Source organism: Nocardia sp. MDA0666, assembly GCF_003023875.1.
GTDB classification, from domain to species: domain Bacteria; phylum Actinomycetota; class Actinomycetes; order Mycobacteriales; family Mycobacteriaceae; genus Nocardia; species Nocardia aobensis.
This window is the reverse complement of sequence record NZ_PYHT01000001.1, coordinates 114,900-343,756: the sequence shown is the minus strand read 5'-3', so window position 1 is coordinate 343,756 and position 228,857 is coordinate 114,900. Positions and strand designations below refer to the sequence as shown.

The window sequence follows — 228,857 nt, the reverse complement described above, 5'->3', positions numbered from 1 at the left end:
CTGCTGCAACTGGATTCGGTCGCGGCGGTGGTCCGGGCACAGTACGCGCCGGTGTTCGCCCGGATCGGCGCCTACGATCGCACGCTGCTCGACGAGGCGATATGGGAACACAGCGCGCGGCGGCCGCGCCGGCTCGTGGAGTACTGGGCACATGAAGCGGCGCTGATTCCGGTCGAGGATTGGCCGCTGCTGCGGTGGCGGATGGCCGGTTACGCGCACGGCCGCTGGGGCGGGGCGCGCCGGGTACTCGACGAGAATCCCGATCTGCCCGGCCGTGTGCTGAACGTGATCGACCAGGTCGGTGCGTGCACCGCGGCGGAGGTGGAACGGCAGCTCGAGCTGAATCGCCCGCGGCGCAAGGATCATTGGGGCTGGAACCACAGCGATACCAAGGTGGTGTGCGAGATGTTGTTCGCCACCGGGGAGCTCTCGGTGGACAAGCGGATCGGCTTCCAGCGGCACTACGACCTCACCGAGCGCGTGCTGCCGGCCGAGGTCGTGAGCCGCCGCGTCGACGAAGCGGACGCCGTGCGTGAGCTGGTCCTGCGGGCCGCCGACGCGTTGGGCGTGGCCACCGAGACCGACCTGCGCGACTACTACCGGCTGCATCGGCGGCAGTGCGAACCGGCGCTGGCCGAGCTGGTCGACGCCGGAGAACTGGAGCCGGTGCGGGTGGACGGCTGGGACAAGCCGGCCTACCTGCGTACCGGGGCCCGGCTCCCGCGACGGGTCGACGGCGCCGCCCTGCTGTGCCCGTTCGACCCGCTGATCTTCTTCCGGCCTCGGACCGAGCGGCTGTTCGATTTCCACTACCGGATCGAGATCTACACCCCGGAACACAAACGGGTGCACGGCTATTACGTCTTTCCGTTCCTGCTCGACGGTGAACTCGTCGGCCGGGTGGACCTGCGCGCGGATCGTGCGACCGGCCGGCTGCACGTGCTCGGGGCCTTCGCCGAACCCGATCGGCCCCACGCGCGCGTCGCTCACGAACTGGCCGGGCAATTGGAGGCGATGGCCGGGTGGCTCGAGCTCGAGACCGTTGTGGTCGGCGAACGCGGCGATCTGGCGGCGGCGCTGGCCGTCGAAGTGGCTGCCCGCGAACGGCTTTCGGCGCCGGTCGGGGTCAGTTTCGCGCAGCCGGGGTGATGCCCGGGACCGCCGCGTCGGGGGATGCGGCCGCTGTCCGGGCCGCCTCGGCCTCGTCCGCGGCGCGACCCCACCGCCCGGCCAGCGCGGCGCAGGTGATCAGCTGGATCTGGTGGAAGATCATGAGCGGCAACACGATCAGGCCGACCGGATGTCCGGCGAACAGGACCGTCGCCATCGGCAGGCCGGTGGCCAGACTCTTCTTGGATCCGCAGAAGATCACCACGATGCGGTCGGCCCGGTCGAATCCGAGCAGCCGGGCCGCTCCCGCCGTCACGCCCAGCACCACCGCCAGCAGGACTATCGCCACGCCCACGACCGCCAGCAGGCGACCCACGGCCAGTCCCTGCCAGACGTGCTCGACCATGCCCGCGCTGAAGGCCGCGTAGACGACGAGATACACCGAACCGCGATCGACGACCTTGGTGAGGGTGGTGTGCGCCAATAACCGATGCAGCTTCGGTCGCAGCAGTTGACCGGCGATGAAGGGCAGCAGCAACTGCACCACGATCTCCACGATCGACATCGGCGAGACGGTGGCGTCACCGGTGGTCTGCATCAGCAGCATCACCAACAGGGGGGTCAGGAAGACGCCCAGCAGGTTCGACACCGACGCGCTGACCACCGCGGCCGCGACATTGCCCCGCGCGATGGCGGTGAAGGCGATCGAGGACTGCACCGTCGAGGGCAGCAGGCACAGGTACAGCATTCCGGTGTAGAGCTCGTCGCTGAGCACCGAGGGGACCAGCAGCCGCATCGCCAGGCCGAGTAGCGGGAACAGGACGTAGGTCGCGGTGAGCACCGTGGTGTGCAGCCGCCAGTGCCGCAGGCCCGCCAGCGCCTCGCGCGGTTCGAGCCGGGTGCCGTACAGCAGGAACAACACCGCGATCGCTACCTTGGTGACCCACGCCAGGACGTCGGCCGCGCCGCCGCGAGCGGGCAGGATCAGGCCGATGGCCATCGCCGCGAACAAGCCCAGCAGGAAGCCGTCGATACGGAGTTTGGCCAGCAACGTCACCTCGCCACGGTACGGCGCGACCCACTGATCGCCAAAGCCGATGGAAGCGATATCTATGAACGAGTAACGTGATGAGTGTGTTCGATCCGGAATTGCTGCGCACCTTCCTGGCGGTCGAACGCGCCGGCGGGTTCACCGCGGCGGGCCGCATCCTCGGCCTGCGCCAGTCCACGGTCAGCGGGCATATCGCCCGGCTCGAGCAGGCCGCGGGCCGCGAACTGATTCGCCGCGACACCCGCAATCTGGCGTTGACCGCCGACGGGGCCGCGATGGTCGGCTTCGCGCGCAGCATCCTCGACGCACAGGCTCAGGCCGACCGGTACTTCTCCGATTCCCGCCTCACCGGACTGATCCGGCTGGGCGCCTCCGACGACCTGGTGGCCCGCGAACTGCCCGACGTCCTGCTGGAATTCCAGCGCTCGCATCCGGGCGTGGATCTGGAACTGATCGTCGGGCTCAGTGAGAACCTCAAGACGAGGATGGCGGCGGGCGAGCTGGACCTGATGGTGGCCAAGCGGCTGCCCGGCGAGCGGCACGGGGAACTGCTGTGGCGCGACCGGCTGGTGTGGGCCGGGCGCTCGGGCATCGGCGACATCGTCGATCCGGTGCCCGTCGTGACCTATCCGCCGCCGAGCCTGACCCGGCACGTGGCGCTGCGCGCACTCGAGCGGGAGGGCCGGACCTGGCGGATCGCCTGCGTCAGCGACAGTCAGCTCGGGCTGCGGGCCGCTGTGCTGGCCGGCCTGGGAGTCGTGGCGCACGCCGAAACCCTGCTTCCGCCAGGGCTTTTCGCGGTCGAGGACGATAAGCTGCCGGAATTGGGTGAGCTGGAGTTCGTGCTGCTGCGCCGGCACAGCCGGCTCTCCGAACCCGAGCAGGCACTCTGCGACGCGATCCTCGCGGGCGCCCACCGGATGCATCGATGACGAGGGCGGTCCGCGCGTCAACCGCTGTCGGTGCCGGTCGTTAACCTGGTGACGTGGCAGATCCCGCGACCTATCGCCCCGCACCGGGCACCATTCCCGTCGAACCCGGCGTCTACAAATTCCGGGATTCCTACGGGCAGGTGATCTATGTCGGCAAGGCCAAGAGTCTGCGCAGCCGCCTGAATTCCTACTTCGCCGATGTGTCCTCGCTGCATCCGCGCACCCGGCAGATGGTGACCACCGCCGCGAGCGTCGAGTGGACGGTGGTTTCCACCGAGGTCGAGGCGCTGCAGCTGGAGTACAACTGGATCAAGGAATTCGATCCGCGCTTCAACGTGCGCTACCGCGACGACAAGACCTACCCCATGCTCGCGGTGAGTATGAACGAGGAATATCCGCGGGTGTTCGTCTATCGGGGTGCTCGCAAGAAGGGCGTGCGGTATTTCGGGCCGTACGCCCACGCCTGGGCCATTCGCGAGACGGTGGATCTGCTGTTGCGGGTGTTCCCGGTGCGGACGTGTTCGGCCGGAGTGTTCAAGCGCCACAGGCAGATCGGGCGTCCGTGCCTGCTCGGTTACATCGACAAATGTTCGGCGCCCTGCATCGGCCGGGTCGACGCCGATGAACACCGCCGCATCGCCGAGGACTTCTGCGACTTCCTGTCCGGCCGCACCGATCGCATGGTGCGGGAGCTGGAACGCCGAATGCAGTCCGCCGCAGCGGATCTGGACTTCGAGACCGCCGCCCGGCTGCGCGACGATGTCGCCGCTCTCAAGCGCGCGCTGGAGAAGCAGGCGGTCGTGCTCGGTACGGGCACCGACGCGGATGTGATCGCCTTCGCCTCCGACGAACTCGAGGTCGCGGTGCAGATCTTCCATGTGCGCGATGGGCGGGTGCGCGGCCAGCGCGGCTGGGTCGTCGATAAATCGGGCGACGCGGTGGACCTGAACTGGGCCGGAACCGAAGACGCCGCGGGCGCCGCGTCGATCGACGAGGGCGCCCAGGGGCCGAGCGAGCTGGCCGCCTTGGTAGAACAGTTCGTCACTCAGTTCTACGGCGAACAGGCCGCCTTTGCCGAGCACACCGATACCGAAACCCCCGCCACCGCGGTCCCGCGCGAGGTCCTGGTGCCGGAACTGCCCGGCGATCCGGAGCAGGTGCAGGGCTGGCTGTCCGGGCTGCGCGGTTCGGCCGTGGCGCTGCGGGTGCCGCAACGCGGCGACAAGAAGGCGCTGATGGAGACCGTGCAGCGCAATGCGCAAGAGGCGCTGGCCCAGCACAAACTCAAGCGCGCCGGCGATCTGACCGCGAGATCGGCCGCGCTGCAAGGCATTCAGGACGCGCTCGATCTCGACAGCGCGCCGCTGCGCATCGAATGTGTAGACATCAGCCACGTGCAGGGCACCGATGTCGTCGCCTCGCTGGTGGTGTTCGAGGACGGGCTGCCGCGTAAATCGGAATACCGCCACTACACCATCAAGGAGGCCGCGGGCGAGGGCCGCTCCGACGACGTGGCCAGCATCGCCGAGGTCACCCGGCGCCGGTTCTATCGGTTGCGCAAGGAACTGGACGAGATGAGTGCGGCGGCGAAGGCCGACGCCGGTACGGCGCACTACGAGGGCGGAACCGATGCTTCGCAGCCCCGGGCCGGCGCCGCGGCGATCGCCACCGCCGAGGCGGAGCCCGCGGATCTGCCGCCCGGGATCGATCCGGCCACCGGACGTCCGCGCAAATTCTCCTATCCGCCGAACCTGTACGTCGTCGACGGCGGCGCCCCGCAGGTGGCGGCCGCGGCCGAGGTGCTCGACGAACTCGGCATCACCGACGTCGCCGTGATCGGGCTGGCCAAGCGCCTGGAGGAGGTGTGGGTGCCGGGCGAGTCCGACCCCGTGATCATGCCGCGCACCAGCGAATCGCTGTTCCTGCTGCAGCGCGTGCGCGACGAGGCGCACCGGTTCGCCATCACCTTCCATCGCAGTAAGCGTTCGCGCCGGATGACCGCCTCGGCCCTGGATTCGGTGCGGGGGCTGGGTGAGGCGCGGCGTACCGCACTGGTGACGCACTTCGGTTCGGTGGCCAAACTCAAGCAGGCTACGGTGGAGGAAATCACGGAGGTGCCCGGTATCGGGGTGGCGACGGCCAAGGCCGTGCTCGCGGCACTCAACTCCGAATGACGTCTCGGTCACGGCTCGGTTTCGCCGGCGCTGCGCGCACGGCCGCGGCCGGTGGGGGCGGGCAGGATGATCGAATGGCAGCCACGGACGGAACCCGATAGGACATGACGAGCGTCGAATCGAACCCCAACGCGAGTACCGGCATTCGGCCGCGGCCCGAGGCGCATCCGGTCGAGGTGGTCATCGTCACCGGCCTGTCCGGTGCCGGGCGCGGTACCGCGGCCCGAGTCCTCGAGGATCTCGGGTGGTACGTCGCGGACAATCTGCCGCCGGAACTGATCGGCCGGCTCATCGAGCTCGGTGCCGCCGCCGATCCGCCGATCACGAAACTGGCGCTGGTCATGGATGTGCGCAGCCGCTTCTTCACCGGCGATCTGTCCGGGGTGACCGACCAGCTGCGAGCCAACGGGGTCGGCACCCGCCTGCTGTTTCTCGAGGCCTCCGACGATGTGCTGATCCGGCGCTTCGGCTTCGCCCGCCGCCGCCACCCGCTACAGAGCGAGAGCGCCGACGGCACCCTCTCGGCCGGGATCGCCGCGGAACGCCGGGCCCTGTCGAAGGTCAAGACCGCCGCCGATCTGGTGATCGACACCACCGCGCTGTCGGTCCACCAGTTGCACCGCAAATTGGAGGAGGCCTACGGCGGCGGCGCGCCCGCGGCCCTGCAGGTGACGATCCAATCGTTCGGATTCAAATACGGCGTTCCGCTGGATGCGGACATGGTGTTCGATGTGCGATTTCTGCCGAATCCGCATTGGATTCCGGAATTGCGGGAACATACCGGGCAGGACGCCGTGGTCAGCGAGTACGTATTGTCACGGCCCGGCGCCGACGACTATGTGAATACCTGCCGCCATCTGGTCGACCTGACCACCAGCGGCTACCGCCAGGAGGGTAAGCGATATATGACCGTGGCAGTGGGGTGTACCGGTGGTAAGCACCGCAGCGTGGCGATCGCCGAGGAGCTGGGTGAACTGCTGGGCCGGCCCGACAGTGCCTCGACCGATGTCGTCCGCGTGGTCCACCGGGATCTGGGGCGCGAATGACCGACGCGGACCATCGTGACGACACCACCCCCTCCGAAAAACCCGAAAAATCCGGCGATTCGGCCGACCCCACGCTGGTCGCCCTGGGCGGCGGACACGGCCTCTACGCCACGCTGACCGCCGCGCGCCGGATCACCGAGCGCATCACCGCGGTCGTCACCGTCGCCGACGACGGCGGATCGTCCGGACGCCTGCGTTCCGAACTGGGCATGCTGCCGCCGGGCGACCTGCGGATGGCGCTGGCCGCCCTGGCCGAGGACCCCGACGGGACTTGGGCGCGCACGGCGCAGCATCGCTTCGGCGGCACCGGAGCGCTGGCCGGGCATTCGGTCGGCAACCTCGTACTGGCCGGGCTGGCCGAGGTGCTCGGCGACCCGGTCGCGGCGCTCGACGAGATGGCCGCGATCCTGCGCTGCACCGGGCGCGTGCTGCCGATGTCGCCGACCGCGCTGACCATCGAGGCCGACGTCTCCGGGCTGGAGGCCGACCCGCGGGTGAGCAGGTGTATCCGCGGTCAGGTCGCGGTGGCCACCACGCCGGGCAAGGTGCGCCGGGTCCGGCTGATCCCGTCCGACCCGCCGGCCAGCCCGGAGGCCACCTCGGCGATCGAGCACGCCGATGTGGTGGTCCTGGGCCCCGGATCCTGGTTCACCAGCGTCATTCCGCACATGCTCGTGCCGGATCTGCGGGCGGCGCTGATGCATACCCGCGCGGCAAAAGTGCTGGTCCTGAACCTGGCGGCGGAGCCCGGAGAGACCGCGGGATTCTCCGCCGAACGGCATCTGCATGTATTGTCCCAGCACGCACCGGATTTCGCTGTCGATGATGTGCTGGTGGACTCCGGCTCCGTACCCGAGGGTAGGGAGCGCGAACATGTGGCAAGAGCTGCCGAACAGCTGGGTGCACGAGTAACCTTCGCTGATGTCGCCGAGGCGGGGACGGACCGGCACCACCCTGGAAAGTTGGCCGCCGCACTGGATCAGGTGATCCGCCAACCTCGGCCGGAATTGGCAGGGCTTCGAGTCGAAGGACGGCATCCGGTCCAGCAGGTGCGGTCCGTGTTGGGTGGAAAGGAGCGGGTCTCGTGGCGATGACAGCCGAGGTGAAAGACGAGTTGAGCCGTCTGTCCGTCTCGCAGGTGAGTGCACGCAAGGCGGAACTGTCGGCCCTACTCCGGTTCGCCGGTGGCCTGCACATCGTCGGCGGTCGGGTGATCGTCGAGGCCGAGGTCGATATGGGCTCGATCGCGCGGCGACTACGGCGCGAGATCTTCGAGCTCTACGGCTACGGATCGGATGTGCACGTGCTGGGCGCGGGTGGTCTGCGCAAGACCTCCCGATATGTCGTGCGCGTGTCCAAGGAGGGCGAGGCGCTGGCCCGCCAGACCGGATTGCTCGATGTGCGCGGCCGTCCGGTGCGTGGTCTGCCCGCCCAGGTCGTCGGCGGCAGCATCGGCGATTCGGAGGCGGCCTGGCGCGGCGCCTTCCTGGCCCACGGTTCGCTGACCGAGCCCGGGCGTTCCTCGGCGCTCGAGGTGAGCTGCCCCGGGCCCGAGGCGGCACTGGCCCTGGTCGGCGCGGCCCGCCGGATGGGTATTTCGGCCAAGGCCCGCGAGGTGCGCGGCACCGATCGGGTCGTGGTGCGCGACGGGGAGGCCATCGGTGCCCTACTGACCCGGATGGGCGCCCAGGACACGCGCCTGACCTGGGAGGAGCGCCGGATGCGGCGGGAGGTCCGTGCGACGGCGAACCGCCTCGCCAACTTCGACGACGCCAACCTGCGCCGCTCGGCCCGGGCCGCGGTCGCCGCCGCGGCTCGTGTGGAGCGTGCCCTCGAGATCCTCGGCGAGGACGTGCCCGACCATCTGGCCGCCGCCGGACGGCTGCGCGTGCAGCACCGCCAGGCCTCCCTGGAGGAACTCGGGCAGCTGGCCGACCCGCCGATGACCAAGGACGCCGTCGCCGGGCGTATTCGCCGGCTGTTGTCCATGGCTGACCGCCGCGCCAAGGACTTGGGCATTCCCGATACCGAGTCGGCGGTCACGGCCGAACTTCTCGAAGACGCGTGAGCGGCGACGGTCCCGGGCCGCGGATGCCGGCCCGGGACCCTCGCCGCGAAACACCTTGTGCCGCACGAGCGATGGTTTGTCCACAGGTTCGTGGTTGTCCACAACCTGCGATCGTGACGCCGTCGCGAGCGAACGCGGTGCGATAGGCTTTCGCTACCGAACCCGCCGGCACCGAAACAGGTGATCCGGGACCGGTGAAAAGCCTGGCAGATGGGTATCCCCGCCGCGAGTGGGCAGGGCCGGCGGCCGTGGCCGCGACGGTTCGGTGCGAAAGGCGCGAATATACGCTCACCGGCGCAGAGTCGGGTCGGTGAGGTCGCGGCAGGGGCGTGTCCGTGATGTTATGGCCGGGCATTAGGGTGGTCTGGCATCGGAATGAATCCGCTTGAAAGCTGAGGAGCGATAACGTGACTGTCCGGGTAGGCATCAACGGCTTCGGTCGTATCGGACGTAACTTCTTCCGGGCGGTGGAGGCGCAGAAAGCGCTCGGCACCACCGATATCGAGATCGTCGCGGTCAACGACCTCACCGACAACGCGACCCTGGCCACGCTGCTGAAGTACGACTCGATCCTCGGCCGGCTGCCGCAGGACGTCTCGCTCGACGGCGACGACACCATCGTGGTCGGCGACCAGCGGATCAAGGCACTGGCCATCAAGGAGGGCCCGTCCGCGCTGCCGTGGGGCGATCTGGGTGTCGACGTGGTCGTCGAGTCGACCGGCATCTTCACCGACGCCACCAAGGCCAAGGGACACCTGGCCGCCGGCGCCAAGAAGGTCATCATCTCCGCACCCGCCAAGGGTGAGGATCTGACCGTGGTCATGGGTGTCAACGACAGCCAGTACGACGGCAGCCAGAACATCATCTCCAACGCGTCGTGCACCACCAACTGCCTCGGCCCGCTGGCCAAGGTCCTCAACGACGAATTCGGCATCGAGCGTGGCCTGATGACCACGATCCACGCCTACACGCAGGACCAGAACCTGCAGGACGGCCCGCACAGCGACCTGCGTCGCGCCCGCGCCGCCGCCCTGAACATCGTGCCCACCGGTACCGGCGCCGCCAAGGCCATCGGCCTGGTGCTCCCGGAGCTGCAGGGCAAGCTGGACGGCTACGCGCTGCGCGTGCCGGTGCCGACCGGTTCGGTCACCGACCTGACCGCGACGCTGCGCAAGTCGGCGACCGTCGACGAGATCAACGCCGCCTACAAGGCCGCCGCCGAGGGTCCGCTGAAGGGCATCCTGAAGTACAACGTCGACCCGATCGTCTCCAGCGACATCGTGACCGACCCGCACTCCTCGATCTACGACGCGCCGCTGACCAAGGTCATCGACGACCAGGTCAAGGTCGTGTCGTGGTACGACAACGAGTGGGGATACTCCAACCGCCTCGCCGACCTGATCGGCCTCGTCGGCAAGTCGCTGTAAACCCATGGCAGTCAAGACCCTTCAGGATCTCCTTGCCGAGGGCGTGGAGGGGCGGGGCGTGCTCGTGCGCTCCGACCTCAACGTTCCCCTCGACAACGGCGTGATCACCGATCCGGGCCGGATCATCGCCTCGGTGCCCACGATCAAGACGCTGGCCGAGGCCGGAGCCAAGGTCGTCGTCACCGCCCACCTGGGCCGCCCCAAGGGCGAACCCGATCCGAAGCTCTCGCTGGCCCCGGTGGCCGCGAAGCTGAGCGAGGAGCTGGGCCGCAACGTCCAGCTCGCCGGTGATGTGGTGGGCCAGGACGCGCTCGCGCGCTCCGAGGGCCTCACCGACGGTGATGTGCTGCTGCTGGAGAACATCCGCTTCGATCCGCGCGAGACCAGCAAGGACGACGCCCAGCGCCAGAAGCTGGCCCGGGCGCTGGTTGAGCTGGTCGGCGACGACGGTGCGTTCGTCTCCGACGGCTTCGGGGTGGTGCACCGCAAGCAGGCCTCGGTCTACGACGTGGCCGAACTGCTGCCGCACTACGCGGGCACGCTGGTCGCCGCGGAGGTCGACGTCCTGCGCAAGCTCACCACCGACACCGAGCGCCCGTACGCGGTCGTGCTCGGCGGTTCCAAGGTGTCGGACAAGCTCGCCGTGATCGAGGCGCTGGCCCCCAAGGTCGACACCCTCGTCATCGGTGGCGGTATGTGCTTCACCTTCCTTGCCGCCCAAGGTCTTTCGGTCGGCTCCTCGCTGCTGCAGGAGGAGATGATCGATACCTGCAAGGAGCTGCTGGAGCGTTTCGCCGACGTCATCCACCTGCCGGTGGACATCGTGGCCGCGGACAAGTTCGCCGCGGACGCGGAGTCGAAGACGGTGGGCGTCAACGAGATTCCCGAGGGCTGGATGGGCCTGGACATCGGGCCCGAGTCGGCCAAGCGGTTCGCCGCGCTGCTGACCGAGGCTCGGACGGTGTTCTGGAACGGGCCGATGGGTGTGTTCGAGTTCGAGGCCTTCGCCGCGGGGACGCGTGCGGTGGCCGAGGCGCTGGTGAGCGCGACCGGTAAGGGTGCGTTCACGGTGGTCGGCGGCGGCGATTCGGCCGCGGCCGTGCGTACGCTCGGCCTGCCGGAGGACGGGTTCTCCCACATCTCCACCGGCGGCGGCGCCTCGCTGGAATACCTGGAGGGCAAACAGCTTCCGGGTATCAGCGTGCTCGAGAACGGGGAGGGCTGATCATGGCACGCAAACCGTTGATCGCCGGCAACTGGAAGATGAACCTCAACCACCTCGAGGCCATCGCCCTGGTGCAGAAAATCGCGTTCGCCCTGCCGGACAAGTACTTCGACAAGGTCGACGTCACGGTCATCCCGCCGTTCACCGACATTCGCAGCATCCAGACCCTCATCGAGGGCGACCGGTTGCGGATCACCTTCGGTGCCCAGGACGTGTCGGTGCACGAATCCGGCGCCTACACCGGTGAGATCAGTGCGGCCATGCTGGCGAAGCTGTCGTGCAGCTACGTCGTGGTCGGCCACTCGGAGCGGCGGCAGTACCACAACGAGGACGACGCCACGGTGCTGGCGAAGGCCAAGAAGGTGCTGCAGTACGACATGACTCCGATCGTCTGCATCGGCGAGGGGCTGGGTGTGCGCGAGGCGCAGACCCACGTGCAGTACAACCTCGAGCAGCTGCGGGGTTCGCTCAAGGGGCTGACGCCGGAGCAGATCGCGAAGGTCGTCATCGCCTACGAGCCGGTCTGGGCGATCGGCACCGGTCGCGTCGCCACCCCGGCGGACGCGCAGGAGGTGTGCGGTGCGCTGCGCGCCGAACTGGCCGAGCTGGCGGGCCAGGAGGTCGCGGCGGGTGTGCGCATCCTCTACGGCGGATCGGTGAACGCCAAGAACGTCGGCGAGCTCATCGCGGCCGCCGATATCGACGGCGCGCTCGTCGGTGGTGCCTCGCTGAAGGGCGACGAGTTCGCGACCCTGTCGGCGATCGCCGCGGGCGGTCCGCTGCCCTGATCGCGGCCGGCGGGTAACCGCCTGCAGCACATGACGATTCGGCCCCGGTTCCGCACTCCGCGGAACCGGGGCCGACGTGGTGAAGGAACCGGATCAGGGTTTGCGTGCCACCGCGCCGAGCATCGATACCGCCTCCGGCCGCGGATGGGCCCGATGGGACTCGGTGGGCCAGTTGATGATCGATCCGATCCCGGGTTCGACGAGTTCGAGCCCGGTGAAGAATCGGCTGAACTCGGCGGTCGAGCGCAGCCGGAACGGGATACCGCTGCGCTTGTTGGCCTGTTCGCTGTCGGCGAGGTCCTCCTCGGACAGGTGATCGCTGGTGGCATGCGACATCACCAGATAGCTGCCGGGCGCGAGCGCGTCGATCCATTGCCGCACCATGTCGTAGGGGCGGTCCTCGTCGGTGAAGAAGTGCACCACCGCGAGCATCATCAGCGCCACCGGTTGCGACAGATCCAGCGTGGCCAGCAGGTCCGGGTGGGTGAGGATCTTTTCGGGTTCGCGCGCGTCGGCCTCCAGATACGCGGTCGCGCCCTCGGGTGCGCCGGCGAGCAGGCTGCGGGCGTGCAGGGCGACGATCGGATCGTTGTCGACGTAGACGGTGCGGGATTCGGGCGCGGCGGCCTGCGCGATCTCGTGCACATTGCCGGCGGTCGGCAGGCCGGCGCCGAGATCCAGGAATTGCCGGATGCCGACCTCGGCCGACAGATAACCGACCACTCGGTGCAGGAATGCTCGATTCTCCAGCGCGGAGATCTGCACGCTGGGGAAAGCCTCGGCCACCGCTTCGGCGGAGGCTCGGTCGGCCTCGAAGTTGTCCTTGCCACCGAGCCAGTAGTCGTAGCGCCGGGCCGGATGCGGGGTGGTGACATCGATACCGGGCGGCGCCACCGGATCCGCATGCGGGCGGTGTGATCCGGTCACTGGTTCCATGACACCTCTTCCTTCCGTCGACGGCGACGAACCATTATCGACTACTGTCATCCTGTCAGCTCGGATGGCGAACCGGCGCGGCCCCCGCCGTGCGGCTGGGGAGGTCGAAGATGTCAGTGCAATTCAGTCCGTACGATTTCGGAATTCACGACGATCCGTATCCGGTCTACGCACAACTTCGGGAACAGGCGCCGGTGTTCCGCAACGGCGACGACGACTTCTGGGCGCTGTCGCGCTATGCCGATGTCCTTGCCGCACTGCGTGATTCGGATCGCTTCTCGAGCGCCAACGGGCTGCGGATGGAACCGGCCTTCTGGGGACCGCAGGCCGAGCAGTTCTTCTCCTTCGTGGCGATGGATCCGCCGAAACATACGCGCCTGCGCGGTTTGGTCACGCGCGCGTTCACCGCGCGCCGGGTGCAGGCGCTGGCGCCGCGACTGCGTGAGATCGCCACCGACCTCCTGGAGCCGTTGCTCGAACGCGGCAGTTTCGACCTGATGGCCGACTTCGCCGGCCCGTACCCCACCGAGGTCATTTCCGAACTGGTCGGCGTGCCGCGCGCGGACCGCGACCTGGTGCGCAAACTCGGCATGGAGATCATGTACACCGAGGAGGAGTCGACCGATCTGCGGCCGGAGGCGATGCAGGCGATCGGCGCCCTGGTCGGCTACTACACCGAGCTGACCATCGAACGCAGCAAGCACCGCACCGACGACCTGCTGTCCGGTCTGCTCGACGCCGCCGACGGGGACGACCGGCTCACCCCCGAGGAAATCGTGGGCGTGCTGATCCTGCTGATCGGCGCGGGAATCGAGACGAGCATGCTCACCCTGGGCAATTGCTGGTACGCCGGGTGGGCGCATCCGGACCAGCGGGCTGCGGCGCTGGCGCGCGTCGACGACTGGATCGCCGAGGGCATGCGCTACGACCCGGCGACCCAGTCGCAGCTTCGCACCACCACCGAAGCTGTCGAACTGCACGGCGTCACGATTCCGGCGGGGGCGCGGATGCTGTTGCTGACCGGTTCGGCGAACCGTGATCCCGAGGTGTTCGACCGGCCCGACGTCTTCGATCTCGATCGCGACACCTCCGATGCGCTGGTCTTCGGCAGCGGCCGCCACCACTGCCTCGGCTCGAATCTGGGCCTGCTCGAGTTGCGGACCGCGCTCGGGGAGATCACCGCCCGCATCGCCGATTACGACGTCGACCCGGCCGGGCTGCGGCGCCTCCATTCCTCGAACAATCGCGGTTTCGCCGCGCTGCCGACAACGGTCACCCTGCGCTGAGCATTCGGTTGCCGGGCGGGTGCGGCCGGTCTGCGGCGCACCCGCCCGCATGCGTCAGACCTGGGAGCGCGGGCCCGATTCCAGCAGCCGATGCGCCGCGGCCTCGATCGCCGCTTCGCTCAGCAGCACCAGTTCGGCGGCCGGTCCGAGCGGAACGAAACTGTCGGCGCTGGTGACCCGCGCGAGACGGCCGTCGAAACCGCCGTCGAGCAGTGCGGTGCACACCGATTCCGATACCCCGCCGCTGCGGCGGGTCTCGTCGGCGACGAGCACGGCGCCGGTGGCGCGGGCATGGTGCAGCAGATCGTCGACGGGAAGCGGCGTGAGCCAGCGCAGGTCGAGCACGCGTGCGTGAATGCCGTTGTCCGCCAGGCGTCGTGCTACGCGCAGGCTCATCGGCACACCGTTGGCGAGGGTGACGATCGTGAGATCGGCACCGTCGCTGTGGATTCGGGCGCGGGCGAGCGATGCCGGATCGTCGGCGGGGGTGGCGAGCCAGCCCGCGTCACCGGGGCGGTGCAGGTCGCGGGTGTGGTACAGGGCGATCGGTTCGAGGTAGAGACATACTCGGCCCTCCCCACGAGCGAGCTCGACGCACCGACGCAGCATCGCGGCCGCGTCGTCGGCCCGGGCCGGCGCGGCGACGACCACTCCGGGGATATCGCGCAGCGCCGCAACGGAATTGTCGTTGTGAAAATGCCCGCCGAAGCCGCGCTGATAGGCGAACGAGGCGATCCGCACCACCATCGGATTGTGGTACTGCCCCGCGGAGAAGAACGACAGGGTCGCCGCCTCACCTCGGATCTGGTCCAGCGCATTGTGCACGTAGGCCAGATATTGGATCTCCGGAATCGGTACGAATCCGGCGAGTCCGGCGCCCAGCGCGGTACCGAGCACGCTCTGCTCGTCGAGCAGGGTGTCGAACACTCGACGCGCCCCGAACTCGCGCTGCAGCCCCTTGGTCACGCCGTAGACGCCACCCTTGCGGCCGACGTCCTCGCCGAAGACCAGTACATCGGGCTGATCGGCGAGTAGTGAGGCGAGGGTGTGGTTGATCGACTGTGCGAGCGTCATCGGCCCGGGTCGCTCGGCCGTCTGTCCCGGTGCCGCCTGCGCGCGCCCCGTCGAACCGGACTCACCGTCGGTCGAGGAGTGAATGGAATCCACCGGCGTCGAAGCGCGGGAGCCGGAGTCGCCGGGAGCGTTGCGAGGTCGCGCTCGGGCGGTGGGTGCGGATCCGGCGGCCGTCTGATCGAAAGCGCTTGTGCGAAGCGCGCTCTCGGCCTGCGGCTGCGGCGCGGAGTCGACGCGTGGCGTGCGATCGTCGGCTCGCGGGCCGAGAATGGCGAGCGGCTGTCGTTCACCTCCGAATACCACTGGCGCCCGGATCGCCTCGGCCGAGTCCAGATGCGGTTCCTCCGCCATCCGGGCCGCCGTCGCCGCCACGCGGGCGCCGATTGCGTCGTAGTGGGCGAGAACCTCCTCGACGGTCGCCGCACCGATCTCGACGAGCAGCCGGGCCGTGGCGGCGACCGGGTCGCGGCGGCGGTCGGCCTCGATGTCCTCCGGTCGCCTGTACGCCGATTCCACATCGGATCCGGCATGGCCGAGCAGTCGCACCGTGCGCAGCCGCAACAGGGCGGGCCGCCGCCGCGCGCGCACGGATTCCGCGGCGGCGGAGGCCACCGACAGGGCCTGCCGCAGATCGGAGCCGTCGGCGTCGAAATACCGCAGACCCGGTCGCGATCCGAAGGCCGCTTCGATCCAGTCCGGGGGAGTGGGCACGCTGATACCGATCCCGTTGTCCTCGCAGACGAACAGCAGCGGCATCGGAATACCTTGGTGAGCCGTGTGGATCGCGGCGTTGATCGCGCCGGTCGCGGTCGAGTGGTTGGCCGAGGCGTCTCCGAATGTGCACAGCACCACCGCATCTCGCGGCCACGGCGTTTCCCGGCCCAGCCGTCGCGCCCGATCGAGGGCGAACGCCAGACCCATCGCCCGAGGCAGATGGGAGGCGATGGTGGAGGTCTGCGGTATCACCGACGCGGGCGCGCTGCCGAACACCTTGTGCCGCCCGCCCGAGATCGGATCCGCGGCCGCCGCGACGACACCCAGCAGCACGTCACGAATCGGATCCAGCCCCGGGACCTGGCGGCAGCGATGGACGAAGAACGCGCCCGACCGGTAGTGCAGCAACGCCGGATCGGTGCTGCGCAATGCCTGTGCCAGCACCACATTGCCCTCGTGGCCGCTGGAGCCGATGCTGTAGTACCCGCGTTTCGCCGCGCCGAGCCGCCGCGCCGCGATATCCAGATGCCGGCTCGTGACCTGGGCATCGAACAACTCCAGACATGTCCCGACGGTGATCGGACTACCGCTGCCGATCGGATCGGTGGCGGCGCGGCGCGGTCCCGGCCGCACCTCTCGCAGGGAAATACGCAACCATTCGTCGAGAAGCTCTTCCGGGCCCGTTGTCACCCTTCCATCATGTCGCCTGCGACCGCCCGCGCACCGGATTCGGTGCGCGGGCGGTCGCGGTGAATCTGCCGACATGTTCCCTGGTCTGCTACAGCGGGCGAACCGATCGTCGGCCGGGGGTGTCCTACCGCTGTTCGGCCGGGCGATGGGGATGTTCGGTATGCCCCGTGTGGCCTGCGAGCAGCTTCGCGAACGGCGTCACCTCGCCGACATGGTTGCCCGACTGCCGGGCCCGGGTCGGTTCCGGGAGGAAGCCGTCCACGCCGGTCGGCACCGCGACCACGAGGGTGGCGAATTCGGCCGCGGCGCGGTGGATCCGCTCGCCGAGTCCGGCCGAACCGAAATCCTCGGTCGCGGCGAACACGCCGGTCGGCACGACGACGGCACGCAGATAGGTGAACAGCGGCCGCATCGCATGCTCGAGCACCAGCGCGTGCCGCGCGGTTCCGGCCGTGGCGGCGACGAGCACCGGCATGGCGTTGAGCGCTTCGGTGTCGAGCACGTCGATGAACATCTTGAACAACCCGGAGTAGCTCGCGGCGAACACCGGGGTGACGGCGATGAGACCGTCCGCCGCGGAGACCTTCTCCCGCGCTGCCGCCACCGCGGGGGTCGGCAGACCGCCGGACACCATCGTGGCGGCGAGATCGCTTGCCAGATCGCGCAATTCGATGACCTCGATGTCGACGGCCTCACCGCGGGCGCCGACGGCCGAGGCCACCGCATCGGCGAGCTGATCGGCGAGCAGACGGGTGCTCGACGGCTGCGACAACCCGGCGGTGAGTACGACAACGGTGTGCGACATGGGTTTTCGTCCCTCGTTCGATGCGGTGGATGAGTACGGCGGTCGGATGATTACTGCGGGATGACTCAGGCCTGCTCGGCGGTGGCCAGCAGCCGCTCGCGCGCCGGCTCGACCAGGTGGTGCGGCGCCTCCGGACCGGCGGCCACCAGCGACGCGTGGGTCGGCGGATCACTGGGAACGTGTGCGGGACGGCGCAATTCGAATTCCTTGCGCAGCACCGGCACCACCTCGCGGCCGAGGATCTCGATCTGTTCCAGGGCGACGTCGATCGGCAGGCCGGCGTGGTCGATCAGGAACAGCTGGCGCTGGTAGTCGCCTGCGTAGTCGGCGAAGCCGAGGGTGCGCTCGATGACCTGCTCGGGAGTACCGACGGTCAGGGGCGTCATCTCGGTGAAGTCCTCCAGCGACGGACCGTGCCCGTAGACTGGCGCGTTGTCGAAGTACGGCCGGAAGAACTTCTTGGCCGCCGCCTCCGTCTCGGCCATGAAGACCTGCCCGCCCAGGCCGACGATCGCCTGGTCGGCCGAGCCGTGACCGTAGTGCTCGAACCGCTGCCGGTACAGCTGCACCATCTCCTGGGTGTGTTCCTTGTTCCAGAAGATGTTGTTGTGGAAGAAGCCGTCGCCGTAGTAGGCGGCCTGCTCGGCGATCTCCGGCGACCGGATCGAGCCGTGCCACACGAACGGCGGCGTGCCGTCCAGCGGTGCGGGAGTGGCGGTGAATCCCTGCAGCGGTGTGCGGAACTGGCCCTGCCAGTCGACCACCGGTTCGCGCCACAGCCGGCGCAGCAGGTGGTAGTTCTCGATCGCGAGCTCGACGCCCTTGCGGATGTCCTTGCCGAACCACGGGTAGACCGGGCCGGTGTTGCCGCGGCCCATCATCAGATCGACCCGGCCGCCGGACAGATGCTGCAGCATCGCGTAGTCCTCGGCGATCTTCACCGGGTCGTTGGTGGTGATGAGGGTGGTCGAGGTCGACAACCGCAATTTCTCGGTGCGCGCGGCGACCCAGCCGAGCATGGTGGTCGGCGAGGACGGCACGAACGGGGGATTGTGGTGCTCACCGGTGGCGAACACGTCCAGCCCGACTTCCTCGGCCTTCAGGGCCAGGCGCATCATCGCGTCGATGCGTTCGCCCTCGGTGGGCGCGATTCCGGTGGTCGGATCGACGGTGACGTCGCCGACGGTGAAGATGCCGAACTGCATGGCCGCCTCCTGAGGTCTGATCAAAAGTTCAATCACCTGAACGAGAGCGGCTGCCCCAGTATTCCTTGACATGTCCACTATCGGAAAAATCGCCGTTACGCAGCACTTTGTCTCACTGATTCAATCAATGATTGAAACCTGTTCTGTGTCGTGGTTCACTAACCGCATGGGCGAGAAGGTGGCGGCGGGTACCCGGGACAAACTGCTGGCGGCCGCGGAGCGGTTACTGCTGACCGAGCGCTACGAGGACGTCTCGGTGCGGGCGATCTGCGTGGCCGCGGGCGCCAACCCGGCCGCAGTGCACTACCACTTCGGCTCCAAGGAGACGCTGATCGCCGCCCTGATCGAGGATCGGCTCGGACCGCTGTGGGCCGAGGGGCTGGCGGCGGCCACGGCCACCGAACCCAGCTCGGTCCCGGCGGTGGTCGATGCGGTGCTCGCGCCGTTCGTCGCCCTCGCCGCCGACCCGATGGGCCGGTTGCATCTGCGGCTGCTGGCCGGATTGATCCTGCGCCGGCGGCCGATGTCCTGGCAACACCAGTGGTTCCGGATGGAGTCGTGGTCGCAACTGCTGCCAGAGCTGACCTCCGGCGAGGCGCGCCGGCGCTGGCAGCTGGCCTTCGACCTGATCATCATGCGTTTCGGCAGCACCGAGGACTACGACATCGCGCCGTCCGAGGTGGCGACGCTGCGCGAATTCGTCATCGCCGGATTGACCGCGCCGCCACGTGCTACGGGCGCGCTGTCAGCCGCCGCCTCCACCGCTTCGCACACCGCCGTACAGGAGTAAGTAGTGAACGATATTTTCGATCCCGTCGATCTGGGCCCGATCACCCTGCGCAACCGGGTGATCAAGGCCGCCACCTTCGAGGGCCGCACACCCGATGCATTGGTCACCGACGAACTGATCGAGTTCCATCGGGAGATCGCGGCCGGCGGCGTCGGGATGAGCACCATCGCCTACTGTGCCGTCGCGCCGGGCGGGCGCACCGATCGTCACCAGATCTGGATGCGCCCCGAGGCGCTACCGGGCCTGCGGCGGCTCACCGACGCCATCCATGCCGAAGGCGCCAAGGTCAGCGCGCAGATCGGCCACGCGGGACCGGTGGCCAATGCCGCCTCCAACCGGGCACCGGCGCTGGCGCCGACGCGCCTGTGGTCGCCGCTGAGCATGAAGATGATGCAGTCGCCGTCGGTGGCCGATATCCAGGATCTCGTCGCCGCGCACGTGCGGGCGGTATTGCTGGCCGAGGAAGCCGGATTCGATGCCGTCGAACTGCATTTCGGTCACAACTATCTGGTCAGCTCGTTCCTCAGCCCGCTGCTGAACCGCCGCAAGGACGCCTACGGCGGGCCCTTGGAGCATCGCGCCCGGATGGCCCGCGAGATCGCCCTCGCGGTGCGCGAAGCCGTCGGTGGCCGCCTGGCGATTCTGGCCAAGCTGAATATGGAAGACGGTGTGCGCGGCGGATTTTCGCTGGCCGAATCGCTCCAGGTGGCGTCCTGGCTGGAATCCGACGGCGGACTCGACGCCCTCGAACTGACCGCCGGCAGTTCGCTGCTCAACCCCATGCTGCTGTTCCACGGCGATGCGCCACGGCAGGCGTTCGCCAAGACGCTGCCCGGCCCGACCCGGCTGGGCTTCAAGCTCGTCGGCAAGGCGTTCCTGCGCGAATACCCCTATCACGGCACGTATCTGCTCGAACGGGCCCGCCAATTCCGCCGCGAGCTGTCGATGCCGCTGGTGCTGCTGGGCGGGATCACCGATATCGACGATATGCGGCGGGCGCGGCGCGAAGGCTTCGAATTCATGGCGATGGGCCGCGCCCTGCTGCGCGAGCCGGATCTGTTGCAGCGCATCCGGTCCGATGCCGACACCCGCTCGGCCTGCATCCACTGCAACGAATGCATGCCCAGCATCTACACCGGGACCCGATGCGTACTGCGTCTGGACGGCCCACCCATTCCCACCCACTGACCCGGATCGACGAGAGAGAAGAGAGAGACGAATTCATGAGTGGACGTTTGACGGGCCGAGTCGCCCTGATCAGCGGCGGCGCTTCCGGCATGGGCGCCTCGCACGCGCGGGCCTTCGTCGCCGAGGGTGCGCGGGTGATGCTCGGCGACATCGCCGACGACGCGGGGCGGGCGCTCGCCGCGGAACTGGGTGAGCAGGCCGCCTACGTGCACCTCGACGTCACCGAGTCCGCCGACTGGCAGGCCGCCGTCGCCGCCACCGTCGAACGATTCGGCCTGTTGAACGTGCTGGTGAACAATGCGGGCGTGCTCGACGGCGGCCCGCTGGGCACCTACACCGAGAAGCAGTGGCAGCGGGTCATCGATATCAATCTGACCGGCCCCTTCCTGGGATTGAGCGCCGCGCGCGACGCCCTGGTTGCCGCTCGGCCGGCCGCGGTGATCAATATTTCCTCCGCGGCCGGTATCCAGGGCGTGGGCGGTATGCACGCCTATACCGCCTCGAAATTCGGGGTGCGGGGACTGACCAAGTCGGCCGCGCTGGAACTCGCGCCCGAGGGCGTGCGGGTCAACTCGGTGCATCCCGGCGGCATCCTCACGCCGATGATCGGAGTCACCGAGGAGATCGCCGTCGATCGCGGCGAGAATGTGCGGGCGCGGCTCGGCCTGCCCGCCGAGGTGTCGGATCTGGTGGTTTTTCTGGCGAGCACCGAATCCAGCTATTGCACCGGTGCGGAATTCGTCGTCGACGGCGGGATGACGGCCGGTTCGGTGGTGGGCTGAGCATCCGCATAAACTGTCGGCATGCAAATGTTCCTGGATATCCTCCTGGTCATCACCAGCGTGTTGCTGGTGTTGCTGGTGTTGCTGCACCGCGCGAAGGGTGGAGGCTTGTCCAGCCTGTTCGGTGGCGGTGTGCAGTCGAGCCTGTCCGGATCCACGGTCGTCGAGAAGAACCTCGACCGCATCACCATCTTCGTGGGCCTGATCTGGTTCATCGCCATTCTCGGCATCGGCTTCGAGATCAAGTTCGCCTGATCGGTGTGGGCGTTGCGGCCGCAGGGTCGCGGCGCCGGCCCGATCCGATCGCGATCGCTGTCATGGCTGCCACGGCCAGAATCAGCGTCGCGATCGTGAACGCCGCGCCGTAGCTGTCGCCGAGCACCGGCGCCACCACCAGGGGACCGAGCATCTGGCCGAGTCCGTATCCGGCGGTCAAGGTCGCTGCCGCACCCGGCCCGGCCAGATCGTCGCCGATCTCGAGGGCGAGCAGGGTGATCCCCATGAAGGTCGCGCCGAACAGCGCGGCCGACACCACCGCCGGCCAGACACCCGCCGACAGCGTCGGCAACAGCGCGGACAGACACTGCAGCACGAGTGCGGCCACCAGCGCGATCACCGGAGTCGCCCGCCGGGCGATCAGACCCCACACCACCGTCGCCGGGGCAGCCGCCACGCCCACCACGATCCAGATCGCGGTGCCGGCCGTCCGATGTCCGGTGGCGCCGACCGCGGCGACCAGGAACGTGCCCAGGACGATATAACCCAGACCCTCCAGGAAATAGGTCGTCTGCAGCAGCCGCCAAGAGCGTGTCGATCGCACCGTGGCCGCACCGGTACGGCTGCCGGCGACGACCTCCAACCGCAGCGCGGGCCACAGCAGGAGTGCGGTCAGTGCCGCCGCGGCGAGCCACAGCGCCTGCCATGACAGCACCGATTGCGCGATCAGCACCAGCGCACCGGTTGCCGCGATTCCTGTGCCCACTCCGGCGAAGGCGATACCGGCTGCGCGCCTTCGGTTTTCGTGCCGCGCGGCGATCTGCGCGCAGCCGATGAACAGTACCGCGCTCGCGACGCCGGCCACCGTCCGCAGGATGATCGGCAGTATCGCGGGGGCCGGAACAGCCATGGCCGCTTCACTCGTCACCAGCGCGGCAGCCGAGATCCGGAAAGCCTTGCCGCCGTTGTATTCCGGAAAGCGTGCCAGGACGACCGCGCCCAGCAGGTAGCCGGCGTAGTTCGCGGCGGCCACGATCGCGCCGGTATGTGCGCCGAAGCGTCCGGCATCGATCATCACCGGAAGCAGCGGCGTATAGACGAAGCGCCCGATGCCCATGGCGGCGGCCAAGCCGGCCGAGGCGCGCAGGGCGGGCGCGAGGGATGCCTGGCGAGGAAGTGCGATGGTCACGTCGATCCACGCTACGGATCCGTCGCGCGCCGGTGAAATACTTCCTGTGCACGATGTATACGCTGAGCGTATGGAATTGGAATTGCGGCATCTGCGCGCGTTCCTGGTGCTGTGCGAGGAAGCCAACTACACCCGCGCCGCCGCCCGGCTGCACACCACGCAGCCGTCGCTGACCCGCACGGTGCAGCAGGCCGAACGGATTCTGGACTGCCGGCTGGTCGAGCGCAGCGCGCGGCGCTTCGCCCTCACCGCGGAGGGGGAGTATCTGCTCGCGGCCGCGACCCGGATCGTCGCCGACGTCGACGCCGTGACCCCCGATCTGCGGCTGCGGGCCCTGGTGTCGGTGGGTTTCTCCTGGCTGCTGCCCGACGACTGGTTCACCGAGGTCCGCACCCGTTTCGAGGCGCGCGGCGGGCGGGTCGGTATCCACCGCATCGACGATCCGGTGGCCGCCGTCGCGGCGGGGCGTATCGATATCGCCCTGTATCGCAAGGAGATTCGGCTTCCATCCGCCATGACCGGGCGGATCATCGGCACCGAGCGGCGGGTGGCGGCGGTCTCCACCCGCTCGCCGCTGGCGAAGGTGTCGGCGCTGCGATGGCAGGATCTGGCCGCCCATCCGCTGGTGGTCAACACCGTCTCCGGCACCACCGACGAAACCAGTTGGCCCGCCGGCGAACCCGGGCGCGAGATCGTCACCTGCACGAATTTCGACGAATGGATCGAACTGATCGCCGCCGATCGGGGCATCGGGGCCGTTCCCGAATTGGCGCGCACCCGAGCGCCGCATCCCGGCGTGGCCTACCTCGACGTCCCCGATGCCCCGCCCTCGGCCCTGCGGCTGGCCTGGCGAACCCGGCCCGCGCCGGGCAGGTCGGTGCGGAGCTTCCTCGATATCGCCCTGAGCGGCCAGGCGGCCTCGGGCGGTTAGCGGACCGTCTCAGGCGGGGTGGCCGGGGGTGAGATCGGCGAGGTCGCTGTAGCGCAGTCCGGTGGTGCCCTGCGGCGGCTTCGGGCCGCCGAGTGGTTCCAGCAGCAGACCCACGTGGTCGCCGAAATCGTGGCGCTCGAGGATCCGGCCGGAAAACCATGCCGCTGCCTCGTCGAGCACCACTACTCCATCGGGTCCGTGATGCCACCGGCACCACGTGAACTTGTCGATATCATCGCCGGTTTCCGCGCCGAAGAGCTGGGCCAGGGCCCGCGACCCGGAATCGATGAGATGAACTGCGACATGGGTGGCGTCGGCCACCACCCGGTAGGTGTGGTTGAGCTCGGAAACGCACACCAGGAATCGGCGTGGTTCGATGCCGACCTGGGACGCGAAGCCGACTACACACCCGGCGCGCTCGGACTCGGTCGCCACTGTCACCACATAGATCGGAGCGTTCGCCGCCGCTACCAACGCGTCGAAATTCGCGATCGCGTCCATCCACCCTCCTTCACCGCCGGCGCCGCGCGATGCGGCCGCCGCCTCAGGCTAGGACAACGGCGGCCCTCACGTGCGCGGCACGCGACCGTCGATATCGGTGAACCCGTAGGCTTCGGCCAGATCGGCCACCCGCCACGCTCGGCCCGTGCGTGAACGCCGGCCCGGATCCGCCGCGAGCGCGACCACCGCGCGCCCGGCGAAATGCGGAGTCTCGGCCTCGTTCAGATCGAAGGTGCCCTCACCGGGCAGTGTGATCAGCCGTCGTCCCTGCGCATCGGCCGGAACCAGCTGCAGCAGTTCGGTATTCACGATTCCCGGCCACAGCGACACCACCGTGACCTCGGTGCCGGCCAGATCGTGCGCCATATCCGCGGTCAACCGGTCGACGGCGGCCTTGCCCACGCCGTAGACGACGTTGTGCGTGAAATGTTCGGCGCCCGGCGAGGAGATGTCGACGATCAGCCCGCCCGATTCGATGAGCAGCGGCGCCGCGAAATGGGCGGCAGCGTAATGGGAGCGCACGCCGATGTCGAAGCCCTCGTCCCACGCCTTCGGCGGCACCTCCCAGAACGGTTTGCCGAGCCAGCGCGCGGAGGCGGGGGAGTTGTAGACATTGTTGACCAGCACATCCAACCGGCCGTGATCGGCGCGCACGGTCTCGAACAGCCGCGCGACCGCCTCGTCGTCGCGGTGGTCGCAGACGAACGGCACCCCGCGCCCGCCGAGCTCGTCGACCTCGCCGGCGGTCGCGGCCACGGTGCCCGGCAGCTGCCCGGGGCGTTCGGAGCGCCCGGTCACGTACACCGTGGCGCCGGCCGCGCCCAGCTCCAGCGCGATGCCCTTGCCGATGCCGCGGCTCGCGCCGGTGACGACGGCGACTCGATCGGTCAGTATTCCGTTCACGACTCCGGGACACTACCGTGAAACGAGAACGTGTTCTAGTACCTGGGAGGCGCAGTGGGGCCGACACATCGGTTCGTGGAGACCAACGGGATTCGGCTGCATATCGCCGAACAGGGCCGCGGGTATCCGGTGATCTTCTGCCACGGATTTCCGCACGGCTGGTACGTGTGGCATCGGCAGCTGCCGGCGCTGGCGGCGGCCGGATATCACGCCATCGCCCCGGATCTGCGTGGGTACGGCCGCACCGAGGCGCCCGGCGGGGTGGAGGAGACCACGAACCGGGCCGTGATCGGCGATCTGCTCGGACTGCTCGACGAGATCGGCGCCGAGCGAGCGGTTTTCGTCGGCCTGGACTTCGGCGCCCAGCTGGTGTGGGAGCTGGCATTGCGGGCGCCGGAGCGGGTCGAGGCGATCATGGTGCTGAACAATCCGTACGCGCCCCGGCCACCGAAGGCGCCGTCGGAGTTCTGGACGCGCGCCGCGCAGCGCCATTTCCTGCACCTGTCGTATTTCCAGGAGCCCGGTGTCGCCGACGCCGAACTCGCCGCGCGCCCACGCGAATTCCTGGCCCGCGTGTACTACGCCCTCAGTGGCGAGTTCCACTACCTCGACACGTGGAAGAACCCGCCCGGCATCGGTTACCTCGACGCACTGCCGCAGGCGCCCGCACTGCCCTGGTCGTGGTTGCCGGAATCCGAATTCGACACCCTCGCAGCCGAATTCGAACGAACCGGCTTCACCGGCGGGCTGACCTGGTACCGGGCGCTGGACCGCAACTGGGAACTGACCGAAGGCCTGCCCACGACGGTGACGGTGCCGACCTGCTTCCTCTACGGCGAGAACGACCCGGATATGGAAGGTTTCAGCGGCCGCGACCCGCTGGCGGTGCTGCGCGCGCACGTACCGGATCTGCGCGCGGTCGAAAAGGTCCCGGGCGCAGGACATCTCGTTCAACTCGAGCGGACCGGCGCGGTGAACGACTTCCTCCTGCGTCACCTCGCCGACCTGGTCGCGAGCGACCCGCAGCGCGACTCCGTGCTGCGGTAACGGGCGGGCGCATCGCCGATGGGCTCTGGCATGCTGGCCGCGTGCCCCTCATCGACATCACCTGCTCGCCCCGTGTGTCCGACGAGTCGAAGCGTCGGCTCGTCGAGGAACTGCCGCATATCGTCTCGGTGGCGGTGGCGTGTGCGGCGGAACCTTACGACGGCTGCCTGCAACCCGGTGACGTCCTGGTGCGCTGCCGATCCGCCGAGCCGGGCGACCGGTTCGACATCGATGTGCTGATCGAAGTGAAGTCGAAGTGGTTCGAGGACCGCGCCGCCGATCGGGACCGCCGTGCGGCCCACATCCGCGACGAGGTGGCCCGCATCCTGCCCGCGGGCCACCTCGTCGGTGTGTATCTGAGCCTGCCTGTCGCCGCGTGGGCGCAGACGGACGACGACTAGCTGGGATAGTGCCCGGCTCAGGGCAGTTTGGCCGCCGCGGCCTCGTCCAGCATCCAGGTCGTGGTTTCACTGCCGTGCGCCCCGGCCGCCGGGATCTCCAGCGCGGACGCGCCGCCCACCGCCTGGGCCACCGCATCGGCCTTGCCCTCGCCGCCGACCACCAGGACCACGTGCCGGGCGCGCGCGACCGCGGGCAGGGTCAGGGTGACGCGCACCGGCGGTGGCTTCGGCGAATCGGTCACGGCGAGAACGAGTTCGTGCTCCTCCGCCACGGCCGCGGAATGCGGGAACAGCGAGTTCACATGCGCATCGCCACCCATGCCGAGCAGATGCAGATCGAATGCGCCGTGCTCGGCCAGATGCGCGTGCACCGCCGCCGAGTACTCCGCGGCGGCCTCGACCGGATCCGGATACTCCCCGTCGGAGGTCGCGACCGGATGCACCCGCGCCGAGTCGACCGGCACGTGATCCAGCAACGCTTCGCGCGCCTGCAACTCGTTGCGCTCGGCGTCGCCCGCGGGGACGAACCGCTCGTCGCCCCAGAACACGTCCAGGCGCGCGAAATCGATGGCCCCGGGCGCCTGGCGGACCTTCTTCAGCAGGTCGATGCCGGTGCCGCCGCCGGTGAGAACCACCGACGCCGAACCACGTTCGGCCTGAGCCCTGGTGACCACCTGCACGAACCGCACGGCTGCCGCCGTCACCAGCTCGTCGTGCCCGGCGAAGACCTCGATGTCCGGCTTACTCATAGATCACCTTCCCGATTCCGGCCAGTGCCTCGGCGTAGACCTCGTCGGCGTCCAGCCGCCGCAGTTCCTCCGCCAGGCAGTCCTTGGTCTCGCGACGGGCGAGTGCGAATCGCTGATCCGGCTCACCGGTGCGCGTCAGGGTCGCGGTGCGGCCCGTCTGCGGGCGTTCGATCCCGACCGAGATCGACGCCCGGTGCAGCACGACCTTCAACTCCCCGGTCTGCCGGCGGATCGGGCAGTCCAGTTTGGCCGCCAGCCACCCCGCCAGGATGTCGAGCGCGGGTTCCTCCGCCAAACCCGACACGGTCACCGATTCGATCGGCTCGTACGGCGGCACGTCGAGCGCGGAGGCCAGCAGCGCCCGCCAGAACGTGATCCGGCTCCACGCGAGATCGGTGTCGCCGGGGGCGTAGGAATCCAGCCGCCGGGTGATCGCCGCGCGCGGATCGGGAGCGTAGGTGGAATCGGTGATGCGGCGAATGGCCAAGCGCCCCACCGAATCCCGCGACGGGAACTCCGGCGCGCCACGCGGCCACCACGCCACCACCGGAGTATCCGGCAGCAGGAACGGGATGACGACGCTGCTCTCGTTGTTGACCAGCTCGCCCTGCAGCCGCAGCACTATCACCTCGGCCGCCCCGGCATCGCCGCCGACCCGGATCTGGGCGTCGAGTTTGGTGTCGGAGAACCGGTCGCCGCGGGCGAGCACGATCACGCGACAGGGGTGCTCGCGGCTGGCGTCGTTGGCGGCGTCGATGGCGTCCTCGGCCTCCGAGGAATCCAGCGTGCACACCACCAGCGTCAGCACTCGGCCCATGGCGATCACGCCGTTGGACTCCCGCAGGCTGACCAGGCGTTTGGTCACGTCGCGGGTACTGGTGTCGGGCATGTCCACGATCATGGCCGCCGCCATTCGCGCCCGGTGCGGGCGAGCATCTCGTCGGCCGAGGCCGGCCCCCAGGTGCCGGACTCGTAGGACTCGGGCTTACCGCCCTCGGCCCAGTGATCGAGCACGGGATCGAGGATGCGCCATGCCAATTCGACCTCCTCGTTGACCGGGAACAGCGACGGCTCGCCCAGCAGCACATCCAGGATGAGCCGCTCGTAGGCCTCGGGTGAGGATTCGGTGAACGATTCGCCGTAGCTGAAATCCATGTTGACGTCGCGGACTTCCATGCTGGATCCGGGCACTTTCGACCCGAACCGCATGGTGATGCCCTCGTCCGGCTGCACCCGGATGACGAGCGCGTTCTGGCCCAGTTCCTCGGTCATGGTCTGATCGAAGGGCAGATGCGGGGCCCGCTTGAACATGACCGCGATCTCGGTGACCCTGCGCCCCAGGCGTTTTCCGGTGCGCAGATAGAACGGCACGCCCGCCCAGCGGCGGGTGTCGACGTTCAGCGTGATCGCGGCGTAGGTCTCGGTGCGCGAATGCGGATCGAAACCCTCCTCCTCGAGCAGGCCTACGACGCGTTCGCTGCCCTGCCAGCCGGCCGCGTACTGACCGCGCGCGGTGGTCTCCTCGAGCGGTTCGACCAGTTTCGTCGCCGAGAGCACCTTGATCTTCTCGATCTGCAGCTGCCGCGGCTGGAAGTTGACCGGATCCTCCATCGCCGTCAACGCCAGCAGTTGCAGCAGATGGTTCTGGATCACGTCGCGGGCGGCGCCGATGCCGTCGTAATAGCCTGCGCGCCCGCCCAATCCGATGTCCTCGGCCATTGTGATCTGCACGTGGTCGACGAAGTTGGCGTTCCAGATCGGTTCGAACAGTTCGTTCGCGAACCGCAGCGCCAGCAGATTCTGCACCGTCTCCTTGCCGAGGTAGTGGTCGATACGGAAAACCGTCTCCTCGGGGAACACCCGGTTGACCAGGGCATTGAGTTCCTGGGCGCTCTTCAGGTCGTGCCCGAAGGGCTTCTCGATCACCACCCGCCGCCACGACTGCGGTTTGCCCGGAGCCGCCTCCGAGGCCTTCGCCAACCCCGTCCGCGAAAGCTGTTCCAGCACAACGGGAAACGCGTTCGGCGGAATCGACAGGTAGAAGGCGTGGTTGCCGCCGGTACCGCGTTCGGCGTCGAGCTTCTTCAGCGTCTGCGCGAGCGTGCCGAAGGCGGCGTCGTCGTCGAAGGTGCCCTGCACGAAGCGGATACCTTCCGACAGCTGATCCCACACCTCCTGCCGGAACGGGGTGCGGGCGTGCTCCTTGACCGCCTGGAGGACGACCTGAGCGAAATCCTCGTCGGCGTAGTCGCGCCGGGCGAACCCGACCAGCGCGAAACCGGGTGGCAGCAGCCCCCGGTTCGCGAGGTCGTAGATGGCCGGCATCAGTTTCTTGCGTGACAGGTCACCTGTCACCCCGAAGATCACCATGCTGCACGGGCCGGCGATCCGGGGAAGCCGCTTGTCGCGCTCCTCGCGCAGCGGATTCCCCGGGGCGGCCGTCTTCTTCTGGCCGGCCATCGCGGTCAGTTGCTTCCGGTGCTCTTCAACTCGGCGGTGGTCGCGGTGAGCAGCTCGTCCCACGACTTCTCGAACTTCTCCACACCTTCGCGCTCGAGGACGGCGAACACGTCGTCGAGGTCGATTCCCACGCCGGTCAGGGCGTCGAACACGCCCTGCGCGTCGGCTGCCGTGCCCGACATCGTGTCCCCACGCAGCTCGCCGTGGTCGGCGAACGCCTCGAGGGTCTTCTCCGGCAGCGTGTTGACCGTATTGGGCGCCACCAGTTCGGTGATGTACATGGTGTCGGGGTAGTCCGGGTTCTTCACACCCGTGGACGCCCACAGCGGCCGCTGCCGGTTACCGCCGGAGGAGGCCAGGTGCGAATACGTCGAGGTGTGGTTACCCCCGTCGAACACGTCCTGGTAGGCGGCGTAGGCCAGGCGCGCGTTGGCGATTCCGGCCTTACCGCGCAACGCCAGCGCCTCGTCGGAACCGATCTGCTCGAGCCGCTTGTCGATCTCGGTGTCCACGCGGGAGACGAAGAACGACGCGACCGAATGGATGCGGGCCAGGTCGTGGCCGGCGATGCGTGCTTTGCGCAGGCCGTCCAGATAGGCGCCCATCACGCTGAGGTAGCGCTGCACCGAGAAGATCAGCGTGACGTTGACGCTGATCCCTTCGGCGATGACGCGCGTGATCGCGGGCAGGCCCTCCTCGGTGGCCGGAATCTTGATGAACAGATTCGGCCGGTCGACGATCTTCCACAGCTCGACCGCCTGCGCGACGGTCTTGTCGGTGTCGAAGGCCAGCCGGGGGTCCACCTCGATCGAGATCCGGCCGTCCACGCCGCCGGTCGATTCGAAGACCTCGGCCAGCACGTCGCAGGCCGAGCGAACGTCGTCGGTGGTGATCGTGCGGATGGCGGCGTCGGCATCGGCGCCCTGGGCGGCCAGTTCCTTGACCTGGTCGTCGTAGGCGTGGCCCTCGCTCAGCGCGACCTGGAAGATGGTCGGGTTGGTGGTCACGCCGACGATGCTGCGGGTGGCGACGAGTTCGGCGAGATTGCCCGAGCGGATCCGGTTGCGTGACAGATCGTCGAGCCACACCGACACGCCTGCTCCGGACAGTGCGGCGAGATTCTCGTTCTGTGCCATTGGTTATCCCTTCACCTTGTCGAGTGAGCGCTTCGCGGCGTCGACGACGGCTTCGGCGGTGATGCCGAATTCGCGGAACAGGGTCTTGAAGTCGGCCGAGGCACCGAAGTGCTCGATCGAGACGTTCTCACCGTCGCTGCCGGTGAAGCGGTGCCACGGCATCGCGATACCGGCCTCGACCGTGACGCGGGCGGTGATCTGCGGGGGCAGCACCTCGTCGCGGTAGGACTGTTCCTGCGCGTCGAACCATTCCACGCACGGCATGGACACCACCCGGGTGCCGATGCCCTGCTCCTCCAGCGTAGTGCGCGCGGCGGCGGCGAGCTGAAGTTCGGAACCGGTGGCGATCAGGATCACCTGCGGTGTGCCGGTGGAGGATTCGGCCAGGATGTATCCGCCGCGGGAGACGCCCTCGTAGCTGGTGCCCTCCAGGGTGGGCACGTCCTGGCGAGTCAGCGCCAGCGCCGACGGGCCGTCGGTGTGCGGGTGGTCGGCGGGCACGAAATGCGAATGCTGCTCGGCACTTTCGAGCTCGAGGATGGTGCGCCACGCGTACACGGTCTCGTTGGCGTCGCCGGGGCGGACCACGTTCAGGCCGGGGATGGCACGCAGCGCGGCGAGATGCTCGATCGGCTGGTGGGTGGGGCCGTCCTCACCCAGGCCGATGGAGTCGTGGGTCCACACGTAGATGGCCGGCACCCGCATGAGCGCGGCCAGCCGGACCGCCGGGCGCATGTAGTCGGAGAACACCAGGAAGGTGCCACCGTAGGGCCGGGTCGGGCCGTGCAGGGCGATGCCGTTGAGGATCGAACCCATTGCGTGCTCGCGCACACCGAAGTGCAGCGTGCGGCCGTAGGGCTCGGCCTTCCACATACCGGTGGAGATCGACGCCGGGCCGAAGCTCGGTACGCCCGGCATGGTGGTGTTGTTCGATTCGGCGAGGTCGGCCGAACCGCCCCACAGCTCCGGCAGCACCGGCGCCAGCGCGGCCAGCACCTTGCCCGAGGCCTTGCGGGTGGCCATGCCCTTGGCGTCGGGCTCGAACGAGGGCAGTCCCTCGGTCCAGCCCTTCGGCAGCCGGCGCTCGCGCAGCCGATCGAACAGCTCCTTGTTCTCCGGGTTGTTCTGCGCCCACGCGTCGAACTGCTCCTGCCAGACGGCGCGGGCGGCCTTGGCGCGTTCGGCGGCGTTGCCGCGGGTGTGGGCGATGACCTCGTCGTCGACGACGAAGCTCTGGCCCGGATCGAAGCCGAGGATCTCCTTGGTGGCGGCCACCTCGTCGGCGCCCAGCGCGGCGCCGTGCGCGGCGCCGGTGTTCATCTTGTTCGGTGCCGGATAGCCGATGATCGTGCGCAGCAGGATGAACGACGGCTTGTCCGTGACGGCCTTGGCGGCCTCGATCGCCTCCAGGATGCCGGTGACGTTCTCACCGCCCTCGACGACCTGCACGTGCCAGCCGTAGGCGCGGTAGCGCTCGGCGGTGTCCTCGGTCAGCGCGATGGAGGTGTCGTCCTCGATGGAGATCCGGTTGTCGTCGTAGAAGACGATCAGATTGCCCAGCTGCTGGGTGCCGGCCAGCGAGGAGGCCTCCGAGGTGACGCCCTCTTCGATATCGCCGTCGGAGGCGATGACGTAGACGAAGTGGTCGAACGGGCTGGCGCCGGTCGCGGCGGACGGGTCGTAGAGACCGCGCTCGCGGCGGGCCGCCATCGCCATGCCGACCGCCGAGGCCAGGCCCTGGCCGAGCGGGCCGGTGGTGATCTCCACGCCCCTGGTGTGGCGGAACTCCGGGTGGCCCGGGGTCAGCGAACCCCACTTGCGCAGGTGCTTCAGGTCGTCGAGTTCCAGGCCCAGTCCCGACAGGTACAGCTGGATGTACTGGGTCAGGCTGGAATGCCCGCACGAGAGGATGAACCGGTCGCGGCCGGTCCAGTCCGGATCGCTCGGGTCGTAGCGCAGGACCCGCTGGTAGAGGGTGTAGGCCAGCGGCGCCAGGCTCATCGCGGTGCCGGGGTGGCCGTTGCCGGCGGCCTGCACCGCGTCGGCGGCCAGGACACGGACGGTGTCGACTGCTCTGGTGTCCAGTTCGGTCCAGTCGGCCGGATGTGCGGGCTGGGTGAGTGCGCGGATGTCGTCTGTGACTGACACGACCGAGGTTCTCCTGACCTTCTCGTGTGTGTACAACGGCGGCTTGCGGGCTGTACCCACCACCCTAGAGGTCGCCTGATCGCCGTGAGTGGGGAACCCTTGGCCCGCACCCCGTGCAGGTGCGCGGGGTTACGGTGAATGATGACAGCCGCCGACGTGCCGGACCGAAGCGATTCCGCACAGCGGCCGACGGCGGATATGTGACGTGGCCCTCGCGTCCGGACCGGCCGGGGCCGATCGCCTGCGGCACGGGCGGTTTCGCGGCGGGTGGGTGCCGGAGCACAACACGCGGGGGTCTACCATCGTCTGTAGTAGAGGCTGCGCCGCCCGCGCCGCGCTCTGCGGTGACAGCGGAAACGGCTGCGCGCGGGAGGCCCGCCACGCCGCCGAAACCGTTGCTTCCCTACCGGATCGATGCACCACCTGCGAGGAGAGACAGTGCGGATTGGGCAACAGCCGGGTGATGCGCATGGCTCCTCCGCGACGGCGCTCGCCGACCGTGTCCAGGGCAGCGGCCCGCTGTCGAAGCTGACCCGCCGGGTGCTCGCCTACATCGCGCTGACCAAGCCGCGGGTCATCGAGCTGCTGCTGGTGGCCACCATCCCGACGATGCTGCTGGCCGACCGCGGCCATGTCGACATCCGGTTGATCGTGGCCACCCTGTTCGGCGGCTGGATGGGCGCGGCCAGTGCCAACACCCTGAACTGCGTCGCCGACGCCGATATCGACAAGGTCATGAAGCGCACGTCGAAGCGTCCGCTGGCGCGCGAGGCGGTGCCGACCCGCAACGCGTTCGTGTTCGGTGTCGCTCTCGGCGCGGGCTCGTTCGCCTGGCTGTGGTGGCAGGCCAATCTGCTCTCCGGCCTGCTCGTGGTCGCGACGATCCTGTTCTACGTCTTCGTCTACACCCTCGGCCTCAAGCGCCGGACCTCGCAGAACGTGGTGTGGGGCGGCGCCGCGGGCTGTATGCCCGCACTGGTCGGCTGGTCGGCGGTCACCGGTACCATCGGCTGGCCCGCGGTCGCGCTGTTCGCCGTCATCTTCTTCTGGACGCCGCCGCACACCTGGGCGCTGGCGATGCGCTACAAGGACGACTATCGCGCGGCCGGTGTGCCGATGCTGCCGGTGGTGGCGACCGAGCGCGTGGTCACCAGGCAGATCGTCATCTACACCTGGCTGACCGTGCTCGCGACCCTGGCGCTGATTCCGGCGACGGGTGTCGTGTACGCGGCGGTCGCGATCGTCGCGGGCGCCTGGTTCCTGCTGATGGCGCATCAGCTGTACTCCGGCGTGCGGCGCGGCGCGTCGGTCAAGCCGCTGCGGCTGTTCCTGCAGTCCAACAACTACCTCGCCGTGGTGTTCTGCGGTCTGGCCGTGGACTCGGTTCTCGGCTGGCACACCATCGGCTCGACGCTGTTCGGCTGAGATCGTCCCGGGCGCCGGTCCGCGCCCGTGAACAGCCACTTCGGCGCGTCTCGCCGACGTTCGGGCTGTACGCGGTCACGGCCCGTACGGCCAGGGGCCGAACCGCCATCCCGTCGCCTGCATCATCCCGTCGCCGTAGCGGCAGATAACCGTCCGTCCCCTTCTCAGGGGCAGCCGGGCTGGAACGGATAGCACGCGTGCCCGGGCGTCGAGGGCGGCACCGTGCGTTCCGGTGCGGGGGTGTAGGGCGAGGTGGTCGTCGTGGTGGTGCGACCGGAGGCGGGGGCGTGGCTGGGGCCGGAGCCGGAACCGCCGCCGGCGGTGCACATGGCGGCCAACGCCAGCACCACGACCAGAACGCCCAGCAGGACCAGCGGCACCAGGCCGCGGTTGCGCTTGCGTCGCGGCGGGGCCGCGGGCGGGCGCGGATCGAAGGGCACCGAATACGGTTGCTGATTCTGGCCGTAGGCCGGCGCGGGACCCGTCTGCGCGGGACCGCCGGGTCCGAAACCCGAGGCGGCGACCGGCTGAGGGACGGTGCCGGGCGCGGGTTGCGCCGCCGGATTCGGGCGCGCCATCGATACCGGGGCACCGCCCGGCGACACCGGCGCTGCGGAGGCGGCGGCCGGGACACCGACCGGACCCGTCCCGGGAAGCGGCGCCCCCGCCGGCGGTTTGGGACCGCGAGACGGCACGGGATTCGGCGGCGGGGGAGTGCGCTCCAGCCGGGCGGGAAAGCCCTCCGCGGTGAGATCGGAATGGCTTGCCGCCGCGGCGAATCCGAGCGCGGCCAGCGCCTGGCCGACCTGCGCCGCATTCCAGGTGTCGGGTGCGTCCGCGGTGATCCGGGTGAAGTAGTTGCGCAAGGCCGCGGGGCCGTCGCCGAGCACCACATCGATCCCGTCGGGCAGGTCACCCTGCTCCAGGGCGACCCGGCTGCTCAATTGCGGCATCACCAGCACCATGCCGGTCACCCCGACCCGCTCCCGGCCGGGCGCGCCGCGCAACAGTTCGGCGATCTCGCCGGTGCGGGCTCGGATCTCGGTCATCGGTTCGGTTCCGGCCTCGGTTCCCGACAGCGGCGCGATGCGGTCGCCGATGGTCCAGGGCCGGTACCCGGAGACGGTGAGGGTGCCGCTCGCCCGTTCGGTGAAGTCCTTGATCACGACGACCACGCAGGTCTTGGGCGTCCACACGATCGCGTCGGCGGCACCGGCCGCGACGACCGCGATACCGGGTAACGCGTGTGCGCCGGTCCAGGTCTTCAGCCAGTTCGCCACCGTCCGTTCGGAATTGGACAGCCGCGACGGGTCGTCGTTGCGAACCTTCACCAACATCTGGATCAACCCCTGACCGATGCCTGTTCTGCCGGCCGCCCCGAGCGACCGCCCGACCACCGTACGACGGTACGGCGAAGCGGGCGAATCGGCTTGGGCGGCAGCACAGATCATCCACCATCGGTGCGCCCGGGTCGTCGGCGGGTCACCCCTGCCGATGCCAGGCGAGGTATCCGTCCGGGCGCACCAGCACCTGCGTGCCCGCGGTGGCCGCGTAATCGGTGAAGGCGGGGCCGTCGACCGCGATCAACTGCCCGGGTTCGGGCCGATGGCCGGGCGCGACGATCGAATACGCCCGCACCCCGGTGTCTTCCGAGATTTCGGCCGGTGCTCCGAACGTCAGGCGGGTCGCGTGCGGACCCCGGAACAGGCCGAACAGGCGCAGCGCACTACCGTCACCGCTCCGCAGCGGGGCGTCCGGCGCCCGGTCGCCCGCGGTGAGCCCGGCGGTCGGACGCATCGCGCGGCGCTGGAGGCGGTGGAGGAGGGCGTGCTCGCCCTCGACGACGAGCAGGCGGTGGCCGGGCTGACCCGGTTCGTCTAGCGGGGACTCACCGGCCGCGACTACTGACCGCTCAGGGCACCAGCACGATCGACCCGGTGGTCTTGCGCGCCTGCAGGTCGCGATGCGCCTGCGCTGCCTCGGTCAGCGGGTATTCGGCGCCGACCCGCACCCGCAGCGTCCCGGCGGCGACGGCGTTCAGGACATCGCCTGCGCGCCAAGTCAATTCGTCACGATCGCGGGTGTAGTGGGCGAGCGTCGGGCGGGTGACGAACAGCGAACCGGCCGGATTGAGCCGCTGCAGATCGAACGGCGGCACCTGACCGCTGGCGGCGCCGAACAACGCCAGCATGCCGCGGATGCGCAAGGCCGCCAGGCTCGCCTCGAACGTCGCCGCGCCCACCCCGTCGTAGACCGCCGCCACGCCGATCCCGTCGGTGAGGTCGCGCACCCGCTGGGCGAGGTCGTCGCCGTAGCGCAGCACATGCGCGGCGCCCGCCTCGCGGGACAATTCTTCCTTCGCGTCGGTGGACACCGTGGTGATCACGCGGATATCGCGGGCGGCGGCCAGCTGGGTCAGCAGGAGTCCGACGCCGCCGGCGCCGGCGTGAACCAGGATCGTCTCCCCGGGCTGCGGCTTGTACACCGATTCGATCAGGTAGTGCGCGGTCATTCCCTGCAGCAGTGCCGAGGCCGCCGCCGCCGCCGGAACCCCGTCGGGGACGGCCACCGCCACCGCGGCGTCCACGGCAACCTTCTCCGCGTAGCTACCCGGCGCCGCCGCCCACGCGACCCGATCACCGACGGTGAATTCGGTCACCTCGGAACCGACCTCGGCGACCACGCCCGTGCCCTCGGAACCCGGAATGTAGGGAACCGCCTGCGGATAGGTGCCGGTGCGGATGTAGGTGTCGATGAAATTGACACCGGCCGCCTCGGTATCGACGAGCAGCTGATTCGGCCCGATGACAGGGTCGTCGACCTCGGTCGCGACGAGCACTTCGGGACCACCGTGTTCGCTGACCTGAATGGCGCGCATGGCTTTCAGTTCTACACCCCCGAGTGCTGAGAACACCGGTAGGGCGGTCGGGTGGGCCCTACCGGACGGTAAACTCCACGCCATGAGCGAAACCGCCACCGCGGCCCCGGTCGCGCCGTCGTCCACCGTCGTCGAGTCGGTCAAGAAGTTCGTCGCCGCCCACGGTGGTTCGGGTACCGCCGTGCTGCAGCCGATCGGTCGCATCGGGGTCCGCATCACCCTCGTCGGCGCCGACGGTGTGCTCGGCGATCGAGTCGTCGCGGATCTGGCCACCGCCAAGGCCGTGGTCGAGGCCGTTGACGGCCTCGCCGAAACCGAGCACTGGGATCGCGATCTGAGCTCGGCCGCCACGCCCGCGAAGGGGCACTGGGCGCGGATGGCCGGCTGGGTCGCCCGTCAGACCCGGTTCCCGAAGGCGCGCAACGAGAACTGAGATGGCTCTGCGGCATCGGATGATCGCCGCCGCGACGGCCGGTGCGGCCGCGGTCCTGACGATGGTCGTACCGGCGCGAGCCGAGGACCCCGCGACCGTGCGGGTCTGCACCACCGGCGATTATCCGCCCTATTCGGTGACCGACGGCCACGGCGGCTACCGCGGCATCGACATCGACCTGGTCCGCGACATGGCACCGCTGCTGGGGCGCCAGGTGCGGTTCGTGCCGACGACCTGGGCGTCGATGGGCAGCGATTTCGCCGCGCGCGCTTGTGATCTCGCGGTCGGCGGAATTTCCGACGCCGCGGCCCGGCGCGCCTATGCCGACTTCTCGCTGAGCTACGGCACCGACGGCAAGACCCCGATCGTGCGTGCCGACGACGCCGGGAAGTACGCGACGATCGAGCAGATCGATCAGCCGCAGGTGCGGGTGATCGTCAACCGCGGCGGCACCAACGAACAATTCGCCCGCACGCATTTCCCGCACGCGCAGCTGACCGTGTGGCCGGACAACGTCACCATTTTCGACCAGATCGTCGCCGGTCGCGCAGATGTCTTCGTCACCGATTCGGTGGAGGGCCGCTATCGCGTGCGGCAGCATCCCGAGCTGCGGGTACTGCACCCGGAAACGCCCTTCGACTCCTTCGGCAAGGTGTTCCTGCTGCCGAAGAACGACGTCCCGGCCGCGGTGATGGTCAATTCCTGGCTGGCGAGCCAGCTCGCCACCGGGGGAGTCGACCGGCGGGTCGCGTACTGGATCGGACCGCACGCCACCGCTTGAGCAACGCGCGACCATAATCGACCGGGTGACGGATAAAGCGGCGAGCCGGACCGCGGTCCTGGTCTGTCAGGGCCGGGCCGTGGCCGACGGGCGACTGGCGGTCGGGCAATTCTCGGATCCCATTGCGGCGCAACTGCTTCAAGACGACGAACGCGCGGCGGTGCAGCGCGCGCGAGCATCGCGGCCACCCGGCGGCTGGCGGGAGCGGCTCGAATTCGAGATGCTCACGGCCACGGCCGCCGTGCTGGCCACCCGCACCGTGGTCATCGACGAGGCGATCCGTGAGGCGTCGGCGGCGCAGCTGGTACTGCTCGGCGCCGGACTCGACGGACGGGCCTGGCGGACCGGCGAACCCGCAGCCGATGTCTTCGAGGTGGATCATCCTGCCTCGCAACGGGACAAGCGCGAACGGGTAGGTGCGCTGGTTCCGGTCGCGAAGTCGCTGACCTATGTGCCGGTGGAATTCGGCCGCGACGACCTGGGGGCGCGCCTGGCCGAGGCGGGCCATCGCGCGGACGCGACGACCACATGGGTGTGGGAGGGCGTCCTGCCGTATCTCACACAGCCGCAGGTCGAATCGACACTGGCCGTCGTCGCCGCGCGCAGCGCGAACGGCAGCCGATTGATCGCGACCTATCCCACCCCGAACCGCTTCGCCGCACTCGGTCGTGCCGGTATGCGTCTCTACAGCAAACTGGCCGGCGCCCGGGACCCGCTCGCCGACGAACCGCACGTGTCGGCGTGGTCGCCCGCGGAAATCGCCGCGCTGACAACGCGTTACGGGCTCACCGTCACCGCGGACGTCGAGCTGATCGAGGCGGCGCGCCGACTCGACGTGCCCGCTCGGCAGTCCCGCGCCTACGGATTGGGACGCGCGCTGATCGCCGACCGCGTCTGATCGCGATCAGCCGCAGCAGCCGCCACCGCAGCAACCGCCGCCGGACGGTGCGGGCGATCCCGCGGCCTTGCCGGTCAGGGCGACCGTGGTGAGCAGTTTGACGGTGTCGCGGTGGCCACCCGGGCAGACCGCCGGGTCGCCGGATTCGCTCATCGGCCGGGTCAGTTCGAACGATTCCGTGCATTCCCGGCAGCGGTAGGCGTAGGTCGGCATACATGAATTATGGCTGCCGGGGCGGGGGACGCCTGGATGCGGGTCGATGCCGCTCAGGGCTGCCGGGATCTCGCTTTCCGGTGTCCGGGAGGTATGTCCGTGTTACTGTCCCGGACACATGTCCGGCCTGTTGTCCGGGTGAAGGGAGTGCGCAATGACGGCAACCGCGAAGATCGTGGCCGGCGCCGGCGAGATCACCCCGCAGTGGCTGAGTGCGGTGCTGTCGACGCCGGTGCACGAGGTGATCGCGACGCCGGTGGGTACCGGTCAGATGGGCTCGGTATTCCGGCTGGAGATCAGCGGCGAGGGCGCGCCGCGGCGGTTGATCGCGAAACTGCCGGCCGCCGACCCCGCCGCGCGTGCCATGGTCGCGGGCGCCTATCGGCAGGAAATCCGCTTCTACCGTGAGATCGCGCCCACCGTATCCGTTCGCGTGCCCGCCTGTCATTACGCCGAATTCGACAGGGACGGCGCGGAATTCACCCTCTTGCTCGACGATCTCACCCCGGCGCGCCAAGGCGATCAGGTGACCGGATGTACGGTGGCCCAGGCGCGTGCGGCGGTAGGTAATCTCGCCGGATTGCACGGCCCGCGGTGGTGCGATCCCGGGCTGCCCGCGATCGAGGGATTGACCTTCAACGGTGACGCCGAGGCGCAAGCTCTGGCCGAATTGTACGGTCCCGCAACGGAAATCTTCATCGACCGGCTGGGGGAGCGGCTCTCACCGGCCGATCACGAGACGTTGCGCGCCTGCGTTCCCGGCATCGCCGACTGGCTGCTGGCCGCCCCCGAGCGCTTCGCGCCCGTCCACGGCGACTACCGCCTGGACAATCTGATGTTCTCCGGCGACAGCGACGAGATCGAGAGCGACGAGATCGAGGTCTGGGCGGTCGACTGGCAGACCCTCGGCCTCGGATTGCCCGCGCGCGATCTGTCCTACTTCGTCGCCACCGCCCTGGAACCTGAGATCCGCCGCGCCCACGAGGACTCGATCGTCGAAACCTATTGGCGCGCCTTGTGTTCCTATGGTGTCACCGATTACACGCTGGAGCAGTGCCGCCAGGATTACGGGTTCGCGCTGGTGCAGGGCCCGCTGGTCGCGGTGTTCGGCGCCGCCTACGGGGCTGCCACGCCGCGCGGGGACGACATGTTCGCCGCCATGGCGCGCCGCAGCTGTGCCGCGATCCGGGACTGGGACGCACTCGGACGGAAACCGGCGTAACCGTCAGCGCCGAGTATGCGGGGCCCGCATCAGGCGGCGCGGGTGGCTGCTTCGGGGACGGGCGCGGTGACCTGCTCGCGGGTGCGCATCGAGGCCCACAACGCGGCCGTCGCGACGATGCACGCGGTAGCTCCGCCGACGTGGAAGACCACCAGCGCCGCGGGAACGTGCGTGAAGTATTGGACGATGCCCAGCAGAGCCTGGGCGCAGACCGTGGCGATCACCACGATCAGCCGCACCCGGATCGCGCGGGTCATACCCACCGCGGCCAGTCCGAAGCCGAGGCCGACCAGTAACGCCAGATACGCCACGAGCAATTCGGCGTGGGCGTGCACCAGGGTGACGATCTCGATCTGCAGGCGTGCCACCGGCCGCTCGGTGCTCTTGTCACCGGCGTGGGGTCCCGCGCCGGTCACCAGGGTGCCGGCGATGAGGGTGCCGGTCATCGCGACCGCGCTCAGCGCGGTCAGCCAGCGCAGCGGCGCCGGGACCTGGACCACGTCGACCGCGTCGTCGGGTTCGCCGACCTTGGCGAACAGCAGCGTCGCCAGCCACACCATCAGCATCGAGGCCAGCAGATGGACCGACACCGTCCACCACAGCAGCCCGCTGCGCACGGTGATCCCGCCGATCACGGCCTGCAGGACAGTGCCGCCGGGCATCAGCCAGGCGTAGATCACGACCTCGCGCCGCCGCCGCGCCCGGACCACGGCGAGCACGATCAGTGCCGCGCACAGCGTCACCGCGAAGGTGAGCATTCGGTTGGAGAATTCCACCGCCTGGTGGATCGCGGGAACTTCGGCGTGGGCGGTGGGGGTGAAACTGCCGGGGAAGCATTGCGGCCAGGTCGGACAGCCGAGGCCGGAGGAGGTGACGCGCACGATCGCGCCGGTCACCGAGATGCCCGCCTGGGACAGGATCACCGCCAACGCGAAGATGCGCTGCACCCGCAGGGAGGGCAGCGGCAGAAAGTCGACGAGTCGCACAAACGCGCGTGACAGCACGAAACGATGGTAGACGCAGCCGGATCCGCGCCCGCACGGGGGCTACTACGTTGTGTCGTTGCCGTCACATCCGAGTCGGCATCGCGGTCGTTCAGTCGAAGCGGAACCAGCGCGTCGCCAGCCAGCCTGTCACCACGCCCCACACCACGAGCACCGCGATGCCGTACCAGTCCACACTGGTGTGCAGCGCCTGATCCAGCGCTTCGGCCAGCGCCCCCGATGGGATTAGTCGCGCGATCAGCGTCACCGCGTGCGGGAGGTTGTCCGAGGCGAAGACCAGGCTCGCCACCCCCAGCATCACGAACCACAGGATGTTCGCCAGCGCGAGCACGATCTCGGCCTTGAGGGTGCCGCCCAGCAGCAGTCCCATCGCGACGAAGGTGGCCGTGCCGAGCGCGATGACGAGCGCGCCCAGCGCCAGCCCGCCGATCGCGGGCCGCCAGCCCAGCGCGACACCGATCAGGCCCAGCAGAACCGATTGCAGCACCACCACGATCAACACCGCCGCGCATTTGCCGCCGACGATGCCCCAACGCGGTAATGCCGTGGCGCCCAAGCGTTTCAGCGCACCGTAGCGGCGGTCGAAGCCGACGGCGATGGCCTGGCCGGTGAACGCGGTGGACATGATCGCCACCATCATCACCGCCGGGACGATCCGGTCGACCTTGTGGTGTTCGCCGAGGCTCGAGCCCAGCGGCAGCAGGGTCAGCCCGATCAGCAGCGTGATCGGAATGAACATGGTCAGCAGGAGCTGTTCGCCGTTGCGCAGCAACAGGATCAGCTCCATGCGGGTCTGCGCGGCCAGCATGGCCAGGCGGGGAGCCGGGCGCGGCGCGGGGCTGAAGGTGCCGGGGGTGAAACGAGGGGCGGTCCGGGTCATCCGCGCAGCTCCCGTCCGGTCAGTTCGAGGAACACATCCTCCAGGCGGCGCTGGTCGATGCGAATATCGGTGGGCAGCACGTCGATTCGTGCGCACCAGGCGGTCACGGTGGCCAGCACCTGCGGGGTGATGTCGCCGCACAGCAGATAGGAGCCGGGCGCGGTCTCGCTGGGAGTGAAACCTTCCGGCAGTGCGCTTTCCAGCAGCGACAGATCGAGTTTCGGCGGCGCACTGAAACGTAGCTGCCCCTCGGCGCCGGCGGAGGTGACCTCGGCCGGGGTGCCGGCGGCGACGATGCGACCGTGGTCGATGATCACCAGCCGGTCGGCGAGTTGTTCGGCTTCGTCCATCATGTGCGTGGTGAGCAGAATGCCGACGCCGTCGCGGCGCAGTGCGTCGATCAGCTCCCACACCAGATGCCGGGCCTGGGCGTCCATTCCGGCAGTGGGCTCGTCGAGGAAGACGAGTTCGGGACGTCCCACCAGCGCGCACGCCAGCGCGAGGCGCTGCTGCTGACCGCCGGAGAGCCGCCGATACGGGGTGCGTCGGGCGTCGTGCAGGCCCAGGGTGTCGAGCAGCCACTGCGGATCGAGCGGATCGGCGGCGTAGGAGGCGACCAGATCGAGCATCTCGCCGGCGCGCGAGCCCGGATAGGCCCCGCCGCCCTGCAGCATCACACCGATGCGCTGGCGCAGGCGATCGGAATCGGCGACCGGATCGAGCCCGAGCACCCGCACCGAACCGGCGTCGGGGGACAGGAAGCCCTCACACATTTCGACGGTGGTGGTCTTGCCGGCGCCGTTGGGGCCCAGCAGCGCCAGCACCTCCGCCCGTCCGACCTCGAAAGCGACCCCGTCCACGGCGGTGGTGTCGCCGTAGCGTTTCACGACACCGTCGATACAGACAGCGGGTTCCGAGGCTGCGCTCACGAGGAGACACCGTATGCCGGGCCCGGCTGTGACGGAGCAGACACCCCTGTCCGATTGCGCCAGGGAAGCAGGTTCCGGGTCGCCGCGACGAATCCGAGCGCGACGATGACCACGGCGACCGCCGCCTCGATGATCTGGAAGACCCCGAAATCGGCGCCGCGCGGCATCAGGATCACGCTCACGATTGCGGAGAACACCACGGCGGGGACCCGGAACGCGGGAGTGGTCGCCCACGCCGCGAGCGGCATGATCGCCCACAGCAGATACCACGGCTGTACGACCGGGAACAGCAGCACGATCGCCGCGAGCGACACACCCATCGCGCCGACCGGCTGCAATCGCCCGGTCCAGGTGGCGATGAGCATGCGCATGGTGATCAGCGCCGCCACGACAGCGGCGATCGGTCGGGTAATGCTCAGCAGGGCAGTGGTGTGGTCGCCCAGGCCGAGCAGGACGCCGCCGAATCCGGTGATGATGCCGATCGCCGTGGGGAGCGACATCCAGCTGCGCACGGTGCTGGCGGCATTGAGGGTGTGGGTCCAGCCGAAACCGAGCCCGGAGGTGTAACTGACGAACAATGTGGTGACCAGGGTGATCGCGCCGAGGACCGCCGCGGCGGCCAGCAGCGGCCGCCAGCCGCGCCCCCAGCGCCGGGCCAGGGCCATGCCGACGAATCCGAGCGCGATGATCGAGGGGATCTTCACCGCCGACGACAGCGTGATCACCACGGCGCCGGAGGTCAGCAGGAGCCAGCCGCGCTGGTCGAACCCGCCCAGCCCGGGGGCGTGCTCGGTGGCCAGCGCGCGCAGGCAGAACTCCACCCCGGCCAGCATCAGGCCCAGCATCAAGGCTTCGTTGTGCACGCCGCCGACCAAATGGAACAGCACCAGCGGATTGGCCGCGCCCAGCCACAGTGCGCTGACCGGCGCGACGCCGCAGCGCCGCGACAGCCGCGGCAGCGCCCAGACGATGAGTGCCACCCCGGCCAGCGCCAGCAACCGATGCGCCCAGACGCCGACGATGATGTTGTCGCCGGTCACATGCGCGATGCCGCGGCCCATCCAGACGAACAGCGGGCCGTACGGGGCGGGGGTGTCGCGCCAGATGTTGGGCACGTTGTAGGTCAGCACGTTGTGCAGGCCCAGGCCGGTGGCCGGGCCGACCGCGTACGGATCGAGGCCGCGGGCCGCGATCTCGCCCTGTGCCAGATAGGAATAGACGTCGTTGGAGAACAGCGGCGGCGCGACCGACAGCGGGATGATCCACAGCAGCAGGGTGCGATCGAGCTGGGAGCGGCTGAGCCGGTGCACCGGCGAGCCGCCGAATCCGCCGACCGCGAAGCGGCCCAGCAGAAGCCACGCCATCACCACGAAGACCGTGCCGATCATGCACAGCGCCAGCGACGACGTCTGCCAGCGCGCGAAGACGCCGATCACCCGGACTCCGGAGACCGGATTCTGCAGTACCGGCTGGGCGGCGACGCCCAGCGCGCTGATCGCCATGAGGACCGAGCCGGTGGCGCCGAGCAGCCGAATGCGCTTGAACTGCGCGGTTTCCCGGCTGTCGAGCCCCGGCGCGTCGGCTTCGACGGTGTGTAGCACCGCGATGGTGTGATCGGCGGGCGGGACGTCCAAGCCCAGGGCCCGGCGTCCGATCTCGATGCTCCTACGCCATGCGCCTTCCACAACCGCCACGGAGGTCAAGCCTAGCCGGGGTGGACGCCGGGCCGACCGCAACATCGCGACGCGGACCGTGACATATTGCACCGGGGGTCGATGCCCAGGTCGGAGCCGTATCCGGGAGAGATTCAGGGCACCCTTACTAGAATGCGGGAAATAATTCCGTCACACTGATGTTGTGAAAACCGTGGGTTTGCGGGAGAACGAGGTGAATACCGAGCGTCAGCAGGGCGCCCGGCCTTCCGCCGCGCCCGCGGCCGCCGGTGAGGGGCATACTCGCGCGGCCGTCGTCCAGCTGCTGCTGGAGGAGGGGCCGATCACCGCGACGGCCATCGGGCAGCGGCTGGGACTGAGCCCGGCCGGTGTGCGTCGTCATCTCGACGCGCTGATCGAATGCGGCGAGGCTCGGGCCATGCGCTCGGCGCCGTGGCAACAGCAGGGCCGCGGTCGTCCCGCCAAGCAGTTCCAGCTGACCGCCGCCGGTCGCGGCCGGCTCGGTCACGCCTACGACGATCTGGCGGGAGCCGCGATGCGGCAGCTGCGCGAGATCGGCGGCGAGAACGCGATCATGGATTTCGCTCGCCGCCGCGTCGGTGTGATCGTCGCCGGTATCGATCGCCTGGCTCAGCACACCCCGGCCGCCACGTCGGAGAAGGCGGAGGAGATCGCCGAGGCGTTCAGCGACGCCGGATTCGCCGCCACCACCCGCAAAGTCGGCTCCGGTGTCCAGATATGCCAGCATCACTGCCCGGTCTCGCATGTGGCCGAGGAGTTCCCGGAGCTGTGCGCCGCCGAACTCGAGGCATTTCGTGAGCTGCTCGGAACCCACGTGCAGCGGCTCGCGACCATCGCCAACGGTGACTGCGCCTGCACCACCCACGTACCCCTGTCCGTTCCCCCGACGAGCAATGCTCAGCCCGCCACCCGCGCCGTTGCACAGCCCGCAACGGCAGCTCGAAACGACTCCGGAAGGAGTGCCGAATGACGTCGACCACCGCGGCGAGCCGTGAATCCGATGCGCCCCAGAACCAGGCCCTGACCCAAGAGGAGACCATCGCCTCCCTGGGTACCTACGGCTACGGCTGGGCGGATTCGGATATCGCCGGCGCCAGCGCCAAGCGCGGCCTGTCCGAGGACGTCGTGCGCGACATCTCGGCGAAGAAGAACGAGCCCGAGTGGATGCTGGCCGCCCGCCTCAAGGCACTGCGCATCTTCGACCGCAAGCCGATGCCGAGCTGGGGATCCAACCTCGATGGCATCGACTTCGACAACATCAAGTACTTCGTGCGCTCGACCGAGAAGCAGGCCGAGAGCTGGGAAGATCTGCCCGAGGACATCAAGAACACCTACGACAAACTGGGCATCCCGGAGGCGGAGAAGCAGCGCCTGGTGGCGGGTGTGGCCGCCCAGTACGAGTCGGAGGTCGTCTATCACCAGATCCGCGAGGACCTCGAGGCCCAGGGCGTCATCTTCCTCGACACCGACACCGGCCTGCGTGAGCACCCGGAGATCTTCCAGCGGTACTTCGGCTCGGTGATTCCGGCGGGCGACAACAAGTTCTCCGCGCTGAACACCGCGGTGTGGTCGGGTGGCTCCTTCATCTACGTGCCGCCGGGCGTGCACGTCGACATCCCGCTGCAGGCCTACTTCCGGATCAACACCGAGAACATGGGCCAGTTCGAGCGGACGCTCATCATCGTCGACGAGGGCGCCTACGTGCACTACGTCGAGGGTTGTACCGCGCCGATCTACAAGTCCGACTCGCTGCACTCGGCGGTCGTGGAGATCATCGTGAAGAAGGGCGGCCGCTGCCGCTACACCACCATCCAGAACTGGTCGAACAACGTCTACAACCTGGTCACCAAGCGGGCCAAGGCCGAGGCTGGCGCGACCATGGAGTGGATCGACGGCAATATCGGCTCCAAGGTCACCATGAAGTACCCGGCGGTCTGGATGACCGGCGAGTACGCCAAGGGTGAGGTGCTGTCGGTGGCGTTCGCGGGCGAGGGCCAGCACCAGGACACCGGCTCGAAGATGCTGCATCTGGCGCCGCACACCTCCTCGACCATCGTGTCGAAGTCGGTGGCGCGCGGCGGCGGCCGGGCGTCCTACCGCGGCCTGGTCCAGATCAACAAGGGTGCGCACGGCTCCAAGTCGACCGTGAAATGCGATGCGCTGCTGGTGGATACGATCAGCCGCTCCGACACCTACCCCTACGTCGACATCCGCGAGGACGACGTGACGATGGGCCACGAGGCCACCGTCTCCAAGGTGTCGGAGGATCAGCTGTTCTACCTGATGAGCCGCGGCATGACCGAGGACGAGGCGATGGCGATGGTGGTGCGCGGCTTCGTCGAGCCCATCGCCAAGGAACTGCCGATGGAATACGCGCTGGAACTGAACCGGCTCATCGAGCTGCAGATGGAAGGAGCGGTCGGCTGATGCCGGTCGAGAACGTGGCTGTCGCGGGCGAGGCCCGCATTCCGGCCGTCAACAAGGGTGAGCTGTTCGCCTCGTTCGATGTGGCCGCCTTCGAGGTGCCCTCGGCGCACGACGAGGCCTGGCGCTTCACCCCGCTGCGCCGGCTGCGTGGCCTGCACGACGGCACCGCGGTGCGTGACGGCCGGGCGGGTATCGAGGTCGCTGCCGTCGACGGCTCGGCGATCGACGGTGTGACGGTCGAGACCGTCGGCCGTGACGACGCCCGGCTCGGCGAGGGCGGGGTGCCCACCGATCGTGTTGCCGCCCAAGCCTATTCGGGTTTCGAGCAGGCGACCGTGGTGTCGGTCGGCGCCGAGACGGAGGTCGCCCGTCCGGTGGTCGTCCGGATCACCGGCCCCGGCGCGGACAAGACGGCGTTCGGTCATCTGCAGATCCGGCTCGCCAACTTCGCGGTCGCGACGGTGGTCATCGACCAGCGCGGCAGCGGAACCTACGCGGAGAACGTGGAATTCGTCCTGGGCGACAGCGCCAAGCTGACCGTGGTCGCGGTCCAGGACTGGGCCGACGACGCCGTGCACGTCACCGCCCATCACGCCAAGCTGGGTCGCGATGCCGTCCTGCGGCACACCGATGTGACCCTCGGCGGCGATCTGGTGCGGTTGACTGCGACCGTGCGCTACGACGGTCCCGGCGGCGACGCCGAACTACTGGGCCTGTACTTCGCCGACGACGGGCAGCATTTCGAACAGCGCCTGCTGGTCGACCACGCGCAGCCGCACTGCAAGTCCAACGTGCTGTACAAGGGTGCGCTGCAGGGCGATCCGAGCTCGGCCAAGCCCGATGCGCACACCGTCTGGGTCGGCGACGTGCTGATCCGCGCGGAGGCCGAGGGCACCGACACCTACGAGGCCAACCGCAATCTGGTCCTCACCGACGGCGCTCGTGCCGATTCGGTGCCGAACCTCGAGATCGAGACCGGCGAGATCCTCGGCGCCGGCCACGCCTCGGCCACGGGCCGATTCGACGATGAGCAGCTGTTCTACCTGCGAGCTCGCGGTATTCCGGAGGAGGCCGCCCGCCGCCTGGTGGTGCGTGGTTTCTTCCACGAGATCATCCAGAAGATCGCGGTCGTCGAGATCCGGGAGCGGCTGGAGTCGGCCATCGAGGCCGAACTCGCCGCCATCGGTGCCTAGCACCGGCGCGTCCCGGCAGCCCGAAACCTCCACCAGCCCAGAAGGAATGCAATGACCACCCTCGAAATCAAGGACCTGCACGCCGAAGTCGCCAATCCGGACGAGAACGGCGAGCCCATCAAGATCCTCAAGGGCGTGAACCTCACCGTGAAGTCGGGCGAGACCCACGCCATCATGGGCCCCAACGGCTCCGGCAAGTCCACGCTGTCCTACGCCATCGCCGGTCACCCCAAGTACACCGTGACCCAGGGTTCGATCACCCTCGACGGCGAGGACGTGCTGGCCATGTCCGTCGATGAGCGCGCCCGCGCCGGCCTGTTCCTGGCCATGCAGTACCCGGTCGAGGTGCCTGGCGTGTCCATGTCGAACTTCCTGCGCACCGCCGCGACCGCCGTGCGCGGCGAGGCCCCCAAGCTGCGCCACTGGGTCAAGGAAGTCAAGGAGTCGATGGGCGAGCTCGAGATCGACGCCGCCTTCGCCGACCGCAGCGTCAACGAGGGCTTCTCCGGCGGTGAGAAGAAGCGCCACGAAATCCTGCAGCTGGGCCTGCTCAAGCCGAAGATCGCCATCCTCGACGAGACCGACTCCGGTCTGGACGTCGACGCGCTGCGCATCGTCTCCGAGGGCGTCAACCGCTACAAGGAGCGGGAGAACGGCGGCGTCCTGCTGATCACCCACTACACCCGGATCCTGCGCTACATCCAGCCGCAGTTCGTGCACGTGTTCGTGGGTGGCCGCATCGTGGCCGAGGGCGGCTCCGAGCTGGCCGACGAACTCGACGCCAACGGCTACGTCCGCTTCACACAGACCGCGACCGCGGGAGCCTGATATGACCGCTGTGACACGCACACTCGACGTTGCCAGGATCCGGGCCGATTTCCCGATCCTGAACCGGACGGTGCGTGACGGAAAACCGTTGGTGTACCTGGATTCCGGGGCCACCTCGCAGCGACCGCTGGCCGTCCTCGACGCCGAACGCGAATTCCTCACCCACACCAATGCCGCCGTGCACCGCGGCGCGCATCAGCTCGCGGAGGAGGCGACCGACGCCTACGAGGGCGCACGGGCCGATATCGCGCGCTTCGTGGGTGTGGAGGCGAACGAGATCGTGTTCACCAAGAACGCGACCGAATCGCTGAACCTGGTGACGTATTCGTTCTCCGACGACCGTTTCCCGTACCACGTGGGACCGGGCGACGAGATCGTGATCACCGAACTGGAGCATCACGCGAATCTCGTTCCGTGGCAGGAACTCGCGCGCCGCACCGGCGCCACCCTGAAGTGGTACGGCATCACCGACGACGGGCGCATCGACCTGGATTCGCTGGAACTGACGCCCGCGACCAAGGTCGTCGCGTTCACCCATCAGTCGAATGTGACCGGTGCGGTCGCCGACGTGCACGAGATGGTGCGCCGCGCCAAGGCGGTCGGCGCACTGGTGGTGCTCGACGCCTGCCAGTCGGTTCCGCACATGCCGGTGAACTTCCGTGAGCTCGGCGTCGACTTCGCCGCGTTCTCCGGGCACAAGATGCTCGGTCCCTCCGGTGTCGGCGTGCTCTACGGTCGCTACGCCCTGCTCGAGGAGACCCCGCCGTTCATCACCGGCGGCTCGATGATCGAGACGGTCACCATGGAGGCGACCACCTACGCGCCGCCGCCGCAGCGGTTCGAGGCCGGTGTGCCGATGACCTCCCAGGTGGTCGGATTGGGCGCGGCCGTGCGGTATCTCGAAGAGATCGGGATGGAAGCCGTTGCCGCGCACGAACATACGCTGGTCGGCGCCGCCCTGGAGGGACTCGGCGCGATCGACGGCGTGCACATCGTGGGGCCGACCGAGAACGTGGACCGCGGTGGCGCGGTGTCGTTCGTGGTCGACGGGATCCACCCGCACGACGTGGGCCAGATCCTGGACGACGAGGGTGTCGCCATCCGTGTCGGGCACCATTGCGCCTGGCCGCTGATGCGCCGGCTCGGTGTACCCGCCACCGCCCGGGCCTCCTTCGCCGTCTACAACACGCTGGACGAGGTGGAGGCGCTGGTGGCCGCGGTCCGTAAGGCCCAGAAATTCTTCGGGGTGGCCGACCGTTGAATCCGGTGAGCGCGAGCGACCAGTGAACGGGGCGTGAGATTTCGCAATGCGTATGGAACAGATGTACCAGGAAGTGATCCTGGACCACTACAAGCATCCGCACCACCGCGGGCTGCGGGAACCGTTCGGTGCCGAGGTGCATCACGTCAACCCGACGTGCGGTGACGAAGTGACCCTGCGGGTGCACATCGACGACAACGGCGATGTCGCCGATGTGTCCTACGACGGGCAGGGCTGCTCGATCAGCCAGGCCGCCACCTCGATCCTCACCGATCAGGTCATCGGCCAGCCCGTGCAGCAGGCGCTGAAGGTGGTCGACTCCTACAGCGAGATGATCTCCAGCCGCGGCACGGTCGAGGGCGACGAGGACGTGATCGGCGACGGCATCGCGCTGGCCGGTGTGTCGAAATATCCGGCCCGGGTGAAATGTGCCCTGCTGGGCTGGATGGCGTTCAAGGATGCCGTGGTGCGGATCACCTCGGCCGAAGAGACCAAGCGGACCATGGGCAACGGGTCCGCCGGAAATGGGGAAGCTCATGACTGAGACGCCGGCGACCGAACAGCCGAACACCGAGGCCGAACTCTCCCAGGAGCAGGTCGCGTTGCTCGAGGACATGGAGGAGGCGATGCGTGACGTCGTCGACCCTGAACTCGGCATCAACGTCGTCGACCTGGGGCTGGTCTACGGGATGCGGCTCGAGGAGGAGGTGGCCGTCCTCGACATGACCCTCACCTCCGCGGCCTGCCCGCTCACCGACGTGATCGAGGACCAGTCGCGAAACGCACTGGTGCGTAGCGGTTTGGTGGAGGATCTGAAGATCAACTGGGTCTGGATGCCGCCGTGGGGTCCGGACAAGATCACCGACGATGGCCGCGAGCAGCTGCGCGCCCTGGGCTTCACGGTCTGATTCTCGCCACCGGGTAGGGGGGAAGTGGACATCCGGGGCCGCTGTGGAGCAGGATCGCCTGCGTCCAGTACGCAGACTTGAACGGGGTGGATTCACGGATGTCCCAAAAGTTTTCCCGGCGTATCCGCTCGGCGGCCGTCGCGGCGGCGGCCGGTGCGGGTTTCGCGGTGGCCGGCGCCGCCGGGTCGGCTCAGGCCGACGGTGACCTGCACGGTGCGATCGCCTACTCCGACAGCAGCGGAGTGGTGGCCGCGGCCACCAACTTCGCCGACGCGCCCAGTGCAGATGCCGCGGCCCGAGCGCACTGCGGTCGCGGTGATTGCCGCGTCATCTTGGATTTCAGCAACGGCTGCGGTGCTGTCGCCCAGGGAGCGGACGGCCGGATCGCGGTGGGCTGGGGTCCGACCCAGGTCGAGGCCGAGAAGCAGGCGAGGGATTTCCTGGGGCCGAGCGCGCCGCCGTTCCCCGACCTGGGGAGTGCGAGCCCGCGCCCGGCGACCATCGCCCTGACCAGTTGCACCGCGAACGCGCACTGATCGTTTCGAACCGACGGCGGCCGACCTGCATGGCAGGTCGGCCGCCGTCGTCTCTCCCGCTGTTTCGCCCTCGGTCGCCGATGTCCGGGTCCGTCCCGCTCCGAGAAGGCATGCTGCGCGATATCGTGAGGCCCGAATCGCCGGACCGGCCGAAACGGTAGGAGCAGCAGTGGATTTCGACATACCCCCGGAGCTCAGCGACTATCTGGCCGAACTGGATGCCTTCATCGACCGCGAGATCGTGCCGCTCGAACGCGAGAACGACAACATCCGCTTCTTCGATCACCGCCGCGAAGACGCACGCACCGCCTGGGATCGCGGCGGACTGCCCAGTGCCGACTGGGAGGATCTGCTCGCCGAGACCCGCCGCCGCGCCGATGCCGCCGGGCACTACCGCTACGCGTTTCCGCCCGAATTCGGCGGCCGCGGCGGCACCAATCTCGATATGGCCGTCATTCGCGAACATCTCGCCCGCCGGGGTCTCGGCCTGCACTGCGATCTGCAGAACGAACACGCCGTGGTCGCCAACAATGTGGGCCTGCTGCTGATGCTGGAATACGGTTCGCCGCAACAGCAAGCGGATTGGGTGGAGGGCCTGGCGGCGGGCACGAAATTCTTCGCCTTCGGCATCACCGAACCGGAACACGGTTCCGACGCCACCCATATGGACACCCGCGCGGTGCGTGACGGCGACGGCTGGGTGATCAACGGCGAAAAGACCTGGAATACCGGCATTCACACCGCCGACGCCGATCTGATCTTCGCGCGCACCGCCGGCGAAGCGGGGGACGGCACCGGCATCACCGCATTCCTGGTGCCGCCCGATACCCGCGGATTCACGGTCGAGGAATATTTGTGGACCTTCAACATGCCCACCGATCACGGGCGTGTCACCCTGCGCGACGTGCGCGTCGGCGCCGACGCCGTCTTCGGACCCGAGGGCCGCGGGCTGGCGGTCGTCCAGCATTTCTTCAACGAGAACCGGATTCGCCAGGCGGCGTCGAGTCTCGGAGCGGCGCAATACTGCATCGACCGGGCCGTGGCCTATGCCAAGGAGCGCAAACCCTTCGGTAAGGCACTCGCCGACAATCAGGCGATCCAATTCCCGCTGGTCGAACTGCACACGCAGTGCGAGATGCTACGCACGCTGATTCACAAAACCGCGTGGACCATGGATCGCCGCGGCACCTTCGCCGCCTCCGAGCAGGTGTCGATGTGCAACTACTGGGCCAACCGATTGTGTTGCGAGGCGGCCGATCGCGCCATGCAGGTGTACGGCGGCCTCGGCTATTCGCGCCACCAGCCGTTCGAACACATCTACCGCCACCACCGCCGCTATCGAATCACCGAGGGAGCGGAGGAGATTCAGATGCGGCGAGTGGCGGGTTATCTGTTCGGATTCATGTCCGCCCACGCGCCCAAGGGCGTGTGAAACCGTCGGACACTGGCGCTCACCACACGAAACGGCCCCGCGTCCGATCAGGGAACCGCGGGGCCGCGACAGCGCTGAGCAGCGACGTTACTGCTGAGCCTGCACCACGATGGTGCCGACGATCTTGTCGGCGAAGGTCTGGTTCTTCTCGTCCCACAGCGGCCACAGATAACCCAGGCCGCACAGAGCGTTGTCGAGAACGTGGCAGAGCTTGCGCACGAAGGCCATACCGAAGCCGAGCACCTGACCGTCGGCTTCCTTGATCACGCGGATGCCGACGACCTTCTTACCGGGCGTCTGACCGGTGGTGCCTTCCTGGTAGATGAGCCACAGTCCGAGCCCCAGCCCCACCACTATCGCCAGGAGCACCAGGATGACGCCGACGGCGGTCAGGCCGCCGCTCGTGCACGTACTGGTGGAGTAGGAATACGAGGAGCCGTAGGTGTCGTCGTCGAACGAGCAGTCCACGTCCTTGCTGCCGAGCCCGAACGCGAGTCCGTACAAGATGGCCAGCGGGACGCCGACGATCAGCGCATCGATGAGGTAGCCGCCGACGCGCGCGAACCAGTGCGCGTAGGGTGCGGGCGGGCCGAATCCCGGTTGCTGATAGCCGTACCCCGGCCCGGCCGGCGGGTAGCCCGCCCCCGGCGCACCGTAATTCGGTTGTGCCGCACCGTATCCCGGAGCCGGCGTGCCGTAACCCGGTGGGGGAGCGGCATATCCGGGCGGCGGCGCGCCGTAACCCGGCGTGGGTGCGCCGTAGCCCGGCTGCTGGCCGGCGGGCGGATACCCGTAGCCCGGTTGCCCCGGCTGGCCGTACGGGCCGTTCGGGTCCGACGGGTTGGTCATATGTGGTTCCTCCGGAAGCTGGTGGTACGGGGACGATCCGGGCCCCGACCGGGTCGAACTGTGATTGCACCGTACGGTAACCGCCAGGCCCCGCCAAAGTATGGCCGACCCGCGCGCAATGGGCGCGCCGAACAGTCGGATATCTCACGATTGCCTGATTCGGTGACGACGCCGGAGTCGCCGCCTAGGCTCCCTTGCGGGTCTGCTTGGTGGCCTTGGGTGCCGCCTTCTTCGCAGTCGACTTGCTCGCCGATTTGGTACCGGTGGATTTCGACGCGGCCCGCTTGGTGGTCGCCTTCGCGGTCGCCTTGGCGGCGGATTTCGAGGCGGATTTCGAGGCGGGGCCCCGGCTCGACTTGCCGGATTCCCCACCGCGGCCGGTGGCTTCGAGGCTGCGCTGCAATGCGGCCACCAGATCGACCACCTCGGCATCCATCTGCGCCGGTTCCGCCTCTTCGTGGCGGGTGACGCGGTCGGATCCGGATTCGATGGCCTCGTCGAGCAGCTTTTTCAGCTCGATCTGATATTCGTCGGTGTACTGATCGGGATCGAAATCCTCCGACATGCTGTCGACCAGAGTCTGCGCCATCGCGACTTCCTGCGATCGCGGTGCGGCGGCATCGTCGAGCGATTCGAATTCGGCCGCGCGCACCTCGTCCGGCCACAACAGCGTCTGCAACACCAGCACCCCGTCCCGCACCCGCAGCGCCGCCAGCCGCGTCTTCTGCCGCAGCGTGAAATGCACCAGCGCCACCCGATCCACCTGATCGAGCGTCTTCGCCAGCAACACATACGCCTTGGGTGTCGTGGAATCGGGCTCGAGGTAATAGCTGCGGTCGAACAGGATGGGGTCGATCTGCTCGGAGGGCACGAACTGCAACACCGGAATCTCGTGTTTCTCGGCCACCGGCAATTTCGCGAAATCCTCGTCGGTGAGAATCACCTTGTCGCCCTCGGGCGACTCATACGCCTTGTCGATATCGGCGAAGGCCACCGACTGCCCGCACACCGTGCAGACACGGTCGTATTTGATCCGCCCGCCGTCCTTGGCGTGGACCTGATGGAACCTGATGTCATGATCCTCGGTGGCGGTATAAACCTTCACCGGGACATTCACCAGCCCGAACGCGATGGAACCTTTCCAGATCGACCGCATCCTCCGATGCTACTAATGACCGGTTGGTTTTGTCCGGCGAAGCGGCGCGACCTGCGGGTTCGTGGTTGTTGTTGACTGTTGCCGGTTGCTGTTTGTTGCTGTTCGTGGACCTGTGACGTCCTGTGGACGTCCTGATACAGACGTCGTTTGCCCACGTGCAGTGCCATTTTCGAGACGTTTCGCGCTGACAGTTGAGCCGCCCGGTAGGGTCTATTCGCCGTTTTGACCGCTTTGGCTGGCGCGCAATGTTGTGATATGGATATGCGCATCTAAACATTAGTCGCGATTGTGTTGGCGCGCACGTGGTCAACGTGCGGCGGCGGATCGGATGAGGTGCAAAGCGCGTTTTTCAAACTCGAAAGCTCGCTGCCGCAGAGAAATCGGCCGACGTCATCCGCCGCGAGGCGACCAAGATCGACAAAACGGTGACCGACTTCGCGACCGAGGTCGAATTGGTGCTCGCTGAAGCGCTCACTGCCCTCACGATCAGCGCCGGGCCGACGTCTCTGACTATGGTCAACACCGACGTCGCCTGAGTATCTCCTTCCCCGATTTCCGCCCGGTCAACGAGCGGCAGCCGCCCCGCTAGGCGAACTGGACCAATGCGTCAATCGCGACGCGCCGGTCCCGTTCCATCTTCGGTGTGCCTCCGGCGGGGCACTGTGAACATGGGACCGGGTCTGAACTGCGATTTCCTAAAGGGCAGTTGGTTATTGACGCTGATTACCAGCTGTGAATCGGGTGTTTCGTCGCTGATGCCCGGCAGGTCGTGACGTGCTCGTGCAGCTGCGCCGTCACCCCGAACGAGCAAACAGCATCCGCCACGCTCGGCCGTTGCTCACCACCCATCGCGGTGAACACTGCCTGCCTCGTCGGTCGGGTCGAACTGGCGCCCGGTGGGCGTGGCGTGAGTGGCGGCAGGACTATCGGCTTGACCGGGGGACGGCAATGGCGGTCAGCGTGTTCGTGGGTTGACGTGTCTGCCATCTGCTCGATCTCCCAGTCAGGCACCGGCCGCGCTTGCCGTAGAGCGAGGCCGGTGCGCTACTCGCCGGTGATGTACCCCGCCTTCACCAGCAGTGCGTCGCGCATCTCGGTGACGAGTTCCTGTAGCGGCTTCGTCTCGCCGGCGACGCTCTTCGCCTCTTCAACGGCTTCGCCGATGAGCTTGGCCTGCTCGATCGAGACGATATGGAATGTGTGGTGCTTCTTGAACTCCTTGCCGACATTGCCGGCCAGCCCGCCTTCGAGGCAGAGCCTGCTCAGCAGGTCGACTTTTGCGACCCCGGAGCCCTCGCTGAAGTCGAGGTCGGCCAGATCCACCCACACGATATTGGGTGCGGTGGTCGACTCGAAGACGTAGCGGAGGTTTGTCAGGTCACAAACCGTTTGCCACAGCGTCTGCGAGGCGTCCGGCTTGCCCGGCTCGGCGAGGCGGAATGGCTGGGCGGCGTTGTGGATGATGCTGTACATCGCCGCGATGGCCTGCAGCTGGGTCTTCGGCTGGACCTGATGTTTCACGTAGTACAACGCGCGGGCGAACCGATCGCGAGCATCGCACGTGCCCGGCAAGGGGGCGTCGCCGCCGAGCCCCTCGAAATTCTTCACCAGTTCGAGCTGCTTGTCATAGGTCGGCGAATTCGTCATCACGAGGTAGTCCCGGCTGTGGAAAATATTCAGTTCGCCGCCGATGTACTCGAGGATCACGGAGTCGCCGGACGCATCGTCCAGCGCGAGGTGGATCGCCGGGTGACTACCGCCGGTCGGATCGGTCATCGGGACCACCTGCGGGTCGTTCTGCCGGGTCCAGTCCACGGCCGCAGCGACGGTGGGGAAGTTGTCCAGGTAGTACTGCAGCCACACCGACATCGCCAATTGAGGACGTGAATCATCGGGTTCGCCGTACTCCGACTCGGCCAGCCACAGCACATGTCCAGCCATGCCCTTCTCATTGATGCCGTCCGCCGAGAGGATGTCGTAGACACCGGAGACGACACTGCCGTACTTGGCCATCCAGCGGAGCTTGCCTCTGACTCGATCGTCGCGCTCGATACCGCGTGGAAGCTTCCAAATGTTGGTATGCAGCTCCTGGTGGAAGTCCATGTTGCGACCGACGATGACTGCTCCGCCGGCATCCGGCCAGATCACACGAGTGCACATGAAATGGGTCCACTTTCTCCTCGACATGGGTCCATCGCCTTGGGGATGCGCCGATTTGGCAGGGAGAAGCCGTGACGCCATGCTAGGCCACACCATCCCGGTAGGCAGGGATCTGCTCGGAATGGCACGAACCCGGGCCGTCCGTGCCGAGATTGGGACCAGCTATGCCGCTGGTCCGGTCACTTTGTGTCCGGTGTCGGCGCTCCTCGAAAACCCGGCCACTGGCGCTCTTTGAAACTCGGCCACCTAGCCGGGGAGTGTCGGATTACCGGTGGATCTGACCCCGGTAGGGGTTAGTTTCCGGTCGGGGTGATCCGGCCTTCGAACGCGATGGCGAACGCGTTGAGCGCGGGCTTCCATCGCATCGCCCGTCGTGCCTTGCCAACGCCGGTCGGGTCGAGTGAACGAGTCACCAGATACAGGCATTTCAACGCGGCCTGCTCGGTGGGGAAGTGTCGGCGGGCGCGTACGGCGCGGCGGTAGCGGGCGTTCAACGACTCGATCGCGTTGGTGGAGCAGATGACACGGCGTATTTCGACGTCGTAGTCGAGGAAAGGTGTGAACTCGGTCCACGCGTTCTCCCACAACCGCACGATTGCGGGATACTGCTGGCCCCACTTCCCGGCGAACTCACCGAATCGTTCCTTGGCCGCGGCCTCGGTGGGTGCGGTGTAAACCGGTTTGAGGTCTTTGCTCATCCGGTCCCAGTTCTGGCGAGCTGCGTAGCGGAAGGTGTTGCGCAGCAAGTGAATCACGCACGTCTGCACCACGGTTGCCGGCCAGACGGTGTTGATCGCTTCGGGCAGGCCTTTGAGCCCGTCGCAAACCGCGATGCACACATCGGCCACTCCACGGTTCTTGATCTCGGTCAACACCTGCAGCCAGTATTTGGCGCCCTCGCCGCCGTCGCCGGCCCACAACCCCAGGATGTCGCGCTCACCGGCCACGGTGACACCCAGAACCACGTAGATCGGACGGTTCGCGACCTTGCCTTCCCTGATCTTCACATGGATGCAGTCGATGAACAGGACCGGATACACCCGGTCGAGGGGCCGGTTGCACCAATCGGTCATCTCCGCGACCACATTGTCCGTGATCGCCGCCGAGACCGTGTCCTTGGACACCGACGCCCCATAGATCTCGGCGAAATGCGCCGAAATCTTCCCCGTGGTCAACCCTTTCGCCGACAGCGACAACACGATCTCGTCCACCCCGGACAGACGTCGCTGCCGCTTCTTCACGATTTTCGGCTCGAAACTGTCGTTCGTGTCCCGGGGCACATCGATCTCGACCGGCCCGATCTCGGTGACCACGGTTTTAGATCGGGTTCCGTTGTGGGAGTCGCCCGTTCCACGAACGGCGGGATCGTGTTTCTCATATCCGACGTGCTCGGTCCTCTCCGCTTCCAACGCGGTTTCAAGCACGGTCTTTGGTCAGCTCGTCGAGCAGCCCACCGGGTCCGACCAGATCGATGCCCTGTTCCTTGGCTTGGGCCAGCAACTGCTCGGCCAGCTTCTTCGTCTCCGCCGCGTCCTTGTTCGCCACGGCCTCGAGTGTCTCCGACATTCGTCGGTCCTTCCCGCCGAGCCATCAGGCTCGACTCATCGGACCGAGATCAGATCCACCGGAGCACCGACAGTCCCACCGATCACGGTGCTCCGGTGAATTTGTTGTCCTGGAGGCCGATCGGTGCGGCCATTGATCGACCCTCAGGGCAGTGCAGATCGAAAACGCGCGGGGTGCGTATCCGCGGAAACTGACGTAGCGTCGCTCGCTCTCAATCCTGTTGTTGCTGGGCAGTTGTCGCTGTAGCGGTCGATACTGTTGTCGCCGCGTGGGTTTGTCCGATGCGGAAAAGGCTGCCTCATGATCAATGGCGAGCCGGGCGAACTCTGACGCGAAACACGCACTCGCAGAATGCAGTGCACGCCGTCGATGCAGCCGATGCCTGCGGGCGGCCTGTGCCCGTTGTCGGGGCCGTCGTCGGGTGCTGGCGGGTTTCGAAGCACCGCATGCGGGTCTGCTGGTTCGTCGCCGAAAGCCGACCCTCCTGATCAGTACAGTGGCAAAGGCTCTTGCATGCACGCCCCGGCGCTCGCGTCAGGCCCCGGAGGATCCGCTGGCACCCATGTCTGAGGATCCGCTGGAGCCAGTGTCCGCGGATCTGCTCGAGCCTCCGCCGGAATTGCACCCGCCGACCGTGATGGACTTCGGGACCAGCGGGCCGTAGGTCTCGGTTCGCGGTCCCAGGTACACGCGGTAGTGTGTATGTCCCGTCGGCCCCCCCGCACCGCGGCAGAGACAAACGTCCCCCACCCCGCACCGGCAGTGTCACCGCGCGGGCGGCCGCGCCCGCCGGTGTCAGCTGCAGCAGCCGGCGCCTGAGGCGATCGCCTTCTCTTTCGCCTCGCTGGTGCAGCAGGCGCCCGACTCGTCGCGAGCGGTTTCGCCCTCAGCCTCGCTGCCGCAGCATGCCCGTACCGCCTCGCTGTCACCGGTGGCGAATTCCGGTGCGGTACCGAAGTTCTCGGTATCGGCGAGCACGGTGTAGACCTCCCACTTCTCGGCGTTGGGACCCGTGACCCACACCTTGTCCTGGGTGGCGAAACAACACGTGGTCGCGATCTGCTCCTCGGTGAACAACCCCGCCTGCGACAGGCGCGCGATCTCACCGTGGACCTGCTCGGAGGTCTCGACCTCCACACCGAGATGATTGATAGTGCCGCCCTGACCGGTGTTCTCCAGCAGCACCAGCTTCAACGGCGGCTCCTCGATCGCGAAGTTGGCGTAGCCCGGCTTGCGCTTGGCCGGTTCGGTATTGAACAGGGTCGAGTAGAAGGTGATCGCCTGCTCGAGATCGTCGACATTCAAGGCCAGTTGCACCCGGGACATGAGAACCTCCATTGTGAGACATATGTCGAAAAAGTGGATGCCGCCGAGTCTGCCACCTTTTCGACATATGTCAATCCCGCAGGTAGTGTGGACGCCATGCCCAAAGCGTTGCCCGTGATCGACATGTCCGCCCCGGTCTGCTGCGCACCGGTCGCGGCCGGCCCGGTCGACGACACCGCCGCCCTCGAGGTCGCCCTGCGCCTGAAAGCGCTCGCCGACCCTGTCCGCGTGAAACTCATGTCACTGCTGCTGGCCAACCCGGACTCTGGGGAGAACGGCGGCGATCTTGCTGTAGCGGTGGGTCTTTCGGAATCGACCGTGAGCCATCACCTCGGCCAACTCCGCAAAGCCGGGCTCGTCGACGCTGAACGCGTCGGCATGAGTGTCGTGCACCGCGCCAGGCGTGATGCGCTGGCGGCTCTTTGTGTGGTCCTGGATCCCAACTGCTGCCGCTGATACCTCGTCGATCGGGAATCGCCCTGGTCTGCCACTCATTTGCCAGGGCTGCGCACTAGTTGCTGCGGTGCGGGGTTGGGGCTGCCGAGTTTGCGTAGGCAGCGGGCGCAGGTGATTTCTGCGCGTGTCGGTTCGAGTGCGGTGGGTGACCATCCGGCGACGCCGGTGTGGCACAGCAGTTCTGGGGCTTGTTCGTCGCCGATCCAGTGGCCGAGGCTGACTGCGTGGACGGTGCGTCCGGCTCGGACGACGGCGTGGACGCCGGGGTCGCCGAATACTGCCCGCGTGGAGGCGGCCAGTGGGGCGATGTCGGTCATGTGCCCAACGATAAGGGGATCCTCCGACACCTGAGGTGGGCCGCGGGCTTGGTCGGCCGGTTAGAGGGTGCCGCTGACGAGGATTCGCGTGCGGTGTCGACGACTTCGCTGGTGAGGGTGTGGAGTTGGTTGATGTCCAGGATTCGGTGGATTTGTGCCATGAGTCTGGTGGTGAGGCGGAAGTTGCCGCTGGTGATGCGGATGATCGCGGCGCGGCTTCGCTGGTGGTGTAGTCGTCGGGGTCGGTGAGGCCGAGTTCGGGCCAGCGGTGGCCCAGGACGTGGGTTTTGTTCGTCGCTGGACATGGGTTGGGAGTGGTGGAGGAATCCGACGCGCCTGTAGAGCGGGGGGTAGCGGGCGAGGCGGCGTTCGATGCCGGGCATGCCGATGAGGATCATGCAGGCGCCGGTGCGGTCGTGGTGGTCTCGAAGTGCGTCGAGGCTGGGGGTTTTGAGCCGGTCGGCTTCGTCGATGATGACCAGTTCGGTGTAGAGGCCGTCGTTGTTGAGCGATGACAGCACGCGGTCGGGGTGCAGGGTGGTTTCCAGCGCCCGGCTCAGACTGCGGGCCAGGGACCGGACCTCTTGGTCGACGGTGCGTGGGGTGTTGTGCACTTTCGGGGTGTAGAAGATGGTGCGCGCCGACAATGCCTGTTCTGGTGCGGTGGTTCGTCGACGAATCGGAAGTTGCGGACGACGGGTTCGACGGTGTCCCGGTTCCGGGCGGTTGCATCAAGAGCAAAGAGGTACGCTTGAGCCGCGACAGGTTTGTGGTTGGATAGCGCCGACTCTCGACTGTCTGGCCTGGCTGAATCAACTGGGGTGGGGTACCAGCTAGGGCGGGGATGGGATGCAGGCATGTACACCTTTCGCCAGTCGGATGGTCACGGGACGACACAATGGATGACACGTCAGTTGGGGACGGGGACACGATCTCAGCGGAGGCGTTCGGGCGATATCGGCTGTTGACGCTGCTGGGGCAGGGTGGCATGGGCCAGGTGTGGCGGGCGCATGATTCGCTGACCAACCGGGTGGTAGCGCTCAAGGTGTTGCCTGAGCGCTTTGCCGATGACGAGCAGCTGCGCGAGAGGTTCCGCCGGGAGTGCCGGGCGGTGGCGCAGTTGACCGAGCCGCATGTCATCCCCATCCACGACTTCGGTGATATCGACGGTAGGCTCTATCTGAATATGCGCTTGATCGAGGGCACCGACCTGCGCAAGGTGATCACGCGAGAAGGGGCCTTGTCGCCGCGGCGGGCGGTGTCGATCATCACACAGGTGGCCGGCGCGCTACAGGCGGCCCACGATGTCGGGCTGGTCCACCGCGATGTCAAACCCACCAACATCCTGCTGGGGGCCGATGAGTTCGCCTCCCTGATCGACTTCGGGATCGCCCACGCCGCCGACGACCGTACGCTGACCTCGATCGGTGAGACCATCGGCACCGTCGCCTACATGGCGCCGGAGGAGATCAGCGCGATGGTCAAGGCCGATGCTCGAGTGGACGTGTACGCGTTGACGTGCGTGCTGTATGAGTGCCTGACCGGTCGAGCACCGTTTGCGAGCGCAGCGGGGGTGCAGGGTGTGATCGCCCATCACCTGCACACCCCGCCGCCGCGTCCCAGCACCACCACACCCGATGTACCGACTGCGTTCGATACTGTCATCTCCAAGGGCATGGCCAAAAACCCCGAGGAGCGTTACCAGACCGTACGCGAGCTGGCGGCGGCGGCCGACGCCGCGCTGGGCGATTCCGCGGTCAGCACCACTGGGGCTGCGCGCCGTGGGCGGCGAATCAGATTGTCGCCCAAGACCACCGGGCTGCTCGCCGCCGCGGTCGCGGTGACGGTGGTGGCCGCCGTAGCTGTCGTCATCGGTGTTCAACGGCAATCGGGCGGTGGTGGCAGCTCGCCCCCGCCTATCACCTCGGCCTACTCGGCACAGACTCCGCTGCCGTTCACCGGCGTCAGCTTGCCCACTGATGTGGCTGTCGACGCGGCTGGCAACGTATATGTCACCGACATGGGTAACGATCGGGTGGTGAAGTTGGCGGCGGGTGCGTCGACCCCGACCCCGCTGCCGTTCGCCGGGCTGAATAATCCCCAGGGTGTGGCGGCCGACACGGCAGGCAACGTTTACGTCACCGACACGAGTAACAATCGGGTGGTGAAGTTGGGGGCGGGTGCGTCGACCCCGACCCCGCTGCCGTTCACTGGGCTCAAGGATCCCCAGGGTGTCGCGGTCGATACGGCGGGAGATGTGTACGTCAGCGACCGGGGCAACGATCGGGTGGTGAGGTTGGCGGCGGGCGCGTCGGCGCCGACGACGCTGCCGTTCACGGGGCTCCAAGATCCCCAAGGGGTCGCGATCGACGCTGCGCACAACGTATATGTCACCGAATTGAGTACCGAGCGGGTCGTGAGGTTGGCGGCGGGTGCGTCGACCCCGACCACGTTGCCGTTCACCGGGCTGAAGGATCCTCAGGGCGTGGCGGTCGACAAGGCGGGAGACTTGTACGTCGTCGACTGGGGTAATCAATGGGTGGTGAGGTTGGCGGCGGGCGCGTCGACGCCGACCCCGCTGCCGTTCACCGGCCTGAAGAATCCCCAGGGTGTGGCAGTCGACACGGCGGGCAACATTTATGTCACCGACCTGGGCCCCGATCCGGTGGTGAAACTCCCGGTAGGCTGAGGCCTATTCCGCGTAATTCGGTGGTGGTGTTCCACCGGTTCTACGGAGTCGGATTGCTTGGCTTCTGGGACTGCCCGAGTTTGGTTGTCTCGCGGGTTTGGTCTTTCAGGCCGCGAGTGCGGGCCGGTTTTTTTTGTCTCGAACTCGATCGGTGTGAGTCGGCCGAGTCGGCGTTGCCGACAGGTGCGGTGGTAGGTCTTTTCAATCCAGACCACGATCGCCAGACGGAGTTCGTCGCGGGTCGTCGACCGTTTCCGGTCGAGCACGTTTTTCTGCAGCAGCGCGAAGAACGACTCCATCGCCGCGTTGTCTCCACACGCCCCGACCCTGCCCATGGAACCTCGTAAACCATTGACCGACAACGCATTCACGAATTTGCGCGAGCGAAATTGACTGCTCCTGTCCGAGTGGACAATCGTCGCGGCAGCTGATCGAAGAGAAACGGCATTGTTCAATGCCTGCGGGAGCGGAGACGATGTCGACCGTCCACATACCGACGGTCACCTCGCCTTCATGGCTCTCCCAACTCGCGTCGGTGGTGAATACTTGGGCGACGGCGTCGAGATCGACGGTCTTGCCGTTCCAGCCCTTGTTGATGGCGTCGGCGTAGCGCGCGGTTAGATCGCGGATCGCTTCGAGATCTTCCAGCCGCTGAATTCGCTGTTGCAGTGTGGCATTCATGGCTGTCACCTCAATTTTCGGTGGAGTCGACGCGGGTGGCCGCGGCGAGGGAGGCCAAGACCTGGGTCAGTTCCCGGGCGGGATCGTGTGGCGCGACGCGGGTCCGCCAGGCGATGTAGCCGTCGGGCCGGATCAATGTGGCGCCGGTGGATTCGATGCTGTAGGCGTGCTCGAACGCCTCGCGGTCATCGAACACGACGTCGGTTCCGGCCTGATGGAAATCGACTCCGATGCCCAGCTGCGTGGTCGCCTGGGCGGCTGCGGCGGCCCAACGCTCATCGGCTGAGAGCAGGACCCAGTCGCGTTCGATCAGATCGAGCGTGGAGCGCTTGTCGTCGCCGACGCGCACCCACTGATGCGGGGCGCGGGTACCGGGCTGACCGGCCCACTGCTCGGGAAGTCGGGCGAGCGGCAAGGACGCGTCCGCACCCAGCACCGCAGTCGAGCGGTACAGCTGCCCCAACTCGATGGCCGAATCGTCAAGTACAGGGGTATCAGGGGTATCGACTTTCAAGAAGGCCTTGTAGTCGGCGCGAGCGAACAGTTGATCGTGACGCAAGTCTGCGGTCGGGCGGCGCTCGGCGTCGTAGGTATTCAGCAGCCGCGGGTCCGACTCGCCCGAGAGCACCGCGGCCAGTTTCCAGGCCAGGTTGTGCACATCGTCGATGCCGGTGTTGGCGCCATACCCGCCGCGGTTGGGTGGCAGTTGGTGCGCTGCGTCACCGGCGAGGAAGACTCGTCCCTGCGAGAAGCGGTCGGCGATCAGGCCGGCCAGCTTCCACCGGCCGGTGGTGATGAGTTCGACGGGGATATCGGTACGGCCGATCGCGCGCTGCACCAGTTCGATCTGCTGGGCGGGAGTGCGTTCGACGTCATCGGAGAGCATCAGCACCCACCGGCCATCGGAGTAGGTGGTCAAGAACGCCGTGAAGTCGGGCTGCTCGATCTCGAATTGGACCACGCCGTGCTGCAAGTAGTCCTCGAGAGGGGCGCGGAACAAGATGCTGCGCTGCACCGACAGTGGGCCGACGCCGTGACGCTCGATCCCCAGGCTGGTGCGCACCGGGCTGTCCGCGCCGTCGGCGGCCACCACATAGCGGGCGCGCAGAGCGTACTGGTGGCCGTCGTCGCGGCGGCGCAGCGTCGCGGTGACCCCGTCATTGTCCTGGACCAGGTCCAGCAGTTCGGTGCCCAGGCGCAAGTCGGCACCGTACTCGCGGGCTCGCTCACGCAGTAGCGGTTCGAGTTTGTCCTGGGTGATCGCGATCGCGTGGACCGGTGACTGGTCGGCACCGTAGGACCCCTTGCCGCCGGGGCTCCAGGGATATTCCTCCAACCAGGTGCCGCTGAGGCTCTCCACCCGGGCGCGCCGCGGCGGCTTCATGCCCTGCAGTGAGGTGGGCACCTCGACGCCGGTCTGACGAAAGTGCTCGATGGTACGGGTGGTGAAACCGATCGCCCGGGGGTGCGGCGAGCTGCCGTAGTGCTTGTCCACCACCACGACGGGCACGCCCTGCCAGGACAGGAAAACCGCCGCGGACAGTCCGACGAGGCTTCCGCCGACGATGAGGACCGGTGTCTGTTCGAGTTCCTTGACGCTCATTTGACCATCCTTCCGAGGTCCCGCTGATACCCACTCAAGAAAACACAAACGACTAACAAATGCAAGTGACTTACATATTTAACTCGCTTGCGCTTTCTGGTAACGTGGGTGCATGCCTCCTGAACCACTCGGACGCCGCGCCCGCAGGAACGCCCAGACCCGCCGCGCCCTCGCGGACGCCGCCGAGCGGCTATTCCTGGAGAAGGGCTACGACCAGGTCAGCGTGAAAGAGATCGCCGATGCGGTCGACATCTCCGTGCCGACGATGTTTCGCCACGTTCCCGATGGCAAAGAGGCCATGATGTTCGACAACGGTGACGAACGTCTCGAGAGCCTGCTGACCGCGGTCACCCAGCGCCCGGCCGGACAATCACTGCTGGCGGCGCTGCGCGAGTTTCTGCTGGGGCGGGGGCTGTTCCTCATCGATCCGAGCCCGGAGATCCGCCGTCGCACCGACCTGATCATGAGAACCCCCGCATTGCGCGAATATTCGCGCCGATTGTGGATCCGGTGCGAGGCACCCTTGGCTGCTGCTATCGCCGCCGAGTTGGGCAGGCCACCCGAGGACATCACCGCCCGCGCTATCGCACGCTACGTCCTCGAGATTCCTCAATTCGTCGCCGGCGAGCCCGATCTCCGCGCCGCTCTGGATGCGATTTTCGCCTTGCTGGAATACGGCATGCACGGCATGAGCCGACTTCGGCCACCGTGAACACCTCATCACGACATATGGCCTGCCACACCGCCCGCCGCAACGGCTGCGCCGCCATTTCCGCCCCGTCGCCTCGTGCGCTTTCAGCGGTCGCGGCTCCGTTGCGGGATCGGACTCGGCTACCAGGCCCTGGCACACCTGAGTCAAACGCTCCTGGAGGGTATTTCGCCGGCGGATCTGGATCTGGTGGAGATCAACGAGGGGTTCGCGGCGGTCGGGTTCGCGTCGACTCGCAAGCTGGGGATCGATGCGGGCAAGGTGAATGTCAAGGGTGGGGCGATCGCGATCGGGCACCCGCTGGGCATGTCGGGGGCGTGGATCGTGCTGCATCTGGCGCTGGAGTTGCAGCGTCGCGGTTGCGGTGGGGGTGCGGCGGCGTTGTGTGGTGGGGGCGGCCAGGGCGGCGCCCTCATACGCGAGAGTGCGCATGTCGGACGTCGGCTCACGAGTACAGGCCCCGTCGGTATGGATACCCGGCTGCCTGTCTGTGCAGGCAGGTGCAATTCGGCGGATACGTTCCGCGGCGCGCATCCGGCTACTACAGATGTAAGTCGGAGATGTTGTCGCGCAGAGGAAGAGCGATACCGTGTGCAATCCCTATGATCCAGTGCCGCGTCCGTCGATGGTCCCGCAGCGCAGACCACACGGTCACCCGCGTTGGACGGCGATCAACGACTCGGCCTTCCCGCACGAGCGGTCCGGCCTGGCGCGTATCCGCCGTGCGTTGCCCGATGTCGATCCCTGGAAGGCGTGGTCGAACTTCAGCTTCGCCACAGCGCACGGCGTCATGTACGAGGTGGATTTGCTGATCACCGCGCCGAACGGGTTATACATGATCGAGCTCAAATCCTGGCGCGGCGACATCGAGGTGCACGGTGGCACGTGGGTGCAGACAACCGATGCCGGTGCGGTGATCGAGCATGCCGACCCACTTCAGCTGACCACGCATAAAAGCTCGGCCCTCGCGCGTCTGCTGCGTGCGGTGGGGGAGGACGTGTACATCCGCGCGCTGGTCTGTCTGACCAATGACAGTGTGCGCGTGGTCGTGCCGGCGCCGGACCGCCGCTATGTGGTGTCGGTGGAGGAGTTGATGAACAGGCTCGCGCGACCTACCCATGATGCTCGTATTCGAATGACCGCTGATCGGGTTGCACGGGTGGGAGAGTCTCTGGAATCCGTCGGAATAGTCCCGGCGACAACCCATCTCGGAGGGGACTGGTAAGCAGGACACGTCGATCGTATCTGGCACCGATGGAGAACTGGCGATGTTGATGGCCACTTGTGGTGCCGCGTTGAGGATGCTTTGTCCGACGTAGGGCGCGGCGGGTGGGCAGAAGTATTTGACGCTGGTACTGGCGACGATTTCCATAGTGTGGAAGTCGTGGGGCCTGGTGCGGGGGAGTGCTGCTCCGCTGATGTCGCCACGGCCGCTGTAGACCTGGGCATCCCGAAGTGGTCCACCTCGATGGCCTCGCACCCCCTTCGCGGCCGCCCCGCGGAATAGTGCAGAGTCGCCGAGGAACTGCGGCACCGTGACATCGAACCTTGTAGCGGTTCCGCTGCGCGGGCCTGAGGCTCCCACGCGGACACTGCAAAGGGACCGAGGCAGAGAAGGATGTTTCCGCGGAGCGCGGCGAACACATGGAAGACCACGATCTGCACCTACGGCTACCCGACCAGCGACCCCGCACCGGACCCCGAATCAGGCTCTGTCGTCCAGCAGTTCGAGCACGGATCGATCTAGGTTCTGTCTCGAAGTGAGCGATGGGGGCGAGCGGACCTGACCGATGAGCCATGGGCGAGGCCGGAACCGCTCCGACCCGGTGGGAACGGGTTTCACAATTCCATGCCGAGCTGTCGATCCGGTGGGGTGTCGTTCGTCGGAACTATGGAACCGGTCGAACAACGCGGCCGGACCACCAGCACCCGAGGAGACCGTCCGATGAGCGCACCGACGCCGCCCAAGCCTGCGGCCCGATTCCTGGTCATGTACGAAACGCCCTCCGACATCGAGGCATTCGAACGGCACTACTGGGATGTGCATATCCCGCTCGCCAACAAGCTGCCGGGCCTGCGTCGCTATACCGTCAGCCGCGACGCGAAGCCCGTAGTCGGCGAGCCGTACTACATCGTGGGAATGCTGGATTGGGATGACATGGCCACCCTCGTCGCGGCGTTCGAGTCCGAGCTCGGGCGGCAGTGCGCCGCCGATGTGCGGGAACACCTCAGCCGCTATGCGACTATCCGCAGCATGGTCCTCCAGCTCGACGAGGCATAGCCACGAGGCACTCCGAGACAGAACCTAGTGCTCTCAGCCAACTGGCTACGAGGCACGGGAACTGCTTGTTCGAGCGGAGAACAAGATCGTCAGCTTGGGGTACACCCCAGCGTCACAACCGCGACCGCGGTTCTTTCGAACGTCCGCTACTGCCGAGTTGGGTGAGCGTCCCAGAACTAGAGCGGTACATCGTCCTTCGTGAAATGTACGGCGAGCCGCTCGCACAGCGTGGCCAACGTGGGTTCATCGACATGCGGCCCGTCGCTCCAGGAGGCGAACCAACTCACGGTGTCGGGAGTGCCTTCGGGGCGGACGAACATATGCTGATGGAAGTGCGCGACGCTACGCCCCGTGATCGCTGAGAGCACGTAATCGGGGGACAGTTCGGTGCGTAGCGCGTATGCCGCGCGGCGAACCGCCCACCCGACGGCAGCACCCTCGGCGTCGCTCAGATCAGCCAAGGTCGGCGCGTGACGGACCGTTTCGACGAACAGGTAGCCGGGCATCGGCACACCCTCGGAGAGTGGACGGTGCGTCACGACAACCAAATCATCGGCGTAGATCACCGGGCCGACCAAGCGGCCTATGCCACCATGCTTTTCGCAGATGAGACACTCATTCCCCACCGCGTGACTGTATCGACAAACGCACCGTCATGCCGCGTACCGTGCTGACCGAACCGGCGGCCAGCGCGACCCCTCTGGATGTATGTGAGCTGTCTTTTTGGGGTAGACCCCAATCTGACGCGCTCGTCGGCGATCAATTCTTCCGGCTGACCGACTGCGCTGGGTGAGCGTCTCGAGGTGTCTCGGAAAGGGAGCCCGAGCAGTGGTCCCGGGCGACCGCGGTCTCCGCCCTACCGGTCTGGCCCTCGACCGGTTTCGGTGCTGAAGTCCTGTTGCTGTGAGGCTTTCGGCCCTGTGCAATGATCGGCGGCCGCGAGGACATTTACCAGTGGAGGCCGCCTAGCACCGATAGCGTCCGTTGGGTTGGGTTGGGTTGGGTTGGTGCAGGAACCAGGCGGTGGGGGTAAGCAGGCGCATTCGTCGAGACAGCGAGGTGGCGCGATGACGGAATTGGTGCGTTTCCGTTGGCCGATGGAGGCAGCGTGCTCGTCGAGGTGCCTGCACAACATTGCCAGCGCCGGGAGGATGAGCCGATGACCAGCCGTCGGTCTTTTGCCGCGCGATGCCCATATCCCGGTGCCGACCAGCATCGGAACCGGAGTCGAGGAGGCGATCACGCAGATCCTGACACGCCGAGAACAGTTCGACCACGCGCACCGCGGCGGCGCATTCTCACTGTCGTCGCGAGCGCCCTGGCCTTGGTGGGCCTTGCCGCTCCGGCCGCCGCGCACACCCCGGTCCTGCTCGGCTCGGACGACACCGTCGACGCCCTCGACAGGAGTCCACTCGCCCCTATCGGAACCGTCTCGTTCGCCTTCTACGGCCGAACCAGCGCGGTCGGCGACACACGCGCGGTCCGCATCCAACTCTCCAGAGGCGAGCCCTTCCATGCCCAGCTCCTCATTCCCGATCTGGCCCCCGAGAACGAGCTACCCGTCCCGCAATTGCCCCGACTGTCGATCCTCGGCCCCGACCGAGCCATGACCACTCTCGATAACACCGCGCGCGCCCCCTTCTTCGAACCGTTCACCCAGACCTCGTACCTAACCCTCGCCGACACCGCCTCGGCCGCGCAGGCCGGCACCTACACCCTCGTTGTCACCGGCTCCGCGCCGGCCCGGTTCGTGATTGCCACCGGCGACACCGAACAATTCGGCGCACCACTGGTCAACGCGACCGCCGCCACCCTCTCCGACGTTCAAACCTGGTACCGCACACCTCCCAGTGAGTTCCGAGGGACAGCACACGTCTCGAACCCACCCGACAGACCCGATTTCGACACCGCATTCTGCTGACCGGGGTGCGACCGGATCGGTCGCACCCCAGGGAACGCGTTACGGACGGTGGAGATCAGCCGGTGCCGGAGGTTGCCCGGCATCTGCGTTGTGAAGCGTTCCGAACGGCCGCCGACCACGCCGCAATTCGGGTGCTGGACCCGGCTCCTGCATCAGTGCATGGAGGGGCTGCTGCACGGTCTCGGCGATCGCTGACAGGGTGTCGCGGATAGTTCGGGCGTTTGGGTTTTGCTATCGGGAAGGGGGCCCTAGGAGAGGGAGGACGATCGTGCAGGTCGGTGGGGTGGCGTGGGCGGGGTCGAGTGCGTCGAGTACTTCGTGTATCGCTACTGGATCCGATGTCAGCTCGTTGTGTTCGGTGAAGTCGGTCGGGCAAAGATCTTGTAGTACAACGTTGTGCACGTTGGGGCCGTCGAGAAGGCCTGTGGTGTAGGGGGTGGCGATCTGGTCGTAGCGGGTGACGATCATGGTGAACGGGATCGCCGGTGTGGCATCGGGGTTCGGTTCGAGGTCTTGCAGGAACGGTGCCCCGGGTGACAGCTGACACGGTCCGCAGTGACGGGTGGCCGCCGCGCCGCTCCCGGTGGATTCCACCAGCGGCTGCACACCGGCGAGACCGCTGACCGTCGATCCGTGCAGGGGGGCGGCCAGTGCGACGTAACGGCCGATCTTCGACGCTCCGCCGAGTCGGCTCAGGTAGTAGTAGGCCACCGCCCCGCCTATCGAATGACTCACCAGGTCAACCTGTTTCGCCCCCGTGGCGGCCTCGACCCGATCTATGAAGTTGCCGATCTGTGTGGCGCTGTCCTGCACGGGAGCGGTGGCGCCGATCGGGCCCAGCCCCTCGGATCCGTAGGTGGTGGTGTACACGCAGTAGCCGGCGTCGGCCAACACTGGCGACAGTGTATTCCAGCTGATGGTGTCGTTCGACAATCCGTGGAGCAGCACAACGGGATTCGGATGTGCTGCGGTCCGCCGGCACGATCGATCGTTGGCCCCAGGAGGCGATTGCCCCGGTCCGGTCAACTCGGCCTGCACACCACCCAGATAGCTGTAGGAGGGGGCGGGATCGGGTACATGATCGTCGGCCACGGCTGGACCGGCTGTTGTCACGAGCACCGTAGCAGCCAGCGTGGCAACGGATATCACTCGTCGCATCGACGCACTCCTTCGTTTGTATAGCCGGTCAGCAGTCCTTCCGCCCCCGCCGCGGAAGGAATGACCGACCGGCCGGTCATAATGTAGCATCGGGATACGCTGGCGGCAGCCTGAGAGAGGAGAGCGGTCATGGCCCGACCTTCGGAGCCCGGTCGTAGGGCGCTGTTGGACGCCGGTTCTGTGGTGGCCGAGCGTGCGGGACTGCGGGGGCTGTCGGTCAACGCTGTGGTTGCGGCGGCGGGAATGTCCAAAGGCAGCTTCTATCACCATTTTTCGGACCGACGTAGTTACATGATCGCCCTGCACCGCCGCTACCACGATGTTCTGGCCGAAGCGATCCTCGCCGAAATCGGCGATCTCGCCCCGGGTTTTTCCCGTCTTGCCGCTGGCGTCACTTCGTATCTGGATGCATGTTTGCGGACGCGCGGTACGAAAGCCTTTCTTGCTCAGTCGCGTACCGACACCGACTTGCTCGATGAGGTCCATGCGCGCAATCGAGCAGTGGCTGCAGTTATCGAGCCGGATCTGCGGGCTATCGGGTGGGACGATCCTGCGGCCGTGGCGCACCTGGTCGTCGCGATGGTCGCCGAAATCGCTTTGGCCGAACTGTATGCCGATGAGCTGCAGCCGACTCTGCGTTCAGCGGTGATCGGCCTTATCAACAGGGAGTAGGCGCGGCTCGCGCAATACCGACCGGCAACACCGCCGACTTCGTGCTGACCTCGGTCTCGAACGGTATGGCTCAGGGGGCGCCGTGGCTGCCCCTTCGGGCAGGGCTGCACCGGCCAGTCTGTAACTGTGTCCGCTGCGGGTTTTCGCGTAGGCGACGAGTTTGGGTTCGGAGTTCCTCGGGTCGTGTGGTCATGCGGTGCGGGTCGAGCGCCACGCCGGCGAGTTCGAGATCGTGCGCAGGGCGAAGGAGTCGCACATCGCTTGACCGGCTTTTCGGAGGCTGCCTCATCCCCAGTGATTCCGCGACGTCCTGTCGACGTCCTGTAGGTCCGAGTGAATCGGCGACCCGACTGAATCCGATTGTTCCGGCCGTATCGAGAATCCCGTTGAACTGCGGAGTTGCGATTCGTCAGAACCGAGAAGAACGGGCCGAAGGAGGAACTGCCCCAGTCTATTTGCGTATCGATCGCATCTGGAAGCTTGCCCGAAGACTTATCGGGGCCAGCAGTGTGTGGACCGTTCCCTCGCAGCCGACGAAGTGTTTGTAGAGCGGCCGCCCTTTCCGTAACCCGGCTGGCGGTCAGGTGCGGCGAAGGCCGATGAACTCCCGGATCGCTGTGGCGAGCCGCAGCGGTTGGTCGAGCGGGACGAGGGTGTAACTGTCTGCTATCTCGACCAACTGGCCGAGCGGGAGCAGTGCGGCGAGGCGTCTGCCGTGGTCGGGCGGCATCACACGATCGTCTTGGGCCCAGACCACCAGCGCGGGCCGGTCGAAGCTCGGCAGATACTCCGCCGAGTCGAGCAACAACCGCGTGTCTGCCGCCACAGCGCGTAGCATCCGCACAGTATCGCGGCGGATCTCCGGCTGGGTCGAGGCCGGCTTCATCCACTTGGCGACCGTTGCGTCTCCGCGTTTGGTCAGCCAACCGAAAGCGAGCGGACTGCGGCGCAGCATCCGTAACCGCATCTGCTGCATGAACAGCCCGAACAACGGCGGCGAAAGCTTGCCTGCGAAGATCAGCATCTTCCCGGTCAGTCCTGGCGGGAAATTGTCGAAAGCCTCGCACGAGACCAGCACGATGCGACTCACGCGTTGCCGCGAAAGCGTGGTGCCATCGCTCATGAGCAATTGGACGAGCGCGCCGCCGGTGTCGTTCCCGACGAGTGTCACCCGCTGCAGGTCGAGGCGGTCGAGGAATTCTGCGACCAGTCGCGCGATCGCGGGCAAAGACAGGTCGACGTCGGCGCGCATTCCGTGCCGGTGAGCGCCGAACGGCAATGTCGGCGCGACGCATCGGTGGTCGGCCGACAGTTCGGCAATCGGTCCGTCCCACAGCGTCGCGTCCATCATCAACCCGTGCAGCAGCACGACCGTGGGGCCTTCACCGCCGGAGTCCTGGTAGTCGACAGTTCCCGCCGAGAGGTCGATCTGCTTCATACGCTTCACTTCCGCGAGCTACCGCGGGTACCGGAGGGATCCGCGGTGGGGTGATCGAACAGGTGCCGGTGCAAGAACGACAGCTGGGCCGCCACGGCCTGCTCATGCTCGTCCAGGAAGGGGGCGTAGTGGTTACCGGATATCTTGACGACCTCCCCGCGCGGGGCCCGGCTCGCGGCCTTCACCGATGGTTCGACCAGCGATGTCTGATCACGGTCACAGACCACGACGAGTAGCGGCGATTGCACGCGGGATGCGGCGCGGCCGGGCCGGTAGAGAGTGAAGCGAAGTGCGGTACGGGCAGCGACCATCTGCTGCCAGTCCGGATAGCTGTGCGAACGCAATGCGCGTCCGGTGTCGAGTCCGTCCGGCGTGGTCAGCATCGATACCGTCCCGGGCACTCCGACGAGCGGCACCAATCGCGGTGGACGCCCTATGAGGCTGCCGAGGGCGTCGGCGATGCCCCGCGCGGTAAAACGCAGCGTCGCCAGTGGTTTCTGGTGGCGCATGGCGTTGCGGCTCACGGTCGGACCGTAGGGGTTCGGTGTCTGCGCGATCGCCGCGCGGAGTTGAGGGTTGCGCTCCGCGACCCGGAATATGTGCCCACCGGAGGCAGAGAACGCCCACACCGCGAGTTTGGCCGGATCGACTCCCGGCAGGGTTCGCGCGGAGTCGATGGCTGCCTGCCAATCGTCGAGCTGGTCTCTCGCCGAAAAGGTGAGGCGCGGATGTCCACCGCTCTCGCCGACGCGACGGTAGTCGAAGGCCAGGACCGCGAACCCCGCGTCGTTGAATCGCCTCGCGAACTGGTCGGTGGCCGGCTCCTTCGGCACCGCGAACCCGCCGGCCATGATCACGCAGGCGCCGTTGGTTCCCGGATAGAACCACGCGGCGCATTGGGTGTCGCCGCTGACGAATCGAACCTTTTCCCGTTCGACGGTTTCGGTGGTGTTGTGTTCGGTCATTCAGGGCTTTCCTCTTCTGATAGCTACCGTTTGCTCGGTGCCGCATTCGATCTCGGTTTTCGACGGGACCGAGCCGACGTACCGAGACCAGACATAGTCCGAGGTCGCGGACTGTGGTCAGAACGCCGATTTCCGTTGTTCCTACGCTACGAACGCCCCGGAGTCGGCGCGTCACCCGAAGGTGGATATCCAGGTGGAATCTGCGACCAGGTGGTGCGGCCCGAAGGTGGAGCCGGAACAGGCCCGGAATTCTCCGGTTGCCCCCATGCCGAGCGATCCCGCAGCGGGAGCCGGTGGAGGAGCCCGCTACTACAATCGGCCCGGCCAGCAACCGAGCTAACCAATCGCTGGACGTGCTGAGCGGTGCATCGTCGACGGCTGAGCCGCCCGCGGCATACCCGTGACGAGGTGCCATGTCCGAGCAGGATGCACTGCTAGCCACCAAGTTGCGTGTGCCTGGACTGCGCCGGGGCTTCGTCCCCCGTCCGCGGCTGGTCGGTCGGCTCGACGCGGCTCTGACGCAGGGGCTGGTGCTGGTCTGCGCCCCGGCAGGGTTCGGCAAGACGGGCCTGCTGGCCGAATGGGCTCGCAGTAGTCGAGGAACGCTTGCCTGGTTGTCTCTCGATGCGGCCGACAACGATCCGGCGCTTTTTTGGCGGCATGTGGTGGCGGCCCTCGATCGGGCGCGCCCGGGAATCGCCGAGCAGCTGAGCCCGCTGCTGGGCCCACCCGCTCCGACATCGTTCGAGGCACTGGTCACGGCGCTGATCAACGAGTTCGACGCCCGTCCCGATGGGGACGAGGTACGGCTGGTCGTCGACGACTATCACCTGATTGATGCGCGGGCGGTGCACGCTGCCTTGACCTTGCTGGTGGAGCACCTGCCGACAGGTCTGCGGCTGGTGTTGGCCACCCGGTCCGACCCACCGCTGCCGCTGGCACGGTTGCGCGCTCGCGGGCAGATGGCTGAGCTTCGCGCCGAGGAGCTTCGCTTCGCATCGGATGAAGCGGCAGCGCTGTTGCGTGGTGCGACGGGCGGCGACGTACCCGACGCGGCGGTGACGATGCTGACCATCCGCACCGAGGGATGGGCGGCCGGGTTGCAATTGGCCGGGCTCTCGCTGCGAACCCAGGCGAACCCCGCCCGGTTCGCAGCCGAGTTCAGCGGCAGCCACCGCTACGTCCTCGACTACCTTGCCGGAGAGGTACTCGAGCAACTGAGCGAACAAGTGCGCAAATTCCTTCTGGAGACCTCGGTGCTCGAGCGTCTCAGCGGAGAGCTCTGCGACGCCGTCACCGGCCGCGCGGACAGCCAGGAGATGCTGGAAGGGATCGAGTTGGCCGGCCTTTTCCTCGTGCCACTCGACGAGGTACGCGGCTGGTGGCGCTATCACCATCTGTTTGCCGGGCTGCTCCGCGCCCAATTGCAGCACGAACGGCCCGGACACGCTCGGGCACTGCACCGACGCGCGGGAGCCTGGTGTGAGTCGCATGGGCTCGCCGAAGAGGCCGTCCACCACGCATTGCGCGCCGGCGACACCACGTGGGCTGCGCGCGTGATCGAGCGATACTTCGACGAGCTCTTCCGTCGCGGCGAACAGGCAACAGTGCATCGCTGGCTTTGCGACCTGCCCTCCGAACTCATCCGATCCCGGCCACGCCTGTGCCTGGCGCAGGCGTGGATGGCGCTGGTGGGTAGCGATATGGACGCGGCCGTCCCGCGGCTCGACGCTGCCCAGCGCACGTCTGCCGACCCGGGCGAAGAGTCGTTCGAGCCATCGGTGGGCCGGGCCGCAAGTTGGCTGGCCGACGTCCCCGCTGCCATTGCGGTGGCGCGCGCTTGGCTAGCCTGCTTGCACGGCGACGCCGAGGCAGCGGCCGCGTTCGCCGCGCGGGCACTGGCCGAACTGGGCGAGGACAACTGGATGTTGGAGTCCCTGACCTGGTGGCAACTGGGCTCGGCCGAATGGCTGCGTGGCCGGCTCCGAGAAGCCGAGCAGGCGTTCGCCTCGAGCATCGCCCAGTGGCACGCGGCGGGCGAGCGTTCGCTGGCCGTTCGAGGTTACTACCACCTCGGCCAGGTGCAGTGCGCCCAAGGCCGCTTGGACGCAGCGCTCGGCACCTACCGGCGCGCACTCGAGATCACCGCACCCCGCGGTGTGGTGACTCTGGCGACTGCCGGGATGGGATACGTGGGCATGGCGGAGGTGGCCTACCAGCGGGGCGATCTCGAGGCCGCCCTCCGGGACGTCACCGTGGGCATCGCACACTGCCGGCAGCTGACCTACACTCAGCCGCTTGCTGCGGGACTGGCGACGCTGGCGTGGATTCGGCAGGCCGAGGGGGATCCGGCCGGGGCCCTGGAAGTGATCGGCGAGGCCGAGCGACTCACGCCGGGCACGACCATGGCAGACCCGTTCACCCCTGTTCCAGTGCAATGGGCGCGGTTGCACCTCGCACAGGGCGACCTCGTCGCCGCGGCTCGTTGGACGAAGGAACGTGGCCTGAGCGCGCACGACGAGCCGGACTGTTCCAGGGAGCCCGACTATCTGGTGCTCGCCCGGTTGCTGCTCGCCCGAGACATGCCGGGCCAGGCACTTGCACTGTTGGAGAAGATGCTCGCGACGGCCACTCCGGACCGTGTGCGGAGCATCATCGAGATCCAGACGCTACGGGCGCTTGCCCTCGCCGCGCGAGGCACGGACGACACCGCTGTCGACATACTGGCCGATGCGCTCACACTGGCCTATGAGCAAGGCCACGTTCGGGTCTTCGCCGACGAGGGTGCCGCCATAGGCGTGCTACTACGCCGTCTGATCGCGGCCCGACAGGAGGGACACGCCGCCCGCGACGTGCCCCTGCGATATTTGGCTCGGGTGTTGCACGGGCTCGGCCGGAGCCGCGTCGTCCACGATTCCGGGTCGAGTGCCGCGACAACGGTGCTGGGGATGGCCGAACAACTGACCGCCCGGGAACGCGAGGTACTGGGCCTGCTGGTCGCGGGCAGATCGAACCGGCGGATCGCCGATGAGCTGGTAGTCACTGTCGACACCGTCAAGAAACACCTGACCCACATCTTCGGCAAGCTCGGCGCCGTCAACCGCACCGAGGCTGTCGACCGGGCACGGCAACTGGGTTTGATTCGCTAGGAACAGTGTCCCCGCGGATTCTCGATCGACGTGCGTGCCTTCAGGTTTGGGCTCCAGCGCGATGTCGGACTTGCGGCGACGCATCGCCGCTTCAGCCGGCAAGGTTGCGCCATTCATGTCGCACCGATAAAGTATGTAATACATACATTATTGATCCGACATGATGGGTTCGAGTTGCGTCTCGAGATCATCGCAGCTCCGGCCGGTTGCCAGAAGCAGCCCTCCAGGGTCCGGTCCCGCATCTCCTCCCGCGCCGGCCACCGATGACGCCGATCGCCGAACTCCATCCACCACCCCATGGAGAATCACATGCCGAATACCGATCGCGTCGCCCTTGTCACCGGCAGTGGACGCAGTATCGGCCGGGCGATCGCACTGCGTCTGGCCGCCGACGGGGCGCGCGTCATCGTCAACTACAAGAGCAACGCCGAGGCCGCCGAGCAGGTCGTCTCGACGATCGAAGGGGACGGCGGACAGGCCACCGCCGTCCAGGCGGATGTGACCGATCCGGTCCAGCTGGCGTCGCTGTTCGACGCTGCCGAACAGCGGTACGGCGGCCTGGATGTGTTCGTGCACAACGCGTATGGATTCGCCGCCGGCCCGATCGCCGGAGCTACCGACGAGGACTACGCGCGGTCGTTCGCCGCCAACTCCCACGCCACGTTCGTCGCGTTTCGAGAGGCCGCAGGGCGGGTGCGCGACGGCGGCCGAATCGTCTACATCTCGTCGTCGGCCACTCGCGCAAGCGACCCGTCCGTGTCGGTGTACTCGGCAAGCAAGGCGGCGGGCGAGCAGTTGGTTCGAACTTTCGCCCGTGAGGTGGGGCCGCGGGGAATCACCGTGAACAGCGTATTGCCGGGACCGACGAATACCGATGCGATGCAACATATGAAGCACATGCTGGTGGAGCGGATCGCCCGCACACCAATGGGACGCTTCGGTGAGCCGGAGGACATCGCCGATGTCGTAGGTTTTCTGACCTCTCATGACGCTCGATGGGTCACAGGCCAGAGCATCGCTGCCGACGGAGGCCTCACAGCGTGACAAGCCATATCGCGCACTGCGATCGAACGCCTCGGCACCCACTGGCTTTCCGTTGTGCCCGTTGATCCAGTTCGGCGCCAACTTCGCCGACGGCGTCGAAACCTTTGGGCTGCATTCCATCTCGGAGGATGAATTGCGCCGCTCGTTCACGGCGCCGGACTGGTCGACAGCCGGCTTGCGAGCCGGGCGCATGGCGGGCGGCCGTCCGCCCGAGACATGGTCGAGCCAGTTCGCCCGCAACGACTTCCGCCCCGAACTCATCGCCGACGGACTGATGTTGATGCCGTTCTGGGCATCGGACGCGCAGCGGCTCTGACGAACTCGCTGTGCGAGGGTCGCCGGATCGTCCGGGACCCACCTGGAGAAGGAGCTGCCATGTATCTCGTCACCGGAGCGACAGGGTTGATCGGCCGACCGCTCACGGACATGTTGCTCGCGAGCGGAGCGCAGGTCAGAGCGATGACCCGTCGACCCGACGCCCGCCTGCCCCGCGGCGCCGACGCCGTCACACCCGAGGACCTCGACTCCGCCCTGCGCGGCGTCGATTCTCTGTTCGTCCATCCGCGCGCAGCCAAGGACGGCATCGCCGAGCTGCTCGCTCGCGCTGCGGCTCACCATGTGGGACGCGTGGTGGTGATGTCGGCAATCAACGCCGACGACGACGTGTCACTTCAGCCCTCATGGTTCAACGGCGACCGCAATACCGACGTCGAGCGCGCGGTCGTCGACAGCGGAATACCGTGGGTGAGCATACGGCCGAGTTCGTTTGCGATGAACACCCTGTCGATGTGGTCCGGTCAAGTAGCCAACGGCGACACGGTGTTCGGTCCGTTCGCCGAGTTCGCGGAGCCACTCATCCACGAGCGCGACGTCGCCGACGTGATCGCCCGGGCGATGGTCGATGACTCACTTCTGGGCCGGAAGGTCCCGATTACCGGGCCCGAATCGCTGCGCATCGACCAGCTTGTCGCCATCATCGGAGAAACGCTTCAGCGCCCCTTGGGTTTTCACGAGGTTCCCGTCGAGACAGCGACCGCCGGCATGATCGCGCACGGACTCGACCAGCGGTTCGTAGACGCCCTGATGGCTCGATGCGCCCGCGAGATCGAGCGACCGATCGCAGCGAACACCAACGCCGAGGGCATCCTCGGCCGTCCGGCTCTCTCGTTCGCCACCTGGGTAGCCGACCACAAGGACGACTGGTCATAGCCCGAGTCGTTCCACCTGGCGCACGACATGTCATATGTAGACGATGTGTTATGGAAGTCATATGTTATGTGTACGATTCAGTACGTGCTCGAACTCGTCGCCAGAATCAACCGATTCGCCGGGCCGGTATTCGCCGGACTCTACGCGGGTGTTCTTCTTGCCTTGCTGGTCCTGGAGCTGGAACTGCGGCTGTTCGACGGTTCGGTCTATACCCGTGTGGCGCAGGTCAATCTGATCGGAATCCCCTGGCTCGCCGGGGCAGCATTGATCCCGGCGATGCTGTGCGCGGCACTGTCGGTGCTCCTCACCATCCGCCGGCCCGGCCCGGCTCGATGGTGGGCGCTGGCCGCACTGATTCTGCTGCTGATCGTTTTCACCATCTCGTCGGCGGTCAACGTGCAAATCACCGCTGCGGAAGGCCGTTGGAACGTATCGTCGCCCCCGTTCGACTGGAGGGTCCAGCGGGATCGGTGGCAGGTTGCCCACGCGGTCCGCACTGCCGCTTCGATCGCCGCCTTCCTATGTCTGAGCATGCTCGGATTCGCCGGCAGCCGGGGCGATGCGACCGATTCGCAACCCGGAACCCGGTGCGCGCCGGTCGGCCCGCGCGCTGGAGTTCCCGAATGACCCACTCCTGTCGAGAAAGGTAATGATGACTACGACCATGGGACGCATGAAGGTTCGATTCGCGAGCGGCGGAAGGGAATGCGCCGCGTGGCACTATCCGGGAGAAAATGGAGCATGCGTTGTCATGGCCGGGGGCCTGGGTGTGACGAAAGAACCGGCGACGGATCCATTCGCGACCCGATTCCACGATGCGGGTTTCTCGGTGCTTGCGTTCGATTTCCGGCATCTGGGGGAAAGCGATGGGGAACCAAGGCAAGTGGTGTACCTCAAAAGGCAATTGGCCGACTGGCGTGCGGCGATCGAATTCGCCGCCGCATTACCTGAGGTGAACCCGGCCGTTCTCGACCAATACGAGCCGGCCGTCGCCGCCCAACTGGGGTTCCTGCGCAGGCACCTGACCTGAACAGCAGACCTCGACGTCTCGGTCGAGTGGCGCGAAATCGGCGGCATGCATCGCCGATTTCGCTCCGCGCCACCTGCCGCGAACCACACCCGCGGGCGACCGAGTCCGGAAGCGCGCATGGGCGATCAGCTCTCCGCCAACTCCTCCGCCGCCTCACGACCGGCGACGCCGGTCCGATGCAGGAAGTCGGCGATCACCTCGAGCTCGGCGCCGGAATAATCAGCACACAGCTCATCCATTCGCTTGTTCATCCCGGAAAACAACTCGAACAGTTCCGAGTTCCGCTCGCGCACGGCACGCAAGGTGACGGCCCGGCGATCCGAGGACTCCGGGTCACGCTCTCGCACGATCCATCCACCCTTTTGCAAGCGGTCCAAGACTCCCGTCATCGTTGCGGGATGCAATCCGGCCCGCCGTGCCAGCGAGGAGGGCGACAGCGGGCCATAACGGTTGATCAGGTCCAGGCATGTCCAATCGATGTCCTTGAGCTCGACCCTGCCGCCGAATCTGCGATTGAGCAGTGACAGCTGAATATTCAAGTCACGCAACGCTTCCCGCACGTCCGCAGTCAACCTGCGCCTGGTCCGCGCCGGAGTCCGGCCTGCTGCTGAATTCACCCTGCGCCACCTCGCCCACGTTTATACGGTTCACATATCATACGCAAAGCCGAAGGCGCTGGTACCAACGGATCGCCGCCGTGGCGGGGCAGGCGAAGCCGGAACTGTGTGCGGGGAGGGCGTCTGTTATTCGCGGTTACGCCGGCAATCGGTTCATCGGGTCGATCGAATGAACTCGTCGATCGCGCCGGCCAGAACGGGGCCTTGATCTTCCTGCACAAAGTGACCAGCGTTGACGATCGTCACGTGCGGTTGCCCGGCTGCGCCCGGAATATGCTCACGAAACACCCGGGCTCCGTCGCCGACTCCGTAATCGTTGTCGCTGAAAGCGCACAAGAACGGAGTCTGCATCGTCTGGAGAATGTCCCATGCCCGGCGGTTCGCCGCGGCCGCGTCGTCGAACGGCGCGAGGGGGACCAGTAGCGGAAATTGGCGGGCGCCCGCCAGATATGACTCATCGGGAAACGGTGCGTTGTAGGCCGCCAGGACCGCCGGATCGAGATCGGACACGGTTCCGCGGTCGACGACCTGACCGATGTCGAAGGGATTCGAACGCTGACTGAGCTGCAGCCACAGGGCAAAGGAGCCTCCGAGGTCCTGGTCGCCGGTCGGAAACGAGGTGTTCGTGGCGATCACGCGCCGAAACCGGTCTCGATGCTCTGCCAGCACGCGTAGTCCCAGCAGACCGCCCCAGTCCTGGCACACCATGGTGATATCGCGCAGGCAGAGATGGTCGAACACAGTGTGTGCCAGCCAGTCGACGTGCGCCTGATACGTGTACACGAAACGGTCGATCGGTTTATCCGACTTACCGAATCCGACGAGATCGGGCGCCACACAACGATGCCCCGCCTCGACCAGGGGCGGGATCACGTGCCGGTACAGGAAGCTCCACGACGGTTCTCCGTGTAGCAGCAGGATGGTCTCCCCGGACTCGTGCGACGGCTCGGCAGGGCGTTCATCGAGATAGTGCACCCGCAACCGCGTGCTGATGCCGGCACCGGCCTCGATGTCGACGTAGTGCGGCGCGAACGGGTAGTCGGGTAACCCCTCGAACCGCTCTTCGGGCGTTCGCGCTACCGCGATCGACCGTTCTGTACCGGCCGGAACCTCCGCGTAGACCATCTCGCACTCCTCACGCCTGGGCGCTTTCGCGATAATATTAGAACCATATCATATGCTATAGATATTTTATCTGCACGTTCGCTCTCCGGGAGGGTTTGTGAGAACGGCACCGTCGCCATCCGCACGAGTTCCGGCCGGTCGGCGCCGACCATGCTCGAGAACCTCCGGGTACGCGACGGTCGTATCGCCGAACTATGGGGTTGTCCTACCCGCAACGCCCCGCCGGCCGAGTCGCAAGTATCCCCGCCGACAAACAGGCGGAGCATCAGGCGACGGGGGGCCCATGGGGGTCCCCAAGTTTGCGGGTGTCTGGGTCGGTGCCCTGGATGCCCAGGGCAGTTGGGGCGTAGCTGATGAGCGTTTTCCGGTTGTCGAGGCTCGAAAGGGCTGGCTGCCCCGCTGTGCTGGACGCTCCGGTTGCCGATTGGGAGCTTGTTGCGGATCGTCGCTGTTCATGGATCCGTCGGCGGGGTGGTCCACGGGCGCAAAGACTTCGGCACCAGGAGCGCAAGCTCATCACCACCCGCTTCGGGAAACATTCGCCTCGTAGGTGACGATCATCACCAGAAATGATATGTGTTCCATATTGTATCTAAAGGGGATTGCTTGGTAGTGTGACTTTATCCCACGGATATTGGGTTCGAAACACCAGTCGGCGTCACATCGGCGTCGAACCAGGCAGCCTCACATCCCCGGCCCAGTGCCGAACCTGTGATGTCGCGCTGCGTGAATCCGCCCCGGGGCGGGCTCAGCCACCCGTTCCGCTATCGAAAGACCTGTGATGACTATTGATTTCGCCGTCATGTACGCAACACACGACGCCTTCCGTCGCGACCTCCGACGCCTGTCCGTAGCCGCCGAATCCGGTCATGCCGACTCGCCCGGTGTCGAAGCCGGGTGGTCGAACTTCGTCCGCCAATTGCATGTTCACCACACCGTCGAGGACGCCGCACTGTGGCCCCAGGTGATCGCCGCTGTGTCCGGCTGTCCGGACCACCTGGCGCTGATGGCCGAGATGGAGGCCGAGCATGCGGCACTGGATCCGGAATTGGCCGCGGTCGAGGACGGGCTCGCCAGGCGAGCTGCCGACCTGCCTGAGCGTATCGACACGCTGTCGACGATCCTCGGCGAACACATGGCGCATGAAGAGAACAGCGCGCTCCCACTCATTCAAGAGGTTTTGACCCCGAAAGACTGGGACACTTTCCGCAGTGCGATGGCCCGCAAGCAGGGGCCGGCGGGGGCGGCTGTCTATATACCGTGGGTGCTGGATGACACCACACCCGACCAGCGCAAGCGTTTTCTGGCGGCGATGCCCGGCCCGGTCGCGGTAGCCAACCAGCTGGTTTTGCGGCGGCGTTACAACAGCAAGGCGCTGTGGCGATGATTCAGGAGCCAGCGACCGGGGGATCTTGTGACCGGCGAGAGTCTTTCGGCAGTGCCGCTGAATCTCCTCCAGCGTCGGCGGGGCCGCGCCGGCATAGGTCTCGACGAGAGGGTGCAGATCACCGAGGCCGGTGACGTGATCGAGCATGCCGAACCACTCCAGGTGATCGAGCATAAATGCGCAGCACTTGCGCGCCTGTTGCGCCGTAGCGTCAGCGGTTGTGCGCCGAATCGTACTGGGAGGGTAACGGTTTGGCGTGCGGGTCCGGCATGTATCGCGGACCCGCACGGTGATTGCTAGCGCCCGGCGTGTACGGCCGGACGGCGGTCGGCCCACGGCATGGCGCGCTCGAGATCCCCGGCGAGCGCCAGCAGCGTGGCCTCGTCGCCGTGGCGTCCGGCGAACTGGATGCCGATCGGCAGCCCCGCCGCGGATTGGACCAACGGCAGGGAGATGGCGGGCATGCCGGTGACGTTGAACAGCGCGGTGAAGCTGCCGTAGTCGAAGATCCGGTCGTACCATTCGCGGGCGCTCAGCGAGGCGTCGTCGGCGTCGAGGTGGCCCAGCGGGATCGGTGGTGCGCTGGTCGTGGGCGTCAGCAGCACGTCGTAGCGGGTGAGGAAGCCCGCGACCGCGCGGGTGGTCTGGTTGAACACCCGGTCCGCGGCGTAGATGTCGAAGGCGGACAGCGTCTTTCCGTATTCGACGCACGCCAGCGTGGTCGCCTCCAGGTGCTCCCGGCTCGCCTCCACGCCCAGCTGCGCCGAGGCACCCAGGACGGCGTCGGCGAGGAAACTGCACCACGCGTCGAGATTGGCCTTGTCGAAGGCCGCCACATCGAGTTCGGGCGCGCCCTCCTCGACGATGTGCCCCATCTCGGCCAGCCGCTCGGCCACGTGGTGCACCGCGGCCACGCACTCCGGGTCGACGGCGCGACCGGCGTCCATCGGGGTCGCGGTGACGGCGATCCGCAGTGGCCGGGAACCGGCGGCCGCGTGCTCGGCGTAGCTGCGCACCGGGCCGGGCAGCAGGTAGCGATCGCCGGGTTCGGCGCCGTGCACCGCGTCGAGCAGCCGCGCGCTGTCGCGCACGGTGCGGGTGACGGCGAATTCGATGCCGAGCCCCAGCAGCGGGTCGGCGAAGTCCGGGCCGGGCGTGGTCCGCCCACGGCTCGGTTTGAGGCCGACCGCACCGCACGCGGCGGCGGGGATGCGGATCGAGCCGCCGCCGTCGTTGGCGTGCGCCATCGGCAGCGCGCCGCCGGCGACCAGCGCCGCCGAGGCGCCGCTGGAACCGCCGGGGCTGCGGTCGGTGGCCCAGGGGTTGCGGCTCGGTCCGCCGTAGGCGAGGGCTTCGGTGGTGGCATTGAACCCGAACTCCGGGCTGCGGGTGATCGCGCCGATCGCCAGGCCCGCGCGGCGGAACCGCGCCACCAGATGGGTGTCCCCCGGGTGGGTGACACCCGCACCGAACAGCCTGCTGCCACTGCGGCTCGGCACCCCGCCCGCGTGCGCGATGAGGTCCTTGAGCGCGAACGGCACACCGGCGAACGGACCGGACTCGTCGTAGTCGAGCGGCTTGTCGAAGCGCTCGCCCGCGATGGCGGCCAGTTCGGGCTCGACCGCGTCCAGGGCGGTCGCGGCGGCCGTCCAGACCTCGGCCGCGCTGACCTGACCCTCGCGGATCAGTTCCGCCAGACCGGTAGCGTCGTGCGCGGCGTATTCGGCGACATCCATGTGATTTTCTCCTCGTGCTTCGCGGGCAGGATGGGCGAAGGGTAGGAGCGAACATCGCGGCGCGAATCGGCAGAATTGCGGAGGCGGAATCGTGGGCAGCTTGCTAGCTGCGCACCTACCATGACCGCATGAGCGAGTCGGCGGTGCGTGCACGTCTCGCCGCCGCGCTCGAACTCCGGGAGGCGGCGGCCGGATCACCCGGGGGCGAACCCCTCAAACAGCAGACCGCCCGTCTGCTGTTCGCACTGCGCCGAGTGGTGCCCTACGACCATGCCGCACTGTCGATCCCGGACCCGGTGACCGGTGAGCACACCACCTACACCAACTTCGGCTACAGCACCCCGACGCTGGACCTGATCAACGACGCCATGCCGGACATGGAGTTGTACGGCGAACTCCGCGAGACCAGGCTCCCGGTGCTGCTGCACGACGTGGACCGGCGGCGACGGCGCGGCGTCGTCTTCGACACCATCCGGCGCAACGGCTTTCGCGACGGGCTCAGCCACTGCCTCTACTCGCCGTACGGCCGCTACCTCGGCTTGCTGAACCTGAGCACCTACACCCCGCTCGACGAGCACACCCTGCCGCTGACCACCCTCGTCTCCGACGCGCTCGCGGCCGCGGTCGACCCGCTGCGCCCGACGAACGGCGGCGCCATCGCGATCGGCGTGGGGGAGCAGGCCCTGCTCGTCGATCCCGACGGCACCGCACGCCCGTTGACCGCGGGCGCCCGCACGGACCTGGCCGCCGCCCTGATCCGTCGTGACCGGCCTGCGGCGCCGTCGGTGACGGTCATCCACGGCGCACAGGTGCACGAGGTCCGCCTGGACGAGGTGCATGGTGGCACCCTCGTCCGGCACCGCCCCGTGCCGCCGCCCGCGGGACTCACGCTGCGAGAACTCGAAGTGCTGGAACTGCTTTCGCACGGCGCGGCCAACACCGAGATCGCCCGCACCCTGCGGATCGGTGCATCGACGGTCGCCACCCACGTGGAGGCGATCCTGCGCCGCACGGGATCGTCCAACCGGACCGCCGCGGCCGTCTACGCGACGCGCATCGGGCTGTGCCGTTCCGCGTGACCATCAACAGGCCCTTCGCCGGCGAGAACGCGCTGAGTCGCTTGCCCGCGAGACTTCCCCTCGTGGAACTTGGTCGTGGTGCACCGCCGGCTGGACTACGTTTCTTCAGCGCAGTTCTTCGAATGTTCGCGCGAGAACCAGTACCCGCTGTCTCGGAGAAGATGCTCATCCAGCATCTGCGCGAACTCCGAGGCAGACGACATCATCGAGCCGCGGCACAAGGCTGCCGCCGCGCCCCGTCCACACGCGGAAGCGCAACGGACCGAGAATCTTTCGGCCCGCAGAGCGCCACTTCATCGGGGACCGAGGAGTGTCGGATTGCCGGTTCTGTCTCACTTCGGGGGTGCGGCCGCGTGGATCCGGTTTCGGTCCGTCGGTGCGCTCAGTAGGGCGAAAACCGCGTCGAGCTGGTCGCGGGCTCGGTCGATTTCGCTTGCCCGGCCGGCGATGTGGTGCAGCAGTGTGCGCTGAAAGATCCCGTCGATGGTGACGTAGACGGTGGCGGGCGTCAGCGCCGGTTCCGTGCCGGAAAGTTCGCAGTAGCGTGAGACGACCCGCCAGATCATCTCCTCCCGGCGGGCTTCGATGTCGAGGACGTCGGCGCGGAACGAGTCGTCGAACAAGCTCTGGTTGCGCAGGTCGTACCAGAGCCGGTGGATCGCCGCGTCGGCCTGGAGGGTTCCGAAAAAGGTGGCGGCGAACTCGGTACGCAGCCGCTCGGCGCTCTCGGCCGACGCGCAGACCTCGTCGTAACGGGTGACGCAGACCGCCTCGTATTGGCGTACGGCGTGGGCGATCAGGTCGAGTTTGTCGGTGAAGTAGTAGTGCAGTACGCCGTGTGAGTACTCGGAGTTCTGTGCGATCTCCCGCAGGCTGGTGCGTGCGTAGCCGAGTTCGGCCAGCGTGTGCAGGGTTGCCCGGGCCAGCTCGTTGCGCCGCGCCTGGAACTTGTCGCGGGCGCGTTCTTCCACGCGGGCTTTGGGGTCGGCGACCTGCGTCACGTTGAGTCCTGTCCGGGTCACGGCATGTCTGTCCTGTGAGTGTAGCGGTGCCCGTGCGGCGCCCTTTTGACGAGTGTCCAAGAAATCCTTGACGTCTGTCAAGAAAAGTCTTGACGAGTGTCAAGATTCACGCTTACTGTGGCCTGCGACACATCGTCTGATGACTGTCTCCCACATCACCCTCGCAAGGCGCGACGCTTGCGGATCTCGACGAAGAGGTATCGATATGACGAGCTACAACCTGGCCGGACGTACCGCACTGGTGACCGGCGGGGCACAGGGCCTGGGTGCCGGCATGGCTCGAGCGCTCGCGGCGGCGGGCGCCTCGGTGGCGATCGGCGACATCGACGTCGAGGGCGGTCGGCAAGCTGTCGAGGCGCTGCGGAAGGCAGGGGCGAAAGCGGAGTTCATCGCGTTCGACGTCACCGACGACGCCGCCTGGGAGGCCGCGACCACCACCACGGTGCAGGCCCTGGGGGGACTGGACATCGTCGTGAACAACGCGGGTGTCGAGGTCACCAACCTGCTGGTCGATCTCGATCCCGCAGCGACATCGAAGATGCTGGAGATCAACCTGCTGGGCACCGCCCTCGGTATCAAGCACGCCTTTCGCGCCATGCGTCCCGGCGGCATGGCCGGCAACGGTGGAGCGGTGGTCAACATCGCGTCGGTGGCCGCTACGATCGCGTTCCCCGGCATCAGCATGTACTCGGCGACCAAATCCGGTATCGACCGCCTCACCAGGGTCGCCGCGGCCGAATCCGGCAAGCTCGGCTACGGCGTTCGGGTCAACTGCATCTACCCGGCGCTGACGCCGACCGCCATGGGCAACAAACTCGCCGTCGACTGCGCCGAACTCGGGCTGTTCCCCTCTCCCGAGGCCGCCGCGCAAGCCGTCGCCGAGCTCACGCCGCTCGGGCGCCTCGGCCAGGTCGACGATATGGCCGACGCCGTCGTATTCCTCGTCTCCGACGCGGCGAAATTCATCACCGGAGCGGGCCTGCCGGTCGACGGAGGCATGGGGATGTAGCCCGGATCTTTCACCGTCGCAACAACCTTCATCCACACCCCAACCTTCGAGGAGTTCAGCCATGCCCACCGACAAACGCGTCGTCGTCTACGGTGCCTCCGGTTACACCGGTCGTCTTATCTGTGAGTACTTGCGCGAGTACAACATTCCGTTCCTCGCCGCGGGTCGCGACCACGGACGCGTCAAAGCCGCCGTCGAGGCCGTTCCGGGCATCGACACCGTCGACCATGAGATCGCCGAGGTCGAGCACACCACCACCGCACTGGCCGAGGCGTTCCGAGGGGCGGATGTCGTGCTCAACACCGTCGGCCCCTTCGCCCGCTACGGCCACGAGGTGGTGCAAGCCTGCCTGGAGATCGACGCCCACTACACCGACACCAACGGTGAGCAGAACTGGATGATCGACGCGCAAGCCCGGTACAGCGCCGACTTCGCCTCGCGCGGACTGCTTCTCACGCCCGGGTTGGCACAGATGTACTCGATCGGGGAGATCGCGGCGAACATCTGTCTGGAGAATCCCGGCCTCGACACCCTCGACATCCAGGTGTTCTGGAAGGGCCATCCGACCGTGGCGTCGACCAACACCATCCTCACCAACGCGGCCTTCGCCAAGGCGTACTACCTGGAACAGAACGAATACGTCGAATGGCCTCCCGAGGAGGGGCTCTACACCGTCAGCGTGCCGGGACAGCACGAACTCGGTCTGGCGCTGCCCTGGGGCGGCACCTCACACCCGGTGTGGTTCAAGAACGATCCACGCGTCGCCAACGCTCGCGCGCTGGGCGGCGTGTTCAATCGTCCGCTGATGCAAGGGGTTCCGGTGCTGGTGGCCGCGGCGTTGCAGCAGATGGAAGGCAAGTCGGAGGAGGAGAAGTACCGGATCATCGACGAGCAATCGGCGGCGATTCGCAGCGAGATGCCCCCGCGGGAGAACCCCCGGATCAACACCTCGCTGGACTCGGTGTACGCCTCCGGGCCGCTCGGGCGCGCGCACTGCGTGATCCACGGCAACTGCAACTACAAGCAGACGGCCCTGCTCAACGCGCACGCCGCCGCCGAACTGCTGCAGGGCCCACCGCGGCGCGTCGGATTCGCTTCCAGCTGCCAGGCTTTCGGGCACCGGGAACTGCTCGGGACGCTGCGCGCGTTCGGGCTCGTGCTCGATCCCATCGTCAGCGTGCACCGCTGAGGTCCACGATGCGTCTCGCAGATTATCTCGACAAGGGTGCGTCGCTCGGTCGTGGGGAACCCTGCCTCACGACGGGCAGCGTGACCGCCAGCTACGGCGAGGTCCAGGATCGATCCGTCCGCATCGCGGGTGCGCTGCAGCACACCGGTATCGAGGCGGGCGACCGGGTGGCGGTGCTGTCGGCCAACGACCCCCTCGCGCTCACCTGCGTATTCGGCATATCGCGGGCGGGTGCGGTGTGGTGCCCGGTCAATCCCCGTAACGAGGCCGACGAGAACCGGCAGTTGTTCGATCTGTTCGGCTGCCGGCTGCTGTTCTTCCAGGAGAAGTTCGCCGGACTCGTCGACCGGATCCGAGGCGACCTGCCCCACTTGGAATGGCTGGTCTGCCTCGACGGCGAATTCGAGTGGGCGATGCGCTACGACGACTGGCTCGCCGAGCATCTCGCGCAACCCGACGAGACGCGCCGACCGGACGGCGGCCTGTGCATGCTGGCCGGCACCGGCGGCACCACCGGGCGGCCGAAGGGGGTGCGGCTCACCGAGGACAACATGATGACCTCGACGGCGCTGACGTTGATGAGCTACCCGTTCGGCGACCGCCCGCGCTACCTCGCGCTCGCGCCGTTGACGCATTCCGCCGGCGTGCTGACCTTTCCGATCCTCAGCCTCGGCGGCGAAGTCGTGATCATGCCGGCGCCCGACATCGGCGAGTTCCTCGCGTCGATCGAGCGGCACCGCATCACCCACGCCTTCCTCCCGCCGACCGTGGTCTACGGCGTCCTCGACCGTCCCGACCTCGACAGCCGCGACCTCGGATCACTGCGCTGTCTGTGGTACGGCGCGGCGCCCATGTCGCCGACCCGGCTCGAAGAGGCGCTGCGTCGGATCGGACCCGTTCTCGGTCAGCTGTTCGGGCAGACCGAGGCCCCGAACATGATCGCCACGCTGGCACCGGCCGACCACTTCCGCCCGGATGGGTCGGTGGCAACCGAGCGCCTCACGTCGGCGGGCCGGCCGACGCCGCTGACGACCGTCGCCATCATGAACCGGGCGGGCGCACTGCTTCCGCGCGGAGAGCGCGGCGAGATCGTCGTCCGCGGACCGCTGGTGATGGACGGCTATCACGAAAACCCCACGGCGACAGCCGAAGTCAGTGCCTTTGGGTGGCATCACACGGGCGATATCGGTTATCTGGACGACGACGGCTTCCTGTTCGTGGTCGACCGTGCGAAGGACATGATCATCACCGGCGGGTTCAACGTCTATTCGGCAGAAGTGGAACAGGCCCTGTCGGCACATCCCGCGGTCAAGGATTCGGCGGTGGTCGGCCTTCCCGATGCCAAGTGGGGCGAACGCGTCACCGCCGCAATCGAACTCCGCGCCGGCCACGAGACCGCCACCGACGACATCATCGCCTTCGTCAAGCAACGGATCGGAAGTGTGAAGGCGCCCAAGGAAATCGAGATCTGGAACGAGCTGCCTCGCTCGAAGGTGGGCAAGATCCTCAAGAACGAGGTCCGCGCGAAGATGCTGAACATGCCGACACCGTGAGCCCATTCGACGCGGCCGACGCGCCGGGCCGGTGTCCTGGCCGGCCCTGTCGATCACGACATGTCGATGTCGCTGGCGAACCGACCGAGCACGGCCGCTCCGGCGGCGGTCGAGCAACTCGACCCACCCTTGCACCGGGGCTGTGGGCCGATTCGGTGGCAATGCAGCGTCGCGCCGCTACACCCGGAGGAGCCCGGCGCGGCGGCGGATCGCGTGACGATAACGATCGCCGACGGACAGGTGGGTGGCTGTTAGATTGAGGACGAGGAGATCGACGATCTCGTGAAGGTGCTGACCCGCTTCGGTTGATCCGCCGCCGCTTCGCCGCGTGTGCCGTGGAGGAGGTGTGATGCACGATCTCGATCCACCGTGTCGCCCGACCCACCGGGCCGATGGCCACCTGTCTCCGGAGAAGGACCCCCTCGCACGGGCAAAGGCGGCCACGCGATGATCCGACGACTCGTCATTTTCGGCGGCACAGGTGACCTGGCCGGACGCTATCTGCTGCCGGGATTGGCCGCCCTTCACGAAACCGGCCACCTCGACGCAGGTTTCGAGGTCGTCTGCGCCGACCGCAAGGGCCGCGACGATGAACAGTTCAGGGGTTGGGCTGCGGCCCAGCTCGATCGGTACGCCCCGGCCATTTCGGCCGACACGCGGCGGGCGATCCTCGCGGCTGCGCGATACCAGCAGGCCGACATCGGTGATCCGGCGCAGGTGGCGGAGGCGATCGGCGGTGCGGGAGCAGTGGCCGTCTATCTGGCGTTGCCGCCGTCGTTGTTCTCCACCGCGATTCGGACCCTGGACGCCGCGCGTCTTCCCTCCGGTAGCCGGCTCGTATTCGAAAAACCGTTCGGGGAGGATCTCGCCGGCGCGCACGAACTCAACACGTTGCTGGCAGATCTGGTTCCGGAACAGGCCGTCTTCCGGGTGGACCATTTCCTGGCGATGACCACCGTGCAGAACCTGCTCGGTAGCCGATTGGCCAACCGGGTGCTCGAATCACTGTGGAACAGCGCGCATATCGCCGAGGTCGAGATCGTCTGGGAGGAAACCCTCACCCTCGAGGACCGTGCCGGGTACTACGATCAGGTGGGGGCGCTCGAGGACATGGTGCAGAACCATCTGCTCCAACTGCTCTGCCTGGTGGCCATGGAACCGCCGATCACCCTGTCCGAACGCGATCTGCGTGACCGCAAGGTCGACGTACTGCGGTCGATCCGCACCCTGACCGACGACGATATCCGGCGCCGCACCCGCCGAGCCCGCTACACCGACGGCGTGATCGGCGACCGGCACGTCCCGTCCTACACCGACGAGCCCGGTGTGGACCCACAACGGCGCACCGAAACCTTCACCGAAGTCCAGCTGGCGATCGACAACTGGCGATGGGCCGGAACCGAATTCGTGCTGCGCACCGGCAAAGCCCTCGCCGCTGACCGCAAGGAAGTCGCCATTCATTTCCGGCCGGTCCCCCATATGCCGTTCGGCCATCACGGGACTACAGCGCCGAACGTTCTCCGGTTCGGCCTCGAGCCGGAAAACCTCACGCTCGCCCTCACCGCCATCGGCGCCGCCGTGGACACTCTGGTCCCGCTCACCATGAGCGCAGCGATCCCGCCGCCCGACCTGCCCGCCTACGGACGGCTCCTGCTGGACGTGTTGCTCGGCAATCCGGCCCTGTCCATTCGCGGTGACGAGGCGGAGGAGTCGTGGCGAGTGGTCACTCCCATCATCTCGGCCTGGTCACGTGACCTGGTGCCGCTCGACGACTATCCCGCGGGATCACCGGGCCCTGCCGCCCCGAACCGGAAAGACTGACGACAATGAACCAGCAGAACTCGCTGGTCCTCGGCTGCCTGGTCCACCGATCAATTTCGTGACCGGGCCCCGGATGTATGGCCTGCACGTCCTGGATCGTGTCGGCTCCGGCGATGGCTTCGCCGCAGGCCTGATCTACGGTCTGCTTGCCGGTGTCTCGGTCGAGCGCGCTCTTGCCTACGGCACGGCTCACGGGGCCCTCGTCATGACGACACCTGGGGATGCATCCATGGCCTCGCTCGCCGAGGTCGAGGCCCTCATCGCGAACGGATCAGCACACGTCAGACGCTGACCGGGCCGCGGTGGCGCGGTCCACATCGTCCTGGCGGCCAACGCCGAAAATGTCGCGAAATTCCGCATCACGGGTTCGCTTGACTGCAGTCGAATCGGGCACCACGCTTGAACGCAGAGGTTATAATCCAGCGCTCTACTCGAGGAGACGATGGAGCTATGTCCAGCGAACATCTGTCCGAAGAGCCTCAATCGCAGCGAGGAGCCGAAGGCTCGCGAGACACCGGGTCGAATACAGCGGGCGGCGGCTCGGCCGATCGCCCGGGCGGCACCTTCGACCACGAAGAAGTTACTTCAGCCCATGATCAGAACCAGTCCGAAGACGACGTCGCCACGACCGGGACGCTCCCACCCGCCGACGTCGAATCCGCTGTCCCGCCCTATGAAGGCCGGCGCACAAGCGCGGACGAGGTAGGCGGCACCACAGAAGGAGAGGGCGGCGCCAGAACAGCGGGCGCGACCCACCCGGTGACCGACCCGAATTTCAAGGCTCCGGCCCCAGACGAGACTCCCGGCGGGACCACCGCCTCCCCGGCCGAAGAGCAACCCGCAGCGCAGGCACCCGAAACCGAGGCCACCGACGAAGGAGCCGAGGGAGGACATCACGGTGGCGTGCGCAGAGCCGAAGACCAGCCTCGGGAAACACGGCCTCAGTAATCGCACTACCGGGACCGCGCGAAAAGGCAAAGCGAATTCGAGTACGCGTCGTAGTTACCGGCCATCAGCGAAGTAGATGCCGGTGTCGGCTGACCGGCGCCGCCGATGCCACCGAATCGCAATCCGCTGCGCCGCAGGCCGCACAGCGGTGGACGGCTTCCGCAGAGGTAATGGATCCGTCACGCGCGATCTAGACCCCGGCGCTTACGCGCGCTCGCCGGAAGCCCGCAGGACGGTGCCGAAAAAGATAAGAGTTTCGCGACATTCGCTCGACGTTCTATATGTTCCGGGGGCTCGGTGATCGCTGCTGTCGGCAGCCTTGATCCACCGCTTCATGCCGTGCTGAATGCTGCTGACCTGCGGTTCAGCAGTGGCGAGAAACGACCTAGCGGCGACGAGGCGCATGTAGGTAGTGCTGGCACCACCCCGCCCCCGGTTGTGCGCGCGACCGTGATTCGGGCGTGTGGGGGATGGGCCGCGCGGACACGGATTCCTACGCTCGAATTCGACCGAAACCCGAACTGAACAGGAGCAATGTCTTCATGAGCGCAATGCGGCGACATCGCCGAAGGGTCGCGCTTGCCGGTGTCGGGCTGTTGAGCGCGCTCGCGGTCCAAGCGTGCGACACCGGCGGCGGCGAACCGACCCGCAAAGAGATGTATCGGACCGTCACACAGGCCCTCGACACGCTGGTCCGCAGCGGTTTCCCGGGCGCGCAGGTCACCATCGACGGCCCGGACGGCCACCGGGTGCTGACTGCCGGCGTGGGCGACATCGCCACCGGAATGCCCATCGCCGACGATGCCCGAGTCCGGATCGGCAGCAATACCAAGACCTTCGTCGCCGCCGTCGTGCTGCAACTGGTCGCCGAGGGCAAGGTCGATCTCGACGCGCCGATCGAGCGCTCGTTGCCGGGCGTCGTGCAGGGCAATGGCAATGACGGCAACCGCATCACGGTTCGCCAACTGCTCCAGCACACCAGCGGCCTGCCGGACTATCTGGGCGGCGGAGATCCGGAGCCGACGGCTCCCGCGAACACCCCGCAGCTGAGGGCCGATGCCGACGAAATCCGCTGGGCCCATTACGAACCCGAAGACCTCGTGCGTATCGCCCTGTCCATGCCCCCCCGATTCGAACCGGGCGAACGTTCGGTGTACACGAACACCAACTACATCCTGCTCGGCATGCTGATCGAGAAGGTCACCGGCCGCTCGGCCGAGGCCGAGATCGCCGGCCGCATCCTGGAACCGCTGGGCTTGCGCGACACCTACTTCCCCGACGCACACGGGACCGGCATCCGTGGGCCGCATCCGCGCGGGTATCAGGAAACAGGCGGCGGGCGCACCGATTTCACCGATCTGGACCCGTCGTGGGCCGACACCGCAGGCGCGATGGTCGCCACCCCCGACGACCTGAACCGTTTCTTCACCGCCCTGCTCGCCGGGAAGCTGCTGCCCGCAGCGCAATTGGCCGAGATGAAACACACCCTTCCCTGGGACCGCGGCGAACCGGGTTCCGGTTACGGACTCGGCCTGATTCATCAGCCGGTCTCCTGCGGAAGAGATGTGTGGGGCCACGGCGGCAGCATCCCCGGCTTCGCAACCCGCAATGGCGTGGCGTCCGACGGCACCGCCGTCGTGGTGACCGTCAATCAGCTTCCAATCGCTACGGCCGCCTCGGACGCGGTATCGGAGCTGTTCGATGCCGCCGTCTGCGCACGATGAGGAGATTATTCGTGTTTCGACACAAGTTCGTCCGGGCGCTTCCGGTAGCGCTCGCGGTCACCGGACTCGTCGGCGCGGTGGCGTTCACGACCACCGCACGCCCGGATCGCGCCGGCGCGGCTGAGCCCTTGGACCGCTACTACCACCAGCCGCTCACCTGGAAGTCGTGCGATGCACCGGGCCTGGACGACAAAGGCGCGCAGTGTGCCGATGTGACGGTGCCCCTGAATTACGCCGAGCCGCAGGGCCGCACGATCACCGTCGCCATCTCGCGCATCCCCGCCACCGACCCGGCCCAGCGCCGCGGCGTCATATTGTCCAACCCCGGCGGTCCGGGCGGTTCGGGCTTGGACTACTTCGTGGACACGAGCCGAGCTCTGACCCCCGAGGTTCGCGCCCGATACGACCTGATCGGCATGGACCCCCGCGGTGTCGGGCGCTCCTCGGCGGTGAACTGTCATTGGCCGCACGGTTTCGGCCTGCAGTTCGCCGGTGTCGACGCCGAGGGATTCGCCGAATCCGTTGCCGACCAAGCCGATCTGGCGGCGCGCTGCGCATCCGCTGAGGGGGAACGACTGCCGCACTTCACCACTCGCAATACGGCTCGGGACATGGATGTCATCCGGACCGCACTCGGCGAAAACGAGATCAGTTATCTGGGCACCTCCTACGGCACCTATCTGGGCGCGGTGTACATGCAGATGTTCCCGGAACGTTCCGACCGCATGGTGCTGGACGGCAGCGTGGACCCGGACCGCTACGGTGCGGTCGGCATGCTGCAGGACATGGGCTCACCGAATGAGGCCGCGCTCGATGCCTGGGCGGCCTGGGCCGCACAGCGCGACGCCGAATATCACCTCGGCACGACCGGCGCGGCCGTACGTGGTCTGGTCGAGCGGCTGATCGAACGCGCTGCTGCCCGGCCGATCCGGATCGGCGACTACGACCTCGACGCGCATACCCTGCCATTGGTGCTCTACATCGCCTTCGATTCACCGAACGGCTACGGCCTTGCCGCACAACAGATCCGGGAGCTGGCCGACGCCGCCGAGGGGAAGCCGGTGCGGCCGGACGAGGATCTGGCGGGCAAGCTGGACATGATCGTGCGCGCGCAGCCGCGCGATATGTCACCCCAGATGGCGATCCTCTGCGGAGATGTCGGCGCCCCCCGCGACCCCGAGTGGTACCGGCACAATATCGAAGCGTCCCGTGCCACTCAGCCGGTCTTCGGCGCGATGGCGAACAACATCACGCCGTGCGCGTTCTGGGCCCCGCCCGCCGAAACCCCCACCGCGATCGGCAATTCGGTGCCCAACCTGATCATCCAGGCCACCGGCGACACCCGGACAAATTACGGCGGTGCACTCGCCATGCACCGGGCGCTGACCGGTTCTCGCATGGTCACGCTGCAGGACGTCGCCATTCACTCGATCCTCGGCCGCTACCCGAATGCCTGCGTCTACGACGCCGTGAACACCTATCTGGCCGATGGCACCCTGCCCGCCACCGACGTCACCTGCCGCGACTGATCATCCGGCATTCAGATAGGCGAGGACGGCCAGCACCCGCCGATGTCCCACCTCGTCGGCGAACAATCCCAGCTTGGCGAAGATGCTCCGAATGTGTTTGAGCACAGCACCTTCGGTGACCACGAGGCGCTCGGCAATGGTGGCATTGTCGAGCCCCTCGGCCATCAGCGCCAGCACCTCGCGTTCGCGCGGGGTCAGAGCGGCCAGGGGATCATCGGTCTTGCGTCGCACCAGTAGCTGCGAGATCACTTCCGGGTCCATGGCGGTCCCACCCTCGGCGACTCGTCGCAGCGAGTCCAGGAACCGATCCACCTTCCCGACCCGCTCCTTGAGCAGGTATCCGATCCCGCCCGCCCCGTCGCCGAGCAGTTCGGCGGCATAGCTGTCCTCGACCCAGGCCGAGAGCACCAAAACCGGCAGGCCGGGGTGAATCTCGCGGGCGCGCACCGCCGCTCGCAATCCGTCGTCGGTGAAGGTGGGCGGCAGCCGCACATCCACGACCGTGGCATCGGGCCGGTCGGCGGCGACGACCGCCAGAAAATCATCCGCATTGTCTACCGCGGCGACCACCTCGATCCCCGCCGTCTGCAACAGCAGCGCCAGCCCCTCCCGTAGCAGGGCATCATCCTCGGCGATCACAACCCGCACGGCAGCTCCACCCGAACCACGGTAGGCCCACCCGCCGGACTGCTCAGCACCATCCGCCCGTCCAGTGCCTCGGCCCGCCGCCGGATCCCGGCCAGTCCGCCGCCCTCGGTCTCCCGCGCCCCGCCGACCCCGTCATCCAGAATCTCGACGGTCAAGAGCGCGGAATCACCTTCGAGGGAAACCCGAAGATGTTCGGCCCCCGAATGTTTGGTCGCGTTGGTGATGGTCTCGGAGATGACGAAATACGCTGCCGCCTCGACGGCCGCCGGCCAACGGGGCGCCGGTCTGCTCGAATCCGGGACCTCGGTCGTGCTCGGACGCGGCGCGAGATCACCACCGAGAGCGAGTTCGACCGGAATCGGGGAGCGCGCAGCCAGCGCCGAAATCGCGCTCGCCAGACCACGATCCGCGAGCACCGGCGGATACACCGTCCGCACCACATCTCGAAGTTCGGCCAACGCGGCCTCGGCCGTGTCCTGCGCCTTGCGTACCAGGTCGGCCGATGCGGCCGGATCCCGCTCGCGCAACTGATCGGCCAGCCCGAGCTGCATGACGACCGCCGCGATCCGCGCCTGCGCGCCATCGTGCAGATCCCGTTCGATGCGCCGCAGTTCCGCCCCGTGCGCGTCGAGCGCGGCGGCCCGGGTAGCGGTCAACTCCGCCACCCGCACCGCGAGCTCGGCGCCCGGTGCCGGACCGAGCAGCGTCCGCGCCAGCAGTGCCTGCCAGCGAGCCACCGTGGGCAGCCGGAGCACCAGGACCGCCAGGGGAATCGCGATGAGGGAGCTGAGCGCGGCCAGCGGCCAGGAGTCGACCACGAATCCGAAGCTGTCGACGGTGCCCGGCGGCACGAGCTGCCAGTACACCGGAATCGCCAGCTGATTCAGCACACCCCACGGCAGCCCGATCGAGAACACCGCCACCACCATGCCGGGCACCCCGTGCAGGAACAGCCACGCGATATCCCGGCCGTTCGCCGGATCCCGGAAGGCGCTCGCCAGCCTCTGCCGCAGCCCGCCCGTCATCGGCCGATACGCCACCACGATCGGCGCCCCCAACCGCTTGCCCGCCCGCCGTCGTTCGAACTCGGTCAGTGGACGTATCAGCCGCAGGTACTCGGGGATCGCCGGAATGCCCACCCCGACGAGGCTGGTGGCCGCCACCACGAACAAGCCGGCCGTGGCGACCGTGGCCGCCACGCCGGTAACACCGCCGACCAGCAAATAGCCGATGCTTCCCGGCAGTGCCCGCAGCCGACCCGCGACCGGCCACCGCACGGCCACGGGGCCCTGCTCCTGCGTCGGGTCGGCACTCATCCCACCAACCTACTGACCGAGGGATCGGCCCGGTCGTGGAGCTCCGCCGGGCGGTCAGCGCCCGCAGTGCTTCACCGATCGATCGGATGCATCGATTGTGCATCGAATCGATGTGGCGGGGTACAGCCAGTGCATGACCAACGACACCGACACATCAGAACTCGCAGACCGCGGCGCGGCCACCGAGGATCGGCCCGAGATCCGGCATCGTCGTCCGGACGATGTCGGCGACGACGCGGTCCGCGCGGCCGGAACCTTGTCCGAAGCGCTGGAGACGATCGAACAGGCGCGCGGGAATCTGTATGCGTTCCACCGGTTGACCGGGCATGCCGATCTGCTGCTGGACAGCGTTGTCGACCAGCTTCGCGCCGCGGGTCGCCCGGATTTGGCCGCGCGCCTGCGTGGCGAGTTGATCGGCCGCAACGTGCTGCCGGGGCGATGGACTTTTCAGATCATGGAGGAGTACGACGACGGGTACTACGCCGCATTCGCCGACATGGAACGCATGGTTCGCGACCAGCTTGTTCAAGGTCGGCGCCACGTCCACGAGGCGGAGATGAAGGAACGTCGCCGCACGCACGGCCGGCCGGAGCACACCGCACGACCGTGACCGGACTCGACCGGCTACTCCACCGCGTGGGAAGTCGGTCGCGACATGTGGCTCAGCAGACCCAGCTCCGGTTCCAGTGCGCCGTCCTGGCCGAGGGCACGGAAATCGGCCTCCACGGCCTCGAGCTCGAGACGGCCCGCGCGAACCGCGCGTGGTGTAGTCCGCGTCGAGGATGCCGCAGTCGTTACCGGCGAAGTCGAAACCGTAGGACCAGTCGAATATGTCGAGGAACTGCGGCATTACCCCCGAGCGCACCCGGGCGTCCAGCGCGGCGAGCGCGGCCGCGTCCGTCGGTAGGCTCCCTCGCCACTGTTCGGCGCTGGGGCTCGCTCGCCGGCCGGGGCAGAATGGAGGCATGGCAAAGGCAACGGTCAACGGCGTCACCATCGCGGAATCCGACCACTACGAAACAGTGGAAGGCAATATCTACTTTCCGCCGGAATCGATCAAGAAGGAGTACTTCACGCCCACCGAGACCCACAGCATCTGCCCGTGGAAGGGTCGCGCGAGCTATTACACCGTGGATGTCGGTGACGGAAACCCCCTCGTCGACGCCGCGTGGTACTACCCCGAGACGAAGCGGGCGGCAGCCAACATCGAGGGGCACGTCGCCTTCTACAAGAACAAGGTCTCCATCGACGACTGATCTGCCCCGGCACCGGCGGTGATCCGGATGTCGACCTCAGCCCGGCAGCGACTTCGCGAAGAAGGCCAGCAGGTGCGGCTCCATAGCCTCCGCATCCGTGAGCGACAGGAAGTGCGCGCCGCCGTCGATGATCACCGGCGGTCCCGCGTTGGGCAACGCCGCGGCCAACTCAACGGCCCGGTCGACCGGATAGGCGGCGTCCGCCGAGCCGTGCAGGACCACGGCGGGGCAGTCGATCTCGGTAGCGCGATCGAGGATGCTGTCCCGCTCGACCAGTGGGGTAAGGACACGTTCGATGTGATCTCCGGAAAGCTCGCGCCATTTGGCCTGCCACTCGGTCGCATCGTGCTGGCCCAGGCAGATGGCGGCGTTCATATCGAGCAGATCCTGCGTCGGCCCGAGTTCGCGCCAAGCGGTGGCAGCCTGCCGGTAGGCGGCGGCGACCTCCGGGTCCTCGGCGGCGCCCGACGTTCCGAGCAACGCGAGCGCGGCCACCCGGTCCGGCTTCAGTAGCGCCATCCGCAGCCCGATGAATCCGCCCTGGCTGGTCCCCAGCACCGCGCACCGGTCAACCCCGAGGTGGTCGAGCAGTTCGAGTGCGTCGCGGGCCACGTCCCAATAGGTGAAGGGACTGTCGGCGGGGGTTTGGCCGTGACCGCGTTCGTCCATGGCGATCAACCGGTAGGTCCGGCCGAGCGAACGAACCTGTGGGGCGAACATGTCCGCGTCCATCAGGTAGCTGTGCAAGAGCAGGACGGCCGGGCCGGAACCGCCGTGGTCGATGTAACTGACGACTTGGCCGCTGTCGAGCGTCATCGCTGTCCGCATGGGGCGCAGTCTATTCGGACAGCGATACCGGTCTCCGCCACCGATGGGGATGGTGTCGGCGATCCCGCTGATCGTCGCTATTCGCGCGGAATTCGCCGCTCAGGCCGACGGCGATTGTGGTCGGAATTCTGCCGGCTGCGGGGGAGTGCGTGGTTGAATTCTGCTCAGCGGATGGCATCGCGATATGGCTGTCCTGCGCGAGGAGCTGCGTGGCTGATATCGCCCCAGCGGGAGCTGCACGAGGAACCTGTCCGCATCGGGCGTCACCCGGCAGACGTGCATCGGGACGGCGAACGAGACCGAGGGAGAGAGGTGCCGGATGGCCGAGCCCGAGATCGAGTTTCGAGAAGGACCGGCCGCCGACCGGCCCGGCCTCGATGATCGACCCGCAGGACCCGCAGTGCGCGTCCGGGCCGAGCACTTCCACACGATCTACGACCCGAGCGTCGGCGAGCCGCAGCCGTGGTACATCAACGACCACACCATCATTCGCGACGAATCGGGCCGCTGGCACCTGTTCGGCATCACCCATACCGAACCGGCGGATCCGTTCGACGAGATCGAATTCGCCCACGCCACCGCCGACGACCTGCACGGCCCGTGGACCAAACACCCTTCGGCATTGGTCGTGGATCGCGACTACGGCGAGACGCATCTGTGGGCGCCGTACGTGATCCGCGCCGACGGTCGCTACCACATGTTCTACGCGGGCGGCGGCGAGGACCGCACCGCGGCGTTGATCTGCGCGGCCACCTCCGGCGATCTGTTCGAGTGGACCCGCGAACCGTCCGGGCCGGTGTTCCGCGACGGATACGACGCCCGCGATCCGATGGTCGTGTGGATCGACGGACGCTGGGTGATGTACTACGCCGCGACGAGTTCGCCGACGGGCGGCAACTATGTGGTCGTCTACCGCACGAGCACCGATCTACGCACTTGGAGCGAGCGGCGTATCGCATTCACCGATCCCACGTCGGGAACCGAGGCCGGCAACACGGAGTCGCCGTTCGTGTTGTGCCACAACGGTTCCTGGTATCTGTTCATCGGCCCGCGGCCCGACTACCTCGGCACCGACGTGTTCCGCAGCGACGATCCCTACCACTTCCGGATCGACGACCGCGTCGGCCACATCGCCGCCCATGCCGCCGAGGTGATCGACGACGGCGACCTGTGGATCACCAGTTGCGGCTGGGGACAGGGCGGAGTGTCGTTGGCACCCCTCGAGATCGGGAGAACTCCACCGGAAACCGCACCCTGAGTGATATCTCTAGGCGAGTAGTCCGACCGTTCGTCTCTTGGAGGGATCCGGCGTGGCACGTATCGGTGTAATCAGCATTTCCGACGGACGCGACTATGTGCACGACGGCATAGCCGAGTTCATCCGTACCAATGAGGACCGGCTCGTCGCCGAACTCGCCGGCGCGGGACACGAGGTGGTGCGTGGCTCCGCTCCGATCAGCACCAACACCCTCGCCGTTTCGGTGGCCCGCGAAGTCGCCTCGGCCGGAGTCGATCTCACGGTGCTGCACTATGCGGTGTGGGCGTTCCCACACTTCACGATGCTCGTGCAGGGAGCCACGCCGGGCGCGTTGCTGTTGCTGTCCAATATCGACCCGGTACAGCCCGGAATGGTCGGGATGCTGGCCGCCGGGGGAGCGCTGGATCAGATCGGCCGCACGCACACCCGGCTGTGGGGCGACCCGGCCGACCCGGACCTGATCGAGAAGATCGGTGTGCAGGCTTGCGCCGCAGCGGCGGTGTCGAGCTTGCGCGGCTCGACGTTCGGCCGGTTCGGCGGCCGGCCGATGGGGATGAACACCGCCGTTGCGAATACCGATCAGTGGCAACGCGTTTTCGGTGTCGACGTCGAGGAGATCGACCAGTGGGAGATCGTCCGCCGCGCCGAGCTTGCCGACGCGGCCGAGGTATCGAAGGCCCGGACATGGCTGGAGGAGACCACCGCGGGCGTGCACTACGACGGTGACAAACTCACTCCGGAGTTGCTGGAGCGCCAGATCCGCTCCTACCTCGCGGTGCGCGAGCTGATCGACGAATGGAACATCGACTTCTCCGGTATCAAGGGGCAGCCCGAACTCACCCAGTACTTCGCCACGATGGACATCACCGAGGCGTTCCTCAACGACCCGTACGACTGGAACGGCCCCAAGCCGACCCATGTGTGCGCCACCGAGGCCGACATGGACGGCGCGCTGACCATGCAACTGCTCAAACAGATTTCGAAGACACCGGTGTTGTTCGCCGACGTCCGCCACTATCACGCGGACCGCGACATCTGGGATCTGTGCAACTCCGGCCAGCACGCCACCTGGTTCGCCGCCCGCAGCGACGATCCGGCCGAGAACCTGTCCCGGGTACATCTGTTCCCCGAGGTGTTCTTCTTCCCCGCCGGCGGGGCGTCCGTCCATCATCTCGCGGCGCCAGGGCAGATGACTTTCGGTCGCCTGACCCGCAACGACGGCAACTACCGCATGCAGTTGATGCTCGGTGACTTCGAAACCTACGACGACGCCACCAACGAGGAGTTGATGAGCCAGTCGACTCGCGAATGGCCGCACGCGTTCGCGCGGCTGGACGCTCGGGCCGAGGATTTCCTGTCCCGGTTCGGCGCCAACCACATTCACGCCGTACCCGGTGACCATCGTGCGACCGTGCGGGCCGCGTGCGATCTGCTGGGCGTCACCGTGGACGAATTCAGTCGGTGACCATGTTCATCGGAATCGACATCGGCACGTCCGGTTCCAAGGGCGTGCTGACCGACGCCGACGGCACGGTGCTCGCCCGGTCGGAGCGCCCGCACGAGGTGTCGATGCCGCGCCCGGGCTGGGTCGAGCACGACGCCGAATCGGTGTGGTGGGCGGACTTCGTCGCCATCGCCCGCGAGTTGGTCGACGCCGCCGCCGGTGCACGGCTGGAGGGGCTCGGGATCAGTGGTATCGGTCCGTGTCTGCTGCCCGCCGACGCACAGGGGAATCCGCTGCGGCCGGCCATCCTGTACGGCGTCGACACCCGGGCGACCATCGAAATCGCCGTGCTGACAGACGAATTGGGCGAGGCGGCGGTCCTCGAACGGGCTGGTTCGCCGTTGACCAGCCAGGCCGTTGGCCCGAAGCTGCGGTGGTTGGCGCGGCACGAGCCGGACGTCTATGAGCGCACCCGCATGTTGCTGATGGCGAGTTCCTTTCTCGTGCACCGGTTGACCGGGCGATACGTCCTCGACCATCAGTCGGCGAGTCAGTGCGTGCCCATGTACGACCTGCGCAAAAGAGAGTGGTCGGAGTGGGCAGAGCACTGCGCCCCCGGGCTGCCGTTGCCCGAACTTGCTTGGCCCACAGAGGTAGTGGGTCGGGTGACTGCGGAAGGTGCTGCCGCGACCGGACTTCCGGAAGGACTACCGGTCACCACCGGCACCGTCGACGCGTGGGCCGAAGCCGCCAGCGTCGGCGTGCGCGCGCCCGGCGATGCGATGGTCATGTACGGCACGACGATGTTCCTGGTCCAGATCCTCACCCAACCGCGTCCACACCACGGCCTGTGGGGCACCTGCGGCGCGTGGCCCGAAACCTATTCGCTGGCAGCGGGAATGGCCACATCGGGTGCGGTCACCGATTGGCTGCGCCGCCTGGTCGGCGGAGAATTCGGCGACCTGATCGAGAAGGCGAGCAAGGTTCCGGCAGGCAGCCGAGGGCTGTTGATGCTGCCGTATTTCGCTGGTGAACGAACACCCCTGTTCGATCCCGACGCACGAGGCATCGTCGCCGGACTCACCACCAGTCACGGTCGGGCCGAGCTGTACCGCGCGGCTTTGGAGGCAACCGGATTTGGGGTGCGGCACAACCTGGAGGCCATGTCCGACGCCGGTGGCCGCGCCCGCCGCCTGGTCGCGGTCGGTGGTGGCACAAAAGGCGGCCTGTGGACCCAGATCGTGTCCGACGCGACCGGTCTGCCGCAGGAGTTGCCGGCGGAGACTGTCGGGGCCTGCCTAGGTGATGCCCTGCTGGCCGCGGAAGCCGCCGGCGTCGACACGTCCGGCTGGAATCCGGTGACGTCGACGATCGAGCCGGACGCCGAGCGGCAAGCGATCTACGACCAGTACTACCGGCGCTATCGCGAGCTCTACGAATCGACTGCGGATATCGCGCACTTTCTTGCCGCAGAACAACATCGGACGGCGGACCATGGCTGAACTCTGGCGACTCGACCGGGCGCGTACCCGCTCGATCAGCCCCGAGAACCCGACCGGGGAGCCGGGCGCGGGCGCACGGGCGGAAACCGGCACGGGCGCGGGTGCGGCACGTGATCTCGGTGTGGGCTGGAAGGTGTCCCCGTCGATCGACCTGGCCGCCGGCTCCACCGCGACACTGGCCGATGTCTCCGGGCCGGGCGTGATCCGGCACTTCTGGCTGACGACCGACCGCACTGTGCTGCGTCGGTTGATCCTGAACTTCACCTGGGACGATGACTCGCAACCGTCGATCGACGTGCCGCTGGGCGACTTCTTCTGCAACGGCTGGGACGAACTGGCACTGGTAAGTTCGGAAATGGTGGTGGTCGCACCCGCCGGGGGACTGAACAGTTTCTGGCCCATGCCTTTTCGTGAGCGCGCCCGCGTCACCCTATATAACCCGACCGACCGCTCGGTGCCGGTCTACTATCAGCTCACCTACGACGAGACCGAGGTAGGCGAGGACGCCGGCTACCTGCATTGCCAACGGCGACAAAGCAATCCGCTCGGAACACCGGCAGTTCACACCATTGTCGATGAGGTCCGAGGCCGCGGACGCTACGTCGGCACCTACCTGGCCATCGCACCGAATGCGCCCGGTTGGTGGGGCGAGGGCGAAATCAAATTCCACCTCGACGGAGACGACGAATTCCCGACCATCTGCGGCACCGGCACCGAGGACTATTTCGGCGGCGCCTGGAACTTCGACCTGGACGGCTCCTACCGCGACTACTCCAGCCCGTATCTCGGCCTGCACCAAGTACTTCCACACGACGAGATCTACACGCCGAAACAACGATTCGGCATGTATCGCTGGCACGTCCGCGACCCGATCCGCTTCCACGAGGAGCTACGCGTCACGCTGCAAGCGCTGGGCTGGCAAGACGGCGGGCGGTATCTGCCGCTGGCCGACGCCGATATCGCCACCACCGCATGGTGGTATCAGGAAAGGGGAAGGTAGATGCGCGCGCTGGTGATCGAGAAACCCGGCGAGTACTCGGTGCAAACGATTCCCGACGCGGCTCCCGCCCCAGGCGAGGTGGTCGTACAGGTGGCTGCGGTAGGGATCTGCGGAACCGACATCCACATCGTCGAAGGCGAATTCCCGCCCACGCCATACCCGATCGTCCCCGGCCACGAGTTCTGCGGCGAAATAGTCGACGGTCCGGGCACCGGCGAGAAGGTAGCCGTGGACCCGTCACTGTTCTGCGGCGCCTGCCACTACTGCCGAATCGGCCGAGGCAACCTCTGCGAACGCTGGGGCGCCATCGGCGACACGGTGAACGGCGCAATGGCCGAATACGTCGCAGTCCCGGCCGCCAACTGCTACCGACTCCCCGACGACCTGCCCGCCTCACATGGCGCCCTGGTGGAACCACTGTCGTGTGCCGTCCACGGATTCGACGGCCTGCCACGAATGCTGGGCTCGCACTACCTGATCTACGGCGCCGGCACGATGGGCCTGATGATGCTGCAACTCGCGGTCGCCGCGGGCGCGGCCTCGATCTCGGTGGTCGACCTCAACACCGACCGCTTGCAGGTCGCGCGCACACTGGGCGCAGACGCGGTCGCCACGAACGCCGACGAGTTCGACCGCCCACACGGATGGGAAGTCGTCATCGACTGCACCGGAGCGATCCCGGCAATCGAGGACGGCCTCACCCGCGTCCGCCGCGGCGGCACCTACCAGCAGTTCGGCGTCGCCCCCGGTGACGCGACGGCGTCGTTCTCACCCTTCCGCATCTACAACGACGAGATCACCGTCGTCGGCTCGATGGCAGTGGTGCACAGCTTCGGCCGCGCCGTCGACCTCGTCTGCAAGGGTGCGATCGACGCCGACACCATGGTCACCCACACCTTCGCCCTCGACCAGTTCTCGGAAGCGCTGCAGGCATTCCGCGACGGCATCGGCCGCAAGATCCAGATCGCCCCGCGCGGATAGATGGCCACCGTCGCCGGAGTGGACAGCTCCACCCAATCCTGCAAGGTCGTGGTGTGCGACGCGGACACCGGTGAGGTCCTGGCACGCGGACACGCACCGCACCCCGACGGCACCGAGGTCGCGCCCGAGGCGTGGTGGACCGCGTTGCAGCAGGCAGGGGAGGGGTTGCTCGACAACGTCGATGCGGTGTCGATCGCCGGCCAGCAGCACGGCTTGGTGGCACTCGATCGCTCGCACCGACCGGTACGAGATGCCTTGCTGTGGAACGACGTCCGCTCCGCCGAGGCAGCCGACGACCTCGTTGCGGAGTTGGGCGGACCGCAAGCGTGGCTGGACGCGGTCGGCAGTGTCCCGGTCGCGGCCTTCACTGTCGCGAAGCTGCGCTGGATGGCCGACCACGAGCCCGAGCTCGCCGACCGAGTCACCCGGGTGATGCTGCCCCACGACTACCTCACCTGGCGGTTGCGCGGTGGTGGTGACGCTGAGCCGACGACCGATCGGAGCGACGCCTCGGGCACCGGATACTGGTCCCCGGTGGAGGGCCGGTATCGAGAAGACCTGTTGGCCAGTGCTTTCCGCGGCCGGACTCCGGAACTTCCGACGGTGCTGGAACCGTTCGAGAGTTCCGGACGCACTGCATCAGGCGCGGTCATAGCTGCCGGCGCAGGGGACAACGCGGCGGCGGCACTCGGGCTCGGAATCGGTGACGGCGACGTGGTGATCTCGCTGGGCACCAGCGGTACCGCGTTCGCACGCACTTCGCAGCTGAATACCGATCCATTCGTCAACGGATTCGCCGACGCGACAGGCCAATTCCTGCCGCTGGTATGCACGCTCAATGCCGCCCGGGTGCTCGAAGCGATGGCCACAGCCCTGGGAATCCGCCTCGGCGAACTCGACGCACTGGCCCACCAGGCCCCACCGGGTGCCGACGGACTGGTCCTACTGCCGTACCTGTCGGGCGAACGCACTCCGAACCTGCCCCACGCGACAGGCAGCCTTCACGGATTACGTTTGGAAACAATGCAACCCGCACACCTGGCCCGCGCCGCAGTCGAAGGGATGCTGTGCAACATGGCCGGCGCACTCGACCGACTTCGTGCGGCCGGTGCGACGTCCAGGCGAGTGCTGTTGATCGGCGGCGCTTCACGTTCGGCGTTCGTCGCCGAAATCGCCGCACAGATCTTCGGGGCAGCTGTCACCGTTCCGGAGCCGGAGGAGTACGTCGCTTTGGGCGCGGCGCGACAGGCCGCGTGGGCGTTGCGCGGCCGCGCCGAACCGCCGCAATGGACTGCTGCCGGGACTGTCGAGATTGCGGCACCTGGCGACAGTGCTCTGGGGACGCGGATCCGTCAGGTCTATGCGCGGGCGCGAGAATCGTTGTACGGCAGCTGAGCCCATACCACTGATCGGCGACTCGCACATCGTGATGCCGCGGCCGGAACTCTTGGTAGGCGCCGGAAACAGGAGTTTCGCCCGTAAGGGGGTCTCGGAGTCGATGAACCCCTCGGGATCGGCTAGCGCTGCCTCGCGGTCCCGTGGTCGGTCCAGGTCGCGCCATTCCGCGGCCGAGTGGCTGGCGATGTGCCGAACCAGCGTGCTCTTACCGGCTTGCCGTGCTCCATTGACCAGCACCACGCGAGTGTCGGCCAGGGCAGCTTCGATGGCCGCCGCAGCACGTCTGGGCAGCAAGTTTCCAGTAGGCATAGTACTGGTGCTACATCCCCCACATGTTCAATATGCGACGGCCGGGACGATGATCACCGCGGTAAGCCCGAACGCCACCCAGAACGCGAAGCCGAAGGAGTCGGCGAGCAGTGGACCCACGACCGGCATGAGTTGGGGCGGGACGGAGCTGATCTGGCCGGAACCGCCACTGCCGGAAGGCATTCCGTGCTCGGCCAGCTGTCCGGAGAGGTGCTGCGTCAGCGCCGTCACCAGCAAGGCGCTGCCGAGCGACGCGCCGACCTGCTGGATGGCCGAGAGCGTGGGTGCCGCCCGTGTCTGCCGCCGCCGAGTCCCAACAGGCCCGAGCGAAAGGCGTTGGGGCATCGGGTGAGGTATTCGCCACCAGCTCAATCTAGGCGCCGACGAACCTCGGCGGCGAAGCCTGGCACGCCTGTCCGTTCGAGCACATCGAGCAGACCCTGGATGTGCTTCGGAGGTCGCTTATGCTCTGCAACTTGCCGATACAGCAGCCTGATCACTTGCCCCGGCGCCAAGTCCAAAATGTCCAGTAGAAATCCATCCGGGTGCGACAGTTCGGGGAAGCCCTCGCCGATCGGCCGGACCTTGAAATCGGTCAGATTGAATGTCAGCAGGACGTCAGCATTGCTCTGCAGCGCCGCGGCCAGCACATGACGATCCTTCGGGTGGTTCTCCATCTTACCGATGAGGTCGTCATACCCCTCGACCAACGCATCGGAGAAGAAGCCGTTCATCGTGCTGATCAGATGATCGACCTTCTCGGCGACCAATTCGTCGTCCGCGCGCCCGGTGCACAGGTTTCGTCGAAGCTCCGTCATGATGTCGGCAGACCACAGCGGTTGGATCAGATCGGCTTCCGCCAGCCGTAGCAGCGTGTCACGCAGATGGGCCGGAAACAGGACGCAAGTATCGAGAAATACCCGCTGCATCACTCATGCCGCCTCAGCGGCTCCGGGCTGACGTCGTCATACAGGTCCAGATCTTCCGAGATTCGTGTGAGCTCGGATAAACCCGCGGAACGCTCGGCGCGACGGTACTCACGAAACGCCAGCACATCGGTTAGTCGCACACGACGATGACGGCCCGGCCGGGTGAACGGAATCTCGCCCGCGTCAAGTAGTTTCACAAACGTGGGCCTGCTCATTCCGAGCAGCTCGGCGGCTTCCTGCGTGGTCAGCGTCGTATGCAACGGTGCCACCGTCACCGCCTTTCCCTCCGACAGCGCGAGCGCCACCAGGCGCAACGCCTCGAGCATCTCGGGGGGCAATGTGACCGCCTCACCTTCGGCCGATCGCAAGACGGCCCCATCCAGGGAAATCGGGGCGGCCAGGAAACGGTGCACTTCGGCCAGCTGATCCGGATGCTCGGGCAGCAGTGTGCGCTCGTTCAGTGTCTCGGTCATCGCACCTCCATCCTCACCTCCATCATGCCCGCTTTTCGAATTATTCGAAAGGCAATTTCGGTGTTGTCTACGGGAAGTGGTTCCGATCGCATCCTTCGCTGCGGCGAGAGCGGGCGGCGTCGTGGACGTGTTCATCGGTCCGGCCCTCGGTACGGTCGCGGTCGAGACAGCGATGTGGGATCTCGGAAACTCGCGTAGTCCACGGCCCATGCGCGCCCTCGGTAGCCGGGAACGAGGAACCGGGGGTTCGAATGCCCTTGATTCGGGAGATTGGGCGCAAGGGTGGCCGCAGACAGGGGGAAGGCCGATGCCGAACATCTGAAACTCGTCGCGGGCGCGGCCAGGTCCGCCGTAGGAAGGAATGAACACCGGTAGGGCGGAGGAAGCTGCGGCGCAAGGTGTATGGCTGATCGGCTGGAAAGCGTGTAGCCGCGTGGAGTTCCGCGATCGGTTCCCGTCAGATGCCCGATCCTACTGGTGTCTCATCCCGCTCCCGCGCCGCATGCCGCGGCAGGAACATGGCCGGGACGATGATCACCGCGGTAAGCCCGAACGCCACCCAGAACGCGAAGCCGAAGGAGTCGGCGAGCAGTGGACCCACGACCGGCATGAGTTGGGGCGGGACGGAGCTGATCTGCCCGGAACCGCCACTGCCGGAAGGCATTCCGTGCTCGGCCAGCTGTCCGGAGAGGTGCTGCGTCAGCGCCGTCACCAGCAAGGCGCTGCCGAGCGACGCGCCGACCTGCTGAATGGCCGAGAGCGTGGGTGCCGCCCGTGTCACGGCGTCCTTGCCCAGTTCGGTGTAGGCAGCCGAAATGGTCGGCATCATCACCGCACCGAGGCCCATACCGCGCACGAACAAGGCCACACAGAGCCAGACGTATGAGGTGCCGGTGCCCACGTGCGTGAACGGGAGGGTGCCGATGAGGCCGAGCACGACGCCGACGGGAACCACGTAGCCGGCGCCGATACGGTCGGTGAGCCGGCCACCGATCACCACTGCCACGATCGCGCCCAATCCTTGGGGTGCGAGCAGCAGGCCGGCGTCGAGCGGGCCCTGTCCGCGCACGGTCTGGTAGTACAGCGGCAGCAGCAGCATGCCGCCGAACAATCCGATGGCGACGAGGAAGACCGCGATGGTTCCGCTGGCGAAGACCCGGTTGGTGAGCAGGCGGACGTCGACGATCGAGTCGGCTCCCTTGCGCAGGCTGTGCCAGGTATAGAGGGCCAGGCCCACGACGCCGGCGATGAGCCAGCCGAGCACACCCCACTCGGTGAATCCGCCGTGCGAGCTGGCCTGCGACAGCCCGTAGAGCAGGCAGACGAGGCTGCCGGAAAGCAGGATCAGCCCCCGCAGGTCGAGACGGCCGTGCTCGGGCACGGTGTCACCGCGTGGGAGCTTCCAGACCGCGAGCACGAGGGCGACGGCACCGACCGGAACGTTGACGAGGAAGATCCAGTGCCAGCTCGTGTACTGGACCAGAAGACCGCCGATCACCGGGCCGAAAACCGGCCCCAGCAGCATGGGGACACCGAGGATGGCCATGGCCCTCCCGAGGCGTTGCGGGCCCGCGGCTCGGGTGATGATCGCCTGCCCGGCGGGCAGCAGCATGCCGCCGCCGAGTCCCTGCAGGACGCGGAAGGCGATCAGGCTTTCGATCGACCAGGCGGCCGCACACAGAGCTGACCCCGCCACGAAGAGACTCACCGCGGTGAGCCAGACAGGTTTGGGGCCGAACCGGTCCATCGCCCATCCGGTGACCGGGATGACCAGCGCTACCGCTAGCAGATACCCGGTCACCACCCACTGCGTTGTAGACAGGGTCGCGCCGAGTTCGGTGCTCAACGAGTCCAAGGCGACGTTCACGATGGTGGTGTCGAGAACCACCATGATCATGCCGGACACGACGACGAGTCCTGTGACGATGACGCTGCGATCGAGCTTGCCCGACTGCTGCGCGGTGGTGGATGCCATATCAGCTCCCTCGTTGAAGGTGTCAGGACTCGCCCGGGCGACAACACCCCGCGACTACCCGTCGTGAGGCCGATCATCGCGACGCTGTCATTCCCCAGCGTGTCACGGACCTTGTCGCCGAGGGTGACGGACTAGTCAGGCGCGGCTGGACGGAGGCTCGAGTGTGCCTCTAAAATAGAGGCATGACCGAAAGTCTCATACTGCGAGTGTGGCGATCGAAAGACTCCACACACCTGCCGGGATTGTTCGCCGAGGAGGCGACCTTCTCGAGCCCGGTCGCCGATTACCACGGCCGGGCGCGTGCGGCTCATTTGCTGGCCACGATCGCGACGGTGCTCGACTCGGTACATCAGACCCGGCAGTGGACCGACGGGCAGCAGCGGATATTCGCGTTCACCGCACGCTTCGCCGGTCAGGAGCTCGAAGGGGTGCTGCGGGAAGAGCTCTCCGAGACCGGCAGCCTGACCCACGTGACATTGTTCCTGCGGCCGTATCGGGTGTTGCGCGCGGCCATCGCGGAAATGGCACGACGACTGGAAGACTCGCCCCCGCCGCAGGCGGCCTGATCGTGACGGCCGAAACGCCACGCCCGGGACGACCGGTGCGCGGATCGACCACCGGGCGCCCCATCATGGCCCTGTTCGATCTGCTCGGGCGCCGCTGGGTGCTGCGGGTGATGTGGGAACTCGATCAGGCCCCGGGCCCGCTCACCTTCCGCGAGCTGCGCACCGCATGCGGCGACATCTCCTCGAGCGTGCTGACCCGGCGGCTGGCCGAACTCACCGAAGCGCGCCTCATCGAGCGCGAGGAGGGGTACCGGCTGACCCGCGCAGGGCGCACACTCGTCGAGCGGCTCGCGCCTCTGACGCACTGGGCGGCGCAGTGGCGCAACGATATCGGATGAGTCGTCGCCCGGCGGCCGAGAGCGTAGGAACCCGCGGCGTCAGATGTGGTCGTGGCCGGAGAGGCGTTCGTGGTCGATTTCGGCGTCGCGTTCACGGTCGCGCTCATGGTCGGATTCGGCGTTCACGTTCCATGAGATCGGGTGTGCGCCGGGGCCGCAGTCCTGACTCAACCGGATTGTCGATTCGGGGCGGATCCGTACCTCCTGGACGAGCGGACGGAGGTCGCTGCACATGACGAAGATTCCGGCGGTTGCCGGGCCCACATCGGTATTCGTGCATTCGATGTCGACGCGGCTGTCGACCGGAACCGATGAACAGAACGCCTCACGGGGCCGCAGCGCCTGAGCAGATCCCGCGCCGACGGTTGTCGACACCGTCACGGCCGCGAGACCGGATATCACCGCGCCCGCGATCGATAGCCGGCGGGCACTTCTCTGGGGGATGGACACCGAGCTTCTCACTTTCACTGCACTGCAGAACAATTCCCGAAATCGTATGCACACCGGGTCATATTTCCCAATGGAAGGAATTCTCGACACAGTCGACTGCCTCGGACGGCATGCTTGTCACGCGTCGACGAGGTCGTCGCTATCGTGAACGACAAGTGTGCTGTTCAGCCGCAACCTGACCGGCGTGGCTCGATCGCTTCGGGGATGGAAAGGCGCGGTGTCGGATCATGGCTGAGGACCTGACCGTGACCGGGATGCTGGTGATACCCGCATCCGAGTTGCGCGAGCGGTTCTCACGATCGTCCGGTCCCGGAGGGCAGCACGTCAACACCACCGACAGCCGGGTGGAGCTGTCTTTCGACCTCGCCAACTCGCCCTCGGTGCCGGAGCGGCTGCGCACCCGTATGCTCGACCGCCTGGCCGCCAGGCTGGTCGATGGGGTGCTGACTGTCGCCGCATCCGAGGAGCGCGCGCAGTTGCGGAACCGCGCGACCGCCCGCGAACGCCTGGCCTCGATACTGCGTGACGCCGCTGCCGCGCCGCCACCCGTTCGCCACGCCACCAAGCCGTCGCGCGGCGCCAAGGAACGCCGCATCGCCGCGAAGAAGCGGCGCGGCATCACCAAACGCAACCGCCGAATCTCCCCGGACGACTAGCGCCGCGCCGGCAAAGGTTGGTGCCGTGACTCGGGGCCGGGTGAGCACCAAGCCTTGCACGAAAAGTTCATGGCATCCGCCTCAATCATCGCCCGATGTCGAGCCGGATACCGCATCGAGCAGTCGCGCGCGCTCCCTGTCGGATGCCTCCGTACCGGACACCGGCTCCGCGAGAACACACAGCAGCAGCGCCACGCCTACCGCTCCCGGGTCGGGGTGGCCGACGGCGCGCTCGCCGAGGTAACTGGCGCGACCGCGGCGTGCCCGCAGGGCCGCGGTGGACAGCGCTCCATCCACTGCGGCACTCACCATGGCGCCGACATCGCCGCCATGGAGCGCCTCGACGGCCGGAGCGAGCGCGTCGACCATGGTGCGGTCGCCGACTTCCGCCTCGCCGACGCGCTGGATGGCGGCCAGACCATCGCTGATACCGACCTCGAGGGCGTCGATGTAGGAATCCGACCGTACGGCCCGGGTGCCGAGTGATTGGAACAGCAGGCCGAACAGTGGGCCGCTCGTGCCGCCGACCTCGTCGAGGAAGACCGCCCGCAACGTATCCCACGGGGCGGGGGACTCCGGTGCGGCAAGACGGTCGGCGACCTCGGAGAGCCCTTCGCGCAGATTGACGCCGAAATCTCCGTCACCGGTGATCTCGTCCAACTTCGTCAGTGCGGGCTCGGCCGCGAAGAACACCTCCTGTAGGCGGGGAACGGTGCTGTCGAGCGTCGTCATCGCCTCGCTGGTCATCGGGTGGCCTCCTTCCAGGCGGGTGCGCCGGTCGGGGCGTGCCAGAGATCGATCCAGCCGTCGGCGAGTTGGGTGAGGGTGATCGAAAATCCGCTCATATCCAGTGCGGCAACGAATGTGCCGACCTGGACCGCCGCGACGTCGCGGCCTCGGTCGCCCAGTGCGCGCGCCGCGAGTTCGAGGACTGTGCAGAGCTCGAGTTCGGTCGTCGCGCCGAGCCCATTGATCAACAGTAACAACGGTTTTCGATCACCTCCGGGCAGCGATGTGAGGATATCGGTGAGCATCCGGTCGACAAGTTCCGCGAGCGGTGGCCTGGAGATCGAGGTCGAGGCGCGTTCGCCGTGAATTCCCACCCCGTATTCGAGCTGATCGGGTTCGAGTTCGAAGGCACGTGCCCCGGTATTCGGTGACGTCAGCGCCTCGGTGGCCACCGCGATACTGCGACTGTGCTCGGCCACCTCGCGGCCGAGCGCGGCCAGCGAGGTGAGGGTGTCACCGCGGTCCGCGGCTGCGCCGAGGATCTTTTCCACGACGATCGTCGCGGCCGTCCCGCGCCGTCCGGTCGCCGTCTCGTCGGATTCGGTGGCCACGTCGTCGTCGACGAGTACCCGCTCGACGTCGATACCATCGGCGCCGAGTCGTTCCGCGGCGATGCCGAAATTGATCTTGTCTCCGGTGTAGTTCTTGACGATGTGCAGCACCCCGCCGTCCCGAGCGACGGCCTTGCTCGCCTCGTAGACCTGCCGATTGTGCGGTGAGGCGAAGACCTTTCCCGGTACGGCAGCGTCGAGCATTCCCATGCCGACGAATCCGACGTGCATCGGCTCGTGGCCGGAACCGCCGCCGGAGACGAGGGCGACCCGCCGTGTCGGCGCACCGCGATCGTGGTGCACGAACAGTGGGTCGGTAGTCAGCCGGACCCACGGGTGTCGGCGCACGAAACCTTGCAGTGACACCTCGGGGCCCTGGCCTGGTTCGAGCAAGAACAGTGCCGGCACAGATATCCTCCTCGTCGATCGACTGCGTGATGTCCAGTATCACGGAGCCGCGGCGCTGCCTCCGCGTGGATTCCCGATCTTGGTGGGCCACAGGTTGTTCCGCTTCGCGGAGAGCGGAATCTGCGACGGTGTTCGCCGATTACAGTGTTGCCCATGACAATCGAATACGTCCGATACCGGATTGCCGAGCACGACGCGGCCGAATTCGAGGCTGCTTACGGTCGTGCCGCACGGTCGCTGGCGGCGGCTCCGCAATGTGTCGACTACGAGTTGTCACGATGCGTCGACGAACCCGAGTGCTACGTCCTGCGCATCTCCTGGACCTCCGCCGAGGACCATATCCAGGGCTTCCGCGGCGGTAAGCATTTCGCGGCATTCTTCGCCGAGATCGAGCCGTATGTGCAGCGTATCGAGGAGATGCGCCATTACGAACGCACCGCTGTCCGAGGTTCCGGATCCTCGGTGCCGAGCATGTACGACTGGCTCGGTGGTACCGAGGCGCTGGATCGGCTCACCAAGGTCTTCTACACCCATGTCCTGGCCGACGACCTGATCGGGCCGTTGTTCGCCGGGATGGACCCGGGCCATCCGCACTATGTGGCCATGTGGCTCGCCGAGGTATTCGGTGGCCCCTCCCGCTACACCGACGAGCGCGGCGGTTACGACCACATGCTGGCTCACCATCTGGGCAAAGCCATCTCCGAGCCGCAGCGTCGGCGCTGGGTGTCGCTGCTGCTGGATGCCGCCGATGAGGCCGGCCTGCCCGCTGACCCGGAGTTCCGGGCCGCGTTCGTCGGCTACATCGAATGGGGCACCCGCATCGCGCTGGGCAACTCACAGCCCGACGCCGACCCGCCGCGGCATCTCCCGGTACCCCACTGGGGCTGGGGTGTCGCCCCGCCGTATACCCCCGCCTGAGCGTGACCCGCTCCCCGCTCGGCGCCGGGAGCCGGTGACGATCAGTGTTCGGCAGCGGTAGCGGCCTGCCGTTCGGAGAGCAGCCCGGCCAGGGTCAGCGTGAGGTCCGGGGAGCACGGTCGCGGCGACGGCCACCACCCAACCGGCACGCCCGCGCACATGACACGGGTGGTGGAGCCCTCCGCGCGAGCCGCTCCTCCATGACCTGTCGTCGTCGAATCAGCTGTCATGGCGCGAAGCCTATGGCGGGTACAAGGGCACCGACTGTCCAGAGAGTTGGACAACCCGCGGCCTGACCGACGGGCGTCTGGTGCCGCGTCCGACGGGCCGAGTCCGGATCTACGACGACAGCCTCTTCATGTGGCGGCTTCGGCGACCCCTGATTACCCCTCGGGCAAAGTCGTCATCAGTCGACGCCGGATACGCGCACAGTGGAAGACGAGAAAATCACGCGGAAGCAGACCGGCGGGGAGACCGATGTAATCGAATTCGGCGAATTCGCGGCAATGGCCCGTCATTCTGCGCCGATGATGCGGCGCAAAACAAAGGCCGGTCTGCGGGTCGCCGAGAGCGGAATCGGTCTCCGGCGGAACGGGATCAGGAGGCCGACTTGGGCTGGGAGAGGTCCCTGATGCCTGTGATCGCCGTGATGATGTTGTCGATGGTGGAGGTGCCCTCGTCGAGGGCGGAGCTACCGGAGTCGAGCGTGGCCGAGCCCGACGATGCGGAGCCGGAGTCGGCTGATCCCGAGCTCAGCTGAGCGGGGGCGGGAGTGGTCGAGTCGGCGGACGGGGCCGCCGCGGAGGCCATGGCTGCCGGGCCGACGAAGAGGGCGGCGGCGGAGAGGGTGGCGGCAGCGAGGATCTTGCGAGAGACCATGGACGGGGATTCCTTTCACGGGTGAATAACGATGCCATCACGGCGTGCCATCAAATATATGAAAGAGAAATCCGAGAGGCCACTTTCGTTACTGTGTGAATCGTCACCGTTAACAACTGGCGAACTGTGCATTTTGCTGAGGTGACACCATTTGATCTTGCATTCTCCCGATAATTGAACGATCAAACGTCCATGTGCTCGAATCGCGCGCATCGCCCTGGTAGAAGGGGGCCGCTGCGGCGTAATCTACGCATGGGGCTGCGTTCAGCCGATGGAGCATGTGTCGCTGGCCGCGGCTCACATCGCCCACCCGACCAAGGAATCGTGATGGCCCTCTTCATCGACGTGCACGAACATTTGCCCGAAGGCACGACGGCGCAGGACGTGGCCGCAGCCCACGCCGCCGACCAGGCGATCCAGGGAGACTACGGCGTGACGTACCAGCGCTACTGGGTCGACGAATCGAGCCACACGGCGTTCTGCCTGGTCGACGCCCCGGACGCGGACACCGCGATCACCGTGCACCGCGAGGCGCACGGCCTCGTGCCCGACAGGATCTACCCGGTGGTCGAGGGCACCTGATAAGCCGCTCGAAACCTCCGCCACCTGCGCGCACAGCCCGCCGCCGAACCGGATTTCCGTACCCACCCTGTATCGCGCGGTCCGGCACCCGCTCTACCTGGGCTTCGTGATCGCGTTCTGGGTGGCTCCCACGATGTCGCGCGCATCCGGTCGATCTGTGCGGCGGCACGCGTTTCCGGGCGTCAGCGCCCGAAGACGTTGACCGCGATTTCCCCGCCGAGGTGATAGTCGGCGGACAGATGCAGATTGTCGCCACTCCAAAATCTGCCCGGGTCATACCAATTCGGGCGCTTCTCCGGCAGCAATCCCATTGCCTGGTAGGTCATGGCGACGATTTCCGCGCAGTAGGCGTTCTCCAGACCGGCCTCGGTTTCGCGGGTCTTCGAACGCTTCGGCAGCGGTATCCGGCCCCGAAACCACCTGCCCGCCAGCGCACTTGTGGACGGAAAGGGCATGCCGTCCAGCCGTGCCACCGCCCGCAGCGCCGCGTCCTCCATCTCGCGTGTCACCGGCCGATCCAGCTGGCGCAGCCATGCTTGCTGACCGTAGTCATTGGTCCAGCGCAGGACCGCGGCCTGCAGATCGTGCAGCTGGGCGCCGCGATGGTGGTTGCCCGACCAGACATCGGGCAGCGCGCGGCCGAGCTCGGCATGCCAGATCAGGGCCGGCAGGTCGTCGACGACCACCGCCATACCGACGTGGTTGACCGGGCTGTTGGTCAGCCCGCGGATTGCGCGGTCGGCGCCGGAATGTCCACGGAACAGCCACAAGTCGCCCATCCGCGTGAGTTCGACCGCTTCATCCAAACCGATACTCGAGGGCGCTTCGCGTGGCACAGCGACTAGCCTAAGCCGTATGCGGTGGTGGAAAGTACTCGGCTTGGCAGGAGCCGCGGGTGTCGCGGCGACCGGAGTGGTGATCGTGCGCTCCGAGCGCAAACGCCGTGCGTATACGCCGGATCAGGTCCGGGACCGGCTACACGCCCGTCTCGGTGAGGAAGCCGAGCCCATCGGCGACGATAAGCGCTGATCCGGGAGGTGAAGCGTTCGCCCGCAACGGCTTCGATGCCTCGAGCCCCTTGAAGTCGTCCGCGTTGCGCGTGAACAGGGGGAGATCGTTCGCCGAAGCGATAGCCGCGATCATCACGGCTGATTCGAAGCTCGATGGGTAGTGCGGCCTCGTCGATCAGCGGCAAGTCGATGCACACGCGGGTATCCAGCAGTCCGGCCTGATGCCGAAAGCTGTTGTCCGGCTCAGTCATCGAGCCGGTCTTCGCCGAATTCGGCGTCTACTTGCGCATGTTCCACCCGCCTGTCGGCGTAAGCGGCGAATCGGGCGAATCGTTGCTTGACCACGGCGGCTGTAACGGTCCGCTTCGTGGTGAGGGGCCGGAGTTCGCCCACGGGCCTGCCGTTGCGGGTGATGACGAAATCGTCCCCGGCCTCTAACGCGTCCATGATCCCGGCGCTACCGTTGCGCAGTTCGGCTCGAGTGATGGTCCTGGTCATCGCTTCACTACGGCAACGCGTGCTATGTGATGCTATGCGTTGTTTTTCGGATCCTACGACGAGGTCGTGGATCGGATCCGTGTGGTGCAGTTGCCCGTGCTTCTGGTCATCGACGAGAAGCGATGGCCGACAACGGTCGAGCGACGCGGCCGGCCTCCCAGGAGGTCGTCCGGGCGGTGATCGGGTCGTTCTTTCCGATGAAGAGCCGGGCTTTCGTCAGTAGTTGCCGCCGGGCGGGTATTCGGAGAAGAACTGCTGGAGCCAGGGGGTGGCGGCGTCGAGGCCCCATCGTGCGGCGCCGAGGATGGCGTTGCCCACCGTGATGACCACGAATCAGATGGCATCTCGGTTTTGTTCGGCGAGTTGCTGGAGTGGCTGGATGATATTGGTGAACATGATTTGTCCTTCGCATCCGGGCGGATGGATACGTTCAAGGCTGCCACAGCGGTCAGTGGGGGACCAGGCCTTTTATCGCTGTCGGCCGACGGGGCCGCGAAAGCGGGGCCGTCCCCGCGATTCCTCGATTCCCTCGAGGTCGCGGGTTGCGAGTGGACACGGGAGGTCATTCGCCGGCGCGACAGTCTGTAAGCCGGTTGGGTTTGCTCATGCCCGGGACGGTTTGGGAGCGGATGTGTCAGTGGTCTTCCCTACGCTGCGTGCATGATTCGTTCTTGGACGCGAGTGCGTGGACGCCTCCGCGCACCTGCCGGTCTTCTCTCGCTCGAGCAGGCCGGCACCGATCCCGATGGCGTGAACGCTCGCGGGTCGTCCGGCGGCACGCTGCCCGGGGCGCCGCTGCACGACGGTAGGCCCTCGTCGGTGGGGAGCGTGTGAGCAAGTGCGCAGGCTCGATGGCGAGGTGCATGTTCACTACAGCCAGATCTACGTCGAGAGCGACCCCGAGAGCTTCGGCCCGGACATGCAGGAAGCGTTCGCCGGGCAGAGCGCAGGACTGTGCGGTGCTGCGATACCCGGCGCTTTGTGGCTGATGACCGGGCTGCACACCGGCAACGTCGGCTTCACCGCCGAAGTGCGCGGCCAGGCTCCACCGCTCGATCCCGCATGGGAGGACGTCGTGGAGGTCTCTTTCCGCCCGGTCTCGGCTCACAGTTGCCTGATGCAGTGGGCAGGCGAGGCTTCCTGGGAATTGGATTTGGAACAGATCGACTACCGAGTGCGGTACTGCGCGCAGGGTATGGACCAGGCGCACCAGAAGGACACCAGACTCGATGACGAGCCACTGCTGGACCGTTACCTCCTGCAATTTTGGCCTGCGCCGCCCGAGCCGGACCGAGTGGTGCGGCAGACCGCGGAGATCGCCGCCTACTGGCACGACTATGCCCGCCGACAACCGTCTCCCACACCGGAATAACGCGAAAGCTCCCGGCCGCCCGGCTGCCGTCACCCCACCAGCCGCGCCTGGGCGCACCACGCTCACGGCACCTCGCGTCCGCGCAGCGCGAGAACGCCGGGCCCGGCCAGCTCATCGAGATAGGCCGCACGGCCGGCCATGGCCATGGTCAACGCGATCGTCGCTCCGGTGACCAGAGGGCCGGTTCCGGCAGTGAACGGGCCGTCGGTCGCTTCGAGACGGAGTCCGTCGATCATGCTGCGGCTGGGCACCGCGAAGTCGCGGCTCGCGTAGAACTTCGCGACTTCGGTGGCGGCTTCGACAGGTGGTTCGCGCAGTATTCCCAGCGGTCGTCGGATGTCCTGGGCGTGGACGATCACCTCTCCGAGCCATGCCGCGGTGTGTCCGAACGGGGCAGTGGTGCTGGTGACGATTCCGCGGAACCGATCCAAAGTCTCGGCCGGGGTTCTGCCGCGATGCTCGGCCAGCCGCCGAGCGTTGTGTTCGTCGAAGTCGAAGCGGGCGCCGACGACACTGACCAGCCAGCGCAACCGCCCGGTGCTCGCGGCCGCGGTCAGGTGTGCGACGACTTCCTCGACCGTCCAGCGCCCGCACAGTGATTGCCGGGCCCACTGCTGATCGTCCAGCTCGGCGAGATCGTCCGCCAGAGCCGCCCGTTCCGCGTGGGCCATGGCCCAGAGAGCGTCGCGAGAAATGACATCCGACACCGGAAACCTCCATTCGAGCCGGCCGGGCACACCGATGAGTAGCTGCACGGACCATGGCACTGTCGCACCACATTCGTGGATCCCTGGTGCAGACGACGTCGGTCCCGCGAACTCATCGGTCGCCCTGGAACGCGGCCGCACCCGCGTCACCGACCACCCATCCCCGACATCGCGATCCCACGCACGAACGACTTCTGTGCGACCGCGTAGATCACCAGCATCGGGGCCACCATCAGAATGGACGTCGCCATGAGGATCGGCCAGTTGGTTTCGTATTGGCCCTGCAGGCGCACCAATCCCAGTGTGAGCGTGGAGATTTCGTCGCGCTGAATCATCACCAAGGGCCACAGGAAATCGTTCCAGACCGTCACCCAGGTGAGTACCGCGAGCACCATCACCGCGGGCCGGGCGTGCGGCAGCAGCACTCGCCAGTAGGTCTGCCAGACCGAGCAGCCGTCGAGGATGGCCGCCTCCTCCAACTCGGCCGGCAGGGTGATGAAGAACTGGCGCATCAGGTAGGTGCCGAACGCGCTGCCGAACAGGCCCGGCACGATCATGGCCAGGGGACTGTCCACCCAGCCGAAGGTGCGCATGAGGATGAACTGGGGGATGACCGTGACGGTCGTCGGCACCATCAGGGTGGCGAGGTAGGCGACGAACAGGACGTCGCGGCCCTTGAACGGCAAGCGGGCGAAGGCATATCCGGCCAGTGAACAGAAGAACACCTGGCCCGCCGTCACGCAGCCGGCGTAGAGAACAGTGTTGAAGAAGATCCGGCCGAACGGCATCAGGTCGAAGATGTCGCGGTAGTTCGACCATGCCAGGTGGGCCGGGACGATGCTGGTGTCGGAGATGTTGCCCTGTTTCTTCAGCGAACTCGACAGTGCCCACAGCAGCGGGAACAGCGCGCACCACGCCATCCCGACGAGCGCCAGGTACAGCAGCATGCCGCGCCCGGTACGGCGGAGAACGGCACGATTCGCGGTCGCTGTCGCCACCTAGGCCTCGCTTTCGTAGGCGTTGCCGCGGGTGAGTCGCAGTTGCAGCAGCGTCAGCACCAGCAGGATCGCGAAGATCACCCAGGCGAGGGCGCAGGCGTAGCCGATGTCGTCGAAGGAGAAAGCGTTCTGGTACAGCATGATTCCGAGGACGTAGGTGCCGGTTTCGGGACCGCCCTTGCCGCCAGTGAGGACGTAGGCCTGATCGAACACCTGGAACGAGTTGATGAACGTGATGACGAACGAGAACACCAGCGCGGGCCGGATCAGCGGTACCGTGATCGAGCGGAACCGGCGCACCGCTCCGGCGCCGTCGATCCGGGCGGCCTCGTAGACATCGGTCGGGATGCCCTGCATCGCGGCGAGCAGGACGATGGTGGCGAAGGGGACGCTCTTCCACACACTGACCAGGCACAATGAGAACATCGACCACGCGGGGTCGGTGAGCCACGGGACCGGTCCGATTCCGATCCAGCCGAGCGCGGTGTTGAGCACGCCGTAATCGGTGCTGAAGGTGAGCCGCCACACCACCGCCATCGCGACCGTCGAAGCGACCAGCGGCATGAACATGATGCTGCGAAAGATGCCGATACCCCTGAGTTTCCGGTTCAAGGCCGCCGCGACGACGAGACCGATGACGATGGTCGGGATCAGCGTGCCCGCGGTGAAGATCACCGTATTGCGCAGGGCCACCCAGAACAGCGGGTCGTGCGCGAAGAGCCGGCGGAAATTGTCGAAGCCGATGAACGTCGGCGAACTGAACAGATCCCATCGGTGCAGACTCAGGTACAGCGTGAACACCAGGGGGAACGCCATGAATACCGCCACCGCGATCAGGTTGGGCGCGATGAACATTCGGCCCGCGGCAGCCTTGCGCCGGCGCAGCGCGGAACGCCGTGGTTTGCCGAGTGTCGTCATAGCGGCGCCCGGTCGGCACAGCGAGCCGCTGCGCGATTGTCGCTCACTGCGCCTCCAAGAGATCGTTGATCTGTCCGGCGAGGCCCTGCTTGAACCATTCCGCGGAGGCGGCGCCGCGAAACACGTGGTCGTATCCCTGTTCGATGACCGCGTCGACGCGGGGCCACGCGGGCGTGACCGGCAGGTTGTTGGCGTGATCGCCGCCGTGGAACACCTCGAGGTTGTGCACTCTCTCGTGTGCCTGCGCGAACCCGTCGGAGGCGAGGGCCGATTTCAGTGCCGGGACGAACAATCCCGACTTCGCGATGACCGCCTGACCGACGGGTCCGGTGGCGAATTTGACGAATTCCCAGGCCTGTTCCTTGCGCGGGCTGTCGGCCGCGATGGACAGGCCGGTGGTGCCGATATCGGAGCGAGCGGCGGTACCGCGCGGGCCGACCGGCAGCACCGTGACGTCGAAGTCGAGGTCTGGCTGACCGGTGTAGGCGCTGTACATCCAATGCCCGGACAACGCCATCGCAGCCTTGCCCTGGGCGAACATATCCGATGACGAAAGCGATTGCTGGAATTCGATTTTCGGCATCACCCGGTGCCGGGTGGACAGGTCGGTGTAGAACTGGACGCCCTCGATGAAGGCGTCGTTGTCGATATTGGTGTGAGTCGGGTCGATGGACGGGGTGAACCATTCCACGCCGTTGTTCATGCCGAAACAACTGGCGGAGTAATAGACGGTCCAGGGGTCCACGAATCCCCACTGGGTGACGTCGCCGGAGCTGTCGCGTTTGGTCAGCGCCTGTGCCGCGTCGAGGAATTCGTCGAAACTCCAGGCGTCCTCCCAGCGTGCGGGCGGCGGTGGGAGTTTGGCGTCGGCGAAGAGTTTCTTGTTGTAGTACAGGAAGATTCCGGCCCACTGCTCCGGTAGCGCGTGCTGCGCGTTCTTGTAGCGGAAGGTGTTGTACAGCGCCGTCGAGCTGTCCTTCTTCAGCTCGGCCGCATACGCCGGGTCCTTGTCGAGGATCGTGTCGAGGTTTTCGAAAATGCCGCGTTCGGCGAGGAAGGAATAGGACAGGTCCCACGACATCAGTACGTCCGGACACTTGCCACCCGCGCAGTAGGTGAGGATCTGGGTCTGCGGATCGGGGCCGGACATCTGAGTCCGGATCTTGATGTCCGGATGCAGCTTGCGGAACTCGTCGATGATCGTCAGCCGGACCTTCGCCTCATCGGGTTTGGCCTGGAAGAAGAAGGTGAGCGCATCCTCGTCGTGGTCACCGCAGCCGGTCATCGAGGATGCGGCCGCTGCCGCCCCGGCCGCCGCCGCACCGCGCAGAAGTGTGCGCCGGTCGAACCTCCGAGACGATGCCACCCACGCCCCCGTTCGGCTACAGCAAGCGAATTTCTTTGCAGACGAACGTAATACCGCAGGGGCCTATCCGTCCGGAAAACACACGAGAGACCGGTCGAACGCACCTCTGGCTCCTGACCGAGTCGGAGCGCGCGGATACGGGACCTGCTGGTCAAAAACTGGTCCACCCCCTCGATGCCCGCGCGCGGCATACTGGAGATACAGCGCCGACTTCGGGAGTATCGAGATGGCAACCAACGGGCCTTTCGGGATCGATCCGGAAGAATTCGAGCGCGCTCTGCGCGAGGCCGAAGTCGAGGTGCGTGACCTGCTCGGAAAGGCCGCCGGATACCTCGACCGCACCACCGTGAATTCGCTGACGTCGCTGTTCGGTCAATTCGTTCAGCCGGAGCGGACGCGATCGCCGGAACCGGACGACACGACGACCGGGGAGACCGGCAGCGGCGTGTGGGCCGTCTACAGCGTCGACGACAGCGGCGAGGCCCGGGTCGAGCAGGTATTCCCGACCGAGCTCGAGGCGTTGCGCGCGCACCGCGACAACACCGATGAACGCCGTAAGGTGCGATTCCTGCCCTACGGCGTCCCCACCAGCGTGCTCGACCAGACCTGAGGGCGCTGACCCCGAGAGATATCGCGGTTCGCGCACTGTGCGGACGCGATGAACGCTTACTTGTGCGATCAACCGGACAGCTCTCCGGTACCTGGATGCCGAAAATAGGTACGGGCATAGGTAGATCTCCCGTCGCTGATCGTGTGCCGGCGAAGCAGGCTGTGGGAACAGATCGCACACTATCGCTCGGGGTCACCATGAATGCACAGCAGCGGCAGAGAAGTCGTTCCGGCGCGATCCGCAGTGCACGCGGGGCGCACTCGCCGCGACCGCGGACGCTGGACGAGACAAGATCACGGCCGAGGGCCGAATACGATTCGTTCTGGGTCCGCTCGGCGCTGAGTCAGCTGGAGTTTCTCGTGTCCGGCAGGTCGATCGGCGCGGAAACGAAGTCGATGGTCGAATTCGCGATCCGGTGGGCGCCCTTCGGCGGTGCGAGTTCCGGGGATCTCCTCGTGACCTTCGGTGTCGAACGCCGGCGGTTCCTCGAATTACTCGCCGAAGGGCTGCGGGTGCGGCGATCCGACGACTCCGAGAAGCAGTGGCTGAAGCGGAGGCTGGCAGACGCGTTGGCGGCGGCGTGGTCCGTCGACGGCGGCGCCTCGACCGGAGCCCGGCAGTGCTGACCCTCGCCGAGCGTACTCGGCTGCTGTCCCACGGGGATGTGCATGTGCGAATCTGGTTGGGCCGAACGGCCTTCGACTATCGGGCGACGGTCGCGGCGGCGGTCAATCTGATTCACGACTGCCGTCGAAAGCGTTGGTGTGCGATCGAAGTATTGCTGCACAGGATCGAGGAATCACTCCCCGAAACGCGCTTGCCGAATGAACGATTGTTCCTGGACCCGCAACCACTTCGGCAGTGCGGGTAGTCGGAATTCGGGTGGGCGGCGATCCACGTCACACTGTCACGCTCGGGTTTTGTGTGGCGGCGCCGCGTTCGCCAGGGCGAGGGCTTGGGGGTCCTCATCGGGTTGGCCGGTGCCGGTGGCGATCAGATCGTGCAGGCTCGTGTCGATGTAGAACGACCAGCCCTTGCGGCAGACGTCGAAGCATTCGAAGGCCGGGGTGAGACCGACATGGGTGAAGCGGAGTTCGGTGATGTCGGTGCGGCGGGTGATCTCGAAACGAATCGTGGTGCCGTTCCATTCGGTTCGGTCGTCGACGAGGGTGAGCCGGGCATCGAGGACGCGCCAGACGACGCGTTCGTGAGGGACGACCTCGGTGACCTCGATGGTGGCGCGATGTACGCCCGGGACCTCGTACGTGAAGACGTCTCCGGGCTTTTCGCTGCGTCCGGTGAGAGTTTTCGACCACCAGCCGCGCACGTCGAGTACGGCGTCGAAGAACGTTTCGGGGGTTCGGTCCACGGCGAAGGTCGTCGAGAAATTCTGCTCGGTCATGGGATTCTCCCTGAAGGGTGGATGAATCGGTCGTGATATTCAACCGATGGGTTGACAGTAGGCGTGCGGAGACGGAATAGTCAACCATGTGGTTGAGAATTCCTCGGAACAGCTCGACGTGGTGTTCCATGCGCTGTCGGACTCCACGCGCCGCTCGATGCTGCGCACCCTGGCGCGGCATCAGTGCAGTGTGGGTGAGCTCGCGGCCCCGTTCGACATCTCACTCGCGGCCGCGTCCAAGCACATCAAGGTGCTCGAGCGGGCCGGGCTGGTGCGACGCAGCGTGCGCGGGCGCACACATCTGTGCCGGCTCGATCCGCGCCCGCTGCGAGAGTGTGCCGAATGGGTGAACTTCTACGAGCGCTTCTGGGGTGAGAGTCTCGACGCTCTGGAAGCCGCGCTGCTACAGGAGGATTCGCGGGATGAGTGACTACGGCGAGGTCGTCGAGCCGGGCACGGTTCGCATCGAGCGATTACTGCCCGGACCGATCGAACGGGTGTGGGCCTACCTGACCGACGTCGACAAGCGGGCAACCTGGCTGGCCGGCGGGCTGCTCGAACAGGCCACCGGCGGCCGGGTCGAACATATCTTCCGGATCCACGAGCTCACCGGCGAGGGTGATCCCGCCGAGGTGGCCGACCGCAGGCACGGCGAGGTGCTCGAATGGGAGCCCCCGTATCGGCTGCGCCACACCTGGAGCACCGGCGGCGGCCTCGCCGACTCGGACGTGACCTTCGCGCTCGAGCAGGTCGCCGACAAGGTCCGGCTGACCGTCACCCACCGCCGGATCCCGACTCGCCGCGAAATGCTCGATATCGCCGCAGGCTGGCACACTCACCTGGACATCCTGCAAGCCGGACTCGCGACATCTCCACCCGATGCGTTCTGGCCGAAGTTCCATTCCCTTCGCGCGGAATACGAATCGCTGCTCCCTCCGGAATCGTCGGATCGTGGCTGATCTCGGCGGCCAGGCCGTGACCCGACGAACGACCCACCCCCGGCTGTGTCACGAGGCTGTAACCGCCTTTGTCGCAACACATGTCGTGCGAGCGAACCGGTCGAGCGGCGGCACACTGTCGAGCTGGTTTCGCACCGGCGCTCCCAGCGAGGAACTCAACGGCGTCCTCCGGGTGGGCGATGCGAGCTCGCACGAGATCGAGCGGTTGCGAACGCTGGTCGACGGCGTGCCCTCGAGCTGGCATTTCTGGCGAGACGTCGATTCGCCGGAGATTCCGCACCTTCTACGCCGGAAGGGGTTGGCGCTGTTCGAAATCGAACCGTTGATGATGCTCGCCGGTCCGGACCGAATAACGCATGGGGAACGCGAAGAGCCGGAGCGAATCGAGGCCGTGACCGATGACGCCGGCCTCGCCGAGTGGGCGGGGCTCTGGTCGGGTGCGACCGACACCGCTGCCCTCGTGGCCGGCCTGCGCCAGGGTGTGGAGCGAGGCTCCACCCGCTACCTGCTTTGGCGTGAAGGCGGCGAGGTGCTCGGCTGTGCCGCGGTCGTGACCAGTGCTGCGGGCGCATCGCTCGAACACATCGTGACCCGTGCCGATCATCGTGGACAGGGCATCGGCAGCGCGCTCACGCGGCACGCTCTGATCCTCGCGCTCGAAGCGGGTGCTCGCCGGGTCGTACTCACCGCCTCGCCGGACGGTGAAGGGATCTACCGCCGCCTCGGTTTCGTCACCGTCGGATATGTCGAGCGCTATGCGTGATCGGCGGTGCGGCCGGGATCCGGGCCTGCGTCGCGCTGTTCATCATCGAGGGAGGGTTCGGCCGCCGCGATGAGCAGGTTGTCGGCCAGATCTCCGAGGAACCGGAGCAGGAATCGCTTCCACAGCCATCCGGTTCCGGGGATGCGTTCGATGAACTCGCCCGACCATCGCACGGTCGTGGTGCCGTCGTCGTGGGAAGTGAACTCGACCCGGGCGTGGTAGTCGCGGACCGGCCAGCGGGTCAGTATTCGGTAGGCGTGGACGTGGGGGCGATCGTCGACGGTGATCTGCTCGGGGGTCCGGAATCGCGGTGTGCCCATCAGCCGCACCCGTCCGACGATGTCGTCGCCGACCCCGGTTTTTCCGTCGCGCCAGGTCGCGTAGGTGATCAGCGGGCCGGCCCATCGGGGCCAGCCCTCGGCGTCGCGTATCAGGTCGAACATCGCCTCGGGTGCGGCGGGCCCGCGACGGTCCAGCTGGTAGGTGAACTTTCGGCCGAACATGCCGGCTCCTCTCCGTGTCAACCGACCGAAATATAACAGAATGATGTTCTATTATTGGTGTATTCCGGATGCTCGGTCCGGGTGGGAGAGGTGCGATGACAGGGGAGAGTTTTCAGCGCGCGCGTACCGCTGCGCAGCGTGCCGAGCGGGTACATGCCGTCTTGGCGGCCACCCGGGCGTTGCTGGCAACCGTCGACGTGACATCGCTGTCGTTGGGGGCGATCTCGCGCGAAGCGAACTTGGCGAGCTCGAATGTATTGCGCTACTTCGGCTCTCGCGAAGCCTTGCTGCTCGATCTCATGGACGTGGAGTACCGCACATGGACCCCCCAACTGGAGACGACAGTGCGGCAGCATCGCGGACCGCTCGACGTCGATCAGGTGGCGGCGATCGTCGCCGGTGATCTGGCCGAGCGTCCGATCCTCGCCCGGCTCATCGCCGCCTCGGCGGAATTGCTGCAGTACCCGATGCCGGAAGCGGCACGCGAGCGGTGCCGCGAGCAGGGACATCACAACCGAGCCGAGCTGGCCCGCATCCTCACCGCAGCCCTCGGCATCGAACTGCGAGCCCCCGACCAGGCGTACCTGGTCGCGGGATTCCACGCCGTCGTCACGGCGGTATCGGCATGGTCGAATCAGGCGACGTTCCCCGTCGAGACCACCAGTGCGATCCGTGAATTGCTGGCCATCCAACTACAGGGCCTGATCTGCCGCCGCGCGGGTGGACATGACGCACACGATCGCCGTCGATGACATGTGGCACAGGTGGGCCGATTCGCGAAGTCGCTCCGGCGACCGGCGCCGCCGCTGCCGAAACCGCTCGAATAATCGCTGGTAGAGGCGCTGTCCATGTAGGATGGCGTACTGGTTGGTCGATATGTGTGGTGCCGCGGCCGGAGTCCGGCCGTGCCGACGACGGATATTTCGCTGACGAGGAAAGGCTCGCATGCAGATACCGGCCGCGCGAATCCTGTTCACCGACGATGACCGAGACGAAATCGCCCGTCGCGTCTCCACGGCGCTGAGCACCGGCGCACTGACCCTCGGGCCCAATACGAGAGAGTTCGAAGCCGATTTCGCCGCTGCGCACGGGGCGCCCTACGCCGTCGCCGTGAGCAGCGGAACCGCCGCGCTGGAGATCATCCTGCGCAGTATCGATGTGGCCGGGCGCGACGTCGTCGTGCCGGCGAATACTTTCGCGGCCACGGGATTTTCGGTGCTGCGCGCCGGTGGCAACCCGGTCTTCGCCGACGTCGACCGCGATACGTTCGCACTGTCGCCCGAGACCGTGGCGGCCGCCCTGAGCCCCGACACCGCGGCCGTCGTGCTCGTCCATATCGGTGGACTGGTCTCGCCCGATGCGGCGGCACTGCGGGCGCTGTGTGACGACCGCGGGATCGCCCTGGTCGAGGATGCGGCGCATGCGCACGGCTGCGGCTATGGCGGCCGGTTCGCCGGTTCGTTCGGAGTGGCGGGCGCGTTCTCGTTCTACCCGACCAAGGTGCTCACCAGCGGCGAGGGCGGCATGATCGTGACCGGGGACGAGCGAATCCGCGACGAAGCGGTGATCCACCGGGACCAGGGGAAGGCCGGCTTTCTCGGCAACGTCCACATTCGCGAGGGCTATGCCTGGCGGATGAGCGAGCTCCACGCCGCGGTCGGTCTGGTCCACCTGCGTCACCTTCCCGACTTTCTCCGGGTGCGCCACGCCGCGGCGCGACGCTACGACGCGGCAATCGACGCCATGGACGGATTCGAGCGGCTCGTCGTCGGCCCCGAAGGGCGCAGCAACTATTACAAGTACATCGTCCTGCCCACCGACGACATCGACCGGGCGCAGTTCAAGAAGGCGGTCAAGGAGCGGTTCGAGGTGTCGTTGAGCGGTGAGGTGTACGAGGCGCCGCTGCACCGGCAACCGGTGTTCGAGCGCTACGCCCGCCGCCGGCTCGAGGTCGCCGACGACATCTGTGCCCGCCACATCTGCCTGCCGCTGCATTCGGATATGACCGATGCCGAGGTCGACCATGTGCTGGCGGCGCTGCGCCAGGTCCGAGACACGCTGACGGGAGGCTGAACACTTATGCGGATCGGAGTGACAGGCGGCTCCGGCTTCATCGGAGCCCATGTGATTCGCCGGCTCGCCGAGTCCGGGCACACCGTGTACGCCCTGGATACGGTGGCCCCGTCGAGACCGGACCCCCGTGCGCGGTTCCGCCGGCTGGACGTCCTCGACCCGGCTGCCGTGCTCGACGCGTCGTCGGATCTCGAGGTGATCTTCCACTTGGCCGGGATGTCGAATGTCGATGTCGCGCAACATGATCCGCTGCGGACGGTCCGGTTGAACGTGGACGGCACGGCCCATGTTCTGGAAGCGGTGCGGGTCCACGGCCTGCGCCGGATGGTGTTCGCGAGCACGGTCTGGGTGTACGGCGCCGCCTATGACACCTCCGGCGGGACCGAGCCGCTGACGGAGGCGGCGCCGATGGCGCCGGCCAAGGCCGGCCACATCTACACCTCGACGAAGATCGCGGCGGAAACGCTGATCCACAGCTACGCCGAGACCTACGAGGTGCCGTTCACGATCCTGCGCTACGGCGTGCCGTACGGGCCGGGCATGCGAGACGAACTCGTACTGGCCCGATTCGTCCGCAAAGCCCTCGCGGGTGAACCCCTGACCATCGCCGGGGACGGCAAACAGTTCCGCAACTACGTGTTCGTCGAGGATCTCGCCGACGCGCATGCGCTGGTGCTCGACGACGCTGCCGAGAACCAGGTGATCGCGCTGGAAGGAAACGAGCGCGTGAGTGTCCTCGACATGGCGGAGGCGGTCCAGGCGCGTTTCCCCGGTACCACGATCGAACACGTTCCGGCGCGGCCCGGCGACTTCCGTGGCATCGAGGTGTCGAACGCACTGGCGCGGACACTGGTCGGATGGCGGCCCACGACCTCGTTCCAGGACGGTGTCCGCCGGTACGTCGAGTGGTATCTGGCGGAGCATCCCGACACGGCAGCCGCACACGGAAACGGGTAGCCATGGCGACGCCCTCCGCGCTGCTGCTGTCCGGCTCGCTCGGCATGGGACACGACGTGATGGCCGAAGCGTGCGCGGTGTCGCTGCGCCGGCGTGGCTGGACGACCGACACCGTCGACAGCATGCGCATGATGGGGCACCGTCGAGGTGGGCTCGGGGAAGGGGTATTTCGTGGCATGCTCGCCGTGCCGGGCCTGTACGACGCCTTCCACTTCGGGCAACTGCGTTCCGGAGGCCGGCTGGCGCGGTTCATCGACGCGGCATCCTGCCGTTACCTCGTGCCCGCCCTCGACGAACGGCTGCGTGACCGGCCGGTCGAGTTGCTGGTGTCGGTGTTCGCGACCGGCGCCGCCGCTGCCGGCCGCATCAAGGAGCGCCATCCCGATGTCGTGAACGCGGTGTTCTGCACCGACACCTGTCCCCATCGCTTGTGGGTCCACGACAACACCGATCTATACCTGGTCACCTCCGATCCGGCGGCTCGCTACCTCCGGCGCTTCGACCCGGACGCGGAGATCGCGGTGGTGCCCGCGCCGGTGCGCCCGCAGTTCTACCTGGCGCCGACGCAGGCCGCGGCGCGGGAGGCGCTGGGCGTGCCTCCGGATGCGGAGTGCGTGTTGCTCATATCGGGGGCCTGGGGTATCGGCCCGCTGGTCGAGGCGGCCGACCTGATCGCGCGCACAGGCGTCCATGTGCTCGCGGTGGCGGGCCGCAATGCCGGACTGGAATCCCGATTGCGATCGCTTGCCGCGGCGACGGACCGGGTCGTCCCGTTCGGTTTCACCGACGAGATCCCCACGCTGATGGCCGCTGCCGATCTCGTCGTCACCTCGTCGGGCGACACCTGCGCGGAGGCGAGAGTCATCGGCCGGGACCTGCTGCTGCTCGACGTCGTGCCCGGACACGGCCGGGAAAACCTTCACCAGGAGCTCGTGCGCGGAGGCGCCGCGGTCACGTCCGCGCAGCCGGAGGCGATCCGGCGTTCCGTGTCGGCGTGTCTGCAGCGGGTGGAACCATCGTCGGCTCGGGTCGCCGTCGAGCCCACGGCGTGGGAGGAAGCGTTCGGCGCCGTGCTGGAACGGGTCGGGCCGGCCGGCTGGGCGGCGCCCGCGCCGTGAATCAGTCGCTGACCCACGGATTGCCCGCGGTGGTCGTGGCCGCGGCACTGTACGGTTGCGCGCCGGTGGTGCAGGCCGCGGCGGCGCGGCAGACCGCCCCGGGCGGCGGCCTGGGGCTCGCGCTGTTGGCCCGGCTGGCCGTGCGGCCCCTGTGGCTGCTCGGATTGGCTTGTGAGATAGGCGGTTTCGCGGCCGAGGCATACGCGTTCTCGATCGCGCCGGCGACGCTGGTCGCACCCTTGCTGACCCTGGATATGGTGTTCTTGGTCGTGCTGGCCCGGCGCGGGCTCGGTGAGCGGCTGGCCGCCGTGGGCCGGTACGGGATCGTCGCGATGGTGCTCGGCACCGGGCTGATGGCGTATGCGTTCGCCGGCGAATCATCCCTCGGTTCCCCGGCTTCGGACGGACAGATGGTGTTGTTCGCCGTCGTGGGCGCGGTGGCCGCGGGAGCCGGGGCGGTCGCCGGGGATCTCGGGTCGAGAACCGGCCGGGCATGGGTCGCCGCGCTCGGTTTCGGCGCCGCGGCAGGAATCGCCTACGGCATCGCGACGGTCGCGACACGGCAGTTCGGATTGACCTTCGATGTCCACGACCCCTGGCGGTTGCTCGCCACCCCGACACCGTATGTGCTGGCAGTGTGCTCGCTGCTCGCGATCAGCCTGCTCCAGCGCGGACTGCAGGCGGGCGCGGCCGTGCTCACCTTCCCGGTCACCAGCGTCGTGTCCTCGCTCGTTCCCGTCGTGCTCGGGATCACCGTGCTCGGCGACGAGGTACCCGGTGGCCGGGCGGGTGCCGCCTTCGCGGTCGCGTTGGTGGCGATATCCGTCGGTGTGACATGTCTCGGTCGCGACCGCGCGGCGGCCGCGCGCGAGATCGAGGCGGACACCGGCCTGACCACGAGGAGTGCAGGGTGACCTGGCTCGTGACCGGTGGCGGCGGTTATATCGGATCGCACGTGGTGCGCGCTCTGCTCGCGGCCGGAAGGCCGGTGGTCGTCCTCGACGACTTCTCGACCGGCCGCCGTGCCGTGATCCCCGACGACGTCGCGACGGTCGCGGCGTCGATCACCGACTTCGCGGCCGTGACCGCCGTCCTGCGCGACTACGAGATCACCGGTGTCGCCCACCTCGCCGGCCGGAAATCCGCGGTGGACTCGGTGACCCATCCGCTCGAGTACTACGAGCAGAACACGGGTGGCACGCGCACCCTGCTCGCCGCGATGCATGCTACCGGCGTCGAACATCTCGTATTCTCCTCCAGCGCAGCGGTATACGGTTCGCAGACCGGTGACGGATCGGTCGGCGAACACGCACCGCCGCGCCCGATCAACCCCTACGGGCGCAGCAAACTCGTCTGCGAGTGGATCGTCGCCGACGCCGCCGCGGAATTCGACAGGCTGAACTCGACCGTTCTGCGCTATTTCAACGTCGCCGGGGCGGGCGGCCCCGGGCTCGGTGACCGGAATGCGACGGGGTTGGTACCCAATGTCCTGCAAGCGATTTCGTCCGGTCGCCCCCCGGTCGTCTTCGGTGCCGACTACCCGACGCCGGACGGATCCTGTGTCCGCGACTTCGTGCACGTGCTCGACGTCGCGAACGCACACGTCAGTGCGGCCGAACGGCTCGAGTGTGGACAGCCGGGTACTTCGATCTACAACGTCGGAACCGGGCGCGGGTACTCGGTATTCGAAATTCTCGACGCCGCCCGCGCGGTGACCGGTGAACGATTCCGCCATCTCGTGGGCGACCGACGGCCGGGGGACCCGCCCCGGGTGATCGCCGACATCGCAAGGATCGGCGACGAACTGGGGTGGCGGGCGCGGCTGGGACTGGCGGAGATGCTGGGCAGCGAATGGGACGCCCGGTGTGGTGTGCGAGGCGGGCTGACGGGCGCATGAAATCCGTTGTCGCGCAAGTGGCGACCGCCGGTGCCGGTGCGGTCCTGCTGAATGCCCTCCCATCGGTCACGGCGATCTCGACGGTTCGCACCCGCCTGACCCCCGGCCTGTCCGGACACTCGGAGACCGGCACGGTCGCACTGACCTTCGACGACGGCCCGGACCCGGAATCGACGCCGGCCATCCTCGACGCACTGGCCGCCGCGCGCGTGCACGCGACGTTCTTTCTGCTCGGCTCGATGCTCGAGCGGGCGCCTGCGCTCGGCGCGGAGATCGTCGCCGCCGGGCACGAGGTGGCGGTGCACGGGTGGAGTCACCGCTGCCTGCTGGCGCGCGGGCCCGTATCGGCGTACCGCGACATCGCCCGCGGGTATGACCTGATCACGGAGACGACGGGGAGCAGGCCGCGGCACTACCGACCGCCGTACGGGATACTCTCCGCCGCGGCGCTGGCCACGGCCCGGCGGCTGGAACTGACGCCGGTGCTGTGGACGGCGTGCGGGAAGGACTGGGTACGGACCGCCACGCCGGACACCGTGGCATACCGGGTGGTCCGCGAACTTCGGCCTGGTGCCACCGTCCTGCTGCACGACTCCGACTGCACATCGGCGTCCGGCGCGTGGCGCGCGACCCTCGGCGCGATCCCGCGGATCGTGGACGAGTGCGCCGAGCGTGGCCTGGTCGTCGGCTCTCTCGCGGAGCGGACCCGTACCGCTCGGCAGGCTCCGCGCAGCCGCACCGGGTAGCCCGAATGCTGGGACTCACCTCGCCGGCACGGCCCGGTGTCAGGCGTCTTCGAGGGCTTCGCCGATCTCGTGGGCCACGCGGTTGTGTTGATTCTCCGCGAGCCAGTGGCCGCCGGCCAGCACCAGCGCGACCGGCCATTCGATGATCTCCGCGGCGGCCAGGGCGCCGAGTGCGCCGTAGTAGGCCAGCTGTTCGGGGCGGGGGACCGGTACTCGGCCGAGCAGGGGAAGTTCCACCGCGAAGCTGTGCGCGGCCATGACCTTGTCGACCGCGTTCCGGTGGCTGGTGTGCGTTTCGTCGGCCATATGTTGCCTCCCGGTCATGTGATATTCGGGATCTCGACGCCTGGGTTCGGCACAGTGTCCATCGTGAGGACATCTGAGGTAGGCGGCCGGGATCCGCTGACGGGCGCACTGACGCAGGTGCTGACCGTCCCGCTGCGCGAGTTGTACGCGGTGTTGTGGCGCCTGGGCGTCATCGACGTCGTCGGCGAATCCTCACGCTGATCGCCCCACGCTACGCCGTGAGCCTGCACCGCCGCGGGCTAAGCCTTGCTCGTTGCGTGCCGCGATCCGGTCGCGGTGTCCCCGGCGGTGGTCTTCCCCTTGTCGTCGCTGGGGAGGGCCGAGCGCTCACCGGGTGCCTGCTGCTCGTCACGCGCGGCAGGAACATCGGTAGCGGATGCGTGTCGCTGGTCCGGGTGCGAAATGAGCTTCCGGATCACGAGTGCGGTGCCGCCCACGCCCAACAGCACAGGCCAGTCCACGACTCCCGTGGCTCCGATCGCGGCCAGCGTGAGCGCGGCCGCCGGCGTCGAATGACTGCCGCTGCTCAGTCCGCTGCGCACGCCGGACACGACGCCCTGCATACCGCCGAGAACACCGTTCACCGCAGCGCCGCCCACCGCCCCGGCTGCGGATGTGGTCGCATCGGCCGTCCACGAAATTGCTTTTACCCCACCCTCGAGAAGGTCCATCGTCACTCCCTTGAGTTCACCTTGTGGACATCTGCGAGCAAGCTGCAGTCTACTCGTGACAAGGGGGCGCACCGGGGGCAGCGACCGAGATGAAACATGCCCCGGCACCCTGCGGCGGCCGGGTCGAACACGTCCTCCGGGGGCGTAGTGGCGACGAGCCTCGATCGGTCGATCACGCCAGCCGCCGGTCCGGGTCGCCACGGGTGCCGCGGCGCTCCGGTTGTGCGGATCGCGGGCGGAGCGCCCTTGTGATCGATGCGGCGCCGGGCGGAGAATCGGTGAGTGGTAGTCCGAACTCCGGCGAAAGAAATTGTGATGTCTCGAAGGATTGGTCTTGCCGTCGCCACAGCTGTCACCACGTTGACCTTGGGAGCCGCCGCCCCCGCGATCGCCTCGGCCGCGGCGCCTGCGGCCGCCCCACCGGCGACCAGTGACACAGCCGCTCAGGGGACGCAGATTCAGTGGCTCTCCGTTTGCCTGAACCTACCTCTCGGATCGGCGAGCGTCAGCTTCTGCGTCTAGCGTGACACGGGTGCCCGGCACCGGCTGCGCCGGTGCCGGTAAAAGCCTGTCGCCCTTGTGGTCCTGAAAAGTCCGTCGCATCTACTCCGGAGTGGGATGCACCTCTCCATCGGATCCGACCGCGGCTCGAATTCTGGTGACCAGGTCGTCGAGTCGCCGCTGATGCGAACCCTCCCAGTAGATCCGGCGGCAATCCCGGCATTCTCTGAAAGTGTCGTAGTACTTGCGGGTGAGTGGTTCGAGCCTGTCGATGACGTCCTGTTCGGCCACGTCGGTCAGCAGCCCCCCACAGGGCAGGCAGCGGCTGAACGGTATCAGCCGGTCGGCGAGATCGAGCCGGCGGATCACCTCCACGAGCTGATCGAAGGGCCGGTTCGAACGCACGAAGACGCCGTGGGTCACGTTGCGGCGCTTCAGGAGTCCGCGGTCGCGGGTGAGGATGATCCGGTGTTCGTCCGCGGCGGCCGTCGCCAGCGCGGCATCGTCGATGTCCGAGGGGATTCGGGCGTCGAGGCCCATCAACCGCATGAGCCGGGCGAGCCCGCCGAGATTGACGTCCACGATGAAACGCGGATCGCGCAGCGGGCGGGGACGGACCCGCGTGGACGGCCCGATGTCGAGGGTCTCGAACACCGGGTAGGCGGCGAGCCGATCGCCCGGCCGCGGGTGGTGACCGAAGTCGACGGACTCACCGTTCACCAGCATGAGGTCGACCTCGGTATGCGGGATGCCCGCGGCCTCGACGATGTCTTTCACGGTCTGATGCGGACGGATCGGCCGCCGCTGCGCGACGTACCGTGCGCCCGGCGGCACGAAGTCGTTCAGCTCGGCATACACCCGCAGCTCGACACTTGCGGTCATGCGGCCATTGTCGTCCTGCTCCGGGACGCGACGCGATTACCAGGTGTAGATATGCCCCGGTGACCACAGTCCGCTGTGGGTCTCCTGGGTGACCGCCGGGTTCGCCGGGACCGCCGAGGGATCGATGGGCGTGAGGCGTTGCAGTTCGCCCCAATCCTGGTCCCAGTCGAAGGCGAGGTAGGTGGCCAGGGTCTGCGAGCGCAGCAATTGCTGACTCCAGCCCAGCGGACCGCCGCCCGCGTGGCTTTCCCAGATCGTGGTGTCGGCCGCGCCCAGGCGGTTGGGCAGGATGCGCCAGTCCGGTACCTGGGCGATGCCGTCCTTGTGGTCGAAGGGGCGCTGGCAGGGGAACTGCAGGCCCACGGCCCAGTCCAGGAGTACCGGTTGCTTCGAGCCGACCAGGTCGTTGAGGGTGTGCGTCTTCGGTATGCGCGGGGGAGTCAGCGCCACCCAGCGCTGCGGATCGAGGTTGTGATCCTTGGCCACGATGCGGATCACGTTGGCGGTGGCGGGAATTCGGTCCAGGGGGACTCGCAGGTTCCGCCACGACGGCGCCGGGCCGATGTCGATCGGGGTCACCCGTCCGAGAGCGTGTGCGCTGGTCGGGGAGTCGGTGCTGCCGTATTCGATCTCCACCGGTTCACCGCCGACATATCCGTTGTTCGGACCCACCGCCTGGATGCGCCCCGCCGCGGCGATCGAGACGATGTCGCTGCGGTCGTGCTGGGCGGGCAGACGGTACCAGCCGGTGACGAGATCGGCGGGCTGCTCTTCACCGTAGGTGCCGAGTTCCGGCGTGGTCGCCGCGTCGAGCCCGTACGGCAGTGGGGCGCCGCCGGTTTGGGTGGCCGACTCGCCGGTGCCGGGTTTGTCGCCGAAGGATTTGGCGATGCTGCTGGTCTCCTCCTTCTCATCGGGAGACATGACGTCACCGACGCCGTCGGGCACGAATCCGCGCGCACCGGAGGTGAAGGTGGAGAACTGGTCGCCGACCAGCGGCTGCATCATCGAGGCGTTGGGATCGGTTTCGACCAGGACCTTGTTGGCCAATCCGCACGGATTACCCACTACCGCATGGATATTCGAGGATGCCAGCGAGAATCCCGGATATTGCGTCACCGCGCCCGCGGTGAACGAGAACACCTCGAACACCACCAGGATCGCCGCGGCCGCCATCAGCGGCGGGAACTTCGCCAGACGCCACGCGCGCGGCGAAACCCGGTGCGGGATACCGGGTTTGGGCGCCCGCACATGCCACCAGATCGCCAGCAGCAGGCACAGCGCGGCGATGATCAGGAAGATCTTGCTGAACCCGATGCCGAGAACGGCAGGGGGCTCGTTCCACCACGGGACGCCGAAACTCGATACCCACCACCACTGGTTGACGCTGGTGAAGATCTGCGCCATCGCCAGCGCCACCACCGCCGCGAACAGGGCGCGGTTGCGTGGTGAACGCATCACCCGGGGCCCCACCGCGACCGCGGTGAGGACCGCCACCGATCCCGCCAGCCCGGCGTACACCCCGTTGTGATGGGTGAATTTCGTCGGGCAGGTCGCCATCAGCACCATGGCCCCGAAGGTCACACCGAGCAGCCGCCGCGCCGGTCCGGGCGCGGTGAACGGAATGCGGCCGCCCTTGCGCAGCAGAACGAAGACGCAGACCAGCAGGCTCAGCCACATCGCGACCATGCCGAAGCGGCGGGCGATGGAACCGTCGGCCGACGGCATGAACAGCCACTGGTAGTTCAGGTAGTCGTTGTACCAGGGGTCCGAGGGGCCGACGATGTTGTGCACGCGCTGCATCTCGAACATCGCCGAGAGCGGTTCGACGGCGAAAGCGAAGGCCAGCACCAGCATTCCGGCCGCGGCCAGCGGCGCGAGCAGCGCCCCGTACGCCCGGATCCAGGCGGCGGCCGGCACCGGGGTTCCGTGCCGGGCACCGGCGAGTTCACGCGCTCGCGGGACACCGAATCCGACGGCCGAACGCAGTCCCGCCAGCAGCGGCGCCAGACAGATGATCCCCGAGGGCGCGGCGGTGAAGCTGAACGCGGCGATCAGGATCGCGAGGGCATACGGCAGCAGCCGGTGCGTCGCGATGGCGCGCTCCACGAGGCACCAGGTGAGCAGTACGCAGACGGCGACGACCGGCTCGGGCCGCAGCCCGTTGTTGTAGGGCAGCCACACGGCCAGGAACGCCAGCGCGCCCGTCCACACCGCCACCTTGTCGTGGCGCACGGCCACACCGAGCCGCGGGATCACCTCCCGGCTCAGCGCCAGCCAGGTGACCACGGCCGCCAGCAGCGTCGGCAACCGCATCCACGGACTCGCGACGCTGATCTCCGACATGTGCGCGATGATGTCGTACGGAGGCGTGCCGACCGGGTTCTCCGGGACGCCGAAGAACCGGAAGTAATTGGCCATATATCCGGACACCAGCGAGGTCCGTGCCATCCCGAACTGATAGCCGTCGTCGGAGGTGGTGGCCCCGATGAAATGCCACAGCAGCAGCGTGGCGAAGACGACGAGGTCGACGCCGGTGAACGTGCGCCACCGCAGCGGAAGCAGCCGCCTCGAACGCCGTCCGTCGGTGCGGTCCAGCCGGTACAGCGCCGCCAGGGCGACCAGCGTGAACACGACCGCCAGGACTTCGGCCGCGCGTTTGAGGACGGTCGGCGTCACCGAGAACCGGCTGTCGACCTGCGCGACGACCTTGGCGCCCTCGGCCTTGGGGAGGTCGCTGAAGATGCCGACCACCTGGGGCCGCCAGTCACCCGGCGGCAAGGTGGCGGCCGCGATATCCGATCCGGTGATACCGACCTTGGTCGACGACATATCGGCGTGCACGGTCAAGGTGCCGTCGGCTATCGCATCGATCGGTGTGGTGAGCAGCGACTGATTGCGCAACACGACCTCGAGTTGCGCGGGCTTACCGTCCTGTGCCGGTCGCACGCGCGCGACGAACCCGTACTTCTCCAGTTGCGGCGCACCGGCGGGCAGCGTCGACGCCAGCACGCCGCCGTGCGCGCTCAGTTGCGCCATCGACCGGCCGGGAATGGTGGCATCGAATGTCAGCGGCGCGTAGGTGACCAGCGGCGCGTCGACACTGCGGGCAGAGTCCTGTTGCGGCCACGACAGCGTGGTGTGGTCCACCTTTACGGGCAGCAGCGGCACCGCGACGGCGCACAACGCGCCCAGCAGCCCGGCGAGGAACGCTATCGGTCCGGCCCAATCGCCGCGCTGTCTACCCGAGGCCCTGGGTGTCGCGCCTGCAGTAGGCGCACCGTCCGCCCTCACCATCGTGTCGACCACGGTCGCCGATGCTAGCGTGACGCTTCTGTTATCCGGTATTTCGTCTGTTGTTCTCAGTCTGCACTCAGGATCTGCGGCCGAGTCGACGGCGGGTTCCGAGGACCCGGACGCCTCCGGTCGGCGAGTTGCCCGCGGGCCCGACATCGCCCGCTGATCGGACGGTCGATTCAGGGCGGTGGCAACAGCTTTCACGGGGCGCTCTCACTCAACCGCGGTTGCTTAACTCACGTAACTATTCGGCGGGGTATTCCGATCGACAAGGTGTGCGGGTTGCTCCGGCGACCTGCTCGATCCACGGTCTGCAGACATCGATCGTGGGTAACACGCTCTCGGACGGGAGGAGACGCGGTGTTGCTGTATCTGATGATTGTCGTCGTGGCCACGGTCGGTTCTGCCGCCCTGGCGGCGTACGGAACTTATGCCGGAACTCATCGCTCGGCGCCGCGGCGAGAACGCCTTTCGATGCCCGCGCGGACCCATGTCGCGGGCGGATATGCCGTACGGGTTCGCACCTGTCGTGCCGTGGGCGGAAGGTCGGTCGGAAGTCGTTCGTAGTCGCCGCGCGAGTGCACACCCGAGGGTGAGCGTGCCGCGGGTGGTGGCTCACCACTCGGGATCGCGGCGGTAGATCGCGCGATACTCCCGGGCGAAGCCGCGACGCCCGAGCACCCGCCAGGCCAGGCGTGCCACAGGCGGCATCTCCGCGAGAAGTTTGCGCCGCTGGGATTCGGACGCCGTGTGCATCATGAAGCCGAGAAAGACCAGTTGGCGGTTCTTCGGCATCTGCGCGCGGCCGCGCTCGCCGAGAGCCCGCCACTCCGCGACGGTCATGACCTCCTCGACCACGGACAGGACCTGGCGTTCCTCTTCGGCCAGGTGCTCGTCCAGGGCGGCGGCGAGCGCCCGCAGGGTTTCGGCGAGCCGATCGCGCACCGAAGCCGATGCGGCCGCCGCGAATTCGTCCGCAGCACGCCGCGCGCGCCGAACCAGCTCCGCGATGCGCTCGTGCTGTTCCTCCATGCGCAGTATCGCGCCGGCATGCATCGGGGCGCGTTCGAGCAGCAGCGGCCACATCAGCTCGTCCTCGCCGGTGTGATGCTCGTGCAGTCCGGTGCACAACTCGTCCAGGAATGCCGCGAGCTGCCGGGCGCGCTCGACCTCGCCCGCATCGACCCGGGCGACGAGGCCGGGAAGCGCGCGGAAGTGACTGCGAAAGGCGTTGTGCACGACGAGCATGTCGAAGGTGTCGGGGCGGGTGGGCGCGAGGGCGGTGGGCATGGCGGCTCCTGTCGGTGTCGAGAACTGCGACGAGGGTGGCGCCGTCCGCTTGCAGCCGACTCGAGACGCACTTGGCGGCCGCCGTCCTAGACTTTGCGCATCATGGTTCGGATTCGGGTCCTCGGAGCGCTGACCGCGTCGGACGAGCACGGTGAACTCGATCTCGGCGGTCCGCGGCAGCGCGGCGTACTGGCCCGGCTGCTGGTCGCCCGGGGCGAGGTGGTGCCGGTCGACCGATTGATCGACGACCTGTGGCGGGGCGAGCCACCGCCGCGGGCGCTGGGCTCGCTGCAGGCCTACGTATCCAATCTGCGGCGGCTGCTGGAGCCGGAACGAGCGCCGCGCGCGACGGCAGCGGTTCTGGTCAGCCGCGCTCCCGGATACGCGCTGCGGCTCGACACCGAGGCGGTCGATGCCTGGTTGTTCGGCGCGCAGCTGGATCTGGCCGCGCGACAGACGGATCCACAGCGGCGGCGCCGCGCCCTCGAGCAGGCGCTGGCACGCTGGCAGGGCCCTGCGTACGGAGCCTATGCGCAGGAGGCCTGGGCGACCGCGGAGGCGGCGCGGCTCGAGGAATTGCGGCTCAGTGCGCGCGAACAGCTGGCGGCGGCGTTGCTCGACCAGGACGAACCCGCGCTGGCGGCGGCCGAAGCCGAAGTCCTGACCCGCGAGCACCCGTTGCGTGAGGAGGCCTGGCGGCTCACCGCGCTGGCGCGCTATCGGGCCGGACGCCAAGCGGACGCACTCGCCGCACTACGGCAGGCGCGCGAGATCCTCGCCGACGAACTCGGCATCGATCCGGGTCCTGCGCTGACGCGATTGGAAGCCGACATTCTCGCGCAGCGAATCCCGGTGCAGGAGAGAGTGATCGCGGAGTCGCTCCCGCCGCGCGACCCGGTCCCGGCGTCCACGGCGACCGTCCTGTTCGGCCGTGACGCCGAACTCGCCGCGCTGCATGCGGCCGCCCGAGGCGACGGACCACGGACGGCGACCGTGGCAGGTGAGGCGGGCAGCGGGAAAACCGCTCTGCTGCACCGTCTTCGCGACGACGTGCGCGACGCGGGATATCGCGTGGTGATCGGTCGCTGCCCGGAGGACGAGGCCGCCCCGTCGGCATGGCCGTGGGTCGAGATCCTGCGTGCCCTGGCCGGTGACCACGATCCCGGGGAACTGGCGCCCGCACTCGCGCCGCTGCTCACCGACGGCGCGGGGCCCGATCGGGCCGACCGCGCGCACGGCCGTTTCCTGCTGCACCGGGCGGTGATCGACTATCTCACCACTGTGGCGCACGCGCGGCCGCTGGCGATCCTGCTCGACGACGCCCATCGGTGTGATGCCGAGACCGCGGCGCTGCTCGCCGCGGTGGCCACCCGGGCGCCGGTCTTCATGGTGATCGGCTACCGGCCGGACGAGGTGCCGCCCGCGCTGGCCGATGCGCTGGCGAGCTCGGCGACCACCATCCAGGCGCGAATCCGGTTGCGCGGCCTCGGGGCCGCCGACAGTGCCCGGCTGGTCGGCGCTCTGATCGGAGGCGTACCCGCGGCTCCGGTGGTGGCGACATTGCACGATCGCACCGGCGGCAATCCCTTCTACCTCATCGAGATCGCGCGCCTGTTGCAGAGCGAGGGTGAGCTGGTCGCCGCGTCCGAGGTCCCCGACGGTGTGCGAGATGTGCTGCGCCGCAGATTGTCCCGGCTTCCCGAGACGGCCGTGTCCGTACTGCGCCTGGCCGCGGTGATCGGCCGCGAGTTCGACCTCGCGGTTCTGGTGCGGGCCGCGGAGGTGGGGGAGGAGGACGTGCTGGACGCGGTCGAGGCCGGAGTGGTCGCCGGGCTCCTGCACGAACCCGCGAGTGGGCGAGCGCGTTTCGCCCATGTCCTGGTGCGGGACACGCTGCTGGGGGATCTGTCGCGGATCCGCCGCGACCGCTGGCATCGCCGCATCGGCGCCGCGGTCGAGGAGCTCGACCCGACAGATCTCACCGCCCTCGCCTACCACTACGGGGAATCGGTGATACCGCAGACCGCGCGGCGAGCCGCCGACTACGCGGTGGCCGCGGCGCAGCGGGCCGAGCGGCGCTTCGCCCACGACGTCGCCGCCGCCGGATACGAGCGTGCGGCCCGCGCGCTCGAACGCCATCCCGGCGGCGATACCGTCGACGAGCGGGTGGCCTTGCTGTGCCGAGCCGGACGTAGCCACCTCGTCTGCGGCGCCGGCCTCGCCGCGCGCGCCGCCCGCGACCGCGCCGCGACGCTGGCCGAGGACGCCGATCGGCCCGACCTGCTGGTGCGGGCGTTCACCGCCTGGGAGGCCCCGACGCCCTGGATGAACCGGCGCTACGGTGTCGTCGACCACGCCGTGGTCGCCCGCCTCGAGACCGCGCTGCGGTATCCCGGGCTGGCACCCGCGGACCGGTGCCGGCTGTCGGTGGCGCTGGTCGAAGAGATCGGCGGCGCCGAACTCGACCGGGCGCGCCGGGTGGCCGGTGACGCCGAGGCCCTCGCCCGCGACCTCGGGGACGACACACTGCTCGCACCGGCGCTGCAGGCCCGGGCTTCGCTCTACGACAGTCCGGATCGTGGTGCGCTCGGCGCGGAACTGATCGAGATCGGGCAGCGCAACGATCACCACGCCTACCTGCTGCTGGGCCACACCGTCGCGCTGCAGGCCGCCGCCTTCGCCGGCGATCTCGAGGCGGCCCGGGCACATCTCGAGGCGGCCGCCGCGCCGGCCGACCGATATCAGTGGCGGCAAGCCCAGGCGGCGAACGCGATGGCCCGGGGACTGCTGGCACTGGTGGGCGGCGACGCCGACGACGCCGAGCGGCGCTACCTGGAGGCCGCCGAATTGCTCGCCCGCACAGGCATTTTCAATGCCGGCACCCTCCCGCTCATGGCGCTGTTCACGGTCCGCCTGTATCAGGGCCGGGCCGGGGAACTGGCCGAGACGATCGAGGAATTCATCCGAAGCGCCTCGGCGGACACCGCGGACGCGACCGTCGACTTCCACGCGCTCGTCCTGCTCGCCGCCGGTGACCGGGCGGCGGCGGCCCGCGTCCGGCGCCGCGCGCGACCGGTTCCCGAAGACCTGTTCCGCTCGCTGTTCCTCACCCTGCGCGGCATGGTGATCGCGGCGCTCGGCACGGCGGAGGAGGCCGCCGCGATCTACCGGCACCTGCTGCGGTATCGCGATCGTCTCGGTGGCGCTGACACCGGGTCGTTCACCGTCGGCCCGGTCGATCTCGTGCTGGGAGACCTGGCAGCGCGGTGCGGCGATCCGGATCTCGCCGGCGGACACCACCGTGCGGCCCTGCGCATCGCCGAGGGCTGCGCGAACCAGGGGTGGATCGACGCCGCTCGCGTGCGTCTCGACCACTGATCGGTCACTGGTCGCTCACAAGCCGGATGCGGATCGTCGGTACCGACCGCTTTCCGACCCGAGGAGCTCCCGTGCCCGACACCCGCCGTATCGCCACCGACCTGCGCCTGAAGACCGTGACCAGCCTGCACCGCACACTGCTCGACGTCACCGGTGGCCGCATCGGTACCCGCTTCAAGAACATGCCCACGCTGACCTTGACCACCGCCGGCCGACGCAGCGGGCGGACGCACACCGTGGTGCTCACCGTCCCGATCGTGGACGGCGACCGCTATCTGGTCGTGGCGTCGCGGGGCGGAGACGCCGTCTCGCCCGCCTGGTACCACAACCTGTGCGCCGAAGCGCGCGTCGAGGTGTCCTTCCGGCACGGGGCGGCACGTCCCATGACCGCGCGCGTACTCACCCCGGCCGAACGCGAGGCGCGGTGGCCGCAGGTGGTGCGGGCCTATCCGGGCTATGCGGACTATCAGAAGCGCACGGCCCGGCGGATTCCGCTGATCGAGTTGTCGCCGCGCGGCGAGTGACCGCGCCGTGTGCGGCGCACCGGATATGCTGTGCGGCAATGTATTCAGGTTAGGGGAATCGCACCATGGCTTCCTGTGCGAAGGAGGCGACCAGTGCACCGCATCTCCCGCGGGAGGATGTCGAATCCGGCCTTGTGCTCGGCCGACAGCAGCGGCCCGATCGGCGTGTTCGCCTGCTGTTCGGGACCGTCGTCGGCGGCGTGCAGTGAAATCGCCGCGGTAGCAACGGTTCCCGAGGCCTGCTCGGCCGGCACGGTTACCGAGGCGAAGGTCCGCCCCTGATGCTGGACCTGGACGCGGTATCGCGGTCGTCGCCGGCCGGAACCGAACGCAGGTCGAGACAAGCGAGAAGGTCGTTCCACAGATCGGGCATGAATCCGAATGTTAGCGACCTTCTCTAGTGCGAGAATGGAATTCTCAGTCTCGAGCAAAGCCGTGGGCGCAGAAGTTCCAGACTTCCTCGGCGGTGATCGGGTGGGTGGTCTCCTCGTCGGTACCGCCGGTGGACTGCGCGGTGAACATCACCGTCTGCATGACCATCGCCGCGGTCCGGCGCGCATTGAGTTCCTTGCGCAACCGGCCCTGCTCCTGGGCCTTCTCCATCAACTCCGTGATCAGGCCCAGCAGCGGCGCATGCGCCACCTTCACCTGCGCGGGGTGTGAAACCAGCAGTTGCGGAGCGAAATCCGTGAACAGCGGCCGCTGCGCGGTCGGATCCGGACGGCTCAGTTCGAACAGCAGCTCGATGGTCACCCGCAGCTGGTCGATCGGATCGTCCTGCCCGTCGGCGGCCGCCCGGAGCTGTTCCGCCGTGCGGCTGAGCGCATCCTCGAACAGGGCCAGCAGCAGTTCGTGTTTACCGTCGAACTGCAGGTAGAAGCTGCGCAGCGATTGTTTGGAGCGGTCCACCACTTCCTGCACGGTGAAATCGGTGGTGCCCTTTTCGGCGATGATCGCCTGAGCCGCGTCGAGGAAGCGCTGTACTCGCTGTTCGGCACGCAATTTCGCGGTCCGGATCGAGCGCTCGACGGCGCGTTGCTTCCAGGCGGGCTCTTCGCCGGTGCTGCTCACGGTCGGCTCGGTCCTTGGTTACGTGTGCAGAACATGAATGCACTGTACCGGAGAATGTCATGTTCCCAGGCTCCGAGGGCGCGTGTTCGGGAACGGCATGAAAGACTGTTACTTTCTGATGTGGATAATGCCATTCTCGCGTCGGTTGGCTGGCCAGAGAGGCGGTCCGGGATGCTTTTGGAGTTCGACTCCGAACAATGACTCTGGCGCGACACCGTGCGCGAGGCGGTCGGCAAACAGTGTCCGGCGTCGCTGATCCGCGAGATCGCCGACAAGGGCGGCGACCCGATACCGTTGTGGCGCACCTACATCGAGCTGGGCTGGACCGAATTGACCGGCGACGCGGCCGCTGTCGAGCTGGCGATCGTCCTCGAGGAACTGGGCGACCGATCCCACGCCGTATCTGGTCACGATGACCCAATTCGCCCCGCTGGCAACGGAATTCACCGATGCTGCGGTGGCCGGCACGGCCGTGTACGACGGTGTCGCCGCGGTCCTCGACGCCGACGGCTGGGTGCTCGGCGGCACCGCCCACCACGTCCTCGACGGCGACCGCGCCGAACGGTTCGCGGTGGTGACCGAGGCGGGTGTGTTCGTGGTGCCGGCGGCCGAGGTGCAGGTGCGCCGCAGCGCGGTCTTCGATCCGGTGCTGCACATCGCCGAGGTGCGCTTCGACGGCGTGCGCGCCGGACACGATCGGTGCAGCACCGTGGATGTGGCGCGGGCGCGCCAATTCGCCGCCACCGGGATGGCTCTGACCGTCGTCGGCGCCTGTCAGCGGATTCTGGACCTAGTGCTGGACCATGTGCGCGCCCGCCATCGGTTCGGCGTGCCGATCGGCTCGCTGCAGGCGGTCAACACGTTGCTCCCGGACCCCTGATCGACCCGCAGCGGCAGGGGGCACGCCGCCCCGGCCCGCATCGGCTGGCACACTGCAAGGGTCCCGCCGATCACCGCGGGGCGATGCGAGCGCCGGCCGAACGCCGGCGTGCCAGGTGCGCCCGGTCGGCGTCGGTTCGCCGTCCGGCGGGAGAGTGAGAACCGAATATGGACGACCACGCGGTGGCCGCCGAGCTCGCCCGGGAAGCCGGTGAGCTCCTGCTCGAGATTCGTGACCAGGGCGGTGCGGTCGGAGACCGGCGTTCCGACGAACTGCTGCTGAAGCGGCTGGCGGAGCTGCGGCCCGACGACGCGGTCCTCTCCGAGGAGAGCACCGACGATCCGATTCGCCTCTCCCGCAGCCGGGTCTGGATCGTCGACCCACTCGACGGCACGCGCGAATACGGGCAGCCCCCGCGGGCGGATTGGGCCGTGCACGTGGCGCTGGCGGTGGACGGCCGCGCCGAAATCGGTGCCGTCGCGCTTCCGGTGCCCGGGCTGGTGCTGGAAACCGGTGCGCCGCCGGTACTTCCGCCCGCCCACGACGGCCCGCCGCGCATCGTCGTCTCCCGCAGCCGCCCACCCGCCTGCGTGCACCACCTCACCGCCGCACTCGGCGCCGACACCATCCCCATGGGCTCGGCCGGCGCCAAAGCGATGGCGGTCGTCCGCGGCGAAGCCGACATCTACGCCCACTCCGGCGGGCAGTACGAATGGGACTCCTGCGCACCCGTCGCGGTGGCCGCCGCCGCGGGCCTGCACACCTCCCGCCTGGACGGCTCACCGTTGATCTACAACCAGCCCGATCCCTACCTTCCGGATCTGCTCATCTGCCGGCCGGAGCTGGCCGACGAAGTTCTGGAAGCCTTGCGAGACTTCGGCATCTGAGGAGCGGCGCCGCGGTCCGTCCGTGGGGCCGCCGTCACTGCGCGGTGCTCGCGGTCATTCGCCCGCGCGCATCCGGGCCAGGTTCCAGCTGTTCCAGGTCTCGTCGCCGCGTCCGTGGGTGAGCCGCTGCCGCAGGTCGAGGCGGATCGGTGCCGGGAGACGGTCGAGGACGGGGACGATATCGGCCGACAGCCCGGACAGATAGTCGACGTCGAGTTCTTCACCGCGCTGCCAGCGGTCGATGTTCTCCGACGCGACCAGCGCCTCGGGATTCGCGACGGCGAGTACCAGCAGCGCGGCCACCGCGGTCGCGAGGGTGGTGCGCGGCAGCCACGCCGTCTCCAGGCGCAGGACCGCGACGATCACCAGCAGGTAGACGACGCCGAGCCAGAGTTCACAGGTTCCGACCAGCAGACGCAGCACCGTGAATCCGTATGCCTGCTGATAGGTCCACATGCGACCGAGCGCGGAGGCGATGATCACCAGGGTGAGCCCGCTGATCGTGCAGAGCAGGCCGCGCAGCCAGATACGGTCGGTCGCCGAATCCCTGGTGGCCCGGTGCAGTGCGGGCAGGATGACGGCGAGTGTGAGCAGGGTGACCGCGGCCAGTTGCCAGAATCCGCTGCGCGCGTAGTCGGCGTAGGTCAGACCGGCGGTGCGCTGCACATAGTCGTCGCCACCGAACAGCGCTACCAGCTGCGCGCCGAGGAACGACGCGAACAACACCGTCAGCGCCCCGACCGGCAGCGCCCATTCCAGTCGCGCCAGTGTGCGTTTCTCGGGTCGGCCCTGTGCGTCGGCAGGAGCCAGGGGACCGGCGAGCAGGTACAACGCGCTCAGGGTTGCCGTACCGGCGAGCAGGAACAGCACGATCCATCGAGTGGTGGTGGCGGCGTCCATGCGCGGCACCAGTCGGGTGACGATGGCGGCGAAGGTAGCGTCGGCGCCGGCGAGCAGCGGCACGAACACCGCCAGGATCACCACCGTGGCAACCACGGACGCACCGAGCCGCCAGTGCCGTGCTCCGGCGCTGCCCCGCCGCCGGCCCTGCGCCGCGTACACCCAGCCGAGGGCGCCGGCCGAGGCCAGCGGGACCGCGATCGCGTCGTGCAGCACTCCGCGCGCCGACGGCCGCCCGACCACTGCCAGCGACCCGCACACGGCCGCCGCGATCAGGCAGAGCACGAACAACCACCCCGCGGCCCGGAAGGTGCCCACCGCGAGCAATGCGAGTGCGGCGGCCGCCCACCAGCGGCCGGGCCGGATCCGGCGTTCAGGGGGTGTTTCCGACCGGTTCGTGGCGCGCCGATGGACGGTGCCGACCGCGACCGCGGTGGCGGAACCCGCGAGCAGCCAGCCGATTCCGGGCCGATCCAGGGACACGGTGGCCGCCGCGACCAGACCGGCCACCCCTGCGGCGGGCAGCACGCCCGCCGGGTAGACGACCCGTCGCCGACGCGGCGGAACGGGTTGCGCGGACCCGGGACCGCCCGCTGCCCACTGCTCCGGTCCTGGAGTTTGCCCGGGTAGCCAGGCGCCGCTGTCCGCGTTGAGCCGATCGTCCGTCGAGCCCCAGCGCGGTGGGTCTATCACGACTGCGGCGGTACCCGCGTTCCGGGACCACACCGGTGTATCGCTGTGCCCGGCTGCGGCCGATGCGCCGGCGGTGGAGAAATCGTGCGACGCGCCGTCTGTCGAATCGCCGGGGCCGTTGCGGACCGTGGTGGCCGCGGATGAACCGGTTTCCGGCGCAGCCTGTTTCGCTGCGCCCGCCGGAGAAGATGCCGGTGCAGGTTTCGCCTGGTCATCCGAAACCTCCGGGGCGTCCGGCCCCATGGGGCCGTCCAGTTCCGGCGGGGTTTCGTGTCGCTCGGGATCCGAGGAGGCGCCGGAGCGTACCGGACGATCGTGGGCGGCGGAGTCCACCGGTTCCGGTGTCCGCGTGCGGTTGGGCGTGGGTTCTTCGGGCACGGCTGGTCCCTCCTGAGGGTGTGCGGTCTCGGCCCGGGACCGAATCGGTCTGTCGGGCTGTGAGATTCGGGCTGTCAGTGGTGGTGCGGCGCGGTGGCCGGGAGTATCACGCGGATCCGTGAGCCGGGGTCGGCGACCGCGATGGAGCCGTGGTGCAGGTCGACCACCCAGCGGGCGATGGCGAGCCCGAGCCCGGTGCCGCCGTCGTCGGTGCTGCCGCCGCGGGTGAAGCGGTCGAAGATGCGCTCGCGTTGCGCGGGAGGAATGCCGGGCCCGTCGTCCTCGACGTCGATGACGAGGTGCTCGCCCGCGGTGTGGGCGAGCAGGCGGACTTCGCCGCCGGCGGGGCCGTGCCGGGCGGCGTTGTCCAGCAGGTTCAGCAATACCTGGTGCAGGCGGGCGCGGTCGGCGTACACGGTGGCGGTGGCGGGATCGATCGTGCTGCGGAAGCGGATACCGCGCCCGAGGGCCGCGGTCATGACCTCCGCCTCGGCGGTCACCGTCGCGAAAGTCGGTGCGATATCGAATTGTTCGCGGTCGAGCGGAATCGCCCCCGCCTCGATGCTGGACAGATCGAGTAGCTCGGAGACGAGCCGGCCGAGCCGTTCGGTCTGTGCCAGTGCGGTTTCGAGTGTTTTCGGTTCGGGCTCGGACACCCCGTCCACCAGGTTCTCCAGCACGGCGTGCAAGGCGGTGATGGGGGTGCGCAACTCGTGCGAGACATTGGCGATCAGTTCGCGGCGCTGCCGGTCGGCGGCGGCGAGGTCGGTCGCCATCCGATTGAACGCGTCGGCCAGCTTCCCTACCTCGTCACGGGAGGACGCGCGCACCCGGCTGGTGTAGTCGCCGTGTGCCATGCGTTGCGCCGCGGCGGTCATCTCCCGCAACGGCGTGGTGATGCCGTGCGCCAGGAATTGGGACGACACCAGGGCGATGAGCATCGCGGTCAGTGTGGTCATCGGCGGCAGCCAGCCGATCCGGTGACTGAACCAGGCGAAGGCGAGCCCGCCCGAAAAGGTCATCAGGACGGCCAGTTTGAGTTTGATGGATCGGATTCGATCCAGCGGCCGCGGTAGCCGATCCGACAGCTGCGTTACCAGTCTCGAAGTCCGGAGATCGGCACGGTCGCCGGCGTCGAGGCCGGCTCGCTGGCTCATCGCGTCTCCAGGGCATAGCCGACGCCGTGGACGGTGCGGATCAGGTCGGCGCCGAGTTTGCGTCGCAACGCCTTGATATGACTGTCGACGGCCCGGGTACCGGCCGCATCCGCCCAGTCCCAGACCTCTTCGAGGAGCCGCTCGCGAGCGAGTACCGCACGGGGACGCCGGGCGAGACGGGCCAGCAGATCGAATTCCAGCGGCGTGAGCTGGGCTTCGGCCCCGCCGCGCCAGACCCTGCGCTGATCGCTGTCGATGCGCAGATCGCCGACCACCGTGACCGCCCCGCGCTGATCACCGGCGCGCTCGACCCGCCGCAGCAGCGCATGCACGCGCGCGGTGAGCACCCGCAGCGAGAACGGTTTGGTCAGATAGTCGTCCGCGCCCACACCGAGTCCGATCAGCTGGTCGGTTTCGTCGGTCCGCGCGGTGAGCATCAGCACCGGTATCGAGCGCTCGGACTGGATCCGCCGGCACACCTCCAGCCCGTCGTAGCCGGGCAGCATGACGTCGAGGACCACCAGGTCCGGTTCGAACGTCGTCGCGGCCGCCACCGCCGCCGGTCCGTCCGGGGCCGTGGCGACCGTGAACCCTTCGGCCCGCAGCCGCGCCGCAACCGATTCCGCGATCGTGGCTTCGTCGTCCACGACCAGGATCCGCCGCGCCGGCGTGCCCTCCACCAGTGGGTTCCGTTCCATGCTCCGGGAGCCTAGCGATCTCGTGTGGAGAGAACCGGTATCAGTTGTGGAGATTCTGTGTGGTCGGTCGCGGTATCAGTCGCGGCGGCGCAGATGCTCCAGTAACTCGTTGTGCAGCAATCCGTTCGACGCGACCGCACCTCCGCTGAGAGGATTGGGGGTGCCGTCGAAGCCGGTGAAGGTGCCGCCGGCCTCGGTGACGATGACCGCGTTGGCGGCCATATCGCCCGGGGACAGGCGGGGATCGGCGCAGCTGTCGATCGCGCCCTCGGCGAGCATCATGTAGGACCAGAATTCGCCGTAGGCGCGGGTGCGCCAGACGTCGCGGGACAGGGCGAGGAAGCTGTTCAGCCGGCCGTCCTCTTCCCAGGCGGTGACGGTGGAGTAGGCGAAGGAGGCGTCCGTCAGGTTCGAGACGCCGGAGACCCGCAGGCGGGAGGCCGAGGTCAGGCTGCGACCGGTGAAGGCGCCGTGGTCTTTGGCGGCCCACCAGCGGCGGGCGAGAGCGGGCGCGGAGACGACGCCGACGATGGGGCGATAGCCGCCCGCGGACACCTCGAGCAGGGAGATCTGCGTGGCCCACACCGGGACTCCGCGCACATAGTTCTCGAGTCCGGTGATGGCGTCGACCACCCAGCAGCGCGGACCGCCACCCTCCAGTCCGTCGCCCGCACCGAGGACCGCGTCGCGCGGGCGGGACCGGCGCAGCTGGCCGCGGACGAGCTTTTCCACGGCGTTCTCGCCGTTGGTCACCGCGGCCAGATCCGGTCTCGCCCGGACTGCAAGATCGAGGCCCTTGAACCGGTCCATATTCACCGCGTCGGCGGAATCGGCGAGGACATGGGCGAAACGGAGATCGTCGTCGAGGTGGTCGTGCACCACTGCAAGCTATCCGCAGCCGATGGACACTGCCACCGCCTCGGGTCGACCGATGCTGAACCAGGCGTGCAAACCCCGGGGCATCGGCCGCAGCCATCTCACAGCTGCGCGAGCCGAGGTGCGGTGCCGCGTGTGCGCACCCAGGCGCCCGCTTCGCGTGTCAGTTCCGCTGTGCTGCCGAGCAGTCCGTCGAGGACGAGGGCCCGGCGGGCGTGCCGATGGAAGTCGTGTTCGGCGGTGAACCCGATGCCGCCCAGGACCTGCTGGCAGTGCCGTGCGGTCAGGCGGGCGGCGTGGCCGGCGGCTGGCGTTGTAAGCGCTTTCGACACACGAACACCCGGCCGCGAGCGCTCGGCGGCCGGGTGCGGTGCCGGCGTCAGTCCCCTTCGGGGGTATCGGTGTAGCGCTGCAGATAGAGCTGCTCACCCAGCGCGCCCAGCAGTGCGATCTCGGTTTCGAGGTAGTCGACGTGGCTTTCCTCGTCCTCGAGGATCGACTCGAAGATGCGGGCGGAGGTGACGTCGCCGCGCGAGCGCATCAGCTCGATACCGCCGCGCAGCCGGGTCACGGCCTCCATCTCGATCTCCAGGTCGGCCCGCAACTGCTCCGGGACGGTCTGGCCGATCCGCAGCGGATTCAGCTTCTGGTAGTTCGGCAGACCGTCGAGGAACAGGATCCGATCGGTGAGAACTTCGGCGTGCTTCATCTCATCGAACGATTCGTGGCGCGTGTGCTTGGCCAGCTTGGGGTAGCCCCAGTTCTCCTGCATCTTGGCGTGCAGGAAGTACTGATTGATCGCCGTGAGTTCGGCCGTCAACTGCTCGTTGAGCAGCGCGATGATTTCCTTGTCGCCATCCATGACGTGTGATCGTGGCACAGATCACAGATCAGGGGAATGAGCGGGGTGCGTGTCGGTGTCAGGCAGCAGTCGGCTCGGCCGGTGCATCGGTGCGCGCCCGGCCTATCGCCTCGGCCAATCGGGCGGTGCACGAGCCGCAGCCCGGCTTCCACCCGCAGGCCTTCTTCACTTGTTTGGTCGAACAGGCGCCGGCGGCGACGCAGGTGTGCACGTCTGCCTCGGAGACGGCGTTGCAGATGCAGATGTACACGGTCGGCCTCGGATTGCTCTGTACGACAATTGCGGGGTCGCTTCGGGAGGTAAGCCTCGCCTAAACAGGTAACCCTTGCCTAAGGTAGCACCCGGGGGGCGGGGATTGTCAATGGGGCGGCACGCGTCGCGGACATGCTGCGTGCCGGGCGCCGCTCACCGCGCGACCGGCTGATCTTGCTCCGCCCTCGGCTGCCGGAACGTCTTGCGATAGGCGATCGGCGCGACGCCGAGCTGGGTGCGCAGGTGATGGCGCAGCGAGGCGGCAGTGCCCATACCGGACGCGCGGGCGACCTCGTCCACGGTGAGCGCGGTCGTTTCCAGGAGATGACGGGCGTGGCGCATTCGCTGGTGCAGGATCCAGGCGCCGGGCGCCGTGCCGGTCTCGGCCTTGAAGCGGCGGGTGAACGTGCGCACGCTCATGCGGGCGTGTGCGGCCAGGGTGGTGAGATCCAGATCCTCGTCCAGTCGCGCGAGGGCCCACTCCCGGGTCGCGGCGGTGCTTTCCGCGCCCGGATCGGGGACCTGCTGTTCGATGAACTGCGACTGTCCGCCTTCGCGCCACGGCGGTACGACGCAGTAGCGCGCGGCCCGGTTCGCGGCCGCGCTGCCGTGATCGGAGCGCACCAGATGCAGGCACAGATCCACCCCGGCCGCCAGACCCGCTGCGGTGCAGATATTGCCGTCCTCGACGAACAGCAGATCCTCGTCGAGCAGTACGGCGGGAAAAAGGGTGCGAAAGTCCGCCGCGTACTTCCAGTGCGTGGTGGCGCGGCGGCCGTCGAGGAGGCCGGCCGCGCCCAGGACGAACGCGCCGGTACAGATCGAGACGATGCGCGCATCGGGCCGGATCGACGCCAGCGCGGCCGTGACCTCGGGTGGCAGGACGCCGTCATGGCGTGGACCCGGCATGGCCGTACCCGGCACGATCACGGTGTCGGCGCGACCCAGCAGCTCGGCGCCGTACTCCGGGGTGATGGTGTAACCGCTGGTGGACGGGATCGGGGACGGGTCCAGACCGCAGATCCGCACGTCGTAGAGATCGGTGCCGTCGTCGGCGGTGGCCGCGCCGAGCACGGTCGGCGGAATCGTCAGATCGAAGCCGACGATGGGCGCCAAGGCCAGCACGGCCACCAGATGCGGGTCCGGCACGGTCGCCTCCTCGTTGTGAACCAAGGGAATGGCTGAATCTTTACGCATTATGGCATTCAGGCCACTCGTCGGCGACCGCGTGATTCGGCACGCTCTTCCGGTGACCGAGATTCGCCTCACCGACCCCGTCCCTTCGCCACCGCCCGAGCGGCCCACGACGCGAATCGCGCGTGGTCCGCATCCGGCGTGGACCGTCGCCGCCGTCGGCTTCGTCGCGCTGCTGGGCGCGGCCGCGTTCCGCTCGGTGCCGAGCGTGCTGATGGATCCGCTGCACGAGGAATTCGGCTGGTCGCACGGCACCATCGGCGCCGCGGTTTCGGTGAATATGCTGCTGTACGGGGTGATTTCGCCGTTCGCGGCCGCGTTGATGGACCGGTTCGGCATTCGGCTGGTGGTGGCGTGCGCGTTGCTGCTCGTCGCCGCCGGCAGCGGGCTCACCGTCTTCATGACCCAGCCGTGGCAGTTGATGGCGACGTGGGGACTGCTGGTCGGCATCGGCGTGGGATCGATGTCGATGCCGTTCGTCGCCACCATCACCGGACGCTGGTTCGTCCGGCACCGCGGCCTCGTCACTGGGGTACTCACCGCCGCCGGTGCCACCGGACAGCTGGTGTTCCTGCCGCTCGTCTCGATGCTGGCCCGCGACCACGGCTGGCGGGCCCCGGCCCTGGTCGTCGCGGCGACCGCACTGGCCGTGGTGCCGCTGGTGGTGCTGTTCATCCGCGACTTCCCCAGCGACATCGGACGCACCGCCTACGGCGCCGGTCCCGGCAGCGACGCGGGCCTGCGCACCGCGGCGGCAGGCGGGGCGGCGCGGGCGCTGACCGTCCTGGCCGCGATCGTGCGCCGGCCCGTATTCTGGTTGCTGGCAGGCGGTTTCGCGATCTGCGGCGCCTCCACCAACGGATTGGTCGGCACCCATTTCGTCAGTGCCGCACACGATCACGGCATGCCACCCACCACCGCGGCCGGACTGCTGGCCACCGTCGGCATCTTCGACGTCGCGGGCACCATCGCCTCCGGCTGGCTCACCGACCGCATCGGCTCGCGATACCTGCTGACGATGTACTACGCGCTGCGCGGCCTGTCGCTGGTGATCCTGCCGATGCTGTTCGCTCCCGATGTGCGACCGAGCATGTGGGTGTTCGTCATCTTCTACGGCCTGGACTGGATCGCGACGGTGCCGCCGACGGTCGCGCTGTGCCGCGAACACTTCGGCGCCGGCGGGCCGATCGCCTTCGGCTGGGTGTTCGCCTCACATCAGATCGGCGCCGCGATCGCCGCGTCCGGCGCCGGCGTCATCCGGGACATGCAGGGCAGCTACCAGCTCGCCTGGTTCCTCGCCGGAGGTCTGTGCGCGGTGGCCGCGGTGATGTCGCTGAGCATTCGCCAACCACGTCCGCGAGAGGCGCTGGCGCAGTAGAGTTTCAATCCCGGCTCCACCGTTCCCGATGAGGGAGGTCGTGCAGTGCCCGTGGTTTCCGTGCCGATCCGGCCCCGGCTGATTGCCGCGGCGCTGACCGGCGTCGCAGTTCTGTTCGTCGCTTGCGGATGCGGATCGTCGTCGAAACCCGCGCCCGCGAGCACCTCGTCCGCTGCCGCGACCACCTCGCCGGCCCCGGCCGTCCATCCGCTCGACGAGCCCACGCTGCGCGGCATCGTCGAGTCGGTGGCGCGTCCGGCGTCGGTGCCGGGAGTCGTGGCCTTCGTCCGCACCGCCGCCGGCGAGGTGGGCACCTCCTACGGCACCCGGACCTTCGGTGGCGGCCCGGCGGTCACGGCGGCCGACCATGTGCGCATCGGTTCGGTCACCAAGACCTGGACCGGCACGGTGATCCTGCAACAGGTCCAGGAACACAAACTGGCCCTCGACGATCCGGTCTCGAAGTACCGGACCGATGTGCCCGGCGGCGGGGCGATCACCATCGCGCAGTTGCTCGATATGCGCAGTGGCCTCTACAACTACAGCGAGACCCGCGAACTGGCCGAGGCCATGGACGCCGACCCGGGCCGGGTGTGGCAGCCCGACGAGCTGCTCGCCATGGCCTACGCGCACCCGCCGTATTTCCCACCGGGACAGGGCTATCACTACTCGAACACCAATACGATCCTGCTCGGGCTGATCGCCGAACAGCTCGACGGCAAACCGCTCGAGCAGATCATGCGGGACCGGCTCTTCGGCCCGCTCGGCCTGACTCAGAGCTCGTTTCCCGCGCGCACCTCCGCGACCGTGCCCGACCCGCATCCGCAGGGTTACATGTACGGCACCAACGTCGTGACGATGGGATCCCCGCCGGCGCTGCCGCCCGAGATGCAGGCCGAGGCCAAGGCGGGCCGGCTGCTGCCCGGTGATCGCACCGCCGACAATCCCTCCTGGGCATGGGCCGCGGGCGCCGGAATCTCCACGGTCGGGGATCTGGCCACCTGGGCCGAGGCGCTCACCGACGGCAAGGTCCTCGACGCCGACATGCAGGGCCGGCGCATGAGCAGCCCGCAGCCGACCGCGCCGGCCAACCCGCCGCAGGCGCCGCAGTACGGGCTCGCCATCGCGAAATTCGGGGCGCTGTACGGACATACGGGTGAGCTGCCCGGCTTCAACACCTTCGCCGGATCCGATCCGGCGCACAAGGTGACAGTGGTGGTGTGGGCGAATCTGGAACCCACCGCCGACGGGAGCGCGGCGGCCAGTGAGATCGCCAAGCGGATCATCGAGCACCTCTACGGCACCGGCGCCGCGACGGCCACGTCGGCCACCACCGCACCCGTAACGACGACCTCGCTCACCCCGACCACGGCCGCCACGTCTGCGGCCCCGCTCTCGCCGACGGGCACGCCCGCACCCGCCCGGTGAGCCGCTGAAACGAAGGCAGCAACGTTTCGGCATCCGATGGTCGGATGCGTACCGACCCGTACCGATGTCCAGTAGCGTCGAGGTGGTTACGAGTTGGCAAACGATACGGCCGGTACCCGGCACGACCTGTGCGCCCATCGCACGTGTCGGGCAACGAAGGAGGATCGAAGTGCTGCACACCGACATCCCGACCCGCCGCGAGATCGAAACCCTCGCCGAATGGACCGGCCCCTGGTCGGTGTCGATCTATCTGCCGACCGAAGCCGCCACCGCGAATCCGGAGGCGAACCGGATCGCGTTCACCAATCAGGTACGGGAGGCGATCGATCTGATCACCGAGCCCGACAGTCGCGCGGCCATCGCCGAACAGCTCGACGATCTGGCCGACGACGAGGATTTCTGGCGCTTCCAGTCGCACACACTGGTCGTGCACGTCTCCCCGCAGCGCATGTGGACCTTCCGGATCCCCAACCGTCTCGGCGCGGCGGTCACCGTCTCGGACCGGTTCCTGCTGAAGCCGTTGCTGCGAGCCGTCACCTTCCCGCAGGCCGCCTTCGTCCTGGCGTTGGCCGAGGGGGCGGCGCGGCTGGTCGAGGTGACCCCGGACCGGCCGGCCGAGGACGTCCGCGTTCCGGACATGCCCGGCAACGCCGCGGATTTCGCGCGCAAGGCCTCGATCGGCGATCGTTCGCCCAAACGTCGGCTGACCGGCAGCGAAGGGAAGAAGGTGCTGGTCCGGCAGTACGCGCGCGGAGTCGACCGAGCGTTGCGCGACATTCTCTCCGGCCGCGACACTCCGCTCATCCTGGCGGCGCCCGAACCGATCGACGCGATCTACCGCTCGGTCGCCACCTACGGCGAACTGCTCGACGACGGAATTCCCGGCAACCCGGAACATCTGTCCGATCAGGAACTGGCCGACAAGGCCCGCCACATTCTCGACGGCCACTACGCGGCGCAACTGGCCGATCTGCGCCAGCTGTTCGACAAACGCCGCAGCGAGGCCCGCGCCAGCGCCGACCTCGCCGATATCGCCCGCGCGGCCACCTTCGGCATCGTGCAGACATTGCTGGTCGACATCGACACCGCCGTACCCGGCACGGTCGCCGAGGACACCGGCGCGATCGATTTCGGTCCCGCATCCGAGACCGAGATACCGGGAATCCTCGACGAGATCGCCCGCCGCGCATTGCTTTCGGGCGCGCGGGTGCTCGCGGTGCGCAAGGCCGATATCCCGGACGAGGCGTCGGCCGCCGCCATCCTGCGCTATTCGATGTGAGGGGGTGTCACGCCGGAAACGGTGTGACCAGTTCCAGCAGCGCTTCGGGGCCGTCCAGCGGGACGATATGACCGCAGTCCGGAATCACATGCCCGACAACGTTTTTCGCGATCGGCCTCAGCTGGCGATGCAGTGCGTCGCCGACCGAGTCCGCGCCCAGCGCGAGTGTCGGCACCGTCAGGCGCGCTGCCGCGGTCGCCTCGGTCAGCAGGGGTTCGGCGTTCAGCCACTGATCGTCGGACATGCGTGGGCTCCTTCGGTGACTGCCGGTGGCAAGATCAACCGTAGGAGGTGGAGCGGTCGCCCGCCACCGCACGGCTCGGACGGGCGCGTGTGCGGCGGCCGAGGGCGTTGTGCGGGAACCTAACCGTCGTGGGCTGTCGCCGTCGTGGCGAGGTCGTCGATCGCCGCGATGAGGTGGCGGCGGCTGTCGGCGGCGAGGGCCAGGAGTTCCTCGTCGCCGAGTGCGCGAGCCCAGATCGCCGGATCGACGGCCTCGACGACGACGGTCTCACAGCGCTCACGCACGACCACCGGATGCGGCACGATCATGTCGGCCCGGTCGTCGTCCGCGAGTTCGGCCACGAGCAGGTTGCGGCGGCAGACCTCCAGGATGGTGTGGTGGGCCAGGCGCCGGGTGCGGCCGTCGTACCGCGCCGTGTTCAGGTCCACCTCCGCGAGGATGGCGAAGCCGTTGGACCGCAACGCGTTCCGGGTCCGATCCAGCGCCGTCTCGAAGTCGGAGAATACACGGGTGACGATCGTCGGCGAGGGCGCCACCGGCAGCCGGATCTCGGTGACGAGTTGACGCGGATCGCTCACCTCGTCGGGACCGACCAGATAGACCTCGGTCGGCGGGCCGATGATCCGGTAGGCATTGCGATCCACCCACTCGGCCAGGCTCCGATAGGCGGCGCCGAGATCGCGGTAACCGCCGTGGTGGCAGGCGCGGGCCACCGTCGTACCGGGGGTGACGAGGACCTCGGCGCCCGAGGCCAGACTCAACTCGGCGGCGGGCTCGACCGGAACGCGGAAGTCGACGCTCGTCGCGACCGCCGATCGTTCGGTGTCGGTGTAGGTGATCGCGGTCGGGCCACTGGCGGTGAGGCCGGATCGGGCGACGGTCGCGAACAGTTCGCGCATACCCGCGGTGATGTCCTCACCGGGCCGATCCGTCCGGATCGCGCGAGGTAGTCGCAACAGGGCCTGCGGCGGCACTTCGCACACGTCCACCCGGTAGTCCATGGCGTCCTCTTTCTCGGTGTCTGCCTTGACAATGCCCGCGGCCACGCCGATCCGCGAGGGACCAAGGGCCTGTCCTGCCGGGACGAACGCGCCGACTTCGCCTCGGTGGCGGGCCGCGGACGAAGGCGGCCCGCGGTAGCGACTTTCGGCCCTAGATCGACGGTCATCGCAGCCGGACGATCGGAGCAGGTCCGGCGGCAGGAGGCGGCGATGACCAGTGACAACGGGACCGAGCGGACGATCGTCGCGGCGGTCGACGGATCCGGTACGGCGCTGCAGGCGGTGCGATGGGCGGCGGCCGAAGCGGCCGTGCGCCGGTGGGGACTGCGGATACTGCTCTCGTCGGCCTCGGCGCCGCGCACCGGCCTCAGCGCGATGGAGATCGTGGGCGGCCGGGAATGGTTGTACTGGAACGGCGAAGGCGTGCTGTCGGAGGCCGCGGCCATGGCCCGGCATGTGGCCGACGGCGTGGACGTCACGACCGAACTGACCGCTGATCCGGTGATCGACACACTGGTGGAGCGCTCGGCGCGCACGCCGATGATCGTGGTCGGCAGCCACGGCCGCGGCGCGGTCCGCCGGGCGCTGCTGGGCTCGGTCAGCTCGGCGGTCACCCGGCAGGCCCGGTGCCCGGTCGCGGTCGTCCATCGCGAAAGCCTGTTCACCGTGGGCGAGGACGGGCGGCCGGTGGTGGTCGGAGTCGACGAGGAGGGCACCGCGGTCGGCTGTGCGTTCGAGGAGGCGGCGTTGCGCGGGGTCGGCCTGCAAGCCGTCCGGTGCTGCGACGACGATGTCGGCGGGTTCGTCCTCGACGGGGAACTCCAGCAGTTCCGCGCGGACGAGACGCGCGCGCTGGACCGGCAATTGGATCCGTGGCACCGGAAGTATCCGGACGTCGCGCTGGAGTCGGAGGTCATGTTCGGCGGTCCCGCGCAGGTCCTGCTCGAACGAGCGGGTGACGCCCAGTTGCTGGTGGTGGGCCGCCACCGCTGGACGGGCCTGGTCGGAACGACGATGCGGTCCACGCGCGCCGCGGTCCTGCATCGCGCCCACTGCCCGACACTCGTGGTGCCGGAGCACGTGGAGCCGCAGTAGGTCCGGCCGGAGTGTGATTTTCGGCCCCGAATCAGCTGTGCGGCACCGATACTCGGAGCCGACGACGTCGGTTCGAGCGGTCCGTCCGGAGCGCCGTCCCGCCGATCGGCGTGCGCACCCGTCCGACGCTGAAGCGCGACGCTCGTCGCTGCACCCGGCGACCGGTCCGCGGCGGGTGGGCCGGCGTCGGTGCCGGACTGCGGAAGAACCACCGTTTGGCCGCTTCGGCGAGAACCAGATAGACCAGCACGGTCGCGCCCAACGCGGCGAAGAACGCGGCGGGCAGCGGGGTGAGGCCGAGGTCGGGCGCCACCGGCGTGTACGGCAGAGCCACACCCACACCGACCGCGGCGAGCACCGCCAGCAGCAGCGGAACACTGGGCCGGCTGCGATAGCTAGGACTGCGGCGCGTGCGAATCACGAACAAAACCAGCGTCTGAGTGCACAGGGATTCGACGAACCACCCCGTGTGGAACAGCTCCGCGCCGGCATGGAACACGAACAGCATCACAGCGAAGGTCGCGAAGTCGAACAGTGAACTGATCGGGCCGAAGACGAGCATGAAACGCCGGATCAGGCCGATGTCCCAGCGGGCCGGGCGGGCGAGTTGTTCCGGGTCGACGGTATCGGTCGGAATGGCGAGCTGGCTGGTGTCGTACAGCAGATTGTTGAGCAGGATCTGGCCGGGAAGCATCGGCAGGAACGGCAGGAAGGCCGAGGCGCCGGCCGCGCTGAACATATTGCCGAAATTGCTGGACGTGCCCATCAGCACGTATTTCATTGTGTTGGCGAAGATTCGGCGTCCCGCCATGACTCCGTCGGCGAGGACCTGCAAGTCCTTCTCCAGTAGAACGATATCCGCGGCGTCCTTGGCGATATCGGTCGCCGAGTCGACGGAGACGCCCACATCGGCGACGTGCAGTGCGAGCGCATCGTTGACACCGTCGCCGAGGAAGGCGACATCGCGGCCGGCATGCCGTTGCAGGCGGACGATCCGCGCCTTCTGCTCCGGGTCGACGCGGGCGAAAATCGTTGTGGTGGGCAGTAATTCGCTCAACGAGGCGTCATCGAGACGGTCGAGGTCCGCGCCGGTGAGCGGCCGGCCGGGGTCCAGGCCGAGATCGGTGCACACCCGGACCGCGACCGCGGGATTGTCGCCCGTGACCACCTTCACGGCGATGCCCAGGCCGGCCAGACGCCGCAACGCCTCGCGCGCGCTCGCTTTCGGCGGATCGAGGAAGACGAGGAATCCCCGCAGCGTCAGCTCGCGCTCGTCGTCGGCGCTCAGTCGATCGGCGTGGACCGCTGTCCGGGTCGCGACGGCGACGATGCGGTGACCGGCCGCGAACTCGGCGTCGAGCGCGGTGCGAGCGGTCTGCGGGACGTCGCGGCAGCGCGCGAGCACGGCCTCCGGTGCGCCCTTGGCGATGATCGTCGTGGTCGCGTCCGCGCCGCCGACGAGGACCGACACCATGCGGCGGTTGTGGTCGAAGGGCAGGACCGCGCGGCGGACGAAACCTGCCGCGGCGGCGTGTTCGGCCGTGCACGCGGTCCACAGTGCCGTGTCGAGTGCATCGGCGCCGGCCTGTCGTCCGTCGTGGACGGTCGCGTCGGTGCAGGCCAGACCGTAGACCACCGGCTCGTCGCCGGGGGTGCCGTCGGCGGCCAGCGCGCGCAGATACGCGATGCGCCCCTCGGTGAGGGTGCCGGTCTTGTCGGTGAACAGAACCTCGATATCGCCGAGATCCTCGATGCAGACCATCCGCTTGACCAGCACTTTGCATCGCGCGAGCTGCCGTGATCCGGCGGCGAGGCTGGTCGACACCACGGCGGGCAGCAATTGGGGTGAGATGCCCACGGCGATCGCCAGCGAGAACAGCAGGGCGTCGAGCATCGGGCGGTGCAGGGCGAGGTTGACCGCGAAGATGCCGGCGGTGAGTACGGCGGCCACCCACACCAGCAGCATCGAGAACCGGCGAAGCCCGATCTGAAATTCGGTGTCGGGCTGTCGTTTCCCCAAGCCCAGCGCGATCCGCCCGAACTCCGTCGCACCCCCGGTGGCGACCACGACCCCCCGCCCGTGCCCCGCGGCGACGACCGTGCCCATCAGCGCGCAGCACGACAACTCCGCGACCCCCGACCCCGGCGGCACCGGGGCGACCGATTTCTCGACACTGTCCGATTCGCCGGTCAGCACCGATTCGTCGCACTGCAGCGCCGTCGCCGACAGCAGCCGCACATCCGCCGGGACCAGCTGCCCGGCCCGCACCTCCACCACATCGCCGGGCACCAGATCGACCACGTCGACCGATTCGGGCCGTCCGTCGCGAAACACCGTGGCGCCGTGGCGGATCCGCTCGTGCAGCGCGTCGGCGGCGCGTTCGGCGCGAAACTCGTTCACCGCCCCCAAACCGACCGACACCAGCAGGATGATCCCGATGACGACCGCGTCGGAACGCTCACCGACGAAGAACGACACCACCGCGGCCACCCCGAGCAGCAGCAGAAGCGGCGAACGCAGCTGCCGCGCGACCACCGCGAGCAGCCGGGCACGGTGTGTGCGCACGGCATTCGGTCCGAGCAGGTGACGTCGGCGCGCGGCTTCCGTGCTCGTCAGGCCGGTGTCGGTGGTGGTCACCGCGGTCAGCGCCTGTGCCGGGGTCGAGGTGGCGGCCGAGGTCGCCGGCACCGGGCCGATCGAGGTGGTGGCATCGGTCCGGGGCGTGGCCGTCGAGACGACCGCTCGCACGGCGGCACGGTTCATACCTCGATGGTTGTTCGGGGCTACGGGCTTCGCCAGGGACCAAAGACCTTGCCGGACTGCTACCGCGGTCACCGCCGCTGCCGACAGTCGACCGGGGACCGGTGGCGGGCTGGGTGAGGACTTGTGTACCTTGCCGGGGTTCGTACGCGGGCGGAGGCTGGGGGAATGCACCCTGGCAAACCGGTGGCCGGGCCGGTGATCGACGCGCGTCGCTACGACGCGGTGATCTTCGATATGGACGGCGTGGTCACCGACACGGCGTCGATCCACGCCGCCGCGTGGACGCAGGTCTTCGACGGATTCCTCGCCGCCCGCAAACCCGGGCCCGGTGAGAACTGCGCGCCGTTCACCGCCTCCGACTACCAGGACTACGTCGACGGCAAACCGCGCTACGACGGTGTCGCGGACTTCCTTGCCTCCCGGGCGATCTCACTGCCGCGGGGCGAGCCGTCGGACACGGCGGCCGACGCCACGATCTGCGGCCTCGGCAACGGCAAGGACGAGGTGTTCCTCGCCCGGATCGCCGAGTCGGGCGTACCGGTGTTCGCCACCACGGTGGCCCTGGTGCGCCGCCTGCGCGCGGCGGGGGTGCGGGCCGCGGTGTTCTCGGCCAGCCGCAATGCTGCTCAGGTACTCGACGCCGCGGGGCTGGGGGATCTGTTCGCCGTGCGGGTGGACGGTGTCGTGGCCGAAGAACTCGGGCTGCCGGGCAAGCCCGATCCGGCCACCATGGTGCTGGCCGCGCAGCGGCTGGGGGCCGAACCCGAGCGGACGGTCGTCGTCGAGGATGCCGAGGCCGGGGTGAGCGCCGGGCGGGGCGGCGGGTTCGGATTGGTGATCGGCATCGAGCGCGGCGGGGATCCGGACCGGCTGCTGTGCACCGGGGCCGACGTGGTGGTCACCGACGTCGAGGAGATCCGGGTGCGCAGCGGTTTCCGCCGCCTGTCGGAGGTCGCGGACGCGCTGGCGTGCTGGACGTCGATCGCCGACGCCGTCGAGGACGAGCGCATCGCGGTACTGCTGGATTTCGACGGCACGATCTCGGAGATCGTGCCCGATCCCGAGGCGGCGATCCCGATCGAGAATGTGCGCGCCACCTTGGCCACGCTGGCCGCGCGGTGTCCCGTCGCCGTGATCAGCGGTCGCGGACTCGACGATCTGCGCACGCGCGTGGGTGTCGAGGGCATCTGGTACGCCGGTAGCCACGGTTTCGAACTCATGGCGCCCGACGGCACCGAACATGTGCACGAGGGCGGCCCGAAAGCCGAACGTGCGCTGGTACAGGCGGCGGCCGAACTCGCCGACCGGTTGAGCCGGATTCCCGGGGTGCTGATCGAGCCGAAGCGATTCGCGGTCGCCGTCCATCACCGCCAGGTCGCCGCCGATGCCGTCTCGACGGTCGTGGCCACCGTGCACGACATCGCCCGCGGGCAGGGCCTGCGCGTGACCGCCGGCCGCAAGGTCACCGAATTGCGTCCCGACGTGGACTGGGACAAGGGGCGGGCGCTGCACTGGGTGCTGGATCTGGTGGGCCGCCAGGTGATGCCGGTGTACCTGGGCGACGATCTGACCGACGAGGACGCCTTCGACGCGATCCAGGTCACCGGAGTGCCGCTGGTGGTTCGCCACGGCGACACCGGCGACCGGCGCACCGCGGCACGGTTCGCCCTCGACAGTCCCGCGCGCGCCGGGGAATTCCTGCAGCGGATGGCGGAACTGCTGACCGGGGAGAGCGATTGGGCGGTGGGACGCTCGTGGCTGCTCACCTACGACGGCTACGACCCCGGCGCCGAGCGGCTGCGCGAAGCGTTGTGCGCGGTGGGCAACGGCTACCTCGTCACCCGCGCGGCCGCGCCGGAGACGCGCGCGGGAACCCACCACTATCCCGGAACCTATGTCGCGGGAATCTACAACCGGCTCGGCGACGAGATCGCCGGGCGGCACGTCGAGAACGAGAGCCTGGTGAATCTGCCGAACTGGCTTCCGCTGACCTGGCGCATCGCCGACGACGAATGGTTCGATCTCGATGATGTCGAATTACTGGACTACACACAGCAATTCGATATGCGCCAGGCGGTACTCACCCGGCGGCTGCGCTGCCGCGACGCCGCCGGCCGGATCACGGCGGTGGTTCAGCAGCGTTTCGCGTCGATGGACTCACCCCACGCGTGCGCGATGCGGACCACCTTCACGCCCGAGAATTGGAGCGGGCCGCTCACCGTCCGGTCGGGGATCGACACATCGGTCCGCAACGCCGGAGTCGACCGGTACCGCGAGCTATCCGGGACGCACCTGACCGAATTGCGCATCGATACACCGGACGCGCACACCGCATCCACGCTGATGCGAACCACGCAGTCGCTGATCACCGTGGCCGTGGCCACCCGGACCACGGTGACATCGCAGGCGCGGCAGACAGCCGGCTCGCCGCTCGCCGACGGTACGGCCGCCCACGATTTCGTCGTGCGTGCCGAGTCCGGGCACGACATCGTCGTCGACAAGACCGCCGCGGTGTTCACCGGCCGCGACCGCGCCATCTCCGCACCCGACGAGGCCGCCCTGCGCCTGCTCGACGAGGCGCCGGACTACGACGCACTCTGCGCCGCGCACGCCGACGCCTGGGATCACGTGTGGCGGCGGCTGCGCATCGATCTGGACGCCAGTGAGGAATCGGTGCGCGCGCTGCGACTGCACGTCCTGCAAGTGGCGCAGACGCTGTCGCGCCATACCGCCGACCTCGACGCCGGGGTGCCCGCGCGCGGTCTGCACGGCGAGGCCTACCGGGGGCACGTGTTCTGGGACGAGCTGTTCGTCCTGCCGGTGGTGAGCCTGCGCGATCCGGCGCTGACGCGAGAACTGTTGCGGTACCGCTACCGCCGCCTGCCGCAGGCGCGGGCCGCGGCGCGCGCACAGGGCTGCCGCGGCGCTTTGTTCCCCTGGCAATCCGGCAGCGACGGGCGCGAGGAGAGTCAGCGCCTACATCTGAATCCCCGCTCGGGACACTGGAATCCGGACGCCAGCGCTCGCGCGCAACATGCCGGTCCGGCGGTGGCCTATAACGTGTGGCACCACTACCAGGCCACCGCAGACCGGGCGTTCCTCGCCGAGTTCGGCGCCGAACTACTGGTGGAGATCGCCCGATTCTGGTCCGATCGGGCCAGCTACGATCCCGCCGACGACCGGTATCACATCCGCGGTGTCATCGGACCCGACGAATTTCATTCCGGCTATCCCGGGCAGCCCTACCAGGGCATCGACGACAACGCCTACACCAACGTCATGGCCGTGTGGGTCATCCGGCGCGCCCTGGACGCGGTCGAACTGCTGCCGCCGCGGGTGCGGTCGGAACTGCTCGACCGCCTCGCGGTGCCGGCCGCCGAACCGGAACGCTGGGCCGAGGTCGCCGATCGGATGTTCGTGCCCTTCCACGAGGGAGTGATCAGCCAGTTCGCCGGATACGACCGGCTCGCCGAACTGGATTGGGACGACTACCGGCGCCGCTACGGCGATACGAGCCGGCTCGACCGCATCCTCGAGGCCGAAGGCGACGACGTCGACCGGTATCGGGTGGCGAAACAGGCCGACGTCCTGATGCTGTTCTATCTGTTCTCGGCCGACGAGTTGGGGCGGCTGTTCGCCGGGCTCGGCTACGATTTCGGCGGCCCGGACATCCCGCGCACCGTCGACTACTACCTGGCCCGCACCTCGCACGGCTCCACCCTGAGCGCCGTCGTCCACGCCTGGGTGCTGGCCCGGGCCAACCGGGACCGTGCGATGGAATTCTTCGCCAGCGTCCTGGAATCCGATATCGCCGACATCCAGGGCGGCACCACGGCCGAGGGGATTCACCTGGGCGCGATGGCGGGCAGTATCGACCTGGTCCAGCGCTGCTTCACCGGACTGGAGACCCGTGATGACCGCCTGATCTTCGCACCGTCCTGGCCGCCGGAACTGGGCACGCTGACCTTCGCGATCATCTACCACGGCCATCGCCTGACCGTGCGCATCGACGCCCGGCGGATCGAGATCAGCTCCGATACGGACGGGGCGCGTTCGATCACGGTCGAATGCCGCGGCCGCACCGTCGTGCTGGCGACCGGGGAGAGCGTCACGCTGCCGGCGAGCGACGAACACTGACAGCGCGAACACCGACCGCATGGGAGCGCCGAACCGTCCGGGCGGAGGTTCGGCGCGTCGTGCTTCGAATTATGCTGCGGTCGAACGGAATTCGGTGACCAGCCACCATTCCGTGCCGCCTGCGGCGTGACCGGTGGCCGCCACCGGCAGATTGCGGCGGCGCAGGCCGGGCAGCACCCGATAATCGATCGAGCCCGGGACGCTGACCAGGGCGAGCACCCGCCACAGCGCGCGGGCGTAGGCGTCGGCGGACGCCGCGCCGTCCCATTCGTAGAGCCCCCGGTATGCGCCCCGTTGATCGTGCGCCAGCCACAATTTGCTGATCATGCCCGGGAATCCGGCGAAGAGCACGGTGTTGAGGATACTCTCACGACGGAACCACGCGTGCCCGCGTCCGCGCACGCCCCGCAGCTCGAAACGCACCAGCAGCACGCACGGTTCGGGCGCGGGGATTCGATCGATCACGGTTTCCTGGTAGACGTAGGCCGACGTTCCGTCGCCGAAACTCAGCCACGTCCCGACGTTCCGGGCCGGGCAGTGGATGCGGTGGCGTGCCAGCAGCCCGACGGTGGTGATCATGCAGCGGCCGACCGCGAGGAAGGCCGGCGCGATCGGCAGTGGTGCCGGTGTGCCGGTGGTGGTCACGGGGTCTTGCTCCCGATCCGAACGGGTTCGGCGACGCGGTGCGCTTCGGCGCGTTCCTTGATGCCGCGCAACATCTTCTGCTCCATCACCAGACTGCCCGGTTCCAGGAAGAAGGTGTCGAACAGCCGCAGGACGGCCGAGGCGCCGGGAGTCGCGATCCGGTTGCGGCTCACCAGGCGGGTGCCCTCCGGGCAGGGATACAGCCCGAATTCCCAGATCCAGTTCCCGTCGTCGGTGCGGAAGACGAGCGCTCTTTCGGGTTCGAGCACCGCGACCCGGGCCGGGGTGTTGTCGGAATTCACCGTGACGGCGTCACCGACGGCGAGGTCCTGGAACCGGGGCAGGATCGACCGGGCGCTGTGGACGTCGATGCCCAGAAGCCGGTCGATCCAGTCGTAGCTGTAGATTCCACCGCGCTGCGGTCCGAACTGCACGAGCCAGGGCCAGACCGCGGCGGGATCGGCCGCGATCGTGATCGCCCGGGTCGAGAGCATGTCGGGCAGCAGGAGCAGATCGTCGCCCGGCATCCGCCGCCGCACCTCCTCCTCGGTCGCACCCCAGCGCAGACACCAGCGGCGTGCGAAGAGCCGATAGCCGGTGGCGAGCCCGCCCAGAAAGGAAGCGACGCCGACCGCCGCGGCCGCACCGCGACGGGCCGCCGGATGCTCAGTCCTCATGTGCCTGCTTCTCCTCCGGCGAGCGCACCACCATGACTGGGCATTTCGCGTGCTGGACAAGGGAATTGGACACCGATCCGAGCAGCAGCCCGCGGAAGCTGCCGCGGCCGTGGCTGCCGACGACGATGAGCTGCGCGGATTCGCTCCACCGCTGCAGATGGGCAGCGGGCTCGGCCATGCTGATGTGGCGGCGCACCGGGACGTCCGGATACTTCTCCTGCCAGCCAGCCAGTCGTTCCGCGAGGATCGCTTCCTCGTTCACCTCGATATCCGACATCGGGAACCAGGTGTACGGGTCGCCGACGAACGAGCCGAACGTCAGATCGCTCCACGCGTGGACGGCGACCAGTTCGGCGCCGCGTTCTGCGGCTTCCTCGAACGCGGCCGCCACCGCGGCCTCGCTGAGTGGGCTGCCGTCGACGCCGACCACGACGGGGCCGCTCTCGCGCGGTCGTGGCTGCTCCTCGGATTCGGTGCGTACCACCACGACCGGGCCTTCGGCGTGACTGGTGACCGACAGCAGGATCGAGCCGATATGGGTGCCGAAGCCGCCGGCGCCCTGGGCGCCCAGCGCGACCAGATATCCGGTGGCGCTGTGCCGCAACAGCATTCGCGCCGGATGCTCCGAGGACACCTCCGTGCTGACCTGAACCTCGGGCACGGTTCCGCGCACGGCGAGAGCCTCGCGGGCGACCAGTGCGGCGCCGTGGGCGCGCAGCCGTTCCAGCACCGCCGGCTCGGACAGGTCGTAGTTGTTGAACACCCGGCTCGCGCTCGGCAGGTCGAGTCCGTAGGCGATGCGCAGGTCGCGTCCTCGATCGCGGGCGACCTCGGCCGCCCACAGCAGCGCGGTGCGGGCACCGGCCGACCCGTCGACACCGACCACGATCGGGGCGGAGGCGAGGTGGTGCGCGTCGTCCGCGTACTGAGAACTCATCGGTATGTCCTTTCACCCGGATCGATCCGCCGCGCGGATGCGCCGCTCATGATTCGATCTCCTCGGTTTTGATATGCAGTCCCAGCGCCGCGACGACGATGCCGAGGACGAGATACAGCGGCTGCGCCCAGTCCAGGGTGCGAAGCACGGTCATCTCGGCGAGCAGCCAGCAGATCAGCAGCAAGCCGCTGATCACCGCGGCCGTGGCGACGCGCCGATCACCGGTGAGGGCCCCGGCCGCGGTGACCGCCATCGGTATCCCGACGACCAGCGCGAAGGCCACCGCACCCGCGGCCACTCCGGGCCGGGCCGGCGCGCCGTCGAGCGACGTGCTCACCCGTAGACCGGCGATCAGCGCGACCGCGAGCGTGAGGACACTCGCCGCGACCGCACCCGCGGACGCGGCCAGCAGCACGTGCCAGCGCCCGACGCCGTCCCCGCGAGTGATTCCTGCCATACCCCGACCTTTCCCGACACAGGGGAAGTGCCACCAGGGCCTTTGGTCCCGCACTGTCGTCACGAGGGTCCACCGGAGCCGGACACCTGGCGACCGGCCGACAGTTACCGCGGCTGCCGACCGTCACGACGACCACGACTGTCCGAAGACTCGGCGTTCCGGTGACTTTCGGCCGTGCCCCGCCCGCTGTCCGGGCGCGATGCTGAGTGCCATACCGCACCAGCGAAAGGGGCGACAGACAATGGGCATGTTCAGCGGTCGCAGTGCGATCGTCACCGGCGGCGCACGGGGCATCGGTGCCGCCGTCGCGGCCGAACTCGCCAAGGAGGGACTCGGCGTGGTGATCGCCGATCTCCTCGAACGCGACGGCACCGCCACGGCCACGGCCTTGGGCGCCGGCGCGATCTTCCGCCGCCTCGACGTCGCCGACGAGGATGCCTGGCAACGGGTGATCGCCGACGCGGAGGCCACGTTCGGTCCACTGGCGGTCCTGGTGAACAATGCCGGCATCGTCGATTTCGGCGGCGTCGACACCGAGCCGCCGACGATCTTCCGCCACGTTCTGGACGTCAACCTGTACGGCTCGTGGCTGGGCATGCACCTGGCCGGTCCCCGCCTGCGGGAAGCCGGGGGAGGGGTGGTGGTCAACATCTCCTCGACCGCTGGCCTGATGGGGTACGCGGGCCTGGGCGCCTACGTCGCCAGCAAATGGGGGTTGCGCGGGTTGACCAAGGCGGCAGCGCTCGAATGGGGACCGTCGAACATCCGCGTCTGCTCGGTGCATCCCGGCCCGATCCGTACCGCGATGACGGCCGGCATGGACGAATCCGTCACGGCCGCACAACCATTGGCGCGTTTCGGAGAACCCGAAGAAGTCGCCGCCATGGTCCGGTTCATCGTCTCCGAGGCGACATTCTCCACCGGATCGGAATTCGTGGTGGACGGTGGCGCCACGACCGGCCAAGTACTGAATCTGCCTGCCGCGGTGGGAGATCGATGATCATGACGAGACATCCGGACTACGACACGATGATGACGGCGGTAGGTCTGGCGGTGCGCGCACCGTCGGTGCACAACAGCCAGCCGTGGCTGTGGCGCATCGGGGACGACACCGTCCAGCTGTACGCCGACACCGCCCGGCAACTGCCGCAGACCGACCCCGATCAGCGCGATCTGATCGTGAGTTGCGGTGCGGCGCTGCATCATCTGCGGGTGGCGGCCGCGGCGCTGGGCTGGGCGACGGTGGTGCACCGACTGCCGAACCCGGCGGTGCCGGACCATCTGGCGGCGGTGGAATTCCGGTCCGCTCCGGCGACGGCCGACGCGGTCGGGCTCTCCCGCGCGATCGCGCTACGCCACAGCGACCGCCGTCACTACACCTCCTGGGAAGTGCCCGACATCCACGTCGGCGCCTTGACGGCCGCCGCCGCGGCGAACGGTGTGCTGGTCCGCGATGTGGTCGCCGACGGTGACCGGGTGCGGTTACTGCACGCCTTCGAGCGCGCGGCTGCGGTACACAACGCCGACGCCGCCTACGGCGCCGAATTGGCGCGCTGGAGCGGCCATCACGCTGCTCCCGACGGCATTCCGGCCCGGAGCGCGGTCGCCGCGACCGATGCGTCGACGCGGCCGTTCGGCGATCCGCGGCTACCGGAGGCGGTCGTCCGCGATATCGCCGACGCCGATCACATGCTGGTGCTCTACACGGCGGGCGACGACCGGGTGAGCCGGCTGCGCGCCGGGGAGGCGACCAGCGCGATCCTGCTGGCCGCGACCACATTCGGCTTGGCGACCTGCCCGCTCAGCGAGCCGCTCGAAATTCCGGAGGTGCGCGCGGACCTGCGTACCGGTCTGCTCGACGACAGCGGCTATCCGCAGATGATCGTCCGAACCGGCTGGGCCGCAACCAGTTCCCCGCTGTCACCGACACCGCGACGACCGCTCGACGACGTCGTGACCCGGCTGTGAGGAGATGACCGACATGAGACGGTATCCGTCGTTGGCATTGCGCGCATGGCGCACGGGTCCGTGGGCGCCGAACCGGTTGATGCGGCCGTCGGACCGAATCGAGGCCGCCGTCCGGATCCTGGCCGTCGCCGTGGTTCTCGCCGCGGTGCCGATCTGCGCGGCGATGGGCACGGCCCGCTACACCGATGCCGCCGTGCAGATTCGCGGCGAGAACGCGGCGAAGACGGCGGTCACCGCCACGATCGTCACCGATCCGGTCCGTACGACGGCGGCATCGATGGACGTGTCCGCCGATCGATACGAAGCCACGGTTCGGTGGACGCACGACGGGCGATCCGGCGAAGCCACGACAACCGTGGCCGCCTTGGCACATCCCGGGCAGCAGCTGACCCTGTGGCTGGCCCCCGACGGCCGCCCGACCGCCGCGCCGCTGCCCGCCGACACTGCGGCGATGCGCGGCGTCGGGCTGGGGATGGCCACATTCGTCGAAATCTGTTTCGCCACAGCGGCACTGGTATGGCTCACGGCTTGGGGCTTCAGCGCGCGGCATCGTGCCGGCTGGGCCCGGGAGTGGCGAAAGATCAGCCGCCCCATAGGAACTCCGTAAACACACGATTCACGAGGAGAACATCATGACCGAGCATTCCGCCGTACCGCAGCGGCACATCGATCGGCCGATCGTCGCCGCGGTCGACGGCTCGGCCGTCGGTTATCACGCGGCCGCCTGGGCCGCCGCCGATGCCGCACTGCGCGACTGCCGCCTCCATCTGGTCACCTCGATCTCGGTCGCGGGCGGGCTCGGGCCCGCCCCGATCCTCACCGAGGACGATATGAGCTGGCTGCATGTAGACGCCGAACGCATCCTCGTCGAGGCCGCCCGCATCGCCCGCGCCGCGACACCGGACCGTACGCCGGTGATCACCACCGAGATCACCACCGACGCCGTGATCGAGCATCTGATCGCACAGTCGGATCAAGCGGAGGGGATCGTGGTGGGCAGCCGTGGCCTGGGCGCCATCCGGCGTGGCCTGCTGGGGTCGGTGTCCTCGGCGGTGATCCGGCACGCGAATTGCCCGGTGACCGTGGTTCATTCGATGTCGGCGACCGATGCGGTCACGGCGGTGAAGCCGGTTCTGGTCGGCGTCGACGGCACGGCGAACAGTATGCCGGCGCTCGAATTCGCCTTCGCTGAGGCGTCGCGGCGCACCGTCGGATTGGTGGTGTTGCACGCGTGGAGCGACCGCAGCAGCGGCCTCGACCCCGCGATCGTCGGCTGGGACGCGATCCGGGAATCCGAGGACGCGGTACTGGCCGAGACCCTGGCCGGATACTCCGAACGGTATCCGGATGTGAAGGTGCGTCGCGAAATGGTGCTCGACCGCCCGGTGCGCTCGCTGCTCGACGCGTCGGAGAACGCGCAGCTGGTGGTCGTCGGCAGCCACGGCCGCGGCGGATTCACCGGAATGCTCCTCGGCTCCACCAGCGCGGCACTGGTGCAGTCGGTGGAATGCCCCATCACCGTGGTGCGGCAACCGGCCGAATAGACCGTGTCGCAGCGGGTTCGGTAGCAGTCGGCGGGGTGGTCAGCTCAACGGAGCCGACCACTCCAGACGAGTACCCGGCCGCTGCGAACCCGCCGCGCCGGCCTCGGTGCGGAACGTCCCGCCCAGCGAACGCGCGCGCTCGGCGAGATTGGTCAGGCCGCTGGGGGTGATGTTGTCGCCGATACCGCAGCCGTCGTCGGTGACGGTGATCGTCAGATCGTCACCGACGCCGAGCACGACCTCGAGCGTCGTGGCGCCGGCGTAGCGGACCGCGTTGCTGACCGCTTCGCGCACAACGGCTTCCGCGTGGTCGGCAAGCTGCGAACCCACCACCGACAGCGGTCCGGCCACCCGCAGCGAGCTGCGGATCGGGGTGTCGCCGCACTGCTGGCGGACCGCCTCCTCGAGGCGCTGGCGCAAGCGCGTGCTGGTGCCGCCGTGCAGATCGAAGATGGAGGTGCGGATCTCCTGGACCACATCCTGCAGTCCGTCGATCGCTTCGGTGAGCCGGACCTTGACCTCGGGAACGCGGGTACGGGGCACCGCGCCCTGCAGCGACAGGCCGATCGCGAACAACCGCTGGATGACGTGATCGTGCAGATCCCGGGCGATGCGATCGCGGTCGGTGAGCACGTCGAGTTCGCGCAACCGCTGTTGTGTGGCGGCCAGCTGCATGGCCAATGCCGCCTGATCGGCGAAGGCGGCGGCCAATTCCAGCATCTCGTCGTCGTAGGGGGCGGTGTCCTTGGCGCGGACGGCGATCAGGATCCCTTGCGGGGCATCGCGAGTGTGCAGAGGGACCAGCAGCACCGGTCCGCCGGTGGGGAACAGTGCGGCGAAATCGAGGTCGCTCACGTCGTCGAAGCGCAGCGGCCTGCGGTCCGCGAAGGCTGTCCCGATGATGCCGGTGACGTCGAGTGAGCGTCCCGCGGCGTCGGTCCGTTCGCCCGCGGCCTGGTCGACGATCAACTCGGTGATCTCCTCGGCCGGCACATCCGGGTCGGTGACCGTGGCGAGCAGCACCCATTCCGATCCGGTGAGTACACGCACATGGTCGACCAGATGTGCCAGCACCCGGCCGGGTTCGTCGGCGGCGAGGAATTCCGTGGTCAGATCACGGGTGGCCTCGATCCACGCCTGCCGGTTGCGGGCGGCCTCGTACAGCCGGGCATTCTCGATGGCGATACCCGCGGCGGCCGCGAGTGCCTGCACGATCAGCTCGTCGTCCTCGGTGAACAGCTGACCGCCGGCCTTCTCGGTGAGATACAGGTTGCCGAAGATCTCGTTGCGAATATGCACCGGAACACCGAGGAACGTGCGCATCGGCGGGTGGTGGGCCGGGAATCCGACCGACGACGGATGCTTCGCGAGATCTTCGAGCCGGATCGGCTTGGGCTGGGTGAACAACATGCCCAGCACGCCGTGGCCCTCGGGCAGATCGCCGATCTTCTTGCGCGTCGGTTCGTCGATGCCCTCGTAGATGAACTGCAGCAGATGTTCGTCGTGGCCACGGACCCCCAGCGCACCGTACTGGGCGTCGACCAGGCTGATCGCGGCGTGCACGATGGCGCGCAACGTTTCGGCCAGATCGAGTCCCGCGGTAACCGCCAGCATCGCCTCGACCAGACCGTCCATCCGGTCGCGGGAATCCATGATCTCGTCGACCCGATCGCGCACCTCGGCGAGCAACTCGCGCAGCCGCAGCTGCGAGAGGGTGTCGCGCACCGAGTAGGTACCGGCTCGCTGATCATCGGGCATATCGTCAGTCTCGATTCGCTGTCCGAGTAACGCGAAACATCGGTGTTTACGCTTGCGCAAAGCCTACCGCCATGCCCTTCGCCGCAACAGATATCTGCCGGTCGGACGCCGGGAGCCGATGCGACGAAGGTCGTCTCGACGGCCGCCGAAAGGCTCTGGCCCCGGCGGTCCCCGAGAGCGGACTGTCGATTGATGAGGAACTTTCGCGACACATCCCGCCGGAAAGGCGCCGCGCGATGACCGGTTCCAGTGCGACGCGGACACTGCCGGAGGGCCTTTCCGCGGCCGAAGCTGCTCGACGGCTGGCTCGCGACGGCGCCAACATCGTGCCGCGGCGGCCGCCGGCACCGTGGTGGCGACGGGTAGTGCGGCAGTTGCGGGACCCGTTGATCCTGGTGCTGCTCGTCGCCGTGATCCTCACGGTGGCGACCGGGGACTGGACCGATACGGCGGTCATCGCCCTGGTCATCGTGGTCAACACCGCGGTCGGTGTCGGTCAGGAGATCCGTGCCCAGCAAGCCATCTCGGCGCTGGAACAGCTGACCGCACCCACGGCCCGGGTGATCCGCGATCACGATCAACGGCAGCTACCGGCGGCCGACGTGGTCGTGGGCGATCTCGTCGTGCTCGGCGAGGGCGATATCGTCGCCGCGGACGCGACCGTCGTCGAGACCGCCGCGTTGATGCTCGACGAGTCGGCGCTGACCGGGGAATCGCTGCCGGTCGACAAATCCGTGGACGGCGACCCGGATCTGTCGGCCGGCACCGTCGTCGTGAAGGGCCGGGGCATCGCGGTGGTGACCGCGATCGGCGCCGCGAGCGCCACCGGCCGCATCGCCGGGCTGCTGGACCGCCGGACCGGTCCGACACCGCTGCAACGGCGTCTGGTCGACATCGGGCGGCTGCTGGCCGCGGTCACGATCGTGCTGTGTGTGGTGGTGTTCGCGCTGGGACTGGTCCGGCATCAACCACTGGAACTGATGCTGGTGACCGCGATCAGCCTCGCCGTGGCGGCAGTTCCGGAATCACTGCCGGCGGTGGTGACCCTCGGGCTGGCGCTGGGCGCCCGCCGCATGGCCGCCCACCGCGCCCTGGTCCGGACGCTGCCCGCGGTCGAGACGCTGGGGTCGGTCACCGTGCTGGCCACCGACAAGACGGGAACGCTGACCGAGGGCCGGATGGTCGTCGGAGAGATCTGGACGGTGGCGCAGCGGTCCTCGGCGGACGATCCGGCGGTGGGCGAGCTGCTGGCGGCCGCCGTGTTGTGCAACGACGCGCAGTTCGTCGCACCCACCTCCGAGACGGACGAGGCGGCGGTGCTGGGCGACCCGACCGAAGCCGCATTGCTCTGTGCCGCAACGGAAGCCGGCATCGATGAACGGGAGCTGCGGATCAGGATGCCACGCGTCTCCGAACTGCCGTTCGACAGCGATCGCAAGCGCATGACGACCGTGCACCGTTTACCGGACCGCACCTACCGCACCGTGTGCAAAGGCGCACCCGAAGCCGTTGTGCGCGAGACACTGGTCGATGCCGGCCCGGCGCTGCGTGCCGAGGCGCTGGAACGTGCGGCCGCGTTCGCCGGCCAGGGATACCGGGTGCTGGCGGTCGCCGCGGCGGATCGCCCGGATGCCCCCGGCGAGCATCCCGAACACGGCCTTCACCTGCTCGGCCTGGTCGCGATTCTGGATCCGCCGCGGGAGGAGGCCGCCGCGACGGTGGCGGCCTGCCGCCGCGCCGGGATCCGTCCCATCCTGATCACCGGCGACCATCCCGGCACCGCCGCCGCCGTCGCCACCGACCTCGGCATTCTGGCCAGTGGCGAGGCCGTCGTCGATGCGCGCGGCGCGAGCGAGGCCGACCTGGGCAGCGCCGCGGTCTTCGCGCGCGCTACCCCCGACCGCAAACTCGACATCATCCACACCTTGCAGGCCGACGGCCAGATCGTCGCCATGACCGGTGACGGGGTCAACGACGGGCCCGCGCTGCGGCGCGCCGATATCGGCGTGGCGATGGGCCGGCGCGGCACCGAGGTGGCACGACAGGCCGCGGACCTCGTGCTGGCCGACGACAACCTCGACACCCTCGTGGTCGCCGTCGAGGAGGGCCGCCGCGTCTACGCCAATATCCGGCGTTTCCTGATCTACGGCCTCTCCGGCGGGGCGACGGAAATCGCGGTCATGCTGTTCGGCCCCCTGTTCGGACTCGCGCTGCCGCTGCTGGCCGCACAGATCCTGTGGGTCAATCTGCTCACCCACGGCCTCACCGGGGTCGCCCTCGGTGGCGAACCGGCCGATCCGGCGATCATGCGCCGCCGGCCGCGCCCGCCCGCGCAGAGCATCCTCGGCGCCGGTCTGTGGCAGCGGATTCCGCGCATCGCGTTCGTTCTCACGGTGGTCACGCTCGCGGTGGCGGTGTGGGCACACCACACCGACCGGCCCTGGCAGACCATGGCGTTCTTCACCCTGGGGGTGACGCAGCTCGGTGTGGCGCTGGGATCGCGCACGCGTCCGTGGTCGAGCGCCAATCCACTGTTGCCGGTGGCGATCGCGGTCTCGTTCGCGCTGCAGGTCGCCGCCGTGTATCTGCCGCTGCTGCAACGGCTGCTGGAAACCCGGGCCCTGAGCTTCACCGACCTGCTGGTGGTGAGCGGGCTCTCGGTATTCGGGTACGTCGCCGTGCGGATGGATCGGCTGCTGCATCCGGGATCGGAACGGGCGGCCGACACGGCACGCAGCGTCACATGAAGGTCAGCACCTCGTCGACGTCGCGGCGCGGGGTCGAGGGCGGGATCGGCTCGTCCGCCGGAGAGTTGCCGATGCGGACCAGGACCTGCGGAAAGTGGTGATGCGGGAGCAGCGCGGCCAGGGCTCGACGACCCGCGGGCACCTCCGTGAGATGCGTGACCGGGCAGGTTCCCAGTCCCGTGGCGGTGCATTCGAGCAGTACCGCGGACAGTGCCTCACCGGTGCGGAGCCAGTACGGCCGCGCATCCTCCGGCGAGCTGATCGCGACGAGCCGGGCATGATCGAGGTGGCCGGCGCGGCGCTCCGAATGCGGCGCCGACGGGAACGCTCGGGCGACGTCGACTCGCGCGAGTTCGGCGTCGGAGATCAGACCGCTGGCCGGAATGCCCTCGGTGCCCTCGAAATGACCTGCCCACCAATGCAATTCGTCCTGATACATCCAGTCGTCACGGCGAGCCGCGGCGGCGGAGCGCGAGATCGCGGCGACCCGGGCGCGGATGTCGCCGGCGAATTCGTCGAAGTCGAGGTCGTGCGGGGTGACGAGAGCGCGCAGCCTGGGCGCCACCTGCTCCCAGTGCCGGGGCGCGTCCATCGGCAGCCGGTCGGTGTATCGATGGGTGATGGCCGCCGCGCGATGCGGGATTCCGTCCGGAGGGTCGCCCCACGGCCGGAATTCGAGGATCGCTATGAGGCCCGGCCGCTGCGGATCGGGCATCCGCACGATATCGGTATGCCAGTCCCGGGCGGCGAAGGCGGTGCGGGCGTGATGAAGGACCGTGCCGCAGCTGATCACCTGCTCGCGGCCGTGCGGGTCCGCGCCGGCGAGGACGCGATCGGGATCGGTGTACAGGAGCAGCTGATGCCGATCGAAGATCCACCGCCAGGGTTGAGTGTTGTGGACCGAGGGTGCTCGCTGCGCCAGCTCGACCACTGCCGCGACCGTGCGGTCGTCGGGCGTGTCGACGATTGTCGAGTGCTTTGCCGTGGTCATGGTGTCCAGTCTCACAACCGCGAGGCGATGCGAATACGGGCATTGATCCCGCACGGTGGGGCCGATGGTCACCGGCGGTCCGGGCTACTCCGCAGCGGTACGCGAATGCAGTTTGGTGGCGTAGACGGCCGCCTGGGTGCGGCGCTGCATACCGAGTTTGGCCAGCAGCCGCGACACGTAGTTCTTGACGGTCTTCTCGGCGAGGAACATGCGCTCGGCGATCTCGCGGTTGGTCAGGCCCTCGCCGAGCAGGTCGAGCAGTTTGCGTTCCTGTTCGGTCAGCGTCGCCAGGGGGCCGTCGGGCTCGGTGCCGTGGCGCAGCTGCTCCATCAGTGCGGCGGCGGCGCGGTTGTCCAGCAGCGATTTCCCGGCGCCGACGTCCTTGACGGCGCGGGCCAGCTCCATCCCTTTGATGTCCTTGACCACATAACCGCTGGCACCGGCCAGAATCGCGTCGAGCATCGCGTGCTCGTCGGTGAAGGAGGTGAGGATCAGACAGCGCAGGCCGTCGACCTTCGACAGCAGCTCCCGGCACAGCTCGATGCCGTTTCCGTCGGGCAGGCGGACATCGAGCACCGCGACATCTGGCCGCAACGCGGGGATGCGAGCGAGGGCCTGGGACACCGATCCGGCCTCACCGACGACCGACAACTCCGGGTCGCCGTCGAGCAGGTCACTCAGCCCGCGGCGGACGATTTCGTGGTCGTCGACCAGGAACACCTTGATCATGGCGAATGCGTCCAATCGGAGAAGCGGTGAATGTACCCACCATAATCGCCTGATCAGTCACTCATCATGGACGAAAGTCCCTTTCCTGGTTGCTGGAACCCTTCTGGTCGCCGGCGTCTACGCGTCGCCGGGAACCGTCGCGGCCGTTCCGTTGAGTTCGCTGCCGAGTAGCACCGCACGCAGCGGCTCTGGGACCACCGCAAGGACGTGGTCGAGATGTCCGGGGGAGAACACATCGGACAGTGCGATCGTCACGGCGCCGATCAACGCCACCGCCTCGTCGGCGGATACCCCCGCCTCGTGGGCGAACGCGTCGACGAAGGAGGCGACGTCGTGGTGCACGGGCACATGGGCGGGCACCCAGCCCTCGTAGAAGATGCCACGCAGCAATTCGGGCAATTGGGCGCTGAAATGCGCGGCCACGGGGACTTCGAGGCGGTCGCGCACGGTATGCAGCCAGGCGCGCAGCGCGCGCAGGGCGAAGGTCCGGTCCTCGGTGGCCAGCCGGTCGGCCACGGTTCGCAACCAGGTGTGGGCGGTGTTCAGGGCCGGAGCGAACGGATCATCGTGGTAGGTCATTCTTTTCGGCTTTCGGCGAGGGGGTCGGTGGCGCCGGCGGTCCGGGTGACTCCGGTGCGCCGACGAGACGGATACCGGTCACGATGGTGGGTTCGATTTCGACGACCGTATCCATGGTCGCGGCTGTCCACGGTCGCAGCATTCGCTCGTATCGCGCGACCCGGTGCGGATCGGCGACCGGCCGCGCGAGGCCGGTCACCACGACCGACCAGCCGGTGTGGGTGCCGGGGTCGATCTCGTCGGCCTCGTAGGCGACCACCACTCCGGAATCGGCTCGGATCGCCGAGGTCAGCCGGGACGTGAGCCGGGTGCGCACCACGACGCGCCCGTCGGCTTCGACGACATGGTTGACCGGGCGAATGGCCGGTAGCGCGTCGCGAGTGAAAACCACTCGGCCGTAAGCGATTCCGGCCAGCAGCCGCATCGCCTCCGCGCGGCCGAGAGCGACCGTGGAGTTGGGTGCGCCGTCGTCGGTGCGGTCGGGCGGTATCACGATACGGTGCCTCTCGGGAGCTGAGCATCCGGTCTGTTCATGCCACCACCGTGCGGGCGGTGCTGCTAGGGGCGAAGGTCCACCACTGCGAGGCCTTCGCCGGATTCATCGTCGCGAGGTGATGAATCCGTAGTGACCGTCGTAGCGGTGATAAAACACGCAGCCGCGATCGAGTTCGCGATCGCGGTAGAAGAGGAACGGTGAACCGCTCAGTTGCAGGCGGGTCAGGGCGTCCGCACGGTCGAGAACAGGCGCCGGGGCCTCGGCGACGGCGAGCGGCAGATCCGCCGCATAAGCGGTCACCGCGCGTTCGTCGAGCCGAGTCAACAGGTAGTGACCGCCTGTGGTGCGCGCGAGCACGCTCTCGGTATCCGCGCCGGACTCGGTGAACAACCAGAAGTCGTAGTCCATCAGCGCCATATCGGCCGCGGCCTCCGCAGCGGTGCGGTCCAGTAGATGAAAGCACTTGGTGCGCATGATCTTCCGTTGCGTGACCGGACGCAGATAGAGCAGCGTGGCGGCCGGCGGATCACACCGCTGCCGCTGCGCCGCTCCACCGCCGATCGGCATGCGCAGCCGAGCGCGTGTCCGTGTCTGCAGCAGATCCACCGCCTCGCGTGCCGTGGCTCCCGTCACCTGCACCCGCAGCGGTCGCGTGGCGACGATATCGGCCTGTGCCACGAACGGATTCGCGAGCGCCGACTCGCGATGGTCGGCCAGGCGGACCCGGATCGACGCCACCGGCGACGGTGCGCAGCGCGCGGCGTCGCCGATGCGCCGCCGCGCGTACTCGCCGAACATGCTGGGGACTAGATCACCGAGCCGGATGTCGACGGTGGGCAGGTCGTACTCGGGGCCCTGGTCGTCGGATTCGGCGCGGCGTGTGGTGCCGTGCCGAGCGCCCGGCGCGGTGCTCGCGAAGTTCATGGTCACGCTCCTTCGCGTCGATACCACCGCATCGCCGGCGCTCGGACCAGGGCCGAAGGTCACCGGCCCGCCTCGTGTTCGTCCGCGCTGTCAGGTGCCGGCGGCGGGTTCGGTGGTGTCCGGCGGCCCGGAGTACGGACTCTGCACGGCCGCGAACTCCGGCGTGGAGGCGAGGGTGACCACCGCGTCGAACAGCTGCTTTCCCTGCCGCGGATCGGGAATCTTCGTCAATACGGGTCCGGAGAAGCCGCGGCCGTCGACGACGGCGATCGGACTTCCGCTCGGTTGCCCGAGGGCTTGCTGGGCGGCCCGATGCTTCTCGGCGACGAACTCGTCCAGGCCGGCGTCGTCGGCGGCCGTGGCGAGCGCTGGATCCAGATTCAGGCGGGTGAGCACGGCCGCGATCGTCTCGTCGGTGACCGGTTCCTTGCGGGTGTGCGCCACGGTGCCGAACTCCTGATACAGCCGGTCGAACCCGTCGTCACCGTATCGGCGGGTAACGGCGGCGAAGACCCGCCCGAGGCGCCGCGATCGTTCGATCATCGGCCGATGGTCGTCGTCGACGTCCTGTCCCTCGTTGAGGACGGCCAGGCTCATCTGCCGCAGCGTGACGCGAGCGTCGGCACTCGTCTGCAGCCAGCGCGCGGTGACCCAGCTGAACGGGCAGACCGGGTCCACATACAGCGCGATATCCGTCATGTCGTCTCCTTTCGTCGTCATGGCCGGTGTACCCGGATGTGGCCGAGCGCACCTTTGCGTCCTGGATACCCCCTGGGGTATGTTGGCCGCTATACGAAATATACCCCCTGGGGTATTGAAGGGAGGCGTGATGACCGAAACGAAGGTCGTGTCACCGCCGTCGGCCACCACGCGAGGCCATGGCGGAATGCTGAGCAGACTGGGTGCCGCCATGGCCGGCCACGCCCGGATCGTGTTCGGGGTCTGGCTGCTGGTGCTGGTGGCCCTCGGAGCCGCGGCGCCGAGCGTGTTCAATTCCCTCGCGGGCGCCGGCTGGCAGGCGAACGGGTCGGATTCGGTGCGCGTGCGCGAGCTGGCCCAGCAGCACTTCGGCGGCAATTCGTCGGCCGCGGTGCAGGTCGTGGTGCATTCCGACAGCCGGACCGTCGAGAGTCCGGAAGTGCAATCGGTGCTGGGCCGGATGACCGCGATCTTCGCCGGTGATTCGCGCTTCGGCGAGGTGGTGGCGCCCCAGCCGGGGATGTCGATCAGCCCCGACGGGCACACCGGAATCCTCATCGCCGGCGCCGCGGCCTCGACCGACGACATGGTGAAGGCGGTCGACGCCCACAAGGATGCGCTGACGGCGTTGTCGGGCAACGGAATCGACGTTTATCCGACCGGCGCGTCGGCTCTGTGGAGCGACTTCAACAAGGCCAATCACGATGCGATGCTGAAGGCCGAGATGTTCTCCTGGCCGGTGACCCTCGCGATCATGGTGGTCGCCTTCGGATCGCTGGTCGCGGCCGGGCTGCCGCTGTCGCTCACCCTGGCCGGCTTGATCGCCTCGGCCGGCGGGCTGGTGCTGCTCAACCACGTGACGCCGATTTCGGTGTGGGCCATGAACTTCGCGATGATGTTCGCCCTGGCGCTGGGAATCGACTACGCCCTGTTCATCGTCGCCCGCTTCCGCGGCGCGCTCGCGGCGAGTTCCGATCCACGCGCGGCGGTCGCCGAGACCATGAGCACGGCGGGTAAGGCCGTGGTGCTGTCCGGGCTGACGGTACTGGTCAGCTTGTCGGCGGTGCTGATCGTGCCGGCTCCCGCGGTGCGGACGATGGCCGTCGGAATCATGTTCGCGGTGGCGTTCGTGCTGCTGGCGACGCTGACCCTCTTGCCTGCCGCGCTGGGAGCGCTGGGTGGCCGGATCAACGCCGGATCGCTGCCGCGGATCGGCCGCCAGCCGCACCGCTCACCGCGGTTCGCGGCCTGGGGCCGGATCCTGCACGATCGGCCGTGGCCGTTCGCGATCGCCGCGCTGCTGGTCCTGGTCGCGCTGGCGATCCCGGTGACCGGGCTGAAGGTCGCGATGCCGTCGATCCAGGTCGTGCCCGCGGACGCGCCGGTTCGTCAGGGTTACGAGTTGGTGCAGGCACAGATGGGCGAGGGCGCTCCCGGAATGTTGCAGATCATCGCGCCCGCAACGGAATCCGGCGCGGTGGCGAATGCCGCCTCGGCGGTCGACGGCATCGCGATGGTCACCCCGCCGCAGGCCGCCCGCGACGGCAGCGAACTGGCGATGATGCAGGCGCTGCCCAACGTCGATCCCTCCGACGCGCGGATGGCCACGATCCTCGATCACCTGCGCGATCGGCTGCCGGCCGGAGCGCTGGTCGGCGGCGCACCCGCGGAGAATCTGGACCTGCAACACGCGCTGAACCACTACTTCCCGATCATCGTCGGAATCATCCTGGTGCTCGGCTTCGCCTTGCTGCTGGTGGCGTTGCAGGCTCCGCTGATCGCGGCGCTGGGCACGGTGGTGAGTCTGCTGTCGACGGCGGCGGCGTTCGGAGTGGCGAAACTGATCTTCCAGGACGGGCACGGGGCCGGCCTGCTCGGTTTCCGCCCGCAGGGATTCCTCGACGGCTGGGGCCCGGTGTTCTTCTTCGCGATGATCTTCGCCATCGCCATGGACTACACGGTATTCCTGCTGGCGACGGCGAAGGAACACTACGAGCGGTCCGGGGATCCGAGTCGCGCCCTGGTGGACGGACTGGCCCATTCGGGCCGGGTGATCTTCGCCGCCGCTGCGGTGATGGTGGCGGTGTTCTTCACCTTCTCGCTCGCCGATCCGCTACCGCCGAAGGAGATGGGCATCATCCTCGGTGTGGCCGTGCTGCTGGACGCTGCCGCGGTGCGACTGGTGCTGCTGCCGGTGCTGTTGCGCCTGACCGGTCACCGGGCCTGGGCGTCACCGCGGTGGTTGCGCCGGATCCTGCCCTCGATCAGCTTCGCGCATGACTGACGCCACAACCCTCCGGCATACCCCCAGGGGTATGCTGGAGGGGTAGGCGACGAGAGGACGGACAGCCATGGTCGGCAACGAGGAAACGATCGCACAGGTACTCAACCGGTTGCGCCGCGCACAGGGGCAACTGGGTGGTGTGATCGCCATGATCGAGCAGGGACGCGACTGCAAGGACGTCGTCACCCAGCTCGCGGCGGTATCGCGTGCCCTGGACCGGGCTGGATTCAAGATCGTCGCGACCGGCCTGCGCGAATGCCTCACCGGCGAGAGCGCCGACGGCGCCGAACCGATGAGCGAAGCCGAACTCGAGAAACTGTTTCTCGCCCTCGCCTGAATGCGAAGGCGCCCAACCGATTACCGGAAGTGAACGCATGCCGAACCTACCTCGCCACCAGGGCTGGTCCATCGCCCGCGTCGTACCGCTGCTGGCCGGCACTCTCGTGCTGATCAGTGTGGTCGCGGCCGCGGCATGGTCGGGCTGGTGGCTTGTTCTCACCGGGTTCGTCGGCGCGAATCTGTTGCTCTACGGCGTCGCGGGCTGGTGCCCGGCGACCCTGCTGCTCCGGCGGCTGGGTCTGCCGGCCACCGCCGGCTGCGCCGTCTTACGAACCTGACCCACCATCGACAGAAAGCGGGCGACCATGAATCTGGCGATTTCCACCACGTTGCACACCGACCGGTTCGACGATGCCGTCGAGCGGACGCGGGCCGCACTCGCCGAGCAGGGTTTCGGAGTGCTGACCGAGATCGATATGGCCGCGACCCTGAAGGCCAAACTCGGCGAGGACATGGAGGACTACCTCATCCTCGGGGCGTGCAACCCGCCGCTGGCGCATCGCGCGGTCGGCGTCGACCGCCGCATCGGATTGCTGTTGCCCTGCAACGTGATCGTGCGGCGCGACCCGGGCGACGCGGGAGCCGTCATCGTCGAAGCGATGGATCCCGAGGTCATGGTGCAGGTCACCGGTGATCCCGGACTGCAACCGATCGCGACCGAGGCCGCCGCGAAACTCCGCGACGCCATCGATGCGCTGACCGGGGCCTGACGGCGTCACGCGCGGCCGGCACGCGGGCGCGCGTGAACTCCGTTATCTTCGAGCTCATGGATTCCGGGGCAACGGCCGACCTGCGCCGCCGCCTCGGTCTCGGCGACGCGGTGGTGATCGGACTCGGGTCGATGATCGGCGCGGGTATCTTCGCCGCGCTGGGCCCGGCGGCTGCCGCCGCGGGTTCCGGTTTGCTGATCGGGCTGGCGATCGCGGCCGTCGTCGCCTACTGCAATGCCACCTCATCGGCCCGGCTGGCCGCTCGCTATCCCGCCTCCGGCGGCACCTACGTCTACGGCCGGGAACGCCTGGGGGAGTTCTGGGGGTATCTCGCCGGTTGGGGCTTCGTCGTCGGTAAGACGGCCTCGTGTGCGGCGATGGCACTCACCGTCGGTGCCTACGCCTGGCCCGGCCATGCGCATGCGGTGGCGGTCGCGGCGGTGGTCGCGCTCACCGCGGTGAACTATCGCGGGGTGCAGAAGTCGGCGCTGCTGACCCGGATCGTCGTCGCCCTGGTGCTGGCCGTGCTGGCCGCGGTCGTCGTCGCGGCGTTCGCCGGTTCCGCCGCCGCCGCGGGCCGGTTGGCGATCGGAGCCGACACATCGGTCCGGGGCATTCTGCAGGCCGCCGGACTGTTGTTCTTCGCATTCGCCGGTTACGCCCGCATCGCCACCCTCGGTGCGGAGGTCCGCGACCCCGCCCGCATCATTCCGCGGGCGATCCCGCTGGCCCTCGGCATCACGCTGGTCGTGTACGCGGTGGTCGCCGTCGCGGCGCTGACGGTGCTCGGGCCGCACGAATTGGCCTCGGCCGCGGCGCCGCTCGCCGAGACGGTGCGCGCGGCGGGGCGACCCGAGCTCGTGCCCGTGGTGCGTGCCGGGGCGGCGGTCGCCGCGCTCGGCTCCCTGCTGGCATTGATCCTGGGGGTCTCGCGCACCACCTTCGCCATGGCCCGGGATCGGCATCTGCCGCACCGGCTGGCCGCGGTGCATCCGCGTTTCGCCGTCCCGCATCGAGCCGAACTGGTGGTCGGCGCGGTCGTGGCGGTCATCGCCGCGACCGCCGATCTCCGTGGCGCGATCGGATTCTCGTCCTTCGCGGTGCTCGGCTACTACGCCGTCGCGAACGCCTCCGCGTGGACGCTGACTCCGGAGGAAGGCAGACCGCCGCGCGTGGTTCCGGTGGTCGGCGCCGTGGGCTGCGTGGTGCTGGCCTGCACCCTCCCGCTGACGTCCGTGGTATCGGGCGTGGTCGTGCTGGCGATCGGGGCGGCGATCTACGTCGCGCGCCGATCTCTCGCACGGTAGCGCCGCGCCCGCGCATCGGTTAGCCGGCGCCGTCGGTGACGCGCAGGATCTCGTGCAACGGCAGCCGTGGCGTCGGGTCGGGGCGCGGTTGATTCTCGGGCGCCCGCCCGACGCGAATCAGTACCTGCGGGAAGGCATTGCGGCCGAGCAACCGCGTGACCACGCTGCGACTGCGCGGGACCTCCGTGAGATGGGTCAGCGGGCAGGTGGCGTAGCCGGCGAGCGTGCACTCCAGCAGGACGGTGGACAGTACCCGTCCGCAGGCCAGCCATTCGGCGGAGCTGTCGCCGTAGGTCGACAGCACGAGGATCTTCGACCGGTCGGTGCGCACCTCGGTGCGACGTGGTTCGCCGGTGACCGTGGGCAACCTCCGCCCGACGTCGACGCGTCCGCGTTCCTCCTCGCTCACCAGCGCTTCCCGGGGAATACCGGTGTGGGCCACCACATGCCCTGTCCACCAATGCAATTCGGCGTGATAGTCGGCATCGTAGCGGCGCATCGATGCGGTGAGCTCCGACGCCCGGGCCAGTTCCGCGCGGCTGTCGTCGGGCAGGACGTCGACGATGGTGTCCTCGGGGTCGAATACCGTGCGCAGGACGGTCTCGAACGGCTCCCAGCCCTCCGGTTCGTCGAACGGGAGCCGGTCGGTGTACCGGCGCGCCATGGCGCGGGCGCGTTCGCGGTCACCGTCGGTGATGTACGGCGAGGGCTCGAACCGGACATCGGCGAGGTGGGTGCGGTCGTTGGGGTTCGGGAAGGTCGCCACGATCGTGCGCCACCCGTCGGCGGCCATCGCCGCGCGCAGGTGGTCGAGCACGACGCCGCAGCTGATCACGAGCTGTCGGCCGGTGTCGTCGGTGGTCGGCAGCATGCGTTCGTGCACGCTGAACAGCCGCAGCTGCGCACCGTCGAACATCCACCGCCACGGCTGACTGTTGTGCAGCGACGGCGCACGGCCGGCCATCCGGACCGCTGTCTCGACGACGTCGCGTGAGGGCACTGTGTTCATATGTCGACGGTAGGTTCGCGCCGTGCGTTGCGGAGGGGCCGTTGGTCCCGAGGTGCCGCGACCATGGTCCGCGACGCCGGCATCACGGCAATCGCCGCTCGTCACCGTGTACACATCGTTCGAGCAGTAACCGGCGCTCGGCTGCGGCCACCGTGCGGCGGGCGTTGCGCACCGCGTCCGGGGTGACCGAAATCGAGGTGATCCCCGCCGCGACGAGATGTTCGGCGAATTCGGGCCGGGTGGACGGGGCCTGCCCGCACAGCGACGACGTGATGCCCAGTTCGCGTGCCGAGGTGACGATGCGCCGGATGGCATGCAGGACGGCCGGATCCGATTCGTCGAACAGTTCGGCGCACTCCTCGGAATCGCGGTCCACACCCAGGATCAGCTGCGTGAGATCGTTGCTCCCGATCGACACACCGTCGATCCCGAGCCGCACGTACTCGGGCAGCCAGTGCACGACCGACGGCACCTCCGCCATGATCCACCGGTGCATACCCCGGTCGTGGCCCAGCGGCGAGGCGTCCACCAGTTCCAGGCATGCGGCCAGTTCCCAGCGGGTGCGCACGAACGGGATCATCAGATGCAGATTCGGCGTGTATTCGCGCACATGGGCCAGCGCCGCCAGCTCCAGCCGGAACACATCCGGTTCGTGGACGTAGCGGTAGCAGCCGCGATATCCGATCATCGGGTTGCGTTCGTTCGGCTCGAAACCCTCACCGCCGGTGAGCGTGCGAAATTCGTTGCTGCGCAGATCCGTTGCGCGGTAGACGACCGGGCGCGGGGCGAAGGCCACGGCGATGCGGCGCAGGGATTCGGCCAGGGTGGCGACGAATTCGTTCTCGTCGCCCGCGGCGATCACCGCGCGGGGATGGCGGCCGCCCAGTGCGCGCGTCAAGAGGGTTTCGGCGCGCAGCAGGCCGACGCCGTCGACGTCGGAATCGGCGACGCGCTCGGCGATTTCGGGCAGGGCGAGGTTGACATAGATTTTCGTTCCGGTGGTCTCGGTGACCGGGGCCGCCTGCGGCTGCATGGTGGTGGTCGCGGCAGGCGCGGACGCGGTTGCCGTCTCGGCAGCCCGCTCTTCCGGGCTGTCCGCACGAATCCGGCCGGCCTTCGCGTCCACGACGATGCGCTGGCCGTCGTGCAGGGATGTGGTGGCGGTCCGCGCGCCGACGACGCAGGGGATACCCAGTTCGCGGGCCACGATTGCGGCGTGACAGGTCATGCCGCCGCTGTCGGTGACCAAGGCCGCCGCCCGCGCAATCGTCGGCAGCCAGTCCGGATTGGTCATCGGCGCGACCAGGATCTCCCCGTCGCGCAGCGCCGATCCCTCGGCGGGTGAACGCAGGATGCGCACCGCGCCGCGGGCTCGTCCGGGGGCGGCCGGCAGACCCTGCAGCAAGACGGCTGCAGGCGTCTCTTCCGGTGCCACCGAGGGTGTTTCGTCGGGCAGTGTGGTGATCGGCCGCGCCTGCACCAGCCACAGCCGCTGGTCGTCGAAGGCCCACTCGACGTCCTGGGGGCGGCCGTAGTGCTGCTGGACTTCGAGCGCGAGGCGCGCGACCGCGGTGGCCTCGTCGGTGGTCAGCACCGGCCGATGCGATTCGTCGTCCGGGAGGTCGACGCGGCGGTCACCGTCTTCGTCGGCGAAGATGGCGAAACTCTGTGCACCCCTGCGGGATTCGGTCAGCGTCGGGCCGTCCGCGGCGAAGACGTAGGTGTCGGGCTCGACCGCGCCGGATACGACCACTTCACCCTGTCCGCGCGCGGCGTCGATGACGACCCGGTCCCGCCTGCCGGTGGTCGGGTCGGCGGTGAACGCCACGCCCGCGCACCGGACCGCGACCATCTGCTGCACGACCACCGCCATTTCCGGCCGCCGGTCCATGCCGCGGCGGGCACGGTAGGTGAGAACGCGCGGGGTGAACAGGGACGCCCAGCATTCCCGGACCGCGTCGAGAAGCTCGGCGTCGCCACGAATATTGGTGCGCGACAAGTTCATTCCGGCGAACGAGGCATCGGCGCTGTCCTCGCCGACCGCCGAGGACCGCACCGCGACGCGTACCCGGTCGCCGAGCCGGTGGTACTCGTTCACGATCGCCTCCTCGATCGCCCCATCGAGCCGGGTCTCGTGCACCAGGTCGCGCATGCGGGAACACAGCAGGTCGAGCTGCGCGCGGCCCGCGTCGTCCGCGGCGACGGCGCTGCGCAGCGCCTCGGCATGCAGGGAGTCGATCTCGGGCCCGTGCGGCCCGTCGGCGACGGCGGTCTCGTAGGTCGATCGCAGGATCACGAATCCGGGCGGCACGGGGAGCTTCGCCGCGACCATCTCACCGAGATTGGCCCCCTTGCCGCCCACCTGGCCGGCATCGGTCAGCCGAATATCGTTCAGACTTGCCACATAGTCGCCCATCACGGCTCCGATCTGCTGAAAAGTGTCTCGATGCCCAGACTCGCGCGTCGCGGCGGCCGGGAACATGGTCGAAGGTCCTCGATCCGGTCGCCCACCGCCCCGGATCACAGACCGCTGGGGTAGGTGTCCGGTGTGCTCGCGGCGGTCCATCGGTGTGACGGTTCCAGCGGCCGCAGGGCGGTGGTCCGGTCGATGTGGATGATCGCGTCGTAGCGGTCGGCCGGCCGCGAGTGGAAGTAGTGGCTGTGCCGCTCGGTGGTCGGCTGATAGATCACGCCGATGGCGCGTTCGAGCCGCGGGTCGCGCAGCAGTTCGGTGGCGGCGTCGGGGGTATCGGTGCGGATCAGGAAGCTGTCGCGTCCGGTGTCGTGCAGCAGCTCCTCGACGCTGCTGCGCAGGGCCGGGCGGACGTCCTTGCACTCGGCCTCGCCGTCCCATTCACTCGCCGCGGTCACGGTGCCGTGGCTGGTGGTGAAACCGATGGTGCGGCAATCGTTTCCGTGGCGTTCGCGGACGAGCTGTCCCAGTGACAGCTGGCCCTCGGCGCCCATTTCCGTCGCGCGGGCGTCACCGATGTGGGAATTGTGCGCCCAGACCACCACTCGCGCGGGAGTGCCGTCGCGCCCGAGGTGGCCGGCCAGCGCGTCGAGGGTGTCGGCCATGTGTTCGTCGCGCAGGTTCCACGACGACACCCGATCGCCGAACATCGCCCGGTAGTAGGCCTCGGCGTTGCGGACCGTCCACGCGTTGCGCAACGCGTCGAACGAGGCCTCGCCGTCGCCGGCCTGTCGATGCGCCGCGGCGTTGCGTTGCAGGTCGACCAGCTGACGCACCACCTCGGCCTGACACGAATGGCCCGCACCGAATGCGGCGCCGAACCCGTAGGCCTGCCCGTCGTGGTCGCTGGTGCGATCGAAACAGGCGTAGCGGTGCTCGGCGCGCTGCGCCGCGTCGGGATCGACCTGCCGCAGATAGTCGATCACGTGCCGCATCGAACGGTGCATGCTGTACAGGTCGAGCCCGTAGAACCCGGCCTGCGCCGCGCCGATCCGGCGCTGATAGTCGTTGTGCAGCCGCAACCAGCCCACGAAATCGCGGACCACGGTATTGCGCCACATCCAGGTGGGGAAGCGTTCGAACCCGCGCAGCGCGAGCGTGGGGGAGGAGTCGCCGATGCCGCGAACGAAGCGGTCGACGAGGTAGGCGTCGGGCCAGTCGGCCTCGGCGGCGACCGCGGTGAACCCCTTCTCCGAGATCAGCCAGCGCGTGATGGCCGCGCGGGCGGCATAGAACTCGTGGGTGCCGTGCGAGCTCTCGCCGATCAGGACGAACCGGGCATCGCCGATGAGCTCGTCCAGCACGTGGTGCGGCGGCACGCCTTCGGGAGCCTCGATCGCGGCGGCATCGACCACGGCGGCGGGATCGGTGAGGGTGGCCGAATCGGTGCCGGTGGCCGGCGCGTCGACGGTCGGCGTCGTCAGCAGCTGCCGCACCTCGTCGTCACCGACCTGGGTGAAATCCCAGAACGACTCGCCGACCGCGAGGAACGGCGACGGCATGGTGGCACAGACCATCTCGTCCACCAGCGCGTCGAACTCCCGGCAGGTCGATTCGGGGGCGGCCGGCACCGCGACCACGATGCGGTCGGGCTCACCCGCGCGAATCGCCTCCACCGCCGCGAACATGGTGGCTCCGGTCGCCAGACCGTCGTCGACGAGGATCACCGTGCGGCCCGCGATCGGCGCCGGTGGCCGGTCACCGCGATAGGCGCGTTCCCGACGCGCCAGCTCCGCCGCCTCTTCTCGTGCGACGGATCGGATCTGTTCGGCGGTCACGTGCAGTCCGCGGATCGCATCGTCGTTGACCACGATCCGGCCGTCGGGTGCGAGGGCGCCGATGGCGAATTCCGGATGTCCCGGTGCCCCGAGTTTGCGGACGACGAGCGTGTCCAGCGGCGCGTGCAGGGCGGCGGCGACCTCCCAGGCCACCGGTACCCCACCGCGCGCGAGGCCGAGCACGACGACACCGGAGTGGTCGCGGTAGTGCTCGAGCAGTCCGCCCAGCACACGACCGGCCTCGCAGCGGTCGCGGAAGATCGGCTGCGAGGAATCACGCAGGACAGGTGCTGCCGTCATGGCTGTGGCCTGCGGGAGTGAGTAGTGGTGACCGGCGGATGGGAGGCGGGCGCGGGTCCCGGTCTCGCGGCGGCGCTGCCGGCGGGCAGGCCGAGCGCGGAGCGGTCGCAGGCGGTCGCCAGATCGGTGGCGGTGACGACGCCGGTCAGCCGGCCGGCCGGGTCGACCACCGTGATGGCATCGAGTTTGGGGCGCAGCACGACCCGGGTGGCGACATCGGCGAGCAGATCGTCCTGTCCGACGATCGCGGCTGTCCGTAACGGACGTGCGACCGAGCGCAGAAAGGTCGTGTCACGAGCCGGTGCGGCGGTCGTCGTGAGATCCGACCAGGCGACGACACCGATCGGATGGCCGAGGGCGTCGACGACCGGAAATATGCTGTGCCCGGTCTGCGGGGCGCTGGAGGCCAGCAGCTGGGTGATCGTCCAATCGCCCGGCACCGCCATCGGATTCGCGGTCATGACCTCGCGAACCGTGGTGTTGCCCAGCCGATGCCGCAGCCCCGCTGCCGCGAGTTCGCTGTTGGCGGCGGTCTGCAGGAACCAGCCCAGCAGCATCAGCCACAGCCCGCCGAACTGGCGGAACACGATGATGTCGACGGCGCCCAGCACGACGAGCACGGTGCCGAGCAACCGGCCGCCGCGCGCGGCCACGGTGGTGGCACGCAACCGGTCGCCGGTCCGCCACCAGACGATGGCCCGCACCACCCGGCCGCCGTCGAGCGGCGCGCCGGGCAGCAGATTGAACAGTCCCAGAACGATATTCGTGGCGGCGAGCCAGGCGAGCGCCGCGGTGACGGCGCTGTCGGGCCGCCCGCTGTCCACGGCCACCGCGACGACGGCGAACAGTCCGCCCAGCACCAGACTCGTCGCCGGACCGGCGATCGCGATCCGGAAATCGCTGCGCGCGTCGGGCGGCTCGTCGCCGAGTTCGGACGCCCCGCCCAGCAGCCAGAGCACGATGCGCTCGACCCGCACCCCGTGGCGCAGGGCGACGATCGAATGCGCCAGCTCGTGTGCGGTCAGAGAGGCGAACAGCGTCAGTGCGGCGAACGCCGCAACCGTCCAGGTGAAGGCCGGGCTGCCGCTGTCGCGCAATTGCACGCCGAGCAGCCAGACGAACAGCGCCACGGTGACCAGCACCGACCAGTGCGCGCCGATGCGGATACCCGCCACCCGGCCCAAAGGGATTGTCTCGTGCAACATCCGGCCACCTCGCTCCCGGTGTCATCACACCGGCCCGCGGAACATTTCGGTCGTCGCGCGACCGCACGGGCCACACGCCGAGGCGCGTCGATGCGTCGAACCGGCGATCGGCGCGCCTACCGCCAGTCTGTGCCGGCGCCGGGCCCTGGGGGAGGGGCGAGATTCCCGGCCTCCCGGGACCAATGTCCCTCGAGGACGCCGAGCACATCCGGGCCGGCGCCGACGTTCCGGCGTGGGGACCGACGGCCGGTCGGTGAGGTCTTTCGCCCCTGCCACCGGCCGGTCGCGTCGATCAGGCTGGATCGCGGACGCGGAAGTGAACCGCGCCCGGAGGAGATGATCGAGATGGATATGCAATCGTCGATGATGCAAGCAATGCACGCCGTGGTGATGTGGCTGGCCCAGATGGGGATCTGCCCGATGCCGATGTGATCCGGTCGGGTCCGAGGAGAACGCAGATCCGTCGATGGAGTGAGGAATTACGGCGATGATGATGTGGTACGGCACCGGCCTGGGCGGTTGGGGTTACGGGTTGATGTTCGCGGGCATGGTGATCTTCTGGGTGCTGGTGGTCGTGGCGATCGTGGCCCTGCTCCGCTACGCCGGCCGGCCCGATACCGCCGCCCTCGACCGGGACGACCGGGGTCCGTCCCCGCAACAGATCCTCGCCGAGCGCTTCGCCCGTGGTGAGATAGACGACGAGGAATACACCCGTCGAATGCGGACGCTCGGTCCCTAGCCGGCCCCCGCGCCGGACGCCGGCCCGGCGGCCGTGGATTGCAGGAGGCCGCCGTGGCGCGCGAGTTACCGTTCCGATCGCTGTACCGGCACGGATTCGTGCGCGTCGGCGTCGCCGTGCCCGCGATGCGGGTCGCCGATCCCGAGTACAACGCCGAGCAGACACTGCTGCTCGCGCGGCGGGCCGCCGCCGATTCCGTGGTGCTCACGCTGTTTCCGGAACTCGGCCTCTCCGGCTACTCCGCCGAGGACCTGTTCCACCAGGAGGCGCTCGACGACGCGGTGCGAGCGGCCGTGGACCGCGTGGTCGCCGAGAGCGCGGACATCGGCAGCGTGCTGATCGTCGGGGCTCCGCTGCGGGTGCGGGAGCGACTGTTCAACTGCGCGTTGATCATCGACCGCGGCCGCGTCCTGGGGGTCGTGCCGAAGAGCTACCTGCCGAATTTCCAGGAGTTCTACGAGAAGCGGCAGTTCTCCGCGGCCCGCGACGCCGTCGACGACCACACCACCGTCGCCGGGCAGCGGGTGCCCTTCGGCGCCGACCTGCTGTTCGAGGCGGTGAATCTGCCCGGATTGGTGCTGGCGGTCGAGATCTGCCAGGACGCGTGGGTTCCGTTGCCGCCCAACATCTTCGCGGCACTGGCCGGCGCCACGGTGCTGACGAATCTGTCGGCGAGCAATATCGTCGTCGGCAAGGCGGACTACCGCAGGGAACTGTGTGTGTCGACCTCGGCGCGCAATATCGCGGCCTATCTGTACACCGCGGCCGGGCAGGGCGAGTCCACCACGGATATGGCGTGGGACGGTCAGGCGCTGATCTGCGAGAACGGCAACCTGCTGGCCGAAAGTGAACGCTTCGCCGCCGAACCGCAACTGGTCACCGCGGATATCGATCTGCAGCGGCTGGCCGCGGATCGGCTGCGGCTCAACAGTTTCACCGACAACGGTCACGATTTCCTCGAGCGGGTCACCCGATTCCGGCGGATCGAATTCGAGGCGCCGATCCCGGACGGCGCACCACCGCTGCGTCGGGAGGTCCCGCGCTTTCCCTACGTCCCGGCCGACCCCGGCAGCCGCAACGCGCGCTGTGCCGAGGTCCATCACATCCAGGTCGCCGGGCTCGCCACGCGGCTGGCCGCCACCGGATCCCAGCACCTCGTGATCGGGGTGTCCGGCGGCCTCGATTCCACTCTCGCGCTCATCGTCGCGGCGCAGACCATGGACCGGCTGGGCCTGCCGCGGTCGAATGTGCTCGCCTACACCATGCCCGGCTTCGCCACGAGCACGCGGACGCTGGAGAACGCGCGCCGGCTGATGCGCGCCGTCGGGGCGAGCGCCGGCGAGATCGATATCCGGCCGTCGGCGACGCAGATGCTGCGCGATCTCGGTCATCCGGCGGCCGACGGCGCGCCCGTCTACGACATCACCTACGAGAACGTGCAGGCCGGGGAGCGCACCTCGCATCTGTTCCGCCTGGCGAACATGCATCACGGCATGGTCGTCGGGACCGGGGACCTGAGCGAATTGGCGCTGGGCTGGTGCACTTTCGGCGTCGGCGACCATATGTCGCACTACAGCGTGAACGCCTCGGTGCCCAAAACGCTGATCAAGTATCTGATCGCCTGGACCGCCGACCGCGGTGAGCTCGGCCCGGAGGCGAGTGCGGTGCTGCACTCGGTCCTGGAGACCGAGATCTCACCGGAGCTGGTTCCCGGCGCGGCGCTGCAGAGTTCCGAGGCCACAGTGGGCCCGTACGAATTGCAGGACTTCCACCTCTATCACCTGCTGCGGTTCGGATTCCGGCCCAGCCGCATCGCCTACCTGGCCGAACACGCCTGGGGTGACCGCACCCGCGGCGGCTGGCCGGACCTGATCCCCGAGGATCAGCGTCACGAATACGACCTCGCCACGATCAAGCACTGGCTGGCCGAATTCCTGCGCCGCTTCGTGCAGACCAGCCAGTTCAAACGATCGACCCTGCCGAATGCGCCCAAGGTCGGGTCCGGCGGATCGCTGTCGCCGCGCGGGGACTGGCGCGCGCCGAGCGACGCTCCCGCCGCGGCGTGGCTGGACGAACTCGCGCGCAACGTTCCCGACTGACCGTTGTCGCCGGTGGCGTCGCCGCGACGGATGTCATCGCCGCTAGGGTCTTTCCGCCCTCCCCGTGACCGGGCGCCGCGCCGTTGACTGGAAGTCGAGCAGACGGACGGCACGGGAGACGGAGGCGCGATGAGCCGGAACGACGCGAGCCCGTACGACGCGGAAACCGCGACGCCGTCGCGATGGGCGCCGATCGAGAAGTCGGCGGCCGATATCGCGGCCGCGACCCTTCCCGACTACGGCCGGGCGCGACGCGACTTCTCCTGGTCCGCGGCCCGCTCCGAACTCGCCGGGCTGCCCGGCGGCGGGGTCAACATCGCCGTCGAGGCCGTCGACCGCCACCTCGAGGCGCCGGCCGGGCCCGCCCCGTCGTTGCGCTGGCTGCCGATCACCGGTGGCGTGACCGAGCTCGACTGCGCGGACCTGGTCCGGCTGAGCAACAAGTTCGCCCACGTGCTGCGCGACCTCGAGGTGTATCGGGGTGAGCGGGTGTGCCTGCTGCTGGGACGCACTCCGGAGTTGTATCTCGCGTGCCTGGGCGCGTGGAAGGCCGGATGTGTCGTCTCCCCGCTGTTCTCGGCCTTCGGCCCCGAACCGGTGCGTCAGCGGCTGGACCTGGCCGAGGCGAGCACCCTGGTGACCACCGCGGCCCACTATCGCCGCAAGGTCGCGCCGATCCGCGACACACTGCCCGCCCTCCGGCACGTCATCGTCGTCGACGGCGAGACCGACCTGTCCGGCGTGGTATCGCTGCCCGCGGCCATGGCCGCCGCCGACAGCGAATTCCCCATCGTGCGAACCCAATTCGAAGACCCCGCGCTCCTGCACTTCACCAGCGGAACCACCGGACGTCCCAAGGGCGCGGTGCACGTGCACGGCGCCGTCGTGGCGCACCGGGCCACCGCGCGCGCCGCGCTGGACCTGCGCGGCGGCGACGTGTTCTGGTGCACCGCGGACCCGGGCTGGGTGACCGGCATGTCGTACGGGGTGATCGCGCCGCTGTGCCTCGGCGCCACGGTGATCAGCGACGAGGCGGAATTCGATCCGCAACGCTGGTACGACATCCTCACCGCGGAGCGGGTGTCCGTCTGGTACACCGCGCCCACCGCCCTGCGGATGCTGATGCGCCGTGGCGACGAGCTGCCGCCGAGCACGGACCTGTCGTGCCTGCGCTTCGTGGCCAGCGTCGGCGAGCCGCTCAATCCCGAAGTCGTGGTGTGGGGGCAGCGGGTGCTCGGGCACCCGGTGCACGACAACTGGTGGCAGACCGAAACCGGGGCCATCATGATCGCCAATATCGCTGCGGCACAGGTTCGTCCCGGTTCGATGGGGCGGCCACTGCCCGGCGTGGAGGCCACGATCCTGCGCCGCGGCGCAAGCGGGCGCGCGGCGATCACCGACGGCGACGTGACCGCTGCCGGTACCGGGGAAGTGGGTGAGCTGGCACTGCGGGCGGGCTGGCCGTCGATGTTCCGCGGCTACCTGAACGACCCCGCTCGCTACGCGGACGCGTTCGCCGGCGGCTGGTACCTCACCGGCGATCTGGCCCGGCGCGACAGCGACGGTTACTTCTGGTTCGTCGGGCGCGCCGACGATGTCATCAAATCCGCCGGACATCTGGTCGGGCCGTTCGAGGTGGAAAGCGTTCTCATGTCACATCCCGCGGTCGCCGAGGCCGGTGTCATCGGAACCCCCGATCCGGTGGCCGGGGAGCTGGTCAAGGCATTCGTGGTGGTGCGCAAGGGTTTCCAGCCGAGTGACGACCTGCGCGACGAACTCACCGCGTTCGGCCGCCGCGCCCTGGGCGCGGTGGCTCCCAAACGTATCGACTTCGTCGACGCGCTGCCGCATACCCGCTCCGGGAAGGTGATGCGCCGGCTGTTGAAGGCACACGAACTCGGATTGCCCGAAGGTGACGTATCGGCCCTGGAGACGGTGCGATGAGCACGATCGAGACCGACGGCCACGCCCCGGCGCAGGCCGTGGCGACGCCCGGGGACGCCGCCGGAACGGATCCAAAGGCGCTGCTGCGGCAGATGATCCGCATCCGGCGCTTCGAGGAACGTTGTGTGCAGCTCTACAGCGCCGAGCGGATCCGCGGATTCCTGCACCTGTACGTCGGCGAGGAGGCGGTGGCCGCCGGACTGCTGAGCGAGATCGGCGCCGACGACGCGGTGGTCTCGACCTACCGCGAGCACGGTCACGCGCTGGCCCGCGGCATCCCCATGACCGACCTCATGGCCGAGATGTTCGGCCGCACCACCGGCTGCAGCCACGGCCGGGGCGGCTCGATGCATCTGTTCGACGCGCGGCGGCGCTTCTACGGCGGGAACGCGATCGTCGGCGGCGGACTGCCGATCGCGGTGGGCCTGGCATTGGCCGACGCCATGACCGGACGCGATCGGATCACGGTGTGCCTGTTCGGCGACGGCGCGATGGCCGAGGGCGAATTCCACGAATGTATGAACCTGGCCGCGCTGTGGCGGCTGCCCGTGCTCTTCGCCTGCGAGAACAACCGATACGCGATGGGCACCGCGCTGGCCCGCGAACACGCCGCGACCGACCTCGCGCTGCGCGCGACAGGCTACGGCATGGCGGCCTGGCCGGTCGACGGGATGGACGCGACCGCTGTCGCCGCCGCGACCCGGCGCGCCGTCACCTCGATCCGGGCCGGAGGCGGCCCCTGCTTCCTGGAACTGCGCACCTACCGGTTCCGGGCGCATTCGCTCTACGACGCCGATCGATATCGCGACAAGGCCGAAATCGCGCGGTGGCGCGAACGCGATCCCCTCCGGCTGCTGACCGAACGGCTGCGCGACGCCGGAGAACTGACCGACGAGGACGTGCGGCGGTACGAGGCGCAGGCCGACGAGGAACTCGACGCCGCCATCGCCGCCGCCGAGGCGGCACCGGCCGAGCCGGTGTCCGAACTGACCCGGCACGTCTACGCGGAGCGGCCATGACCACCTATCGAGAGGCGGTGCGGGAGGCGGTGCGCGAGGCGCTGCTTCGCGACGAACGGATCTTCCTCATGGGCGAGGACGTGGGCGCCTACGGCGGATGCTTCGGCGTGAGCCGCGGGTTGCTCGACGAATTCGGGCCCGAACGGATTCGCGATACGCCGCTGAGCGAATCGGCGTTCGTCGGCGCGGGGATCGGTGCGGCCCTGGCCGGCATGCGGCCCATCGTCGAGATCATGACGATCAACTTCAGCCTGCTCGCGCTGGACCAGATACTCAACAACGCCGCCACGCTGCGGCACATGTCCGGCGGGCAACTCGGCGTGCCGCTGGTCATCCGGATGGCGACCGGTCCGGGCCGCCAGCTCGCTGCTCAGCATTCGCACAGCCTGGAGGCGTTCTACGCCCACATTCCCGGTCTGCGGGTGGTGTGCCCCGCCACCGTCGCGGACGCGCGAGGCATGTTGTGGACGGCGTTGCAGGATCCGGACCCGGTGGTGATCTTCGAGCCGATCTCGTTGTACAACAGCGGATACGAGCTGCCCGAGGGGGCCGGTGCCGTCGATATCGATGCGGCGGCGATCCGGCGCAGCGGCACCGATGTCACTCTGGTCGCCTACGGTGCGACCGTGCCGGTGGCCCTGGCCGCCGCCGACCTCGCGGCAACCGAGGGTATCGCGGTCGAGGTCGTCGATCTGCGCTCGCTGCGTCCCCTGGACGAGGCGACGGTGCTGGATTCGGTACGCCGCACCCACCGCCTCGTGATCGTGGACGAAGCCTGGCGCAGTGTGAGTATCGCCGCCGAGATCGCCGCTCGCGCGGCCGAATACGCCTATTACGACCTGGATGCGCCGATCGGCCGGGTGTGCGGCGCCGAGGTGCCCATCCCGTACGCACGTCAGCTGGAGGACGCCGCACTGCCGGACCCGTCCGGGGTGCTGGCCGCGATCCGGAAAGCGGTGGGATGAGATGACGGAATTCCGGATGCCGTCGCTGGGCGCCGACATGACCGAGGGCACCGTGACGCACTGGTTCGTTCACCCCGGCGACCCGGTGAAACGCGGGGACATCGTCGCGGAGGTCGACACCACCAAGGCCGCGATCGAGATCGAATGCTTCGACGACGGTGTCCTGGACGAGATCCGCGTACCCGAGGGACAGACCGTTCCGGTGGGAGCCGTGCTGGCGACGATCAGTGCCGGTGTACCGAGCAGTGGGAACGGGAAGGCGGAAACCGTGCCGGGGGTGCGCGTCGAACCGGTGCCGTCCGTCGCACCCTCGGATTCGGGCGGACGACCCGGATCCCTCGAACAACCGGCATCCGTAGCGCCCGAATCGACGGTATCCGCGGCACCGATCGCGGAACCCGCTCGGATGACACCCCTGATCCACCGGCTGGCGGAAGAGGCGGGACTGGATCCGGCGAGTGTGCACGGCTCCGGGCCGGGCGGCCGCGTCCTGCGGAGTGATATCGAAGCCGCTGTCGCACAGCAGAAATCCGCACGCTCACCCGCACCTGCACCCGCGCCTGCATCCGCGTCCACATCCCCACCAGCGCCCGCCGCGCCCGGGCTCACATCCGCATCCGAGGTGGCGGACGCTGCCGAACGGTCCGCCGCGCAGCCGGGCGTCGCGCGTGCCTCCGGTTTCGCGCGGCGGCTCGCCGAAGCGCGGGAGCTCGACCTGTCCGGCCTGTCCGGCAGCGGGCCGGCCGGCGCCGTGCGCGCCCGCGACCTTCCGGCCGAGGGTGTCCCCGCACCCGCTGCGGCCGAGCCGTCGGAGGACGAGACGGTTCGCGCGGAAACCGCCACGCCACCGCCGTCCCCAGGCGCACGCGACGCGGCCGCGATGCGCTCGGCGATCGCCGCGACGATGGAACGGTCCAAACGAACCGTCCCGCACTACTACCTGTCCGATGTCGTCGACGTCTCGGCCGCCGCCGACCTGCTGCGGGAGCGCAACGCCGGCGCTCCGCTCTCCGAGCGAATCGTGATGGCCGCCTTGTTGTTCCGTGCAGTCGCCGGGGCTGCCCGCCGGGTGCCGCAGCTCAACGGAGAGTGGATCGACGACGAGTTCCGTCCGGCGTCCGCGGTGCACCTCGGCGTCGTGGTGTCGCTGCGCGGCGGGGGCATCATCGTGCCGACGATTCCCGACGCCGACACCTTGGACGCGGCGGACATGATGGCCGCGATGCGGTCGGTGGTGGAGCGCGCCCGCTCCGGCCGGCTGCGCTCCTCGGACGCGACCGCGGCCACCATCACGGTCACCAACCTCGGCGATCTCGGCGTGGAGTCGGTATTCGGCGTGATCGCCGTGCCGCAGGTCGCGATCGTCGGGTTGGGCGCCGTCACCGATCGGCCGTGCGCTGTCGACGGTCTGCTCGGTGTGCGGCCGCAGGTGACCGTCACCCTCTCTGCCGATCATCGCGCCAGCGACGGCGCGACCGGCGCCCGATTCCTGCACACGGTCGCCGACCTGCTGCATCAACCCCAGGAGTTGTGAAGCCATGTCCACCACTGTTTCCCGGCAATCGGCCGACAGCGCGGTCCGCGCGGCACTGCGCGGATTCGCCACCGACGCCGAACTCACCGCACTCGGACCGGACGAGCCACTGCGCACCACCCTGGAACTGGATTCGCTGGATTTCCTGACCTTCGTCGAACGGCTGTCGGGTCTGCGCGAGGAGCCGATCGCCGAGGCCGACTATCCACGGCTGGCCACGATCCGCACCTGCGTCGACTTCCTCACCGGGAATCCCGAGACGGGTGCCGGGGCGCGATGAGCGCGCTGCGAATCATCCGCGGCAGCGCCAACCCGTCGCTGGCCGATGCCGTGGTCGCGCGGGTGGGCGGGCAATCGCCGGAGTGCTGCGACGCGCAGCCGACGACCGGCGGAGAACGGCGCGTGGTCGTGGCCGACGTCTCCGGTGACGATGTGTACATCGTGCAGCCGACATCGCCACCGGTCGGCGAGCACATGGTCGAGTTGCTGCTGCTGATCGACGCCTGCCGCCGCGCCGGCGCGGACCGGATCACCGCGGTGGTCCCGTACTTCGGCTATGCCCGTCAGGACCGCGGCACGGTGGCGGGCGAGGCGATCGGCGCCAGGGTGGCGGCCGAAGCCATCGCGCACGCGGGCGCCGACCGGCTGGTCGTGGTCGACCCGCACACGCCCGCACTCGAGGCGATCTGCCCCGTCCCGGTCGAGATCCTGACCGCGGTGCCGCTGCTCGCGAGCGAACTGGAGCCGGCCATGATCGGCCGGGGTGTGGTCGTCGCCCCCGACCTGGGCGCCGGTGAGCGCGCCGAACATTTCGCCGCCGCCCTGCGCGCATCGGTCGCGGTGGTGCGTAAGCACCGGATGAGCGATACGAGCGTGCGCGCACTGGATCTGCTCGGGGAGGTCACCGGATGCCCCGTCGCCCTCGTCGACGACATGATCTGCACCGGAGCGACGATCGAGGCGGCCGCCCACCTGGTGCGGTACCGGGCCGCCGACACGCTCGTGGCTGCGACCCACGGTCCCCTGACCGAGGGGGCGGCGGCGCGCTTGCACGAACTCGGACTGCGCCGGATCGTCGTGACCGACAGTGTCTTTCACGATGCGGACACCGGGAAGATCGAGGTGTGCTCGATCGCGCCGCTGCTCGGCGACACGATCATCCGGTTACACGAGGATCGCCGCCGCGGGTGACCGGCACGATCCGCCGCGCACGGCCCGTGCCGCGCCGGGCCAGAGCCGAAGGTCCCGAACGCCCGGGGACTCACGTCATCGAAAGGCGAGGCTCGCACCGGGCCGGACGTCCCGGACGGTGCTCCGAATGGGCACTTCCGGCGATGGCTTCCGATACTGCTCGGCGACTGTGATGTGGACCACAATAGAGGTGTCGAAGGAACCGGCGACGACGAGGTCGCCGCATCGGCAGGAGTCGGTCACAGCGAGGTGGCGTGATTCGTCGGGGATGATCATTCGGGGGTGATCGGCAGTATCGAATGCCGACCGGTTCGCGGCTCGCGACCGAGGTGAGCCGCGAACCGCGTCGATGGAGGCCGGTTTCACGCGCCGTGCAGCACGGCGATCACGGGACGGTCCCGTGGCTCACCCGATGGTCTCGTCTGCCTTGCGGTGCAGCCACTCCGACAGCGGCGCCGTCGCAGCGCCGGCGGCACCCGCGACGGGGCCGGGGCCGGGAACCGTTTCCGCGTGGGTGATCTCGTCGACGGTGAGCGCCAATGCCGTCACCGTCCGCTCCTCGGCAGCATCGGCGAATCCGCCGGAGATCACAGCGTGCCCGCCGTCGACGCGGATCGTCCACTGGCGGCGGCTGCCGGCGTAGTCGTCGAGCAGCGCGCGCACCTTCGCTTCCACCGCGGCGTCGTCGCGCATCAGGGTGCGCAGCAGATCCCGGCGTGCCACGATGCCGACCAGAACTCCCGCTTCGACGACCGGCATCGAACGCAACCGCCGGGTGAGCATGCGGGCGGCGACGGTCGCGAGGTCGGTCCCCGGCTCGATCACCTCCGCGGGGGTGGTCATCGACGCCCCGACGGTCGCGTCCGGACTCGGTGCCGAGAGCGCGTCGGATTCCGAGAGCATGCCGATGACGTGCCCGTCCTCGTCGACGACCGGAAGGGCCGCGAATCCGCGCTCGGTGAGCTGCGAAACTGCCTGGGGCAGAGGTGTTTCCGCGTGAACCGTGACCACGGGACGGCTGAGAATGTCGCGAGCGTACATGGCAGAACCTCCTGCATCGATCGTGGTTCGGGCGCGGAACACACACCAGGGACCGTCGGCTCACATCCCCGGACGAAGGTCCCGCATCGGGCGGGGCGAGGTCAGGACCGCGCGGCGCAGATGAGGACTTTCGGCCGCATCGCGGCATCGGCCCTCGTCTCTACCGTTGAGAACAACGGCCGAGCACCTCGCGGGTCGTCGCACGGAAGGAGGGCGCCATGACCCCCGATCCAGCCTCCGACATCCGACATTCCGCCGCGGCGGCGGTCGTGGTCGGCGTCGACGGTTCCGGGCACGCCGATCTCGCGGTGGACTGGGCCGCAGGTATGGCGGCGCAGCGCGGACGGGAACTGCGCATCGTGCACGCGCTGGACCTGAACCGGATCAAGCTCGGTATCGGCTCGCTCGATTCGCCCGCGGCCGCCATGCTTTCCGCAGCTCGTCAGCGCGGTGCGGTGCTGGTCGAACGGTCGGCGCAGCGGGTCCGGGCGGTGCTGCCGGGGCTGCGGATCTCGACCGAGGTCGTCGACCGTGATCCCGCCAGGGCGCTGGTGAATGCCAGTGTGTCGGCCTACGTGGTGGTGCTCGCGGCCCACGGCACGCACCGGCTGCCCGGCCACTTCGGGTCGACGATGTCGGCGGTGGCCGCCCATGCGGCCGGGCCGGTGCTGGTGGTACGGACCGATCCGCACGAGAAGGACCGCGTACACACCGAGGGCCCCGTCGTGGTCGGCGTCGACGGCGGGCCGGTCAGCGAGGCGGCCATCGGCGCCGCCTTCGAGGAAGCCGCCGAGCGCGGGGCCGAACTCGTCGCCGTGCACGTATGCCACGACGTCTACTACGGGCAGTTCGCCGATGATCCGCACATTCTGTATTCGGCTCGCGAGGTCGAGGTGCGCGAACGTGCCGTGCTGGCCGAACGGCTGGCCGGCTGGCAGGAGAAGTATCCGGAGGTCGCCGTGACGCGTCGGGTGTCGCTGGCCGATCCCGGTGCGGTGCTGCTGGAGTCGTCGAAATCCGCGCAACTGCTGGTGGTCGGGTGTCGCGGCCGGGGCGCGGTGCTCGGCGCGCTGGTCGGCTCCACGTCCCATGCCCTGGTGCAGCACGCCTGGTGCCCGGTCCTGGTCGTCCATCCGCACCCGTGACGCGGCTCGCGCCACCGGTTGTTCTCGCCAGAGCAGCACTGCCCGCGGGGTGCCGCCTTTCGTCACTCACGGCGGCTACCTTCGCATCTGCCGGTGCCATGACGGACCGCGCGAGACTGAACCCACCAGCTCGGCAGAACGCCGGCATGTTTCGGAACGGGCCACCACCATGAGCGAATTCGGACCGCTGGACACGGGCTTCATGGAGCTGGAAGACAGCGACCGCCACGTCAACATCGCCATCGCCGCGATCGCGATCGTCGCCGGGCCGGTGCCCAGCCGGGAACGGTTCGAGGAGACCGTGACCCGCTCGCTGGGCCGGAACCAGCGCTTGCGCCAGCGGATGCGGCGCACACCGCTGGACATCACGGCGCCCAGCTGGGAGGACGACCCGGACTTCCGATTGTCACGCCACGTCCGGTGGACGGCGCTGCCCGGCCCCCGCGACGAGCACGCGCTACGCGAACTGGTGGGCGAGGAGCTCGCCCGCCGCCTCGATCGCGAACATCCGCTCTGGCAGGTCGTCGTGGTCGACAATCTCGCCGAGGACCGGTGGGCGGTGATCGTCAAGGCGCACCACAGCATGGTCGACGGGATCGCCGGCATCACGGTGTTCGAAAGTCTCTGCGACGAGGAGCCGGAGTCGCCGTCCGAGCTGCCGGTGCCGCCGCCGGACACCACCGTGAGTCTGCGGGCCACGGCACGGACCGTGATCCGATTGCCGTACACCGTCTCCCGTTTCGCCGTCAGCACGGCACGCACGCTGGTGCCGGTACTGCGCGATACCGTGGTCCCCACGCCGACGTCGTCGCTCAACGGCCCGCTGGGCCGCCGGCGCCGGTATGCGGTGGCGCGGACCTCGCTGGCGCAGCTGCACGAGGTCGGTGCCGCGTTCGACGCGACGGTCAACGACGTCGCGGTGTCCGCCCTGGCCGGGGCGTATCGACGCCTCCTGAGCGCGCGGGGCGAAGAACCGCAGGCGGATTCGGTGCGGATCGTGATACCGGTGTCGATGCGCGCGGCCGAGGCGAAATACGCGATGGACAACCGGGTTTCGGTCGTCATCGCCGCCTTGCCGGTCGATGTCGCCGATCCGGTACACCGCCTGCAGACGGTGCACGAGCGCATCGCCCGCCATCGGGCGCGTGGCGAGGCGGAGGCGGAGGCGTCGCTGCTGACGCTGGCCGGCCGGCTTCCCGCCGGTGTGGCGGCGTGGGCTTTCCGGCTGGCCACCCGATTCCCGCAACGCGGCATCAGCGCGCTCGCGACCAACGTCCCCGGACCTCGTCACCGGCTGAGCATCGCGGGCGCCGAGGTCGAGCAGGTCTGGCCCGGTATCCCGGTGGCCATGCGGCTGCGCACCACGGTCGCGATGCTGAGCTACGCCGGTCAGTTCACCTTCGGAATCACCGGCGACTACGACACCACCCCCGATATCGAGCTGATCCCCGCGGCGGTCACCGACGAGATCGAGACGCTGCTGGCCCGCGCCCGCGCCACCGCCTGAAGCCGCCGCACATTCCTCGACAGGGCAAGCGCACGACGACTCAGGCGCCTCGGCGGCGCAACACCCACCGATACACCTCGTCACAACCCCAGACGATGAACGGGAACGGGACGACGAACGCGATCATCCACGGCGCGAGTGCCGCGGTGCCGAGGGCGTCCTGCAGCGGCGGCACATAGACCACCGCGGCGGTCAGCGCCAGCTCGAAACCGATGCCCCACAACAGCATCGGATTCGAGAACACGCCGATCGACCACAGTGACGCGCGTTCGGTGCGGGCCGCGAAGGCGGTGCCGATCTGGCCCGCGACCATGCCGACGAACAACATCGTCACGGCCTGCCGATGCGCGTAGTCGAATTCGGTGCCCGGACCGGTGGTGTCGCCGAGGTGCCAGCCCGCCGACAGCAGGACGACGAAGAATCCGGCCAGAGCCAGCACGGCGCATACGAGTCCCAGAAACAGCCAGGCACGCAACAACATCCGGCGCCGAATCACCGGTTCGCCGCGAGGCCGCGGCGGCCGTCGCATGATGCCGGGCTCCGCGCGTTCGCGGCCCAACGCGAGGGCGGGAAGCGTCTCGGTGCCCACGTCGAAGGTGAGCAGCAACGGCACCGTCAGCGGAACGGGCACCGCGCCGCCGGACAGCGCGAACACCAGGAACGGCAGCACCTCGGGAGTGGCGTGGGCGAAGATGTAGAAAATGAACTTGCGGATGTTGTCGTAGACCCGCCGTCCGGACTCGACCGCCGCGGCGATCGTGGCGAAATCGTCGTCGGTGAGCACCATCGTGGACGCCTCCCGGGCGACGTCGGTACCGCTGCGGCCCATGGCGATTCCGATGTCCGCGCGCCGCAGGGCGGGTGCGTCGTTGGCGCCGTCGCCGGTCATGGCCACCACGTGCCCGGTCTCGCGCAAGGCGTCGGCGATGCGCAGTTTGGCCTCGGGGGAGGACCGGGCGAAGATCACCTCGTCGGCACCGGCAAGAAGTTCGTCCAGCTGGGCCTCGCTCATGGCGTCGAGTTCGGGTCCCGTGACGATGGCCGGGGCGCCGTGCACGATACCGACCTGGCGGGCGACGGCGGCGGCGGTCGCCCCGTGATCGCCGGTGATGACGACGATCCGGATTCCCGCGGTGCGGCAGCGGGCGACGGCCTCGGGGACCTCCCGGCGTGGCGGATCGACGATGCTGACGACCGCCAGCAGGGTGAGATCGGATTCGGCCGCGGCGGGTGTCGCTGGATCCGGGCGGCCCGTGGGTAGCGGCCGGTCGGCGACGGCGAGCATCCGGTACCCGTCGTGAGCCCGCGCGTCGACGGTCGCGAGAACGTCGGCGCGCCGCCGCTCGGTCAGCGGGCGGCTGGTTCCGTCCGGCGCCACCTCCGCCGTGCACAGCGGGACGACGGTCTCCGGCGCCCCCTTCACGTGGACGGTGTGCACACCGTCGGCGTCGTCGAGGGTGGACATGCGTTTGCGCACCGAGTCGAAAGCGAACTGCCGCAAGCGATGTCCGTCCGTGGCGGCCGGATCGAGGGCCGCCGCCGCGGCGAGGACGGCGATATCGGTCGCATCGCCGGCGAGCCCGCCGGTCGGCGACGGATGGGCGTTGTTGCACAGTGTCATCGCCCGTGCCGCCCGGCGCACCGGTTCCGCCGCCTCGGCGGCGGCGAAGGGGTCGGTGTCACCGGCGCTGGTGGCGACGGTGATCACCCGCATCCGGTTCTCGGTCAGTGTTCCGGTCTTGTCGGTGCAGATCACGTCCGTGGATCCCAGCGTCTCCACCGCCGAGAGCCGTTTGACTACCGCGCCGCGGGCCGCAAGCTGACGCACCCCGATGGCCAGGGCCAGGGTGATCACCGGCAGCAGACCCTCGGGCACGTTGCCGACCAGCAGCCCGACCGCGAAGATCACCGCGTCGAGGAACGGCAGCCCGGCGCCGAAGATCGCCAGCGGAATGAACGCCGCGCCGAGCAGTACCGAGATCGCCGCGATCAGCCACGCCACCCGCCGCACCTGATGTTCGAGCGGACTCTCCTCGGTGCGCACCCGCTCCGACAGTGAGGCGATCCGGCCCAGTTCGGTGCGCATACCGGTGGCGAACACGACCGCGGACGCCTCGCCCTGGGTGCACGCCGTGCCGCTGAAGATCACATCGGTGGCCTGCAGTAGCGGCACGGTGGAATCGACCGGCCCGGCGCCGCGGTGGACCGGCACCGATTCACCGGTCAGCGCCGACATATCCACTTCGACCGTGCCCTCGAGCAGGCGGGCATCGGCCGAGATCTTGTCCCCTTCGCAGACGATCAGCACATCGCCCGGCACCAGGTCGGCGGTGTCGATGCTTCGGCGCGACCCGTCGCGAACAACGGTGGCGTGCAACGGAATGAACGCGGCCAATGCCTCGACGGCATGTTCGGCGTGGCGTTCCTGAACGAAGGCGAAGACGGCGTTGAGCATGATCACCGACAGAATCGCGATCGCCACCGCTTCGATGCCGACGGAGAACGCCAGCGCCGCCGCGGCCCACAGCAGCAGCGCGAGTGGGTGGGTGAACTGGCGCAACAGCTGTCGCGGCCATTGCCGGGTGCCCCGGCGCCGCAGTGTGTTGGGCCCCGCGTGAATCAGCCGGCGTTGCGCCTCGCGAGTGGGCAGGCCGTCGCGGGAGCTGCGCAGATCCCGCAAAAGCAGGTCCAGCGGTTCGGTGGCTTCGACCTGAGCGGGCACCTCGGCCGCGCGGTCGGTATCCGGAGAGACGGAGCCGAGCACGGTCGATCAGCCCGGTCGTGCGGTGCTGCGGACCATGATGCCTCCCTCCGGCAGCGGCCGGGTTCGGTGACGTTCCTCGTCTTCGACTGTAGGAGAAGCGCTCGCGCCGGACACGGGACTTCGGTCACCACCGGGGCCGACCGGAATGCCCTACTCGGCGGTCCGCCGATCCCGTGAGATGGATCGTATGCCGATCGTCACGCTCACGATGAATCCCGCGATCGATAGTGCCGCTCGCACCGAGCGGGTCCTGCCGACCGACAAGATGCGCTGTAGCGCACCGCGATTCGACCCGGGCGGCGGCGGTATCAACGTGGCTCGCACGGTGGCGGCGCTCGGTGAGCCCGTCACCGCGATCTATCCCGCGGGCGGGCACACCGGTGTGTTCCTCGAGCAATTGGTGCGGGCGGCGGGTGTCCCCTCCCATGCCGTGGCGACCGCCGAGCCGAGCCGGGAGAATCTGGCCGTGTTCGCCGACGACACCGGGGAGCAGTACCGATTCGTCTTCCCGGGACCGCGGCTGACACCGGCCGAACAGCACCGCTGCCTGGCGGCGGTGGAGCATTACGCGGCCGGAGCGGATTACGTGGTCGCCAGCGGCAGCCTCCCGCCCGGGGTCGAATCCGATTTCTATCAGATTCTCGCCGATGTGGCTGCGGCACAGGGTGTTCCGATGATCCTCGACACCTCCGGCGCCGCGCTGCGGGCGATCCGGCGTGGAGTCTTCCTGATCAAGCCGAGTGTGCGGGAGCTCGCGCAGCTGGTCGGTCGTGCGCTGCCCGATCGCGACGCGCAGGCCGCCGCGGCGCGCGAACTCGTGAACGCCTCGGTCGCCGAGGTCGTCGTCGTCTCGCTCGGCGCCGAGGGGGTTTTGGCGGTCACTGCCGAGCGATCGCAATGGTTTGCGCCGATACCGGTGCCGGTGCGCAGCGGGATCGGCGCGGGGGACGCGATGGTCGGCGGTATCGCCGTCGGCTCGGCGCGGGGCTACGGGCTCGACGACGCGATCCGGTTGGGTATCGCCGCGGCGACCGCTGCCCTGACCACCTCGGGAACCGCGCCCGGGCTGCGCTCCCGGATCGAGCAGCTGTACGAGGAGCAGACGCGGGCCGCGGCGCCGGTAGCCGAAATCGGGTGACCAGCCGGCCGCCTATGGTTTTCCGAGCCGCAGGACGACGTGGACGACGTCGTCGTCGCGATGGGCCGACATCGGCAGGTCGATGTCCATCAGGAGCTGCATCATCTTCGAATTCGTGGCCATGATGTCGCCCGCGAGCCGGCTGATGCCGTGCCGGCGGGCGTCCTCGGCCAGCCGCGTGAGCAGCGCGGTGCCGATGCCGGACTGCTGGTCCTCGTGGGCCACGACCATGGCCACCTCGGCGCAGTCGGTGTCGGGCAGCACGACGTAGTTCGCCACGCCGATCAGACGATTCTCGGTGAACGCGCCGAAAGCGCAGTGCTTCGGGTCGTTCATGGACATCGCGGCGGCCAGATGTTCGAGATGTTTCGGCCGCGCGCCGAAGAAGCGGTAGTAGCCGTCGCGTTGAGTCATCGTCGCGTGCAGATCCCGGACCGCATCGACGTCGGCGGGGGTGAGGCGGCGATAGGTAATGTCGGTGAGGTCGACGGTCGGCTCCGCGGTCATGAGTACTTCCCCTCGTCGATATGCCGATAACCGCGCAGCGCGGCCTCGGTGGTCTCGTCCACCGGTGCGGTGGTGTCCAGTACCACCGCACCGGGCCACGGGTCGCGATCCGCGGCCATGGCCGCCGCGACGGTGGGTGTGGCGTCGGATTCGGATCCGGTGCGCGCCGCGATGCGCGCCGCGGCCACGGATGCCGGTGCGCTACAACAGAGTTCGATGAGATCGGTGCAGGTGTCGGCGGCGAGCCGAGACGCGCGCCGTCGTTGCGTATCGTCGATCCAGCTGGCGTCCAGAACGACCGAACGGCCGGCGGCGAGCAGGGTCTGCGCCTCGGCGCACATCACCGCGTAGACGTGGTCGCGCGCGGCGGGAGCGTAGGCGCCGTGGTCGTATTCGCCGGTCGCGCCGTCCAGGACGCCTTCGGCGCGCGCGACGGCGCGAATGTGGTCGCTGGACAACAGGATCGCGCCGGTCGCCGCGGCCAGGCGGCGGGCGATCGTCGACTTGCCGGTGCCCGGCAGGCCACCGACCAGCACCAGGCGCACCGCGCCGGCGGCGAGGTGTCGCAGGGCGACCTCGACGTGCCGCACCGCACCCGTCGCCGCTCGCCGTTCCCCCTGCTCGTACCGCACGCAGTCGACCTTCGCGCGCACCGCCGCCCGATAGGCGATGTAGTGGTGGTACAGCGAGTCCGGCGCCGGGTCGCCGGTCGCTTCGAGGTAGTCCTCGACGACGGCACGGCCGAGGTCCGGGTACCCGAGGCGCTCCAGATCCATGGCCAGAAAGCAGATGTCGTCGAGCCGATCGACGTGGCGGAGTTCGTCGTCGAAGTCGAGGCAGTCGATGACCCGCACGCCGTCGTCGGTGACGAAGATGTCGTCGGCGCGCAGATCGCCGTGGCCGTCGACGATGCGCCCGGTGGCGATGCGTTTGTCGAACAACGCCTTCCGTCCGTCGAGGTAGCGCATCGCCAGTTCGGTCAGCTCCCGCACCGCAGCCGGTTCGATCGGGGGATGGGTCATCCCGGACAGCAACGACTTCCAGCGCTCCCGAACCGCCGGCACCGTCGCCGCGCGATCGATCGCCGGCCCGGTCGGCGCCCGGTCGTGCCAGGCGGCCACATCGCGAACCAGTACCGACAGGATGTCGCGGGCGACGGCCGGATCGTCGAGGCGCCGCGACAACCGGGCGGCATCGGGGAGCCGGCGCATCAGCAGCACAGGTTCGTCCGCATCCCGCGTCGGATCGGACAGGTGCCCGATGCCGAGGTACACATCGGGAGCGAACCGCCGATTGAGCTCGAGTTCGCGGCGGCACGCGGCTTCGCGCGCGGCCCGCGTGGAGAAGTCGAGAAAGTCGGTCCGCACCGGTTTCTTGATCTTGTAGGCCCGGTCGCCGAACAGCATCACCACCGCCGAATGCGTTTCGGCGAGCGCGGCGAAGGGATCGGTGGTCTCCATCGGTACCAGCGTCGCCGATGACCGGAGAATTCGTGATGGACCAAAGTCACCGGAATGTGGACCATGCGGCCCGTGGTGTGTCGATGTGTTCGATGCCGGTCGCGCAGGGGACGCCGGAACGCCCGGTCATGGCCGTGCGCGGCCGGTCGCCGACCCGCGGAAATGGGTGCGGAACCAGTCGCGGGCCAGGTCGGCCACGGCGGCCAGCGCGCCGGGCTCGGCGAACAGGTGGGTGGCGCCGGGCACGATCTCGAGGCGTGTCTCGCACGCCATCGCTCGCTGGGCGAACCGGTTCAGTTCGATCACCGCCGGGTCGTTCCCGCCCACGATCAACAGGGTCGGCGCTCGCACGGCGGTCAGGAAGAGGTCGGCGAGGTCGGGCCGACCGCCGCGGGAGACGACGGCGGCGATCTTCAGTTCCGGATCGGCGGCCGCCCGCAGCGCGGCCGCGGCCCCGGTGCTGGCGCCGAAGTACCCGATCGGGAGGCCGTCGGCGTAGTGCATCCCGGCGAGCCACCGCGTGACACCTGCCAGCCGATTCGCCAGCAGACCGATGGCGAAGACGTTGGCGCGCTCGAATTCTTCGGCGGGGGTGAGCAGGTCGAACAGCAGCGTGCCGAGTCCGGCCTGTTGCAGAGAGGTGGCGACGAATCGGTTGCGTGGACTGTGCCTGCTGCTGCCGCTGCCGTGGGCGAAGACGACCATGCCGGTCGCGGCTTCCGGAACCATCAGGTGGCCGTTCAGTTCTGCCTCCCCGACGGTGATGGTGACGTCGTCGTCGACCAGCGGCGGATCGCCGGACGTGGCCACTCGGGGGCGTTCGCGGGCGGCGAGGGCCGCCCGGGCGAGCAGATCGACGACTTCGTCGTCGCTCGTCTGTCCGAAGTGCCGGTACCACTGGCCGACCGCGTCGAAGAGCAGTGGTGTTTTCAGGCAGACGATGTCGTCGGCTTCCGGCCGCAGCGAGGCCAGCGCCTCGCGTGCGGCGACGGGAGTGGCCAGGACGATACGGGCGGCGCCGCGGGCACGGGCCACGCGGCAGGCGGCGCGGGCGGTGGCCCCCGTCGCGATGCCGTCGTCGACCAGCACCACGGTCCGGCCATGCAGCGACGGTCCGTCGCGCCCCTGCCGGTACGTGTCCACCCGGCGCGCCAGTTCCGCGCGTTCGTGCTGCTGCACCGCGTCGATGTCGTCCTCGGACAGCCCGGTGCGGCGCACGACCAGCGTGTTGAGTACGCGGGTGTCGTCCTCACCGATCGCGCCGAAGGCGAGTTCGGGCTGATAGGGGACGCCCAGCTTGCGGATCACCAGGACGTCCAGCGGTGCGCGCAATGCCCGTGCCACTTCGAAGGCGACCGGTACTCCGCCGCGCGGCAGGCCCAGTACGACGACATCGGTGTCACGCAGGGCGATCAGACGCGTCGCGAGCCGGCTACCCGCGTCGACGCGATCACGAAACACCATCGAATACCTCCTGCCCGGCACTTACGAACCCCGCGGCCGGCACGGCATGCGGCGTGCACACCGGTTCTCATACGGCCACTATCCGCGTTCGACGGCTGCGCCGAATCGTGCCGAAGGCTCCGATGCGTGGGACGTTGGTCAGTTTCTGTTGTCCGCGTTCGCACGGCGAGCGATCCCGCTCAGGGGCGGGGGAGGGTGCCGATGGGGGTGCGCTCGGGCATCGCGGTATGTGCGGCGCGGGCCAGCGGTCGCATCAGCTCGGCGAGCCGTTCGGTCGACGCGGCCCCGACCGCCCGCCACGGTCGCGCGGCCAAATCATCTGTGCGCCTTTCGATCTCGCCGAATTCCGCGCGACCGGACGCGGTGGGCCGGCCGTCGGTGTCGAGCCAGCCTCGCTCGGTGAGGCCCGCGAGCGCGCGATCCCACTGCTCGTCGTCCCAGCCGCGAGCCGGTTGCAGAACGTCGCGCACGGAATCGGTGGCGGCGCGCCAGGCCAGACTCTGACATCCGGTCAGTCCGGCGGTCGTCAGCGCCGCGACATGGCCGTCACCCCGATGCTCGCGCAGCACCGTGCAGGCCTGCCACAGGATCGACAGTGGATCGTCGGGCCAGGCCAGGTCGGCATTGGCGGCGGCAAGCGGTTTCCCTTCGAGCTCGACCGCTGTGGCGGCGCGCCGGGCCAGTCCGGCCGCCTCGGCATACTCGTCGTCGCTCCCGCCGAGCCGCAGCAGCGCCGCGCGGGCGCCGGCGGAGCGGGCCGCGAGGACGCGCTGCGGCGTCGCCTGCTCCCACACCCCCGGCAGCGCCCGGGCCACCATGGCGGGGGAGAAGCCGAAGAAGGTCGCTGTCACGACGCCGGGTCCGACCGGCCCGAACGGCGCCGAGCGACCGCCGAAGTATCCGCGCCAGAAGCCGCGCAGACCCGCCTGCTCGAATGCGGTCCGGCATTCCGGGGCGAAATAGGTCACCGCGTGGATCGGCTCGAACAACGTCCACATCTCGCGTGCTGAAATCACCCGCACCCCTTGTCTGTTCGCATCCTCCGGCAAGTGGATCACCTCGATCCTAGGCATCCGGGGTACCCCGCCGCCGCGCCACCGAGCCGCCGTCAGGTCGGGATGAGCGCGAGGCCCACGAGGCCGATGATGTACACGATCAGCACGGTCAGCGAATCCGGGCCCATCCGCAACCATTGGCGACGCGGGCGAAACACCAGGCCGGTCATGTAGACGAGGGTGAGTACGCCGCCGAGGGCAGTCAGATAGATGTCGGTGTTGTGGGCTCGAGGGAGCACCGACGAGCCCGAGAGCAGTGTCGCGAGCAGGAACAGGACGGGCAGGAACGCGTTTCCGCCGAAGATGTCGCTGACGGCGAGTTTGTAATCGCCCATCCGTGTGGAGGTCAGTCCGGTCGACAGTTCCGGCAGTGAGGTCGCCGCGGCCAGGACCGTCGCGCCGAACACCACTCCCGACATCCCCCAGCGGCCGAACAGCTCCTCACCGCTGGGCTCGATGTACACCCCCGCCACCAGGGTGACCACGGCGGCCACGGCGAAGATCAGCACCGTCCGGCCGGTGCCGATCCCGCGGCGGGTGGCATGGTCCTCTTTCGTGGCCGTGGAGTGCCCGGCCGGTTGATCCTGGCCGCCGGGCGCGTCGCCGGCCTCGTGCCACGGCAGGCTGCGTCCCGCGCGGCGCAACAGCAGCAAACCGAGTGCCCACAGCAGCGCGATGAGGACGACTCCCGGCGTCATCCGCCAGGCGATGACGTCGGACGGCATCTGGGTGGACATCACGACGACCAGCAGCAACACCACCACCAGCGCGCCTTCCAACAGCAGCGTCAGCGAGGCGGCCAGATAGGTCAGCGGCGCGCGCGGGCGCACACCGGCGGCGTCGAGAGCGACGAGGACGACGGTTTGCAGCGCGATACCGCCGAGGATGTTGCCGACCGCCACGTCGAGTTGGTGTGCGGCCGCCGCACTGGCGGTGATCGCGATTTCGGGCAGATTGGTGGCGATTGCCAGCAGCAGGACCCCGCCGAGCGCCTCGCCGAGGTGCCAGCGCTGCGACAACACGTCGGTGGCGTCGGAGAGTTTCACACCGGCCATCCAGATGGCCGCGGCGCAGGCCAGGAAGATCAGCAGGAGTAACGGGGAAGACAGTGAGCTCATGATGGCGCAGTCATAGCCGGGCTGCGCAGGATTCAAACTGTGCTCATCCGCCACACGGGCCACGGCTCGGCGAGTGCTGTAGCCCAGCTCACACCGTGGGCGCGAAGCGTCCGCGAGCGTGCGCCGGTGTATCGAAAAGTGCTGTACGAGAAGTTGTTTCGCGCGAAACGCAGAAACGGGTGCGCTGCCGGTGTAGCGCGGCCGTGAGCGGGTAGCCGCCGGAAGTGCGTAATCGACGGGGGCGGTGGCAGCCGGCGGTGAGACGCCGCTTCGCCGAACCGGCCACCGAGATATGAACCGAGGAGGACTGATGCGGACGGTGACGTCCATGCCGCAGCAGATCACCGTGGACGAACAGGTGCACCGAAACCCGGACCCGCGTCACCTGTACCCCGACCGACTTCTACGTCCACGCCGAACTCGACGGATTCGAGGGCGGACAGCGAATGTTCTCGCGGAACTGGAAGAGGGTGATTCCCCGTGACCATGTGCGACCTGGAACCGGTAGGACCGGTGAATCACGCGAAACCGAGCCTGCGCAGCCGCATGCTGATCGCCGGCATGCGAATGACGCACGCGGACAAGACCTTTGCCGACCCGCAAGCGCTGCGGGAGAGTATCCGCAAGAGCCAGCGGCCCGACCGGGACCGCCCGCCGGCCGAATTGCACACCCACTACTGGGTGACGCGCCGGAACATGCGGGGCCGGCCCGTGTACACCATCAGGCCGCTCGAGGGCGGCACCTCCCGCCATGTGCTCTACCTGCACGGCGGCGCCTACGTCCACCAGATCCAGCACGACCACTGGAAATTCCTGGCCCGCCTGGTCGACCGGACCGGGTGCACGGTCACCGTGCCGCTCTATCCGCTGGCCCCCGCGCACCACGGTGACGACACTGTGGCGATGGTGCGGGCCGTACACGACGAGGTCTTCGCGCACACCGCGTCGGAGAACAAGGTGTTCATGGGGGATTCCGCCGGTGCCGCGCTGGCGCTGGTGCTGGCGCGCGAGCTCGGCGCGACGGAGGCGGTGACGCCCAAGGAGGTCGTGATGATCTCCCCGTGGCTCGATGTCACCATGACCGATCCCATGGCTCGGGCTCTCGATCCGTGCGATCCCTATCTCGGCGTCGCGGGACTGGCCGAGGCCGGTCGCCTGTACGCCGGCGAGCTCGACCGGCGCGATCCGATGATCAGTCCGCTGAATGCGCCCGCCGCGACGCCCGGGCGACTCAGCCTGTTCATCGGCACCCGCGACATCCTGCTGGCCGATTCCCGGCGCTTCCGGGCGCGGTGCGTGCGTGAGGGTGTCGACCTCGGTTACTTCGAATATCCGGGAATGTTTCACGCGTGGCATCTCTCGGATGTGCCCGAGGCCCGCCACGCGCTGCGCCGGCTGGTGCGGCTCGTGCAACGCCCAGCGCCCTCGACGGACACCGGGGAATCGATGTACGCGCCGACGGGGGACGTTTCGAAAAGAGGAAGCTTGTGAGTACTGCCGATATCTTCGTGCTCGGTCTCGACGACGGAAATCTGCGCACCCTCGAACTGATTCCGGATGCGCAGCGATACCGATTCCACCCGTTGCTCGGAATCGAGGAAACCCAGGAGGGTGAGATTCCGGAATCGAGGACCTGCTGCACAAAGTGGAGGACACCCTGAAGGGCTTCGACGGGGATATCGCGGCCGTCGTCGGTTACTGGGATTTTCCGGTGACCGCCCTGGTTCCGATGTTGTGTGAGCGATTCGGATTGCCCAGTGCCGATCTCGAGGCGGTGGTCAATTCCGAAGTTCGGGATCGTCGACCTCGACGGCCGACAGTGAAGTCGATCTGGTCGCCAAATACGAACGCTGCGTCGACGCCTTGCATTTCGAATTCGACGACGTCGACGACGAGGCGGGCTAGGCGCAGCACTCACCGTCGGCGCGCGGTGCCGACGACCAGGGGCACGATGGTCGGCATCATCGTCGGCATCCGGGTGCGCGCGATGTCCTCGATAGCGAAATCCGCTGCCGCGAGCAGGCTTTCGAAGTCGCGATTGGCGTGGCAGCCGTCCGCGAGGCGTCGTTGCAGCGGTGTCAGCACGTCCTGGACGCCGGCGCGCAGGCCGGTGCCGCGGACGTGTTCGTGGAACAGGAAGCGGCCGCCGGGGCGCAGCACGCGATGCACCTCGCGCAGCGCCCGGGCCGGGTCGCGCACCGAGCAGAACACCAGCGACGCCGTGACGGTATCGAAACTGGCCGCCGGGAAATCCAGCCGGTGCGCGTCGCCGTCCACGACGGTGACGGGCACGGTGAGGCTGTCGGCGCGTGCCGTCAATCGGGCGCGCAGTGCCGGATTCGGTTCGAGCAGGACGAGTTCGTCCAGGCCGTCCGGGTAATGCGAGACGGACAGTCCGTCGCCGGCCCCGATTTCGAGGGTGCGACCGGAGGCGTGGGAGAGCTGGGCCCGGCGCAGATCGGCCTGTCCGGCACGTTCGACGCGGGACATGAAGCCCGGATACCAGCTGGCGAAGAAGCGTTGGCCGAGAGTTGCGGTGGTCATGGGAACGAGTGTGGCGGGCGGCGGCACTTCGCGTCATGGCCCGTTCGGGCCATAATCGATGCCGGATGATGCGCCGGCCTCGACGGCCGCCGCGCGAGAGGTGGCAGCATGGTGCGCGCCGAGGAGCAGGTGGTCCACCGGGTGCGGACCGTCGGCGGCGAGGTCGCCTGTTCGGTGGTCGGCAGCGGTCCCGCACTGCTGATCGGCGGCTGGTGGTGCAGCCACCTGATCCTCAACTGGAAGGATCCGCTGTTCCGGGCCTTCATGTCCCGGCTGGCGACTCGGTTCACCGTCATCCGATACGACCAGCCCGGGCGCGGCATGTCCGCGACCGCGGCGCCGGTCGATCCGGACGGCGAAATCGCGGTGACCGCGGACATCGTCGATGCGCTGGGGTTCGAGCGCGTCGCGGTGCTGGGCGCGTCGTCGGGCTCGGCGGTCGCCGCCGGACTCGCGGCCCGGCTGCCCCGCCGGGTCCATCGGCTCGTCCTCTACGGATCGTTCGCCCGCGGCGCGGACATCGCGCCGGAGGGAGCGCGTCGCGCGCTGGTGGATGCGATCTCCGCACACTGGGGCCTGGGCTCCCGATTGCTGGCCGATGTCTTCGTCCCCGGCGCCGAGAGCGCCGAACGCGAACGGTTCGCCCGCTTCCAGCGGCTGTCCGCGACGGCCGAGCAGGCCGCGCAATCATTGTCCGCCACATACGAACTCGACGCCACCGAATACCTGGCGGCCGTCACCGTCCCGACCACCGTGCTGCACCGCAAGGACGATCGCGCGGTGCCGTTCGCCCTCGGTGTCGACGTCGCCCGCCGCGTGCGCCGCGCGACCTTCGTCGAACTGTACGGCGAGGACCATTTCCCGTGGCGCGGGGACGCGACCGCCGTCGCCGACGCGATCCTGCGCGGGCTGGGATATCCGGTGCGATCCCAGCCGTTGCCGCCGGGCCCCGAGGCGGTGACCGATCGCGAGCGCGAGATTCTGCGCCTGGTGGCCGAGGGGCTGACCGACGCGCAGATCGGCGAGCGGCTGACCTTGAGTCCCCATACCGTGCACCGGCACGTCGCGAACGCGCGCACCAAGCTCGGTGTCCGCTCCCGCGCCGCCGCCTCGGCGGCCATCCGAACCGATCGCCCCGACCGCACCTCCTGATCCCGCCGCGCGCCCGGGTTCATCCGGCGTCTGGCAGATCATCGGCCCCTGGGTGGTGGGAGAACGCCCCACAGGCGTGCTCTGGACCAATGTGGTGATGGGTGCGATCGTCACCGTTCTGGGCCTGGCCGCAGCCGGGTTGCTGGTGACCACGGCCGTCAGTGACCGGCGACCGCACGCCGCGGCGGCCCACCATTGAGTCGCGACAGCGCCGGGTCGCCGGAGCGTGAACCGCTTCCGTCGGCACGGTGCGCGTATAAGGATCGGCGAGCGGGGTAGTCGCCGCCACGACGGCAACTGTCCCGCCTCGTCTCCGGAATGGAGTTGATATGCGCTTCGATCCCATGCGTGCGGCGGCGCGCGTGCTGATGGGCTCCACCTACGCGGTACTCGGCGCGGACGCGTTGCGCGAGCCCGGCCCTCGGCCGGAGGCGGCGGCGCCGACCCTCGCCGCGGTGCGCTCGGTCGTGCCGCTGCCCGAGGACGACAAGCTGCTGGTACAGGTCAATGCGGGCGTCCAGGTGGCCGGCGGCGTGTTGCTGGCACTGGGCAAACTGCCCCGCCTGTCGGCCCTGGCTCTCATCGCCTCGATGGTGCCGACAACTATTGCCGGACACGCGTTCTGGGCGATCGACGACCCCGGCGCGCGGAAGCCGCAACAGGTGCAATTCCACAAGAACATGGCGATGATCGGCGGGCTGCTGTTCGTCGCCTCGGAGAAGCGGGGCGGTTGACCGCCGCCGCCGCGGCTACGGCTGCATCTGCGCGATCGAGTCCTCCGGTGTGCTCCACACCCCGTCGCGCAGCGTGTCCAGAATGCGGGTCAGCAGTCGCGACACGTGCATCTGGGACACCCCGAAGTGTTCGGCGATCTCCGATTGCGTTTTCGATTCGAAGAATCGCAGGACGAGGATGTCGCGGTCGCGCTGCGGCAGGCCGGCGATGAGCGGCCGGACTGCGGCGGCCTGCTCGAGCAGTTCGTAGCAGGGTTCGTCGACGCCCAGCGCGGCGGCCGCCGTGGACGGTGTGTCGTCGCGTTCGGTGCGGGCGGCGTCGAGGGAATCGCACTGATAGACGTTGGCGGCGACGAGTGCCTGGGTGATGTCGATGATGTCGACGTCGAGCTCGGCGGCCAGTTCCCGGGCGTTGGGCGCACGGCCCAGGCGCTGGGTGAGCGGATCGCCGGCTTTCACGATCCGGTGGCGCAGTTCCTTGTAGCGGCGGGGTACGCGGGCCGCCCAGGTGTGGTCGCGGAAATGTTTGCGCACCTCGCCCATGATGGTGGGGACGGCGAACCCGAGGAACGGCGCGCCACGGCCCGGATCGAAGCGGTCGACGGCGAGAACCAGTCCCATGCGGGCGGTCTGCAGCAGGTCGTCGTAGGCCTCGCCGCGGTTGAGGTAGCGGCGTGCGATGTGTTCGGCCAGCGGCAGGCACAATTCGATGATGTGCTCACGCAGCGCCCGCCGGTGCGGGTCGGTGGCGTCGAGGTCGACGAGTTTGTCGAACCACGGTTCGATGTTGTCGTAGCTGTCGCTACGCGACCGGGCGCCTCCGGTCCGGTGGGTTCGTGCGGGGTGTGTCATTCGGGCCACTCCGTTTCCGTCGTATGCGACGACATGGAGCGAGCACCTCGATCACGCAAGCTCATCGGTGCGCCTGCGTACGGATGTTCGCATTCGTCTACCGTTCGCCTCGGCCTGCGCCGGAGTTTCGAAACTGGTTGGCGCGCAACCCATCTACCTGGTGCACAATCGCACGCTGGGAGGCGGGCGGATGCGCGCCGTTCGCGTACCGGACCGATCCTACGGACCGTCCGGTTCCGTCGGTCGAGAACCGGACAGGATCCGGTATCGGTTGGGCCACGGAACGGATGCCGCCGCGCATCGTGGCGTCACCGCCCGCCCTCGGCAGGACATCGGCGCAGGTGAGGGGCACGCCGAGGCTGGGGAGTAGGCTGCGATCATGGTCGCCAGCGGGGATGATGACGGCGTCGAACGGGTGGTGGGCGCCGGTGACCCGCAGGGCGTCGGCCGGTTCCGATTCTGGTTCGCCGAAGGGCGATGGGAGTGGTCGGACGAGGTCGCCAGGATGCACGGTTACGCACCGGGTCAGATCGAACCGACCACCGAGCTGCTGCTCGAGCACAAACATCCCGACGACCGCGATCGGGTCGAGGCCACCATCGTCACCTCGGTCGAAGACCACGCACCGTTCTCCAGCCGGCACCGCATCGTCGACACCGGCGGCACGGTCCGCGATGTGCTGGTGGTATCGGAGCCGATGCTCGACGCGGCGGGCGAGGTGATCGGTACGCAGGGCTACTACGTCGATCTCACCGACTCGGTGGACCGGCAGCGCCGGGAACTTTTCGAGGAGGAGCTGCCCGCCGTGATCGAACGCCGGGCGGCGATCGAACAGGCCAAGGGGATCCTGATGTTCGTCTACCGGATCTCGGCGGAGCAGGCGTTCCGGGTGCTGGCGTGGCGCTCCCAGGAAACCAACGTCAAGCTGCAGGAATTGGCCGCGCAGCTCGTCGGCGATCTGGACACCATGCCCCCGGTGCCCGCGTCCACGCGGACGCGTCTCGATCATCTCCTGCTGACGCTCCGCCATCGCGATGGGGACGAGCAGTAGCGCGGACGGGCCGGCCTAGGGGGCCGGTTCCGGGTGGTTCCACGAACTGGGGTTATAGCGTCCAATGCTTGTATTCGATGTTCGCGGTTGACGGTGCCTATAGTAGCGCGCATTCCACCAGCAGGAACAGGGGACGGGTGAAATGCTGGTCCCACCAGGGGGTTTCACGCCGCTGTTGCTCGGTGGGCCGGGGTTCGCGCACGGCGGTGATCGCGAATCCGGCGGTGGTGAGCATCCCGATCGTCGCCTCCAGCGAGTACAGCGCTTGGACCGACGCCGCGGGGGACCGAGTCCCCGCGACCTCGAACCGCTGCCGGACCGTGCGTCCGGAGAAATAGTCGTCGACCGTGAAACCCGTTCCGGCGCTGCCGCGTTCGTCACGGGCGACGTAGAAGCACGGATGCATCGTCATCATCACCAGCCGCCCGGATGGTCGCAGGACCCGCGCGAATTCGACGAATCGCCGCCCGGGATCGGACAATCCGTGCGGGAGGCGGTTGGCCACCACCAGATCGACGCTGTCGCCGGGCAGCGGCAGCGCGGCCACGTCGGCATGCCGGAATCGCGCGCGGGCCGGATCGTGTTCCGGATGGCTCGCCGCCGCCGCCACGAATGCGGCACAGGTGTCGACGCCGTGTACGAAACCCGCACCGCGCGTGATCAATTCGCGCGCGAGATAGCCTTCACCGCATCCGGCGTCCAGGATGTGCAGGCCGGTGCACTCGCCGACGAGCGCGAGCAGCGCCGGGTCGGTGAGGCCGCTGCGATACGGGTCGAGATCTTCGCGCACGGTGCGAATCCAGAACTCGGCGTTGGCCGCATACGCGTCCGAGACGGGCTCATCTCCCAGCACATTCGCTCCCCACTGCGAT

214 protein-coding genes and 6 pseudogenes (1 of these 220 only partly in view) are annotated in these 228,857 nt (G+C 68.2%); 121 read left to right on the top strand and 99 right to left on the bottom strand.

The features are described from left to right. On the top strand, positions 1-1,149 hold the 3' portion of the coding sequence (locus C8258_RS01650) for a winged helix-turn-helix domain-containing protein (protein ID WP_106953544.1). Its footprint begins 138 nt before the window's first position; only the last 1,149 of its 1,287 coding nucleotides appear in the window; its start codon lies off the left edge, out of view; it ends in the stop codon at positions 1,147-1,149. Here the strand turns inward: C8258_RS01650 and C8258_RS01645 are convergent. After that, positions 1,127-2,167, bottom strand: a complete 1,041-nt coding sequence (locus tag C8258_RS01645; RefSeq protein WP_106953543.1) for a bile acid:sodium symporter family protein — start codon at positions 2,165-2,167, stop codon at positions 1,127-1,129. The genes C8258_RS01650 and C8258_RS01645 overlap by 23 nt on opposite strands. Before the next feature lie 71 nt (positions 2,168-2,238). Between C8258_RS01645 and C8258_RS01640 the strand changes: the two genes are divergently transcribed. From C8258_RS01640 to tpiA, 8 genes are all read left to right on the top strand, one after another. After that, positions 2,239-3,093 (top strand): LysR family transcriptional regulator, encoded by an 855-nt coding sequence (locus C8258_RS01640; RefSeq protein ID WP_199195542.1) that lies wholly within the window; start codon positions 2,239-2,241, stop codon positions 3,091-3,093. A gap of 53 nt (positions 3,094-3,146) precedes the next feature. Further along, a complete protein-coding gene (uvrC, locus tag C8258_RS01635) occupies positions 3,147-5,267 on the top strand; it encodes an excinuclease ABC subunit UvrC (protein WP_106953542.1) in 2,121 nt (706 codons plus the stop codon). Positions 5,268-5,371: 104 nt separating this feature from the next. Further along, positions 5,372-6,313: an RNase adapter RapZ gene (gene rapZ / locus C8258_RS01630; protein WP_051024700.1), complete on the top strand. Its 942-nt coding sequence runs from the start codon at positions 5,372-5,374 to the stop codon at positions 6,311-6,313. Beyond that, positions 6,310-7,407 (top strand): uridine diphosphate-N-acetylglucosamine-binding protein YvcK, encoded by a 1,098-nt coding sequence (yvcK, locus tag C8258_RS01625; RefSeq protein WP_106953541.1) that lies wholly within the window; start codon positions 6,310-6,312, stop codon positions 7,405-7,407. Before rapZ ends, yvcK begins: the two co-directional genes overlap by 4 nt. Then, positions 7,398-8,381 (top strand): DNA-binding protein WhiA, encoded by a 984-nt coding sequence (gene whiA / locus C8258_RS01620; protein ID WP_036502574.1) that lies wholly within the window; start codon positions 7,398-7,400, stop codon positions 8,379-8,381. Before yvcK ends, whiA begins: the two co-directional genes overlap by 10 nt. A gap of 407 nt (positions 8,382-8,788) precedes the next feature. After that, positions 8,789-9,808, top strand: a complete 1,020-nt coding sequence (gene gap / locus C8258_RS01615; RefSeq protein WP_036502572.1) for a type I glyceraldehyde-3-phosphate dehydrogenase — start codon at positions 8,789-8,791, stop codon at positions 9,806-9,808. A 4-nt stretch (positions 9,809-9,812) separates the two neighbouring features. Further along, a complete protein-coding gene (pgk, locus tag C8258_RS01610) occupies positions 9,813-11,033 on the top strand; it encodes a phosphoglycerate kinase (protein WP_106953540.1) in 1,221 nt (406 codons plus the stop codon). A 2-nt stretch (positions 11,034-11,035) separates the two neighbouring features. Then, complete coding sequence (gene tpiA / locus C8258_RS01605) at positions 11,036-11,821, top strand: triose-phosphate isomerase (protein WP_030514034.1); 786 nt, start codon at positions 11,036-11,038, stop codon at positions 11,819-11,821. A 93-nt stretch (positions 11,822-11,914) separates the two neighbouring features. Here the strand turns inward: tpiA and C8258_RS01600 are convergent, their stop codons facing one another. Next, the gene (locus C8258_RS01600) at positions 11,915-12,757 is read right to left on the bottom strand and encodes an SAM-dependent methyltransferase (RefSeq protein ID WP_106953539.1); all 843 of its coding nucleotides are present in this window, start codon (positions 12,755-12,757) and stop codon (positions 11,915-11,917) included. 110 nt (positions 12,758-12,867) lie between these two features. On the opposite strand from C8258_RS01600, the gene C8258_RS01595 reads away from it, so the two are divergent. Then, positions 12,868-14,043 (top strand): cytochrome P450, encoded by a 1,176-nt coding sequence (locus C8258_RS01595; RefSeq protein WP_106953538.1) that lies wholly within the window; start codon positions 12,868-12,870, stop codon positions 14,041-14,043. Between the two features lie 54 nt (positions 14,044-14,097). On the opposite strand, the gene C8258_RS01590 is transcribed toward C8258_RS01595, so the two are convergent. From C8258_RS01590 to C8258_RS01580, 3 genes are all read right to left on the bottom strand, one after another. After that, positions 14,098-16,521, bottom strand: coding sequence for a thiamine pyrophosphate-dependent enzyme (locus tag C8258_RS01590; protein ID WP_369974688.1), 2,424 nt, complete (start codon positions 16,519-16,521; stop codon positions 14,098-14,100). Between the two features lie 124 nt (positions 16,522-16,645). Continuing rightward, positions 16,646-17,326: an FMN reductase gene (locus C8258_RS01585; RefSeq protein WP_106953536.1), complete on the bottom strand. Its 681-nt coding sequence runs from the start codon at positions 17,324-17,326 to the stop codon at positions 16,646-16,648. 65 nt (positions 17,327-17,391) lie between these two features. Then, positions 17,392-18,531 carry an LLM class flavin-dependent oxidoreductase gene (locus C8258_RS01580; protein WP_106953535.1) on the bottom strand — a complete coding sequence of 380 codons (1,140 nt, stop codon included), beginning with the start codon at positions 18,529-18,531 and terminating at the stop codon, positions 17,392-17,394. A gap of 166 nt (positions 18,532-18,697) precedes the next feature. On the opposite strand from C8258_RS01580, the gene C8258_RS01575 reads away from it, so the two are divergent. From C8258_RS01575 to secG, 4 genes are read left to right on the top strand one after another with little or no spacing between them, the layout of a single operon-like run. Beyond that, positions 18,698-19,321 carry a TetR/AcrR family transcriptional regulator gene (locus C8258_RS01575; protein WP_106953534.1) on the top strand — a complete coding sequence of 208 codons (624 nt, stop codon included), beginning with the start codon at positions 18,698-18,700 and terminating at the stop codon, positions 19,319-19,321. A 3-nt stretch (positions 19,322-19,324) separates the two neighbouring features. Then, positions 19,325-20,509, top strand: coding sequence for an NADH:flavin oxidoreductase (locus C8258_RS01570; protein WP_106953533.1), 1,185 nt, complete (start codon positions 19,325-19,327; stop codon positions 20,507-20,509). Positions 20,510-20,544: 35 nt separating this feature from the next. Further along, entirely contained in the window at positions 20,545-21,291 is a 747-nt protein-coding gene (locus C8258_RS01565) for an SDR family oxidoreductase (protein ID WP_036502553.1), read from the top strand. A 21-nt stretch (positions 21,292-21,312) separates the two neighbouring features. Continuing rightward, positions 21,313-21,546: a preprotein translocase subunit SecG gene (gene secG, locus C8258_RS01560; protein ID WP_030518417.1), complete on the top strand. Its 234-nt coding sequence runs from the start codon at positions 21,313-21,315 to the stop codon at positions 21,544-21,546. On the opposite strand, the gene C8258_RS01555 is transcribed toward secG, so the two are convergent. Continuing rightward, positions 21,533-22,696 carry a YbfB/YjiJ family MFS transporter gene (locus C8258_RS01555; protein ID WP_233224811.1) on the bottom strand — a complete coding sequence of 388 codons (1,164 nt, stop codon included), beginning with the start codon at positions 22,694-22,696 and terminating at the stop codon, positions 21,533-21,535. The genes secG and C8258_RS01555 overlap by 14 nt on opposite strands. Positions 22,697-22,766: 70 nt before the next feature. Between C8258_RS01555 and C8258_RS01550 the strand changes: the two genes are divergently transcribed. Then, on the top strand, positions 22,767-23,627 hold the full coding sequence (locus tag C8258_RS01550) for a LysR family transcriptional regulator (protein WP_106953532.1): 861 nt from the start codon (positions 22,767-22,769) through the stop codon (positions 23,625-23,627). Between the two features lie 9 nt (positions 23,628-23,636). Here C8258_RS01550 and C8258_RS01545 read toward each other — a convergent pair whose 3' ends face one another. Next, the gene (locus C8258_RS01545) at positions 23,637-24,128 is read right to left on the bottom strand and encodes a flavin reductase family protein (RefSeq protein WP_106953531.1); all 492 of its coding nucleotides are present in this window, start codon (positions 24,126-24,128) and stop codon (positions 23,637-23,639) included. Positions 24,129-24,194: 66 nt separating this feature from the next. Further along, positions 24,195-25,031 (bottom strand): SDR family NAD(P)-dependent oxidoreductase, encoded by an 837-nt coding sequence (locus tag C8258_RS01540; RefSeq protein WP_106953530.1) that lies wholly within the window; start codon positions 25,029-25,031, stop codon positions 24,195-24,197. Positions 25,032-25,085: 54 nt separating this feature from the next. Here C8258_RS01540 and C8258_RS01535 point away from each other — a divergent pair, with 54 nt between their 5' ends. Both C8258_RS01535 and C8258_RS01530 read left to right on the top strand, forming a co-directional pair. Further along, positions 25,086-26,078: an alpha/beta fold hydrolase gene (locus C8258_RS01535; RefSeq protein WP_106953529.1), complete on the top strand. Its 993-nt coding sequence runs from the start codon at positions 25,086-25,088 to the stop codon at positions 26,076-26,078. A gap of 41 nt (positions 26,079-26,119) precedes the next feature. Beyond that, the gene (locus tag C8258_RS01530) at positions 26,120-26,479 is read left to right on the top strand and encodes a hypothetical protein (protein ID WP_106953528.1); all 360 of its coding nucleotides are present in this window, start codon (positions 26,120-26,122) and stop codon (positions 26,477-26,479) included. 17 nt (positions 26,480-26,496) lie between these two features. Here the strand turns inward: C8258_RS01530 and pgl are convergent, their stop codons facing one another. Genes pgl through tkt form a run of 5 tightly spaced genes read right to left on the bottom strand, consistent with a single transcriptional unit; the run spans position 26,497 to position 32,972 of the window. Continuing rightward, positions 26,497-27,228 carry a 6-phosphogluconolactonase gene (gene pgl / locus C8258_RS01525; protein ID WP_106953527.1) on the bottom strand — a complete coding sequence of 244 codons (732 nt, stop codon included), beginning with the start codon at positions 27,226-27,228 and terminating at the stop codon, positions 26,497-26,499. After that, complete coding sequence (gene opcA, locus C8258_RS01520; RefSeq protein ID WP_199195541.1) at positions 27,221-28,129, bottom strand: glucose-6-phosphate dehydrogenase assembly protein OpcA; 909 nt, start codon at positions 28,127-28,129, stop codon at positions 27,221-27,223. Before opcA ends, pgl begins: the two co-directional genes overlap by 8 nt. Beyond that, a complete protein-coding gene (gene zwf / locus C8258_RS01515) occupies positions 28,126-29,688 on the bottom strand; it encodes a glucose-6-phosphate dehydrogenase (RefSeq protein ID WP_106953525.1) in 1,563 nt (520 codons plus the stop codon). Before zwf ends, opcA begins: the two co-directional genes overlap by 4 nt. 5 nt (positions 29,689-29,693) lie before the next feature. Continuing rightward, entirely contained in the window at positions 29,694-30,824 is a 1,131-nt protein-coding gene (gene tal, locus C8258_RS01510) for a transaldolase (protein WP_106953524.1), read from the bottom strand. A 3-nt stretch (positions 30,825-30,827) separates the two neighbouring features. After that, positions 30,828-32,972 (bottom strand): transketolase, encoded by a 2,145-nt coding sequence (tkt, locus tag C8258_RS01505; protein ID WP_106953523.1) that lies wholly within the window; start codon positions 32,970-32,972, stop codon positions 30,828-30,830. A 438-nt stretch (positions 32,973-33,410) separates the two neighbouring features. On the opposite strand from tkt, the gene C8258_RS01500 reads away from it, so the two are divergent. Further along, on the top strand, positions 33,411-34,397 hold the full coding sequence (locus C8258_RS01500) for a heme o synthase (protein ID WP_199195540.1): 987 nt from the start codon (positions 33,411-33,413) through the stop codon (positions 34,395-34,397). A gap of 164 nt (positions 34,398-34,561) precedes the next feature. Here C8258_RS01500 and C8258_RS01495 read toward each other — a convergent pair whose 3' ends face one another. After that, the gene (locus C8258_RS01495) at positions 34,562-35,734 is read right to left on the bottom strand and encodes a hypothetical protein (protein WP_106953521.1); all 1,173 of its coding nucleotides are present in this window, start codon (positions 35,732-35,734) and stop codon (positions 34,562-34,564) included. A 145-nt stretch (positions 35,735-35,879) separates the two neighbouring features. After that, on the bottom strand, positions 35,880-36,113 hold the full coding sequence (locus C8258_RS32455; protein WP_369974700.1) for a hypothetical protein: 234 nt from the start codon (positions 36,111-36,113) through the stop codon (positions 35,880-35,882). Between C8258_RS32455 and C8258_RS32450 the strand changes: the two genes are divergently transcribed. Then, positions 36,087-36,278, top strand: a complete 192-nt coding sequence (locus C8258_RS32450; protein ID WP_158271192.1) for a hypothetical protein — start codon at positions 36,087-36,089, stop codon at positions 36,276-36,278. The genes C8258_RS32455 and C8258_RS32450 overlap by 27 nt on opposite strands. A gap of 31 nt (positions 36,279-36,309) precedes the next feature. Here C8258_RS32450 and C8258_RS01485 read toward each other — a convergent pair whose 3' ends face one another. Beyond that, the gene (locus C8258_RS01485; protein WP_106953519.1) at positions 36,310-37,275 is read right to left on the bottom strand and encodes a quinone oxidoreductase; all 966 of its coding nucleotides are present in this window, start codon (positions 37,273-37,275) and stop codon (positions 36,310-36,312) included. Between the two features lie 82 nt (positions 37,276-37,357). Between C8258_RS01485 and C8258_RS01480 the strand changes: the two genes are divergently transcribed. Genes C8258_RS01480 through C8258_RS01470 form a run of 3 tightly spaced genes read left to right on the top strand, consistent with a single transcriptional unit; the run spans position 37,358 to position 39,387 of the window. After that, the gene (locus tag C8258_RS01480) at positions 37,358-37,708 is read left to right on the top strand and encodes a hypothetical protein (RefSeq protein WP_106953518.1); all 351 of its coding nucleotides are present in this window, start codon (positions 37,358-37,360) and stop codon (positions 37,706-37,708) included. A 1-nt stretch (position 37,709) separates the two neighbouring features. Continuing rightward, positions 37,710-38,489 carry a transporter substrate-binding domain-containing protein gene (locus tag C8258_RS01475; RefSeq protein WP_106953517.1) on the top strand — a complete coding sequence of 260 codons (780 nt, stop codon included), beginning with the start codon at positions 37,710-37,712 and terminating at the stop codon, positions 38,487-38,489. A 25-nt stretch (positions 38,490-38,514) separates the two neighbouring features. Then, complete coding sequence (locus C8258_RS01470; RefSeq protein ID WP_106953516.1) at positions 38,515-39,387, top strand: class I SAM-dependent methyltransferase; 873 nt, start codon at positions 38,515-38,517, stop codon at positions 39,385-39,387. 6 nt (positions 39,388-39,393) lie between these two features. Here the strand turns inward: C8258_RS01470 and C8258_RS01465 are convergent, their stop codons facing one another. Continuing rightward, positions 39,394-39,600 (bottom strand): zinc ribbon domain-containing protein, encoded by a 207-nt coding sequence (locus C8258_RS01465; RefSeq protein ID WP_106953515.1) that lies wholly within the window; start codon positions 39,598-39,600, stop codon positions 39,394-39,396. Between the two features lie 154 nt (positions 39,601-39,754). Between C8258_RS01465 and C8258_RS01460 the strand changes: the two genes are divergently transcribed. Then, a complete protein-coding gene (locus tag C8258_RS01460) occupies positions 39,755-40,822 on the top strand; it encodes a phosphotransferase (RefSeq protein WP_106953514.1) in 1,068 nt (355 codons plus the stop codon). A gap of 29 nt (positions 40,823-40,851) precedes the next feature. On the opposite strand, the gene C8258_RS01455 is transcribed toward C8258_RS01460, so the two are convergent. The 4 genes from C8258_RS01455 to mptB all read right to left on the bottom strand — a co-directional run bounded on the left by C8258_RS01455 (position 40,852) and on the right by mptB (position 45,329). Next, positions 40,852-41,826 carry a heme A synthase gene (locus C8258_RS01455; RefSeq protein WP_106953513.1) on the bottom strand — a complete coding sequence of 325 codons (975 nt, stop codon included), beginning with the start codon at positions 41,824-41,826 and terminating at the stop codon, positions 40,852-40,854. 91 nt (positions 41,827-41,917) lie between these two features. Beyond that, positions 41,918-42,706 carry an ABC transporter permease gene (locus tag C8258_RS01450; protein ID WP_036502496.1) on the bottom strand — a complete coding sequence of 263 codons (789 nt, stop codon included), beginning with the start codon at positions 42,704-42,706 and terminating at the stop codon, positions 41,918-41,920. After that, the gene (locus tag C8258_RS01445) at positions 42,703-43,635 is read right to left on the bottom strand and encodes an ABC transporter ATP-binding protein (RefSeq protein ID WP_106953512.1); all 933 of its coding nucleotides are present in this window, start codon (positions 43,633-43,635) and stop codon (positions 42,703-42,705) included. Before C8258_RS01445 ends, C8258_RS01450 begins: the two co-directional genes overlap by 4 nt. Then, on the bottom strand, positions 43,632-45,329 hold the full coding sequence (gene mptB, locus C8258_RS01440) for a polyprenol phosphomannose-dependent alpha 1,6 mannosyltransferase MptB (protein WP_106953995.1): 1,698 nt from the start codon (positions 45,327-45,329) through the stop codon (positions 43,632-43,634). The genes C8258_RS01445 and mptB overlap by 4 nt, the downstream gene beginning before the upstream one ends. 172 nt (positions 45,330-45,501) lie before the next feature. Here mptB and C8258_RS01435 point away from each other — a divergent pair, with 172 nt between their 5' ends. From C8258_RS01435 to C8258_RS01395, 9 genes are all read left to right on the top strand, one after another. Continuing rightward, positions 45,502-46,299 (top strand): metalloregulator ArsR/SmtB family transcription factor, encoded by a 798-nt coding sequence (locus C8258_RS01435; RefSeq protein ID WP_199195570.1) that lies wholly within the window; start codon positions 45,502-45,504, stop codon positions 46,297-46,299. After that, entirely contained in the window at positions 46,296-47,756 is a 1,461-nt protein-coding gene (gene sufB, locus C8258_RS01430; protein WP_036502488.1) for a Fe-S cluster assembly protein SufB, read from the top strand. Before C8258_RS01435 ends, sufB begins: the two co-directional genes overlap by 4 nt. Then, the gene (sufD, locus tag C8258_RS01425; protein WP_106953510.1) at positions 47,756-48,949 is read left to right on the top strand and encodes a Fe-S cluster assembly protein SufD; all 1,194 of its coding nucleotides are present in this window, start codon (positions 47,756-47,758) and stop codon (positions 48,947-48,949) included. Before sufB ends, sufD begins: the two co-directional genes overlap by 1 nt. A 51-nt stretch (positions 48,950-49,000) precedes the next feature. Then, positions 49,001-49,777 carry a Fe-S cluster assembly ATPase SufC gene (sufC, locus tag C8258_RS01420; RefSeq protein WP_036502483.1) on the top strand — a complete coding sequence of 259 codons (777 nt, stop codon included), beginning with the start codon at positions 49,001-49,003 and terminating at the stop codon, positions 49,775-49,777. 1 nt (position 49,778) lies between these two features. Then, on the top strand, positions 49,779-51,038 hold the full coding sequence (locus tag C8258_RS01415; protein ID WP_106953509.1) for a cysteine desulfurase: 1,260 nt from the start codon (positions 49,779-49,781) through the stop codon (positions 51,036-51,038). A 46-nt stretch (positions 51,039-51,084) separates the two neighbouring features. Then, a complete protein-coding gene (gene sufU, locus C8258_RS01410; protein ID WP_036502476.1) occupies positions 51,085-51,582 on the top strand; it encodes a Fe-S cluster assembly sulfur transfer protein SufU in 498 nt (165 codons plus the stop codon). Next, positions 51,575-51,946 (top strand): metal-sulfur cluster assembly factor, encoded by a 372-nt coding sequence (locus tag C8258_RS01405; protein ID WP_036502473.1) that lies wholly within the window; start codon positions 51,575-51,577, stop codon positions 51,944-51,946. The genes sufU and C8258_RS01405 overlap by 8 nt, the downstream gene beginning before the upstream one ends. 98 nt (positions 51,947-52,044) lie before the next feature. Continuing rightward, positions 52,045-52,482 (top strand): DUF4189 domain-containing protein, encoded by a 438-nt coding sequence (locus tag C8258_RS01400; RefSeq protein ID WP_146161131.1) that lies wholly within the window; start codon positions 52,045-52,047, stop codon positions 52,480-52,482. A 169-nt stretch (positions 52,483-52,651) separates the two neighbouring features. Beyond that, positions 52,652-53,914, top strand: coding sequence for an acyl-CoA dehydrogenase family protein (locus tag C8258_RS01395; protein ID WP_106953507.1), 1,263 nt, complete (start codon positions 52,652-52,654; stop codon positions 53,912-53,914). 87 nt (positions 53,915-54,001) lie between these two features. Here C8258_RS01395 and C8258_RS01390 read toward each other — a convergent pair whose 3' ends face one another. The 5 genes and pseudogenes from C8258_RS01390 to C8258_RS01370 form a co-directional block, all read right to left on the bottom strand. Further along, complete coding sequence (locus tag C8258_RS01390) at positions 54,002-54,763, bottom strand: RDD family protein (RefSeq protein WP_106953506.1); 762 nt, start codon at positions 54,761-54,763, stop codon at positions 54,002-54,004. 184 nt (positions 54,764-54,947) lie between these two features. Next, the gene (locus tag C8258_RS01385) at positions 54,948-55,919 is read right to left on the bottom strand and encodes a Ku protein (RefSeq protein ID WP_106953505.1); all 972 of its coding nucleotides are present in this window, start codon (positions 55,917-55,919) and stop codon (positions 54,948-54,950) included. Positions 55,920-56,963: 1,044 nt separating this feature from the next. Beyond that, positions 56,964-58,079, bottom strand: coding sequence for a linear amide C-N hydrolase (locus C8258_RS01380; RefSeq protein WP_106953504.1), 1,116 nt, complete (start codon positions 58,077-58,079; stop codon positions 56,964-56,966). Between the two features lie 293 nt (positions 58,080-58,372). Continuing rightward, a pseudogene (locus C8258_RS01375) lies at positions 58,373-59,645 on the bottom strand (IS256 family transposase). A 795-nt stretch (positions 59,646-60,440) separates the two neighbouring features. Continuing rightward, positions 60,441-60,971, bottom strand: a complete 531-nt coding sequence (locus tag C8258_RS01370; RefSeq protein ID WP_106953994.1) for an ArsI/CadI family heavy metal resistance metalloenzyme — start codon at positions 60,969-60,971, stop codon at positions 60,441-60,443. A gap of 96 nt (positions 60,972-61,067) precedes the next feature. Between C8258_RS01370 and C8258_RS01365 the strand changes: the two genes are divergently transcribed. Beyond that, positions 61,068-61,427, top strand: a complete 360-nt coding sequence (locus C8258_RS01365; protein WP_106953993.1) for an Rv2640c family ArsR-like transcriptional regulator — start codon at positions 61,068-61,070, stop codon at positions 61,425-61,427. Between the two features lie 35 nt (positions 61,428-61,462). Here C8258_RS01365 and C8258_RS01360 read toward each other — a convergent pair whose 3' ends face one another. After that, on the bottom strand, positions 61,463-61,744 hold the full coding sequence (locus C8258_RS01360) for a hypothetical protein (RefSeq protein WP_106953503.1): 282 nt from the start codon (positions 61,742-61,744) through the stop codon (positions 61,463-61,465). Further along, entirely contained in the window at positions 61,741-62,391 is a 651-nt protein-coding gene (locus tag C8258_RS01355) for an AAA family ATPase (RefSeq protein ID WP_158271191.1), read from the bottom strand. Before C8258_RS01355 ends, C8258_RS01360 begins: the two co-directional genes overlap by 4 nt. Before the next feature lie 251 nt (positions 62,392-62,642). On the opposite strand from C8258_RS01355, the gene C8258_RS01350 reads away from it, so the two are divergent. Further along, entirely contained in the window at positions 62,643-64,433 is a 1,791-nt protein-coding gene (locus C8258_RS01350) for a serine/threonine-protein kinase PknD (RefSeq protein ID WP_106953501.1), read from the top strand. Positions 64,434-64,567: 134 nt separating this feature from the next. On the opposite strand, the pseudogene C8258_RS32445 reads toward C8258_RS01350, so the two are convergent. Together C8258_RS32445 and C8258_RS01340 are read right to left on the bottom strand one after the other, a co-directional pair. Beyond that, positions 64,568-64,891, bottom strand: a pseudogene (locus C8258_RS32445) (IS3 family transposase); the annotation flags it as partial. A 233-nt stretch (positions 64,892-65,124) separates the two neighbouring features. Then, positions 65,125-66,717, bottom strand: coding sequence for an FAD-dependent monooxygenase (locus C8258_RS01340; protein WP_106953499.1), 1,593 nt, complete (start codon positions 66,715-66,717; stop codon positions 65,125-65,127). A 112-nt stretch (positions 66,718-66,829) separates the two neighbouring features. Between C8258_RS01340 and C8258_RS01335 the strand changes: the two genes are divergently transcribed. The 5 genes and pseudogenes from C8258_RS01335 (at position 66,830) to C8258_RS01315 (ending at position 69,707) form a co-directional block, all read left to right on the top strand. Further along, entirely contained in the window at positions 66,830-67,429 is a 600-nt protein-coding gene (locus C8258_RS01335) for a TetR/AcrR family transcriptional regulator (RefSeq protein WP_106953498.1), read from the top strand. Positions 67,430-67,582: 153 nt separating this feature from the next. Then, positions 67,583-67,843, top strand: a pseudogene (locus tag C8258_RS33045) (acetyl-CoA C-acyltransferase); the annotation flags it as partial. Between the two features lie 208 nt (positions 67,844-68,051). Continuing rightward, the gene (locus C8258_RS01325) at positions 68,052-68,651 is read left to right on the top strand and encodes a nuclease-related domain-containing protein (protein WP_106953497.1); all 600 of its coding nucleotides are present in this window, start codon (positions 68,052-68,054) and stop codon (positions 68,649-68,651) included. A gap of 393 nt (positions 68,652-69,044) precedes the next feature. Next, complete coding sequence (locus C8258_RS33580; protein WP_106953496.1) at positions 69,045-69,173, top strand: hypothetical protein; 129 nt, start codon at positions 69,045-69,047, stop codon at positions 69,171-69,173. A gap of 198 nt (positions 69,174-69,371) precedes the next feature. After that, a complete protein-coding gene (locus C8258_RS01315; RefSeq protein WP_233224810.1) occupies positions 69,372-69,707 on the top strand; it encodes an EthD family reductase in 336 nt (111 codons plus the stop codon). Between the two features lie 176 nt (positions 69,708-69,883). On the opposite strand, the gene C8258_RS01310 is transcribed toward C8258_RS01315, so the two are convergent. Continuing rightward, on the bottom strand, positions 69,884-70,285 hold the full coding sequence (locus C8258_RS01310) for an HIT family protein (protein ID WP_106953495.1): 402 nt from the start codon (positions 70,283-70,285) through the stop codon (positions 69,884-69,886). A 530-nt stretch (positions 70,286-70,815) separates the two neighbouring features. Here C8258_RS01310 and C8258_RS01305 point away from each other — a divergent pair. Further along, the gene (locus tag C8258_RS01305) at positions 70,816-71,628 is read left to right on the top strand and encodes a hypothetical protein (RefSeq protein ID WP_146161130.1); all 813 of its coding nucleotides are present in this window, start codon (positions 70,816-70,818) and stop codon (positions 71,626-71,628) included. Between the two features lie 231 nt (positions 71,629-71,859). Here C8258_RS01305 and C8258_RS01300 read toward each other — a convergent pair whose 3' ends face one another. After that, positions 71,860-72,786: a triacylglycerol lipase gene (locus C8258_RS01300; protein ID WP_104390085.1), complete on the bottom strand. Its 927-nt coding sequence runs from the start codon at positions 72,784-72,786 to the stop codon at positions 71,860-71,862. Positions 72,787-72,915: 129 nt separating this feature from the next. On the opposite strand from C8258_RS01300, the gene C8258_RS01295 reads away from it, so the two are divergent. After that, positions 72,916-73,458 carry a TetR/AcrR family transcriptional regulator gene (locus C8258_RS01295; RefSeq protein WP_106953493.1) on the top strand — a complete coding sequence of 181 codons (543 nt, stop codon included), beginning with the start codon at positions 72,916-72,918 and terminating at the stop codon, positions 73,456-73,458. Between the two features lie 580 nt (positions 73,459-74,038). On the opposite strand, the gene C8258_RS01290 is transcribed toward C8258_RS01295, so the two are convergent. Next, entirely contained in the window at positions 74,039-74,896 is an 858-nt protein-coding gene (locus tag C8258_RS01290; RefSeq protein ID WP_106953492.1) for an alpha/beta fold hydrolase, read from the bottom strand. A 5-nt stretch (positions 74,897-74,901) separates the two neighbouring features. Further along, positions 74,902-75,861 (bottom strand): alpha/beta hydrolase, encoded by a 960-nt coding sequence (locus C8258_RS01285; protein WP_106953491.1) that lies wholly within the window; start codon positions 75,859-75,861, stop codon positions 74,902-74,904. 413 nt (positions 75,862-76,274) lie between these two features. Between C8258_RS01285 and C8258_RS01280 the strand changes: the two genes are divergently transcribed. The 6 genes from C8258_RS01280 (at position 76,275) to C8258_RS01260 (ending at position 82,293) form a co-directional block, all read left to right on the top strand. Continuing rightward, positions 76,275-79,010 carry a LuxR C-terminal-related transcriptional regulator gene (locus tag C8258_RS01280; RefSeq protein ID WP_106953490.1) on the top strand — a complete coding sequence of 912 codons (2,736 nt, stop codon included), beginning with the start codon at positions 76,275-76,277 and terminating at the stop codon, positions 79,008-79,010. A gap of 309 nt (positions 79,011-79,319) precedes the next feature. Then, entirely contained in the window at positions 79,320-80,054 is a 735-nt protein-coding gene (locus tag C8258_RS01275; protein WP_106953991.1) for an SDR family oxidoreductase, read from the top strand. A gap of 61 nt (positions 80,055-80,115) precedes the next feature. Continuing rightward, positions 80,116-80,370: a hypothetical protein gene (locus tag C8258_RS32440; protein WP_158271190.1), complete on the top strand. Its 255-nt coding sequence runs from the start codon at positions 80,116-80,118 to the stop codon at positions 80,368-80,370. A gap of 59 nt (positions 80,371-80,429) precedes the next feature. Continuing rightward, positions 80,430-81,263: an SDR family oxidoreductase gene (locus tag C8258_RS01270; RefSeq protein ID WP_158271189.1), complete on the top strand. Its 834-nt coding sequence runs from the start codon at positions 80,430-80,432 to the stop codon at positions 81,261-81,263. An 84-nt stretch (positions 81,264-81,347) separates the two neighbouring features. Next, on the top strand, positions 81,348-81,890 hold the full coding sequence (locus tag C8258_RS01265) for a DUF1772 domain-containing protein (protein WP_158271188.1): 543 nt from the start codon (positions 81,348-81,350) through the stop codon (positions 81,888-81,890). 46 nt (positions 81,891-81,936) lie between these two features. Beyond that, positions 81,937-82,293, top strand: a complete 357-nt coding sequence (locus tag C8258_RS01260) for an alpha/beta hydrolase (RefSeq protein WP_199195539.1) — start codon at positions 81,937-81,939, stop codon at positions 82,291-82,293. 125 nt (positions 82,294-82,418) lie between these two features. Here C8258_RS01260 and C8258_RS01255 read toward each other — a convergent pair whose 3' ends face one another. Both C8258_RS01255 and C8258_RS01250 read right to left on the bottom strand, forming a co-directional pair. Further along, complete coding sequence (locus C8258_RS01255; RefSeq protein WP_233224809.1) at positions 82,419-82,853, bottom strand: MarR family transcriptional regulator; 435 nt, start codon at positions 82,851-82,853, stop codon at positions 82,419-82,421. A gap of 210 nt (positions 82,854-83,063) precedes the next feature. Then, positions 83,064-84,035, bottom strand: a complete 972-nt coding sequence (locus C8258_RS01250) for a haloalkane dehalogenase (RefSeq protein WP_369974687.1) — start codon at positions 84,033-84,035, stop codon at positions 83,064-83,066. 781 nt (positions 84,036-84,816) lie between these two features. Between C8258_RS01250 and C8258_RS01245 the strand changes: the two genes are divergently transcribed. Then, positions 84,817-85,422 carry a hemerythrin domain-containing protein gene (locus tag C8258_RS01245; RefSeq protein WP_106953486.1) on the top strand — a complete coding sequence of 202 codons (606 nt, stop codon included), beginning with the start codon at positions 84,817-84,819 and terminating at the stop codon, positions 85,420-85,422. A 296-nt stretch (positions 85,423-85,718) separates the two neighbouring features. On the opposite strand, the gene C8258_RS01240 is transcribed toward C8258_RS01245, so the two are convergent. Then, on the bottom strand, positions 85,719-87,158 hold the full coding sequence (locus C8258_RS01240; protein ID WP_106953485.1) for an amidase: 1,440 nt from the start codon (positions 87,156-87,158) through the stop codon (positions 85,719-85,721). A gap of 128 nt (positions 87,159-87,286) precedes the next feature. Here C8258_RS01240 and C8258_RS01235 point away from each other — a divergent pair, with 128 nt between their 5' ends. Continuing rightward, complete coding sequence (locus C8258_RS01235) at positions 87,287-88,237, top strand: LuxR C-terminal-related transcriptional regulator (protein ID WP_106953484.1); 951 nt, start codon at positions 87,287-87,289, stop codon at positions 88,235-88,237. Positions 88,238-88,569: 332 nt separating this feature from the next. Here C8258_RS01235 and C8258_RS01230 read toward each other — a convergent pair whose 3' ends face one another. Beyond that, positions 88,570-89,238 carry a TetR/AcrR family transcriptional regulator gene (locus C8258_RS01230; RefSeq protein ID WP_106953989.1) on the bottom strand — a complete coding sequence of 223 codons (669 nt, stop codon included), beginning with the start codon at positions 89,236-89,238 and terminating at the stop codon, positions 88,570-88,572. A gap of 226 nt (positions 89,239-89,464) precedes the next feature. Here C8258_RS01230 and C8258_RS01225 point away from each other — a divergent pair, with 226 nt between their 5' ends. The 7 genes from C8258_RS01225 (at position 89,465) to C8258_RS01190 (ending at position 99,032) form a co-directional block, all read left to right on the top strand. Next, positions 89,465-90,268: an SDR family NAD(P)-dependent oxidoreductase gene (locus C8258_RS01225; RefSeq protein WP_106953483.1), complete on the top strand. Its 804-nt coding sequence runs from the start codon at positions 89,465-89,467 to the stop codon at positions 90,266-90,268. 61 nt (positions 90,269-90,329) lie between these two features. After that, positions 90,330-91,457, top strand: a complete 1,128-nt coding sequence (locus C8258_RS01220) for a DUF5938 domain-containing protein (protein WP_106953482.1) — start codon at positions 90,330-90,332, stop codon at positions 91,455-91,457. An 8-nt stretch (positions 91,458-91,465) separates the two neighbouring features. Next, positions 91,466-93,010, top strand: coding sequence for an AMP-binding protein (locus C8258_RS01215; RefSeq protein WP_106953481.1), 1,545 nt, complete (start codon positions 91,466-91,468; stop codon positions 93,008-93,010). Between the two features lie 447 nt (positions 93,011-93,457). Beyond that, a complete protein-coding gene (locus C8258_RS01210) occupies positions 93,458-94,831 on the top strand; it encodes a glucose-6-phosphate dehydrogenase (RefSeq protein ID WP_106953480.1) in 1,374 nt (457 codons plus the stop codon). Positions 94,832-94,904: 73 nt separating this feature from the next. Beyond that, on the top strand, positions 94,905-95,123 hold the full coding sequence (locus C8258_RS01205) for a PfkB family carbohydrate kinase (protein WP_106953479.1): 219 nt from the start codon (positions 94,905-94,907) through the stop codon (positions 95,121-95,123). Between the two features lie 1,198 nt (positions 95,124-96,321). Continuing rightward, entirely contained in the window at positions 96,322-97,503 is a 1,182-nt protein-coding gene (locus C8258_RS01195; protein WP_199195538.1) for a serine hydrolase, read from the top strand. Positions 97,504-97,514: 11 nt separating this feature from the next. Further along, positions 97,515-99,032 carry an alpha/beta hydrolase gene (locus C8258_RS01190; protein ID WP_233224808.1) on the top strand — a complete coding sequence of 506 codons (1,518 nt, stop codon included), beginning with the start codon at positions 97,515-97,517 and terminating at the stop codon, positions 99,030-99,032. Here the strand turns inward: C8258_RS01190 and C8258_RS01185 are convergent, their stop codons facing one another. Beyond that, positions 99,033-99,680: a response regulator transcription factor gene (locus tag C8258_RS01185; RefSeq protein ID WP_106953476.1), complete on the bottom strand. Its 648-nt coding sequence runs from the start codon at positions 99,678-99,680 to the stop codon at positions 99,033-99,035. It abuts the gene before it with no gap. Further along, complete coding sequence (locus C8258_RS01180) at positions 99,668-100,996, bottom strand: sensor domain-containing protein (RefSeq protein WP_106953475.1); 1,329 nt, start codon at positions 100,994-100,996, stop codon at positions 99,668-99,670. Before C8258_RS01180 ends, C8258_RS01185 begins: the two co-directional genes overlap by 13 nt. Positions 100,997-101,129: 133 nt before the next feature. Between C8258_RS01180 and C8258_RS01175 the strand changes: the two genes are divergently transcribed. Both C8258_RS01175 and C8258_RS01165 read left to right on the top strand, forming a co-directional pair. Next, positions 101,130-101,606 carry a hypothetical protein gene (locus C8258_RS01175; RefSeq protein WP_106953474.1) on the top strand — a complete coding sequence of 159 codons (477 nt, stop codon included), beginning with the start codon at positions 101,130-101,132 and terminating at the stop codon, positions 101,604-101,606. Between the two features lie 355 nt (positions 101,607-101,961). Further along, positions 101,962-102,252, top strand: coding sequence for a DUF427 domain-containing protein (locus C8258_RS01165; protein ID WP_063008558.1), 291 nt, complete (start codon positions 101,962-101,964; stop codon positions 102,250-102,252). A gap of 36 nt (positions 102,253-102,288) precedes the next feature. Here the strand turns inward: C8258_RS01165 and C8258_RS01160 are convergent, their stop codons facing one another. Then, positions 102,289-103,080 carry an alpha/beta fold hydrolase gene (locus C8258_RS01160; protein WP_106953473.1) on the bottom strand — a complete coding sequence of 264 codons (792 nt, stop codon included), beginning with the start codon at positions 103,078-103,080 and terminating at the stop codon, positions 102,289-102,291. A gap of 319 nt (positions 103,081-103,399) precedes the next feature. On the opposite strand from C8258_RS01160, the gene C8258_RS01155 reads away from it, so the two are divergent. The 6 genes from C8258_RS01155 to xylB are packed head-to-tail and all read left to right on the top strand — an operon-like array spanning position 103,400 to position 110,660. Continuing rightward, the gene (locus tag C8258_RS01155) at positions 103,400-104,338 is read left to right on the top strand and encodes a family 43 glycosylhydrolase (protein WP_106953472.1); all 939 of its coding nucleotides are present in this window, start codon (positions 103,400-103,402) and stop codon (positions 104,336-104,338) included. Between the two features lie 52 nt (positions 104,339-104,390). Beyond that, complete coding sequence (locus C8258_RS01150; protein ID WP_106953471.1) at positions 104,391-105,803, top strand: L-fucose/L-arabinose isomerase family protein; 1,413 nt, start codon at positions 104,391-104,393, stop codon at positions 105,801-105,803. A 2-nt stretch (positions 105,804-105,805) separates the two neighbouring features. Then, positions 105,806-107,284 carry an FGGY-family carbohydrate kinase gene (locus C8258_RS01145; RefSeq protein WP_106953470.1) on the top strand — a complete coding sequence of 493 codons (1,479 nt, stop codon included), beginning with the start codon at positions 105,806-105,808 and terminating at the stop codon, positions 107,282-107,284. Beyond that, entirely contained in the window at positions 107,277-108,284 is a 1,008-nt protein-coding gene (locus tag C8258_RS01140; protein WP_106953469.1) for a glycoside hydrolase family 172 protein, read from the top strand. Before C8258_RS01145 ends, C8258_RS01140 begins: the two co-directional genes overlap by 8 nt. Next, complete coding sequence (locus C8258_RS01135) at positions 108,285-109,265, top strand: zinc-dependent alcohol dehydrogenase family protein (protein ID WP_106953468.1); 981 nt, start codon at positions 108,285-108,287, stop codon at positions 109,263-109,265. After that, positions 109,266-110,660: a xylulokinase gene (xylB, locus tag C8258_RS01130; RefSeq protein WP_106953467.1), complete on the top strand. Its 1,395-nt coding sequence runs from the start codon at positions 109,266-109,268 to the stop codon at positions 110,658-110,660. A gap of 339 nt (positions 110,661-110,999) precedes the next feature. Here xylB and C8258_RS01125 read toward each other — a convergent pair whose 3' ends face one another. From C8258_RS01125 to C8258_RS01110, 4 genes are all read right to left on the bottom strand, one after another. Beyond that, entirely contained in the window at positions 111,000-111,317 is a 318-nt protein-coding gene (locus C8258_RS01125; protein ID WP_233224807.1) for a hypothetical protein, read from the bottom strand. 23 nt (positions 111,318-111,340) lie between these two features. After that, entirely contained in the window at positions 111,341-111,901 is a 561-nt protein-coding gene (locus C8258_RS01120; RefSeq protein ID WP_106953466.1) for a PIN domain-containing protein, read from the bottom strand. Continuing rightward, complete coding sequence (locus C8258_RS01115; protein WP_106953465.1) at positions 111,901-112,374, bottom strand: excisionase family DNA-binding protein; 474 nt, start codon at positions 112,372-112,374, stop codon at positions 111,901-111,903. The genes C8258_RS01120 and C8258_RS01115 overlap by 1 nt, the downstream gene beginning before the upstream one ends. 457 nt (positions 112,375-112,831) lie before the next feature. Further along, positions 112,832-114,349 carry a DHA2 family efflux MFS transporter permease subunit gene (locus C8258_RS01110; protein ID WP_106953464.1) on the bottom strand — a complete coding sequence of 506 codons (1,518 nt, stop codon included), beginning with the start codon at positions 114,347-114,349 and terminating at the stop codon, positions 112,832-112,834. A 182-nt stretch (positions 114,350-114,531) separates the two neighbouring features. Between C8258_RS01110 and C8258_RS01105 the strand changes: the two genes are divergently transcribed. Next, the gene (locus tag C8258_RS01105; RefSeq protein WP_146161129.1) at positions 114,532-114,915 is read left to right on the top strand and encodes a hypothetical protein; all 384 of its coding nucleotides are present in this window, start codon (positions 114,532-114,534) and stop codon (positions 114,913-114,915) included. A 2-nt stretch (positions 114,916-114,917) separates the two neighbouring features. Continuing rightward, a complete protein-coding gene (locus C8258_RS01100) occupies positions 114,918-115,253 on the top strand; it encodes a helix-turn-helix domain-containing protein (RefSeq protein WP_106953462.1) in 336 nt (111 codons plus the stop codon). Positions 115,254-115,292: 39 nt separating this feature from the next. On the opposite strand, the gene C8258_RS01095 is transcribed toward C8258_RS01100, so the two are convergent. Beyond that, complete coding sequence (locus C8258_RS01095) at positions 115,293-115,793, bottom strand: hypothetical protein (RefSeq protein ID WP_146161128.1); 501 nt, start codon at positions 115,791-115,793, stop codon at positions 115,293-115,295. 137 nt (positions 115,794-115,930) lie between these two features. Here C8258_RS01095 and arfB point away from each other — a divergent pair, with 137 nt between their 5' ends. Continuing rightward, positions 115,931-116,359: an alternative ribosome rescue aminoacyl-tRNA hydrolase ArfB gene (arfB, locus tag C8258_RS01090; RefSeq protein WP_106953460.1), complete on the top strand. Its 429-nt coding sequence runs from the start codon at positions 115,931-115,933 to the stop codon at positions 116,357-116,359. 81 nt (positions 116,360-116,440) lie between these two features. On the opposite strand, the gene dhaL is transcribed toward arfB, so the two are convergent. After that, positions 116,441-117,106: a dihydroxyacetone kinase subunit DhaL gene (dhaL, locus tag C8258_RS01085; RefSeq protein ID WP_106953459.1), complete on the bottom strand. Its 666-nt coding sequence runs from the start codon at positions 117,104-117,106 to the stop codon at positions 116,441-116,443. Beyond that, positions 117,103-118,107, bottom strand: a complete 1,005-nt coding sequence (locus C8258_RS01080; RefSeq protein ID WP_106953458.1) for a dihydroxyacetone kinase subunit DhaK — start codon at positions 118,105-118,107, stop codon at positions 117,103-117,105. The genes dhaL and C8258_RS01080 overlap by 4 nt, the downstream gene beginning before the upstream one ends. A 153-nt stretch (positions 118,108-118,260) precedes the next feature. On the opposite strand from C8258_RS01080, the gene C8258_RS01075 reads away from it, so the two are divergent. Next, entirely contained in the window at positions 118,261-119,025 is a 765-nt protein-coding gene (locus C8258_RS01075; RefSeq protein WP_106953457.1) for a group II truncated hemoglobin, read from the top strand. A 597-nt stretch (positions 119,026-119,622) separates the two neighbouring features. On the opposite strand, the gene C8258_RS32770 is transcribed toward C8258_RS01075, so the two are convergent. After that, positions 119,623-119,904: a hypothetical protein gene (locus tag C8258_RS32770; protein WP_157170384.1), complete on the bottom strand. Its 282-nt coding sequence runs from the start codon at positions 119,902-119,904 to the stop codon at positions 119,623-119,625. A gap of 327 nt (positions 119,905-120,231) precedes the next feature. On the opposite strand from C8258_RS32770, the gene C8258_RS01070 reads away from it, so the two are divergent. Together C8258_RS01070 and C8258_RS33040 are read left to right on the top strand one after the other, a co-directional pair. Beyond that, positions 120,232-120,486, top strand: a complete 255-nt coding sequence (locus C8258_RS01070) for a nickel-binding protein (RefSeq protein WP_036509994.1) — start codon at positions 120,232-120,234, stop codon at positions 120,484-120,486. Between the two features lie 61 nt (positions 120,487-120,547). After that, positions 120,548-120,625 (top strand): annotated as a pseudogene (locus C8258_RS33040) (isoprenylcysteine carboxylmethyltransferase family protein); the annotation flags it as partial. 43 nt (positions 120,626-120,668) lie between these two features. Here the strand turns inward: C8258_RS33040 and C8258_RS01065 are convergent. Then, entirely contained in the window at positions 120,669-121,265 is a 597-nt protein-coding gene (locus tag C8258_RS01065) for a hypothetical protein (protein WP_106953987.1), read from the bottom strand. Between the two features lie 76 nt (positions 121,266-121,341). Between C8258_RS01065 and C8258_RS32765 the strand changes: the two genes are divergently transcribed. Then, positions 121,342-121,515 carry a hypothetical protein gene (locus C8258_RS32765; RefSeq protein WP_199195535.1) on the top strand — a complete coding sequence of 58 codons (174 nt, stop codon included), beginning with the start codon at positions 121,342-121,344 and terminating at the stop codon, positions 121,513-121,515. Between the two features lie 224 nt (positions 121,516-121,739). On the opposite strand, the gene C8258_RS01055 is transcribed toward C8258_RS32765, so the two are convergent. Continuing rightward, positions 121,740-121,994, bottom strand: coding sequence for a type II toxin-antitoxin system Phd/YefM family antitoxin (locus tag C8258_RS01055; RefSeq protein ID WP_106953456.1), 255 nt, complete (start codon positions 121,992-121,994; stop codon positions 121,740-121,742). 838 nt (positions 121,995-122,832) lie between these two features. Here C8258_RS01055 and C8258_RS01045 point away from each other — a divergent pair. Further along, complete coding sequence (locus tag C8258_RS01045) at positions 122,833-123,366, top strand: hypothetical protein (RefSeq protein WP_199195534.1); 534 nt, start codon at positions 122,833-122,835, stop codon at positions 123,364-123,366. 62 nt (positions 123,367-123,428) lie between these two features. Here C8258_RS01045 and C8258_RS01040 read toward each other — a convergent pair whose 3' ends face one another. The 4 genes from C8258_RS01040 to C8258_RS01025 form a co-directional block, all read right to left on the bottom strand. Beyond that, entirely contained in the window at positions 123,429-124,037 is a 609-nt protein-coding gene (locus C8258_RS01040; RefSeq protein ID WP_199195566.1) for a maleylpyruvate isomerase family mycothiol-dependent enzyme, read from the bottom strand. Between the two features lie 182 nt (positions 124,038-124,219). After that, positions 124,220-125,020 carry a carbohydrate ABC transporter permease gene (locus C8258_RS01035; protein ID WP_199195565.1) on the bottom strand — a complete coding sequence of 267 codons (801 nt, stop codon included), beginning with the start codon at positions 125,018-125,020 and terminating at the stop codon, positions 124,220-124,222. Between the two features lie 51 nt (positions 125,021-125,071). Beyond that, positions 125,072-125,989: a carbohydrate ABC transporter permease gene (locus tag C8258_RS01030; protein ID WP_199195533.1), complete on the bottom strand. Its 918-nt coding sequence runs from the start codon at positions 125,987-125,989 to the stop codon at positions 125,072-125,074. A gap of 43 nt (positions 125,990-126,032) precedes the next feature. After that, entirely contained in the window at positions 126,033-127,355 is a 1,323-nt protein-coding gene (locus tag C8258_RS01025) for a sugar ABC transporter substrate-binding protein (protein ID WP_233224806.1), read from the bottom strand. Positions 127,356-127,581: 226 nt separating this feature from the next. On the opposite strand from C8258_RS01025, the gene C8258_RS01020 reads away from it, so the two are divergent. Beyond that, entirely contained in the window at positions 127,582-127,965 is a 384-nt protein-coding gene (locus tag C8258_RS01020) for a hypothetical protein (RefSeq protein ID WP_106953452.1), read from the top strand. A gap of 359 nt (positions 127,966-128,324) precedes the next feature. Continuing rightward, positions 128,325-128,591 (top strand): hypothetical protein, encoded by a 267-nt coding sequence (locus tag C8258_RS32145; protein ID WP_146161127.1) that lies wholly within the window; start codon positions 128,325-128,327, stop codon positions 128,589-128,591. A gap of 281 nt (positions 128,592-128,872) precedes the next feature. Here C8258_RS32145 and C8258_RS01005 read toward each other — a convergent pair whose 3' ends face one another. Continuing rightward, complete coding sequence (locus C8258_RS01005) at positions 128,873-129,367, bottom strand: SRPBCC domain-containing protein (protein ID WP_106953449.1); 495 nt, start codon at positions 129,365-129,367, stop codon at positions 128,873-128,875. Positions 129,368-129,455: 88 nt separating this feature from the next. Here C8258_RS01005 and C8258_RS01000 point away from each other — a divergent pair, with 88 nt between their 5' ends. The 3 genes from C8258_RS01000 to C8258_RS00990 all read left to right on the top strand — a co-directional run bounded on the left by C8258_RS01000 (position 129,456) and on the right by C8258_RS00990 (position 131,089). Beyond that, positions 129,456-129,797, top strand: a complete 342-nt coding sequence (locus C8258_RS01000; RefSeq protein ID WP_106953448.1) for a helix-turn-helix transcriptional regulator — start codon at positions 129,456-129,458, stop codon at positions 129,795-129,797. Next, positions 129,790-130,326, top strand: a complete 537-nt coding sequence (locus tag C8258_RS00995; RefSeq protein ID WP_106953447.1) for an SRPBCC family protein — start codon at positions 129,790-129,792, stop codon at positions 130,324-130,326. Before C8258_RS01000 ends, C8258_RS00995 begins: the two co-directional genes overlap by 8 nt. A gap of 85 nt (positions 130,327-130,411) precedes the next feature. Continuing rightward, positions 130,412-131,089, top strand: coding sequence for a GNAT family N-acetyltransferase (locus tag C8258_RS00990; RefSeq protein WP_106953446.1), 678 nt, complete (start codon positions 130,412-130,414; stop codon positions 131,087-131,089). Here C8258_RS00990 and C8258_RS00985 read toward each other — a convergent pair. Further along, complete coding sequence (locus tag C8258_RS00985; RefSeq protein ID WP_106953445.1) at positions 131,080-131,592, bottom strand: SRPBCC family protein; 513 nt, start codon at positions 131,590-131,592, stop codon at positions 131,080-131,082. The genes C8258_RS00990 and C8258_RS00985 overlap by 10 nt on opposite strands. Positions 131,593-131,687: 95 nt before the next feature. Between C8258_RS00985 and C8258_RS00980 the strand changes: the two genes are divergently transcribed. The 7 genes from C8258_RS00980 (at position 131,688) to C8258_RS00950 (ending at position 138,383) form a co-directional block, all read left to right on the top strand. After that, positions 131,688-132,344, top strand: coding sequence for a TetR/AcrR family transcriptional regulator (locus C8258_RS00980; protein WP_158271186.1), 657 nt, complete (start codon positions 131,688-131,690; stop codon positions 132,342-132,344). Positions 132,345-132,537: 193 nt separating this feature from the next. Beyond that, entirely contained in the window at positions 132,538-133,665 is a 1,128-nt protein-coding gene (locus C8258_RS00975) for a DegT/DnrJ/EryC1/StrS aminotransferase family protein (RefSeq protein WP_106953443.1), read from the top strand. A gap of 18 nt (positions 133,666-133,683) precedes the next feature. Then, on the top strand, positions 133,684-134,622 hold the full coding sequence (locus tag C8258_RS00970; RefSeq protein ID WP_199195532.1) for an NAD(P)-dependent oxidoreductase: 939 nt from the start codon (positions 133,684-133,686) through the stop codon (positions 134,620-134,622). Positions 134,623-134,624: 2 nt separating this feature from the next. Then, positions 134,625-135,740, top strand: a complete 1,116-nt coding sequence (locus C8258_RS00965) for a hypothetical protein (RefSeq protein WP_199195531.1) — start codon at positions 134,625-134,627, stop codon at positions 135,738-135,740. After that, positions 135,737-136,654: a DMT family transporter gene (locus C8258_RS00960; protein WP_106953984.1), complete on the top strand. Its 918-nt coding sequence runs from the start codon at positions 135,737-135,739 to the stop codon at positions 136,652-136,654. The genes C8258_RS00965 and C8258_RS00960 overlap by 4 nt, the downstream gene beginning before the upstream one ends. Next, a complete protein-coding gene (galE, locus tag C8258_RS00955; protein ID WP_106953440.1) occupies positions 136,651-137,637 on the top strand; it encodes a UDP-glucose 4-epimerase GalE in 987 nt (328 codons plus the stop codon). The genes C8258_RS00960 and galE overlap by 4 nt, the downstream gene beginning before the upstream one ends. Beyond that, a complete protein-coding gene (locus tag C8258_RS00950; RefSeq protein ID WP_106953439.1) occupies positions 137,634-138,383 on the top strand; it encodes a polysaccharide deacetylase family protein in 750 nt (249 codons plus the stop codon). The genes galE and C8258_RS00950 overlap by 4 nt, the downstream gene beginning before the upstream one ends. A 39-nt stretch (positions 138,384-138,422) precedes the next feature. Here the strand turns inward: C8258_RS00950 and C8258_RS00945 are convergent, their stop codons facing one another. Next, a complete protein-coding gene (locus tag C8258_RS00945) occupies positions 138,423-138,689 on the bottom strand; it encodes a hypothetical protein (protein ID WP_036510052.1) in 267 nt (88 codons plus the stop codon). 63 nt (positions 138,690-138,752) lie between these two features. On the opposite strand from C8258_RS00945, the gene C8258_RS32430 reads away from it, so the two are divergent. Next, the gene (locus C8258_RS32430) at positions 138,753-138,890 is read left to right on the top strand and encodes an Rv1535 domain-containing protein (RefSeq protein WP_157170327.1); all 138 of its coding nucleotides are present in this window, start codon (positions 138,753-138,755) and stop codon (positions 138,888-138,890) included. Between the two features lie 38 nt (positions 138,891-138,928). On the opposite strand, the gene C8258_RS00935 is transcribed toward C8258_RS32430, so the two are convergent. From C8258_RS00935 to C8258_RS00915, 4 genes are all read right to left on the bottom strand, one after another. Further along, the gene (locus tag C8258_RS00935; RefSeq protein WP_106953437.1) at positions 138,929-139,360 is read right to left on the bottom strand and encodes a hypothetical protein; all 432 of its coding nucleotides are present in this window, start codon (positions 139,358-139,360) and stop codon (positions 138,929-138,931) included. 603 nt (positions 139,361-139,963) lie between these two features. Continuing rightward, positions 139,964-140,743 carry a Mut7-C RNAse domain-containing protein gene (locus C8258_RS00925; protein WP_106953436.1) on the bottom strand — a complete coding sequence of 260 codons (780 nt, stop codon included), beginning with the start codon at positions 140,741-140,743 and terminating at the stop codon, positions 139,964-139,966. 36 nt (positions 140,744-140,779) lie between these two features. Further along, positions 140,780-144,052: an arabinosyltransferase domain-containing protein gene (locus C8258_RS00920; protein WP_106953435.1), complete on the bottom strand. Its 3,273-nt coding sequence runs from the start codon at positions 144,050-144,052 to the stop codon at positions 140,780-140,782. A gap of 603 nt (positions 144,053-144,655) precedes the next feature. Continuing rightward, a complete protein-coding gene (locus C8258_RS00915; protein ID WP_199195530.1) occupies positions 144,656-145,330 on the bottom strand; it encodes a hemerythrin domain-containing protein in 675 nt (224 codons plus the stop codon). A 102-nt stretch (positions 145,331-145,432) separates the two neighbouring features. On the opposite strand from C8258_RS00915, the gene C8258_RS00910 reads away from it, so the two are divergent. Together C8258_RS00910 and C8258_RS00905 are read left to right on the top strand one after the other, a co-directional pair. Further along, positions 145,433-148,708, top strand: coding sequence for a BTAD domain-containing putative transcriptional regulator (locus tag C8258_RS00910; protein WP_106953981.1), 3,276 nt, complete (start codon positions 145,433-145,435; stop codon positions 148,706-148,708). A 71-nt stretch (positions 148,709-148,779) separates the two neighbouring features. Further along, complete coding sequence (locus tag C8258_RS00905; protein ID WP_233224805.1) at positions 148,780-149,232, top strand: nitroreductase/quinone reductase family protein; 453 nt, start codon at positions 148,780-148,782, stop codon at positions 149,230-149,232. A gap of 417 nt (positions 149,233-149,649) precedes the next feature. On the opposite strand, the gene C8258_RS00900 is transcribed toward C8258_RS00905, so the two are convergent. Next, complete coding sequence (locus C8258_RS00900) at positions 149,650-150,303, bottom strand: TetR/AcrR family transcriptional regulator (protein ID WP_106953434.1); 654 nt, start codon at positions 150,301-150,303, stop codon at positions 149,650-149,652. 216 nt (positions 150,304-150,519) lie between these two features. On the opposite strand from C8258_RS00900, the pseudogene C8258_RS32760 reads away from it, so the two are divergent. Together C8258_RS32760 and C8258_RS00890 are read left to right on the top strand one after the other, a co-directional pair. After that, a pseudogene (locus tag C8258_RS32760) lies at positions 150,520-151,159 on the top strand (acyl-CoA dehydrogenase); the annotation flags it as partial. Between the two features lie 191 nt (positions 151,160-151,350). Then, positions 151,351-152,070 carry a 3'(2'),5'-bisphosphate nucleotidase CysQ gene (locus tag C8258_RS00890; RefSeq protein WP_030516349.1) on the top strand — a complete coding sequence of 240 codons (720 nt, stop codon included), beginning with the start codon at positions 151,351-151,353 and terminating at the stop codon, positions 152,068-152,070. 54 nt (positions 152,071-152,124) lie between these two features. Here the strand turns inward: C8258_RS00890 and C8258_RS00885 are convergent, their stop codons facing one another. From C8258_RS00885 to C8258_RS00850, 8 genes and pseudogenes are all read right to left on the bottom strand, one after another. Then, positions 152,125-153,663: a DUF4153 domain-containing protein gene (locus C8258_RS00885; protein ID WP_233224804.1), complete on the bottom strand. Its 1,539-nt coding sequence runs from the start codon at positions 153,661-153,663 to the stop codon at positions 152,125-152,127. A 452-nt stretch (positions 153,664-154,115) separates the two neighbouring features. After that, complete coding sequence (locus tag C8258_RS00880; protein ID WP_106953433.1) at positions 154,116-155,198, bottom strand: ATP-binding protein; 1,083 nt, start codon at positions 155,196-155,198, stop codon at positions 154,116-154,118. Further along, the gene (locus C8258_RS00875; protein WP_106953432.1) at positions 155,195-155,896 is read right to left on the bottom strand and encodes a response regulator transcription factor; all 702 of its coding nucleotides are present in this window, start codon (positions 155,894-155,896) and stop codon (positions 155,195-155,197) included. The genes C8258_RS00880 and C8258_RS00875 overlap by 4 nt, the downstream gene beginning before the upstream one ends. A gap of 75 nt (positions 155,897-155,971) precedes the next feature. Continuing rightward, entirely contained in the window at positions 155,972-156,706 is a 735-nt protein-coding gene (locus C8258_RS00870; protein ID WP_369974699.1) for an inositol monophosphatase family protein, read from the bottom strand. Positions 156,707-156,873: 167 nt separating this feature from the next. Beyond that, positions 156,874-157,092 (bottom strand): annotated as a pseudogene (locus C8258_RS00865) (acyl-CoA dehydrogenase); the annotation flags it as partial. 59 nt (positions 157,093-157,151) lie between these two features. Next, positions 157,152-157,634 (bottom strand): bacterioferritin, encoded by a 483-nt coding sequence (gene bfr, locus C8258_RS00860; RefSeq protein ID WP_106953431.1) that lies wholly within the window; start codon positions 157,632-157,634, stop codon positions 157,152-157,154. Between the two features lie 58 nt (positions 157,635-157,692). Beyond that, positions 157,693-157,884, bottom strand: a complete 192-nt coding sequence (locus C8258_RS00855; RefSeq protein WP_106953430.1) for a bacterioferritin-associated ferredoxin — start codon at positions 157,882-157,884, stop codon at positions 157,693-157,695. A gap of 155 nt (positions 157,885-158,039) precedes the next feature. Continuing rightward, positions 158,040-159,035 carry a GlxA family transcriptional regulator gene (locus tag C8258_RS00850; RefSeq protein ID WP_233224803.1) on the bottom strand — a complete coding sequence of 332 codons (996 nt, stop codon included), beginning with the start codon at positions 159,033-159,035 and terminating at the stop codon, positions 158,040-158,042. 109 nt (positions 159,036-159,144) lie between these two features. On the opposite strand from C8258_RS00850, the gene C8258_RS00845 reads away from it, so the two are divergent. The 3 genes from C8258_RS00845 (at position 159,145) to C8258_RS00835 (ending at position 163,165) form a co-directional block, all read left to right on the top strand. Next, positions 159,145-160,458 (top strand): MFS transporter, encoded by a 1,314-nt coding sequence (locus tag C8258_RS00845; RefSeq protein WP_369974698.1) that lies wholly within the window; start codon positions 159,145-159,147, stop codon positions 160,456-160,458. 45 nt (positions 160,459-160,503) lie between these two features. Then, positions 160,504-161,886 carry a serine hydrolase gene (locus C8258_RS00840; protein ID WP_233224801.1) on the top strand — a complete coding sequence of 461 codons (1,383 nt, stop codon included), beginning with the start codon at positions 160,504-160,506 and terminating at the stop codon, positions 161,884-161,886. 169 nt (positions 161,887-162,055) lie between these two features. Further along, complete coding sequence (locus C8258_RS00835) at positions 162,056-163,165, top strand: hypothetical protein (RefSeq protein ID WP_106953427.1); 1,110 nt, start codon at positions 162,056-162,058, stop codon at positions 163,163-163,165. 7 nt (positions 163,166-163,172) lie between these two features. Here the strand turns inward: C8258_RS00835 and C8258_RS00830 are convergent, their stop codons facing one another. Both C8258_RS00830 and C8258_RS00825 read right to left on the bottom strand, forming a co-directional pair. Further along, positions 163,173-163,409: an alpha/beta fold hydrolase gene (locus C8258_RS00830; RefSeq protein ID WP_199195528.1), complete on the bottom strand. Its 237-nt coding sequence runs from the start codon at positions 163,407-163,409 to the stop codon at positions 163,173-163,175. 119 nt (positions 163,410-163,528) lie between these two features. Continuing rightward, the gene (locus C8258_RS00825) at positions 163,529-164,455 is read right to left on the bottom strand and encodes a GyrI-like domain-containing protein (protein WP_106953426.1); all 927 of its coding nucleotides are present in this window, start codon (positions 164,453-164,455) and stop codon (positions 163,529-163,531) included. A gap of 165 nt (positions 164,456-164,620) precedes the next feature. On the opposite strand from C8258_RS00825, the gene C8258_RS00820 reads away from it, so the two are divergent. Then, entirely contained in the window at positions 164,621-165,505 is an 885-nt protein-coding gene (locus C8258_RS00820; protein ID WP_106953425.1) for a universal stress protein, read from the top strand. Positions 165,506-165,536: 31 nt separating this feature from the next. Here the strand turns inward: C8258_RS00820 and mgtA are convergent, their stop codons facing one another. After that, complete coding sequence (mgtA, locus tag C8258_RS00815; RefSeq protein ID WP_106953424.1) at positions 165,537-168,269, bottom strand: magnesium-translocating P-type ATPase; 2,733 nt, start codon at positions 168,267-168,269, stop codon at positions 165,537-165,539. 165 nt (positions 168,270-168,434) lie between these two features. On the opposite strand from mgtA, the gene otsB reads away from it, so the two are divergent. Beyond that, on the top strand, positions 168,435-172,406 hold the full coding sequence (gene otsB / locus C8258_RS00810; protein ID WP_106953423.1) for a trehalose-phosphatase: 3,972 nt from the start codon (positions 168,435-168,437) through the stop codon (positions 172,404-172,406). A gap of 69 nt (positions 172,407-172,475) precedes the next feature. On the opposite strand, the gene C8258_RS00805 is transcribed toward otsB, so the two are convergent. From C8258_RS00805 to C8258_RS00790, 4 genes are read right to left on the bottom strand one after another with little or no spacing between them, the layout of a single operon-like run. Then, the gene (locus C8258_RS00805; RefSeq protein WP_199195527.1) at positions 172,476-173,051 is read right to left on the bottom strand and encodes a hypothetical protein; all 576 of its coding nucleotides are present in this window, start codon (positions 173,049-173,051) and stop codon (positions 172,476-172,478) included. Then, positions 173,048-173,728, bottom strand: coding sequence for a hypothetical protein (locus tag C8258_RS00800; protein ID WP_106953422.1), 681 nt, complete (start codon positions 173,726-173,728; stop codon positions 173,048-173,050). The genes C8258_RS00805 and C8258_RS00800 overlap by 4 nt, the downstream gene beginning before the upstream one ends. Then, positions 173,718-174,665: a universal stress protein gene (locus C8258_RS00795; protein WP_106953421.1), complete on the bottom strand. Its 948-nt coding sequence runs from the start codon at positions 174,663-174,665 to the stop codon at positions 173,718-173,720. Before C8258_RS00795 ends, C8258_RS00800 begins: the two co-directional genes overlap by 11 nt. 46 nt (positions 174,666-174,711) lie before the next feature. After that, positions 174,712-175,122, bottom strand: coding sequence for a hypothetical protein (locus C8258_RS00790; RefSeq protein WP_106953420.1), 411 nt, complete (start codon positions 175,120-175,122; stop codon positions 174,712-174,714). Positions 175,123-175,363: 241 nt separating this feature from the next. Between C8258_RS00790 and C8258_RS00785 the strand changes: the two genes are divergently transcribed. The 4 genes from C8258_RS00785 to C8258_RS00770 are packed head-to-tail and all read left to right on the top strand — an operon-like array spanning position 175,364 to position 178,634. Continuing rightward, positions 175,364-176,122, top strand: a complete 759-nt coding sequence (locus C8258_RS00785; protein WP_106953419.1) for an SDR family NAD(P)-dependent oxidoreductase — start codon at positions 175,364-175,366, stop codon at positions 176,120-176,122. A 2-nt stretch (positions 176,123-176,124) separates the two neighbouring features. Beyond that, entirely contained in the window at positions 176,125-177,090 is a 966-nt protein-coding gene (locus tag C8258_RS00780; protein ID WP_199195526.1) for a nitroreductase family protein, read from the top strand. Between the two features lie 4 nt (positions 177,091-177,094). Then, positions 177,095-177,697, top strand: a complete 603-nt coding sequence (locus tag C8258_RS00775; RefSeq protein ID WP_106953417.1) for a hypothetical protein — start codon at positions 177,095-177,097, stop codon at positions 177,695-177,697. Positions 177,698-177,722: 25 nt separating this feature from the next. Further along, positions 177,723-178,634 (top strand): universal stress protein, encoded by a 912-nt coding sequence (locus C8258_RS00770; protein WP_106953416.1) that lies wholly within the window; start codon positions 177,723-177,725, stop codon positions 178,632-178,634. A gap of 39 nt (positions 178,635-178,673) precedes the next feature. Here C8258_RS00770 and C8258_RS00765 read toward each other — a convergent pair whose 3' ends face one another. Next, positions 178,674-180,392: a GAF domain-containing sensor histidine kinase gene (locus C8258_RS00765; RefSeq protein ID WP_106953415.1), complete on the bottom strand. Its 1,719-nt coding sequence runs from the start codon at positions 180,390-180,392 to the stop codon at positions 178,674-178,676. A 236-nt stretch (positions 180,393-180,628) separates the two neighbouring features. Between C8258_RS00765 and C8258_RS00760 the strand changes: the two genes are divergently transcribed. Next, positions 180,629-183,139 carry a cation-transporting P-type ATPase gene (locus C8258_RS00760; RefSeq protein WP_106953414.1) on the top strand — a complete coding sequence of 837 codons (2,511 nt, stop codon included), beginning with the start codon at positions 180,629-180,631 and terminating at the stop codon, positions 183,137-183,139. On the opposite strand, the gene C8258_RS00755 is transcribed toward C8258_RS00760, so the two are convergent. The 6 genes from C8258_RS00755 to C8258_RS00730 all read right to left on the bottom strand — a co-directional run bounded on the left by C8258_RS00755 (position 183,132) and on the right by C8258_RS00730 (position 187,557). Next, positions 183,132-184,130 (bottom strand): nitroreductase family protein, encoded by a 999-nt coding sequence (locus C8258_RS00755; protein ID WP_106953976.1) that lies wholly within the window; start codon positions 184,128-184,130, stop codon positions 183,132-183,134. The genes C8258_RS00760 and C8258_RS00755 overlap by 8 nt on opposite strands. Before the next feature lie 84 nt (positions 184,131-184,214). Continuing rightward, entirely contained in the window at positions 184,215-184,859 is a 645-nt protein-coding gene (locus C8258_RS00750; RefSeq protein ID WP_106953413.1) for a response regulator transcription factor, read from the bottom strand. A 117-nt stretch (positions 184,860-184,976) separates the two neighbouring features. Beyond that, positions 184,977-185,438, bottom strand: coding sequence for a DUF2267 domain-containing protein (locus tag C8258_RS00745; protein ID WP_051025427.1), 462 nt, complete (start codon positions 185,436-185,438; stop codon positions 184,977-184,979). Then, a complete protein-coding gene (locus C8258_RS00740) occupies positions 185,422-185,931 on the bottom strand; it encodes a pyridoxamine 5'-phosphate oxidase family protein (RefSeq protein WP_369974686.1) in 510 nt (169 codons plus the stop codon). Before C8258_RS00740 ends, C8258_RS00745 begins: the two co-directional genes overlap by 17 nt. 105 nt (positions 185,932-186,036) lie before the next feature. Further along, a complete protein-coding gene (locus C8258_RS00735; RefSeq protein ID WP_106953412.1) occupies positions 186,037-186,858 on the bottom strand; it encodes a sigma 54 modulation/S30EA ribosomal C-terminal domain-containing protein in 822 nt (273 codons plus the stop codon). A 90-nt stretch (positions 186,859-186,948) separates the two neighbouring features. Then, on the bottom strand, positions 186,949-187,557 hold the full coding sequence (locus tag C8258_RS00730) for a disulfide bond formation protein DsbA (RefSeq protein WP_106953411.1): 609 nt from the start codon (positions 187,555-187,557) through the stop codon (positions 186,949-186,951). Positions 187,558-187,687: 130 nt separating this feature from the next. On the opposite strand from C8258_RS00730, the gene C8258_RS00725 reads away from it, so the two are divergent. The 5 genes from C8258_RS00725 to C8258_RS00705 all read left to right on the top strand — a co-directional run bounded on the left by C8258_RS00725 (position 187,688) and on the right by C8258_RS00705 (position 192,197). After that, positions 187,688-189,841 carry an MMPL family transporter gene (locus tag C8258_RS00725; protein WP_233224800.1) on the top strand — a complete coding sequence of 718 codons (2,154 nt, stop codon included), beginning with the start codon at positions 187,688-187,690 and terminating at the stop codon, positions 189,839-189,841. 67 nt (positions 189,842-189,908) lie between these two features. Then, positions 189,909-190,178, top strand: a complete 270-nt coding sequence (locus C8258_RS00720) for a metal-sensitive transcriptional regulator (RefSeq protein ID WP_030516394.1) — start codon at positions 189,909-189,911, stop codon at positions 190,176-190,178. Positions 190,179-190,215: 37 nt separating this feature from the next. Further along, positions 190,216-190,458: a DUF2892 domain-containing protein gene (locus C8258_RS00715; protein WP_106953410.1), complete on the top strand. Its 243-nt coding sequence runs from the start codon at positions 190,216-190,218 to the stop codon at positions 190,456-190,458. 27 nt (positions 190,459-190,485) lie between these two features. Continuing rightward, the gene (locus C8258_RS00710; RefSeq protein ID WP_106953409.1) at positions 190,486-190,890 is read left to right on the top strand and encodes a DUF302 domain-containing protein; all 405 of its coding nucleotides are present in this window, start codon (positions 190,486-190,488) and stop codon (positions 190,888-190,890) included. A gap of 56 nt (positions 190,891-190,946) precedes the next feature. Continuing rightward, entirely contained in the window at positions 190,947-192,197 is a 1,251-nt protein-coding gene (locus tag C8258_RS00705; RefSeq protein ID WP_106953408.1) for an APC family permease, read from the top strand. Between the two features lie 19 nt (positions 192,198-192,216). Here the strand turns inward: C8258_RS00705 and C8258_RS00700 are convergent, their stop codons facing one another. From C8258_RS00700 to C8258_RS00685, 4 genes are all read right to left on the bottom strand, one after another. Then, entirely contained in the window at positions 192,217-193,206 is a 990-nt protein-coding gene (locus tag C8258_RS00700; RefSeq protein WP_106953407.1) for an NAD(P)H nitroreductase, read from the bottom strand. Between the two features lie 82 nt (positions 193,207-193,288). After that, positions 193,289-195,622, bottom strand: a complete 2,334-nt coding sequence (gene ppsA / locus C8258_RS00695; protein WP_199195525.1) for a phosphoenolpyruvate synthase — start codon at positions 195,620-195,622, stop codon at positions 193,289-193,291. 104 nt (positions 195,623-195,726) lie between these two features. Further along, positions 195,727-197,757: an erythromycin esterase family protein gene (locus C8258_RS00690; RefSeq protein ID WP_106953405.1), complete on the bottom strand. Its 2,031-nt coding sequence runs from the start codon at positions 197,755-197,757 to the stop codon at positions 195,727-195,729. Next, positions 197,754-198,962 (bottom strand): site-2 protease family protein, encoded by a 1,209-nt coding sequence (locus C8258_RS00685; RefSeq protein ID WP_106953404.1) that lies wholly within the window; start codon positions 198,960-198,962, stop codon positions 197,754-197,756. The genes C8258_RS00690 and C8258_RS00685 overlap by 4 nt, the downstream gene beginning before the upstream one ends. 487 nt (positions 198,963-199,449) lie before the next feature. Between C8258_RS00685 and C8258_RS00680 the strand changes: the two genes are divergently transcribed. The 8 genes from C8258_RS00680 to C8258_RS00645 all read left to right on the top strand — a co-directional run bounded on the left by C8258_RS00680 (position 199,450) and on the right by C8258_RS00645 (position 208,453). Beyond that, positions 199,450-199,701 carry an SHOCT domain-containing protein gene (locus C8258_RS00680; RefSeq protein ID WP_104389977.1) on the top strand — a complete coding sequence of 84 codons (252 nt, stop codon included), beginning with the start codon at positions 199,450-199,452 and terminating at the stop codon, positions 199,699-199,701. 53 nt (positions 199,702-199,754) lie between these two features. Next, complete coding sequence (locus C8258_RS00675; protein ID WP_106953973.1) at positions 199,755-201,800, top strand: NAD(+) synthase; 2,046 nt, start codon at positions 199,755-199,757, stop codon at positions 201,798-201,800. A gap of 129 nt (positions 201,801-201,929) precedes the next feature. Continuing rightward, positions 201,930-203,744 (top strand): acetate--CoA ligase, encoded by a 1,815-nt coding sequence (gene acsA, locus C8258_RS00670; RefSeq protein ID WP_106953403.1) that lies wholly within the window; start codon positions 201,930-201,932, stop codon positions 203,742-203,744. Next, positions 203,741-204,763, top strand: a complete 1,023-nt coding sequence (gene pdhA / locus C8258_RS00665; protein ID WP_199195524.1) for a pyruvate dehydrogenase (acetyl-transferring) E1 component subunit alpha — start codon at positions 203,741-203,743, stop codon at positions 204,761-204,763. Before acsA ends, pdhA begins: the two co-directional genes overlap by 4 nt. Further along, positions 204,760-205,728 (top strand): alpha-ketoacid dehydrogenase subunit beta, encoded by a 969-nt coding sequence (locus tag C8258_RS00660; protein ID WP_106953402.1) that lies wholly within the window; start codon positions 204,760-204,762, stop codon positions 205,726-205,728. The genes pdhA and C8258_RS00660 overlap by 4 nt, the downstream gene beginning before the upstream one ends. A 1-nt stretch (position 205,729) precedes the next feature. Further along, complete coding sequence (locus C8258_RS00655) at positions 205,730-207,262, top strand: 2-oxo acid dehydrogenase subunit E2 (RefSeq protein WP_106953401.1); 1,533 nt, start codon at positions 205,730-205,732, stop codon at positions 207,260-207,262. A gap of 4 nt (positions 207,263-207,266) precedes the next feature. Beyond that, positions 207,267-207,542, top strand: coding sequence for a phosphopantetheine-binding protein (locus C8258_RS00650; RefSeq protein WP_106953400.1), 276 nt, complete (start codon positions 207,267-207,269; stop codon positions 207,540-207,542). Continuing rightward, the gene (locus C8258_RS00645; protein ID WP_106953399.1) at positions 207,539-208,453 is read left to right on the top strand and encodes a ribose-phosphate pyrophosphokinase; all 915 of its coding nucleotides are present in this window, start codon (positions 207,539-207,541) and stop codon (positions 208,451-208,453) included. The genes C8258_RS00650 and C8258_RS00645 overlap by 4 nt, the downstream gene beginning before the upstream one ends. Positions 208,454-208,858: 405 nt before the next feature. Here the strand turns inward: C8258_RS00645 and C8258_RS00635 are convergent, their stop codons facing one another. After that, positions 208,859-209,494: an HPP family protein gene (locus C8258_RS00635; protein ID WP_106953397.1), complete on the bottom strand. Its 636-nt coding sequence runs from the start codon at positions 209,492-209,494 to the stop codon at positions 208,859-208,861. 218 nt (positions 209,495-209,712) lie between these two features. Here C8258_RS00635 and C8258_RS00630 point away from each other — a divergent pair, with 218 nt between their 5' ends. Then, complete coding sequence (locus C8258_RS00630) at positions 209,713-210,639, top strand: universal stress protein (protein ID WP_106953396.1); 927 nt, start codon at positions 209,713-209,715, stop codon at positions 210,637-210,639. A 169-nt stretch (positions 210,640-210,808) separates the two neighbouring features. Continuing rightward, positions 210,809-212,146, top strand: coding sequence for a wax ester/triacylglycerol synthase family O-acyltransferase (locus C8258_RS00625; protein WP_106953395.1), 1,338 nt, complete (start codon positions 210,809-210,811; stop codon positions 212,144-212,146). A gap of 40 nt (positions 212,147-212,186) precedes the next feature. Here C8258_RS00625 and C8258_RS00620 read toward each other — a convergent pair whose 3' ends face one another. Next, on the bottom strand, positions 212,187-214,910 hold the full coding sequence (locus C8258_RS00620) for a cation-transporting P-type ATPase (RefSeq protein ID WP_106953394.1): 2,724 nt from the start codon (positions 214,908-214,910) through the stop codon (positions 212,187-212,189). 187 nt (positions 214,911-215,097) lie between these two features. Between C8258_RS00620 and C8258_RS00615 the strand changes: the two genes are divergently transcribed. Further along, the gene (locus C8258_RS00615; RefSeq protein ID WP_106953971.1) at positions 215,098-216,048 is read left to right on the top strand and encodes a 1-phosphofructokinase family hexose kinase; all 951 of its coding nucleotides are present in this window, start codon (positions 215,098-215,100) and stop codon (positions 216,046-216,048) included. Between the two features lie 12 nt (positions 216,049-216,060). On the opposite strand, the gene C8258_RS00610 is transcribed toward C8258_RS00615, so the two are convergent. The 5 genes from C8258_RS00610 to C8258_RS00590 form a co-directional block, all read right to left on the bottom strand. Next, complete coding sequence (locus C8258_RS00610) at positions 216,061-216,555, bottom strand: GNAT family N-acetyltransferase (RefSeq protein WP_106953393.1); 495 nt, start codon at positions 216,553-216,555, stop codon at positions 216,061-216,063. Beyond that, entirely contained in the window at positions 216,552-218,015 is a 1,464-nt protein-coding gene (locus tag C8258_RS00605; RefSeq protein ID WP_106953392.1) for an AAA family ATPase, read from the bottom strand. Before C8258_RS00605 ends, C8258_RS00610 begins: the two co-directional genes overlap by 4 nt. Before the next feature lie 126 nt (positions 218,016-218,141). After that, positions 218,142-219,479, bottom strand: coding sequence for a phosphoribosyltransferase family protein (locus C8258_RS00600; protein WP_106953391.1), 1,338 nt, complete (start codon positions 219,477-219,479; stop codon positions 218,142-218,144). 179 nt (positions 219,480-219,658) lie between these two features. Then, on the bottom strand, positions 219,659-220,495 hold the full coding sequence (locus C8258_RS00595; RefSeq protein WP_233224799.1) for a hypothetical protein: 837 nt from the start codon (positions 220,493-220,495) through the stop codon (positions 219,659-219,661). Between the two features lie 92 nt (positions 220,496-220,587). Continuing rightward, the gene (locus C8258_RS00590; protein ID WP_106953389.1) at positions 220,588-221,652 is read right to left on the bottom strand and encodes a sodium:calcium antiporter; all 1,065 of its coding nucleotides are present in this window, start codon (positions 221,650-221,652) and stop codon (positions 220,588-220,590) included. Between the two features lie 486 nt (positions 221,653-222,138). Here C8258_RS00590 and C8258_RS00585 point away from each other — a divergent pair, with 486 nt between their 5' ends. Together C8258_RS00585 and C8258_RS32425 are read left to right on the top strand one after the other, a co-directional pair. Next, complete coding sequence (locus C8258_RS00585; protein ID WP_106953970.1) at positions 222,139-223,143, top strand: alpha/beta hydrolase fold domain-containing protein; 1,005 nt, start codon at positions 222,139-222,141, stop codon at positions 223,141-223,143. Beyond that, positions 223,140-223,313, top strand: a complete 174-nt coding sequence (locus tag C8258_RS32425; protein WP_158271185.1) for a hypothetical protein — start codon at positions 223,140-223,142, stop codon at positions 223,311-223,313. The genes C8258_RS00585 and C8258_RS32425 overlap by 4 nt, the downstream gene beginning before the upstream one ends. Before the next feature lie 253 nt (positions 223,314-223,566). Here the strand turns inward: C8258_RS32425 and C8258_RS00575 are convergent, their stop codons facing one another. After that, the gene (locus tag C8258_RS00575; RefSeq protein WP_106953969.1) at positions 223,567-224,196 is read right to left on the bottom strand and encodes a class I SAM-dependent methyltransferase; all 630 of its coding nucleotides are present in this window, start codon (positions 224,194-224,196) and stop codon (positions 223,567-223,569) included. A gap of 108 nt (positions 224,197-224,304) precedes the next feature. Here C8258_RS00575 and C8258_RS00570 point away from each other — a divergent pair, with 108 nt between their 5' ends. From C8258_RS00570 to C8258_RS00560, 3 genes are all read left to right on the top strand, one after another. Further along, positions 224,305-225,348 carry an alpha/beta fold hydrolase gene (locus C8258_RS00570; RefSeq protein WP_106953387.1) on the top strand — a complete coding sequence of 348 codons (1,044 nt, stop codon included), beginning with the start codon at positions 224,305-224,307 and terminating at the stop codon, positions 225,346-225,348. Continuing rightward, on the top strand, positions 225,284-225,547 hold the full coding sequence (locus tag C8258_RS33545; RefSeq protein WP_304598367.1) for an SPW repeat protein: 264 nt from the start codon (positions 225,284-225,286) through the stop codon (positions 225,545-225,547). Before C8258_RS00570 ends, C8258_RS33545 begins: the two co-directional genes overlap by 65 nt. Positions 225,548-225,677: 130 nt before the next feature. Next, entirely contained in the window at positions 225,678-226,082 is a 405-nt protein-coding gene (locus C8258_RS00560) for a DoxX family protein (RefSeq protein WP_106953385.1), read from the top strand. A 15-nt stretch (positions 226,083-226,097) separates the two neighbouring features. On the opposite strand, the gene C8258_RS00555 is transcribed toward C8258_RS00560, so the two are convergent. Then, complete coding sequence (locus C8258_RS00555; RefSeq protein WP_106953384.1) at positions 226,098-226,934, bottom strand: RNA polymerase sigma factor SigF; 837 nt, start codon at positions 226,932-226,934, stop codon at positions 226,098-226,100. A gap of 379 nt (positions 226,935-227,313) precedes the next feature. Here C8258_RS00555 and C8258_RS00550 point away from each other — a divergent pair, with 379 nt between their 5' ends. Further along, entirely contained in the window at positions 227,314-227,985 is a 672-nt protein-coding gene (locus C8258_RS00550; protein WP_106953383.1) for a PAS and ANTAR domain-containing protein, read from the top strand. 97 nt (positions 227,986-228,082) lie between these two features. Here C8258_RS00550 and C8258_RS00545 read toward each other — a convergent pair whose 3' ends face one another. Next, the gene (locus C8258_RS00545) at positions 228,083-228,838 is read right to left on the bottom strand and encodes a class I SAM-dependent methyltransferase (protein WP_106953382.1); all 756 of its coding nucleotides are present in this window, start codon (positions 228,836-228,838) and stop codon (positions 228,083-228,085) included. Positions 228,839-228,857 lie beyond the last annotated feature (19 nt).

What these genes read in the sequence shown, in the direction of transcription:
- C8258_RS01640 (WP_199195542.1), top strand. Translation starts at nt 2,239, where the DNA reads ATGAGTGTGTTCGATCCGGAATTGCTGCGCACCTTCCTGGCGGTCGAA.
- rapZ (WP_051024700.1), top strand. Translation starts at nt 5,372, where the DNA reads ATGACGAGCGTCGAATCGAACCCCAACGCGAGTACCGGCATTCGGCCG.
- yvcK (WP_106953541.1), top strand. Translation starts at nt 6,310, where the DNA reads ATGACCGACGCGGACCATCGTGACGACACCACCCCCTCCGAAAAACCC.
- pgk (WP_106953540.1), top strand. Translation starts at nt 9,813, where the DNA reads ATGGCAGTCAAGACCCTTCAGGATCTCCTTGCCGAGGGCGTGGAGGGG.
- tpiA (WP_030514034.1), top strand. Translation starts at nt 11,036, where the DNA reads ATGGCACGCAAACCGTTGATCGCCGGCAACTGGAAGATGAACCTCAAC.
- C8258_RS01600 (WP_106953539.1), bottom strand. Translation starts at nt 12,757, where the DNA reads ATGGAACCAGTGACCGGATCACACCGCCCGCATGCGGATCCGGTGGCG.
- C8258_RS01595 (WP_106953538.1), top strand. Translation starts at nt 12,868, where the DNA reads ATGTCAGTGCAATTCAGTCCGTACGATTTCGGAATTCACGACGATCCG.
- C8258_RS01585 (WP_106953536.1), bottom strand. Translation starts at nt 17,326, where the DNA reads ATGTCGCACACCGTTGTCGTACTCACCGCCGGGTTGTCGCAGCCGTCG.
- C8258_RS01580 (WP_106953535.1), bottom strand. Translation starts at nt 18,531, where the DNA reads ATGCAGTTCGGCATCTTCACCGTCGGCGACGTCACCGTCGATCCGACC.
- C8258_RS01575 (WP_106953534.1), top strand. Translation starts at nt 18,698, where the DNA reads ATGGGCGAGAAGGTGGCGGCGGGTACCCGGGACAAACTGCTGGCGGCC.
- C8258_RS01565 (WP_036502553.1), top strand. Translation starts at nt 20,545, where the DNA reads ATGAGTGGACGTTTGACGGGCCGAGTCGCCCTGATCAGCGGCGGCGCT.
- secG (WP_030518417.1), top strand. Translation starts at nt 21,313, where the DNA reads ATGCAAATGTTCCTGGATATCCTCCTGGTCATCACCAGCGTGTTGCTG.
- C8258_RS01550 (WP_106953532.1), top strand. Translation starts at nt 22,767, where the DNA reads ATGGAATTGGAATTGCGGCATCTGCGCGCGTTCCTGGTGCTGTGCGAG.
- C8258_RS01545 (WP_106953531.1), bottom strand. Translation starts at nt 24,128, where the DNA reads ATGGACGCGATCGCGAATTTCGACGCGTTGGTAGCGGCGGCGAACGCT.
- pgl (WP_106953527.1), bottom strand. Translation starts at nt 27,228, where the DNA reads ATGAGTAAGCCGGACATCGAGGTCTTCGCCGGGCACGACGAGCTGGTG.
- opcA (WP_199195541.1), bottom strand. Translation starts at nt 28,129, where the DNA reads ATGATCGTGGACATGCCCGACACCAGTACCCGCGACGTGACCAAACGC.
- zwf (WP_106953525.1), bottom strand. Translation starts at nt 29,688, where the DNA reads ATGGCCGGCCAGAAGAAGACGGCCGCCCCGGGGAATCCGCTGCGCGAG.
- tal (WP_106953524.1), bottom strand. Translation starts at nt 30,824, where the DNA reads ATGGCACAGAACGAGAATCTCGCCGCACTGTCCGGAGCAGGCGTGTCG.
- C8258_RS01495 (WP_106953521.1), bottom strand. Translation starts at nt 35,734, where the DNA reads ATGTTGGTGAAGGTTCGCAACGACGACCCGTCGCGGCTGTCCAATTCC.
- C8258_RS01485 (WP_106953519.1), bottom strand. Translation starts at nt 37,275, where the DNA reads ATGCGCGCCATTCAGGTCAGCGAACACGGTGGTCCCGAAGTGCTCGTC.
- C8258_RS01480 (WP_106953518.1), top strand. Translation starts at nt 37,358, where the DNA reads ATGAGCGAAACCGCCACCGCGGCCCCGGTCGCGCCGTCGTCCACCGTC.
- C8258_RS01475 (WP_106953517.1), top strand. Translation starts at nt 37,710, where the DNA reads ATGGCTCTGCGGCATCGGATGATCGCCGCCGCGACGGCCGGTGCGGCC.
- C8258_RS01465 (WP_106953515.1), bottom strand. Translation starts at nt 39,600, where the DNA reads ATGCCGACCTACGCCTACCGCTGCCGGGAATGCACGGAATCGTTCGAA.
- C8258_RS01460 (WP_106953514.1), top strand. Translation starts at nt 39,755, where the DNA reads ATGACGGCAACCGCGAAGATCGTGGCCGGCGCCGGCGAGATCACCCCG.
- C8258_RS01450 (WP_036502496.1), bottom strand. Translation starts at nt 42,706, where the DNA reads ATGACCCGGACCGCCCCTCGTTTCACCCCCGGCACCTTCAGCCCCGCG.
- sufB (WP_036502488.1), top strand. Translation starts at nt 46,296, where the DNA reads ATGACGTCGACCACCGCGGCGAGCCGTGAATCCGATGCGCCCCAGAAC.
- sufD (WP_106953510.1), top strand. Translation starts at nt 47,756, where the DNA reads ATGCCGGTCGAGAACGTGGCTGTCGCGGGCGAGGCCCGCATTCCGGCC.
- sufC (WP_036502483.1), top strand. Translation starts at nt 49,001, where the DNA reads ATGACCACCCTCGAAATCAAGGACCTGCACGCCGAAGTCGCCAATCCG.
- C8258_RS01415 (WP_106953509.1), top strand. Translation starts at nt 49,779, where the DNA reads ATGACCGCTGTGACACGCACACTCGACGTTGCCAGGATCCGGGCCGAT.
- sufU (WP_036502476.1), top strand. Translation starts at nt 51,085, where the DNA reads ATGCGTATGGAACAGATGTACCAGGAAGTGATCCTGGACCACTACAAG.
- C8258_RS01405 (WP_036502473.1), top strand. Translation starts at nt 51,575, where the DNA reads ATGACTGAGACGCCGGCGACCGAACAGCCGAACACCGAGGCCGAACTC.
- C8258_RS01400 (WP_146161131.1), top strand. Translation starts at nt 52,045, where the DNA reads ATGTCCCAAAAGTTTTCCCGGCGTATCCGCTCGGCGGCCGTCGCGGCG.
- C8258_RS01390 (WP_106953506.1), bottom strand. Translation starts at nt 54,763, where the DNA reads ATGACCAACCCGTCGGACCCGAACGGCCCGTACGGCCAGCCGGGGCAA.
- C8258_RS01385 (WP_106953505.1), bottom strand. Translation starts at nt 55,919, where the DNA reads ATGCGGTCGATCTGGAAAGGTTCCATCGCGTTCGGGCTGGTGAATGTC.
- C8258_RS01380 (WP_106953504.1), bottom strand. Translation starts at nt 58,079, where the DNA reads ATGTGCACTCGTGTGATCTGGCCGGATGCCGGCGGAGCAGTCATCGTC.
- C8258_RS01370 (WP_106953994.1), bottom strand. Translation starts at nt 60,971, where the DNA reads ATGTCCCGGGTGCAACTGGCCTTGAATGTCGACGATCTCGAGCAGGCG.
- C8258_RS01365 (WP_106953993.1), top strand. Translation starts at nt 61,068, where the DNA reads ATGCCCAAAGCGTTGCCCGTGATCGACATGTCCGCCCCGGTCTGCTGC.
- C8258_RS01360 (WP_106953503.1), bottom strand. Translation starts at nt 61,744, where the DNA reads ATGACCGACATCGCCCCACTGGCCGCCTCCACGCGGGCAGTATTCGGC.
- C8258_RS01350 (WP_106953501.1), top strand. Translation starts at nt 62,643, where the DNA reads ATGGATGACACGTCAGTTGGGGACGGGGACACGATCTCAGCGGAGGCG.
- C8258_RS01340 (WP_106953499.1), bottom strand. Translation starts at nt 66,717, where the DNA reads ATGAGCGTCAAGGAACTCGAACAGACACCGGTCCTCATCGTCGGCGGA.
- C8258_RS01335 (WP_106953498.1), top strand. Translation starts at nt 66,830, where the DNA reads ATGCCTCCTGAACCACTCGGACGCCGCGCCCGCAGGAACGCCCAGACC.
- C8258_RS01325 (WP_106953497.1), top strand. Translation starts at nt 68,052, where the DNA reads ATGGTCCCGCAGCGCAGACCACACGGTCACCCGCGTTGGACGGCGATC.
- C8258_RS33580 (WP_106953496.1), top strand. Translation starts at nt 69,045, where the DNA reads ATGTTTCCGCGGAGCGCGGCGAACACATGGAAGACCACGATCTGCACC.
- C8258_RS01315 (WP_233224810.1), top strand. Translation starts at nt 69,372, where the DNA reads ATGAGCGCACCGACGCCGCCCAAGCCTGCGGCCCGATTCCTGGTCATG.
- C8258_RS01300 (WP_104390085.1), bottom strand. Translation starts at nt 72,786, where the DNA reads ATGCGACGAGTGATATCCGTTGCCACGCTGGCTGCTACGGTGCTCGTG.
- C8258_RS01295 (WP_106953493.1), top strand. Translation starts at nt 72,916, where the DNA reads ATGGCCCGACCTTCGGAGCCCGGTCGTAGGGCGCTGTTGGACGCCGGT.
- C8258_RS01290 (WP_106953492.1), bottom strand. Translation starts at nt 74,896, where the DNA reads ATGAAGCAGATCGACCTCTCGGCGGGAACTGTCGACTACCAGGACTCC.
- C8258_RS01285 (WP_106953491.1), bottom strand. Translation starts at nt 75,861, where the DNA reads ATGACCGAACACAACACCACCGAAACCGTCGAACGGGAAAAGGTTCGA.
- C8258_RS01280 (WP_106953490.1), top strand. Translation starts at nt 76,275, where the DNA reads ATGTCCGAGCAGGATGCACTGCTAGCCACCAAGTTGCGTGTGCCTGGA.
- C8258_RS01275 (WP_106953991.1), top strand. Translation starts at nt 79,320, where the DNA reads ATGCCGAATACCGATCGCGTCGCCCTTGTCACCGGCAGTGGACGCAGT.
- C8258_RS01270 (WP_158271189.1), top strand. Translation starts at nt 80,430, where the DNA reads ATGTATCTCGTCACCGGAGCGACAGGGTTGATCGGCCGACCGCTCACG.
- C8258_RS01260 (WP_199195539.1), top strand. Translation starts at nt 81,937, where the DNA reads ATGAAGGTTCGATTCGCGAGCGGCGGAAGGGAATGCGCCGCGTGGCAC.
- C8258_RS01250 (WP_369974687.1), bottom strand. Translation starts at nt 84,035, where the DNA reads ATGGTCTACGCGGAGGTTCCGGCCGGTACAGAACGGTCGATCGCGGTA.
- C8258_RS01245 (WP_106953486.1), top strand. Translation starts at nt 84,817, where the DNA reads ATGACTATTGATTTCGCCGTCATGTACGCAACACACGACGCCTTCCGT.
- C8258_RS01240 (WP_106953485.1), bottom strand. Translation starts at nt 87,158, where the DNA reads ATGGATGTCGCCGAATACGCCGCGCACGACGCTACCGGTCTGGCGGAA.
- C8258_RS01235 (WP_106953484.1), top strand. Translation starts at nt 87,287, where the DNA reads ATGAGCGAGTCGGCGGTGCGTGCACGTCTCGCCGCCGCGCTCGAACTC.
- C8258_RS01225 (WP_106953483.1), top strand. Translation starts at nt 89,465, where the DNA reads ATGACGAGCTACAACCTGGCCGGACGTACCGCACTGGTGACCGGCGGG.
- C8258_RS01220 (WP_106953482.1), top strand. Translation starts at nt 90,330, where the DNA reads ATGCCCACCGACAAACGCGTCGTCGTCTACGGTGCCTCCGGTTACACC.
- C8258_RS01215 (WP_106953481.1), top strand. Translation starts at nt 91,466, where the DNA reads ATGCGTCTCGCAGATTATCTCGACAAGGGTGCGTCGCTCGGTCGTGGG.
- C8258_RS01210 (WP_106953480.1), top strand. Translation starts at nt 93,458, where the DNA reads ATGATCCGACGACTCGTCATTTTCGGCGGCACAGGTGACCTGGCCGGA.
- C8258_RS01205 (WP_106953479.1), top strand. Translation starts at nt 94,905, where the DNA reads ATGTATGGCCTGCACGTCCTGGATCGTGTCGGCTCCGGCGATGGCTTC.
- C8258_RS01195 (WP_199195538.1), top strand. Translation starts at nt 96,322, where the DNA reads ATGAGCGCAATGCGGCGACATCGCCGAAGGGTCGCGCTTGCCGGTGTC.
- C8258_RS01180 (WP_106953475.1), bottom strand. Translation starts at nt 100,996, where the DNA reads ATGAGTGCCGACCCGACGCAGGAGCAGGGCCCCGTGGCCGTGCGGTGG.
- C8258_RS01175 (WP_106953474.1), top strand. Translation starts at nt 101,130, where the DNA reads ATGACCAACGACACCGACACATCAGAACTCGCAGACCGCGGCGCGGCC.
- C8258_RS01165 (WP_063008558.1), top strand. Translation starts at nt 101,962, where the DNA reads ATGGCAAAGGCAACGGTCAACGGCGTCACCATCGCGGAATCCGACCAC.
- C8258_RS01160 (WP_106953473.1), bottom strand. Translation starts at nt 103,080, where the DNA reads ATGCGGACAGCGATGACGCTCGACAGCGGCCAAGTCGTCAGTTACATC.
- C8258_RS01155 (WP_106953472.1), top strand. Translation starts at nt 103,400, where the DNA reads ATGGCCGAGCCCGAGATCGAGTTTCGAGAAGGACCGGCCGCCGACCGG.
- C8258_RS01145 (WP_106953470.1), top strand. Translation starts at nt 105,806, where the DNA reads ATGTTCATCGGAATCGACATCGGCACGTCCGGTTCCAAGGGCGTGCTG.
- C8258_RS01140 (WP_106953469.1), top strand. Translation starts at nt 107,277, where the DNA reads ATGGCTGAACTCTGGCGACTCGACCGGGCGCGTACCCGCTCGATCAGC.
- C8258_RS01135 (WP_106953468.1), top strand. Translation starts at nt 108,285, where the DNA reads ATGCGCGCGCTGGTGATCGAGAAACCCGGCGAGTACTCGGTGCAAACG.
- xylB (WP_106953467.1), top strand. Translation starts at nt 109,266, where the DNA reads ATGGCCACCGTCGCCGGAGTGGACAGCTCCACCCAATCCTGCAAGGTC.
- C8258_RS01125 (WP_233224807.1), bottom strand. Translation starts at nt 111,317, where the DNA reads ATGCCCCAACGCCTTTCGCTCGGGCCTGTTGGGACTCGGCGGCGGCAG.
- C8258_RS01120 (WP_106953466.1), bottom strand. Translation starts at nt 111,901, where the DNA reads ATGCAGCGGGTATTTCTCGATACTTGCGTCCTGTTTCCGGCCCATCTG.
- C8258_RS01115 (WP_106953465.1), bottom strand. Translation starts at nt 112,374, where the DNA reads ATGACCGAGACACTGAACGAGCGCACACTGCTGCCCGAGCATCCGGAT.
- C8258_RS01110 (WP_106953464.1), bottom strand. Translation starts at nt 114,349, where the DNA reads ATGGCATCCACCACCGCGCAGCAGTCGGGCAAGCTCGATCGCAGCGTC.
- C8258_RS01105 (WP_146161129.1), top strand. Translation starts at nt 114,532, where the DNA reads ATGACCGAAAGTCTCATACTGCGAGTGTGGCGATCGAAAGACTCCACA.
- arfB (WP_106953460.1), top strand. Translation starts at nt 115,931, where the DNA reads ATGGCTGAGGACCTGACCGTGACCGGGATGCTGGTGATACCCGCATCC.
- dhaL (WP_106953459.1), bottom strand. Translation starts at nt 117,106, where the DNA reads ATGACCAGCGAGGCGATGACGACGCTCGACAGCACCGTTCCCCGCCTA.
- C8258_RS01075 (WP_106953457.1), top strand. Translation starts at nt 118,261, where the DNA reads ATGACAATCGAATACGTCCGATACCGGATTGCCGAGCACGACGCGGCC.
- C8258_RS32770 (WP_157170384.1), bottom strand. Translation starts at nt 119,904, where the DNA reads ATGGTCTCTCGCAAGATCCTCGCTGCCGCCACCCTCTCCGCCGCCGCC.
- C8258_RS01070 (WP_036509994.1), top strand. Translation starts at nt 120,232, where the DNA reads ATGGCCCTCTTCATCGACGTGCACGAACATTTGCCCGAAGGCACGACG.
- C8258_RS01065 (WP_106953987.1), bottom strand. Translation starts at nt 121,265, where the DNA reads ATGGGCGACTTGTGGCTGTTCCGTGGACATTCCGGCGCCGACCGCGCA.
- C8258_RS32765 (WP_199195535.1), top strand. Translation starts at nt 121,342, where the DNA reads ATGCGGTGGTGGAAAGTACTCGGCTTGGCAGGAGCCGCGGGTGTCGCG.
- C8258_RS01055 (WP_106953456.1), bottom strand. Translation starts at nt 121,994, where the DNA reads ATGACCAGGACCATCACTCGAGCCGAACTGCGCAACGGTAGCGCCGGG.
- C8258_RS01040 (WP_199195566.1), bottom strand. Translation starts at nt 124,037, where the DNA reads ATGGCCCACGCGGAACGGGCGGCTCTGGCGGACGATCTCGCCGAGCTG.
- C8258_RS01035 (WP_199195565.1), bottom strand. Translation starts at nt 125,020, where the DNA reads ATGCTGCTGTACCTGGCGCTCGTCGGGATGGCGTGGTGCGCGCTGTTC.
- C8258_RS01030 (WP_199195533.1), bottom strand. Translation starts at nt 125,989, where the DNA reads ATGACGACACTCGGCAAACCACGGCGTTCCGCGCTGCGCCGGCGCAAG.
- C8258_RS01020 (WP_106953452.1), top strand. Translation starts at nt 127,582, where the DNA reads ATGGCAACCAACGGGCCTTTCGGGATCGATCCGGAAGAATTCGAGCGC.
- C8258_RS01005 (WP_106953449.1), bottom strand. Translation starts at nt 129,367, where the DNA reads ATGACCGAGCAGAATTTCTCGACGACCTTCGCCGTGGACCGAACCCCC.
- C8258_RS00995 (WP_106953447.1), top strand. Translation starts at nt 129,790, where the DNA reads ATGAGTGACTACGGCGAGGTCGTCGAGCCGGGCACGGTTCGCATCGAG.
- C8258_RS00985 (WP_106953445.1), bottom strand. Translation starts at nt 131,592, where the DNA reads ATGTTCGGCCGAAAGTTCACCTACCAGCTGGACCGTCGCGGGCCCGCC.
- C8258_RS00980 (WP_158271186.1), top strand. Translation starts at nt 131,688, where the DNA reads ATGACAGGGGAGAGTTTTCAGCGCGCGCGTACCGCTGCGCAGCGTGCC.
- C8258_RS00975 (WP_106953443.1), top strand. Translation starts at nt 132,538, where the DNA reads ATGCAGATACCGGCCGCGCGAATCCTGTTCACCGACGATGACCGAGAC.
- C8258_RS00965 (WP_199195531.1), top strand. Translation starts at nt 134,625, where the DNA reads ATGGCGACGCCCTCCGCGCTGCTGCTGTCCGGCTCGCTCGGCATGGGA.
- C8258_RS00950 (WP_106953439.1), top strand. Translation starts at nt 137,634, where the DNA reads ATGAAATCCGTTGTCGCGCAAGTGGCGACCGCCGGTGCCGGTGCGGTC.
- C8258_RS00945 (WP_036510052.1), bottom strand. Translation starts at nt 138,689, where the DNA reads ATGGCCGACGAAACGCACACCAGCCACCGGAACGCGGTCGACAAGGTC.
- C8258_RS00935 (WP_106953437.1), bottom strand. Translation starts at nt 139,360, where the DNA reads ATGGACCTTCTCGAGGGTGGGGTAAAAGCAATTTCGTGGACGGCCGAT.
- C8258_RS00925 (WP_106953436.1), bottom strand. Translation starts at nt 140,743, where the DNA reads ATGACCGCAAGTGTCGAGCTGCGGGTGTATGCCGAGCTGAACGACTTC.
- C8258_RS00915 (WP_199195530.1), bottom strand. Translation starts at nt 145,330, where the DNA reads ATGCCCACCGCCCTCGCGCCCACCCGCCCCGACACCTTCGACATGCTC.
- C8258_RS00910 (WP_106953981.1), top strand. Translation starts at nt 145,433, where the DNA reads ATGGTTCGGATTCGGGTCCTCGGAGCGCTGACCGCGTCGGACGAGCAC.
- C8258_RS00890 (WP_030516349.1), top strand. Translation starts at nt 151,351, where the DNA reads ATGGACGACCACGCGGTGGCCGCCGAGCTCGCCCGGGAAGCCGGTGAG.
- C8258_RS00880 (WP_106953433.1), bottom strand. Translation starts at nt 155,198, where the DNA reads ATGAGCCAGCGAGCCGGCCTCGACGCCGGCGACCGTGCCGATCTCCGG.
- C8258_RS00875 (WP_106953432.1), bottom strand. Translation starts at nt 155,896, where the DNA reads ATGGAACGGAACCCACTGGTGGAGGGCACGCCGGCGCGGCGGATCCTG.
- C8258_RS00870 (WP_369974699.1), bottom strand. Translation starts at nt 156,706, where the DNA reads ATGGACCGGTTCAAGGGCCTCGATCTTGCAGTCCGGGCGAGACCGGAT.
- bfr (WP_106953431.1), bottom strand. Translation starts at nt 157,634, where the DNA reads ATGGATGGCGACAAGGAAATCATCGCGCTGCTCAACGAGCAGTTGACG.
- C8258_RS00830 (WP_199195528.1), bottom strand. Translation starts at nt 163,409, where the DNA reads ATGTCCGACGATCAGTGGCTGAACGCCGAACCCCTGCTGACCGAGGCG.
- C8258_RS00820 (WP_106953425.1), top strand. Translation starts at nt 164,621, where the DNA reads ATGACCAGTGACAACGGGACCGAGCGGACGATCGTCGCGGCGGTCGAC.
- mgtA (WP_106953424.1), bottom strand. Translation starts at nt 168,269, where the DNA reads ATGAACCGTGCCGCCGTGCGAGCGGTCGTCTCGACGGCCACGCCCCGG.
- otsB (WP_106953423.1), top strand. Translation starts at nt 168,435, where the DNA reads ATGCACCCTGGCAAACCGGTGGCCGGGCCGGTGATCGACGCGCGTCGC.
- C8258_RS00800 (WP_106953422.1), bottom strand. Translation starts at nt 173,728, where the DNA reads ATGAGGACTGAGCATCCGGCGGCCCGTCGCGGTGCGGCCGCGGCGGTC.
- C8258_RS00795 (WP_106953421.1), bottom strand. Translation starts at nt 174,665, where the DNA reads ATGAGTTCTCAGTACGCGGACGACGCGCACCACCTCGCCTCCGCCCCG.
- C8258_RS00790 (WP_106953420.1), bottom strand. Translation starts at nt 175,122, where the DNA reads ATGGCAGGAATCACTCGCGGGGACGGCGTCGGGCGCTGGCACGTGCTG.
- C8258_RS00785 (WP_106953419.1), top strand. Translation starts at nt 175,364, where the DNA reads ATGGGCATGTTCAGCGGTCGCAGTGCGATCGTCACCGGCGGCGCACGG.
- C8258_RS00780 (WP_199195526.1), top strand. Translation starts at nt 176,125, where the DNA reads ATGACGAGACATCCGGACTACGACACGATGATGACGGCGGTAGGTCTG.
- C8258_RS00775 (WP_106953417.1), top strand. Translation starts at nt 177,095, where the DNA reads ATGACCGACATGAGACGGTATCCGTCGTTGGCATTGCGCGCATGGCGC.
- C8258_RS00770 (WP_106953416.1), top strand. Translation starts at nt 177,723, where the DNA reads ATGACCGAGCATTCCGCCGTACCGCAGCGGCACATCGATCGGCCGATC.
- C8258_RS00765 (WP_106953415.1), bottom strand. Translation starts at nt 180,392, where the DNA reads ATGCCCGATGATCAGCGAGCCGGTACCTACTCGGTGCGCGACACCCTC.
- C8258_RS00760 (WP_106953414.1), top strand. Translation starts at nt 180,629, where the DNA reads ATGACCGGTTCCAGTGCGACGCGGACACTGCCGGAGGGCCTTTCCGCG.
- C8258_RS00755 (WP_106953976.1), bottom strand. Translation starts at nt 184,130, where the DNA reads ATGACCACGGCAAAGCACTCGACAATCGTCGACACGCCCGACGACCGC.
- C8258_RS00750 (WP_106953413.1), bottom strand. Translation starts at nt 184,859, where the DNA reads ATGATCAAGGTGTTCCTGGTCGACGACCACGAAATCGTCCGCCGCGGG.
- C8258_RS00745 (WP_051025427.1), bottom strand. Translation starts at nt 185,438, where the DNA reads ATGACCTACCACGATGATCCGTTCGCTCCGGCCCTGAACACCGCCCAC.
- C8258_RS00735 (WP_106953412.1), bottom strand. Translation starts at nt 186,858, where the DNA reads ATGAACTTCGCGAGCACCGCGCCGGGCGCTCGGCACGGCACCACACGC.
- C8258_RS00730 (WP_106953411.1), bottom strand. Translation starts at nt 187,557, where the DNA reads ATGACGGATATCGCGCTGTATGTGGACCCGGTCTGCCCGTTCAGCTGG.
- C8258_RS00725 (WP_233224800.1), top strand. Translation starts at nt 187,688, where the DNA reads ATGACCGAAACGAAGGTCGTGTCACCGCCGTCGGCCACCACGCGAGGC.
- C8258_RS00720 (WP_030516394.1), top strand. Translation starts at nt 189,909, where the DNA reads ATGGTCGGCAACGAGGAAACGATCGCACAGGTACTCAACCGGTTGCGC.
- C8258_RS00715 (WP_106953410.1), top strand. Translation starts at nt 190,216, where the DNA reads ATGCCGAACCTACCTCGCCACCAGGGCTGGTCCATCGCCCGCGTCGTA.
- C8258_RS00710 (WP_106953409.1), top strand. Translation starts at nt 190,486, where the DNA reads ATGAATCTGGCGATTTCCACCACGTTGCACACCGACCGGTTCGACGAT.
- C8258_RS00705 (WP_106953408.1), top strand. Translation starts at nt 190,947, where the DNA reads ATGGATTCCGGGGCAACGGCCGACCTGCGCCGCCGCCTCGGTCTCGGC.
- C8258_RS00700 (WP_106953407.1), bottom strand. Translation starts at nt 193,206, where the DNA reads ATGAACACAGTGCCCTCACGCGACGTCGTCGAGACAGCGGTCCGGATG.
- ppsA (WP_199195525.1), bottom strand. Translation starts at nt 195,622, where the DNA reads ATGGGCGACTATGTGGCAAGTCTGAACGATATTCGGCTGACCGATGCC.
- C8258_RS00690 (WP_106953405.1), bottom strand. Translation starts at nt 197,757, where the DNA reads ATGACGGCAGCACCTGTCCTGCGTGATTCCTCGCAGCCGATCTTCCGC.
- C8258_RS00685 (WP_106953404.1), bottom strand. Translation starts at nt 198,962, where the DNA reads ATGTTGCACGAGACAATCCCTTTGGGCCGGGTGGCGGGTATCCGCATC.
- C8258_RS00680 (WP_104389977.1), top strand. Translation starts at nt 199,450, where the DNA reads ATGATGATGTGGTACGGCACCGGCCTGGGCGGTTGGGGTTACGGGTTG.
- acsA (WP_106953403.1), top strand. Translation starts at nt 201,930, where the DNA reads ATGAGCCGGAACGACGCGAGCCCGTACGACGCGGAAACCGCGACGCCG.
- pdhA (WP_199195524.1), top strand. Translation starts at nt 203,741, where the DNA reads ATGAGCACGATCGAGACCGACGGCCACGCCCCGGCGCAGGCCGTGGCG.
- C8258_RS00660 (WP_106953402.1), top strand. Translation starts at nt 204,760, where the DNA reads ATGACCACCTATCGAGAGGCGGTGCGGGAGGCGGTGCGCGAGGCGCTG.
- C8258_RS00655 (WP_106953401.1), top strand. Translation starts at nt 205,730, where the DNA reads ATGACGGAATTCCGGATGCCGTCGCTGGGCGCCGACATGACCGAGGGC.
- C8258_RS00650 (WP_106953400.1), top strand. Translation starts at nt 207,267, where the DNA reads ATGTCCACCACTGTTTCCCGGCAATCGGCCGACAGCGCGGTCCGCGCG.
- C8258_RS00645 (WP_106953399.1), top strand. Translation starts at nt 207,539, where the DNA reads ATGAGCGCGCTGCGAATCATCCGCGGCAGCGCCAACCCGTCGCTGGCC.
- C8258_RS00635 (WP_106953397.1), bottom strand. Translation starts at nt 209,494, where the DNA reads ATGTACGCTCGCGACATTCTCAGCCGTCCCGTGGTCACGGTTCACGCG.
- C8258_RS00630 (WP_106953396.1), top strand. Translation starts at nt 209,713, where the DNA reads ATGACCCCCGATCCAGCCTCCGACATCCGACATTCCGCCGCGGCGGCG.
- C8258_RS00625 (WP_106953395.1), top strand. Translation starts at nt 210,809, where the DNA reads ATGAGCGAATTCGGACCGCTGGACACGGGCTTCATGGAGCTGGAAGAC.
- C8258_RS00615 (WP_106953971.1), top strand. Translation starts at nt 215,098, where the DNA reads ATGCCGATCGTCACGCTCACGATGAATCCCGCGATCGATAGTGCCGCT.
- C8258_RS00610 (WP_106953393.1), bottom strand. Translation starts at nt 216,555, where the DNA reads ATGACCGCGGAGCCGACCGTCGACCTCACCGACATTACCTATCGCCGC.
- C8258_RS00605 (WP_106953392.1), bottom strand. Translation starts at nt 218,015, where the DNA reads ATGGAGACCACCGATCCCTTCGCCGCGCTCGCCGAAACGCATTCGGCG.
- C8258_RS00600 (WP_106953391.1), bottom strand. Translation starts at nt 219,479, where the DNA reads ATGGTGTTTCGTGATCGCGTCGACGCGGGTAGCCGGCTCGCGACGCGT.
- C8258_RS00590 (WP_106953389.1), bottom strand. Translation starts at nt 221,652, where the DNA reads ATGAGCTCACTGTCTTCCCCGTTACTCCTGCTGATCTTCCTGGCCTGC.
- C8258_RS00585 (WP_106953970.1), top strand. Translation starts at nt 222,139, where the DNA reads ATGTGCGACCTGGAACCGGTAGGACCGGTGAATCACGCGAAACCGAGC.
- C8258_RS00575 (WP_106953969.1), bottom strand. Translation starts at nt 224,196, where the DNA reads ATGACCACCGCAACTCTCGGCCAACGCTTCTTCGCCAGCTGGTATCCG.
- C8258_RS00570 (WP_106953387.1), top strand. Translation starts at nt 224,305, where the DNA reads ATGGTGCGCGCCGAGGAGCAGGTGGTCCACCGGGTGCGGACCGTCGGC.
- C8258_RS00560 (WP_106953385.1), top strand. Translation starts at nt 225,678, where the DNA reads ATGCGCTTCGATCCCATGCGTGCGGCGGCGCGCGTGCTGATGGGCTCC.
- C8258_RS00555 (WP_106953384.1), bottom strand. Translation starts at nt 226,934, where the DNA reads ATGACACACCCCGCACGAACCCACCGGACCGGAGGCGCCCGGTCGCGT.
- C8258_RS00550 (WP_106953383.1), top strand. Translation starts at nt 227,314, where the DNA reads ATGGTCGCCAGCGGGGATGATGACGGCGTCGAACGGGTGGTGGGCGCC.